The 230,686-nt window shown below is 71.2% G+C and carries 192 protein-coding genes, 3 tRNA genes and 2 pseudogenes (2 of these 197 only partly in view); 92 read left to right on the forward strand and 105 right to left on the reverse strand.

Going from position 1 to position 230,686, the window contains the following annotated elements:
• Window positions 1-326 carry the final stretch of a sensor histidine kinase KdpD gene (locus tag H283_RS0100240; RefSeq protein WP_081633728.1) on the forward strand. The gene continues 823 nt to the left of window position 1, outside the view, so 326 of the gene's 1,149 nt are visible here — the last part of the coding sequence; its start codon lies beyond the left edge, outside the window; it ends in the stop codon at window positions 324-326.
• Between the two features lie 3 nt (window positions 327-329).
• On the opposite strand, the gene H283_RS23455 is transcribed toward H283_RS0100240, so the two are convergent.
• Genes H283_RS23455 through H283_RS0100255 form a run of 3 tightly spaced genes read right to left on the reverse strand, consistent with a single transcriptional unit; the run spans window position 330 to window position 4,167 of the window.
• Window positions 330-1,973, reverse strand: coding sequence for a carboxyltransferase domain-containing protein (locus H283_RS23455; RefSeq protein ID WP_043647987.1), 1,644 nt, complete (start codon window positions 1,971-1,973; stop codon window positions 330-332).
• 23 nt (window positions 1,974-1,996) lie between these two features.
• Window positions 1,997-2,755, reverse strand: coding sequence for a LamB/YcsF family protein (locus H283_RS0100250; protein WP_020141500.1), 759 nt, complete (start codon window positions 2,753-2,755; stop codon window positions 1,997-1,999).
• Window positions 2,756-2,796: 41 nt separating this feature from the next.
• Complete coding sequence (locus H283_RS0100255; protein ID WP_020141501.1) at window positions 2,797-4,167, reverse strand: 6-phospho-beta-glucosidase; 1,371 nt, start codon at window positions 4,165-4,167, stop codon at window positions 2,797-2,799.
• Window positions 4,168-4,322: 155 nt separating this feature from the next.
• Here H283_RS0100255 and H283_RS0100260 point away from each other — a divergent pair, with 155 nt between their 5' ends.
• From H283_RS0100260 to H283_RS0100270, 3 genes are all read left to right on the forward strand, one after another.
• Window positions 4,323-5,444, forward strand: a complete 1,122-nt coding sequence (locus tag H283_RS0100260; RefSeq protein ID WP_020141502.1) for a carbohydrate kinase family protein — start codon at window positions 4,323-4,325, stop codon at window positions 5,442-5,444.
• Window positions 5,445-5,477: 33 nt separating this feature from the next.
• The gene (locus tag H283_RS0100265) at window positions 5,478-5,903 is read left to right on the forward strand and encodes a hypothetical protein (RefSeq protein ID WP_020141503.1); all 426 of its coding nucleotides are present in this window, start codon (window positions 5,478-5,480) and stop codon (window positions 5,901-5,903) included.
• A gap of 82 nt (window positions 5,904-5,985) precedes the next feature.
• Entirely contained in the window at window positions 5,986-6,318 is a 333-nt protein-coding gene (locus tag H283_RS0100270) for a cupin domain-containing protein (protein ID WP_020141504.1), read from the forward strand.
• 23 nt (window positions 6,319-6,341) lie between these two features.
• On the opposite strand, the gene H283_RS0100275 is transcribed toward H283_RS0100270, so the two are convergent.
• The 10 genes from H283_RS0100275 to H283_RS0100320 all read right to left on the reverse strand — a co-directional run bounded on the left by H283_RS0100275 (window position 6,342) and on the right by H283_RS0100320 (window position 18,354).
• Window positions 6,342-7,193, reverse strand: a complete 852-nt coding sequence (locus H283_RS0100275; RefSeq protein ID WP_020141505.1) for a carbohydrate ABC transporter permease — start codon at window positions 7,191-7,193, stop codon at window positions 6,342-6,344.
• Window positions 7,193-7,918: a carbohydrate ABC transporter permease gene (locus tag H283_RS0100280; protein ID WP_020141506.1), complete on the reverse strand. Its 726-nt coding sequence runs from the start codon at window positions 7,916-7,918 to the stop codon at window positions 7,193-7,195. Before H283_RS0100280 ends, H283_RS0100275 begins: the two co-directional genes overlap by 1 nt.
• Window positions 7,919-8,196: 278 nt before the next feature.
• A complete protein-coding gene (locus H283_RS0100285; RefSeq protein WP_020141507.1) occupies window positions 8,197-9,522 on the reverse strand; it encodes an ABC transporter substrate-binding protein in 1,326 nt (441 codons plus the stop codon).
• 150 nt (window positions 9,523-9,672) lie between these two features.
• Entirely contained in the window at window positions 9,673-10,149 is a 477-nt protein-coding gene (locus tag H283_RS0100290; RefSeq protein ID WP_156022881.1) for a hypothetical protein, read from the reverse strand.
• Window positions 10,150-10,288: 139 nt separating this feature from the next.
• Entirely contained in the window at window positions 10,289-11,596 is a 1,308-nt protein-coding gene (locus H283_RS23460) for a glucoamylase family protein (RefSeq protein WP_020141509.1), read from the reverse strand.
• A 14-nt stretch (window positions 11,597-11,610) separates the two neighbouring features.
• Entirely contained in the window at window positions 11,611-12,657 is a 1,047-nt protein-coding gene (locus H283_RS0100300) for a LacI family DNA-binding transcriptional regulator (protein WP_020141510.1), read from the reverse strand.
• 196 nt (window positions 12,658-12,853) lie between these two features.
• Complete coding sequence (locus tag H283_RS0100305; protein ID WP_020141511.1) at window positions 12,854-14,707, reverse strand: ABC transporter ATP-binding protein; 1,854 nt, start codon at window positions 14,705-14,707, stop codon at window positions 12,854-12,856.
• On the reverse strand, window positions 14,704-15,648 hold the full coding sequence (locus tag H283_RS0100310; protein WP_156022883.1) for an ABC transporter permease: 945 nt from the start codon (window positions 15,646-15,648) through the stop codon (window positions 14,704-14,706). The genes H283_RS0100305 and H283_RS0100310 overlap by 4 nt, the downstream gene beginning before the upstream one ends.
• On the reverse strand, window positions 15,645-16,634 hold the full coding sequence (locus tag H283_RS0100315; RefSeq protein ID WP_020141513.1) for an ABC transporter permease: 990 nt from the start codon (window positions 16,632-16,634) through the stop codon (window positions 15,645-15,647). The genes H283_RS0100310 and H283_RS0100315 overlap by 4 nt, the downstream gene beginning before the upstream one ends.
• Window positions 16,635-16,695: 61 nt before the next feature.
• On the reverse strand, window positions 16,696-18,354 hold the full coding sequence (locus H283_RS0100320; RefSeq protein WP_020141514.1) for an ABC transporter substrate-binding protein: 1,659 nt from the start codon (window positions 18,352-18,354) through the stop codon (window positions 16,696-16,698).
• Between the two features lie 201 nt (window positions 18,355-18,555).
• Between H283_RS0100320 and H283_RS23465 the strand changes: the two genes are divergently transcribed.
• From H283_RS23465 to H283_RS23475, 3 genes are read left to right on the forward strand one after another with little or no spacing between them, the layout of a single operon-like run.
• Entirely contained in the window at window positions 18,556-22,053 is a 3,498-nt protein-coding gene (locus H283_RS23465) for a GH36-type glycosyl hydrolase domain-containing protein (protein WP_020141515.1), read from the forward strand.
• Window position 22,054: 1 nt separating this feature from the next.
• Window positions 22,055-24,250 (forward strand): glycoside hydrolase family 3 N-terminal domain-containing protein, encoded by a 2,196-nt coding sequence (locus H283_RS23470; protein WP_020141516.1) that lies wholly within the window; start codon window positions 22,055-22,057, stop codon window positions 24,248-24,250.
• Window positions 24,247-26,577, forward strand: a complete 2,331-nt coding sequence (locus H283_RS23475) for a beta-galactosidase (protein WP_020141517.1) — start codon at window positions 24,247-24,249, stop codon at window positions 26,575-26,577. Before H283_RS23470 ends, H283_RS23475 begins: the two co-directional genes overlap by 4 nt.
• A 312-nt stretch (window positions 26,578-26,889) precedes the next feature.
• Here H283_RS23475 and H283_RS27020 read toward each other — a convergent pair whose 3' ends face one another.
• On the reverse strand, window positions 26,890-29,250 hold the full coding sequence (locus tag H283_RS27020) for a protein kinase (RefSeq protein WP_156022884.1): 2,361 nt from the start codon (window positions 29,248-29,250) through the stop codon (window positions 26,890-26,892).
• A gap of 819 nt (window positions 29,251-30,069) precedes the next feature.
• Here H283_RS27020 and H283_RS27025 point away from each other — a divergent pair.
• The 5 genes from H283_RS27025 (at window position 30,070) to H283_RS26360 (ending at window position 36,350) form a co-directional block, all read left to right on the forward strand.
• On the forward strand, window positions 30,070-31,242 hold the full coding sequence (locus H283_RS27025; RefSeq protein ID WP_081633732.1) for a HAMP domain-containing sensor histidine kinase: 1,173 nt from the start codon (window positions 30,070-30,072) through the stop codon (window positions 31,240-31,242).
• The gene (locus H283_RS27450; protein ID WP_156022885.1) at window positions 31,202-32,554 is read left to right on the forward strand and encodes a hypothetical protein; all 1,353 of its coding nucleotides are present in this window, start codon (window positions 31,202-31,204) and stop codon (window positions 32,552-32,554) included. Before H283_RS27025 ends, H283_RS27450 begins: the two co-directional genes overlap by 41 nt.
• Complete coding sequence (locus H283_RS27455) at window positions 32,532-32,912, forward strand: hypothetical protein (RefSeq protein ID WP_156022886.1); 381 nt, start codon at window positions 32,532-32,534, stop codon at window positions 32,910-32,912. The genes H283_RS27450 and H283_RS27455 overlap by 23 nt, the downstream gene beginning before the upstream one ends.
• A 599-nt stretch (window positions 32,913-33,511) precedes the next feature.
• Window positions 33,512-33,700, forward strand: coding sequence for a hypothetical protein (locus tag H283_RS0100345; protein WP_020141519.1), 189 nt, complete (start codon window positions 33,512-33,514; stop codon window positions 33,698-33,700).
• Between the two features lie 544 nt (window positions 33,701-34,244).
• The gene (locus H283_RS26360; RefSeq protein ID WP_231372202.1) at window positions 34,245-36,350 is read left to right on the forward strand and encodes a VCBS repeat-containing protein; all 2,106 of its coding nucleotides are present in this window, start codon (window positions 34,245-34,247) and stop codon (window positions 36,348-36,350) included.
• A gap of 306 nt (window positions 36,351-36,656) precedes the next feature.
• On the opposite strand, the gene H283_RS23490 is transcribed toward H283_RS26360, so the two are convergent.
• From H283_RS23490 to H283_RS0100370, 3 genes are all read right to left on the reverse strand, one after another.
• Window positions 36,657-38,564: a CocE/NonD family hydrolase gene (locus H283_RS23490; protein WP_081633734.1), complete on the reverse strand. Its 1,908-nt coding sequence runs from the start codon at window positions 38,562-38,564 to the stop codon at window positions 36,657-36,659.
• 230 nt (window positions 38,565-38,794) lie between these two features.
• Window positions 38,795-41,380 carry a M48 family metalloprotease gene (locus H283_RS23495; RefSeq protein WP_081633735.1) on the reverse strand — a complete coding sequence of 862 codons (2,586 nt, stop codon included), beginning with the start codon at window positions 41,378-41,380 and terminating at the stop codon, window positions 38,795-38,797.
• Between the two features lie 16 nt (window positions 41,381-41,396).
• Complete coding sequence (locus H283_RS0100370) at window positions 41,397-41,891, reverse strand: hypothetical protein (RefSeq protein ID WP_156022888.1); 495 nt, start codon at window positions 41,889-41,891, stop codon at window positions 41,397-41,399.
• Window positions 41,892-42,052: 161 nt separating this feature from the next.
• Here H283_RS0100370 and H283_RS0100375 point away from each other — a divergent pair, with 161 nt between their 5' ends.
• Entirely contained in the window at window positions 42,053-42,661 is a 609-nt protein-coding gene (locus H283_RS0100375; protein ID WP_020141524.1) for a hypothetical protein, read from the forward strand.
• A 1-nt stretch (window position 42,662) separates the two neighbouring features.
• On the opposite strand, the pseudogene H283_RS28610 reads toward H283_RS0100375, so the two are convergent.
• Window positions 42,663-43,138: pseudogene (locus tag H283_RS28610) on the reverse strand (DapH/DapD/GlmU-related protein).
• 177 nt (window positions 43,139-43,315) lie between these two features.
• On the opposite strand from H283_RS28610, the gene H283_RS0100385 reads away from it, so the two are divergent.
• Complete coding sequence (locus H283_RS0100385; protein ID WP_020141525.1) at window positions 43,316-44,086, forward strand: MerR family transcriptional regulator; 771 nt, start codon at window positions 43,316-43,318, stop codon at window positions 44,084-44,086.
• Between the two features lie 51 nt (window positions 44,087-44,137).
• On the opposite strand, the gene H283_RS0100390 is transcribed toward H283_RS0100385, so the two are convergent.
• The 3 genes and pseudogenes from H283_RS0100390 to H283_RS23505 all read right to left on the reverse strand — a co-directional run bounded on the left by H283_RS0100390 (window position 44,138) and on the right by H283_RS23505 (window position 46,305).
• The gene (locus H283_RS0100390) at window positions 44,138-44,722 is read right to left on the reverse strand and encodes a sugar O-acetyltransferase (RefSeq protein ID WP_020141526.1); all 585 of its coding nucleotides are present in this window, start codon (window positions 44,720-44,722) and stop codon (window positions 44,138-44,140) included.
• Window positions 44,719-45,072 (reverse strand): cyclophilin-like fold protein, encoded by a 354-nt coding sequence (locus H283_RS27460; RefSeq protein ID WP_196805886.1) that lies wholly within the window; start codon window positions 45,070-45,072, stop codon window positions 44,719-44,721. The genes H283_RS0100390 and H283_RS27460 overlap by 4 nt, the downstream gene beginning before the upstream one ends.
• Window positions 45,073-45,284: 212 nt before the next feature.
• Window positions 45,285-46,305: pseudogene (locus tag H283_RS23505) on the reverse strand (zinc-dependent alcohol dehydrogenase family protein).
• Window positions 46,306-46,476: 171 nt separating this feature from the next.
• Here H283_RS23505 and H283_RS23510 point away from each other — a divergent pair.
• Together H283_RS23510 and H283_RS0100410 are read left to right on the forward strand one after the other, a co-directional pair.
• On the forward strand, window positions 46,477-47,400 hold the full coding sequence (locus H283_RS23510; protein WP_051103509.1) for a helix-turn-helix transcriptional regulator: 924 nt from the start codon (window positions 46,477-46,479) through the stop codon (window positions 47,398-47,400).
• A complete protein-coding gene (locus tag H283_RS0100410) occupies window positions 47,384-47,797 on the forward strand; it encodes a cupin domain-containing protein (RefSeq protein WP_020141530.1) in 414 nt (137 codons plus the stop codon). The genes H283_RS23510 and H283_RS0100410 overlap by 17 nt, the downstream gene beginning before the upstream one ends.
• A 66-nt stretch (window positions 47,798-47,863) precedes the next feature.
• Here H283_RS0100410 and H283_RS0100415 read toward each other — a convergent pair whose 3' ends face one another.
• The 3 genes from H283_RS0100415 to H283_RS0100425 form a co-directional block, all read right to left on the reverse strand.
• Window positions 47,864-48,862, reverse strand: a complete 999-nt coding sequence (locus H283_RS0100415) for a hypothetical protein (RefSeq protein WP_156022889.1) — start codon at window positions 48,860-48,862, stop codon at window positions 47,864-47,866.
• Window positions 48,863-48,995: 133 nt separating this feature from the next.
• Window positions 48,996-49,466: an SRPBCC family protein gene (locus tag H283_RS0100420; RefSeq protein ID WP_020141532.1), complete on the reverse strand. Its 471-nt coding sequence runs from the start codon at window positions 49,464-49,466 to the stop codon at window positions 48,996-48,998.
• 242 nt (window positions 49,467-49,708) lie between these two features.
• Window positions 49,709-50,293, reverse strand: a complete 585-nt coding sequence (locus H283_RS0100425; protein WP_020141533.1) for an isoprenylcysteine carboxylmethyltransferase family protein — start codon at window positions 50,291-50,293, stop codon at window positions 49,709-49,711.
• 247 nt (window positions 50,294-50,540) lie between these two features.
• On the opposite strand from H283_RS0100425, the gene H283_RS0100430 reads away from it, so the two are divergent.
• The 3 genes from H283_RS0100430 to H283_RS0100440 all read left to right on the forward strand — a co-directional run bounded on the left by H283_RS0100430 (window position 50,541) and on the right by H283_RS0100440 (window position 53,016).
• Entirely contained in the window at window positions 50,541-51,407 is an 867-nt protein-coding gene (locus H283_RS0100430) for an LLM class F420-dependent oxidoreductase (RefSeq protein WP_020141534.1), read from the forward strand.
• A gap of 280 nt (window positions 51,408-51,687) precedes the next feature.
• A complete protein-coding gene (locus H283_RS0100435; protein ID WP_020141535.1) occupies window positions 51,688-52,056 on the forward strand; it encodes a VOC family protein in 369 nt (122 codons plus the stop codon).
• A gap of 60 nt (window positions 52,057-52,116) precedes the next feature.
• Complete coding sequence (locus tag H283_RS0100440) at window positions 52,117-53,016, forward strand: class I SAM-dependent methyltransferase (RefSeq protein ID WP_028785230.1); 900 nt, start codon at window positions 52,117-52,119, stop codon at window positions 53,014-53,016.
• A 97-nt stretch (window positions 53,017-53,113) separates the two neighbouring features.
• Here the strand turns inward: H283_RS0100440 and H283_RS0100445 are convergent, their stop codons facing one another.
• Entirely contained in the window at window positions 53,114-55,237 is a 2,124-nt protein-coding gene (locus tag H283_RS0100445; protein ID WP_020141537.1) for a hypothetical protein, read from the reverse strand.
• Window positions 55,238-55,519: 282 nt separating this feature from the next.
• Between H283_RS0100445 and H283_RS0100450 the strand changes: the two genes are divergently transcribed.
• A complete protein-coding gene (locus H283_RS0100450) occupies window positions 55,520-56,947 on the forward strand; it encodes a hypothetical protein (RefSeq protein ID WP_020141538.1) in 1,428 nt (475 codons plus the stop codon).
• A 24-nt stretch (window positions 56,948-56,971) separates the two neighbouring features.
• On the opposite strand, the gene H283_RS0100455 is transcribed toward H283_RS0100450, so the two are convergent.
• From H283_RS0100455 to H283_RS0100470, 4 genes are all read right to left on the reverse strand, one after another.
• The gene (locus tag H283_RS0100455) at window positions 56,972-57,874 is read right to left on the reverse strand and encodes a carbohydrate ABC transporter permease (RefSeq protein WP_020141539.1); all 903 of its coding nucleotides are present in this window, start codon (window positions 57,872-57,874) and stop codon (window positions 56,972-56,974) included.
• A complete protein-coding gene (locus H283_RS0100460; protein WP_043647877.1) occupies window positions 57,871-58,866 on the reverse strand; it encodes a carbohydrate ABC transporter permease in 996 nt (331 codons plus the stop codon). Before H283_RS0100460 ends, H283_RS0100455 begins: the two co-directional genes overlap by 4 nt.
• Window positions 58,867-58,878: 12 nt before the next feature.
• On the reverse strand, window positions 58,879-60,144 hold the full coding sequence (locus H283_RS0100465) for an extracellular solute-binding protein (RefSeq protein ID WP_043647880.1): 1,266 nt from the start codon (window positions 60,142-60,144) through the stop codon (window positions 58,879-58,881).
• Between the two features lie 163 nt (window positions 60,145-60,307).
• On the reverse strand, window positions 60,308-61,108 hold the full coding sequence (locus H283_RS0100470) for a DeoR/GlpR family DNA-binding transcription regulator (protein ID WP_020141542.1): 801 nt from the start codon (window positions 61,106-61,108) through the stop codon (window positions 60,308-60,310).
• Between the two features lie 130 nt (window positions 61,109-61,238).
• On the opposite strand from H283_RS0100470, the gene H283_RS0100475 reads away from it, so the two are divergent.
• Entirely contained in the window at window positions 61,239-62,138 is a 900-nt protein-coding gene (locus tag H283_RS0100475; protein ID WP_028785231.1) for an SIS domain-containing protein, read from the forward strand.
• A gap of 234 nt (window positions 62,139-62,372) precedes the next feature.
• Here the strand turns inward: H283_RS0100475 and H283_RS0100480 are convergent, their stop codons facing one another.
• The 3 genes from H283_RS0100480 to H283_RS0100490 are packed head-to-tail and all read right to left on the reverse strand — an operon-like array spanning window position 62,373 to window position 65,061.
• Window positions 62,373-63,206 carry a class II fructose-bisphosphate aldolase gene (locus H283_RS0100480; RefSeq protein ID WP_020141544.1) on the reverse strand — a complete coding sequence of 278 codons (834 nt, stop codon included), beginning with the start codon at window positions 63,204-63,206 and terminating at the stop codon, window positions 62,373-62,375.
• A complete protein-coding gene (locus H283_RS0100485) occupies window positions 63,203-64,159 on the reverse strand; it encodes a 1-phosphofructokinase family hexose kinase (RefSeq protein WP_020141545.1) in 957 nt (318 codons plus the stop codon). The genes H283_RS0100480 and H283_RS0100485 overlap by 4 nt, the downstream gene beginning before the upstream one ends.
• Window positions 64,156-65,061: an ROK family protein gene (locus tag H283_RS0100490; protein WP_028785232.1), complete on the reverse strand. Its 906-nt coding sequence runs from the start codon at window positions 65,059-65,061 to the stop codon at window positions 64,156-64,158. The genes H283_RS0100485 and H283_RS0100490 overlap by 4 nt, the downstream gene beginning before the upstream one ends.
• Window positions 65,062-65,304: 243 nt before the next feature.
• On the opposite strand from H283_RS0100490, the gene H283_RS0100495 reads away from it, so the two are divergent.
• A complete protein-coding gene (locus tag H283_RS0100495) occupies window positions 65,305-65,544 on the forward strand; it encodes a hypothetical protein (protein WP_020141547.1) in 240 nt (79 codons plus the stop codon).
• Window positions 65,545-65,630: 86 nt separating this feature from the next.
• Here H283_RS0100495 and H283_RS23515 read toward each other — a convergent pair whose 3' ends face one another.
• Genes H283_RS23515 through H283_RS23520 form a run of 5 tightly spaced genes read right to left on the reverse strand, consistent with a single transcriptional unit; the run spans window position 65,631 to window position 68,817 of the window.
• Window positions 65,631-65,903, reverse strand: a complete 273-nt coding sequence (locus H283_RS23515) for a ferredoxin (RefSeq protein WP_020141548.1) — start codon at window positions 65,901-65,903, stop codon at window positions 65,631-65,633.
• A complete protein-coding gene (locus tag H283_RS0100505) occupies window positions 65,887-66,996 on the reverse strand; it encodes an NADH-ubiquinone oxidoreductase-F iron-sulfur binding region domain-containing protein (RefSeq protein WP_020141549.1) in 1,110 nt (369 codons plus the stop codon). The genes H283_RS23515 and H283_RS0100505 overlap by 17 nt, the downstream gene beginning before the upstream one ends.
• Window positions 66,993-67,556 carry a ferric reductase-like transmembrane domain-containing protein gene (locus H283_RS0100510; protein WP_020141550.1) on the reverse strand — a complete coding sequence of 188 codons (564 nt, stop codon included), beginning with the start codon at window positions 67,554-67,556 and terminating at the stop codon, window positions 66,993-66,995. The genes H283_RS0100505 and H283_RS0100510 overlap by 4 nt, the downstream gene beginning before the upstream one ends.
• Window positions 67,556-68,500, reverse strand: a complete 945-nt coding sequence (locus H283_RS0100515) for an FAD:protein FMN transferase (protein WP_020141551.1) — start codon at window positions 68,498-68,500, stop codon at window positions 67,556-67,558. The genes H283_RS0100510 and H283_RS0100515 overlap by 1 nt, the downstream gene beginning before the upstream one ends.
• Window positions 68,500-68,817 (reverse strand): hypothetical protein, encoded by a 318-nt coding sequence (locus H283_RS23520; protein ID WP_020141552.1) that lies wholly within the window; start codon window positions 68,815-68,817, stop codon window positions 68,500-68,502. Before H283_RS23520 ends, H283_RS0100515 begins: the two co-directional genes overlap by 1 nt.
• Window positions 68,818-68,979: 162 nt before the next feature.
• Here H283_RS23520 and H283_RS0100525 point away from each other — a divergent pair, with 162 nt between their 5' ends.
• On the forward strand, window positions 68,980-69,384 hold the full coding sequence (locus H283_RS0100525; RefSeq protein ID WP_020141553.1) for a VOC family protein: 405 nt from the start codon (window positions 68,980-68,982) through the stop codon (window positions 69,382-69,384).
• A gap of 13 nt (window positions 69,385-69,397) precedes the next feature.
• On the opposite strand, the gene H283_RS0100530 is transcribed toward H283_RS0100525, so the two are convergent.
• Window positions 69,398-70,318 (reverse strand): alpha/beta hydrolase, encoded by a 921-nt coding sequence (locus tag H283_RS0100530; RefSeq protein WP_020141554.1) that lies wholly within the window; start codon window positions 70,316-70,318, stop codon window positions 69,398-69,400.
• Between the two features lie 160 nt (window positions 70,319-70,478).
• On the opposite strand from H283_RS0100530, the gene H283_RS0100535 reads away from it, so the two are divergent.
• Window positions 70,479-71,054: a TetR/AcrR family transcriptional regulator gene (locus H283_RS0100535; protein WP_020141555.1), complete on the forward strand. Its 576-nt coding sequence runs from the start codon at window positions 70,479-70,481 to the stop codon at window positions 71,052-71,054.
• Between the two features lie 8 nt (window positions 71,055-71,062).
• Here the strand turns inward: H283_RS0100535 and H283_RS0100540 are convergent, their stop codons facing one another.
• Window positions 71,063-71,407: an MmcQ/YjbR family DNA-binding protein gene (locus tag H283_RS0100540; RefSeq protein WP_020141556.1), complete on the reverse strand. Its 345-nt coding sequence runs from the start codon at window positions 71,405-71,407 to the stop codon at window positions 71,063-71,065.
• A gap of 242 nt (window positions 71,408-71,649) precedes the next feature.
• Between H283_RS0100540 and H283_RS23525 the strand changes: the two genes are divergently transcribed.
• On the forward strand, window positions 71,650-72,498 hold the full coding sequence (locus H283_RS23525) for a hypothetical protein (protein ID WP_020141557.1): 849 nt from the start codon (window positions 71,650-71,652) through the stop codon (window positions 72,496-72,498).
• On the opposite strand, the gene H283_RS0100550 is transcribed toward H283_RS23525, so the two are convergent.
• Complete coding sequence (locus H283_RS0100550; protein WP_020141558.1) at window positions 72,465-72,980, reverse strand: GNAT family N-acetyltransferase; 516 nt, start codon at window positions 72,978-72,980, stop codon at window positions 72,465-72,467. The two genes, H283_RS23525 and H283_RS0100550, sit on opposite strands and share 34 nt — an antisense overlap.
• Window positions 72,981-73,129: 149 nt before the next feature.
• Here H283_RS0100550 and H283_RS23530 point away from each other — a divergent pair, with 149 nt between their 5' ends.
• The gene (locus tag H283_RS23530) at window positions 73,130-74,482 is read left to right on the forward strand and encodes a S53 family peptidase (RefSeq protein WP_156022891.1); all 1,353 of its coding nucleotides are present in this window, start codon (window positions 73,130-73,132) and stop codon (window positions 74,480-74,482) included.
• A gap of 176 nt (window positions 74,483-74,658) precedes the next feature.
• Window positions 74,659-74,943 carry a hypothetical protein gene (locus tag H283_RS0100560; RefSeq protein ID WP_020141560.1) on the forward strand — a complete coding sequence of 95 codons (285 nt, stop codon included), beginning with the start codon at window positions 74,659-74,661 and terminating at the stop codon, window positions 74,941-74,943.
• A 143-nt stretch (window positions 74,944-75,086) separates the two neighbouring features.
• Here the strand turns inward: H283_RS0100560 and H283_RS0100565 are convergent, their stop codons facing one another.
• Entirely contained in the window at window positions 75,087-75,926 is an 840-nt protein-coding gene (locus H283_RS0100565) for a CPBP family intramembrane glutamic endopeptidase (protein ID WP_156022892.1), read from the reverse strand.
• A gap of 172 nt (window positions 75,927-76,098) precedes the next feature.
• On the opposite strand from H283_RS0100565, the gene H283_RS0100570 reads away from it, so the two are divergent.
• A complete protein-coding gene (locus H283_RS0100570) occupies window positions 76,099-76,818 on the forward strand; it encodes a hypothetical protein (RefSeq protein WP_156022893.1) in 720 nt (239 codons plus the stop codon).
• A gap of 11 nt (window positions 76,819-76,829) precedes the next feature.
• On the opposite strand, the gene H283_RS0100575 is transcribed toward H283_RS0100570, so the two are convergent.
• A complete protein-coding gene (locus tag H283_RS0100575; RefSeq protein WP_020141563.1) occupies window positions 76,830-77,354 on the reverse strand; it encodes a DinB family protein in 525 nt (174 codons plus the stop codon).
• Window positions 77,355-77,560: 206 nt separating this feature from the next.
• On the opposite strand from H283_RS0100575, the gene H283_RS0100580 reads away from it, so the two are divergent.
• The 4 genes from H283_RS0100580 (at window position 77,561) to H283_RS0100595 (ending at window position 83,507) form a co-directional block, all read left to right on the forward strand.
• On the forward strand, window positions 77,561-78,976 hold the full coding sequence (locus tag H283_RS0100580; protein ID WP_020141564.1) for an FAD-binding oxidoreductase: 1,416 nt from the start codon (window positions 77,561-77,563) through the stop codon (window positions 78,974-78,976).
• 68 nt (window positions 78,977-79,044) lie between these two features.
• Complete coding sequence (locus H283_RS0100585) at window positions 79,045-79,578, forward strand: twin-arginine translocation signal domain-containing protein (protein ID WP_156022894.1); 534 nt, start codon at window positions 79,045-79,047, stop codon at window positions 79,576-79,578.
• The gene (locus H283_RS26365) at window positions 79,575-81,998 is read left to right on the forward strand and encodes a multicopper oxidase domain-containing protein (protein WP_020141566.1); all 2,424 of its coding nucleotides are present in this window, start codon (window positions 79,575-79,577) and stop codon (window positions 81,996-81,998) included. Before H283_RS0100585 ends, H283_RS26365 begins: the two co-directional genes overlap by 4 nt.
• Window positions 81,999-82,121: 123 nt before the next feature.
• Complete coding sequence (locus H283_RS0100595; protein ID WP_020141567.1) at window positions 82,122-83,507, forward strand: FAD-binding oxidoreductase; 1,386 nt, start codon at window positions 82,122-82,124, stop codon at window positions 83,505-83,507.
• Between the two features lie 7 nt (window positions 83,508-83,514).
• On the opposite strand, the gene H283_RS0100600 is transcribed toward H283_RS0100595, so the two are convergent.
• Window positions 83,515-84,909, reverse strand: a complete 1,395-nt coding sequence (locus tag H283_RS0100600; RefSeq protein ID WP_020141568.1) for an adenylate/guanylate cyclase domain-containing protein — start codon at window positions 84,907-84,909, stop codon at window positions 83,515-83,517.
• A complete protein-coding gene (locus tag H283_RS23545) occupies window positions 84,902-86,680 on the reverse strand; it encodes an FAD-dependent oxidoreductase (RefSeq protein WP_020141569.1) in 1,779 nt (592 codons plus the stop codon). The genes H283_RS0100600 and H283_RS23545 overlap by 8 nt, the downstream gene beginning before the upstream one ends.
• Window positions 86,681-86,805: 125 nt before the next feature.
• On the opposite strand from H283_RS23545, the gene H283_RS0100610 reads away from it, so the two are divergent.
• From H283_RS0100610 to H283_RS0100620, 3 genes are all read left to right on the forward strand, one after another.
• Window positions 86,806-88,041, forward strand: a complete 1,236-nt coding sequence (locus tag H283_RS0100610; protein WP_020141570.1) for a cysteine desulfurase-like protein — start codon at window positions 86,806-86,808, stop codon at window positions 88,039-88,041.
• Entirely contained in the window at window positions 88,038-88,535 is a 498-nt protein-coding gene (locus H283_RS0100615) for a DUF427 domain-containing protein (RefSeq protein ID WP_028785234.1), read from the forward strand. Before H283_RS0100610 ends, H283_RS0100615 begins: the two co-directional genes overlap by 4 nt.
• A 163-nt stretch (window positions 88,536-88,698) precedes the next feature.
• Window positions 88,699-89,187 carry a DUF1269 domain-containing protein gene (locus H283_RS0100620; RefSeq protein WP_020141572.1) on the forward strand — a complete coding sequence of 163 codons (489 nt, stop codon included), beginning with the start codon at window positions 88,699-88,701 and terminating at the stop codon, window positions 89,185-89,187.
• A 48-nt stretch (window positions 89,188-89,235) separates the two neighbouring features.
• Here the strand turns inward: H283_RS0100620 and H283_RS0100625 are convergent, their stop codons facing one another.
• From H283_RS0100625 to H283_RS0100635, 3 genes are read right to left on the reverse strand one after another with little or no spacing between them, the layout of a single operon-like run.
• Window positions 89,236-89,730 carry a metallophosphoesterase family protein gene (locus H283_RS0100625; protein WP_020141573.1) on the reverse strand — a complete coding sequence of 165 codons (495 nt, stop codon included), beginning with the start codon at window positions 89,728-89,730 and terminating at the stop codon, window positions 89,236-89,238.
• Window positions 89,727-90,665, reverse strand: a complete 939-nt coding sequence (locus tag H283_RS0100630; protein WP_020141574.1) for a xanthine dehydrogenase family protein subunit M — start codon at window positions 90,663-90,665, stop codon at window positions 89,727-89,729. The genes H283_RS0100625 and H283_RS0100630 overlap by 4 nt, the downstream gene beginning before the upstream one ends.
• Window positions 90,662-93,301 (reverse strand): molybdopterin-dependent oxidoreductase, encoded by a 2,640-nt coding sequence (locus H283_RS0100635; protein WP_020141575.1) that lies wholly within the window; start codon window positions 93,299-93,301, stop codon window positions 90,662-90,664. Before H283_RS0100635 ends, H283_RS0100630 begins: the two co-directional genes overlap by 4 nt.
• A 107-nt stretch (window positions 93,302-93,408) precedes the next feature.
• Here H283_RS0100635 and H283_RS0100640 point away from each other — a divergent pair, with 107 nt between their 5' ends.
• Complete coding sequence (locus H283_RS0100640) at window positions 93,409-94,344, forward strand: 2-dehydropantoate 2-reductase (protein WP_028785235.1); 936 nt, start codon at window positions 93,409-93,411, stop codon at window positions 94,342-94,344.
• A 56-nt stretch (window positions 94,345-94,400) separates the two neighbouring features.
• Here H283_RS0100640 and H283_RS0100645 read toward each other — a convergent pair whose 3' ends face one another.
• Entirely contained in the window at window positions 94,401-95,246 is an 846-nt protein-coding gene (locus H283_RS0100645) for a hypothetical protein (protein WP_051103510.1), read from the reverse strand.
• A gap of 141 nt (window positions 95,247-95,387) precedes the next feature.
• Here H283_RS0100645 and H283_RS0100650 point away from each other — a divergent pair, with 141 nt between their 5' ends.
• The gene (locus H283_RS0100650; RefSeq protein ID WP_020141577.1) at window positions 95,388-96,095 is read left to right on the forward strand and encodes a M50 family metallopeptidase; all 708 of its coding nucleotides are present in this window, start codon (window positions 95,388-95,390) and stop codon (window positions 96,093-96,095) included.
• A gap of 218 nt (window positions 96,096-96,313) precedes the next feature.
• On the opposite strand, the gene H283_RS0100655 is transcribed toward H283_RS0100650, so the two are convergent.
• From H283_RS0100655 to H283_RS26370, 7 genes are all read right to left on the reverse strand, one after another.
• Window positions 96,314-96,688, reverse strand: a complete 375-nt coding sequence (locus H283_RS0100655) for a PH domain-containing protein (RefSeq protein WP_020141578.1) — start codon at window positions 96,686-96,688, stop codon at window positions 96,314-96,316.
• Window positions 96,689-96,742: 54 nt separating this feature from the next.
• Window positions 96,743-97,393 carry an LON peptidase substrate-binding domain-containing protein gene (locus tag H283_RS0100660; protein ID WP_020141579.1) on the reverse strand — a complete coding sequence of 217 codons (651 nt, stop codon included), beginning with the start codon at window positions 97,391-97,393 and terminating at the stop codon, window positions 96,743-96,745.
• 83 nt (window positions 97,394-97,476) lie between these two features.
• Window positions 97,477-98,478 carry a serine/threonine-protein kinase gene (locus H283_RS23550; RefSeq protein ID WP_081633736.1) on the reverse strand — a complete coding sequence of 334 codons (1,002 nt, stop codon included), beginning with the start codon at window positions 98,476-98,478 and terminating at the stop codon, window positions 97,477-97,479.
• A gap of 342 nt (window positions 98,479-98,820) precedes the next feature.
• Window positions 98,821-99,231, reverse strand: coding sequence for a hypothetical protein (locus tag H283_RS0100670; protein WP_020141580.1), 411 nt, complete (start codon window positions 99,229-99,231; stop codon window positions 98,821-98,823).
• A 394-nt stretch (window positions 99,232-99,625) separates the two neighbouring features.
• Window positions 99,626-99,708: transfer RNA gene (locus H283_RS0100675), tRNA-Leu, on the reverse strand.
• A gap of 169 nt (window positions 99,709-99,877) precedes the next feature.
• Window positions 99,878-100,702, reverse strand: coding sequence for an NAD(P)-dependent oxidoreductase (locus H283_RS0100680; protein WP_020141581.1), 825 nt, complete (start codon window positions 100,700-100,702; stop codon window positions 99,878-99,880).
• 31 nt (window positions 100,703-100,733) lie between these two features.
• Complete coding sequence (locus tag H283_RS26370; protein WP_051103511.1) at window positions 100,734-102,329, reverse strand: hypothetical protein; 1,596 nt, start codon at window positions 102,327-102,329, stop codon at window positions 100,734-100,736.
• Between the two features lie 222 nt (window positions 102,330-102,551).
• Here H283_RS26370 and H283_RS0100690 point away from each other — a divergent pair, with 222 nt between their 5' ends.
• The 7 genes from H283_RS0100690 (at window position 102,552) to pknB (ending at window position 111,581) form a co-directional block, all read left to right on the forward strand.
• Window positions 102,552-103,337 carry a DUF3662 and FHA domain-containing protein gene (locus H283_RS0100690; RefSeq protein ID WP_020141582.1) on the forward strand — a complete coding sequence of 262 codons (786 nt, stop codon included), beginning with the start codon at window positions 102,552-102,554 and terminating at the stop codon, window positions 103,335-103,337.
• A gap of 49 nt (window positions 103,338-103,386) precedes the next feature.
• Complete coding sequence (locus H283_RS0100695) at window positions 103,387-103,959, forward strand: FHA domain-containing protein (protein ID WP_020141583.1); 573 nt, start codon at window positions 103,387-103,389, stop codon at window positions 103,957-103,959.
• 4 nt (window positions 103,960-103,963) lie between these two features.
• The gene (locus H283_RS0100700; protein ID WP_020141584.1) at window positions 103,964-105,409 is read left to right on the forward strand and encodes a PP2C family serine/threonine-protein phosphatase; all 1,446 of its coding nucleotides are present in this window, start codon (window positions 103,964-103,966) and stop codon (window positions 105,407-105,409) included.
• Window positions 105,406-106,803 carry an FtsW/RodA/SpoVE family cell cycle protein gene (locus tag H283_RS0100705; RefSeq protein WP_028785237.1) on the forward strand — a complete coding sequence of 466 codons (1,398 nt, stop codon included), beginning with the start codon at window positions 105,406-105,408 and terminating at the stop codon, window positions 106,801-106,803. Before H283_RS0100700 ends, H283_RS0100705 begins: the two co-directional genes overlap by 4 nt.
• A complete protein-coding gene (locus H283_RS0100710; RefSeq protein ID WP_020141586.1) occupies window positions 106,800-108,260 on the forward strand; it encodes a penicillin-binding protein 2 in 1,461 nt (486 codons plus the stop codon). The genes H283_RS0100705 and H283_RS0100710 overlap by 4 nt, the downstream gene beginning before the upstream one ends.
• Window positions 108,257-109,642, forward strand: a complete 1,386-nt coding sequence (locus H283_RS23560) for a serine/threonine-protein kinase (RefSeq protein ID WP_020141587.1) — start codon at window positions 108,257-108,259, stop codon at window positions 109,640-109,642. The genes H283_RS0100710 and H283_RS23560 overlap by 4 nt, the downstream gene beginning before the upstream one ends.
• A gap of 88 nt (window positions 109,643-109,730) precedes the next feature.
• Window positions 109,731-111,581 (forward strand): Stk1 family PASTA domain-containing Ser/Thr kinase, encoded by a 1,851-nt coding sequence (gene pknB, locus H283_RS0100720; protein ID WP_020141588.1) that lies wholly within the window; start codon window positions 109,731-109,733, stop codon window positions 111,579-111,581.
• A 93-nt stretch (window positions 111,582-111,674) separates the two neighbouring features.
• On the opposite strand, the gene H283_RS0100725 is transcribed toward pknB, so the two are convergent.
• From H283_RS0100725 to H283_RS0100735, 3 genes are read right to left on the reverse strand one after another with little or no spacing between them, the layout of a single operon-like run.
• On the reverse strand, window positions 111,675-112,313 hold the full coding sequence (locus H283_RS0100725; protein WP_020141589.1) for an aminodeoxychorismate/anthranilate synthase component II: 639 nt from the start codon (window positions 112,311-112,313) through the stop codon (window positions 111,675-111,677).
• A gap of 30 nt (window positions 112,314-112,343) precedes the next feature.
• Entirely contained in the window at window positions 112,344-113,189 is an 846-nt protein-coding gene (locus tag H283_RS0100730) for a DUF881 domain-containing protein (protein WP_020141590.1), read from the reverse strand.
• Window positions 113,190-113,241: 52 nt separating this feature from the next.
• Complete coding sequence (locus H283_RS0100735; RefSeq protein WP_020141591.1) at window positions 113,242-114,048, reverse strand: LuxR C-terminal-related transcriptional regulator; 807 nt, start codon at window positions 114,046-114,048, stop codon at window positions 113,242-113,244.
• Window positions 114,049-114,450: 402 nt separating this feature from the next.
• On the opposite strand from H283_RS0100735, the gene H283_RS0100740 reads away from it, so the two are divergent.
• Window positions 114,451-114,702 carry a cell division protein CrgA gene (locus tag H283_RS0100740; RefSeq protein WP_020141592.1) on the forward strand — a complete coding sequence of 84 codons (252 nt, stop codon included), beginning with the start codon at window positions 114,451-114,453 and terminating at the stop codon, window positions 114,700-114,702.
• 306 nt (window positions 114,703-115,008) lie between these two features.
• On the opposite strand, the gene H283_RS23565 is transcribed toward H283_RS0100740, so the two are convergent.
• The 3 genes from H283_RS23565 to H283_RS0100755 form a co-directional block, all read right to left on the reverse strand.
• Entirely contained in the window at window positions 115,009-115,593 is a 585-nt protein-coding gene (locus H283_RS23565; RefSeq protein ID WP_020141593.1) for a hypothetical protein, read from the reverse strand.
• Window positions 115,594-115,600: 7 nt separating this feature from the next.
• Window positions 115,601-116,551, reverse strand: coding sequence for a rhomboid family intramembrane serine protease (locus H283_RS0100750; protein WP_081633738.1), 951 nt, complete (start codon window positions 116,549-116,551; stop codon window positions 115,601-115,603).
• 79 nt (window positions 116,552-116,630) lie between these two features.
• On the reverse strand, window positions 116,631-117,149 hold the full coding sequence (locus H283_RS0100755; protein ID WP_020141595.1) for a peptidylprolyl isomerase: 519 nt from the start codon (window positions 117,147-117,149) through the stop codon (window positions 116,631-116,633).
• Window positions 117,150-117,283: 134 nt separating this feature from the next.
• On the opposite strand from H283_RS0100755, the gene H283_RS26375 reads away from it, so the two are divergent.
• The 3 genes from H283_RS26375 to H283_RS0100775 all read left to right on the forward strand — a co-directional run bounded on the left by H283_RS26375 (window position 117,284) and on the right by H283_RS0100775 (window position 123,375).
• Window positions 117,284-117,949, forward strand: a complete 666-nt coding sequence (locus tag H283_RS26375; RefSeq protein ID WP_020141596.1) for an antitoxin — start codon at window positions 117,284-117,286, stop codon at window positions 117,947-117,949.
• Window positions 117,950-118,073: 124 nt separating this feature from the next.
• Window positions 118,074-119,258: a hypothetical protein gene (locus H283_RS0100770; RefSeq protein WP_020141597.1), complete on the forward strand. Its 1,185-nt coding sequence runs from the start codon at window positions 118,074-118,076 to the stop codon at window positions 119,256-119,258.
• A 511-nt stretch (window positions 119,259-119,769) separates the two neighbouring features.
• Window positions 119,770-123,375 (forward strand): RICIN domain-containing protein, encoded by a 3,606-nt coding sequence (locus H283_RS0100775; RefSeq protein WP_020141598.1) that lies wholly within the window; start codon window positions 119,770-119,772, stop codon window positions 123,373-123,375.
• Between the two features lie 81 nt (window positions 123,376-123,456).
• On the opposite strand, the gene H283_RS0100780 is transcribed toward H283_RS0100775, so the two are convergent.
• Entirely contained in the window at window positions 123,457-124,629 is a 1,173-nt protein-coding gene (locus H283_RS0100780; RefSeq protein ID WP_020141599.1) for an amidohydrolase family protein, read from the reverse strand.
• A 1-nt stretch (window position 124,630) separates the two neighbouring features.
• The gene (locus H283_RS0100785) at window positions 124,631-125,986 is read right to left on the reverse strand and encodes a glutamine synthetase family protein (RefSeq protein WP_028785238.1); all 1,356 of its coding nucleotides are present in this window, start codon (window positions 125,984-125,986) and stop codon (window positions 124,631-124,633) included.
• Between the two features lie 166 nt (window positions 125,987-126,152).
• Between H283_RS0100785 and H283_RS0100790 the strand changes: the two genes are divergently transcribed.
• Together H283_RS0100790 and H283_RS26380 are read left to right on the forward strand one after the other, a co-directional pair.
• Window positions 126,153-126,545, forward strand: a complete 393-nt coding sequence (locus tag H283_RS0100790; protein ID WP_043647887.1) for a hypothetical protein — start codon at window positions 126,153-126,155, stop codon at window positions 126,543-126,545.
• The gene (locus tag H283_RS26380) at window positions 126,542-128,953 is read left to right on the forward strand and encodes a caspase family protein (RefSeq protein ID WP_020141602.1); all 2,412 of its coding nucleotides are present in this window, start codon (window positions 126,542-126,544) and stop codon (window positions 128,951-128,953) included. The genes H283_RS0100790 and H283_RS26380 overlap by 4 nt, the downstream gene beginning before the upstream one ends.
• A gap of 148 nt (window positions 128,954-129,101) precedes the next feature.
• Here H283_RS26380 and H283_RS0100800 read toward each other — a convergent pair.
• The 7 genes from H283_RS0100800 to H283_RS0100830 all read right to left on the reverse strand — a co-directional run bounded on the left by H283_RS0100800 (window position 129,102) and on the right by H283_RS0100830 (window position 137,301).
• Window positions 129,102-129,177, reverse strand: a tRNA-Ala gene (locus H283_RS0100800).
• A 17-nt stretch (window positions 129,178-129,194) separates the two neighbouring features.
• Entirely contained in the window at window positions 129,195-129,374 is a 180-nt protein-coding gene (locus tag H283_RS0100805; RefSeq protein WP_020141603.1) for a DLW-39 family protein, read from the reverse strand.
• Window positions 129,375-129,403: 29 nt separating this feature from the next.
• A tRNA-Ile gene (locus H283_RS0100810) sits at window positions 129,404-129,480 on the reverse strand.
• Window positions 129,481-129,669: 189 nt separating this feature from the next.
• Entirely contained in the window at window positions 129,670-130,335 is a 666-nt protein-coding gene (locus tag H283_RS0100815) for a DUF3566 domain-containing protein (RefSeq protein ID WP_156022895.1), read from the reverse strand.
• Entirely contained in the window at window positions 130,332-133,109 is a 2,778-nt protein-coding gene (gene gyrA / locus H283_RS0100820; RefSeq protein ID WP_020141605.1) for a DNA gyrase subunit A, read from the reverse strand. The genes H283_RS0100815 and gyrA overlap by 4 nt, the downstream gene beginning before the upstream one ends.
• A gap of 133 nt (window positions 133,110-133,242) precedes the next feature.
• Window positions 133,243-135,459 carry a DNA topoisomerase (ATP-hydrolyzing) subunit B gene (gene gyrB, locus H283_RS0100825; RefSeq protein WP_020141606.1) on the reverse strand — a complete coding sequence of 739 codons (2,217 nt, stop codon included), beginning with the start codon at window positions 135,457-135,459 and terminating at the stop codon, window positions 133,243-133,245.
• 420 nt (window positions 135,460-135,879) lie between these two features.
• Window positions 135,880-137,301, reverse strand: coding sequence for a M4 family metallopeptidase (locus H283_RS0100830; RefSeq protein WP_020141607.1), 1,422 nt, complete (start codon window positions 137,299-137,301; stop codon window positions 135,880-135,882).
• A 314-nt stretch (window positions 137,302-137,615) separates the two neighbouring features.
• On the opposite strand from H283_RS0100830, the gene H283_RS0100835 reads away from it, so the two are divergent.
• Together H283_RS0100835 and H283_RS0100840 are read left to right on the forward strand one after the other, a co-directional pair.
• On the forward strand, window positions 137,616-138,122 hold the full coding sequence (locus H283_RS0100835; RefSeq protein WP_020141608.1) for a SigE family RNA polymerase sigma factor: 507 nt from the start codon (window positions 137,616-137,618) through the stop codon (window positions 138,120-138,122).
• Window positions 138,119-139,444, forward strand: a complete 1,326-nt coding sequence (locus H283_RS0100840; protein WP_020141609.1) for a hypothetical protein — start codon at window positions 138,119-138,121, stop codon at window positions 139,442-139,444. The genes H283_RS0100835 and H283_RS0100840 overlap by 4 nt, the downstream gene beginning before the upstream one ends.
• 22 nt (window positions 139,445-139,466) lie before the next feature.
• Here the strand turns inward: H283_RS0100840 and H283_RS23580 are convergent, their stop codons facing one another.
• Complete coding sequence (locus H283_RS23580) at window positions 139,467-140,957, reverse strand: protealysin inhibitor emfourin (protein WP_051103512.1); 1,491 nt, start codon at window positions 140,955-140,957, stop codon at window positions 139,467-139,469.
• 60 nt (window positions 140,958-141,017) lie between these two features.
• On the opposite strand from H283_RS23580, the gene H283_RS0100850 reads away from it, so the two are divergent.
• Window positions 141,018-141,524, forward strand: coding sequence for a hypothetical protein (locus tag H283_RS0100850; RefSeq protein ID WP_020141611.1), 507 nt, complete (start codon window positions 141,018-141,020; stop codon window positions 141,522-141,524).
• A 28-nt stretch (window positions 141,525-141,552) separates the two neighbouring features.
• Here the strand turns inward: H283_RS0100850 and H283_RS0100855 are convergent, their stop codons facing one another.
• From H283_RS0100855 to H283_RS23585, 5 genes are all read right to left on the reverse strand, one after another.
• Window positions 141,553-142,140 (reverse strand): DUF721 domain-containing protein, encoded by a 588-nt coding sequence (locus H283_RS0100855; protein ID WP_020141612.1) that lies wholly within the window; start codon window positions 142,138-142,140, stop codon window positions 141,553-141,555.
• Window positions 142,133-143,518: a DNA replication/repair protein RecF gene (gene recF, locus H283_RS0100860; protein WP_020141613.1), complete on the reverse strand. Its 1,386-nt coding sequence runs from the start codon at window positions 143,516-143,518 to the stop codon at window positions 142,133-142,135. The genes H283_RS0100855 and recF overlap by 8 nt, the downstream gene beginning before the upstream one ends.
• 19 nt (window positions 143,519-143,537) lie before the next feature.
• The gene (gnd, locus tag H283_RS0100865; protein WP_020141614.1) at window positions 143,538-144,686 is read right to left on the reverse strand and encodes a phosphogluconate dehydrogenase (NAD(+)-dependent, decarboxylating); all 1,149 of its coding nucleotides are present in this window, start codon (window positions 144,684-144,686) and stop codon (window positions 143,538-143,540) included.
• Window positions 144,687-144,822: 136 nt separating this feature from the next.
• Window positions 144,823-145,950 carry a DNA polymerase III subunit beta gene (gene dnaN / locus H283_RS0100870; RefSeq protein ID WP_028785240.1) on the reverse strand — a complete coding sequence of 376 codons (1,128 nt, stop codon included), beginning with the start codon at window positions 145,948-145,950 and terminating at the stop codon, window positions 144,823-144,825.
• A 659-nt stretch (window positions 145,951-146,609) separates the two neighbouring features.
• A complete protein-coding gene (locus tag H283_RS23585) occupies window positions 146,610-147,383 on the reverse strand; it encodes a TetR/AcrR family transcriptional regulator (protein WP_020141616.1) in 774 nt (257 codons plus the stop codon).
• 118 nt (window positions 147,384-147,501) lie between these two features.
• Between H283_RS23585 and H283_RS23590 the strand changes: the two genes are divergently transcribed.
• Window positions 147,502-148,497 carry an NAD-dependent epimerase/dehydratase family protein gene (locus H283_RS23590; RefSeq protein ID WP_020141617.1) on the forward strand — a complete coding sequence of 332 codons (996 nt, stop codon included), beginning with the start codon at window positions 147,502-147,504 and terminating at the stop codon, window positions 148,495-148,497.
• Between the two features lie 58 nt (window positions 148,498-148,555).
• On the opposite strand, the gene dnaA is transcribed toward H283_RS23590, so the two are convergent.
• Window positions 148,556-150,196 carry a chromosomal replication initiator protein DnaA gene (gene dnaA / locus H283_RS0100885; RefSeq protein WP_020141618.1) on the reverse strand — a complete coding sequence of 547 codons (1,641 nt, stop codon included), beginning with the start codon at window positions 150,194-150,196 and terminating at the stop codon, window positions 148,556-148,558.
• A 542-nt stretch (window positions 150,197-150,738) separates the two neighbouring features.
• Here dnaA and rpmH point away from each other — a divergent pair.
• The 8 genes from rpmH (at window position 150,739) to H283_RS0100925 (ending at window position 157,787) form a co-directional block, all read left to right on the forward strand.
• The gene (rpmH, locus tag H283_RS0100890) at window positions 150,739-150,876 is read left to right on the forward strand and encodes a 50S ribosomal protein L34 (RefSeq protein WP_020141619.1); all 138 of its coding nucleotides are present in this window, start codon (window positions 150,739-150,741) and stop codon (window positions 150,874-150,876) included.
• Window positions 150,877-150,894: 18 nt separating this feature from the next.
• On the forward strand, window positions 150,895-151,245 hold the full coding sequence (rnpA, locus tag H283_RS0100895; RefSeq protein WP_028785241.1) for a ribonuclease P protein component: 351 nt from the start codon (window positions 150,895-150,897) through the stop codon (window positions 151,243-151,245).
• A complete protein-coding gene (yidD, locus tag H283_RS0100900) occupies window positions 151,242-151,616 on the forward strand; it encodes a membrane protein insertion efficiency factor YidD (RefSeq protein WP_043648082.1) in 375 nt (124 codons plus the stop codon). The genes rnpA and yidD overlap by 4 nt, the downstream gene beginning before the upstream one ends.
• A gap of 94 nt (window positions 151,617-151,710) precedes the next feature.
• A complete protein-coding gene (yidC, locus tag H283_RS0100905) occupies window positions 151,711-152,703 on the forward strand; it encodes a membrane protein insertase YidC (RefSeq protein WP_020141622.1) in 993 nt (330 codons plus the stop codon).
• A 98-nt stretch (window positions 152,704-152,801) separates the two neighbouring features.
• Window positions 152,802-153,533, forward strand: coding sequence for a R3H domain-containing nucleic acid-binding protein (locus tag H283_RS0100910; RefSeq protein WP_020141623.1), 732 nt, complete (start codon window positions 152,802-152,804; stop codon window positions 153,531-153,533).
• Between the two features lie 72 nt (window positions 153,534-153,605).
• Entirely contained in the window at window positions 153,606-154,397 is a 792-nt protein-coding gene (gene rsmG / locus H283_RS0100915; protein WP_020141624.1) for a 16S rRNA (guanine(527)-N(7))-methyltransferase RsmG, read from the forward strand.
• A gap of 349 nt (window positions 154,398-154,746) precedes the next feature.
• Window positions 154,747-156,177: a ParA family protein gene (locus H283_RS23595; protein ID WP_369791893.1), complete on the forward strand. Its 1,431-nt coding sequence runs from the start codon at window positions 154,747-154,749 to the stop codon at window positions 156,175-156,177.
• Between the two features lie 503 nt (window positions 156,178-156,680).
• Window positions 156,681-157,787, forward strand: a complete 1,107-nt coding sequence (locus H283_RS0100925; RefSeq protein WP_028785242.1) for a ParB/RepB/Spo0J family partition protein — start codon at window positions 156,681-156,683, stop codon at window positions 157,785-157,787.
• A gap of 13 nt (window positions 157,788-157,800) precedes the next feature.
• Here H283_RS0100925 and H283_RS0100930 read toward each other — a convergent pair whose 3' ends face one another.
• Window positions 157,801-159,240 carry a hypothetical protein gene (locus H283_RS0100930; RefSeq protein WP_020141627.1) on the reverse strand — a complete coding sequence of 480 codons (1,440 nt, stop codon included), beginning with the start codon at window positions 159,238-159,240 and terminating at the stop codon, window positions 157,801-157,803.
• A gap of 185 nt (window positions 159,241-159,425) precedes the next feature.
• On the opposite strand from H283_RS0100930, the gene H283_RS0100935 reads away from it, so the two are divergent.
• Window positions 159,426-160,286, forward strand: a complete 861-nt coding sequence (locus H283_RS0100935; protein ID WP_020141628.1) for an Fpg/Nei family DNA glycosylase — start codon at window positions 159,426-159,428, stop codon at window positions 160,284-160,286.
• Window positions 160,287-160,298: 12 nt separating this feature from the next.
• On the opposite strand, the gene H283_RS0100940 is transcribed toward H283_RS0100935, so the two are convergent.
• Window positions 160,299-160,700, reverse strand: coding sequence for a nitroreductase family deazaflavin-dependent oxidoreductase (locus H283_RS0100940; RefSeq protein ID WP_043648088.1), 402 nt, complete (start codon window positions 160,698-160,700; stop codon window positions 160,299-160,301).
• Window positions 160,701-160,823: 123 nt separating this feature from the next.
• Here H283_RS0100940 and H283_RS0100945 point away from each other — a divergent pair, with 123 nt between their 5' ends.
• Window positions 160,824-161,717, forward strand: a complete 894-nt coding sequence (locus tag H283_RS0100945; RefSeq protein WP_020141630.1) for a metallophosphoesterase — start codon at window positions 160,824-160,826, stop codon at window positions 161,715-161,717.
• A 103-nt stretch (window positions 161,718-161,820) separates the two neighbouring features.
• Window positions 161,821-162,624 carry an alpha/beta fold hydrolase gene (locus H283_RS0100950; protein ID WP_020141631.1) on the forward strand — a complete coding sequence of 268 codons (804 nt, stop codon included), beginning with the start codon at window positions 161,821-161,823 and terminating at the stop codon, window positions 162,622-162,624.
• A 67-nt stretch (window positions 162,625-162,691) separates the two neighbouring features.
• Here H283_RS0100950 and H283_RS0100955 read toward each other — a convergent pair whose 3' ends face one another.
• Complete coding sequence (locus tag H283_RS0100955; protein ID WP_020141632.1) at window positions 162,692-163,714, reverse strand: glutathione S-transferase family protein; 1,023 nt, start codon at window positions 163,712-163,714, stop codon at window positions 162,692-162,694.
• 207 nt (window positions 163,715-163,921) lie between these two features.
• Between H283_RS0100955 and H283_RS0100960 the strand changes: the two genes are divergently transcribed.
• Window positions 163,922-164,578: a GNAT family N-acetyltransferase gene (locus tag H283_RS0100960; RefSeq protein ID WP_020141633.1), complete on the forward strand. Its 657-nt coding sequence runs from the start codon at window positions 163,922-163,924 to the stop codon at window positions 164,576-164,578.
• A 34-nt stretch (window positions 164,579-164,612) separates the two neighbouring features.
• Here H283_RS0100960 and H283_RS0100965 read toward each other — a convergent pair whose 3' ends face one another.
• The 8 genes from H283_RS0100965 to H283_RS0101000 form a co-directional block, all read right to left on the reverse strand.
• The gene (locus tag H283_RS0100965; RefSeq protein WP_020141634.1) at window positions 164,613-165,830 is read right to left on the reverse strand and encodes an N-acetylmuramoyl-L-alanine amidase; all 1,218 of its coding nucleotides are present in this window, start codon (window positions 165,828-165,830) and stop codon (window positions 164,613-164,615) included.
• Window positions 165,831-165,969: 139 nt separating this feature from the next.
• Window positions 165,970-166,299 (reverse strand): thioredoxin, encoded by a 330-nt coding sequence (trxA, locus tag H283_RS0100970; protein ID WP_028785244.1) that lies wholly within the window; start codon window positions 166,297-166,299, stop codon window positions 165,970-165,972.
• Window positions 166,300-166,368: 69 nt separating this feature from the next.
• Window positions 166,369-167,442 carry a thioredoxin-disulfide reductase gene (trxB, locus tag H283_RS0100975; RefSeq protein ID WP_020141636.1) on the reverse strand — a complete coding sequence of 358 codons (1,074 nt, stop codon included), beginning with the start codon at window positions 167,440-167,442 and terminating at the stop codon, window positions 166,369-166,371.
• A gap of 196 nt (window positions 167,443-167,638) precedes the next feature.
• Window positions 167,639-168,526: a hypothetical protein gene (locus tag H283_RS0100980; RefSeq protein WP_020141637.1), complete on the reverse strand. Its 888-nt coding sequence runs from the start codon at window positions 168,524-168,526 to the stop codon at window positions 167,639-167,641.
• A 219-nt stretch (window positions 168,527-168,745) separates the two neighbouring features.
• The gene (gene sigM / locus H283_RS0100985; protein ID WP_020141638.1) at window positions 168,746-169,318 is read right to left on the reverse strand and encodes an RNA polymerase sigma factor SigM; all 573 of its coding nucleotides are present in this window, start codon (window positions 169,316-169,318) and stop codon (window positions 168,746-168,748) included.
• Window positions 169,319-169,320: 2 nt separating this feature from the next.
• Window positions 169,321-171,270: a hypothetical protein gene (locus tag H283_RS0100990; RefSeq protein WP_156022896.1), complete on the reverse strand. Its 1,950-nt coding sequence runs from the start codon at window positions 171,268-171,270 to the stop codon at window positions 169,321-169,323.
• 64 nt (window positions 171,271-171,334) lie between these two features.
• Window positions 171,335-173,722, reverse strand: coding sequence for a DUF6049 family protein (locus H283_RS0100995; RefSeq protein ID WP_020141639.1), 2,388 nt, complete (start codon window positions 173,720-173,722; stop codon window positions 171,335-171,337).
• 53 nt (window positions 173,723-173,775) lie between these two features.
• Window positions 173,776-174,261, reverse strand: coding sequence for an NUDIX hydrolase (locus H283_RS0101000; protein ID WP_020141640.1), 486 nt, complete (start codon window positions 174,259-174,261; stop codon window positions 173,776-173,778).
• Between the two features lie 189 nt (window positions 174,262-174,450).
• On the opposite strand from H283_RS0101000, the gene H283_RS0101005 reads away from it, so the two are divergent.
• The 15 genes from H283_RS0101005 to H283_RS0101075 all read left to right on the forward strand — a co-directional run bounded on the left by H283_RS0101005 (window position 174,451) and on the right by H283_RS0101075 (window position 201,041).
• Entirely contained in the window at window positions 174,451-175,950 is a 1,500-nt protein-coding gene (locus H283_RS0101005; protein WP_020141641.1) for a CCA tRNA nucleotidyltransferase, read from the forward strand.
• A 235-nt stretch (window positions 175,951-176,185) separates the two neighbouring features.
• Window positions 176,186-176,728, forward strand: a complete 543-nt coding sequence (locus tag H283_RS26385; protein WP_020141642.1) for a hypothetical protein — start codon at window positions 176,186-176,188, stop codon at window positions 176,726-176,728.
• Window positions 176,725-177,537, forward strand: a complete 813-nt coding sequence (locus H283_RS0101015; RefSeq protein ID WP_020141643.1) for a PP2C family serine/threonine-protein phosphatase — start codon at window positions 176,725-176,727, stop codon at window positions 177,535-177,537. Before H283_RS26385 ends, H283_RS0101015 begins: the two co-directional genes overlap by 4 nt.
• A gap of 2 nt (window positions 177,538-177,539) precedes the next feature.
• Window positions 177,540-180,161 carry an FHA domain-containing protein gene (locus H283_RS0101020; RefSeq protein WP_156022897.1) on the forward strand — a complete coding sequence of 874 codons (2,622 nt, stop codon included), beginning with the start codon at window positions 177,540-177,542 and terminating at the stop codon, window positions 180,159-180,161.
• Window positions 180,162-180,204: 43 nt separating this feature from the next.
• A complete protein-coding gene (locus H283_RS0101025; protein ID WP_020141644.1) occupies window positions 180,205-181,905 on the forward strand; it encodes a serine/threonine-protein kinase in 1,701 nt (566 codons plus the stop codon).
• Between the two features lie 178 nt (window positions 181,906-182,083).
• Complete coding sequence (locus H283_RS0101030) at window positions 182,084-182,875, forward strand: hypothetical protein (RefSeq protein ID WP_020141645.1); 792 nt, start codon at window positions 182,084-182,086, stop codon at window positions 182,873-182,875.
• Window positions 182,872-189,192, forward strand: coding sequence for a fibronectin type III domain-containing protein (locus H283_RS0101035; protein ID WP_020141646.1), 6,321 nt, complete (start codon window positions 182,872-182,874; stop codon window positions 189,190-189,192). Before H283_RS0101030 ends, H283_RS0101035 begins: the two co-directional genes overlap by 4 nt.
• Window positions 189,193-189,284: 92 nt before the next feature.
• Window positions 189,285-190,277 carry a MoxR family ATPase gene (locus H283_RS0101040; protein ID WP_020141647.1) on the forward strand — a complete coding sequence of 331 codons (993 nt, stop codon included), beginning with the start codon at window positions 189,285-189,287 and terminating at the stop codon, window positions 190,275-190,277.
• A 31-nt stretch (window positions 190,278-190,308) separates the two neighbouring features.
• Window positions 190,309-191,796 (forward strand): DUF58 domain-containing protein, encoded by a 1,488-nt coding sequence (locus tag H283_RS26390; protein WP_020141648.1) that lies wholly within the window; start codon window positions 190,309-190,311, stop codon window positions 191,794-191,796.
• Window positions 191,793-194,501 (forward strand): transglutaminase domain-containing protein, encoded by a 2,709-nt coding sequence (locus tag H283_RS0101050; protein ID WP_020141649.1) that lies wholly within the window; start codon window positions 191,793-191,795, stop codon window positions 194,499-194,501. Before H283_RS26390 ends, H283_RS0101050 begins: the two co-directional genes overlap by 4 nt.
• Window positions 194,498-198,898: an FtsK/SpoIIIE domain-containing protein gene (locus H283_RS0101055; protein ID WP_020141650.1), complete on the forward strand. Its 4,401-nt coding sequence runs from the start codon at window positions 194,498-194,500 to the stop codon at window positions 198,896-198,898. The genes H283_RS0101050 and H283_RS0101055 overlap by 4 nt, the downstream gene beginning before the upstream one ends.
• Before the next feature lie 284 nt (window positions 198,899-199,182).
• A complete protein-coding gene (locus H283_RS0101060) occupies window positions 199,183-199,458 on the forward strand; it encodes a WXG100 family type VII secretion target (protein WP_081633740.1) in 276 nt (91 codons plus the stop codon).
• Window positions 199,459-199,512: 54 nt separating this feature from the next.
• Entirely contained in the window at window positions 199,513-199,788 is a 276-nt protein-coding gene (locus H283_RS23610; RefSeq protein ID WP_156022898.1) for a WXG100 family type VII secretion target, read from the forward strand.
• Between the two features lie 183 nt (window positions 199,789-199,971).
• Window positions 199,972-200,556 carry an RNA polymerase sigma factor gene (locus H283_RS0101070; protein WP_020141653.1) on the forward strand — a complete coding sequence of 195 codons (585 nt, stop codon included), beginning with the start codon at window positions 199,972-199,974 and terminating at the stop codon, window positions 200,554-200,556.
• Complete coding sequence (locus H283_RS0101075; protein ID WP_020141654.1) at window positions 200,556-201,041, forward strand: hypothetical protein; 486 nt, start codon at window positions 200,556-200,558, stop codon at window positions 201,039-201,041. The genes H283_RS0101070 and H283_RS0101075 overlap by 1 nt, the downstream gene beginning before the upstream one ends.
• 9 nt (window positions 201,042-201,050) lie before the next feature.
• On the opposite strand, the gene H283_RS0101080 is transcribed toward H283_RS0101075, so the two are convergent.
• A complete protein-coding gene (locus tag H283_RS0101080; RefSeq protein WP_020141655.1) occupies window positions 201,051-203,687 on the reverse strand; it encodes a CHAT domain-containing tetratricopeptide repeat protein in 2,637 nt (878 codons plus the stop codon).
• A 176-nt stretch (window positions 203,688-203,863) separates the two neighbouring features.
• Between H283_RS0101080 and H283_RS0101085 the strand changes: the two genes are divergently transcribed.
• The gene (locus tag H283_RS0101085) at window positions 203,864-205,384 is read left to right on the forward strand and encodes a S8 family serine peptidase (RefSeq protein ID WP_020141656.1); all 1,521 of its coding nucleotides are present in this window, start codon (window positions 203,864-203,866) and stop codon (window positions 205,382-205,384) included.
• A gap of 70 nt (window positions 205,385-205,454) precedes the next feature.
• Here the strand turns inward: H283_RS0101085 and H283_RS0101090 are convergent, their stop codons facing one another.
• Complete coding sequence (locus H283_RS0101090) at window positions 205,455-206,093, reverse strand: peroxiredoxin (protein WP_020141657.1); 639 nt, start codon at window positions 206,091-206,093, stop codon at window positions 205,455-205,457.
• 175 nt (window positions 206,094-206,268) lie between these two features.
• Here H283_RS0101090 and H283_RS23615 point away from each other — a divergent pair, with 175 nt between their 5' ends.
• Window positions 206,269-206,970 (forward strand): DedA family protein, encoded by a 702-nt coding sequence (locus tag H283_RS23615; RefSeq protein WP_020141658.1) that lies wholly within the window; start codon window positions 206,269-206,271, stop codon window positions 206,968-206,970.
• Between the two features lie 148 nt (window positions 206,971-207,118).
• Window positions 207,119-207,997 (forward strand): DUF4190 domain-containing protein, encoded by an 879-nt coding sequence (locus H283_RS0101100; protein ID WP_156022899.1) that lies wholly within the window; start codon window positions 207,119-207,121, stop codon window positions 207,995-207,997.
• A gap of 195 nt (window positions 207,998-208,192) precedes the next feature.
• On the opposite strand, the gene H283_RS0101105 is transcribed toward H283_RS0101100, so the two are convergent.
• From H283_RS0101105 to H283_RS0101120, 4 genes are all read right to left on the reverse strand, one after another.
• Window positions 208,193-209,284 carry an inositol-3-phosphate synthase gene (locus tag H283_RS0101105; RefSeq protein WP_020141660.1) on the reverse strand — a complete coding sequence of 364 codons (1,092 nt, stop codon included), beginning with the start codon at window positions 209,282-209,284 and terminating at the stop codon, window positions 208,193-208,195.
• A gap of 3 nt (window positions 209,285-209,287) precedes the next feature.
• Window positions 209,288-209,941: a PadR family transcriptional regulator gene (locus H283_RS0101110; protein ID WP_020141661.1), complete on the reverse strand. Its 654-nt coding sequence runs from the start codon at window positions 209,939-209,941 to the stop codon at window positions 209,288-209,290.
• A 153-nt stretch (window positions 209,942-210,094) separates the two neighbouring features.
• Window positions 210,095-211,216: a hypothetical protein gene (locus H283_RS0101115; protein WP_020141662.1), complete on the reverse strand. Its 1,122-nt coding sequence runs from the start codon at window positions 211,214-211,216 to the stop codon at window positions 210,095-210,097.
• Window positions 211,213-211,725 (reverse strand): SigE family RNA polymerase sigma factor, encoded by a 513-nt coding sequence (locus H283_RS0101120; RefSeq protein ID WP_020141663.1) that lies wholly within the window; start codon window positions 211,723-211,725, stop codon window positions 211,213-211,215. The genes H283_RS0101115 and H283_RS0101120 overlap by 4 nt, the downstream gene beginning before the upstream one ends.
• 261 nt (window positions 211,726-211,986) lie before the next feature.
• On the opposite strand from H283_RS0101120, the gene H283_RS0101125 reads away from it, so the two are divergent.
• The 6 genes from H283_RS0101125 (at window position 211,987) to rplI (ending at window position 217,641) form a co-directional block, all read left to right on the forward strand.
• Entirely contained in the window at window positions 211,987-214,245 is a 2,259-nt protein-coding gene (locus tag H283_RS0101125) for a transglycosylase domain-containing protein (RefSeq protein ID WP_020141664.1), read from the forward strand.
• 36 nt (window positions 214,246-214,281) lie between these two features.
• Window positions 214,282-215,625, forward strand: a complete 1,344-nt coding sequence (locus H283_RS0101130) for a glycosyltransferase 87 family protein (RefSeq protein WP_020141665.1) — start codon at window positions 214,282-214,284, stop codon at window positions 215,623-215,625.
• A gap of 240 nt (window positions 215,626-215,865) precedes the next feature.
• Window positions 215,866-216,153, forward strand: coding sequence for a 30S ribosomal protein S6 (rpsF, locus tag H283_RS0101135; protein WP_028785248.1), 288 nt, complete (start codon window positions 215,866-215,868; stop codon window positions 216,151-216,153).
• 48 nt (window positions 216,154-216,201) lie between these two features.
• A complete protein-coding gene (locus H283_RS0101140) occupies window positions 216,202-216,816 on the forward strand; it encodes a single-stranded DNA-binding protein (protein WP_020141667.1) in 615 nt (204 codons plus the stop codon).
• Window positions 216,817-216,930: 114 nt separating this feature from the next.
• On the forward strand, window positions 216,931-217,167 hold the full coding sequence (gene rpsR, locus H283_RS0101145) for a 30S ribosomal protein S18 (RefSeq protein ID WP_013494395.1): 237 nt from the start codon (window positions 216,931-216,933) through the stop codon (window positions 217,165-217,167).
• Window positions 217,168-217,194: 27 nt separating this feature from the next.
• Window positions 217,195-217,641: a 50S ribosomal protein L9 gene (rplI, locus tag H283_RS0101150; RefSeq protein WP_020141669.1), complete on the forward strand. Its 447-nt coding sequence runs from the start codon at window positions 217,195-217,197 to the stop codon at window positions 217,639-217,641.
• A 154-nt stretch (window positions 217,642-217,795) separates the two neighbouring features.
• On the opposite strand, the gene H283_RS0101155 is transcribed toward rplI, so the two are convergent.
• The 6 genes from H283_RS0101155 to H283_RS0101180 all read right to left on the reverse strand — a co-directional run bounded on the left by H283_RS0101155 (window position 217,796) and on the right by H283_RS0101180 (window position 224,346).
• Complete coding sequence (locus H283_RS0101155) at window positions 217,796-218,290, reverse strand: DUF6299 family protein (RefSeq protein ID WP_020141670.1); 495 nt, start codon at window positions 218,288-218,290, stop codon at window positions 217,796-217,798.
• Window positions 218,291-218,461: 171 nt separating this feature from the next.
• Window positions 218,462-219,490, reverse strand: coding sequence for a LacI family DNA-binding transcriptional regulator (locus H283_RS0101160; protein WP_020141671.1), 1,029 nt, complete (start codon window positions 219,488-219,490; stop codon window positions 218,462-218,464).
• On the reverse strand, window positions 219,487-221,028 hold the full coding sequence (locus tag H283_RS0101165) for a GH1 family beta-glucosidase (protein ID WP_020141672.1): 1,542 nt from the start codon (window positions 221,026-221,028) through the stop codon (window positions 219,487-219,489). The genes H283_RS0101160 and H283_RS0101165 overlap by 4 nt, the downstream gene beginning before the upstream one ends.
• Entirely contained in the window at window positions 221,025-221,906 is an 882-nt protein-coding gene (locus H283_RS0101170) for a carbohydrate ABC transporter permease (protein ID WP_020141673.1), read from the reverse strand. Before H283_RS0101170 ends, H283_RS0101165 begins: the two co-directional genes overlap by 4 nt.
• Window positions 221,903-222,898 carry a carbohydrate ABC transporter permease gene (locus tag H283_RS0101175; RefSeq protein WP_020141674.1) on the reverse strand — a complete coding sequence of 332 codons (996 nt, stop codon included), beginning with the start codon at window positions 222,896-222,898 and terminating at the stop codon, window positions 221,903-221,905. The genes H283_RS0101170 and H283_RS0101175 overlap by 4 nt, the downstream gene beginning before the upstream one ends.
• 122 nt (window positions 222,899-223,020) lie before the next feature.
• Entirely contained in the window at window positions 223,021-224,346 is a 1,326-nt protein-coding gene (locus tag H283_RS0101180; RefSeq protein WP_020141675.1) for an extracellular solute-binding protein, read from the reverse strand.
• 200 nt (window positions 224,347-224,546) lie between these two features.
• Between H283_RS0101180 and iolC the strand changes: the two genes are divergently transcribed.
• On the forward strand, window positions 224,547-225,512 hold the full coding sequence (gene iolC, locus H283_RS0101185; RefSeq protein WP_020141676.1) for a 5-dehydro-2-deoxygluconokinase: 966 nt from the start codon (window positions 224,547-224,549) through the stop codon (window positions 225,510-225,512).
• A 276-nt stretch (window positions 225,513-225,788) separates the two neighbouring features.
• On the opposite strand, the gene H283_RS0101190 is transcribed toward iolC, so the two are convergent.
• Window positions 225,789-226,760 carry an AraC family transcriptional regulator gene (locus H283_RS0101190; RefSeq protein ID WP_020141677.1) on the reverse strand — a complete coding sequence of 324 codons (972 nt, stop codon included), beginning with the start codon at window positions 226,758-226,760 and terminating at the stop codon, window positions 225,789-225,791.
• Between the two features lie 89 nt (window positions 226,761-226,849).
• Here H283_RS0101190 and H283_RS0101195 point away from each other — a divergent pair, with 89 nt between their 5' ends.
• The gene (locus H283_RS0101195) at window positions 226,850-227,335 is read left to right on the forward strand and encodes a DUF1772 domain-containing protein (protein ID WP_020141678.1); all 486 of its coding nucleotides are present in this window, start codon (window positions 226,850-226,852) and stop codon (window positions 227,333-227,335) included.
• Between the two features lie 3 nt (window positions 227,336-227,338).
• Here H283_RS0101195 and H283_RS0101200 read toward each other — a convergent pair whose 3' ends face one another.
• The 4 genes in view from H283_RS0101200 to H283_RS0101215 are tightly spaced (at most 35 nt apart) and all read right to left on the reverse strand, a layout consistent with a single transcriptional unit that may run on beyond the window.
• A complete protein-coding gene (locus tag H283_RS0101200) occupies window positions 227,339-228,679 on the reverse strand; it encodes an MATE family efflux transporter (protein ID WP_020141679.1) in 1,341 nt (446 codons plus the stop codon).
• Between the two features lie 7 nt (window positions 228,680-228,686).
• Window positions 228,687-229,397, reverse strand: a complete 711-nt coding sequence (locus H283_RS0101205) for a DNA alkylation repair protein (protein ID WP_020141680.1) — start codon at window positions 229,395-229,397, stop codon at window positions 228,687-228,689.
• Window positions 229,398-229,432: 35 nt separating this feature from the next.
• The gene (locus H283_RS26395) at window positions 229,433-230,296 is read right to left on the reverse strand and encodes a hypothetical protein (RefSeq protein ID WP_156022902.1); all 864 of its coding nucleotides are present in this window, start codon (window positions 230,294-230,296) and stop codon (window positions 229,433-229,435) included.
• A 5-nt stretch (window positions 230,297-230,301) separates the two neighbouring features.
• Window positions 230,302-230,686, reverse strand: partial view of a SigE family RNA polymerase sigma factor gene (locus H283_RS0101215; RefSeq protein ID WP_020141682.1) — the 3' portion only. 131 nt of this gene lie beyond the right edge of the window; the window shows 385 of its 516 coding nt (coding positions 132-516); its start codon lies off the right edge, out of view; it ends in the stop codon at window positions 230,302-230,304.

Consider the following 230,686-nt stretch of genomic DNA (forward strand, 5'->3'; position numbering starts at 1 on the left):
CCACCGACATGCTGCGCTCGGCCGCCGGTCAGGACCTCCCGAGCGGCGTGCTCGACGGCGTGCGCGACGACCTCTCCCAGACCGGACTCGGGCTGTCCCTCGTGCGCGACGTCGCGACGCGACGCGGCGGGTGGGTCCAGCTCGGGGTGTCTCCGTGGGGCGGCGCGGACGTCGCGATGATCCTGCCGGTGCGTCATGCCGCGCCGACCCTGCCCGTCGCACGCCCGACCGCGGTGATCGCCCCGGAGGCCAAGGAGCAGATGGCGTTCCTGCGTTCCGGAGTACGGCGCGAGCCGGACACGGGGACGGGGGCGCGCAGCGCCTGAGGTTCAGTCCCCGCGCGACCACCTGAGCCGCACCTGCTGGCCGGGGCGCAGCTGGGCGGCGAGCGCGACGGCTCGTGGGGTGAGCACGGCGACGACCGGGTAGCCACCGGTCACCGGATGGTCGGCGAGGAACACGACGGGCTCGCCCCCGGGTGGCACCTGCACCGCCCCGGGGACCATGCCCTCACTGGGGAGCTCGCGGTCGGCATACGCGGACCTTCGCTGGATCGCTTTGCCCTCCAGTCGGATTCCCACGCGGTTGCTGCGCGAGGAGACCGCCCAGGAGGTCTTGCCGACCGCGGTGAGGTCGCACCAGTCGCCACGGGGACCGGGCACGACGTCGAGCACGACCTCGCCGTCGGTGAGGCTCGGTTGCGGTGCCACCTCGACGACGGGGAACGTCGCCGGCGACGGCCCGATCGGGAGCACGTCACCGACGACAGGCAGCGGCGGCCCCACGCGCGCCAGGGTGTCGGTCGCCCGTGAGCCCAGCACCGGCGCGACCGCGATCCCGCCACGCACAGCCAGCCACGTGCGCAGGCCGGCCGCAGGCACTCCGAGGGTGAGCACCGCCCCGTCGGCGAGCGCGACGGGGGCGCCGTGCGGGACCGGTCGGCCGTCGACGTCAGCGGGGCAGCGCGCGCCGGTGAGCGCGACGAGCAGGTCACCGCGGGCGCGCACCGAGAGCCCGCCGAGAGTGACCTCGAGCGACGCGGGCGTCGGCCCGCCCGGCTCGTGGGGGTCGAGCAGGTGCCCGACGAGCCGCAGACCGAGGACGTATGCCGTCGGGTCGGCCGCCCCGGAGCGGCCCACCCCCGCGTCGGCGAGGTCCGGGCGGCCGAGGTCCTCGACGAGGGTGAGCGGCCCGGTGGCGAGCACCTCCAGGCCGCGCCGAGCCGAGCCCGCGTCCACACCGACGTCCCCGCCCTCCCCGACCACCCCGTCGAGTGGACTCGCCGTCGCATCCGTCCCCGCGACCGACGGGGCGGGCTGGGCCACGAGGTCACTGGACGCGGTCTGGCCGGCGTCGACGAAGCGGACCGGCGTGCCCGGCGCGAGCAGCGCGGGCGGGTCGCGGTCGACGTCCCAGAGCACGGCCTCGGTCGTGCCGATGAGCTGCCACCCGCCGGGAGAGTCCTGCGGATAGATGCCGCTGAAATCGCCTGCGAGAGCGACGGATCCGGCAGGGACGCGGGTGCGGGGCTCGCTGCGACGCGGCACGCGCAGGCGCGCGTCGCCGTCGACGAGATAGGCGAAGCCGGGCGCGAAGCCCCCGAACCCCACCCGCCAGGGCGTGCCGGTGTGGGCGCGGACCACCTCGTCACGGGTCAGTCCGGTGAGGTGGGCGACCTCGTCGAGGTCGGGCCCGTCGTAGTGCACCCGGATCTCGACGACGACCTCAGCCCCTCCGTCCGGCGGGGTGATCGCCACCGAGAGGCCGGCCGCCTCGTCGAGGCAAGCCCGGCCGACGTCCGACCGCCGCCCGGGGTCCCGGAGCACGACGAGCACGGTGCGCGCCCCGGCCACGAGGTGGTCGACGCCCTCCCATACGCCCGTGGCGCGCTCGACGAGCGACGCCAGATGGGCACGCAGGGCGAGGGCGGCATCGGTGTCGGCCACCTCGACGAGCAGGGCTGCGCCGCCCATGGGCAGCAGCCGGGCCTCCACGCTCAGCCCGCGAAGGGGCGGATCTCGACGCCGGACTGCTCGAGCGCAGCGCGCACGGCCCGCGCCATCGCGACCGCGCCGGGGGTGTCGCCGTGGATGCACACCGACTCGGCACGCACCTCGACGTCGGTGCCGTCGACGGCGGTCACGAGGCCCTCCTGCGCGAGCCGGACGACGCGGGCCGCCACCTCTCCCGGGTCGTGGAGCACGGCGCCGGGCTCGGTCCGCGGGACGAGTCGGCCGTCCGGTGTGTACCCACGGTCGGCGAACGCCTCGGTGACGGCGCGCAGCCCCGCGTCCGTCGCGAGCTCGAGCACGAGGCTGCCCGGCAGGCCGAGGACCGGCAGGGAGGTGTCGACCGCCACGACGGCGTCGACGAGCGCCCTGGCCTGCGCCTCGTGGTGGACGACCGCGTTGTAGAGGGCGCCGTGCGGCTTCACGTACGCGACGTCCGTCCCCTCGACCTGGGCCACCGCCGAGAGGGCGCCCAGCTGGTAGATGATGTCGGCGGTTAGCTCGTCGGGCGGGACGTCCATGAAGCGCCGCCCGAAGCCGACGAGGTCGCGGTAGGCCACCTGCGCGCCGACGACGACACCGCGCTCGGCGGCATACCGGCACGTCGTGCGGAGGGTGAGCGGGTCGCCGGCGTGGAAGCCGCAGGCGACGTTGGCGCTCGTCACCACGTCGAGCACGGCGGCGTCGTCGCCCAGGGTCCACGCCCCGTAGGACTCGCCGACGTCGGCGTTGAGGTCGAGTCGCATGACCCGATCCTGCCCCACCGGAAGCGGCTCCACCGGGTCGTTCACCTCAGGCCGTCGTAGTGCCCGGGCAACCGCCGTTCGTATGCCGTGAGCACCTCGCGCGCGACGGTCACCGAGTCGACGAGCGGGTGAAGGGCAAACGCTTGCACCGCAAGAGATCTCGACTGCTCGACGGCTGCCCGGATGACGAGCTCGTCGACGGCCTTGACCTGCTGCACGAGGCCCAGCGCGTGGCCGGGGAGCGGGCTCACGGTGACGGGAACCGGGCCGGCCGCGTCGACCCGGCACGGCACCTCGACGACGGCGTCGTCCGGGAGCCCCACGACGGCGCCGCCGTTGCGGACGTTGAGGATGAGGCGCGCGGGCTCGTCACGCGCGATCGCGGCCATGAGCGCGAGCGCCACGCCCTCGTAGCCCCCTCCCTCGACGTCGGCCTCGGCGCGCTCCTGGGTGTGCCCGTCGTCGCTCTCGCGGGTCTCCTGCATGTAGGTCGCGTTGCGGTCGCGTCGCACGGAGTCCCAGCGCTGCCAGGCCTGCTCGGGTTCGGCAGCCACTCCGGCGTAGAAGTCGGCCTGTTGACCGACGAGGTACTCGCCGCGCGTCTGCGGCGCACCGGTGATCTGGGCGATCGCATCACGGGTGAAGTAGTAGTAGAAGAGGTACTCGTTCGGCAGGGCACCGAGCGTCCGCAACCACTCGGTGCCGAAGAGCTGACCCTCCTCGATGGCACCCAGGGCGACGTCGTCCGCGAGGAGGTCGGGAAGCAGGTCGCGGCCGTCGTGGCGCAGCCCGGTGAGCCAGCCGAGGTGGTTGAGCCCGGCGTAGTCGATCTCGAGGTCGTCGAGGTCGTGACCGAGGGCCGTGGCCGCGCGCTGCGCGAGGCCCAGCGGGGAGTCGCAGATGCCGACGACCCGCTCACCGAGCACCGACTGCATCGCCTGGGTGACGAGCCCGGCCGGGTTGGTGAAGTTGATGACCCATGCGTCGGGCGACAGACGGCGTATGCGTTCGGCGACGTCGAGCGCGACGGGCACGGTGCGCAGGCCGTAGCCGACTCCCCCGGGGCCGGTCGTCTCCTGGCCGAGGAGGCCGAGGTCGAGCGCGATCCGCTCGTCGGCGGTGCGGCCGTCGAGACCTCCGACCCGCATCGCGGAGAAGACGAAGTCGGCACCCGCGAGCGCCGTGTCGAGGTCGGTCGTCGCCGTGACCGTCGGGGGCGCAATCGTTGCGCCGGAGTCCGTGCCGGCCAGCGCGGCCTGGGCCGCAAGCACCTGGCGCATGACGTCGAGCCTGGCGCCGTCCGTGTCGTGCAGGACGACCTCGGTGACGTGTCGGTCCGCGGTGTCGCGCAGCAGCGCGCCGTGGACGAGCGGCACGCGGAACCCGCCCCCGCCGAGGATCACCAGCTTCATGGCAGCACCACCCTCGGACCGTACCAAGGTGTGACGGCGGGGCCACTCGACCCGGGGCGAGACGTGGGGCGACATGTGGACGAACTGCACCGACACGGCATACGACCGTGGGAAAACCCGGCGAGTCGCGGACGGCAGTGCGGGATCATGGGGGCGTGCCGCCCAACCAGACGTTCGACCCGCTCGCGTCCCGTCGCACCGCCGACGAGCCGGCTCTCGACGTGTTCGTCTGGGGCACCGTCTTCCTCGACATGATCTTCGCGGGGCTGCCGAGCGCGCCGAAGCCGGGCACCGAGGTGTGGGCCGACGGGCTCGCCTCGTGCCCCGGCGGCATCGCCAACCTCGCCGTCGCCACCCGCCGCCTCGGTTTGCGCACCGGGCTCGCGGCGGCCTTCAGCGACGACGACTACGGCGACTTCTGCTGGCGCACCCTCGAGGAGCAGGAGGGCATCGACCTCGCCCGGAGCCGCCGCTTCGCCGACTGGCACAGCCCCGTCACGATCTCGATGTCGGTCGACCGCGACCGCAGCATGGTCTCGCACGGTCACCCGTCACCCGTCGCCGCCGCCGAGCTCATCGGGACACCCCCGCGTTCTCGCGCCGTCATGGTCGACCTCGGCGAGGACGAGGTCTTCGGAGCAAGTGGCCGGACCTGGGTCGACCGGGCCCGCGACGACGGCGCGCTCGTCTTCGCCGACGTGGGCTGGGACCCCAAGGAGGAGTGGTCGCCGCACGTGCTCGACCGGCTGGAGCGCTGTGACGTCTTCATGCCCAACGCCGTCGAGGCGATGGCCTACACCGGCACCCGCTCGCCAGTCGAGGCCGTCTACGCCCTCGCCGACCGCGTGCCCGTCGCCATCGTCACCGACGGCGCCAACGGGGCTCTCGGCATCGACGCCCGCACGGGAGAGGAGTCCCAGGTCCCGTCGCTGCGGGTGCAGGAGGTCGACCCGACCGGCGCCGGCGACGTCTTCGGGGCCGCCCTGCTCGTCGGCACGCTCGCGGAGTGGCCGCTCGAGCAGCGGATGACCTTCGCCAGCCTCTGCGCCGGCCTCGCGCTCCAGCAGTACGGCGGCTCGCTGGCGGCACCCGGCTGGGGCGACCTCGTCGACTGGTGGACCGCCCTCGTCTCCGACACGAGCGGCGACGCCTACCACCGCTCGCTCCGGCGCCGATTCGCCTTCCTCGACGAGATAGTGCCGCGCGTGCCGGTCATGGCGTGCCGTCGCGCGACCGCGACCATCGCCAAGCGCGCCGACGTCCAGGACCTCGACTGACCACCTCTCGCCGCCACACGGCACGATGGTGACGTGACCGACCTGCCCGCCGAGCTCCCAGCGGAGCTGCCCGCCGACGTGCCGGTCGAGCTTGCGGCCGAGCTGCCAGCCGACGTCAGCGACCTCGCGGCACTCGACCTGCGGGCCGCGCAGGTGCAGCACTGGTCGATCGCCGGCGACTCCTTCACGTGGACCCTGCTCGTCGGCGACACCGACCGCGGCCACGAGCTCGCCAGCATCACCTACGTCGGCGCCGTCGTGCTCCACACCAACCGGCGCGACCTCGACCGCGCCGTCGCGGCCGCCGCGGAGGTCGAGCGGTCCGAGGTCGTGCCCACTCCCGACGGCGGCTTCGAGCACCGGGTCACGCTCGTGCCGGCCTACCCGGTCGTCGTCCGCTTCTGGAGCGTCGAGGTGCGCCGGATGCCGGCTCCCGACCACCTGCGACGCGAGCGCTGACGACCCACCGCGCCACCCGGCATACGCCCTCGGTGCCGGCGGCACCATCGACCAGCGGGCTTCGGGGTGCGATGGTGAGTGCATGGAGAAGTCGTCCTTGACCGCCCTCGCCCGGGAGCTGCTCGAGCACGCCACGACGACCTCGAGCGGTCGCGGCGCCGACACGGTCTACGGCGGTCACGAGCACGTGCTGCGCCAGACCGTCGTCGCGCTGGCGGCAGGTCGGTCGATGACCGAGCACGAGAATCCTGGCGAGGCGACGGTGCAGGTGTTGCGCGGACGGGTGCGCATCAGCACGGCCGACGCGGCCTGGGAGGGCGCACCGGGTGACCTGCTCGTCGTCCCGCAGGCGCGCCACTCGCTCGAGGCGCTCGAGGACTCGGCCGTGCTGCTCACCGTCGCCAAGCTGCCCTGACCCGGGCTGGACGGCAGATGCCGTCAGTCGCCGCCGATGCCGGTGCGCTCGACGCCCTCGACGATCCAGCTCTGGAGGAAGAGGAACATCAGCAGCAACGGCACGATCGCGACGAGCGCCGCCATGAAGAGCTGGCTCACCTGCACCGACTGGGCCGTGAGGAAGGTCGACAGCGCGATCTGCACCGTCCACGACTCCTGGTCGCGGCCGATGACGAGCGGCCAGAGGAAGGCGTTCCACGAGCCGATGAAGGTGATGGTGCCGATGGCTGCGACGAAGCCGAACGAGTTGGGCACGACGATCTTCCAGAACGTGCCCCAGTAGCCGAGACCGTCGATGAAGGCGGCCTCCTCGATCTCCTTGGGGAAGCCGAGGAAGAACTGCCGGAAGAGGAACGTCGCGAGCGCCTGGAAGAGCCCGGGGATGATGAGGCCGCGCAGCGTCGAGATCCAGCCGAGCGTCGAGACGAGGACGAAGCTCGGCACGAAGGTCACGGCCGCCGGGATGAGCAGGGTCGCGGTGATCGTGTAGAAGACGGCGTTGGACCAGCGGTAGGGGATGCGCGCGAGACCGTAGCCGGCCAGGCCCGAGACGATGAGCACGCCCACCGTCTGGGTCACCGCGATGAGGCCCGAGTTGAGCAGGCTGCGCGCCATCGGGATCGCCGGGTTGTCGAAGAGGCCGGTGAGGTTGGAGGTCTCCCACTCGGGCGGCAGCCAGTGGAAGTCCGGCGAGCCGAGGTCCTGCTCGCGCATGAACGCGCTGCGGACGAGCAGGTAGAAGGGGACGAGGAAGAGCAGCGCCGCCGCGACGAGGGCGCCGTAGCGTGCCCAGCCCGTGATCCGGGACTGCCGCTTGCTCCGGACGATCGCCATCAGTCGCCCCTGTCGCCGAGTCGGAGGATGCGGCCCTGCACCACGGCGACGATCGCGATGATGAGGGTGAGGATGACGGCTCCCGCCGACCCGTGGCCGAAGTCCTGGCCCGAGCCGAGCGCCGTGTAGTAGAGGTAGACGAGCGGCGGCCTCGCGTAGGGCGGGTAGGTGCCGAAGGTCGACAGGATGTTGTAGAACTCGTCGAACGCCTGGAACGCGTTGATGAGCAGGAGCAGCAGCACCGCCGTCGACGTCGCGCGCAGCTGCGGCAGGGTGATGTGGCGGAAGACCTTCCACCCCTCGGCGCCGTCGATCGCGGCCGCCTCGTAGAGCGTCGGGCTGATCCGCTGGATGCCGGCGAGGAAGAGGATCATGTAGAAGCCGACCTGCAGCCAGAGCCGCGCCGTGACGATGACGAGCCAGTACCACGGCGGGTCGGCGAGGCTGAGCCACGGGATCGAGTCGGCGCCGAACCAGCCGAGCACGGCGTTCGCGAGGCCCGAGCGGATGCCGCTGAAGATCGACATCTTCCACACGAGCGCGGCGACGACGTAGGAGCACGCGGTCGGCAGGAAGAAGACCGACCGGAAGAACGACTGCATGACGCGCGTCCTCGCGACGAGCAGCGCCGCCCCGAGGGAGATGACGAACGTCGTCGGCACGATGAAGACGGCGAAGGCGAGGAACGTGACGAGGCTGTTGCGGAAGGCGGGGTCGCTCAGCATGTCGAGGTAGTTGCCGACGCCGACGAACTTCGTGGGGGTGACCGTGTTGTAGGACTCGAAGAACGACAGGTAGATCGACCAGGCGATCGGGATGTAGACGAAGACGACGAGCCCGATGACGAACGGCCCGACGAAGACCCAGAACCACAGGTTGCGGTCCTGGCGCCCGCGCAGGCGGCGACCGAGCGACGGCCTCCCCGCGGTGGGGGGTGGCGTCGCCCGGTCGGCTGCCTTCCGCTGCGCGGCGCTGTCGTATGCCGCCGAGTCGGCCTGCGCTGTCAGGCGAGGACCCGCTTCAGCTCGGCGTCGGCCACGGTCTTGACCTTGGCGATCTCGCCGGCCGGGTCGGCGCCCTCCTTGACGATGCGGTTCATCGCGTCACCGAAGGCCGTGTTGCACTTGGGCGTCCACAGGATCGGGCTCTGCGCGTGGCCGACGTCGGTGGCGAGCTTGGCCGCGTCGGCGGCCTGCCCGCTCGTGAGCGTCGAGGCCTGGCCGATGAGGCTCGTGCGCGACGGGATGTGGAAGCCGTAGGCCGTCGCGAAGTCGAGCTGGTAGGCGGTCTGGTCGATCCACAGCCACTTGACGAACTTCTTGGCGGCCTCGACGTCCTTGCTCTTGGCGCTGACGCACGAGCCGTAGGCGCCGACGGGGACCGACGCCTTGCCCTGGCCGTCGAGGGCGGGCCAGGCCATGACGCCGAAGTCGTCGCCGAGGCCCTTCTTGAGGTCGGGGAAGGTCCACAGGCCGGTGAACTGCATGGCCGTGAGCCCGGCGGTGAGCGCGGACGGGTCGAACCAGTCCTTGGGCGCTCCGAGGAGCAGCACCTTGGCGTCCCACATCTCGCGGAGCTTGCCGAGCGCGGTCGCCGCGCGCGGGTCGTCGAAGCCGAACTGGTTGTCCTTGGTGAGGTAGTCGAGCCCGGCCGACCACAGCATCGGCCCGCCCATCAGGCCGGCACCGCCGTCGTTGCCGAGGAAGAGGCCCTTGACGTTGCCCTGCGTCAGCTTCTTCGCCGCGTCGATGAGCTCGTCGATGGTCTGGGGCGGCGTGATGCCGGCCTTGTCGAGCATCGACTTGCGGTAGACGAGCAGCTGCATGTCGACGACCTGCGGGATGGCATACGTCTTGCCGTCGTAGGTCATCCGCTCGAGGATGCTCGGGTTGAAGTCGGACTTCGTGTCACCGATGAGGTCGGTGAGGTCCACGACCTGGCCGCCCTTGATCATGTCGATCGTCGGGCCGTTGCCGTACTCGAAGACGTCGGGCCCGGCGTCGGTGAGCAGCGAGGCGGCCGTGGACTGGTCGTAGTCGCCGGGCTTCCAGCTGACCTTGACCGTGGCGTCCTTGTAGGCGGCGGCGTACTTCTCGACGGCCTGCTGGGTGCCGGCCTCGCCGTACTGGTGGTACCACTGGTTGAGCGTGGTCCCGCTGGCGCCTCCGGTAGCGCCACCGGTGGCGGCCGGCTCGCGGCCGGTGTTGCTGCCGCACGCGGCGAGCGCACCCGTGACCGCAGCGGCACCGCCGAGCGCGAAGAGCGAGCGCCGGGTGAGGTGGGCCCCGAGGGCCTGGCCGATCTCGCGACCGATCTGCTTGTCAGACATAGGTTCCCCTGCGTCCTTCCTGCCCGGGTGTGCGGGCACCGTTCACGACGGCGGGCGCACGGCCAGTCTGCTCGACCTCGCCCACCCGCAGATCGTATGCCCGTTACCTCCGCGTATGCCGGATGGGCCACTCCCCGACCCCGGCGCGGTTCAGATGGTGGCCGGGGAGTTGAGCGGGTTGTCGTTCAGGGTCTCGGGGGCCGTCTGGAGCAGCTGCTCGACGAGGAGCAGGGTCTGCTCGTCCTCGAGCGTCATGCGGCGGCCGAAGTGGCCACGGGCCAGGGCCACGCCGGCACCGACGCGCAGGATGCTCGATCGGACGTCGGTCCGCGTGTCGGGGTCCATGCGCTCGAGCAGCCGGGTCACGGAGAGCAGGCCAGACACGACCGGTCGACCGTCGAGCTCGAACTCGTCGAACAGCCAGACCCGTTGGGCCGCAACGGTGCCGAGCAGCTCCCGGCCCGGGCCGCTGCTGCGCAGGGCGGCGTCGGTGACGGCGTCCCAGAAGGCGCCGCGCTCGTCGTCGTCGAAGCGGATCCGGCCGGCGAGGGCGCTCAGCACCCAGACGGGCGCGAGCCGGAGCGTGAACCACTCCTGCTCCGACCACTGCTCTCGCCACTGCGACACGCCCGTGCCACCGCCTCTCGTCCGCTTGCGCGACCCCACCAGCGTACGACTGGCGTCGCCGAGGTCGTGGAGTTCCTCCGGCGCCAGGCGCCGGAGGAGCTCCACGAACCGGCCGACGGTCCCGGTCGGGCAGGTCCGGTCAGGCAGGTCCGGTCAGGGGCATCTCCCGGGCGGCGACGACCGGACGCAGCACGGCCTCGACCTCGGACGTGCAGAACCAGCGGCGCAGGCAGTCGTCGGCGAGGACGTTGGCGAGGGCACCGAGCACCATCGACTGGTCGAGGGAGAGGTGACGCCCTGCGTGTCGCCCGGTGCGGGTGTCGACGGCGTCGATGAAGCCGCCGGGGCCGTAGGCGCCGAGGTCGCGCTCGATGCGGGCGAGGTTGTCGGCCGCCGCGTCCGGCTCGACCATGAGCGCCATCGCCGACGCGTGCGGCGTGACGACGACTTCGCCGTCCCGCTCACTCGGGTAGCCGTCGGCCTCAGCGGCGATGGGCGGCACCCCGAAGACGGAGTAGCCCTCGCCGGGGCAGGCCGACGGGCTGAATCCCCAGTAGCCGTAGCCCTTCTCGTCGAGCGCGTACTCCCGCTGGAGCGCCACGGTGCGCGCCTCGTTGACGCCCCACGTGTCAGGCGCCCAGGTCGCCTCGGGGACGAAGATCGTCGGCATGAGGGCCTCGAACATCGACCCGCCGAAGGTCGGCACGACGTCTCGGCCGCGGTAGTGCCGCAGCGGGGTCTCGAGCGACGCGTAGTGCTCGGGCGGGATCTGGCCGTGCGCGATCCCGACGTAGCTGGCGATGCGCGGCTCGGAGTCGAGCAGGTCGTAGTGGTGCCTCGTGTGGAGCACCTCGGCGTGGCCGGGCACGAAGGCGGCGCGCCGCGTCGGCTCGCCGGGGTCGTCGACCCAGAAGCCGCCCGTCAGCCGCCCACCGGGACCGTCGGCGCCGTCCGGGCCGGCCGCGGCGTCGTGGAAGACGCCGAAGTGCATCCGGTCGAGGACGGCGTGCGCCTCGGCCGCGACCTCGGGCTCGGCCGCCGCGGCCACCATGAGGCCGGCCGCGAGCCAGCCGTTGTCGACGCTGGAGAGGAACGGGTGGATGGGGCCCCCGTCGGGCATGTCGTGCATGAGGGCGCCGGACCGGTCGTCGTACCAGTTGAAGAACATCCCGGACTCGTCGTGCACCTCCATCCCGGCGAGCGTCGTGAGCAGCAGGTGCAGCCGGTCGCGGGCGTCGTCCTCGGCGATGAGCCCGAGGTCGCGCGCGGCGACGGTGCACCAGAGCAGGCCGCCGATGTTCGTCGGTGACGTGTAGCCGCTGCGTGTCGCCGGGTCGAGCGAGTCCGCGATGCTGTCGGTCGGCAGACCGCTGTCGGGGTCGGTCATGGCCTCGAAGGAGCGCCACGTGTCGGCGGCCCAGCGGAGCAAGGTGGTGCGGTCAGGCATACGAAGTCCTCAGGTCAGTCGCTGACGACGGAGGTCTGGTCCCAGTCGCAGCCGCACGAGCCGCGCACGACCATGCGGGTCGGGAGCACCTGGGGGTGCACGTCGAACGTGCGACCACCGATGCGCTCGTGGAGCCGGATCGCGGCCCATCGCCCGAGCTCGCGCATCGGCTGCTGCACCGTGGTCAGGCCGGGGGCGAGGTAGCGCGAGGTCATGATGTCGTCGAAGCCGACCACGGCGACGTCGTCGGGCACGCGCCGACCATCGCGGCCGAGCAGCACCATCGTGGCGAGCGCGAGCTCGTCGTTGGCGCAGACGAGCCCGTCGATCTGCGCCCCGGCGGCCTCCGCCTCACGCAGCCCCTCCATGACGCGGCGACCGGACGTCTCCTCGTACTGCACCCGGATCGGGCCGGCCACCTCGGCGCCGCGCTTGCGGGTCAGGGCGTGCTGGAAGCCGCGGTAGCGCTCCGAGACGTCGTGAGAGGTGTCGGGATCGCCGACGAAGACGAGCCGGGTGCGGCCGTGCTCGAGCAGGTGCCGGGTCAGCTCGGCCGAGCTGATGAAGTTCTCGACCTGCACCGCGTCGCAGCCCTCGATGGCGTCGCGCGCGACGAGCACCGTCGGGGTGGAGCGCACGATCTGGCGCACCATCGCGTCGCTGACCGTGTCGTTGGCGATGACGATGCCGTCGACCCGGCCGAGGATCTTGCGCACCGAGGCCTCGGCGTCCTTCGACGCGTCGCACACGACGACGACGACCGACTGGCCCTCGCGCGCCGCCGTCGACTCGAAGCCCGAGAGCAGCTCGGAGTAGTAGGGCCCACGCAGCCCCGGCAGGACGAGCCCGTGCGTCTCGTGGGACGGCACGTCGACGGCGCGGCCGGCCCGCAGCGGGACGTACTCGAGGTCCTCGACGGCCCGGAGCACGCGCTGCCGCGTCATGGCCGACGCGGGGGTCGAGCCGCTGAGGACGCGCGAGACGGTGGCAATGGACACGCCGGCACGCTCGGCCACGGTGTAGATCGTGACCGGTCGCGCGTCATCGTGCTCAGTGGACACCCAGGCTCCCTCTCCCGGGGACAACTGTGCACGGCGTCGCCACGCTCCACAAGCCGGGCGCGGCACCCCTCGGCGACCGCCGGGCCGACCGATGGCGTATGCCGTCCGGCCGGCTCGGTGGCCACGGCGGGGTGGTCCAGGGCTCCCTCCCGGACCACCCCGCCGCGACGTGCGGAGGATCCTGCCGACCCGCTCGTCAGAACGGGTTGGGGATCGCATCGAGCAGGGTGCGCGTGTAGTCGTCCTTGGGGTCCCGGATGACCCCGAGGGTCGGTCCCTTCTCGACGACCTTGCCGTTGTTGAGCACGATGACCTCGTCGGAGAGCATCCGGGCGCTCAGCAGGTCGTGCGTGATGTAGAGGATGCCGACGTCGTTCTCCTTGACCAGGTCGTTGAGCAGCTCGAGGATCTCGGCGCGGATCGACACGTCCAGGCTGGAGATGGGCTCGTCGGCGACGATGATCTCGGGCTCCACGGCGAGCGCCTTGGCGATGATGACGCGCTGGCGCTGGCCTCCGGAGAGCTCGTAGCCGTAGCGGTTGATGAACCGCTCGGCGGGCGTGAGCGCGACGCGCTCCAGCAGCTCCTTGACGCGCTCGCGCAGCTCCTCGCCCTTGAGTCCCTGGTAGTTGACGAGCGGGCGGGACAGGACGTAGCCGAGTCGCTTGGCGGGGTTGATCGAGCTGTACGGGTCCTGGAAGACCATCTGGACGTTGCTGCGGTAGTCGCGCAGTGCCCGGCCCTTGAAGCCCGAGACGAGCTTGTCGCCGTCGGGACCGTGGAACACGATGCGTCCCTCGGTCGGGGTCTCGACCCCCGTGATCATCTTGGCGAGGGTCGACTTGCCGCTGCCGCTCTGGCCCACGAGCGCCGTCACCTCCCCTCGACGCAGCTCGAAGCTGACGTCGCTGACCGCCTCCGTGCGGGTGACGGTGAAGCCCCGGCGGCGCTCGAAGACCTTGGAGACGTTCTCGACCGAGAGGACGACCTCGTTGGCCAAGGCGCTGCGGGACTCGTCCGCGGTCTTGACGAACTGGGGCCCCTCGAAGCCGCGCTTCGGCTCGCCGTGCGGCCCGGCGCCGCCCTCCTCGTGCTGGAGGTGCGCGACGTGACAGGCCGCACGACCACCGAGGAGCGGCAGGAGCGGCGGGTCGGTCTCGAGACAGCGTTCGATCCGCTCGGGGCAGCGCGGCGCGAAGCTGCACCCCGTCATCTCGCGGCTGAGGTCCGGCGGCCGCCCGGGGACGTAGGTGATCTTGACGGTCTCCTCGCGCGGATCGCCGTAGGAGCCGAGCAGCCCCTTCGTGTAGGGGTGCAGTGGACGGCGTAGGAGCGCGCCCGCGGTCTGGTCCTCGACGATGCGACCGGCATACATCACGAGGATGCGGTCGGAGAGGTCGAGCACCGTGCCGATGTCGTGGCTGATGAAGAGGACCGCGAAGCCCTGCTCGGCCTGGAGGCGTCGGACGTTCTCGAGGATCGAGTGCTGCACGACGACGTCGAGCCCCGTGGTGGGCTCGTCGAGCAGGATGAACTTCGGGTCGAGCGCGAGCGCGAGGGCGAGGTTGACGCGCTGGCGCATGCCGCCCGAGAGCTCGTGCGGGAAGGCGCTCATGAACTTCGGGTCGATGATGACCATGTCGAAGAGCTCGCGGATACGTCGGGTCACCGCCTCGCCGCGCAGCGACGAGTGCTGCTCGATGGCGTCACGGAACTGCGCCTCCACCCGGACGACCGGGTTGAGGGAGTTCATGCTGCTCTGGAAGACGGTGGAGAGGTCACGCCACCGCAGCGAGCGCAGCTCGTCCTCCGGAAGGCTCGTGATGTCGGTCCCGTTGAACTCGATCGAGCCGCCGCTGATGCGTCCCGGCCGCTGCAGCAGCCTCAGGAGGGCGGTGCCCAGGGTGGTCTTGCCGGACCCGGACTCGCCGATGAGACCGACGAACTCGCCGGGTTCGATCGAGAAGGTGACCCCCTGGACGGCGTCGAGCGGTCGGGAGGCCTTGGGCTCGTACCGGACGCTGAGGTCGCGGACGTCGAGGAGTGTCATGCGTCCTCCCGGAGGTGGGGGTTGCTCAGCAGGTCGACGCCGAAGTTGATGAACGTCGTCGCGGTCATGAGGATCGCGAGCACGAGGCCGGGGGCGAAGACCCACAGCCACAGCCCCTGCGCGATCGCGCCCTGGGCGTTGGACTGGTAGAGCATCGTGCCCCACGAGACGTTCCGGCTGTCACCGAGGCCGAGGGCCGCGAGGCCCGCCTCCGCCGCGATGGCGCCGGTCGCGGCACCGACGAAGCTCGCGAGCACGAGCGAGCTCATGTTGGGCATGATCTCGCGGAAGACGATGCGCCACGTGCCCTCGCCCGAGAACTTCGCCGCGGTGACGAAGTCGCGGTTGCGCAACGTGATGATCTGCGACCGCTTGGCGCGGGCGGCGCCGGCCCAGGACGTGATCGACACGACGCCGACGATGAGCCAGAGTCCGCGCACCTCGGAGTACGCGACGAGGGTGATGATGAGCGGGAAGACGGGGATGACGAGGAAGACGTTGGTGATGAAGGACAGCCCGTCGTCGAGGAGGCTGCCCTCGGCGTAGCCCGAGATGAGGCCGATGACGGTGGCGATCACTGTCGCGAAGAGGCCGCCGAAGAGCCCGACCAGCAGGGAGATCCGCGAGCCGTAGATGAGCTGTGAGGCGATGTCCTGACCGCTCGTCGTCGTGCCGAGCCAGTTCGTCGAGCTCGGGCCCGCGAGCGGCTCGAAGGAGCCGTCGAGGGGGTCGTGGGGAGCGATGAGGGGAGCGAAGATCGCCACGAGGACGTAGACGGCCAGGACGATGACACCGACGCGCGCCTTCTTGCTGCTCCAGATCACCTGCCACCACTGGTCGGGCGTCTCGACGTCGTTGACCTGCTCCACCGCGAGCTCTTGTCCTGGCTCGCCCGCTGACATGAAGTCCTCGCCTGGGGTGGGTACCGGGGACGTGGTCATCCTTCAGCCCTCCTTGCCCGGGGGTCCAGCACGCCGTAGAGCAGGTCTGCGACGAGGTTGGCGAGGAGCACGCCGACCGTGGTCAGGAGCATTAGTGCTTGCAGCAAGGGGTAGTCCTTCTGTTCGACCGCCTCGCCCATCAACCGGCCCATACCGGGATAGTCGAAGACCGTCTCGACGAGGATCGCGCCGCCCAGCACGCCGCCGAGGGCGAGCGCGAAGCCGGTGACGCTGGGCAGCAAGGCGTTTCGCGCGGCGTACTTGAGCGCAACGTCCCGGTCCGGCAGTCCCTTGGCCTTGGCGAGCCGGATGTAGTCCTCACCGAGGTTCATGATCATCGTGTTGCGCATGCCGAGGATCCAGCCGATCGGCGTGACGATGAGCAACGCCAGGGCCGGCAGGAAGGCGTGCGAGACGGCTTCCTGGATGAACGGCCAGTTCCAGCCCGGGGTGGCCTCCTCGTAACCGCCCGACGTCGGGAACCAGCCGAGGCTGTAGCCGAAGACGTACAGGAGCAGCAGGCCGATCCAGAACGGCTGCAGCGTGCCGAGGAAGGTCGAGCCCAGCGTGACGACGGAGTCGAAGCGCGAGTTGCGCCGCCACGCGGCATACGCCCCCAGCACGACCCCACCGACGAACGACAGCACCTGCGCGATGGTCACGAGCACGACCGTCCACCAGAACGCCTGCGCGATGACCTCGGTCACCGGGAAGGGGTAGTAGGTGTAGGAGAGCCCGAAGTTGCCGTGGATGAGCTCGCCGAGGTACGAGATGTACTGGTGCCACAGCGAATCCGTCGGGGTGCCGAGCATGGCCCGCATCGCCTCCACCTGGGCCTGGTCCAGGGCGGCGTCCTTGCCGGCCATCCGCTTGACCATGATCTCCGCGGGATCACCGGGCTGCAGTCGGGGGATGAGGAAGTTCAGGGTGACGACCGCCCAGAGGGTGGCCAGGAAGAAGCCGAACTTCCGCGCGAAGTACGTCATGCGGGCCTCTCTGCCCGAGCCGGGGCGGCTTGACCAGCCGCCCCGGCGAAGGCGGGGGTCGTCACTTCGGGGCGGTGAGGTGGGTCAGCATCAGGAGCTTGTCGTCCTGAGGGTTGGCGTACGGGTCCTGCTCGCTCGGCCAGCCGACGGCCTTGTCGGTGCGGTAGATGACACGGGCCGGCGCGTAGATCAGCGACGTGACCGGGTACTGCGTCATCATCGTGTCGACGAGCGGGGCGAGGTCGGCCTTCTGGCTCTCCTTGTCCGTGTCGCCGGCGAGCTTCGTCACGGCCGCGTCGACCGCCGGGTCCTTGAAGCGCTGGACGTTGGGCAGCACCTCGGTCTTGGTCGGCATCTGGCTGCTCGAGAGCTTCGTGCCGAGGTTCTTGGCGAGCTCGCAGCCACCGTGGAGGTACTCGAGCATCAGCTGGTAGTCGCCGGTCTTCTTCTGGCCGTCCACCGAGTCCGGTGCGCTCGCGGTGACCTTGGACGTGATCCCGAGGTCGTTGAGCCCCTTGACGGCCACGTCCGCCATCGCCTGGTAGTCGATGAAGCCGGCCTGGACGGAGAAGTTGACGGCGAGCGGGGAGCCGTCGGGCAGCGTGCGCTTGCCGTCGGCGCCCTTCTTGTAGCCGGCCGCGTCGAGGAGCTGACCCGCCTTGGCGAGGTCGTAGGGCAGGACCGTGTCCTCACCGGCGTACTTGTCCGGGAGCAGGCTCTGCATGGACGGCAGCTTGAGACCGGTCTGGCTTGCCGGCTTCATGACGCCGTACGTCGCCTTGAGCGACATCTCCTGCTTGTTCATGGCGTAGGAGATGGCCTCACGGAACTTCGCGTCGTTGAACGGCGGCTTCTCGTTGTTGCCCGTGAGCACGGTCATCCCGTTGGGCGCGTAGTAGAAGTGGTTGTTCTTGGGGTCCGCGCTGACGAACGTCTTCTCCGGGTTGGGGATCTCGCCGAAGTACGCGTCGAGCTGGCCGGACCGCAGCTTGAGGGCTGCCTGCGCGGCGTCGTACTGGCCCTCGAGGACGAGCTTCTTGACCTTGATCTTGTCGGCCTGCCAGTAGTCCGGTCGGCGCTCGAGGACGAGCTGGCGGCCGTTGAAGCTGCCCACCTTGAAGGGGCCGGTCGACACGGGCGTCTTGTCGACGTACTTGGTCGGGTCGCCGACCTTCGAGTAGATGTGCTCCGGCAGGATCTTCGACGAGATGATCCCGTCGTACTTGGGCGCGGCGTTGCCGGAGAAGGCGAAGACCACCTTGTTGCCCTCCGCCGTCACGCTGGTGGCCGGCGCACCGAAGGTCGACGTCCAGACGCCGGGCTTGTCGAGCGCCGGGTACTGCTTCATGAGGTTGAAGGTGAAGGCGACGTCCGCGGCCGTGAACGGCTGGCCGTCCGTCCACTTGACACCCTGGCGGATGTCGAAGGTGAGCTTCTCCCCGCCCTCCCAGGTGGCCTTCTCGGCCAGCCACGGAGTCTCCTCGCAGGTGAGCGCGTTACGCACGATGAGCTGCTCGTAGAGCCACGTCGTGGTCAGTGGCTTCGGCGCGTAGGGGTTGTAGTTCGCGAGGCTGCCGACGGATGCGTCTGCCTCCGAAGGGAACGTCAGCTGGGCGATCATCCCGCCGGCTCCGGCTGCGCCGTCGCTCTCCTTCTGTTTCGCGCTGCCGGCACAGCTGGCGAGTGCGAGTGCGGCGGTGAGGCCGGTCACGATCAGCACGGGCTTACTTCGAGTCAGCGTCATTGCAGACCTCCGTAGGGGGCGTTTTGCGTCAGGCTAGGCGTGCAGCGACGGCCCGTGTCAACGACTTGAGACCATGTAAGTACTTTCATACCCACTTCCGTGCTGCCCCCGACTTTCATTTGTTTTCAGGCGGATTCGTCTATCGCTGATCCGAGGGCCCACTGGTAGGAAGGAGAGGTGCCCGACGACAACGCCGTCCTGACCGCCCCCACGGTCCTCACCCTGGAGGGCAGCTCCACGCTGTTCGCCGAGGTGCTCGACAACGGCGCCCTGCGCCGTCTCGAGGCCTTCGGCACCAGCCTGCTGCTGCACCCCGCGACCGTCGCCGAGGCGGGTCTGACGAACGTCCACCTGCGCGTGCACCGGCCGGACGGCATCCGTCGTCGGGCCCTGCTGGGCCCCGGCAGCGGCTCCGTCGTCACCTGCGTCGACGGCTCCCTCGACGGCTCCGTCGAGGCCTCCCTCGACGCCTCCGTCGTCGTCACCGGCCGGCACGAGGGACTGGACTACCGCCTCACCCTCCGGCTCGGTGACGGGTCGCCGGCCACCCCGACGTGGCACTGGGACCTCGAGCTGACGAACACGACCGGCGAGCCCGTCACCGCTGACGCGGTGCTGACCCACGACCCCGCTCTCGCGCCCCTCGGCAACGTCCGGATCAACGAGTACTACGTCAGCCAGTACCTCGACCTCACCCCGGTGGCGACGGACGGTCATGGCACCGCGGTCGCCGTGCGCCAGAACATGCCCGGCGAGCGCGTGCCGTGGCTCATGGTCGGCACGACGGGCACGGGCACCGGCTGGGCGACGGACGCCCTCCAGCTCGTCGAGCGCACCGGGCGCGGCGTCGACTGGCCCGGCCTCGACGCCGTCGACCTGCCGGGCGAGCGCCTCCAGCACGAGCACTCGCTCATCGCGCTGCAGGACGCCCCGGTCGAGATCGCACCGGCCGACACCCACCGCACCGGCTTCTGGGGCATCGCCCTCGAGGACCACCCCGAGGCCACGTCCGACGCCGACGCCCGCTGGGCCGACGTCGCGATCGCGGCCACCCCGACCCCGTGGGCGCCGGCGGGCGACGGCGCCCACGGCCGGCCCGTCAGCAGCGCTGCAGACGGCAGCGACGACGCGGCGACGCCCGCCACGCTGTGGTCGTCCAGCCCCGCCTTCCCGTCGCGCGACCTCGACCGGGCCGAGCTCGACGACGCCGGCCTGCTCGACGACCGCACCGACGTGGAGACGACCGCCGACGGCACCGAGCTCGCCTGGACCGTCCGCGGCGGCCAGCTCGTCACCCCCGCCAAGGAGCTCGCGGTCCTGCGCCCGCACGGCCACCTGCTGCGCACCGGTGACACCTTCACCCCCGACTCGCGGTCGCTCGCGTCGACGGTGTGGATGGCCGGCACCTTCCACTCGCAGATCACGCGCGGCCACGTCGGTCGCGACCCCGTCGTCACGGGCCGCCGCACCTACCTCGGCCTCCAGCGCGCCCACGGCGTGCGCCTCTTCGTCGAGGACGCCGACAGCGCGTGGAGTCTCCTCGAGACCCCGAGCGCGTGGTTCACCGGCCTCGACCACTGCACGTGGTGGTATGCCGCCGCGTCGGGTCCCCTGCTCACCGTGACCTCGAGCGCCCCCGCCGACGACCATGCCCTGACCCTGTCGGTCGGCCAGCGCGGCGCGGCTCCCCGCCGCGTCCTGCTCGCCCTGCAGGTCGCCGACGACCTGTCCGAGGCCCCGTCGGTGACGACGGCCGACGACCACGTCGACGTCACGACGGCGAACGACCCACGGCCGTGGCGCATCTCGTGGACCGGCCTCGGCGACCCGGAGGTCGGCGATGCACGGCTCCAGGCCGACGGCGTCGGTCGCGGACCGGGCTGGATCACCGTGCTCCTCGACCCGAGCGAGCAGCTCGAGGTGGTCATCCGCTCGGCCCCTGGCGCCGGGGACTCAGTGGTCGGCGAGGTCGTCCCGTCGGGCGAGCACCTCGGAGCAGCGTTCTGGGACAAGGCCGCTCATGCCGTGACCCTCGATGGGTCGGCGCTGGGCGATGCCGGCTCCCAGGCCCGGAACCTCTCGGCGGCGCTGCCGTGGTTCACGCACAACGCCTTCGTCCACTACCTCTCACCGCGCGGGATCGAGCAGTTCTCTGGCGGCGCGTGGGGCACCCGCGACGTCTGCCAGGGGCCGGTCGGCCTGCTCACGGCCCTCGGTCGGCAGGACGCCGTCCGCGACGTGCTGCTCCGCGTCTTCCGGGCGCAGAACGCCCGCGGCGACTGGCCGCAGGCCTTCGAGTTCCTCCCGCCGCTGCCCGAGACCGGACAGCAGGACTCGCACGGCGATGTCGTCTTCTGGCCCGTCCTCGCGGCCGGGGACTACCTGCGCACCACCGGTGACGCGAGCCTGCTCGACGAGACCGTCGCCTTCGTCGGCGACGACACGCTCGGCGAGCCGGCGAGCGTCGCCGAGCACCTGCGGCGTGCGGTGGCCCGCATCGCGGAGCGCACGGTCCCCGGGAGCCCGCTGCCGGCATACGGCCACGGCGACTGGAACGACTCGCTCCAACCGGCCGACCCGCACCTCGCCGCCCACCTCGTGTCCACGTGGACGGCGGTGCTCCAGACGCAGTCGCTGCGGACGCTCGCCGAGGGGCTGCACGCGGTCGGCGCGCCCGGCGGCACGACGGCCCTCGCCGCCGACGCCGACGAGCTCGCCGAGCGCACCCACGACGCCCTCCTCGACCAGCTCGCGGCCGACCCGGTGCTCCCGGGCTACCTGCTGCAGCACGAGGACGGGCATTTCGAGCCGCTCGTCCACCCGACCGACGAGCGCACCGGCCTGCACTACGGGGTGCTGCCGTGGATCCACGCGATCGGCGCCGACCTCATGACGCCCGAGCAGGCGCGCCACCACCTCGACCTCATCGAGGAGCACCTCCTCGGTCCCGACGGCGCGCGCCTCTTCGACCGGCCGGTCAGCTACGTGGGTGGCCCGATGGCCGTCTTCCAGCGCGCCGAGGCGAGCACCTTCTGGGGCCGCGAGATCGGGCTCATGTACATGCACGCCCATCTGCGCTACGCCGAGGCACTGGCCCGTGTCGGCGACGGCGCGGCCCTGCTCACGGCGCTGGCCAAGGCGAGCCCGGTCGGGCTGGACGCGCTCGTCCCGCAGGCCCGCCCGCGTCAGACGACGTGCTACTACTCGTCGTCCGACGGCGCCTTCACCGACCGCTACGACGCGTCGGAGCGGTATGCCGCGCTCATGGCGGGCGACGTGCCGCTCGAGGGCGGGTGGCGCGTCTACTCCTCCGGCCCCGGGCTCGTGCTGCGGCTCGTCACCGAGGTGCTCCTCGGCGTCCGCCAGCGCGGCGACGACGTCGAGATCGACCCGGTGCTGCCGCCGAGCGGCGAGACGGGGGCGGGCGAGCTGACGGCGACGTTGCCTCTCGCCGGCACCGACCTCACGATCCGCTACGTCGTCGGGCCGGAGGGCCACGGCGTCCGCCGCGTCACCGTGGACGGGCGCGAGCTCGGCCTGCGACCGCTGACCAACCCGTACCGCAGGGCAGGAGCGGCCGTCCGCACTGCAGACCTGCTCGCTGCCGTGGCGCCCGACGCCGACCCCGGCAGCAAGACCCAGACCACCACCGAGATCCTCGTGGAGACCCACTGACATGTCTGACGTCACCGCCACGCCGCACTCCCAGCAGCGGCCGTGGCTCGATGCCACCCTGCCCGTCGAGGAGCGCATCGACCTCCTCATGGCCGAGATGACCCTGGCCGAGAAGGTCGGCCAGACCCACCAGGTCGCCAACATCAACCCCGACGACGACGCCGCCGAGATCGCGTCCGGCCGGATCAGCTCGAGCCTCTACGCCTCCGGCGCGACCGCCGGCAACGAGCGCGACGAGGGCGTCCTCGTCGGCAACATCGACGCCGCCCAGCGGCACGCCGTCGAGGGCAGCCGCCTCGGCATCCCGCTCCTCTTCGGCCGCGACGTCATCCACGGGCACCGCACCGTGGCGCCGATCCCGCTCGGCATCGCCGCGTCCTTCGACCCCGACATCGCCGAGGAGATCGGCGAGATCGCCGCCCGCGAGGCGGCCGTCGACGGGGTCGCGTGGACCTTCACCCCGATGGTCGACATCTCCGAGGAGCCGCGCTGGGGCCGGGTCGCCGAGTCGCTCGGCGAGACGCCGGTGCTGTCGGGTCGCCTGGCGGCCGGCCTGGTCCGGGGCTTCCAGGGCGACGACCCGAGCGACCCCGACCGGCTCGCCGCGTGCGCCAAGCACTTCGCCGGCTACGGCCTCGCCGCCGGTGGCCGCGACTACGACACCGTCAGCGTCGGCGAGAACACCCTGCGCAACCTCCACCTCCGCCCGTTCCGCTCGGCCGTCGACGCCGGCGTCCTCACCGTCATGGCGGCCTTCAACGACGTCGACGGCATCCCGATGCACGCGCACGAGCACCTCGTCCGCGAGGTCCTCAAGGGCGAGTGGGGCTTCGACGGCGTCGTCGTCGCCGACTGGAACGGCATCGGCCAGATCGTCTTCCAGGGCGTCGCCGCCGACAAGCGCGAGGCTGCGGCCCTCGCGATCCGCGCGGGCGTCGACCTCGACATGGTGAGCGGCGCCTACCTCGAGCACCTCGAGGACCTCGTCGAGTCGGGCGACGTCGACCTCGCGCTCGTCGACGACGCGGTGCGTCGCGTGCTGCGCCTCAAGTTCCGCCTCGGGCTCTTCGAGCGTCCGTATGCCGCCCGGCCCGGTGCGTCGAACGCGCCGACCCCCTCGACGCGCGCCGTGGCGCTGCGCGCAGCGCGGGCCGCGCACGTCCTGGTCAAGAACGACGGCGTCCTGCCGCTCGGCGACGGGGCCGGGAAGGTCCTGCTGTCAGGCCCGTTCGTCGACGACGGCGACGCGCTGCTCGGCACGTGGGTCCTCGACGGCCGCGGCGAGGAGGTCGTCACGCCCGAGGCGGCCATGCGCGAGCGCCTCGGCGACCGGGTCACCGTGGCCGACGGCCGCTTCCCCGACGTGACCCTGATGCAGGCGCGGGCCGCCGACACGTCGGTGCTGCTCCTCGGCGAGCACCGGTCCCGCTCCGGCGAGGCCCAGTCCGTCGTCGACATCGGCCTGCCGCCAGGGCAGCTCGAGCTCGTCCGCGCCGTCGCGGCGTTCGGCAAGCCGCTCGTCGCCGTCGTCTACACCGGCCGACCGCTCGACCTCACCGAGCTGCTCGACCTCGCCGACGCGGTGCTCGTCGTGTGGCACCCCGGCGTCGAGGCCGGCACCGCCCTGGCCGACGTGCTGCTCGGCGACGCCGAGCCGCACGGCCGGCTGCCGATGACCTTCCCGCTCTCGACGGGCCACATCCCGACGAGCACGCACCAGAGGCCGACGGGGCGGCTCATCCGCGCCGACGTCGACCACCAGGAGGGCCGCTACATCGACGCCCTCACGTACCCGCGGCTCCCCTTCGGCTTCGGCATGTCCTACACGAGCGTCGACTACGGCGCGCCCACCCTCTCGTCGCCGACGATGACGACCGACGGGTCCACGACCCTCACCGTCACGGTGACCAACACGGGCGAGCGGCCCTGCCGCGAGGTCGTCCAGCTCTACTTCCGCGACCCCGTCGCCCAGGTGACACGTCCCCTCGTCGAGCTCACCGACTGGGCGCTCGTCGACCTCGAGCCCGGCCAGGCACGCGAGGTCACCTTCGACGTGGCAGCCGAGCAGACGGCATACGCAGGCCGTGACCTCACGACGCGCGTCGACGAGGGCGAGATCGTCCTGCTCACCGGGCCCGACGCGGCCCGCCTCCAGCCCGTGTCCGTGACCATCACCTCCCCGAAGGCCGCCTCATGATCGAGACCGTCCAGCGCCAGATCCGGATCGACGGCGAGCCCGTCGTCGTCATGTCGGGGGAGGTGCACTACTTCCGCGTCGCTCGCGCCGAGTGGGGCCAGCGCCTCGACCTGCTCGTCGAGGCCGGCTGCGACACCGTCGCCTCCTACATCCCGTGGATCTTCCACGAGCTGCCGGACGGGTCGATCGACGTGACCGGCGAGACGAGGCCGGAGCGCGACATCGGCGCCTTCATCGACCTCGCCGCCGAGAAGGGGCTGTGGTTCATCGCCCGGCCGGGGCCGTTCATCATGGCCGAGCTGAAGAACGAGGGGATCCCGTTCAGCGTCTACCGCGACCACCCGGAGGTCATCCCGGTCGGGTGGGACGGCGAGACCGTGTCGTCGAGCACCATCGACTACCTCGCTCCCGCCTTCCTGTCCGAGAGCGCGCGGTGGTTCAACGCGATCATGCCGGTGCTCGCGCCGCGGCTGCAGCCGGCCGGCGGGCCGATCATCGGTGTGCAGCTCGACAACGAGATCGGGATGCTCGCCTGGGTGACGAACTCGCCCGACCTCACGGACGGGCTCGTCGCGTCGTTCGGCGAGTTCGTGCGGTCGCGTCATGGTGACTCGGGGCCGTATGCCGTCGCGCCGGGTGAGGAGGGCTGGGCGGAGGTCGTGCGCTCGCCGAAGGAGGAGTGGGCCGGCGCGCTGCGGCTCGACCTGGGGCTCTTCATGCGGCAGCGGTTCGCCGACTACGTCGCGGCGCTGCGCTCGATGTGCGAGGAGCGTGGGGTCTCGGGGGTGCCCTTCTTCATCAACATCCACGGGACCGAGGGCGGCAACGGCGCGCCCTTCCCCATCGGCATCAGCCAGCTCGTCGACACGTATGCCGGCATCCCGGGGATGGTCTCGGGGTCGGACCACTACCTCGGCGAGGCGACGCTCAACACGATGACCGACCTCTACGTCATCAACGCCTACATGGCGGCGGTGCACGATGGTGACCAACCACTGACTTCCCTTGAGTTCGAGGCGGGTTCGGGGGACTACGGCGCGGGGGCGGAGATGCAGTACGACCCCTCGACGGCCGACCTCAAGACGCGTCTGTGCCTCGCCCAGGGCAACCGGCTCATCAACTACTACCTCTTCGCCGGCGGCATCAACCCGCCGCTCGACGAGGCCGTCGGTGACGGCAACGACCGGATCTCGTTCACCGGCGAGCGGCACGGGACGGCTGCGCCGGTGGGGCCGGAGGGTCAACGGGGGTATGCCTACTCGGCGACGGCGCAGGCCGTGCGAGCCATCAAGGCGAACGAGCCGTGGCTTGCCCGGATGGACGAGGACCACGACGACGTGTCGTTGGGGCTCGTGCTCGACGCGTACATGACGGAGTACCACCACCCTTCGTCCGATGTCATGACGGAGGTCGTCGAGGACCTGACGTCGCACCGTGGCGCGGGTGAGCGCAAGGCGCTGGCGCGGTCGCTGCTGCTCGGCGGGTTCCGCTATGGCGCAACCCATCTCGAGCGTCGCGACCCGGCGCCGGGGTCGACGGTGCTCGTCGGGACCGGACGCTACCTGTCGCAGATCGTGCAGGAGCGGCTCGTCGGGCACGTCACGACGGGCGGCAACGTCGTGCTGCTCGGGCGGCTGCCCGAGCGGGATCTCGACGGGTCTGAGTGCACGGTGCTCGCGGATGCGCTGGGGCTGACGGCAGGTGAGGTGGTGCGCGACACCGGCCACTACTACCCGTCGCTCGTCGCGCACGGATGGGCGCAGCCGTGGCCCGAGATGCGGGCCGGGTGGGTGCAGAGTCTCGGGCACGAGCGCGGGGACGTCGTGCTGACGGATGTCTACGGCGCGGTGTGCGGCGTCGACGTGCCGCTCGGCGAGGGCCGCGCGATCGTGCTTGCCGCCCAGGTGCCGTCGGACTCGGTGCTCTTCGATCGGGCGCTGTCGAGCCTCGGGGTCTCGCCCGGGCTGCGGCTCGAGACGCAGTGGCCGGGGGTCTTCGCCACGACGACGAGCACCGACGACGGGCAGCGGGCCCTGCACGTCATCAACGCCTCGGGCGCACCGGCCACGGTGACGGTCGCCCTCGACAGCACCCCGATCGCGGCCGGCGCCACCCTGCACGTGCCGCCGCGGTCGGGGCACATCCTGCCGCTGGGTCTGGACGTCGCGGGGCGGCGCCTGGACTGGGCGTCGGCGGAGATCGCGGGCGTCGATGCGGACGGCACGTTGCACTTCCGCCCCGGGCTCGACGAAGACGGCGGCACAACAGTCATCGTCGACGGCCTCCCCCTCGAACTGACCCCCGTGGAGCACACCCTGCGCCCCTGACATTCCAAGAGATGCAAGGAACGGCCGGGGCGCGGGCACACCTCGCACCCCCGGCAGTTTTCGCTCTCCTAGGGTCGAGGATGGGTAGCCCATCCCGCCCACTATGGGCGCCAACCCCGCCCAGGTGACCCACTCGAATTGCGTCCGCTGGCGCTGCGCTATGCGCCTCATTTCTACCTAGCCGAAATGCCCCGTTGGGCGCCTGCCCGACCGACAGCTCAAGGCGCCACTCGCGAGGAAATCGCATTCTAATCGCGGGCACTATGACCACCCCGGAATCTCATGCGACACGAGGCCCTTAATCACGAGCTCCTATCCGCCATGCTGAGTCATGAGTTTGTTAACGTCGCGCCGCGCCGTGTATGCCGTCTGGTATCCAGCGGGGGAAGTATCTATGAGCTTCTCGATGAATGCCGCCGTGGGCGACGAGACGCTGCTCCTCATAAGGGTGACAAGGTCTGATCGATTCTCCCCCATCAGCGAGTCGCCAGCAGCAACCTGCAGCAGGGTGACTCCGAGTTGGAAAATATCTACCCGCGGGGACCACTTTGGGCCCATAAGCTCCGGAGGAAGGTAGCCAGGGGTTGCACTAACCGTCGCGACAGGCGTGCTTACGCTCACCGAAATATTGAAATCGATAAGAACCGGCCCCCTGATCGGGGTGATGATGATGTTTTCAGGCTTGACGTCTCGATGGATGTAGCCATAGCGAGCCTCAAGAAGTTCCTGCAAATCTCCCTCAGAACTCTGACCAGCCCGCAGTCGCCGGAGCTCGCTTTCCTTCGGATGAATTGCTACAAGTGCATCCAACAGCGAATATGCCCACGAGAGAAGTCTCGGCTCGGACGGTCGCGTCGCTGCCTCGCAATACGCTCTCAGAGTATCGCCATCCAAATATTCCATGGCGAGGTACACCAAACCCTCCGCTGTGCGTCCGGAGTCGATGAAGCGCACTAAGTTCCTATGTTCGAAGGTCTGAAGGACCTCGACCTCGCGCTCAAGGAGGGATAACTGGCCATGCCGAAGAACTTTGATCGCGACGTCGAGCCCTGGGACTCCCGGGAGACTCTCCTGCATGCGCGCTCGGTATACATCAGCATAACCGCCATGGCTGGACACGAGGGACTGAACCTCGTATCGATTGTCGACCACGAGGCCGATCAATGAGGTACCACCAGGGAGCGCGCGGGGCCCGTCGGCGACTTTCGCTCTACGCTGCAGGTATGTCTGGAGTAGCTGCGACTGCAAGCGGGTGGTCTCCGAGGGCTTGCTGAACAGGCCGTAGCCAATCAAGTGCGCGGTGTCCTCAGGAAACGCCCGCGCCATCTCACGGAATTCACTTACCTTACCCATCGCCAGCGTATTGAGGATTTCGAACTCATCCTCATATTGATCCTCGAGAATCGCCACAACTTGTGCGAGAAGCGGCCCTTGCTCAACAAGGAAGTTGTCGGCGATATCCCGGGCGTCCTCGACGCTTGGTGCTTCTGCACGATGCCTCGGATGGGTGCGGAGATGCATCATCGAGGCATAGGTCCTGAGCAACGCTGGATGGCCACCAGTGTCTTCGAACGCCCGATCTATCACCGGATCGGCCCATTTCAGGCCCATCTTTTGGCCGTAGGAGCGGAGCAGGTCACCTGTCTCAGACCGGTCTAGCGGACCTAGGTATGTGTTCGAAAAATAGCTATAGATCGGATTATCTTCACCGAAGATTGCATGTCTTTCAACGCACTGGGGATTCGTTCCAGAAATGATGAGTCTTAGGCTCCCGGGCTGCTCTTGGTCGAAACCGCGCAGGAGTTGCCAAAGCCGAATGAAGTCGTGCCTCCACGGTGAAGATTCGCTAGTGGGAAAGATCCGCTCGATCTCATCCATCAGGATTATGATGGGAGACCCAGTTCGTTCATTCACGGCGCGAAGGTCATGGTCGAAGAGCTCGAACATCATCGAACGGTCAGGGACGTCACTGAAGGTTTCGTACTTCCCGAAAAGCTTCAGTGTAGGAACTCGACGAACCTTCCGACTATTATCCCATAGCGACTCGCCCAAGTGCCAAAGCAAGTACTCGGCCGACGGATTGATCGCATTAGCTCGCTGAAGATCGACCTGAGCTATCAAGCCAGCTTCCTTATTGCGCAGCGCTTCCCGCAAGCGAAGTATGAAAGAGGTCTTGCCAATCTTGCGCAGCCCAAAGAGTGCCACTTGATTCGTTGACAGGGTGACGCTGCGCTCCAATTGGATCAGTAACGCAGTACGGCCAAAGAAATCATCTGTTCGTGTAACTGCGGACCTGAGATTGTACAGGTCGCGCGAGAAGAGTCGCCCACGAAGAGAATCTTTAAATTCGGCGGCGCCTCGAGGTCGAAAGGCACGGAGATTGTCGATGGTTAGTGTCACAACCGTGTGAGCAAGATGCTCAGCTGCCTCTCGCAACATCGCTGGCCCGTTCGGGTCCGACGTGACGACAATAACGAGGTCTTGGGACACCCGAGTGGAGTTTTGGGCCAAAAAGTCAATCGCTGGCTGGAGGTCACGGGCTTGAGTCAGGGGCCGCATGGAGGCCCACAGGAGGATTTCCCGCTGTGTGCCCACGACCTCCGCGAGGTCAGGCGGGAGTTTCAGGAGCAGACCCCAGCACATGTCGTCGACTGTGTAGTGGATGTAGTCCACGTCGAAGCCGGCCGAGTGGAGCACATCGACAACCTGTCGCCGCTCGCTTCTGACGCCAACCCACTTCAATAGGACCCGCTGATTGATAGGCAAAGCTCCCCCTGATCGAATGGGCTGCGTCCGGGTAGGCCCCCATGGAGCGGCCCCAAGCGGCGATGCTAGCCTCCCGACGGCGTTTTCAGTCACGATCTGCTCATGCGTGTCTGTCCGGCCGCCAGAGGGGCGCTGGGCTTGTGGGCCAAACGAGAGCCGCCCTCGCCCAGGACAGCCGCAGTGCGTCAAATCGCCGCGAAGCGGCAGTGTCCTTCCGCCGCCCGAGACCCAACGCCTCGACCGGAGGTGGTTCGCTTCCTATACTTCTCGGCACGCCTTAGCGACAACCGGGCTGCATAGTGCAAGGAATAGGGGAGCGCTCAACCGGCGCTGTCCTCGCGCCTCCGCTCATGAAGTGCGCTGGAGGGCGTGCACGAGCCCGTGCATGCCCATGGAAGCCGTGAGCGAAGGTTCCGACGAAGGCGTGTGGAATTGCGGGGAGCCGCGCCGCCGAGCGTGGCAACCACGGCCAGCTCGTCTCCCGTGCCAACTTGGTTCAAGAAGCCATCCCCGGGGAAGGACAGAAGTATGTCTGAATTGGTACATTCGTCCGTCTTTAGCCGATATTCGCACACAGGATGACCCGAACCTTGCACGCGCTTGGGCACTCTCCAGTTCTTCACGTGCCAGGCACCTTTGGCCACGGGCTCCGTCCGTCGCCATCCCCAAATGCTCAAAACTGTTCTAGTCTGCCGCTAGGTACTTGCCTCATGCAGGGGAGCGGGCATGGAAGATCAAACCGGGCAGCCGCTAGAGGCGCCTACCGATGACACGGCCGCGCTTCCCCTCACCAGTCTCAACGAGGCCAGCGAGCTCCTGTTTGAGGCGCGGGCAACTCTGGGCGTCCACGACGTGGTCCTTTGGGTGCGGAACGGCGGAGCCCTAATCACCGAAGCCACGACAGTCACCAGCGGTAATGGCGACCTGGTCGACATACCGGTTGGCATGGGGATAGCGGGTCGCGCCTTGGCAGAGAGCCGAGTAATAGCCATTCGAGACTTCACCGACGCCGAGGACCTCCGCCAGCGTGGCTTGCGCATGCAACAGCCACATGTCGTCGAGCGACAAGGTTGGCGCAGCGCGATTTACGTCCCCCTTCCATTCCCTGCTGATGATGCTGTTATCGCCGCCTACTCTAGGACCGCCGACGAATTTTCGTCAGAGACCATAAGCTCGGAACTTTGCGTCTGGGGCGAACGGTCCCTACTCAGAGCACGGTATGAAGACTTGGCCGCCCGTCCCCTGAAGATGGCAGCGATATATGACAATTTCGCGGTGCACGTCCATGACATTCGACAACACGCCGACTCCGCCCTCATGAACATCGAACTTCTTGCCGAGGGGTCCAGTCGGGCCAGCCTCAAACGCGCTACCGAGCATCTTCATACCCTTCGGAACCTTTGCGAACGAGATTTGCGAAGCGTGTCCGCGATTAAGATCCGCAAACGGCTGTGCAACATTAGAGCCTTGGCGCTGTCTGTTAAGAATGATTTCGATGGTCTTTCCCGACTGCGCCAGATACAAATCGAGGTGGACTGTGACGATCGAGCGTCCTGCTTGATGGACCCCTCTCTACTTCATCGCTGCCTATCCAACTTGGTCGCGAATTCAGTCCGGCACCTCTCAGACGTATCTCGGCGGCCCAAGATTATTCGAATCGCCGTCTCTGAAACGGCCAGCCAAACCTTCATCGACGTCGGCGACAACGGTCCCGGCATTCAACCTGAAAGAATCGCACGAATCTTCGAGCCGGGCGTTTCATTCAGTCCCAACGGATTCGGGCTGGGACTCAGTATGGTGGATGCCGCGGTCAGCACCTCTGGCGGATCCGTCAGAGTGCTGAAGAACGACTTCGGGCGTGGCTGCACCTTTCGAATGGCATTGCCGAGGAGGCGATGAAGTGAGTCGCATTCTTTGGATTGACGACAATGACACCACCACTAGTCTTGTCGGTGAGAAGTTGGAGCAGCGCCACGAGTTGACGGTCCTCCCCTACCTGTCGCGCAGGACTTCGGTGAAGGCGCGAGACTTTGACCTTGTCGTGCTTGACCTCTTCATTGACCGAAAGGATGATGAAGGCACGCATCGCGAGAATGGTTTAGTTTACTTGAGCCAACTTATGAAGGCGGATTCCAAGCTGACGAAATCAGTGGAGGATGATGATACCCGGTGGCTCCTTCTATCACAGCACCTAGCAGAATATGAACTTCGAGAGTTTATAAAAACGTTCACCGAAGAGAATGACATTCGCGCATTCTTGCGTTCCAAGAACCAAGAGTCCGCCGTTCCGCTTAATAGACGAGACGCCATCGCGTCCATCATTGAAGAGGTGCTTCGGGACCCTTCAAGCCCTCGGCTCGTCGAGGAGGTAGACCGGCTGCTAACGCCGCCCAAGGCCAAAGGCCTGTTTTCTATTGCGTTGGACGAATTCCGAAATCTCCCCGACTCGGTCCAAGCGGAACTGCAAGAACAGGCGCTTGAGAGCACGGAAGTCAAGGTCGATGCCTTTTTCGCCGCTAACCAGACCGCGGACTGGGCCATCCTTGCGGGTGAATCTGGCGAGGTGGTCAACTCTGGCACCATGGACAAGCTCCCGTCCGCGCGTGAGCGGAGGGCGCTTGCCGAAAAGCGCGGCCATCCCATACTCATAACGACCCGTTCGCAAGGTCGGGGCTACGTTCCTTCGCCGGCGACCGTTGAAGAAGTGCCCGTATGGCCCCGAAACAGATCACACGCAGGCCCAGCGCCTCAAAGATGCGAGGGGGTTATGCAGGACTACCCAACTTTCGTGTTGGAGTTGGGTGGAGGTGAACGGCACTATCATTTCGATACTGGCGCAGACTCGAGTTTCATACGAGCTTCACATGCCCGTGAACACGGAGTTTCGCTTGACGTTGAGACAAGACTTCCTGGAAAGAGTCGGTTCGGGCGCTACTTTCAATATGAGCTTCCCGCAGACGGTCTCGACTGCAACCTCATAGACCATGAGCAACAAAGCCACATCTCGGTAACAATTGAAGGGTTCGCGATCGAGCAATATCAGAATTGGGAACATTCGCGGCGCTGCCGTGAGAATGATTGTGAACTGGGTAGTGGTGGAGACCCGTGCATTGTGCGATCTGGCTTAATTGGCCGACGTTTACTAAGGGACAATGCAATTGCTGTGGAAATAAGTCCCGCTTCAACTCATGCACATTTTCGACGACTATAAGGGATCTCGAATGAATTCTTTCTCATGGCTGGCAGCGTTTGGCGGGGCGGTCGGGGTGCTTTGGCTCGAGATAGTTCGAGTAGGGGCAAAGGCACGCAGTGGTCGCCGGCTTTGGAGCGGCCTCCGACTCTGGCAATACGCCCTTCTGGCGGGCTCGTTCATGTTCGTCGCATTTGTCTTTGCTGGCTTTGCAGTCACCGGTTTTGTTAGCGCCGTGTTCATTGGCTTCGGCATCGAGGGTGGCCCTGTTGCAACAGGTATCCTCGCCAACCCTCAAGGCAAACTTCCATCGGTCGAGGACGGGGCGGGCAATAGCCGAGAGCGCGGTGGGGTAGGGACGTTCTTCACCGAGCCGTGAACTAGCTTCTGCTCATCTCCGCTGCCACCTCATCGCGGGCGAGGCGCCGTGCAGAGCCCCAGCCACCAGCGTCACCTCGCCGCGTGTTAACCGCGTCCGATCCCGCCCACGGCGGCGTCGCCGTTGCCTACGCTCCATGCGTGGCCTTCGAGATACGAGTCCTCAACGCCGAGTGCCCCGTCTGCGAGCACTATGGGCCCCATCCGTCGGACGGAGAGGGCAGGTTCACCTGCGTCGTATGCAATACAACGTTCGGCACAGGTCGGCAATCGGACGAAGCAACGATGACCATCGATGACGAGGGGGGCGATTGGGCGAAGCGGAGGTCCTGAGCTCGGGCCGTCGGCCGCGCGTCACACCGCCGCCTGCGCCTGCCCGGCCGCGGGTACCGCAGCTCAAGCGGTGATGGGCAGTCACCCTTCAAAGTTGGCGCAACAGGCCCCTCGGCGAACGGGGCCCCCTCAACTACGTAGGTCTCAGAGCCGCTTCGACAGGACCTCAAAGACGTGACTTTGTCGACGCCCGAGCACCCTTCCGGCAGGCCCGAACGTCTGCCTACTCTTCCGGTAGAAACGGCACCCCAAGCAGGAGGAAACACCATGGACACCCTCTCGATGAACGAGATTAAGAGCAGTTGCCAGCTCTGCCCGAACTGCGGCGCGAACGAGCGGCTCCGCGATGAGTCCGACATCGACGGCATCACGCTCCACACTGACCCGCCGTCCAGGCCTGGCAATCTCGGCTGCAACCGCTGCGGCCACAGCTGGACGCCCGACGCTGTCGGCTGAGCCGTCAGTCCGACCTGACGCGAAGCATGTCACAGCGACTGCCGCAAAAAGATCGCTTCAACTCGTCGAGGACGGGGTGAACGCGCATCGCAGCCGGTCTCTCCGCGAGCACCAGCAGCCCGGTGGGCCTGCCACAGTAGTCATCTATCTTGCCGGGCGCGGGCGAACCAGCGTCACACCGCCGCCAGCAGGGCGTGTTTGGTCGCGGCGAAGCGTGCGCCGCAAGACCTCTGCACCGCCGCGTGCTGCGTCCACGGCGGACGCCCTCCTTGAGCAGTCCTGGGTCCTTTGCTGGCGGGACGTACAGATCTCACGGATGACAGGCACGGAGTCGCCGCGCGCCGGTGGCCGGAGACCTCCCATGAGGAGGCACCTCATTCGGAATCTCTGAGCGATGTTGGGGAGATAGCCGCGAACAGACTCCTCGAGCGGGATCATGGTCATGCACGTGCTCATGCCTCCTGCTGGCTCCCGTTGCAGACGTCGCATCGCGGGTTGGTGGCCCCTGGGTGAGGCTTCGGCGCGGATGATCTGTCGGGAGTTGATGAGCATGAGCCTGCGTCCTCTAGGAGCTCTTGTCTTGCTGGGCGGCTTGTTTGCTCCACCGACCACGGCGCCTCCGACCGCCTTAACGGCATCGGCGGTCATGGGCGTAACAAGCCGGGTCAGCGTCTCCACCGGAGGGGCGCAGGCCAACGGTTCCAGCGCTAGCCCAATACTCAGCGCTAACGGCAGGTTCGTCGCCTTCACCTCGAGCGCCAGCAACCTGGTGCCCAAGGACACCAACGATTGGCCCGACGTCTTCCTCCGGGACCGACTGACCGGCGCCACAAGCCGCGTCAGCGTCTCCAACACGGGAGCTCAACTCGATATCGGCAGTTTCGTGACGTCGATCAGTTCGGACGGCCGCTACATCGTCTTCGAAGAGGTTGGTGATCCGGGCGCGGGGTCCGAGGGCGTTTTCGTCCGGGACCGCAAGGCGGGGACAACGACGCTGGTGAGTGTCTCCACGGCAGGGACGCCGGCCCTCTTCGAATCGCGCGAAGGAGTGATCAGCGGGGACGGCCGCTATGTCGCCTTCTCTTCCCGGGCGTCGGATGTGGTCCCTGGCGACACCAACGACAGCACCGACGTGTTCGTCCATGATCGGCAAACCGGCACCACGAAGCGGGTCAGCGTTGCCACGGGCGGAGTCCAGGCCGATCACGAAAGCAACTGGCCAACCATCAGCGAGGACGGCCGCTACATCAGCTTCATGTCGACGGCCACCAACCTGGTGGCAGGGGACACCAACGGACGGCTGGATGTTTTCCTGCACGACCAGGTCACCGGTGACACGACGCGGATCAGCGTCGCTACCGGGGGCGCCCAAGGCAACGACCTCAGCATGGCGCCCGCGATCAGCGCGGATGGTCGGCACATCGCATTCGATTCCTATGCCACCAACCTCGTGCGCGGAGACACAAACCACGCACTCGACGTCTTCCTCCACGACCGGATTACCGGGGAGACGGTCCGCAGCAGCGTGAACGCCTTGGGTACGCAGGCCAACAACACCTGCTCCTCACCAAAGGTCAGCCAGGACGGTCGCTACGTCACCTTCGAGTCGTCCTCGACCAACCTGGTGGCCGGTGACACCAACCAGGCTTCGGACGTCTTCGTCCACGACCAGACCACCGGCGCAACAACTCGAGCAAACGTCTCCACCGCCGGCAGCCAAGCCAACGTCGACTCGGGCACCAGCGCCGAACCCGCGATCAGCGACGACGGCCGCTACGTCGCGTTCGTCTCCCTGGCTAACAACTTGGTGGCAGGAGACACCAACAACCCGGACCCGCAAAGCTTCACGGGGGTCGACGTGTTCGTGCGCGACCAGCTCACTGCCGTGCCGCCGACGCCTTTCGGTGACTTCAACGGTGGCGGCTGGTCGGACGTGATCGCTCGGCAGACCTCGACCGGTTCTCTCTGGCTCTACCCCGGTAACAGCGTCGGCTTCACTGCTAGGACCGAGATCGGCACCGGCTGGAACTCGATGAGTGCCATAGCTCGCCTTGGTGACGTCGACCGGGACGGCCACGAGGACGTCATCGCTCAGGACAAGACGGGAGTGCTCTGGCTGTACAGAGGGACCGGTCACGGGTTCATGTCACGAGTCAGGATGGGAGCCTCGGGGTGGAACGCCATGCGAGAGGTCACTCCCGTAGGGGACCTCAGTGGCGATGGATACCCCGACCTTTTGGCCGTCCAAACCTCGACCGGAGCCCTATATCTCTACCCCGGACGGGGAACGTCGTTCGGCGCCAGGCAGCTGCTCGGCCTCGGCTGGAACACCATGAGCGAGCTGGCCGGAGTCGGCGACTTCAACCGGGACGGCCACCCGGACCTGCTCGCCCGCAAGGACGCAACCGGGGAGCTGTGGCTCTACCCGGGTCGAAGCGGCGGCTTCGCAGCCAAGAGCCGGATCGGTATCGGCTGGAACGGCATGCGAGACCTCACCGGTATCGGCGACTTCGACCGGGATGGTCACACCGACCTGTTCGCGGTGCAAACCACGACTGGCAAGCTGCTCATGTATCCCGGCCGGGGCACGTCGTTAGGGGCGTCTTTGCAAGTCGGGACAGCCTGGACCGGCTACCGGCCGCTGCTCTAACCATCGTGTCTACTCGCTGCCAGTCAAACGGCTGCGCCGAACACGCCGCTCGGACGGCCCCACCCTCCCTTACCTGAATGAGGTGGCTCAGGGTGATTTGACACCTACGGCGTCTCTTCGACCCTAAGAAGCGCACTTGCACAATGCGGTGCGATTACGTGCTTCCCCAAGCTGCAGGCCTGCGCGCTTCGGATGACCTTCCCTCTACCCGGGGCGAGAGGCGGCCCCCGCCCCTGACGCCAGGAGTGGGGGCCGCTCGTACTGGCAGGCGGCGCTAGGGACTCGGGTCCGCGCCTGTGCGCCGTATCACCGGGGCCAGAGCGTCTCGTTGAGCTCGGGCAGGGTGCCCTTGTCCAGGTTGTCGGTGTCCTTGGCAGTCAGACGTCCGGGAGCGAAGCTGCTCATCGAGCCGGAGACCGGCAGGTTCAGCCGCGTGGAGCGCAGGTCGACGTCATACGTCCCTGAGCTGGTGTCGACGGCGATGACGCCGTTGCTCGCTCCGCTGACGACGAGGCCCAACTGGTGTCCGGCCGGGACGACGATGTCGTTGGCGGCCAGCTCGACGGTGACCTGGTGCTGGCCGGCACCGTCGAGACGGGCCCAACCGCGGGCCAACACCTGCAGCTGGGTGGTCTGCAGGCGACGCGTGACGTCCTTGTAGCAGGCGTCGTCCGTGGCTATGGACTCTCCCCAGCACGTCTCCGTTGCCAGGGTCAGGGCGCCGTCACCGGTGGTGCTGACCCGGTCCATGGCGCCGTAGTCGACGAGCATGACCGACACCTGCCCGACCGGGGCAGAGTGGGTCACCGTCAGGTCGACCGTCGGCGTGCCCGAGATCCGGACGTCCTTCGTCACCGCTCCGGTGAGGAACTGCACCCGGTTCGGGTTGGCGGTCAGCGAGACGGCGTTGGCCTCGGACAGGCGGGAGTTGTTGACGTAGGAGGCCGTGCCCGCGTCCTGCTTGCCGAGGGCCAGCGTGCCGTCCGCGCGTGGGTTGAGCGACATCGTGCGCGAGGACTGGATCGGCCACGTCTTCGACGTCTCCCACTGGTTCGGGGCGGTCTCGACACGCACGGCCGGCTCGCGGTCGATGCCATTGTCGATCCCCATCAGCTCGTGGTCGAACCACCGGTTGAGGGTGGTGACCCACTCCTGGCGGTCGTGGTCGAACGGGTCGACGTGGCCGAGGCGGCTGAGCCACATCTTGCGCTCGACTCCGCTCTGTCCCAGGGCTTCCCACCACTTGGAAGCGTTCATCGTCTTGACGTTGGTGTCCTGCAGGCCGTGGACGATGAAGACGCTCGCCTTGACCTTGGACGCGTCGTAGAAGGTGCCGTCGCGGTAGTCGCGCTCGGCCCAGAAGTCCGTGTAGGCACCCGTCGCGTCGGCGTCGTTGGCGTCCATGTAGGCCAGCCGCGCCGAGCAGTCCGTCGGAATCGTGCGCCGCTGCGCGATGGTGCGCGAGAGGCTGCTCGCGTAGTGGCGCGACTTCACGGAACCCTGCCAGCGGTTGTAGTCGTACCAGGAGCTGATGGCGCTGATCGGCACGATCGTCTTGAGCCCGTCGACGCCGGTGGCGGCCACGCCGTTGGCGAGCGTCCCGTCGTAGGACTTGCCGATCATCCCGGTGCTGCCGTTGCTCCAGGTCGCCTGAACGAGGGCGCCACTCGAGTCGCGGGCGCTGCCCTTGCCGTTGAGCCACTCGACGACCGCCTTGGCGGACTCGACGTCGGAGCGGCCGCCCTCGTCGGTGCAGCCGGTCGAGCGAGCCGTGCCGGCCATGTCGACGGCGACGAACGCGTAGCCGCGGGGGACGAAGTAGTTGTCGTAGTAGAGCGGGAACTTCGTCGGGCTGCCGTCGGCCGCATACTCCTTGAACTCGCCGTCGTTGCCGCGGCCGAGGCTGAGGTAGTAGGGACTGGCGTCCATGATGACCGGCACCCTTGCGGTGCCGTCGAGCTCGCGCGGCCGGATGATGTCGGCGGCGACGCGCTCTGCCTGGCCGTCCCCGTCCAGGTCGGGCGTGTCGACCCAGACGGCCTCGCGGATGGCCGTCGCGTAGTCGTACTTCGGCGAGGTCATCCCGTCGACGAGCGTGACGGGCGGGACGTCGGTGACGCTCGTCGGTGCGGCATGCGCCTCGCTCAGTGTGCCGATGGCCAACGGTGCGGCCACTGCGAGTGACCTGGCGAGGGCGAGGAGCCTGACTTTCATGTGAGTCCTTCCTGCCCCCGGGACCGGCGATGTCCCCTTGAGGGTGAGGGGCAGTCTCAACGTAGCGACGAGACTCCCGGAAAAGGAGGGAGCTGCGACCCCGACGGAAAGCTGTCCGCTTGTCTGTCTGATCGTGCAATGACGCTGCCGTCGCCGATCGCGATCGAACCCGCCCGGGCCGCCCGGGTCAGCGAGCAGGGCATCTCCGTGACGGCACGCGGCAGCGCCCATCAACCCTGACGAGCACGTATGCCGTCGAGCCACGCGCGCAGCAGCTGCTGGGACCCAGCCCGATCCGCTTGCGTCCGCGCGAAGAGCGTCGAGTCGTTCGTCTCGTAGGCGCGGGCGAAGTTCTCGAAAGCGCGGCGGGTGCCCTGCAGCCCGGCGACGAGTGTGGCGTGGAGCTGGACCACGGAGTCCTCGGCCGGCGTCACTGCCGCCGCCTGCGTCAACGCAGCGTCCAGAGGAGCCACGAGATCGACCCGGATGCGCTGGGCGCGCTCGGTCGGAGACAGCTGGTGATCCGCGTCGATCGCCACAGCCGCCCGGTCGATGCCGGACACCACCGCGGCTACCGTCGGGGCGTACGTCGTGACGTAGTCGTGCGTCGAGAGCCCGGCAGGTGCGCTCGGCTGGAGCGGGCTGATGGTGCCCCGGTTGACGATGGCGCCGGTGGCGGCCAGGCCGCCGAGCAGGGCCGCGACCGCGACGAGGACCACGACCGGTCGACGGCCTCGCGCGTCGGGGATCGGCAGCGCGGCGAGCAGCGAGACGAGCACGAACAGCACGAGGCCCAGCGGCAGTCCGGGACCGACCACGCCGCCGACGAAGTCGAGGGTCACGTCCCCTCCGAAACCGGCGTTGATGACGACGAAGCCCAGCGCCGCGACGCACGAGGCGAGCGTGCCCGCCGTGACTCCGGCCCCCGCACCTCGCAGGCCGTGGAGCACGATGAGCGACAGTCCGGCAGCCACCCCGGCGCCCGCGAATAGCCAGACGTAGGCGTCGAACCGCTGGGTCTGCTCCTCGAAAGTCGCGGCCGGTCCTGCGACGAGGCGGAACGCGAGGATGGAGAGCGCGGCGGCCACCCCGGAGACGAGCCCGACGACGCTCACCTCACGCAGGCCCACCGACTGTGGATCCAGCACGGGCACTGCAGGCGCCTCACCCTCGAACGCCCACGCCGGAGGCAGATCGGCCGGCCGGATCGCCACCAGCGCGAGGACGGCCGCGGCGAGGACCGCGACGACGGCGACGGCCGCCGGTTGGGTCAGGAGGGTGACGCTGGTGAGCGCCGCCAGCCGCCAACCGCCGAGGTCGAGAGTGCTGCTCAGCATCGTCGCGGCCCACAGCACGAACGCGAAGACGGTCGCGGACAGGGCGACGGCGAGGGTGGTGTAGCCACGGGCAGACAGGTGCCTCGATCGGTCTGCAGCGACCCTGCCGAGGCCCGCGACCACGACGGTGGTGCCACCGAAGGCCAGCGCACCGAGCAGGGGCAGCAGCGGCGACCGGGTCCCGGTCAACGTGTCAGAGCCGACAGCAGCCAGCGAAGCCACCTGTCCCACAAGGAAGCCCGCAAACACTCCGGCAGCCACGCGACGCGTCGCCCCACCGAGACCAGCCGTCCGCTGGGCCAGGTCGACCACCGCGAGACGCCATAGCGACAGACCCACGGTCGCCCCCATCAAGGGACCCACGAGAGCCGCCGGGACGGCATACGCCCAGCTGGTGAGCGAGGGCACCGTCGCGAATACGGAGACCAACAGTGGAAGGGTCACTGCCGCAAGGAAGCCCGCGATCACCGCGTCGACCGCGGAGGCGCGGGCCAGGCGGGCGGGGTCGCCGAGCATCCGCACGCGCTCGGAGGGGTCCGGGTGCAGCGCGACGACGCGCCGCCAGCCCGTGCTGGCCGCGCGGCCCGACGTGCCGAGCAGCGCGCTCAGGGCGTCTCGCCGAGCGGCCGTGCGGGCGGAGCCGAGATCCGCGTCGAACTCGCGCGACCGGAGGATGCCGGCTGACGCGAGCATCGCGGCCGCCAGGAGCAGCGCCGCCCGCCAGACGTAGGACGGCAGGATGCTGAGGTCCGCCCGCGGGAGCGCCAAGACCACGGGGAGGGCCAGCAGGGCGATCAGGACGTACCAGAGGGCACGGGCCGACCAGGCGATGAGCACGTCCCGGCGCGCCACGTGAGCCAGCTCGTGCCGCACGAGCGACTCGAAGGCGACACCGGTGCTGCGGACCGCCACGGCGGGTGGCAGCGCGACCGCGTAGTGCCCGGGAAGTCCGAAGCTGAAGGCGTCGTGGAGCTTCGACGTCCCGACCATCGTGTCGGGCGAACGACGCAGGCCGCCCTCCTCGGCGAGAGCAGCCACCCGGTCCGACGCGGCTGCGAGCTTCGGGCCGGCGAGGCGCAGCGCCCGTCGGCGGACGATGACCCGCGGCACGACGGCCAGCACCACACCGGCCGCGACGAGCGTCAGGACGACGCCTCCGAGGGCGAACCATGCCAGCCTCTGCTGCGCCCCCTCGACGCACTGCAGCACGGACTGCTGGGCGGCGAGGATCGCGTCGGCACCGGCCCCGCTCGGCAGGGAGGGTCGCTGGCGCTCGCACTCGGCGACCCTCGCCAGCCAGTCGTCGCCGACGGCGGTCTGGTTGTGCACCCACGTCCCGACGAAGAGCCCCGAGCTGAGCAGCGCACCGAGCAGCAGGACGAACCTCGCGACGGTCGGCGACGGCAGCGCGAGCACGTCGGGGCGCACGTCGGCGGGTGCGGGTGGAGCAGGCGCGTCGCTGACGAGTGGGCCAGCCATGGTGCTCGCCTGCCTCTCAGCTCGCGGGTGCCACCGAGATGCCACCCGCGATGGCGTCCGCGAGCAGTTCCGCCCGATCCGCCTTGAGACCGATCAGCCGGCCCCTCTCGACCGCGACCTTGCGCACGAGGGCCAGCTGGTCGGGGGTCAACGTCTCCGGAGCCGACGGGCCCTGCTCGCGGCGGCCGAAGAGGCGCCGGATGAAGCTGTTGACCGACGGCTGCCCCTCCTTCTTGACCGCGTCGCCGACCATCGAGGCCAGCAGCTGGACCACCGTCTTGGCCACCGCGAGGATGTAGGGCGTCAGCAGCGCCAGCTCCACGCCGAAGCCCACGGCCTCGTCACGGCTCTTCGCGTCGAGCACGCCCTGCGGGTCGGCGAAGTACTCGTCCGCCGTCTCGTCGAAGATGGCGAGCTCCTCCGGCGCCGTGGTCTCCAGCACCTGCTGGGCCAGCTCACGCACGAGGGCGTCCTCGTCGTGCTGCGTCAGGCTCTCGGGATGGCTGGACATGGCATCCTCCTCCACCAGTTCTCATTTCAGCGTAGGCACCGCGGGGTGGGGCCGCATGGTTTCAGCGCAAAGAGGGACTTTTGCCTCTGTCGGCCTCATCACAGACCTCGGGACACTCGTCGGGAGAGGCGAATTCAGCCACCGACACAGGAGGCGACGGGATGGACAAAAGCGCGTGGTCACGCAGACGGAAGGCATCGGTCGTCTCGATCCTGGGTCTGGCGCTCAGCCCGCTCGTCGCCGGGTGCGCCGGCGTGCCGGGCCCGGCTCCGCCGACCACGACGACGGTCACCTCCGAGGTCACGGAGACCATGCCGCAGAGTGAGATCTGGGAGTGGGCGCTCGGCCGGAACGCCTCGGCGGACCCCGCCCTCACGGGGCTCGCCTCATCGCTGGGGCGCTCCTCGAAGACGAACATCCTCGCTCACGCCAACGGCTTCGAGCTCGACCTCGACGACGCGGGCACAGTCGTGGCGGTGGTGCTCTACAACGACGAGGACGCCTTGGGACTCCCGTCGTCCGACACGAGCTTCAGGGCGTATGCCGGCACCTTGCCTGCCGGACTCACGTGGCGGGACACCTACGGCTCGGTCGTCACCCGGTACGGCCCGGGTGACCAGCAGACCGGTGGGTGGGGCACTGAGCACACCGTCTCGTACGCGACCACGGACGGTCGTCGACTCGAGGTGACGTATGCGGCGAGGCACTCGGCCGAGCTGCCCACCTCAGCGATCCACACGATCACCGTGCGGCTCACCGCACAGGGCTGAGTCAGGCCGTAAGGCCGGTGGGCCGGATGGCTCGGGCTGGGACTCCTGCGGCGACGGAGTCGCCTGGACGTCCTTCGTGACGACGGCGCCGGCACCGATCACCGCACCGTCGCCGATGGTCACTCCCGGCACGACGGTGACACCGGCTCCCAGCCACACGTTGCGGCCGATCACCACCGGGGCCGGCTCCATGTCGGCACGGCGAACCGGGTCCATCGAGTGGTTCAGGGTTGTCAGCGTGCTGCCGTGGACGATGAGCGTGCCGTCACCGATGGTGATGCCGCCGGTGTCCTGGAAGCGGCAGCCCATGTTGATGAAGACGCCCTCGCCGAGGGTGAGGGTCTTGCCGAACTCCGAGTAGAACGGCGGGAAGACGGTCACCGACCCGGGCACCTCCCGACCGGTGAGCCGGGACAGCAGCGACCGCACCTCCTCGGGCGAGTGGTAGGCGCCGTTGAGCTCCGCGAGGATGCTCATCGCCTCCCGGGCGGCGCAGCCGCATGAACTCGTGCGCCGCCGAACCGAGCGCGGCGCCCATCGAGCCAGCGGCGGCCGCCTCGCCGAGCAGGGGAGCCCCGGACGAGGCCGGAACGACCACGCCGTCGTCGACGGCAGTCGCGACTGCGCGGTGGTCCCGTCGGGCAGGCTGAGGCCATGTTGACGATCGGACAGCTGGCCACGTACGCCGGGGTCACCATCCGCACGGTTCGGCACTACCACCAGATCGGCCTGCTCGCCGAGCCGGAGCGGGACGCCTCCGGCTACCGGACCTACGGGGCCGCCGCCGTCGTGCACCTGATCCGGATACGCACCCTGGCCGAGGCCGGCGTGCCGCTGGCGCGGGTGCGCGAGCTGCTCGACGCCGACCCGGAGACCTTCGCCGACGCGACCGCCGAGATCGACCGGGATCTCCGCGCCCAGATCCGGGCTCTGCAGGACCACCGCCGACGCATCGCCAAGCTGGCCTCGGGCGACTCGCTCGCCCTGCCCGAGGAGGTCGTCGAGTACCTGACCCGCCTGCGCGACCTGGGCGCGCCGGAGTCCGTCATCGCCCCCGAGCGCGATGCCTGGATCCTGATGGCGGCCCGCTGGCCCGAGTCGATGCCGTCGGTGATGGCCGACAAGATGGCCCAGCTCGAGGACCCGAGGGTCGTCCGGCTCTACCAGCTGATCGGTCGTGTCGCCGAGAACTGGCAGGACGAGGAACTGCTGCGAGAGACCGCCGACCTCATGAGCGAGCTGCTCCAGCAGGCGGCGGCCAGCGGAGACCTGGACCGGCAGGACGACGTCCTGCCGGACGAGGCGTACGTCGGGCTGATGGACTCCTTCGCCGACGCGTCCCATCCCGTCGTGGCACGGCTGCGGGTCCTGATGGCCGAGCGGGGATGGACCGGGTGGACCCGGCTCGAGAAGCTCGAACCGTGAGCCTCGGCGCCGGGGCACGGCGACCCGCGTCCGGCGGCGGAGGGCGCACCGTCAGGAGGTGAAGCCGGTCGGTCGGATCACCCTCGCAGGCACGCCCGCAGCGACGGTGTCGGCGGGGATGTCCTTGGTCACGACCGCGCCCGCACCGATCACGGCACCGTCGCCGATGGTCACGCCGGGCACGACCGTGACGCCGGCGCCCAGCCAGACGTGGCGGCCGATCGTCACCGGCTCCGGCTCCATGTCGGCGCGCCGGGTCGGGTCCATCGAGTGGTTGAGCGTCGTCAGGGTGCTGCCGTGCCCGATCAGCGTCCCGTCCCCGATGGTGATGCCGCCGGTGTCCTGGAAGCGGCAGCCCATGTTGATGAAGACGCCCTCGCCCAGGGTGAGGTTCTTGCCGAACTCGGAGTAGAACGGCGGGAAGACCGTCACCGACGCCGCCACCTCCCGACCGGTCAGCCGGGACAGCAGCGCCCGCACCTCGTCCGGCGAGCGGTGGACGCCATTCAGCTCGGCTAGGACACGCATCGCCTCCTGCGACGCCTCGTGCATGAACGCGTGCGCCGCCGACCCGCCCTCGATGAGGCGTCCGCTGTTCACGTGGTCGAGGAACTCCTCGAGCATCACCGCGTTCACCTCGCCTCGACGGTCACCGTGACGGGACCGCTCTGCTTGGCGATCTGCGCAGCGGCGCCCGAGTCGAGACGACCGAGGACGACGATGCCGGGGTAGTAGGACTGGTCGCCGTAGTAGAGGACCAGGTCGTTGCCCGGGGCGTAGTAGCCGACGTCTCCCACGTCCGGGTCCGCGCCCTCGGGCTGCCCGTCGAGCGAGAGCGGTGACGGCAGCGGTCCCGTCTTCTCCACCCCGCCGTGGTCGACCATGTCGACCGTCACCGGCAGCTGCCGCAGCAGGTCACGAGACGCCGCACTGTCCCTCAGTAGTGCGCCGAAGCGCTTGTCTCCCAGCGTGATCACGATCCTCATCGAGTCCTCCGTCGTGTCCATCGAGCGGTCACCGCTCGATTGCGTATGCTGTGTCGTGGCCGCCGGGGCGGCCACCGTGCGCTCGGACGTCCGCCCGGTGTCGACGGTCTCGCCCGACGAGCCGCAGCCCGCGGCGAGCACCGAGGTCATGCCGAGCGCCGCCCCGAGGGTCGCGACAGCACCGCGAGGCCGGCGCGTCAAAGTCGAGCCGGTCACAGCGTCAGCAACACCTTGGTCGCCCGACGCTCGTCCATCGCCGCATAGCCAGCGGCAGCCTCCGAGAGCGGGAGGGCGAGGTCGAAGACCTTGCCGGGGTTGATCTTCCGGTCCCAGATGAGCTGGACGAGGTGTGGCAGGTACTCCCGGACCGGCGCAGGGCCACCGTGGATGTGGACGCCCGCCATGAAGAGCTCGTCGCCGGGGATCGCCACGTCGTGCGAGACGCCGACGAAGCCGACGTGGCCACCGGCACGCGTCGAGTGGATCGCCTGCATCATCGCCTCCTGCGTGCCGACGGCCTCGATGACCGAGTGCGCCCCGAGCCCACCCGTCAGCTCCTTGACCCGCGCCACGCCGGCCTCGCCGCGCTCCTCGACGATGTCCGTTGCACCGAACTCGCGCGCGAGCGCCTGACGGTCCGCGTGCCGGCTGAAGGCGATGATCCGCTCGGTGCCGAGCTCGCGGGCGGCGAGCACGCCCATCAGTCCCACGGCGCCGTCGCCGACCACGGCCACCGTCTTGCCCGGTCCGGCCTCGGCGGCGACTGCGGCGAACCACCCGGTGCCGAGCACGTCGGAGGCCGCCATGAGCGAGGGGATGAGGTCGGCGTCCGGCTGCCCCGGCGTCGCCACGAGCGTGCCGTCGGCGAGGGGGACCCCGCGCCAGCTCGGACTGGGTGCCGATCGTGCCCATGAGGACGCGGTGCACGCAGTACGCCTGGTAGCCGGCCCGGCAGATCTCGCACGTGTTGTCCGACGCCCAGAACGACCCGACGACGAAGTCGCCGACCTTGATGGTGCGTACTTCGGAGCCGACCTGCTCGACGACGCCGACGTACTCGTGCCCCATGAGCTGGTGGTCGACCGGCTCGGCACCGCGGTAGGGCCACAGGTCGCTGCCGCAGATGCACGTCGCCGTGAGGCGGATGATCGCATCGGTGGGCTCGATGATCTGCGGGTCCTCGCGCTCCTCCACCCGCACGTCGCCGGGCTCGTACATGACCACTCCACGCATCGCGTGTTCCTTCCATCGTCTCGTCGCGAGCCCTCGGCTCGCTGGGCCCAACGGCCCACCACACGAGTGAAGCCGCCGGCCGAAGGCCGAGGAAGTCCCTGTCGAGGCACGTACTGACAGGGCACCTCTCACGGCTCGGCGCACCCGTCGACGCGGCCTAGTCTCGAAAGCGTGGACAACCGCCAAGAGGTGCGCGAGTTCCTCATGACCCGCCGCGCCCGCATCACCCCCGACCAGGTCGGCCTCCCCGTCGGCCGCGGCCGGCGCGTGCCCGGCCTGCGTCGCAGCGAGGTCGCGACGATCGCCGGGCTCAGCGTCGAGTACTACGCCCGCCTCGAGCGCGGCCAGATCGCCGGCGCCTCGACTGGCGTGCTCGACGCACTCGCTCGCGCTCTTCAGCTCGACGACACCGAACGCGCCCACCTGCTCGACCTCGCGAGGGCAGCGGACGGCATACCCACGTCCGGGCGCCCGCGCCGACGCACGGCCGGCAAGCCCGCGTCCCGGCCCAGCCTGCAGTGGGCCCTCGAGTCGATCCGCGACGCCGTCGCCTTCGTCCGCGACCCGCACCAGAACCTGCTCGCCACCAACGCGCTCGGCCGCGCCTTCTACTCGCCCGTCATCGGCGAGGGCGGTCGCCTGCCCAACCTCGCCCGCTTCCAGTTCCTCGACCCGGCCTCCCGCGACTTCTACCCGGACTGGGAGCTCTTCGCCCAGATGTGCGTCGGCATCATGCGCGCCGAGGCCGGCCGCGACCCCCACGACCGCGGCCTCCAGGACCTCGTCGGCGAGCTCTCGACGCAGAGCGAGGTCTTCCGCCGGCTCTGGAGCGCCCACGACGTGCGCACCCACGGCAGCGGCACCAAGCGCTTCACCCACCCCGTCGTCGGTGAGCTGACCCTCGCCTACGAGGAGCTCGCCATCACCGCCGAGCCCGGCCTCGTCCTCATGGTCTACACCGCTGAGCCGGGCTCACCCTCGGCCGAGCGGCTCCAGCTGCTCGCGTCCTGGGCCGCCGACACCCCGAGCCCGACGGCGAGCGCCGACCCCGCGATCCCCAACAGTAAGAAGGAAACCCATGCAGATCACCCGTAGCTCCGTCGACACCGTCAAGGGCCCGAGCGACTGGTTCACCGGCGACGTCTACATCGACGCGGTCGCCGCAGCGCCCGCACCGTCGCGCGTCTCGGCCAACCTCGTCCACTTCATGCCCGGCGCGCGCACCCACTGGCACCGCCACCCCTTGAGCCAGACCGTCTTCGTCACCGAGGGCGTCGGCCTCTGCCAGCGCCGCGGCGGCCCGATCGAGGTCATCCGCCCCGGCGACCGCGTCCTCTTCGAGGCCGACGAGGAGCACTGGCACGGCGCCGCGCCCACGCGACTCATGGTGCACGTCGCCATCAACGAGGGCGACGCCGACCACGACGTCGTGCACTGGCTGACCCCCGTCACCGACGAGGAGTATGCCGCCGCCCCCTCGATCACCGGGTGACCGACCCAGCCCTGCCGTCGACACGAGCGGCCCGGCCGGGGACGCCCCGCGGGCGACCCTCCCTGCCTAGTAGGAGCGGGGCACCGCCGTGGCGAGGTCGGCGAGGGCTCGCTCGCTGAACAGCTCACGGGGGAGCACGACGGTGGTCTCCGGATGACGCCGGTCACGCCGCAGCAGCACGGCATCCGTCGTCAGCCGTCGGGCGATGTATTCGCTCCACCGCGAGTGCGTCGTCCCGCTCCGGCTCTGGACCACGAGGTGGTCCGGCGTCACGTTCGCACGGATCGTCGCCCCCAGCGGGTACTGCGCGCGACTGGCGGTACGTGCCGCGTGCCGCGCCTGCAGGTAGACACCGATCCACACGAGAAGGAAGAAGCCCGCTCCCAGCGCGAAGATCCGCGCCCGGGTCACGGCGACGAGGGCCAGCAGCAGGGCCGGTGTCAGGAGCGGGAAGAGCACGTCGGCCGACCTGGTGCGCACCCGCACGGCGGCGGCCATGACCCGAGCCTGGACCCGCTCGGTCACGACGAGCTCGAGCGGGAGCACCGGCACCGGCGCCGGCGCGGCGGAGGATCCCGGCGCCTCGCCCGGCCCTTCGAGGAAGGCGATGTCCTCGTCCGTGAGCAGCTCGGTCGGGAGCAGGAACGAGGTGGTGCGCAGCCACGCGACGACCCGGTCCCGGGAGCGAGTCACCAACGCGGCGGAGCCACGACTCAGGGAGAGCGTGCCGGTGACGTCGGTGATCGCCAGCTCGCCCCAGGGCGTGTAGCCGGTGGTGACCGTCTGCCCGACGGCGAGGCCGGTGCGCAGGCACGCGCGGATCCGGACGCACCACCGCGTGACGATCACGGCCAGCGCCACCGCGGTGACGACCACTGCCACGACCCAGCGTCCAGTCAGTCCCAAGCAGAGCAGGGCGAAGAACGCCACGTACAGGAACCGGGTGACCGACGTGCCCGACGCGAGTGCATCGAGGAGAAGGCCACGGAAGAGCATTCGATAGCGGTTGTTGGTGATCGTCATCGTGCGCAGCGACCCGGGCACGGGTGCAGCGAATCGGCTCATCGACGTCCCCTGATCGTCCGACGTGTGCGTGAACGGCGTTCCACGCGCTGCGGAGTCTAAGCGGCACAGCCGCTCGGCCGGACGAGAACGACGAGGGTCCCTGCCGCACATGGTCGCCCGCGGAGGCGACCGGCTAATCGATGTCGGGTGAGCCCTCGAGGGAGCGCTTGAGGGAGGCGAGGGTGTGTGACCGCTCCCTCGTGACGATCCGCGCGGCCACGGGCTTGAACAACCGAGCCACGCCGTAGAGCTCCGCCTCTGCCGTGTGGTGGACGACGGTGGAGTCGCCGTCGACCTCGAGCACGTAGCTCGGACGCGCCTGGGTGAGCGAGTGGCCGAAGATGCTGAATGTCTCGCTGAACGCGAGGCGCGTCGACGGCACGTGCTCGGTCACCTCCCCGACGAAGCGACCCATCCGCGTCCGGTCGACGTACGTCGTGCCGGACCGCACCGGCAGCGCGGACGTCAGCTCCGTACCGCCGAAGACGCCGTCCCGGTGCATCCACTGCCGATAGCCGGGCAGGTCGGCCAGCCGCTCGAACACCTCGCTCGCCGGCCGACGGATCACCGTCTGCGCCTCGAACCGGATCACGCTCCCAGCCATGAAGCCTCCTCGATCGGTGTGGCGACGACTCCAAGCCTAGGCAGGTGAGGCGGATCCGCCTACATCATCTTCGGCGCGAGGGCTGACCACGTCGTCAACGGGGCGGCGGCGGTTGCTTCGGGGTCAGGACTGCACTTTGCCGTGTGTCTTTCCGCAGCCTGCCGGGCGCGTGCGCCTCACCTTTGCCTGGGGCGTCGAGTAACTGAAACAGGCTGGTGTCCCCGGCCACTCGGATCGGCCTGTCACCAGACGAAGGGGACCAGACGCGCGCGGTCCTTGGCGAAGTCGAGATAGGCGTCTCCCAGACTGTCGATCATCGCGTTCTCCTCGCGCTGAATTCGGTAGATGAGCCCGACCAGGATCAGAAGGAAGCACGCAGCGGTGCCCACCCAGTTCCCGAGGATCAGGCCACAGCCGACGAGCGCAGCGAGGAGGCCGGCGTAGCTGGGGTGCCGCAGTACCCGATAGGGGCCGCGTTCGACGACCACCTGATCGGAGGAGGTCTTCACCACGGTCGTGAAGTACGGGCCCAAGGTGGCGAACGACCACCATCGCAGCAGCAGGCCGAGCCAACCGATCACCGTTCCCAGCACGAACGCCCCGGCACCACCGAGTCCGGCTTCGGGCACCACGGCCTGGGCGAGCGGCAGCATGAGGACGCCCGCGAAAAGGATCACGCGGAACACCACTTCACCTCGGACGTCCGTGCGCGAGGCACCGCGGCGCCGTTTCACCACCTGAGAGAACTCGCCTACAGCGAATGCAGCGACGCTGATGCCGAACACCAGCCGAGCCCAGGTTTCCTGTTGAATCAAGGGCTTCACCACGCGAACCAGTCTTCCAGTCATAGCGTTTCCGGGCGTGCCGCGCGGAGCACGAGACGTCCGTCAATGCCGTCGATGACCGCGTTGACGTGCGGTGACAGACCGCCGCGTGCCTGCGTTGGGGCACGGTGGCTGCGAGTCGGGGGCAACGCCCGTTCGTGGCGTCCAACCCGTACGTCGGCAACGACATGGTCGGCGAGGGTCGACTGCTCTGGTGTCGAGTCCAGGGACAGCGTGGGAGGGTGCGTGTGTGCAGATCGGTGTGGTGTATCCGCAGATCGAGCTTGGTGGAGACCCGACGGCTGTCCTGCCATTTGGCCGGGCGGTCGAGGAGCTGGGCTTTGACCACTTGCTCGCCTATGACCATGTCCTCGGCGCCGTCCACGCCGGTCGGACGCCACCGCTGACCGGTCCCTACACCGAACGGGACCCGTTCCACGACCCGTTCGTGATGTTCGCGTATCTCGCCGGCGTGACGAAGCGGATCGAGTTCGCGACTGGGGTCCTGATCCTGCCGCAGCGTCAGACAGCGCTGGTGGCCCGGCAATCGGCCGACGTCGATCTGCTCTCTGGCGGCCGGCTGCGCCTGGGGGTCGGGGTTGGTTGGAGCCCGGTGGAGTACCAGGCCTTGGGTCAAGAGTTCCGAAGCCGAGGCGCCCGCCAGGAAGAGCAGATCGAGCTACTCCGCCGCTTGTTCACCGAACCGATTGTCGACTTCGCCGGCCGCTTCGACCGGGTTGACCGAGCCGCCCTGGTGCCGAAGCCGACGCGTTCGGTCCCGATCTGGCTGGGTGGATCCAGTGAGGCGGCGTTCGAGCGGGCCGCCCGGCTGGGCGACGGATTCATCTTCTCCGGCGGCGGGATCGACCAGGCCACCGACGACTGGCACAAGGTCCAGGATCTGGTGCGCGCACAGGGCAGGCCGACAGAAACCTTCGGCGGCGAGTACGTGATGGCGCCCTGGGGCGAGATCGGCGACATCACCGATCAGATCGGGGCATGGCAACGAGCCGGCGGGACACACGTGTCAATCGTGACTATGGGTCGTGGCCTGGACTCCGTTGGCGAGCACATCGACCTTCTCTCCACCCTCGCGAACGCACTCGACCGGCCATGACCCCCTCACCCAGACGCGACGTCCTGCTCGAGTCCGACTGACCTGCCTCGCGACCCGTTCTTCGTACACACGTGACGGTGTGCTCAGGCGCCGCACCGCTGTCCGGGCGACACGTCGAGCCCGGTCAGCCGACCACTCGCCGACGTGAGGGTGCGTCACATCGCCGCCTGTGGGCACACCGCAGTGAGCGGCGGGTGAACGCTGGCGCTCGACGCCAGGTGATGCAACTGTTTCCCGGGACGCTCCACCATGATTCGCGTGTCGGGAAGGAGCAGATGAGGTGTTCGCACAGCTGAAGCAGGTCGGATTCGTCGGCGTCAGCGACCTGGATGCCGCCGAGCGGTTCTACGGTGGCGTTCTCGGCCTCGATCTCGTCGACGCACGACCGTTTGCGCTGGTCCACGACACGCCCACCAGCCAGCTTCGCATCACGGCGGTGGAGGAGGTCCGCACGGCGCCCTACACGGTTCTGGGGTGGATCGTCGCCGACCTGGACGGCGAGATCGACCGGCTCACCGCGGCGGGCGTCACCTTCAACCGCTACGACGGCATGGCCCAGGACGACCGCGCGATCTGGACCGCACCCGACGGCGCCCGGATCGCCTGGTTCCACGACCCCGACGGCAACAACCTCTCCCTGCAGTCCTGAGCGTTCTTCGACACGAGCTCCGCGGCACAGGGCCCCAGGCGGCCGTCGTAGGGTCGGGGCGTGGAACCGGGACAACCGAGTCGCACGGCGGTCTTCGTCTGTCAGGGCCGCGCCGTGGCCGACGGACGAGCGGAGGTCGAGCCGTTCGCAGACCCCATCGCCGAGCAGTTGCTGTCCGTTGACGAGCTCGTGCCGGTGCGGCTGGCCCGGAGCGGTGAGCTACCCACCAACGGTCGCGCCCGGCTGGCGGTGCAGTCGGTCAGCGCCTGCGCCGCGGTGATGGCGCCGCGCACCGTGCTCATCGACGCCGCGGTGAGCAAGACGCTCGAGCAGCGCGTCGACAGTCAGGTCGTCCTCCTCGGCGCCGGGCTCGACGGCCGGCCGTGGCGCCTGGCCGCGTTGCGCGGGATCACGGTGTTCTCGGTCGACCACCCCGCATCGCAGGCCGACCTGCGCCGTCGAGCCGAGGACCTTCCTTCCCCGGTGTGCGACCTGCGCTTCGTGGCCGTCGACCTGACCCACGAGCCGCTCGGTCCGCGGTTGGCCGCAGCCGGGCACGACCCTCTCCGACCCACGGTGTGGATCTGGGAAGGCGTCATCCCCTACCTCTCACGCCCTCAGGTCACGGCCACCGTCGACGCCCTCACCGGCGTCTCCGCCGCTGGGAGCGTCCTTGTCGCGCAGTACCAGTCGCGCTCGCTGTCGGCACAGATCGGGCGGCGCGTGGCAGGACTGGCCTCCCGCCTGACAGGTGCACCGTCCCCGTTGGCCGGCGAGCCCTGGCGGTCCCTGTGGTCCGAGCGACAGATCGCCCGGCTCCTGGGCGATCGCGACTGGGCCGTCGACTGCGACGTCAATCTGCTCCAGAGCACGACTCGCTACGACACCCCCTACGGCGGTGCCGGATCACTCGCCAACGGTCGTGTCGCCGTGGCTCGACTCGGAGCGCGATCGAGCTGACGAGCGGTGGGTCCGCCGGGAGGTCGCTGGGGCGACCCCCCGAAGGCCCGGTACGTCGCCCCTGCTGCCGTGGAGGCTACGCCGGTCCCGAGTCGGGTCAGCTGACCTTGATCGTCAGGATCTTCGACGTGCCGGACGCGCTGACGGTGGTCGCATCAGCGACGACGCGCACCTGCCACGTGCCGCGGGCATACTTCACGCCGGCCGAGACCTGACCGAGCGTGTTCGTGGCAGGTCTCGTGACGGTTCGCCACGTCGCTGTGCCCGAGGCCCTGACCTGTACCGAGACCCGTCGACCGGCACTCACCGGGTAGAGCGTCGCCTTGACAGGGTAGATCCGGCCGGCGACCCCCGTCGTGGGTACGCCTGACGCGGTGACCTTCGCCGCGACCTTGCTGTAGAGCTGGGCAGACGTCGCCGAGCCGTTCCACCCCGGCCGGGCCGCGACCACCGTGCGCCAGTAGGAGTTGTACTTCAGCACCACCGGGACTCGCACGCTGCCCGTGGTCGTCGTCCGCGTCGACGTGACGGTCCGCCAGGTCGTGGACCCGGCAGTCCGCGTCTGCAGGGCGACGGGCACGCCCGGGAGCATCTCGTTGTTCAGCTGCTGGACGCTCATCGTCACGTATGCCGTGGCACCTGCAGTCCCCGTCGCGGGCACGCTCAGGGCCGTCCGGACGGCGGGGTCGACCCCGATGTTCACCGTCTTCGTGCGGGTCACTCCGTCGCTGTCGGTGAAGGTCAACGTCAAGGGGACGACGTGGAAGTCCGGGACCAGTCCCGGGTAGCTGCCGGGCAGGGACTTCAGCTGGATCGTCCCGGTCACGGCGAGGCACGAGGAGCTGCAGGTGCCCGACGCGAGAGTCGCTGCACCGGTCGGGGCAGCCTTCCACGACCGGATCTGCGGAGCCGGCGTGGCCGTCCCGGCGCGAGAGGTCAGCGTGAACGCGAGCGTCCCGGACGCGTTCTGGACGACCGGCCCGTTGACCGTCGTCGTCGCCGTCACACCGGCCGCCGCGACGGAGGAGGTCGAGGTGGCAGTCGCGGTCCGCGAGTTTCCCTGCCAGTCCTGCGGTCCGGTCGCCTCCGTGTAGACGACCGACACCGTGTGGGCACCCGCCGCAAGCGGCTGTTCGTAGTCCCAGATGCCGCCGGTGACGGTCGGAGTGGTGAGCGGCACCTTGACCTTGATCGTCGACGGGCAGACCGAGTAGCCCTCCGGGCTGACGGAGCAGTAGTCGGCCCAGGGGAAGGACTTGACGGTGCCGGCCGGCGCCGCGGTGTTCCCGTCGAGGTAGACGTCGACGCGTTTCGGTGCGAACGGCGACCAGTCCGGACCCACCCCCAGGGTCACCTCGGCCACTCCACCGGTCCAGCCGTTGGCCTCGGTGGGCGTCCGGGGGACGAGCCGGTCCGTGCGTGCCTCCGGCCCGGAGTAGTAGGTGACCTCGCGGGTGACGATGTCCGACGGCTTCCCCGCACTGTCGAACGCCACGAAACGCAGCGTGTAGTGGCCGGTCGTGAGTCCGATCGTCGGGATGCTCCCGGAGACGAGGGACTGGTGCTGGGCGTCCAGTGGCGTGCCCGGGAAGGAACCGCGCCAGCGCACGTCGGGGCCGAAGAGGGTGGCCTCGAGCCGGTCGACGCCGGCCCCGTACGGGCTCACGTAGGCGGAGACCTCTATCGGGTCGGTGCCCACGACCGGCAGGCGCGTGTACTGGTCCTGCATGCCGGTCCACAGCTGAGGGCGTGCGTTGCCGACCTGCATCAGCTCGCTGGACGAGGAGGCACGCACGGTCGAGCCCGAGTCCGTGGTCCCGTCGACCGTGGCCACCATCGTGGCGTAGCCGTCGGGGAGGCTCGTCTCGCCGGCGAGGGGGTCCGAGCCGGGGTCGATCCACGAGATCGTGTCGACCACGACGGTGACGTCACACTCGAGCGCGCACGTCGCGGGGATGTCGCTGGTGCCCGTGCGTGACCGTGTCGCGTCGTTGAGGGCGGTGACAGCAACCGTCGCAGCGGTGGGAGTCACGCCCGATGCTGCGGTGACGTGGACGACGACCGACTGCTGGCCGGACAGGACGTCGGCGCCGGGGACCGGCGACGTGATCTCCGCCGACAGCTCCGCGGGCGCCGGATCGGCGGTTGCCGGTGTGACGGCGAGCGTCGCGGACATCGTCAGAGTCGCCGCGACGGCGGTGGCGCGCGCAAGAAGGCGCATGGCGGTGGGTCCTGTTCGGCGAAGGGCGCCACCGGCACGACCGCCGCGGCGGGCTCATGCTAACCGGGCCGGCCGGCGCAGACCGACAAACCGCCGCACGTGCCAGCGACACCAGGGTCCCGACGGTCGAGTCGCCGTGGCTCGTCTCGGAGCCCGCTCTGGCTGACGGAGCGGTGAGTCCGCTGGGAAGTCGCTGGGCAGACCGCGAAGACGCCCGGTTCGTCCACCGCACCTGCGTACGGTGGAGGCACCGCTCCTCCCTCCCGTGAACGGGTCCGCACCATGACGGCACCGACCGCGGCTGCCCCCGGCACCGCACGCACCACCCCACCGGGCTGGCTGCCGCCCCGGTGGCTCGTCGTCACCGCGGTGCTCGTGCTCGCCGTCGTCCTCACCGATGCGGTCTCGCAGGCCGTCGTGCCCTTCATCCGCCGCGACGACTGGCCCTTCCTCTTGCCGCCGCACACCCCGTTCGCCTCGGACGTCTTCGCCAAGAACCTCTCCGAGGGCCGCTGGCTCAACTGGGCCTGGTGGGTCGGCATCGGCCAGCACAGCACCCCGCTCACGGCGTCGCTGACGTACGTGACGGCATACGTCGTCTTCGTCGCGGGCCTGTGGCGCGTGCTGCGCCCGGTCGACCGCACCCTGCACTGGGCGGTCGACGCGCTCCTCGGTCTCGCGGTCTTCGCGTCCGCGCTCTGGGTGCAGCTGCTCTACTGGCCCGGCACCCTCACGCCGTCGGTCCTCGTCGCGGCCGCGGCGGTGTGGACGCTGCCGTGGGCCTCGCGCACGCGTCCGAGGCTCGCGGTGTGGCTCCTGTTCGCCACCGTCCTGACGACCCTGACGTACCCGCCGGTCGGCGTCGTCCTCTTCCTCACCGCCGTCGTCCAGCTGCGCGCCCGCCCGTGGAAGGACGTGCTGCTCCTCGGTGCCGGTTACGTCGTGGCCTACGCGATCGGCGTCGCCGTCATCTACGGCCTCAACGGCGTCGCCTTCGGGCACCTCGGCCTCAAGATCGCCGCGTGGCGACACCCGAACCCGCCCCACGACCTGCACGACCTGCGCGTCAACGCCGGTCGGTTCGCCCGCGAGGTGCTGCGCCTCGGCTCGAAGCTGTGGGTCGGCGCGCTCGTGGGGATCGTCGCCGTCGTCGCCGCCTGGCTCGACCGCTCGGTCCGGCCGCTCCTGCTGCGGCTGGTGCTCGGGCTCGCGGTCGTCGTCGCACTGAGCGCAGCGCAGACCCTCGTCACCGGCGTCGTCACCGACCCGCGCGGCGAGCTCTGGGCGTGGATGGCGGCCGTCGTCCCGGCCGCCCTGCTGCTCGGTGGCGACGGGTGGTCGCCCCGCATCGGGATCGCCTGCCTCGCCGCGCTCACCGTCTTCGGGGTCGTGACGTGGCGGGCCGACATCGGCGCCCACCAGCAGACCCGGAGCGAGTATGCCGCCCTCGTCGACCGCGCGACCCAGCCGGGGCCGTCGGGCACCCGCCGCCCCGTCGTGCTCTACCAGGACCCGGCGCAGCGCACGACGAGCAAGGGCTCGATCATGGCCGGGACCCTGCGGATGATGGTGCGCCAGGCCCAGGGCGGGGTCGTGCCGCGGTGGTGCGCGCCCGCGGAGTGCGCGCGCATCAAGGCAGCCGGGACGGGGGTCGTCGACCTGGGGAGGGTCGTCGGCGTCGTCGTCCCGCCCCCGCCGGCCTGGATCTGAGACCGGCCGGCGGGGACGCGTCGACTACTTGACCGACCCCGCGGTGAGGCCGCCGACGAGGTGCTTCTCGATGATCGCGAAGAGGATGACGACGGGCACGACGGCGATGACCGACGCCGCGAAGAGCTGGTCCCAGTGCTGCTCGTAGCCGGTGATGTAGGCCCGCATGCCGACCGTGAGCGGCTTCTTGTCGTCGTCGATCATGAGCGTCAGCGCCACGACGTACTCGTTCCACGCCGCGATGAACGTGAAGATCGTCGCCGTGACGAGGCCAGGCAGCGTCAGCGGGAGCATGACACGGCGCAGGATCTGCCACCGGCTCGCGCCGTCGAGCGCGGCCGCCTCCTCGACCTCGAGCGGGATCGAGGAGAAGAAGCCATGCAGGATCCAGATCGCGAAGGCGAGGTTGAACGCCGCGTTCGTGAGGATGAGCGCGCCGTAGGTGTTGATCATGTTGAGCTCGAAGAACTGCCGGTAGAGGCCGACGACGAGCGAGGTGGGCGCGAACATCTGGGTCACGAGCACGAGCAGCAGGAACAGGCCCCGACCGGGGAAGCGGTGCCGAGCCGTCATGAAGGCCGCGGGGATCGCGACGAGGATGACGATCACCGTCGAGCCCGCCGCGACGATGAGCGAGGTCTTGAGCCAGTTGAGGAAGCGCTCGTCGCCGAGGATCTGGACGTAGGTGTCCCACTGCCAGACCTTCGGGAGGAAGCTCGGCGGCGTGCTCTTGACGTCGCTGCTCGTGCGCAGCGAGTCGAGCACCATGACGAGGTAGGGCGCGACGAAGACGAACGCGACGAGCGCGCCACCGAACCCCATGAGGATCCGCTTGCGGCGCTTGGGATCCCGGTTGTATGCCGTCGGGTTGCCTTGCGGTGCAGGCGTGCCCGCAGCGCTGGGGGCGGGGGCCGTCGTCGTGCTCATCGGCTCGTCTCCTCGCGCCAGTTGATGATCTTGAGGTAGATGCCGACGACGACGAGGATGAGCAGCACGTTGAAGATCCCCGCGGCCGCGGACATGCCCACATCGTGCTCCTGGCTCTTGAAGGCCAGCTTGTACATGAACGTGATCGTCGTGTCGTGGAGGTATCCCGGGTTGCGGTCGTTGAGGGTGTAGACGATCGGGAAGCTGTTGAAGACGTAGATGACGTTGAGCACGGTCGCGATCATCAGGGCCGGTCGCATGAGCGGCAGGGTGATGTTCCAGTAGCGCTGCCACGGGCTCGCGCCGTCGACGGTGGCCGCCTCCATGACGTCGTCGGGGATCGCGCCGAGGCCCGCGATGAAGACGAAGATCGTGAACGGCAGCGACACGAAGACGCCGACGACCACCATCGAGAACATCGTCCAGCTGTCGTCACCGAGGAAGTCGATCGGCGTGCCGATGATGTGCAGGTTCAGCAGGACGTGGTTGATGATCCCGTAGTTGTAGTCGTAGAGCAGGACGAAGAGCTGGCTCGTGATGACGAGCGAGGCGGCCCACGGGATGATGACGGCCCACCGGACGAAGCGTCGTCCGGGGAAGCTCTTCACGAGGAACTGGGCGAGCGCGAGGCTGAGGACGATCGTGATGGCCACGACCGCGACGACCCACACGACGGTGTTGCGCAGCACGGTGCCGAGGTCGGGGTGGTCGAGCACCTTGACGTAGTTGTCCCAGCCGGCGTCACCCTTGCGCAGGCCGGTGATGGAGTACTCGCCGCGCGAGGCGTCGAAGAGCTTGATCGCCGGGTAGAGCACGACCCCGAGGATGAGCGCGAGCGCCGGAGCGAGCCACAGCAGCGCGACGAGGGGGTGGACCTGGCCGATGCGTCCGGCACGACGCCGACGACCGGTGCGGGACGGCATACGCGAACGACGGTCCCCCGACCCCGCCACGGGGGCGGGATCGGGGGACACCGTGGTGCTGTTGCTCATCGGGCGGGTGCCTCAGCCGCCGCTCTCGGCGGTCCGCTGCAGACCGTCGAGGGTGGCCTTCGGGGAGCCGTTCATGGCGCCACCGAGGTTCTGCTGGACCGCGAGCTTGACCTTGTCCCACGTGGGGTCGTCGGTCGGCGTGAGCTTCGCGTTGGGCAGCGTGTTGAGGTAGACCTGCAGCGCCTTCTCGTTGGAGAAGTACGCGACGCCGGACTTCGTGACCGGGAGGAAGCCCTCGGCCTTGATGAAGGTGTTGACCTGGTCGGGCGTGTAGTAGAGGTTGTAGAAGGCCTTGACCGCCTTCTCGTTGCCCGGCTTCTTGAAGGCCATGAGGTAGTCGGTGACACCGAAGGTCTTGCTCTCGGTCCCGTCGTTGGACGGGAACGGCGCGACGGCGTAGTCGACCTTCTTGTCCTTGTCGAGGTCGGCCGCGAGCGGGCTGAAGCCGATGACCATGCCGGCCGTGCCGGACTTGAAGAGGTCGAAGGCGTCGGCGCGGTTGGTGCGGGCCGGGTTGTTCTGCGTGACCTTCTCGTCGGCGAGCTTCTTGAGGAAGCCCAGGGTCGCGACGTTCTTGTCGGAGTTGATGACCCAGTTGCCGTCGGTCTTCCAGTCGCCGCCGTTGTTGAACAGCCACATGGAGAACTCGCCCTGCGCCTCCTCGGGTCCGAGCGGCAGCGCGTAGCCGACCTTGCCGCCGCCGAGGGCGGTGATCTTCTTGGCGTCGGCCTCGAGCTCGGTCCACGTCTTCGGCGGCGCGGCGATGCCGGCCTGCTGGAAGAGCGTCTTGTTGTAGAAGAACGCGCGGGCCGAGGACAGGTCGGGGAAGCCGTAGAACTTGCCCTGATAGGTGCCGTACTTGACGAACGTGTCGAGGATGTCGTCCTTGACGACGGCCGGGAGCACCGCGTCGGAGTCGTAGAGCAGGCCGTCCTTGGCGTAGCTGGCGTACGCGTTGAGGTTGAGGATGTCGGGGGCCTGGTTGTTCTGGATCATCGTCGATGACTGCTGGTCGATGTTGTCCCAGCTGACGACCTGCACCTCGAGGGTGTAGCCGGTCTTCTCGTGGTACGTCTTGGCGAACGCGTCCCAGAACGCCTTCGTGTGGTCCTTGGAGTACTCGGCCGCGACGAGCTTGATCGTCTTGGCCTCCTCACCGGTGCCGCCGGCCGTGCCCCCCGGTGCCGTACCGGCACCTGTCCCTCCGCCGCATGCGCCGAGGGCGAGGCCTGCGATGGCCAGCCCCGCGACGACCACAGACTGCTTCGTCGACCTCATGTCTCTCCTTGGTTCGGTGCCGGACGTGGTGGCAACGTGATCACGCGCCGACCCGGTCACACAGATAAGCCAACCTAAGGGGGCGACTTTGCCATCCGCAAGAGCAATTCTGACTGGATGTTCATCAATTCGATCACAATCACGCACGTAGGGCGTCGGTGTGTCAGACCTGGTGGATGTCGACACCGGCCTCGCGCAGCGCGTCGACCTCGTCGCGGTCAGCGCCCACCGTAGTGACGAGGTGGTCGATGCGCTCGGCGGGACAGATCGAGGCGAAGGTCCGCACTCCGAGTTTGTCACCCGTGGCGACGCAGATGACCTGTTTCGAGCGTTCGATCATCGTGCGGATGATGGCGGCCTCCTCCTCGTGCCGGCACGTGGCCCCCTCGCGGGCCGAGAGCCCGTTGACGCCGACGATGGCCACGTCGAGCCACAGCTGCTGGAGCACGAGCGTCGCGAGCGGGCCGGTGACCTCGTAGGACTCGGGCCGCGCGACCCCGCCGAGCGAGACGCACTGGACGTGGGGCCGGAGCACCGCCTCGGTCGCGATGTTGAGGGCGTTGGTGACGATCGTGATCTCACCGTCGGCCGCGAGGTCCTCGCGCGCCGTGATGGCCCTCGAGGTCGCGGTCGTCGTGGTGCCGCCGTTGAGGCCGATGACCTGGCCGGGCAGGACGAGCGCGGCCGCGGCCTCGGCGATCCGCGTCCGGTCGTCGTCGCCCATGCTGCTGCGATAGCGGTAGGGCAGCTCGTAGGCGACGTTCGTCGCGACGACGCCGCCGTGGTTGCGGGCGACGAGCTGGCGCTTGGCGAGCTCGGAGAAGTCGCGTCGGATCGTCGCCTCGCTGACCCCGAGCAGCTCGGAGGCCTCGCCGACGCCGAGGCGGCCGGTCGTGGCGAGGCGGTCGAGCATGATCGACCAACGGCTGGCGCGGTTGCGGGCGAGATCGCTCTCTTCGGTCACGCGCTGACGATACCGCGCAGTTCGAGCAATGGACATGTGCATCTCTGCGCGTTTACGCTGTGTTTCGCGCAAACACAATCAACATCGTCACGGCGAGAGCCGTGTGACCGTCGAACCGTCGGGAGCCACCATGCCGCAGACCACGCACCTCGCCCAGGAGATCGCCACGCAGCCGGACGACTGGGAGCGCGTCGTCACGCGCCTCGACGACGTCGCGCGGCACCTCCCGCGCCCCGGTGAGCGGGTCGCGACGATCGGCTGCGGCACGTCGTGGTTCATGGGACAGGCGTATGCCGCCCGCCGCGAGGCCCTCGGCCAGGGACCCACCGACGCGTATGCCGCGTCCGAGCACCAGCTCGCGCGTGGCTACGACCGCGTCGTCCTCATCAGCCGCTCCGGCACGACGACCGAGGTCATGGCCGTCGTCGAGGAGCTGCGCGCCTCGGGCACCCCGCACGTGTCGATCGTCGCGACGGCCGGCACGCCGGTGGCCGAGCGCTCCGACGCGACGGTCCTGCTCGACGACGTCGACGAGCAGAGCGTCGTGCAGACCCGCTTCGCCACGACGACCCTCGCGCTGCTGCGCGCGTCGCTCGGCGACGACCTGCGACCGGTGGCCGAGCAGGCCCGCGCCGTCCTCGCGGAGGACGCCGGGGCGGCATACGGCAACCTCGCGCTGGCGGAGCAGGTCACCTTCCTCGGGCGCGGCTGGTCCAACGGCATCGCCAACGAGGCCGCGCTCAAGCTGCGCGAGTCGGCGCAGTTCTGGTCGGAGTCCTACCCGGCGATGGAGTACCGCCACGGACCGATCAGCATCGCCGCGCCGGGTCGGGCCGTGTGGGCCTTCGGCGAGGTGCCAGAGGGTCTGCCCGAGCAGGTGCGCGCGACCGGGGCCCACTTCGAGCACCGCGACATCGACCCGCTCGCCGATCTCGTGCGCCTGCACCGGCTGTGCCTCGGCAAGGCCGACGCGGCCGGTCTCGACCCCGACGCCCCCCGCAACCTGACCCGCAGCATCGTCCTCACCTGACCCCCCCCGCCCGGCCCCCGTTTCGCGCGCTCGGATCATGAGCGCGCGATCCGGGCGTCGGGCGCGCGGAATTTCACGCGCATGAGTCAGATTCCGCGCGCCCCGAGCCGGAGCGCGCGATCCGGTGGTCGGGCGCGCCCAAGGCTGGAGCGCGCGATCCGGGCGACGGGCGCGCGAAATGTCGCGCGCATGAACCAGATTCGCGCGCCCAGAGCTGGAGCGCGCGAAACGGGGTCAGCGGAGGGCCAGGAGCTGGAGGAGGCGAGCGGCCTCGTCGGTGACGGCGTCGCGGGCTGCGCCGAGATACTTCCTCGTGTCGACCGTCGGCGACGCCTCGAGCCGCTCGGTCATCGCCCGCGTGAAGACCTGGTTGAGGTGCGTCGCGATGTTGACCTTCGTCATCCCAGCCCGGACCGCGGCCACGAGCCCCTCGTCGGGCACCCCGGACGAGCCGTGCAGCACGAGGGGCACGGGGACCGAGCGGCGCAGTGCCGCAATGAGATCCGTATCGAGCTGCGCCGTGCGGTCGGTCATCGCGTGACTGCTGCCGACGGCCACGGCGAGTGCGTCGACACCGGTATCGGCGACGAAGCGCGCTGCGTCGTCGGGGTCGGTGCGCACGCCCGGCGCGTGGACCCCGTCCTTGCCGCCGACCTCCCCGAGCTCGGCCTCGACGCTGACCCCGGCCGCGCGGCAGAGCTCGACGACGCCACGGGTCACGGCGCGGTTCTCGTCGTCCGCCAGCGTCGAGCCGTCGAACATCACCGACGTCAGGCCGAGCCGGACCGCCTCCTCGACGAGCGAGACGTCCTCGGCGTGGTCGAGGTGCACGACGACCGGCTGCGTGCACGCGTCGGCGACGGCGAGCGTCGCCGCAGCGATCGGTGCGAGAGCCCCGTGGTAGCGCACGCAGTTCTCGGAGATCTGCATGACGACGGGCAGCCCGACGCGCTCGGCCGCCGCGGCGTAGGCCTCGGCGTGCTCGAGCTGGATGACGTTGAAGGCCGCCACGGCACGGCCGGCGGCTGACGCCTCGGCGAGCAGGGGCGTCAGAGCAGAGCGGGTCACAGACGGATCTCCTCGATCTCGACGGTGGGGAGCAGACGGGTGACGTCGGCCGGGTCGATGGCGCCGGCGACAGGCTGGAGCACGGCCGCGGCCGACCAGGCGACGCCGCGGCGCAGGACCGAGGCCCACGCCTCGGGCCCGTGCGGCAGGTCGCCGTCGCCGTCGAGGTCGGCCGCGAGCGAGGCCGTCAGGGCGTCGCCCGCGCCGGTCGGGTTGCCCGAGAGCGGGCGCGGCAGGTGGGCCCGGAGGGCGACGTCCTCGTGGACGAGGACGAGGCCGTTCGTGCCGTCGCTGATGATCGCGGCGCGGGCGCCGGCCGCCACGAGCGCGCGTGCCGCCCCGGGGACGGACGGCACCTCGCCGCGACCGAGCCCGGTGAGGGTCTGGGCCGCCTCGACCCGGTTGGGCTTGACGAGGTCGGGTCTCAGGGCGAGGGCGCGTGACAGGGGAGCGCCGCTGACGTCGAGGACGACGCGAAGACCGGCCTCGTGGGCCAGGCGGGTGATCCGGCGGACGAGGTCGGGGTCGGTGCCCGGCGGGAAGCTGCCCGACACCGTCAGCGTCGACGCCTCCGGAGCGAGCGCCTCGATCTCGTCGGCGATGCGGTCCCAGACCCGCTGCGACTGCCCGATGCCCGGCTCGTTGAGGAGGGTCACCCGCCCGCTCGCCTCGACGACGGCGACCGACCGGCGGGTCGGGCACGGGGAGGGGACGAGCCGGTGCTGCACACGACGGGCACCGAGGTCGGAGGCGAAGAGGTCGAGGTCCATCTCGCCGACCGGCGCCACCGCGACGGACCGGCAGCCCATCGACGTCAGCACCGCAGCCACGTTGAGCCCCTTGCCGCCGGCCCGCTCGCTGACCGAGGCGACGCGGTGGGTCTCGCCGAGCGCGACGAAGGGGACGGCATACGTGATGTCGAGCGCCGGGTTGGGCGTGAAGGTGACGATCATCGACCGACGAGGTCCAGGGCGATGGTCGCGGCGCCGAGCGAGCCGGCGCGGTCGCCGAGAGCGGCGGCGCGCACGGCGACGTCGTCGCGACCGCCGAGGCGGGCGGTGAGGGCCGTGCGCAGGGGCTCGAGGAGGGTGTCGCCGGCGTGGACGAGGCCGCCGCCGATGAGGACGAGCTCGGTGCCGGCGGCCGCGACGACCGGGGCGACCATGATGGCGAGTGCGTCGATGGCCTCCTGCCAGATGCGGCGTGCCTCCGGTTCCCCGGCCTCGGCGCGGCGCGCGACCTCCTCGGCGTCGCCCACGAGCCCGGTCGCCTCGGACCAGCGCCGCCCGATGGCGCCGGCGCTCGAGAGCGCCTCGAGGCAGCCGCGCTGCCCGCAGGCGCAGAGCGGTCCGTCGGGCACGACGACGATGTGGCCGATCTCGCCGGTCCACAGTGACCCGGTGACGAGCTGGCCGCGGCAGAGGATGGCACTCGCGAGACCGGTGCCGAGCGGCACGAAGAGCACGTTGTCGGCCTCGCGCGCGGCGCCGAGGCGGTGCTCGGCGAGCAGACCGGAGCGCACGTCGTGGCCGATGGCGACGGGCACGTCGAGGTGGGCCGCGATGCCGCCACGCAGGTCGAGGTCGCGCCAGCCGAGGTTGGCCGACCACACCCCGATGCCGGTCACGTCGTCGACGAGCCCGGGCACGGCGACCCCGACGGCGAGCAGGTCGACGGCCTCGTCGACGCGCGCCGTCAGCTCGACGACGGCCTTGGCGGCGACCTCGCCGAGCTGGTCACCGACCTTCTCGGGCGTCGGGCGCACGGCCTCGGCGAGCACCTGGCCGTCGGGGGTCACGAGGGCCGACTTGATCCGGGTGCCACCGACGTCGATCCCGACCACTGCTTCGCGCATCACGACGCGCATTCTATGCGCATTACTGCACGGTTGAACATCTGATCGAGCACATTTGGACACATGAGTGACAGCGCGGGCACCCGGCACAGCCTGCCACCCCCAGCCGAGCGCCGCGCGTCACTTGCTGCACGTTCCTGCAACCGACCGTCCGTCGACGCGCGACGGTGCCTGGCCGCTCCTAGCGTCAGGCTCATCGGGCCGGCCGGACCGCGGCCGGACCACAGGGGAAAGGAACACGCCATGATCACCAGGACTCGCCGGGCAGCCGGTGCCGCCGTCGTCGCCGCGGTGCTCGGCATGGTCGGTGCCACGGCAGCCAACGCCGCGTCACACCTGCGCTGCTGCTACAGCACGAGCACCACGTGCAACAGCGTCCGCCAGACCTACGTCAAGGACGGCAGCTGGAACGTCGGCACCTGCCGCTACTACACGATCTCGGACGGCAACCACGGCTACGGGTTCGTCTACACCGACCGCTGACGCGCCGTCGCCGACGCCGGGCGACCGGGCCACCCCATCGACGGGGAGGTCCGGTGGCCCGGAGGCGGACTGCCGCGGCGCCAACCTCAGCGCAGGTAGAGGGCCCGGGCCGGGCACAGCCTGACCGCCGTGTCGGCCACCGCCCTGCCGTCCTCACCGACGCGATCGTCCGCGACGACCGGGTAGCCCCACTCGTCGAGAGTCACCCCCGCGAGCAGCTGCGCGCACACCCCGTGACCCGAGCAGGCGACGCGGTCGACGGCCAGGCGTCGCTCGCGGACCAGTCCCAGGCGTCGGCGCGTGTGGTCGTCACCGCGGTCGGCCGGCCGCTCGGTGGGCCGGTCAGTGGGCGTGGACATCGGTCCTCCTCGCTGCGGTGCGGAGCTCGGCCGCGGGGCACCGACCGGCGCGGTGCTCCTCCTGATGGCCGGCGAAGACGCGCAGCGCCGACCGGGCGAAGCCGGCCACGCCCTCGGGGAAGCGGCACGCCCCACGGCCGGGCAGCAGCTCGGCCCGGGACACGACGCGGTCGTATGCCGTCCGGTCGCCTCCCGCGGCCAGCGCACGCCAGTCTGCGGCGAGGGCGGGCAGCCCGAACATGCACGGGCCGCACTGTCCCGCGGACTCGCCCGCCGCCCAGGTGAGGCACCGGTCGACGAACGCGAGCGGGCAGTCCCGCGGGTCGAGGACCTCGACGACACCGGGACCCGTGCGAGCACCGACCCGGGCGAGGTCGGCGTCGGACCAGCGGAGTCCCGCCACGTCGGCGGCCGCGACGAAGGTGCCGCCGAGGCCGCCGACGAGCACGGCCGGTGAGCCGTCGGGCAGGCCGCCGGCGACGTCGAGCAGCTCGCCCAGCGGAGCGCCGGCGGCGGTCTCGACGACGACGGCCCGCACCCCTGGGGTGCTCACGGCGACGAGGCGCGGCCCCGGCTGGTCGGGCGTGCCGAACGACCGGAACCACGCAGGCCCGTTGCGGGCGACCTGCGCCGCCCGCCAGACCGTCTCGGCGTTGAGGACGACGGTCGGGCTGACCCGGCGCCCCTGCGCGTCGCGGCCGCCGCGCACGAACGGCTGCCGCTTCGTCATGGGACGTGCGAGACCGCCCTGCGCGAGCGAGATGATCGCCGACTCCTCGGAGGAGACGTAGCGCGGCGGCACCTCGAGCACGCGCAGCCCGGCCCCGGCGAGACGACGCGCGGTCTCGGAACCGCGATGGGCGGCATACGTGACCGGGGCGCCGGCGGCGACGAGGGCGGCGCCGTCGACGAGCTCGGCGAGGCGGTGCTCGACGACCCAGGCGTCCTTGGCGGCGCCGAGCTCGCCGTCGCAGGCGTTGACGACGAGGTGGGCGCCGTGGGCGTGGGCGGCGGCGACCTTCGTCCCGGTGCTGAAGGCCGCGCCGCCGCGGCCGGTGAGGCCCGCCTCGGCGAGCAGGGACACGACGGTCATGACCACTCCTGGGCTGCGACGGCGACGCGACGCTGACGGTCGCTGTGCGTGGAGGAGTAGCGCCAGGCGATGGCGGACGCGCCGACGACCGCGCACGCGGCCGTCGTCCCGCGCAGGAGCAGCTCCCCGCTCGTGCCCAACGCCAGTCCGTGGACGATCGCCATCGGCCAGAGCGCGTACGAGAGCACGTGCACCCGTCGCCAGGTGCGCTCGGCGATGCGCTGCCGCAGGGCCGAGGTGACGCCGACGGCGAGGAGAAGGTCAACGGCGAGCGAGCCGAGCCCGACCCACAGCGCCTCGTAGCCGGACGTGAAGGGCAGGACCGCCGACACGAGGTCGATGGAGACATACGTCTCGGCGACCGCGGTCGCGATGTGCGCGAGGAGGAAGACGCTCGTGCCGAGCGAGAGCCACCGGTGCAGGGCCATGACGATCGTCGCCAACTCACCCGTGGGGCGTCGGCGGCCCGACGTGACGAGGCCGAGCACGACGACGACCGTGAGCAGCACGATGCTGACGACGCCGGTGGCCCGCGAGACGTACCAGAGCAGCTCGTTCATCAGGCGGCCCTCCGGGAGGCGTCCGGCCAGCCGGGGGTCGTGACGACGCGACCGTCGGTCGTCTCGAGCCGAGCCGGGACGCCTTGCCGGGTGAGCCACTCCGGGGCGTCGGCCCCGAGCACGACGGCGGCCGTCGAGGCGGCGTTCGCCTCGAGGCACGTCGCCGCGGCGCACGACACCTGCGACCAGACCGCGGGCGCGACGTGGCCGGTGCGGGGGTCGACGATGTGATGGCGCGGACCGTCGTCGGTGTCCCACACGCGCAGCTGGGTCGACGACGTCGCGATGGCCTGGCCGGTGCTCGTGACGACCTGTCGCGTGGCGCCCGCCGCGTCCTCGATGCCGATCGCCCACCCGTGGGGCGGCAGCTCACCGGCGACCGCGACGTCGCCGCCGAGGTTGACGGCGAACCCGCCCGGCAGGGACTCGGCGAGGAGCCCCGCGACCGTGTCGGCGGCATACGCCTTCGCGGTGGCGCCGAGGTCGAGCAGCGTGCCGGGCGCGACGGAGACGCGGCGGGCGGAGACGTTGAGGTGCACCGTGTGCCAGTGCGGCACGCGCACGACGCGCACCTGGTGGAAGCCGGCGCGGCGCCGCACGACGTCGAGGTCGTCGTCGTAGCCCTCGGCCACGAGCGCCGACCCCACGGTCGGGTCGACGAGACCGCCGGTGAGGCGCGCGACGCGCAGCGCCGCCTGGAGGTATGCCGCGAAGGCCGGTGAGACGAACGCCTCCGCGGGTGCCCGGCGGGCCCGCTCGGCCAGCAGGCTGACCTCGGAGTCGGGCCGGAAGCGGCTCACGGCCCGGTCGACCTCGCGCAGGTGCCGCTGGGCGGTCTCGACGGCGTCGGCGAGGACCTCGGGCCGCGTGACGAGGACCGAGTTCGTCGTGCCGATGGCGCGGAAGGTGCTCGACCCGACGTGCGGGCTCGCGACGGTGTCCATCACGACCCACCCGAGCTCGTCTGGGCCTGGACGTTGCTGCCGCTCACGGGCGCCACGGCGCTGAAGCCGGAGCCCGCGCTGGAGTCGCCCGAGCTGCTCGGGCCGGACGAGGTGTCCGACGAGTCGGACGAGGTCGATGCGCTCGACGAGGTGGTGTCGCTCGAGCCGGACGAGGTCTGCGTCGCCACGGTCTGGGTCGCCACGGTCTGGGCGTCGGCGAGGTGGATGCCGATGACGCCGACGAGAACCGTGGAGGCGGTGAGGGCACCGGCGGTCCAGACTCGGGCTCGGCGCAGGGCGCGGGGGAGGGTGCTCATCGGGACTCCTTCGGTGGGGATGGCTCCACCGTCGCGAGCGGCCCTGTGCCCCTCCTGTGCCGTCGCCCCGCCTCCCCGATGACTTGGCCGGCCCTTGTGACGCCAGCACACGGCATACGCAAACGGCTTGCGGCCGAACGCGATCGGGACGACGCTGCGCTCATGGCACTGGGAATCCACAGCATCACGTTCGACTGCGCCGACTCGCGCGCCCTCGCGACGTTCTGGGCGGGCCTGCTCGGCTGGAACGTCTTCTACGACGACGACCCGGAGGTGGTCGTCGCCCCGTCCTACCCGAACCCCGGGATGGGGCTGCTCTTCATCCCGGTGCCCGAGGGGAAGACGGCCAAGAACCGCGTCCACCTCGACGTGGCCCCCGACGAGGGGACCCGCGACGAGGCCGTCGAGCGAGCCCTGGCCGCAGGTGCCACCGTCCTCGCGGACCACCGCAAGGAGAACGGCGAGGGCTGGGTGACGATGACCGACCCCGAGGGCAACGAGTTCTGCATCGAGCGCGGGGCGGCGGAGCGGGGTCCGCTCGCGTCCGCGGCCTACCGGATCGGCTGACCCGCGCTACGCCTCAGGCGCCGGGCCCGGCGTCAGGGTCCGCGTCGGGCCCGGCGCCGTGGCGGGCGAGGAAGGCGGCGGCGGTGTCCGCGACCTCGCGCCAGCCGCTGTCGACGACGAGCGAGTGCCCGCGTCCCGGGATCTCGATGATCTCGGTGGGGGCGGGGTTCTTCAGCTGGCGCTTGTAGGAGGCGTGCGCGATGGCCCAGGGCACGATGTGGTCCTTCTCGCCGCTGATGACGAGGAGCGGGCCGCGGTCGGAGCGCTCCGTGTCGACGCTGGCCTCGGTGCGCGGGTTGACGTTCGCCGTGGCGGCCTGGAAGAGCGGGCGGCCCGGCGCCGCAACGGGATACGTGCGGTAGAGGTCGGCAGCCTCCTCGGCGCTGACGGCATTGGCGAAGGCGTAGCGGTACTGGTCGAAGGTCAGCGAGACGTGCCGGTTGTAGTTCGCCGGGTTGGTCAGGACGGGGGAGCTCGCGCGGAGGGCCGAGAAGGGCAGCGGCAGCACGCCGCGGAAGGGCGCGGGGTCGACGGCGACGGAGGCCCGGGCCAGTCCCTGGCCGGCGAGCTTCTGGGTGATGAGGCCGCCGAACGAGTGACCGATGACGACCGGCTCGCGGTCGAGCAGGCGGATGACGTCGGCGACGTGGTCGGTGACCTGGCCGACGGTCTTGCCGGCGAAGACCTCCGGGTGGGCGCGGGCCTCCTCGACGGTCTCGGGGTCGTCGGGCCAGCCCGGCGCCAGCGTGGCGTAGCCGAGGGACTCGAAGTGCTCGCGCCACGCGTCCCAGCTGCTCGGGAGCAGCCAGAGACCGTGGACGAACACGACGGGCAGGCGTCCGCTCGCGTTGGCCGCCTCGACCTGGGCGCGCTCGGTGGCGGTGATGACGGAGGTGGCGGGCGTGGCGGGCTGGGCGGGCGGCGTGCTGCTCATGGAGTTCTCCCGTGCGGTGAGGGGTGGGTGGGTCCAGCAGGTAGAACGATCGTTCTACAGTAGCCATTCCCGACGGGGTGCGCCAGAGGCAGCGCGCACCGGTTTCCCCACGGGCTACGGACCGCGCGAGCCGGCCGGACACCTGCGTTAGCGTGGCGACGTGGACGAGCCGACGACGACGCGGACCCCCGGCCGCGAGCGCCTGCTCGCCGCCGCCTCCCGGCTCTTCTACCGCGAGGGCATCAACGGCGTCGGGGTCGACCGCATCCTCGAGGAGGCCGGCGTCACGCGCGCCACGATGTACCGCCACTTCGCCGGAAAGGAGGCGCTGGTCGCCGCCTACCTCGAGTCCGAGGACGCCGCGCTGCGCGGCTACTTCGCCGACGCCGAGGCCGAGGGCGGCACCCCGACCGAGCTGCTCGGCCGGGTCATCGACACCATCGCGCTCGACATCACGAGCTACCACACCCGCGGTTGCCCCTTCATCAACGCGGCAGCGGAGTTCCCCGACGCCGACAGCCCCGTGCGGCGCATCGTGGCCGCACACCGGACCTGGTTCAGGCAGTCGCTGGCCGAGCTGGCCCGTGCCGCCGGGCTGCCCGACCCGGAGGCCACAGCCGCGGTGCTCGTGCTGCTCCGCGACGCCGCCCTCGTCGGGGGCTACCTCGACGGGGTCGACGTCACCGCCCCGGCGTTCGTCGCCACGGCGCGACAGGTCGCCGGCCTCGACGCCTGAAGCGCGGGCTACTCCCCGGTGCGCGCGAGCGCCACCGTCTTGGGCACGACGAGGCGCCAGGCGTCGATGACGATCTCGCGCATCCGGTCGACGTCGAGCGCGTCGAGCCTCACTTCGACCCAGTTGAAGCGCAGGTCGGACCGGCGCGGCATGAGGAAGACGTCGGGCTCGCTCGCGACGAGCACGTCGCGCTCCTCCTTGGGGAAGGCGAACCCCATCTGCGTCTCGTCGGTGGAGAACGCGAGCCACACGATCTTGCCGACACGGAACTTCACGCGGTCGTGGACGAGCACCTCGTACGAGCGAGGGAGCTGCTCGGCCACGCGCCGCACGTCGTCGATGGTCACGGGCACCCCTCCACCCTGCCATGCACGCCGGGGCGACACGCCGTCCGAAGCCTCTGACTCCGAGGGACCGCCCGCTCCGGCGCCCCACACCCGCCCCACACCCGCCCCACCCCCGGGCCCGGCACCCGCCCGACCCCTTCCGCGGACGCACGCGACGGCATACCCTGCCCCTGTCGCGACCTCGACGGCCCACCGGGCCGGGCGGGCTGAAACGTCGACTCCCTGACACACCGACAAGGAGACGACGTATGCCGTCCAACCCCACCCCGCCCACCGTCCCCGACACCGCGCCCACCGTCCCGGAGCGCCTGCTCGCCTTCCTCGACCGCCTCGGCGCCGAGCTCGACCGCCGTGGCGACGCCGTCGCGCTGCTCGGGCTCGGCTCGGTCGGCCGCGACCTGCACCGCCTCGATGAGCACTCGGACGCCGACTTCTTCGTCGTCGTCGACGACGCAGCCACCCGCGACCGCTACATCGCCGACATCGACTGGCTCGAGGCCGCGCACCCGGTCGTGTGGTCGTTCGAGAACAGCGACCTCGGCCGCAAGGCGCTGCTCGAGGGCGACCTCTTCGCCGAGTACGCCGTCTTCGCCCTCGCCGACATGGCGACCGCGGGCTACCCGCCGGGCCGCATCCACTGGAGTCGCGCCGACGCACCGGCCGGCCTCGAGGTGCCCCGGGCCCCGCTGCCGCAGCCACCCTCGCTCGAGCACGAGGTCGGCGAGGCGATCACCAACCTCTACGTCGGGCTGCACCGCGACCTGCGCGGCGAGCGGCTGACCGCGACCCGCTTCATCCAGGGGTATGCCGTCGACCGCTGGGTCACCGTGCTGGGCCACCTCGGGCTCGGGCGCGGCGCGCAGCAGGACGTCTTCGTCGTCGACCGCGGTGTCGAGCGGCGCTTCGGTCCCGACCTGCTGCCGCTGGCCGACCTCGTGCCCGGCTACGAGCGCAACGCCCACGCGGCGGCGACGCTCCTGCGCCTGCTCGAGGCGCACGTCGAGCTCGACCCGACGATCGTCGCGGCCGTCCGCGACCTCATCGTCCGGTCGGCGACCGAGGCTCAGTCCCGGACGGACTCGAGCTCGAGCTCGTAGACGAGCAGGGTCAGCGTGTCGATCGGTGACCAGTCGCGCTCGGGGGCGCGGGTGAAGCCGAAGCGCTCGTAGACGCGGTGGGCGGCGTGCATCATCGGCTGGGTGGAGAGCACGACGCGGCGGCGTCCGAGGGCCCGCGACCGGTCGATGCACTCGCGGACGAGGGCCGTCCCGATGCCGCGACCGCGACCCTCGGGCGCAACGGCCAGGGTGCGGAACTCGGCCTCTCCCTCGCGCGCGACGTCGGCGAACGGGCCGGGAGCCCCGACGAAGGCGACACCGCCGAGCAGCGTGCCCGCGTCGTCGACCGCGACGAGGACCTCGGCGTGCTCGGCCCGGCGCCCGACGTCCCGGAGCACGGCGAGGTAGGGGTCAGCCGCGCCGTAGTCGAGCAGCCCGTCGTCGAGGTAGGCCGCGGCCGTCAGCTCACCAAGTCGCTCGTAGTCGTCCGGGCGCACCGCCCGGATCGTGAAGCCGTCCATGCGCGCCAGTGTCGCAGCCGCGGGGCGACCGTCGTCCGAGATGTCTCCCATGTGACCGGCAGGCTGCACCCAGCCGGTTCGCAGAAACCGCACCTACGTTCCGAGACGGCTCGAGCGAGCCGCCTCGGGGGCTACAGGGAAGGGGCAGCATGCGCACACACACCAGGCGCACCAGGACGGTCGTGGGGGTCGGGCTCGCCTCGAGCGCCCTCGCGCTCGGCACGACCTTCGTGGCGGGGTCGGCGGCGTCGGCCGCCGGCACGGACGGCAGCGACATCGTCTACACCGTCCACCCACTGACGAAGCAGTTCTCCACGGGCACCAAGCCGGGCGCCCTGCCGACCCCGTCGCAGTGCGTGGCCCGGATCGGGCTCGCCTGCTACACGCCGGCCCTCATCCGCAAGGCGTACGACATCCCCGACGGGTGGACCGGCAAGGGACAGCGCATCGTCGTCGTCGACGCGTACGGCAGCCCGACGGTCCGCGGTGACCTCGACGTCTTCAGCCAGACGTTCGGTCTGCCCAAGGCCGACCTGAACGTCTACTACCCGGGCGGCCAGCCGCAGACGAGCACGGCCCACAAGGGCCAGCCGCTCAGCTGGGCCGGGGAGACGAGTCTCGACGTCCAGTGGGCGCACGCCATCGCGCCGGACGCGACGATCAACCTCGTCGTCGCGCCGAACAACTACGGCAACGCGCTCAACGTCGCCGTGAAGTACGCCGTCGACCACGACCTCGGCGACGTCCTGTCGATGAGCTACGGCGCCGACGAGGCCGCTATCAAGGGCAAGGGCAACAACCTCCAGCTCCAGCAGTCGCACGCGAACTTCGCGGCGGCCGCCGCCAAAGGGATCTCGCTCTTCGCCTCCTCCGGCGACGACGGCGCCTCGAACGGCGGCCCGGCCCTCGCGGCCGGCTACCCGGCATCCGACCCGCTCGTCACGGCCGTCGGCGGCACGAACCTCTTCGCGAGCGACACCGGCGCCTACGAGGGCGAGACGGTGTGGGGCGACGAGGCGTCGTGCGCCGTGCACCAGCCGTTCGGCTGCACCCTCGGGCCGATCGGCGCGACGGGCGGCGCCCCGAGCACGATCTTCCCGGCGCCCGCCTACCAGGCCGGCGTCAACGGCAACGCGATGCGGACGACCTCCGACGTCTCGTACAACGCGTCGGTCTACACGTCGGTGTTCGTCTACGAGGGCTTCAACGCCAACCCGGACGACAACGGCTTCTACTTCTACGGCGGCACGAGCTCCGGCTCGCCGCAGTGGGCCGCGATCGGCGCCCTCGCCGACCAGCAGGCGGGCCACCGCCTCGGCCAGCTCAACCCGGCGCTCTACGCGATCGGCACGGGGGCGACGCACGCGCTCGCCTTCCACGACGTGACGGCGGGCAACAACGCCTGGCAGGGACCCGGCCTCGACGCGAAGGTCGGCTACGACGACCCGACGGGCCTCGGCTCACCGGACGTCTCGAACCTCGTGGGGCAGCTCATCCACTGAGCGACCCGTCCGAGCCCGTATGCCGTGTCGTGGCCACCCAGCACCCGCTGGGTGGCCACGGCCGTCCCACGCACGGGATGTCTGGGTGATCCGGGGGTGCGTCTTGCGCACTTCTTGCGGAGTTCTTGCCGGTGTGTCCGTCAGCGTCTTGCACCCCGCGGACGAGAGTTCGCGACATGACCTCGGTGATCGTCGACGGAGCAGCCTCACTGGCTGCGGCCTGGCCTCTCGCCCTCCTCACCATCCTCGTCGGCTCCCTCTTCGCCGCGGCCTACGTCCGCGCCGGACGGCCGACGGGCAGCGGGCCGCGTTGGGACGACGCGGCTCCGGGCCGGGCCTGCCGCTCGGCCGGGCACAGCTACCTCAAGCGCGAGACCGGATGGTGCTGCTCGCAGTGCGGTGACGAGATCGCCGAGCAGACGTACGTCCCGCAGGTCGCCGGGACGGGCGCCGGCGTCTGAGCGCCCGCGCTCCATGGGTGCGCGTTTGCACGATCGGTGCGTCCCGCACGACGCACCCGTCGACGTAGCGCGCACTTCCGGGAGCGACGCGCACGGGTGTGACGTGGAGCGACGCAGCGACGCAGCGCCGGTGAGCCGGTGCGTCAGGCGGCGAGGCGCCAGGCGAGGACGCCGAAGAGCACGCCGAGCGAGTTCGTCGCCCAGTGCATGCCGACGCTCGCGAAGAGGCTGCCGCTGCGGCGGCGCAGCTCGCCGGCGAGGACGCCACCGAGCGCGGTGAACAGGACGGTGCCGCCGACGACCGCCGCCTTGGCGAAGGGGCCCAGGCCGGACACGGCCGAGCCGATCGCCTCGTTGCCGGTGGCCGAGGCCATGGCGGGGAAGACGTGCCAGAGGCCGAAGAGCAGCGACGATCCGACGAGCACCTGCCACATCCGGGCGTGCCGCGAGAGGAAGCCCCAGAGCACGGAGCGGAAGGCGACCTCCTCGAGCAGGATCGTGCCGACGGGGATCATGACGAAGGCCGTGAGCAGCGCGCCGGCCGGGGGCAGGTGGTAGCGCACGTCGAGGAACGCGGTGCGCGTCGTCGGGAGCAGGATGCCGACGAGGTAGACGAGCCCGACGACCGCGATGACGCCGAGGCCCCAGCGGATGCCGCGGGCGTGGGTGTGCCGGGCCAGGCCGAGCTGGTGCCACGACAGGCCCTGCCACCGGGCGAAGGCCAGGAGGGCGACGGCCCCGACCGGGCCGAGCCACATCGTGTCCCAGCCGAGCACGTGGTTGGCGACATTGACGCCGGCGAGGGCGAAGACGACGGCCACCGTGGCGGCCAGCCGGGCGCGCCGTCCGCGGGCGATGAGCGCCAGTCGGCGGTGTCGCACCGAGTCGTGGGCGCGGTCGTGCAGCACGTCCGGAGAGGCCGTGACCACGCCATCGGTCGAGGATGCGACGGCGACAACGGGGCTCACGGATCGGCTGCTCATTGCCTCCATTTTCGCACGTCAACCTGTGCGAGACCTGTGCTGCAGCCGCCCGGCGACCCCGCGTGCCACCCCGGTCACAAGCGCCTCACGCCACCCCGAGGGCCACGGACACCTCCCCACATCCCGGGGCGTTTGCGGACAACTCGGCGCGCTGCCGCCCTATCGTCCCCCCATGACGACTTCTCCGGTACAGGGGCCGGTGCTGGCGAGGGTGCGGCCTGACGCGTGGCGACGCGTCCGCTACGGACTGCTCGTGGCCTGTCTCGTCCTGCTCGGATCCGGCGTCCTGCTCGGCTCGGCGCCCTCGACCTTCTCCGACCTGCGTGACGGCGTCCTGTCAGGCCGTGTCGACACGGTGCACGTGTCGGGGGGACTGCCCGCGGGCGCGACGGGTTACTCCACGGTGTCGCTGACGTGGCGCGACGGCGGCCTCGACCGGTTCGCCGAGGTGGTCGAGGCGAGCGATCCCACGGCTGCCTCCCCGAGCGACGTGGGCGCGCGCGAGGTCATGACGTCGGACGTCGAGCAGACGCTCCGCTCGCTCAGCCCGGGCGTGCGCATCGAGGCCGTGGCGAGGTCCAACCCCGGGCAGACGCTCGCCGGGTGGCGCGTGCCGGGGTGGTTCCCCGTGGCGGCGATCCTGCTGTGGCTCGCCACCGTCGCCCTGCTCGGCAACGGCGCGCAGCCGTGGTGGGGCACCCGATGGGCGTGGTTCTGGGCGCTCTTCTCCCCGGCCGCCGTCGTGACCGTCCCCCTGTTCCTCCTCGTCTCAGGCCCGCCCCCCGGCCTGCCCGAGTCCGGGTCGTCCGGGCGTCGACTCACCGGCGGCTGGGCCTTCATCCTCTTCTGCCTCGTGGGTCCGGCCGCGGTCGGAGCGATCACCCGCCTCTGAACCCGGCGGCCTCAGCGCCGCCGCTCGACGAGTCCCCGGACGTACTCCGCCTGACCGAGGTGCTTGGCCGCGTCGTCGAGCACCGACACGAGGCGCACCGCCACCGTGACGGGCGGGTCCCAGCGATCGTCGACGACGCGGGCGTATGCCGTGTCGTCGAGCTCTTCGACGAGCTCGACGGTGCGCTCGTGCACCGCGGCGTGGTACTCGGCGAAGAGAGCCGGGTCGGCGACGGTGAAGCGGCCCACGTCGGTCGAGGTCATGCTCCAGCCGTGGGCGTCAGCGGGGTAGGGCAGGCCGAAGCGCTCGACCCACCCGTCGCCGCGCCAGACCGAGTCGTCGGCGTCGGTCAGCTGCGTCACCTGGTCGTCCTGCTGCCGGGCGAGGTGCCAGACGAGCCACGCGATGTGGTTCGCGTCGGCGTCGGGGCGCCAGAGCAGCTCATCGGTCGAGAGGCCATCGACGACCTCCGGCAGGCCGTCTCGGATGCGGCCGAAGCCGTCGAGCATCAGGTCGCGTGCGATGTCGGTCGTCATGTGGTCCACCTACCCAGCATGCACCCGACACCGACGCGGCAACCGGCCCTCCGGGCACCACGCGCGATCCGGATCCCTTGCACGAGAGGCGCGCCGGACGAAACGGACCTTTGCCACCCGATGTATCTGGGCGGCTCGTCCGGTCTCTGAACCCCCGCGCCCACCACACGCAACGACGCCGGGCGCCCCGACCCAGGAGACCATCGATGACGACCATCCTCACCCCCACCGCCCGACGGGCCACGAGCCTCGCCGGACTCTGCGACGGTGCGGTCCACCTCCCCGGCGACCCCGGCTACGACGCGGCACGGATGCCGTGGAACGTCGCGCTCGACCAGCGTCCGGCCGCCGTCGCCCTGCCTCGCACCGTCTCGGACGTCCAGGCGGTCGTCCGCGCGTCCGCGGCGGCCGGCCTGCGCGTCGCGCCCCAGAGCACCGGTCACAACGCCGGCCCGCTCGTCGGGCGCGGTCTCGACGACGTCGTCCTCGTCCGCACCGAGCGGATGCGCGGAGTCAGCATCGACGCGACCCGCCGCATCGCCCGCGTCGAGGGCGGCGCCCTGTGGATCGACGCGACCGAGCCCGCGGGCGACCACCGTCTCGCGGCGCTGCACGGCAGCTCGCCGGACGTCGGCATCGCCGGCTACAGCCTCGGTGGTGGCATCGGCTGGTACGCCCGCAAGCTCGGCCTCGCCTCCAACAGCCTCACGGCCGTCGAGCTCGTCACCGCGGACGGCGAGCACGTGCGCGCCGACGCGACGCAGAACGTCGAGCTCTTCTGGGCGCTGCGCGGCGGTGGCGGCAACTTCGGCGTCGTCACGGCGCTCGAGTTCCGCCTCTACCCGATCGAGACGGCGTATGCCGGCATGCTCGTCTGGGACCGCGACCAGGCCGAGCGCGTGCTGCGTCGCTGGGCCGACTGGGCGCCCGAGGCGCCCGACGCCGTGACGACGTCGTTCCGCTTCCTCAACCTCCCGCCGCTGCCGGCGATCCCCGAGCCGCTGCGCGGCCGGTCCCTCGTCGTCATCGACGGCGCGGTGCTGGGCTGCGACGCGGAGGCCCGCTCGATCCTCGGGATGCTGCGCGGCCTCGGGCCCGAGATCGACACCTTCGACCGCATGCCGGCCCGGTCGCTGACCCGGCTCCACATGGACCCCGAGGGGCCGACGCCCGCCGTCTCGGACGGGACGCTCGTCGGCGAGCTCGGCGACCCGACGATCGACGCGCTCCTCGAGCAGGTCGGCCCCGGTTCCACGTCGTCGCTGCTCTCGACCGAGCTGCGCCAGCTCGGCGGTGCGCTCTGCCGTGCGCCCGAGGGCCACGGCGCCCTCGCGACGATCGACGCGGCATACGCCGTCTTCGCCGTCGCGATCGCGGCGACCCCGGAGCTCGCGGTGCAGGGGCAGCTCGACGCCCACGCGCTCACCGGTTCGCTCGCGCCGTGGTCGGCGGGCCGCAGCTACCTCAACTTCGCCGAGAACGAGGTCGACGCCCGCACGGGCTACTCGGAGTCGGCGTGGCTGCAGCTCAAGGGGATCCGGTCGGCGTACGACCCCGACGACCGCTTCCTCGCCAACCACCGGGTCCCCCGTCTCTTCGAGGAGGGACGGGTCACCGACTGACCGCGAGCCCAAGTTTTTCCAAAGGCCGGGGGCGGAGGATGTCTCCACCCCCGGCTGGAGGAGGACCCATGGAACTGTCTCGCCGTCGAGTGCTCTGGGGGCTGGGCGCCACGGGCGTCGCCGCCGGGGCCGGCCTCCTGCTGACGCGGGACGAGCCGCCGACACCGAGCCGCGCCGGAGGCGAGTGGACGTCCTTCGGCACCGTCGCTCTGCTCGACTGGTCACGCCGCTCCCTCGCGGCGTCGCACGACCACGCGGCGGGCGGCCACGTGCACGGCGGGGCGGCGACGGTGCTCGTGCCGAGCGCGGTCCACGGCGCGTGGACCGACGCGGTGTCCGTCCACCTGCAGGTGCACAACGGGACGCACGAGCCGGTCGAGCTCTCGCCCGGACAGTTCCGCGTACGTGTCGCCGGCGGAGACGTGACCGTCAGCCTGTACGGCGCCGACCGGGCGGCCGGACCGATCGCCGCCGGCTCGACGGCGACCTTCCGGATCGACTACCTCGTCCCACCCGCCGGCGGCCTCTCCCTGGAGTTCGCCGACGCGATCTCGATGCGGACCCATCAGCTCGGCCGCCTCGGGGAGGGGAGCACGACATGAACGCGCCCACGCGCCGAGAGGTCCTCGCCGCCACCGGGGGCGTCACCGCGATCGCCGCAGCCGGAGTCCTCGTCACGGAGGCCAGCGCCAGCCCACAGGCCGCGGTCACGCCGACCCCCGGTGTGCTCGACCTCTACGTCAACGAGGGCCTCGTCCGGATGGTCGACGACAGCCTCGTCTACATGCGCGGCTTCGGATCGGCCCCCACCGACATCGGCTCGCCCCGCCCCAGCCTGCGGATCAGCCCCCAGGTCTTCCTGGCCGACGGGCGGCTCGTGGGCAGCCGCAGCTACCCGATCGGCGCCGCCCTGCCGACGGAGGGGCGACCCGACCCGCTGGCCGCCCACCCGACCCTCCCCGGCCAGTACCTGATCCGACGGAGGTACTGGGCCAGCTTCTTCCCGCCGCGCACGATCGTCGCGGAGGTCGGCAGCACGGTGCGGCTGCGCGTGCACAACCGACTCAAGCGGGCGCACCAGCTGCGCATCGACGGGATCGCGGACACCGGGCCGATCGCGCCCGGTGGCACCGCCACGCTGGCCTTCACGGCCCCGGCGCCGGGCACGTACATCTACCACGACCCGGGCGGCACGAGCGTCGAACGCATCCTGGGCCTGCACGGGGTGCTCGTCGTCGTCGACCCGGCGCAGCGCTGGGAGCTCGCCGCTGGACGGGCCGAGTTCGAGCGCCAGTGGGTCTGGCTGTGCCAGGACGTCGACCCCGTGTGGGGGGCGCGGGCCAGGGCGGGTGAGGTCATCGACCCGGTCGCAACGCCGCCGGTGCCCCGCTACTTCATGCTCAACGACCGCAGCGGCTTCCGCTCCCTCGGAGTGTCCGACGACGCCCTCGACAGCCGGACGGCCCTCGAGGAGTCGCTCCCCTCCGGATCGACGCGAGACTTCGACGTCCGCGCCTTCAACCTGGGGCAGGCCGCCTCGACCGTCGGCACCGGGCAGCTGATCCGACTCGTCAACGTCGGGGCCGTCGTGCACCAGATGCACTTCCACGGCAACCACGTGTGGACGCTGCGCCGCAACGGCGCCGACTTTCCCAGGCTGGCGGGCCACGTCGACGTCGAGGGCCACGCCGTCCTCCAGCAGTGGGAGGACGTCGTCGAGCTGGACCAGATGGACCGCAAGGAGATCATGCTCCCCATCCGCCGGCCGCCCGAGGTGCCGGAACGCACCTGGGCGGCGCGTGACGAGGACTGGGAGTACCCGATGCACTGCCACGCCGAGCCGTCGCAGACCGCAGCGGGTGGTCTGTATCCGGGCGGCCTCGTGGCGCACTGGACCCTCGCGGCCCCGGGTCCGCGAGTGGCGCACGTGCACGACACGTTCCCGAGCCAGGCCGCCTTCGCGTCGAACCAGCCGCACGAGGGAAGTCCGGAGACGCTCTTCCCGGAGACCCCGACCAAGAGCTTCCTGCGCAAGTTCTTCAACCGTCGGCTCGTCTTCCCCGACGGGGCCGAGCACGAGATCTGGAGCTTCGAGGACGAGGCGTCCGGGCGCCGCTTCCCGGCCCCGCTGATCCGGGTCACCGAGGGCGACATGGTGCACGTCAGGCTCGAGCCCTCGAAGCGGGTGCACACGATCCACCACCACGGCATGGAGCCGGACCCCCGCAACGACGGTGTCGGGCACACGTCCTTCGAGGTGACCGGCAGCTACACCTACCAGTGGCGACCCGACCTGGGCGTCCCGGCGGACCCGAACAACGGCGCGTCCGGCCTGTACTTCTACCACTGCCACGTCAACACGGTCCTGCACGTGCAGATGGGGATGTTCGGTCCCCTGATCGTCGACCCGATCGTCCATCCCGCCTTCCCGCTGGCGCCCGGCGCCCGGCGGTCGTTCATCGACGGGCCGCTCTACGACATCGCCACCGAGACCCTGCTCGTCCCGTACGCCCTCGATCCGCGCTGGCACACCTTCGAGCACGCCGCGGGGCTGAGCGGTGAGGACGTCGGCCTGAACCGCTTCGACCCGAAGTTCTTCTACGTGGTCGGCGGGCTGCTCAACGGGCCGAAGGGGACCGCTGACGTGTCGGCACCGAAGCAGCTCCGGGCGAACCTGCCGGGTACCGGGCACCCCACGCTCTTCCGCATGCTCAACGCGAACTACTTCCCGAGCCGGGCCCGGTTCACCGACACCGCGGGAAAGCCGGTCGAGATGGCCGAGCTCATCGCGCACGACGGTCGGGCCTTCCGGGACACGTCCCGACCGGGCCAGCCGAGCAAACCGGTCCGGGACGTGGGGCATCCGCTGAGGACGGACGCCATCGCCTTCGGTGCCGCAGAGCGCTACGACGTGCTCGTCCACCCGCCCTACCGCGGCACCTTCCTCCTCCACGTCGACTTCACGCACTGGGTGACCGGACGCGTGCTCGCGACGCGGACGATCCCGGTCGTCGCCTCCTGAGCGGTGGCCGGACGAGCATCCTCGGACCCGCGTGTCACAAACGCGCTGCGCCGATCGACGTAGAGGTGAGGGCGAACGACAACGCCCTCGACCTCATGTCAGCTCGAGCTCCGAGGAATTCTCATGACGACGACCGACACGACCATCCCCACCGAGACGCTGCGCCGAGCCGTCCAGGGCACGGTCCACGAGCCGGGCGACCCCGGCTTCGCAGACGCGCACGCGATCTTCTACCGACACCTCGACGCCGCACCGTGCGTCGCGGTCAGTGCGACGACGGCCGAGGACGTCTCGGCGGCAGTCACCTTCGCGACCGCGAACGGCCTGGCGATCGCGGTCCGCAGCGGCGGCCACAGCGGCGCCGGCCACGGCACCGTCGCAGACGGCCTGGTCATCGACGTCAGCGGCCTCGACACCATCGACATCGACGTCGAGAGCCGCACCGTCACGGTCGGCAGCGGGGCCACCGCGGGCGCGGTCACCGCCGCGGTCGGCGAGCACGGCCTGGTCGTGGGCTTCGGCGACACCGGCTCCGTCGGCGTCGGCGGCATCACGACCGGCGGCGGCGTCGGCTTCCTCAGCCGCCTCCACGGCCTGACCATCGACAACCTGCTCGCCGCGCAGGTGGTCACCGCCGACGGGACGCTCCACGACGTCGACGCAGAGCACGAGGCCGACCTCTTCTGGGCGATCCGCGGTGGAGGCGGCAACGTCGGCGTGGCCACCCGCTTCACCTACCGGCTGCACGCCGTGCCGCAGATCGTCGGCGGGCTCCTCGTCCTGCCGGCGACGGCCGAGACCGTCGCCGAGGTCGTCCGGATCACCCGGGAGGCGCCCGACGAGCTGGGGGTGATCGTCAACCTCATGCCGGCGCCTGCCCCTCCCTTCATGCCCGCGGAGGTGCACGGCCGGCTCGTCATCTTCGCCCTGCTCGCGTATGCCGGCACCCCCGAGGAGGCCGATCCCGTGCTGTCGCGCCTGCGCGCGGTCGCGGCTCCGCTCGCCGACCTCGTGCGGCCGATGCCGTATGCGGGCCTCTTCGCCGCGGACGAGGGCGACTACCACCCGGTCGCCACGTCGACGACGGGCTTCGCCCGGGACGTCGACGAGTCCGACGCCGCCCGCGTCATCGAGGTGCTGTCCGAACGCCTGACCGACCCCGGTCTCCAGATGGCGGTCGTGCAGCTCCGGCCGCTCGGCGGGGCCATCGCGCGGGTGGCGCCGGACGCGACCGCGTACGCCCACCGCGAGTGGCCGTTGATGTTCAACGTCGCCGCCATCGTCACCGGCGTCGAGCACCTGGACGCCCAGCAGTCCTGGATCGAGTCCCTGGCGGCGGACATCGCGAAGGGCACGCCCGGCGCGTACGTCGGCTTCTCGCTGTGCGACGACGAGGAGCAGGTGAGGCGCATCTACCCGGGCGCGACGTACGACCGGCTCGCTGCGGTCAAGCGCGCGCACGACCCCGACAACGTCTTCCGCCGCAACCACAACGTCCCGCCTGCCTGAAGGCCCATCACGACGTCGCGCCGCCGAGCGACACGAGGACGAAGGCCTCCACCGGCTCGCCCTTGCCCTTGAGGGCGAGGGCGCCGAGCGGCTCGGTCGTCGCACCCGGGAGCAGCGCGAGGGTCTCGGCCGTGACGGCGACACGCCCGACCGGGGCCTGGCCCTCGATCCGCGAGGCCACGTTGACGGCGTCGCCGATGACGGTGTGGGTGCGTCCGCCCTCGCTGCCGAGCACGCTGACGAGCACCTCGCCGCTGTTGATCCCGACCCGGAAGCGGGGCCAGCCGGGGTGCTGGTCGGCGATCCGCGCCGTCTCGACCTGCAGGTCCAGCCCTGCCTGCGCGGCGCGGCGGGCGTGGTCCGGCTGGTCGCCGAGGCGGTTGAACGTAGCCATGATCGCGTCGCCGATGAGGCGGTCGATCGTGCCCCCGTGCCGCTTGACGACGGCCGGGATCGCGACGGTGAAGTACGCGTTGAGCATGTCGGTGACCTCGCTCGGGTCATGGCCCTCCGAGAAGGTCGTGAAGCCCTTGAGGTCCGCGAAGAGGATCGACATCTCGCGACGCCCGGCGAGGGTGTCGGCGGTGTAGAGCGCGGCGTAGCGCTCCTCGTGCCACGACTGCTGCGCGCCCCACGCGACGAGGACGAACGCGGCGAGCATGAGCACGTGCCAGCCCCACCACGAGTAGTGCCAGTTCGGGGCCATCACGATCGCGACCATCGCCTCGGCGAGGAGGACCATCGCCGACGCCATCGCCGCGGGCAGCAGCCCACCGCGCTGCCACCAGAGGCGCACGTACGTCACGGCAGCCACCCCGAAGAGCACGACCGACACGATGCCCGCGACGACCATCGGCGGGGAGTCGCGGGCCAGCCCCGGCCCCGCTCCGAACGGTCCGAGCCGCAGCAGCGAGGCGACACCCCACACGACCATCAGGAGGAGCAGGGCGACGCGCAGGATCCGTGCGCGGCGCATCTCCGCCGCCGCCCGCGCCGCGTCGACCTCGCGCACCGACGCGACCGCGAAGAGCGAGCCGATGGCGATGCCGACGGGGGTGGAGATGTTGAACCCGGCCGAGGCGGTCTCGAGCAGCATGTGCGGGGTCGCGAGGGCGTGCAGCCCGAGGAAGCCGGAGGCGGACAGGAACGCGAGGGAGACGTACATGACGCGCACGTCACCCCGGCGCACCGCCGCCGCCCCCGTGCCGTATGCCGTCAGCGCGCTGAGCAGGGCCGCGCCGAGGACCATCCAGAAGTGGGTCGGGTCGTGCTGCCACTGCATGTCGAGCTGCTCGGAGAGCCGCAGGACCGCGAGGCCGACCAGTGGCAGCGTCAGCGCGACGGCGCCGACGGCCGCGCGTCGCCGGGCGCCTGGGCGTCCCTCTCCCGGTCCGTCAGCCATCGGGGACGGCCTGCGTTTCCGGACTCCTCGACCGCGACGCCGCCTCGACGAGCGAGAGGTACTGGTGCACCTCCGACACGACGACCGACCCCTCGCCGACCGCCGACGCGACGCGCTTGACCGACCCCGCCCGCACGTCCCCGACCGCGAAGAGGCCCGGCACCGAGGTCTCGTGGGCGCACGGGGGCCGCTCGAGGCTCCAGGCACCGGCCTCGCGGACATCGGCGCCGGTCTGCAGGAAGCCCCACGGGTCGCGGGCGACCGCGGCGGGCAGCCACGCCGTGTGGGGCTGCGCGCCGATCATGACGAAGAGGCCGTCCGCCGGGAGCGAGCGTCGGTCGCCGGTCGTGCGGTCGGCGACGACGACCTCGGACAGCCATCCGTCGCCACTCCCGTCGACGACGTCGGCGTTCGGGACGACGGTGATGGTGGGCGACGCCTCGATCTCGTCGATGAGATAGCGCGACATCGTCGCCGAGAGGTCCGGGGTGCGGATGACGACCGTCACGTCCGCGGCGTAGCGCTGCAGGTGGAGGGCTGCCTGCCCGGCCGAGTTACCGCCGCCCACGATGACCGTGTGCGCCCCGGCGAGTCCGTGCGCCTCGGAGACGTTCGCGCCGTAGTAGACGCCGGAGCCGCTGAGCGCCTCGAGCGACGGCACCCCGAGGCGCCGGTAGGCCACCCCGGTGGCGAGCAGCACCGCCCGCGCCCGCACGTCACCCACGTCGGAGACCGTGACCACGAACCACGAGGACCCGTCGGCGTCGGTGGTCCGGTCGATCGCGGTGACGCGCCGCGTCAGGACGAACCGCGCGCCGAAGACCCACGCCTGCTGGAAGCCGCGCTGGGCCAGCTCCGCGCCGGAGACCCCCCGCGAGAAGCCGAGGTAGTTGCGGATGAGCGAGCTCGTGCCGGCCTGGCCGCCGAGCGCGTGCTCCTCGACGCAGAGCACGGACAGCCCCTCCGACGAGCCGTAGACGGCGGCCGCGAGACCGGCCGGCCCGGCGCCGACGACGAGCAGGTCGACATCGCGCACCTCGTCGCTGGCCCCGTCGCCACGGGGCACCGACAGGTCGGTCCCGATGCCCCAGGCCTGGCAGATCTCGACGTCGGTCGGGTCGAGCAGGACGCGACCGCCCAGCGCCGCGAGCCAGATGACGAGCGGGCCGTCCGCGTCCTCCGGGTGCGGGGCCTCGATCGCCTGGAGCAGGTCCACCGCCTCCGCCGAGCCGCGGTCGAGGTACGCGTGCGGGATCCCGTTGCGGGTCAGGAGGGTGCGGACGGCATGACCGCGGGGGTCGCGGGCCGCCCCGACGACGACCACCTCGCGCCGGCGGTTCGCGACGGTGCGCGACCAGACCTGGACGAACTCCGAGACGGTGCGGCAGAAGAGCTCGTCCGGCGAGGTCCACGGCTGGAGCACGTAGTAGTCGATGTCGCCGAGGGACATGCCGCGCAGGATCGCCTCCGCCGTGCGCCCGTCGGCCCAGGCGCCCCACGGCACGAGGAAGGCGCGGGCGGCGTCCGGGTGCAGGGTGCGCACCGACCGCAGCAGCTCGGCCCCCCCGAGGCCGGGCAGCCACGGGTCGGCGAGGACGAGCGCGACGGGGTCGCGACGCTCGGCCGCGAGCTCGAGGTGCTGCAGGGCGACGGCGCTGTCGGACTCGCCGCGCACCCGGAAGTCCGCGCCGAAGCGCCGGGCCAGCTCGGTCTCGGTCCGGGCCAGTGCATCGAGGTCGTGGTCGACGACGAGCAGGAGAGGACGGGTCATGGAAACCCCTCGTGCAGTGTGCGGGCAGGACGACGTGCGACCACCCCTCTGTCGACGGTAGGACGGTCCACCCGCCTGCGGGTCCCGAACGGACGATCTGCTCGCCCCTCGGCCAAGATGGGGCCATGGCACCACTGGGACCACCCACCGCGTACGACGTCGACCGGATCCGTTGGCACTTCCCCGCGCTGCACGAGGGTGCCGCCCACTTCGACGGCCCCGGCGGGTCACAGGTGCCCGACACCGTCGCGACGGCCGTCGTCGAGACGCTCACCTCGGCCATCTCGAACCGCGGCAGCGTGACCCCGGCCGAACGCCGGGCCGACCGCATCGTCGTCGAGGCGCGCGCCGCCATGGGCGACCTGCTGGCGGTCGACCCGGGTGGCGTCGTCTTCGGCCGATCGGCCACCGAGCTGACCTTCCACCTCGCCCGCACGCTCTCGGCGGTCTGGGGGCCGGGCGACGAGGTCGTCGTGAGCCGTCTCGACCACGACGCCAACATCCGGCCGTGGGTGCTCGCGGCCGAGGCGCGTGGCGCCACGGTGCGCTGGGCCGAGTTCGACCCGGGCACAGGCGAGCTCAGCCCCGATGCGGTCGCCGCGGTCGTCGGCGAGCGCACGCGACTCGTCGCGGTGACCGCCGCGTCCAACCTCATCGGCACGCGCCCGGACCTTCCCGCCATCGCCGAGATCGCCCACGCCGCAGGCGCCCTGCTCTGGGTCGACGGCGTCCACGCGACCGCGCACGTGCTCACCGACGTGCCGGCCAGCGGTGCGGACTTCTGGGTCTGCTCGCCCTACAAGTTCCTCGGCCCGCACCACGGCGTCCTCGCCGCCGCGCCCGCGCTCCTCGAGACGCTGCACCCCGCCAAGCTGCTTCCCTCGTCCGATGCCGTGCCCGAGCGGTTCGAGCTCGGCACGCTGCCCTACGAGCTGCTCGCCGGCACGACCGCCGCCGTCGACTTCCTCGCCGACCTGGCTCTCACCGATCCCTCGCAGCCCCGCCGCCGGCGACTCGTGTCCTCCTTCGCCGCGCTCGAGGCGCACGAGGCCGGCCTCCTCACCGCGCTGGAGGCGCGGCTGCGCGCCGTCCCCGGGCTCACGGCATACAGCAACGCGCAGCGCCGCACCCCGACGCTGCTCGTCACCGTCGAGGGGCACGACCCGCAGGACCTGCGCGTCGCCCTCGCCGAGCGCGGTGTCAACGCGCCGGCTGGGCACTTCTACGCGTGGGAGGCCAGCCACGCGCTCGGGCTCGGCGCCACCGGGGGTCTGCGGATGGGACTTGCTCCCTACACGAGCGCCGACGACGTCGACCGGCTCGCAACCGGCCTCGAGCAGATCTGCGGGGTGGCCCGATGAGCCGCCCGGTGCCGCTCCCGGCCGGCCCGGGGCAGGAGTCGGTCTGGGACTACCCGCGCCCGCCGGCCGTCGACCCGAGCGGTGAGCTCGTCGAGGTGCATCTCGGCGGGGAGGTCGTGGCACGCACCCGGGCCTCGCTCCGGGTGCTCGAGACGAGCCACCCGCCCACCTACTACCTCCCGCTCGACGCCTTCGTCGACGGTGCACTCGTCGCCGCCCCCGGCAGCTCGGTGTGCGAGTGGAAGGGACAGGCGGCGTACTTCGACGTCGTCGGTGGTGGGCGGCGGGCGGCCCGGGCCGCGTGGACCTACCCCGACCCCGTGCCGACGTATGCCGTCCTCGCCGGTCACGTCGCCGTCATGCCGGGGCTCGTCGACGCGTGCTTCGTCGACGGCGAGCAGGTGCGGGCGCAGGACGGCGGCTTCTACGGCGGGTGGATCACCGACCGCGTCGTCGGTCCCTTCAAGGGCGGCCCCGGCTCCTGGGGCTGGTGAGCGCAGACCTCACCCTGAGAGGGGGAGGATCGCGGCGGCCCGCAGCGGCAGGCTGGGTCTCGTCGGGGCTGCTCGTCAGCAGACGCCTGCACGCTCCGACGACACAGCCTCGACCACCGTCGGCTGGCCGGCCGGCCAGCGGCGCCACGCAAAGGAGCACGAGATGGCTGCCTTCACGGTTTGGAAGTTCGACAACCTCGACGGCGCCGCGCACGCCGAGACCGTCCTCGAGGACTGTCAGGCGGAGGGGTTCCTCAAGGTCGTCGACCACGCCGTCGTCACCTGGCCCGAAGGGGACTCGCACCCCAGCACGAGCCACGGGAACGACGAGAAGTGGCGCGGGACCGGCTGGGGCGCGCTGTGGGGCGTCCTCGTCGGGGCGCTCTTCTTCGTCCCCGTCGTGGGCGGTGTCGTCGGCGCGGCCATCGGGGCCATCAGCAAGATGACCGAGGACGCCGGCATCACCAAGGAGCAGCTGGAGACGATCCGCACCGAGCTGACCCCGGGCACGTCGGCGCTCTTCGTCGTCACCGAGGAGGGCGACCTCGACCGGGTCGGCGAGCGCCTCCGCGGGATCCACAGCAAGCTCGTCGCCACCAACCTCACGGACGGCGAGCGCCAGATCCTGCTGGAGACGTTCGGCGGTCGCTGAACCGAGCCGGGCGCCGGCCGGGCGCGGGCGCCGGCCGGGCCGGCGCACTCAGCGCGGCAGCTGCTCGATCCGGGCGTCGACGAGCGCTCCGTCACGCACGTCCAGCCACGCGAAGGTCCCGGCCGGCTGACGCCGGCGGTCGGTCGGCGACCCCGGGTTGAGGATGCGGACGCCGTCGCCGGTCTCGTCGAGCGGGATGTGCGAGTGCCCGAAGACGACGAGGTCGGCCGTCGGGAAACGCCGCCGCATCCGCGCGGTGCGCCCCTGGCGCTGCCCGCTGTCGTGGATCATCCCGACGCGCAGCCCGTCCAGGTCGACCTCGAGCGTCTCGGGCGCGCCCCACGCGGCGACCTCCGCGACGTCGTTGTTGCCCATGACGACGTGCACCGGCGCGAACGACGCGAGCAGGTCGAGGACGTCCGGGGTGCAGACGTCGCCGGCGTGCAGGATGACGTCGGCCGACCCGAGGTGCGGGAGCAGGGCCGGCGGGCAGGCCTTCCAGTGGCGCGGCGCGTGCGTGTCGGAGACGACGAGGACCCTCACGACCGCACGCGCTCGAGGACCTCGAGGACCGTGGCCTCGACGAGCTGCACCTTGTAGCCCGTCTCGGGGAGCGGGCTCGCGCCCTCGGTGGCCAGGTGCGCGCCGGCGGCGATCGTGTCGTCGTCGAGGGTCGAGCCGGTCAGCAGCTTCTCCACGGCACCGAGCCGCAGGGGAACCGGCGCCACGCCACCGATCGCGACGCCGCACGTCGTGACCGTGCCGGCGTCGTCGCGCACGACGCGGACGACCGCCTCGACGAGCGGCCACTCGGCCTCGAACCGGCTGATCGACCGGAAGTAGGCGGCCCGCTCGCCCGCAGCAGGAGGCGGCAGGGTGACGCGGGTCAGCACCTCGTCGTCGGCGAGCAGGTGGTCACGGCTGGGGTCGGAACCGTCGCCCAGCACGTCGCCCACCCCGAGACCGTCACGGTGCGTCGTGTCGACGGTGGCGGCATACGTCAGCAGTGCCATCGCGAGGGACGACGGGTGCGGGTGGACGCACGGGGCGGTGTCGAAGGCGACGCCGTAGAGGTGGCGCCCGTCGCGCGCGGGGCAGCCGTCGCCGCCCGACTTGAAGCACGACATGTGCGGGTGCCGGAAGTACCAGCAGCGCGTGCGCTGGAGCAGGTTGCCACCGATCGTCGCGGTGGCACGGACCTGGGGCGTGGCCAGGCCTGCCGCCGTCAGCGCGAGCGCCGGGTAGTCGGCGGCGAGGTCGCGGGCCACCGTGGCCACGGTGACGCCTGCGCCGAGGGTCGTGCCCGCGTCGGAGCGCTCGACCGCAGCGAAGCCGGGCACCCCCGTCAGGTCGAGGACGTGCGGCGTGGCGCCCGTCGTGCGCAGCCGCTCCTGGAGATCGGTGCCGCCGGCGCGGTAGACGAGATCGCCCGTGCCGTCGGGCCGCTCGTCGTATGCCGTGAGGATCGTGAGGCTCATCGCGTGACCTCCGTGCGGAGTCCCTCGAGCAGCCGGTCGGGTCGCACCGGGAGCGTCAGCGGTCGCCAGCCCGTCGCGTTGAAGATCGCGTTCCCCACGGACGCGGCGGGACTGACGGTGGCGACCTCGCCGAGGCCGACCCCACCGCCGGGCACGCGGTCCCAGCCCTCCTCGTGGAAGTGGATGTCGATCTCCGGGGTGTCGCCGAGCTGGGGGATCCGGTAGTCCTCGAGGTTGGCGGTCAGGGTGAGGCCGGTGTGCGGGTCGAGCACCTGGTTCTCGTAGAGCGCGAGCCCGATGCCCTGGATGATCGAGCCCTCGCACTGGCTCCGGGCCAGGACCGGTGCGTGGATGCGCCCGACGGCGATGCCGCCGTGGACCCCGAGCACGCGGGTCTTGCCAGTGCGGGTGTCGACCTCGACCTCGGTGACGTGCAGGGCCGCCGAGAAGCCGCGGCCGATCTGGATGCCGTTCATCGTCATCGGGACGGCCCGGAGACCACGGTCACCCCCGCGCTTCGCCGTCGCCGACGCGCCGTCGGGGGCCCGGTCGAGGTCGGTGCCGACCCGGTCCCGGAGGCTGGTCGCCGCCTCGACGGCGGTCGACCACAGCGACACCGTCGTGCGGCTGCCCCCGGACGCCGGGCCGTGGGACGTGCCGCCGTGGGAGCGGCCGAGCCGGACCTCGACGTGGGACGGGTCGACGTCGAAGACACCTGCCACCGCCCGGGCGACGACCGTGCGGCTGCCGGTCCCCATGTCCTGCGCCGCCGTCGAGGCGACGAGGTGACCGCCCTGGACGGACACGACGACCTCGCAGTCGGGGTCGACGAGGTAGATCCAGTTGCCGGCAGCCACGCCGACGCCGCGCCGGAAACGCCCGGACTGGCTGCCCGTGGCGGGTCGCCGCTCCCACGTCGGGAGCGCACTGGCCCAGCGGTAGAGCGCTTGACGCTTCTGGTTGCCGTCCCACTGGGCGCGCAGCCCGATCGGGTCGCGGCCGAAGCGGTGCGCGACCTCGTCGACGGTCTGCTCGAGCGACCAGGCGCTCGTCGGCCCGCCGGGTCCCCGGAACGGCGCTCCGGGAGGCGCGTTCGTCACGACGTCGACGTCGCGGGCCAGCCGCGGGGTGCGCTCGTAGAGGAGCATCGACAGGGCGGCCACGCTGTTGCCGATGGCGACACCCGCGTGGCTGTCGGTGTCGACGACGAGCGCCTTCACGGCCTGCGTGTCGTCGTCGACGAGCATCGAGACGCGCGACCGGCTCCCCGGGCGGTTGCCGGTTCCGGTCAGCTCCTCGTGCCGGTCGAGCACGAGCCGCACCGGTCGACGCGCGAGGCGGCTCAGGGAGATCGCACTCGTGGCCTCGGTCGTGAGCGAGAGCTTGGCCCCGAACCCGCCGCCGACGTGCTCCGCGACGACCTCCACCTGCGCGGGGTCGAGGTCGAAGCGGTCGGCGATCGCGTGCCGCATGAGGTCCACGCCCTGGGTGCTGAGCCACACCCGCAGGTGCTGCGGGTCGGTCCAGTCGGCGACGCAGGCGTGCGGCTCGAACGCCGTGTGCAGCTGGGCGGCCGTGTGGAACTCCAGCTCGACGAGGCCGCGTCTCCCGGCGGCCCGCGCGGCGCCGACGCGACGTTTGGCGAGGGTGCCGAGGAAGGGGCTGCGCGAGGGCCCGTGGCGGTTGCCGTCCCAGGGTGCCGGCATCGACCCACCCTCGCCGGCGGAGGGCGCGGCCTTCCGCTCACCCCGGGTCGGGTAGACGAGCGGGGCACCCGGGCGGACGGCCTCCTCGGGATCGAGCACGAAGTCGTGGGTCGTCACCGGCACGACGAGCTCCCGCGCGATCCGCCGGGCCTCGGCGAGGGACTCCGCCGCGACGGCGGCGACCGGCTGCCCGGCCCAGCGCACGCGACGCTCGTCGCCGAGGAGGTCCAGTCCCACGACCCCGTCCGGGAAGCGGATCGGGCCGACCGTGCCGGCCGCCACGTCGGAGCGCCGGATCGCGGCGTGCATCATGCCGGGCAGGACGACGTCGGTCGTGTAGACCGCGGCGCCGGTGACCTTCGCGGGAGCGTCGACGCGCTCCACCTCGCCGACCCCGCCGTCGTGCTCACCGCGGCACGCGGCGGCGACGGCACGGTAGACGCCCTCGTAGGAGCCGCACCGGCACAGGTGTCCGGCGAGCGCCTCGGCGATGGCCTCGCGGCTCGGGCCGTCCGGCTCGTCGGCGCCGTGCTCGGCCCGCCACCGGTCGTGGAAGGCGACGGCGTCGACGACGAACCCCGGTGTGCAGTAGCCGCACTGGAGCCCGTCGTGGTGGGCGAAGGCCCGTTGGACGGGGTGGAGCTCGTCGCCGTCGGCGAGGCCCTCGACGGTCGTGACACTCGCGTCGCGCAGCCGGGTGGCGGGGGTGAGGCAGCCGAGCACCGGTTCGCCGTCGACGAGCATCGTGCACGCACCGCACACCCCGCTCCCGCAGACGAGCTTCGTGCCGGTCAGCCCGAGGCCGTCGCGCACGACGTCCACCGCCGACTCCGTGCCGTCGACGTCGAGCACCCGCGCCTCGTCGTTGACCGTGGTGGTGAGCTCCATGAGGGCCTCCTGCGGCTGCGTCTCGACGAGACGGTGCGCCACGACGCTACCTCCGGACCGGCCCCGGCGCGATGATGGTGTCGAGGGCTCGTGCTCGAGGCCGACGCACGGCCCGACGAGCCGATCCGGGCGACGAGGAGGGTGCCGTCATGCGCATCGCGGTGCTGGGCACGGGCGGGATCGGCGGCTACTTCGGGGGGCGGCTCGCGGCGGCCGGGCACGACGTCACCTTCGTCGCGCGCGGTCCCCATCTCGAGGCCATCCGCGACCACGGCCTCGTCGTGACGAGCGGCGCCGGCGACGTCACCGTGAAGCCGGCACAGGTCACCGACGACGTGGCCTCGATCGGGCCGGTCGACGTGGTCCTCCTCGCCGTCAAGACGTGGCAGCTCCCACCGGTCCTCGCGTCGCTGCCCTCCCTCGTCGGCCCCGACACCGCCGTCGTCACGACCCAGAACGGCGTCGAGGCGCCCGACCAGGTCGCGGGCGTCGTCGGACGCGCCGCCGTGCTGCCCGGCATCGCCAAGATCTTCGCGTTCATCGACGGCCCCGGCCGCATCACCCACGCCGGCGGCCCGGCCTCGCTGGCGTTCGACGAGTGGTCGGCCGCTCCCGGCGCCACGTCCGACCGGGTCACGCGGCTGCGCGAGGCGGTCACGGCGTCCGGCGCCGTCTCGCCCGTGCCCGACGACATCTGGGCCGAGCTGTGGTCCAAGATGCTCTTCGTCGTGCCCTTCGGCGGCCTCGGTGCCGCCCTCGACGCGACCATCGGCGAGCTCCGCTCGCAGCCGCCCCGACGTGCGCTCCTGCAGGACGCGATGCGGGAGGTGGAGACGCTGGCCCGGGCCCGCGGCATACGCCTGCCCGAGCGCGTCGTCGCGGGCACGATGGCCTTCGTCGACGACCAGCCGGCCGACGCGACGACCTCGCTCCAGCGCGACCTGCTCGAGGGCAGGCCGTCGGAGCTCGACGCGTGGACGGGCGCCGTCGTGCGCCTCGCCGGCGAGTCCGGCGTCGACGTCCCGCTGCACCGGCTGCTCCTCGAGCTGCTCACGTCACGCCACCCGGGAGCGCTGCTCGGCTGACCGCGGGACCCCGCCCCCGGCGTACGCCCTCGGCGGGCCGGCCGCGTTCGTGACGGTCAGAGGTCCGGGCGACACACCCCGCGGCCGAGGATCGCGAGCCCGCGCCGGTCCCCGTCGGCCGGTCCGGCGCCGGTGCCGCCCGTCAGCGACATCAGCTGGGTCCCGTCGGAGACGTGGTTGAGCCCGAGGACGTGACCGATCTCGTGCTCGACGACGGCCCGCGCGGAGTCCCGGCGACCCGCCGCGAGCAGGTCGTCCATGGCCTCGGCATCGAGCCAGACGGAGCCGGTGACGTAGACGAGGGCCCCGTCGCCGGCCGCCCGCGGCGTGCTGCCGCCGAGGCCGACCGTGCCGCCGGCGAGGCGCGGGATCTGGTCGGGCGTCGCGAACGCGATGTAGACCGGAGCCCAGCGGTCGCCGTAGCGGTCCGGCTGGTACGGGTCGCGCTCGGGCGTCGGCGCCTCGTCGGTCAGGCCGTCGTCGACGAAGCGCAGCCCGCTCGCCTCGGACATCGTCGCCACGGCCTCGCGCACGAGGGCGTCGCCGCCCGGGGGAAGACCGACGGTGCTCGTCGTGAAGTGGATCGGCCGGCAGGGGTCGTAGGCCACCGGGTCCGTCCCGTTGGCCTGCATCCGCATGAACGTGTAGCCGCCGTTGCCGCCGGGCATCGTCGGAGGCGCGCCGAGCGGCGCCTGGGCCGCGCCGATGCCGGCGGGCGGCGAGTCGACACCGAAGCCGTGCCGCGAGTCGAACGGTCTGGCCTGCCACAGCCACAGCGGGACCAGGACGGCCAGGACCGTGATGAGCACGGCGCCGAGCCACACGGGACGGCAGCCGCGGGACGCGCTCGCGCCGGTGGCTCGGTGCCGACCGGGTGCGCGGACGAAGGACCCCTGACGCATGTCTTGCATGGTGCCGTGAACCGTCCGTCCTGTCGCCCCGAGAGCGTTCGAGAGCCGGCGCCTCACGCGCGACTCCTCATCCCGTACCCAGCGGGACGCCCCGTCGGGCGCCCACAAGCGCGTCGGCTAGGTTCTGCGTCCGTGGAGTGGTTCGAGGCAGTGCGCGACCGGGTCGTCCCCGCGACCGGCGACGTCGCCCTGGCGGCGCCACGCCTGCTCGTCGTCCTCGGCGTCGCGCTCGTGCTCGTCGCCGTCGAGCCCCTCTGGCGGGTCGTCCGTCTCGCCGTCACCCTCGTGCACGAGCTCGGTCACGCCGTCGTCGGGGTGCTCGTCGGCCGCCAGTTCACCGGCTTAGTCCTCCGGGGCGACATGTCCGGCCACGCCGTGACCCGAGGTCCGGTCCGCGGCGCCGGTCGCGTCGCGTCGACGTGGTCCGGCTACCCGATGCCGGCGCTGCTCGGCGCCGCCATGGTCTGGGCGGCCGAGCGCGGCTGGGCCGCCTCCGTCATCACCGCCGGCCTGGCCGTCCTGCTCTTCGCCCTCGTCCGGGTCCGCTCGGCGCTCACGGTCGTCGTCATGGTCGTGGCCATCGTCGGCTCGGCGGCGCTGTGGTGGTGGCGCGACGACGCGCTCCAGACCCAGGTCCTCGTCGGGCTCGGCGTCGTCCTCGTCGTCGGCGCGTGGCGCCACCTCGTGGCGGTGCTCCAGGACCGGAGCAGCGGGAGCGACCCCGGAGTCCTCGCCTCCCTGACCCATCTGCCCCGCTCGGTCTGGAACCTCTCGTTCGTCGTCATGGGCGCCCTCGCGACGTGGGTCGTCGTCGCCGAGGTCGTCGCCACCCTGCGCTGACCGGTCGACGACCACGGCGGCGCCGGTGATCGACGCGCCGTGGAATGGGTAAGCGGTGCTCGGGTGGGGCCAGGGGGAGCCACCCGCACCACCTCGGGGGACGCCGCATCCGGTGCACGGATGATCGCGGCAGCGGCCCGGCGGCATACAGGGGGACCGAGGGTATGCCGTCGGGCTGGGCCTCGCTCGACGGCCGCCGCCCAGGGTCCGCCGGACCGCTACAGGACGTGGTGGGCGATGAGCTTGTTGATGTAGGCGACGTCGGTGTTCCCCTTGAACTCGAACTTCACCTTGCCCAGACCGGAGAACCAGAGCTCGAGCTCGGCGTCGAGGTCGAAGGTCCCAGCGGTCTCGAGCGAGAAGGCCTGCACCTTGACGTACGGCAGCGACGTGAAGTCCTTCTTCTTTCCGGTGATGCCCTGGACGTTCACGGCGATGATGCGCTTGCTCGTGAAGACGATGTAGTCCCGCATGCCCTTGAAGGCGAGGTAGCCCTGCTCGCCTTCGATGAGGAGCGGGTCGATCTGACCCGCCACTTCGGCGTAGTCGATCCGTCCCAGCTTGATGTAGCTGGCGTTCTGGAAGTCGATCATGCGGATCCCTGCTGTGAGTCGCGGACGGAGCCGCGAGCCTAACCGGGGCCCCCGTCAGTTGAGACTGAAGGGCGGGATCGGCGCCCGGCCGACCGCGCCCAGCGCGTCGGCGAACTCCCGCTCGCGCCGGACGAGCCTGATACCGAGGCGCAGGCGGGACTCCGTGTCGCTGCTCGCGAGGAGGCGCTGACGGTCGGCCACGTCGAGGCTCACGGTGTCCGGGACGGCATACGCCAGCGACCGGTCCTCGGTGGGGAGCTCCGCCTCGGCGCCGGTGGCCGCAGCGAAGGCGGTGAGCTCGGCGCGCAGCCGCGCCGCGAGGACGGTGATGGCCGGGACGTCGCCGTCGGGCTCGGTCAGCCACGTGATCCGGGCGGTGGTGTACGGGGTGCCAGCGGACTCGTCGATCGCGTCGAGATGGAAGCGGTCGGTGCCCTCCGAGACGGCGAGGAAGCGCTCGCCCTCCAGGGCAGCGGCCTGGACGAGCAGGGCACCGCAGCCGACGGGGTGCAGCGCACGCACACCGTCGTCACCGACCTCGAAGCCCTCCCGGATCGCGATGACCCCGAAGACCGGCAGACGCTCGTCCTGGCCGTCGAGCAGGTCCTTGAGCAGCTGGACGTAGCGCGGCTCGAAGATCTGCAGCGGCAACCGCGCACCGGGCATGAGCACGGTGCCGAGCGGGAAGAGCGGCAGGGTCGCCATGAAGCCAGCCTAGGTCGGAACGGCGACCGTGGCAGGTGGGCTGTCGAGCCCTCCGTGCCGGACGGGGCGCTCGGTCCCGACCCTCAGTCGCGGGCCCCGGACGGCATGGCCTGGGTGGCGCCGAGCTGGTCGGCGGTCACGGCCGGGCCCGAGCCGGTGCGCTGTCCCGGGTCGCGGACCTCGCCGTGGAGCTCCTCGACCTCGTCGAGCATCTCGGCAGGCGAGCCGTTGATCGCCGTCGCGAGACCGAGGGCCAGACCGCGCAGCTCCTGGTCGCCGAGGCCGAGGCGGACCGCGACGGCGGCGGCGTTGGCCGGACGCTTCTCGGGGTCCTTCTCGAGGCACTCCGCGATGAGGTCGCGCAGGTCCTCGGGGACGTCGTCGGGCAGCGGCGGGGGCGGCTCGTTGACGTGGCTCAGGGCCGTGGCGATGGGGGTGCCGCGGTCGAAGGGACGCTTGCCCACGAGCATCTCGTGGCCGACGACGCCGAGGGCGTAGAGGTCGCTCGCGCCCGTGGCGGCGTGGCCGAGGGCCTGCTCGGGGCTGATGTAGTTGGGCGTGCCGAGCATCTCGCCGTGCTGGGTGTGCCCGGACGCGTCGAGGGCACGTGCGATGCCGAAGTCGGTGAGCTTCACGAGGCCGTCCTCGCGGACCATGATGTTCGCCGGCTTGATGTCGCGGTGCACGACGCGGGCCTCGTGGGCGACGCCGAGCGCGAGCGCGGCCTGGCCCATGATCGAGCGCACCTCGGCGGGGGCCAGCGGGCCGCGCTGGTTGAGCACGGCCGAGAGCGGCTCACCGGAGACGAGCTCCATGACGAGGAAGGCGAGGCCCTGGTCCTCGCCGTAGTCGAAGACCGTCGCGATGTTCGTGTGCAGCAGCGCCGCCGAGTGCACGGCCTCGTCGCGGAAACGGAGCGCGAAGAGCCGCTCGTGGTCGGCGTCGGGACGCATGACCTTGACCGCGACCTCACGCTGCAGCACCGAGTCGGTGCCGGCCCAGACGTCGGCCATGCCACCGGAGGCGATCCGGCTCACGAGGTGGTAGCGGTCGCCGAGGACGAAGCCTTCCTGCAAGCGGTTCATGTCAGTGGCACCGGAGCCTTTCGGTCTGAAGGTGCACGTCAGATGACATCTCAGGGGCCTTCGTCAGCGGTCATGGTACGGGACCCGGCGATGATTCAACATTCACGGGCTTGGTCTCTGCTGAACCGTGCCCCCGGGCACGGCTCCCGCCTACATACCCCTCGGGTCAGGGCCTCGAACACCCGTTTCGCGGCGCGTACGCCGGGCCCGGCGACACACGATGGCGTATGCCGCCGGGCCGGGTCGGTCGTCGACGTGGCCCCTGTGGATCCACGCGACGACGGTCGGACGAGGCAATCGGGCGAGGCGATCGGGCGAGGCGACCGGTCGGGGTCACGCGGGTCAGGCGGGACGGCGCCGGTTCGTCGAGGCGATCAGGAGGCCACCCGCGGCGACGACCGCAGCGGCGACGCCGAGCCCGACCACGGGCAGGTCGGACGGCTGGGGCGAGGGCAGGACGATCCGTCGCGACACGGGTGCGACGACGGCCGGCGTGCCTCGCTCGGCGGAGTTCGCCGATCCCGCGCCGGTCCCGGCGGACGCGGACGACTGGTCGGCGCAGGACACGACCGACCCGCCGCCGACGTAACGGCAGCTCGTCGACGCGGACTGAGGCTGGGAGCCGGAGACCGGGTCGGGTCGCTGGAGGGCGAGGGCCGGGCCGGCGACGGCGAGGCAGAGGACGGCCGAGGTGCCGAACGCCGCTGCCGAGCGGCGACCGAGTCGAGTGCTGGTGGAGGACTGACTGGACATGTGGCGCTCCTTTCACGTGGAGAGTCGACCCCGCACGGCCGCGCCATGGACCGCGATCGCTCCCGGGGGCGCCGGGCCTTCGGGGATTCCGTCGGGCCGTGACCGGAGCTGATCGAGCTGGGTAGCGGACAGACGCACGACCGGGGCCCCAGATACCGAATCCGCCTGCTGGTGCTGCGGATCTGGGTGCGCAGGCACCCGCGGACAGACGAGAGGGCCCCGACCAGATCGGTCGGGGCCCTCGTCTTCACGCGTGCGCGAGGGGGGAACCGTCCTCCCTCGCTGGCGCTCGGTCGTCCTCCCAAATCCACCGGTTCCATACGCGTGAAGACGAGGGCCCCCAGACAGCGCGAAGGGCCCCGACCAGATTGGTCGGGGCCCTCGTCTTCACGCGTGCGCGAGGGGGGATTTGAACCCCCACGCCCTTTCGGACACTGGCACCTGAAGCCAGCGCGTCTGCCATTCCGCCACTCGCGCGTGACAAGCAGACAGTGTGCTGTATGAGGCCCGCTATCGCCAAACCGGCTCCCCGTCGGTCGCCGGCGACGGCTGATGGAACGCCCGATGGTGCTGCGACAGGTGGGGTGATCACACCACCGGACGCAGGATCATCGCGCAGGTCATGACGACGGTCCGGCGCAGGACGTCACGGCCGGTCGCGGGCGCCGCCGTGCGGCACCCCGAGGAGGTATGCCGCGTCGGCGAACCCGCCGCCGAGCACCCCGGGCGGGCGGCTCGGGTCGCGCTGCTCGACGCCCGCGGCATACGCCTCCGCGTCGTCCTGCGGGTCGAAGCCGATCGCGAGACCGGGCGCCAGGTCGACCCGGCGCCGGGTGTTGCGCGAGACGCCCCAGACGACGTGGTGACCACCGGACGACGTCGTCAGCGTCGCGAGCACGAGCCGCGCCATGTCGTCGGGGGAGAGCCACGACTGGAGCGAGCGCGGGCCGCCGGGGGCGTCGTCGAAGGTCATGATCCGGGCGCTGACGACCGTCATCGCGAAGCGGCCGGCATACAACCCGCCGAGCGCCTCGAGCGCCGCCTTGCTGACGCCGTAGTACGTGTCGGGCGCCGGCAGCGGCATCCCCTCGGCGGCAGCCGGCGAGTCCACCGGGACGTAGCCCGCCGCGTGCACCGAGCTCGCGAGCAGCATCCTCGTCACCCCCGCGCGCCGCGCCGCCTCGCACACGGCGTGCGTGCCGTCGATGTTGACGGCGAGGATGTCGGCCCAGGACCGCTCGTCGGAGTGCGCGCCGAGGTGGACGACGAGGTCGGCGCCGGCGAAGGCCGCCGCGTGGCCGTCGACGTCACGCAGGTCGCACTCCACGACCCGCTCCGTCGCGGCGTCGACGTCGCGGACGACGACCCCGACGCCGTCGCAGAGCACGAGCCGGTGGCCCGCTGCGCGCAGCCGTGGTCGCAGCGCCGTCGCGATGCGCCCGGCGGCTCCGGTCAGCGCGATGAGGGCCACGTCAGCAGCCTCCCCGACCTGGCCGCAAGCGTCAGAGACCGTCGACGACGACGGCAGCCATCTCCATGCACGACTGGTGCGTCTTGGGGCTGATCTTCAGCGGGTCGAGGTGCAGGCCCGGCGCGAGCATCGGGTCGTAGGGGATGTCGACGACCGCGCGCACCCACTGCTCGAAGTGCTCGCGGGTGTGGACGCCGGCGCCGACGTCGTTGCCCTTGGCGGACGTGTGCGAGATGACGCAGACGGCGTTGCGCACGAGGTCGCCCCGGCCCATCGCGACGAGCGCGTCGAGGTTCTTGGCCGCGACGACCGACGTGTCGTCCTTGAGCGAGGTCGCGAAGACGAGCATGTCCGCGCGGGCAGCGGCTGCGAGCCAGTTCGGCGACAGACGGTTGTTGCCGGTGTCGACGACGATCATCCGGTAGAAGCGCGAGAGCTGCGTGTGGAGGTTCTCGAACTCCGACTCACCGATGATGCGCATCGCCTCGTCGTCGTCGGCCGAGGCCAGCACGTCGAAGCTCAGGCCCCGCTGCTCGCGCACCCAGTGCTCGAGCTCGGACGTGCCGGCGTTGGGGTCGTTGGCGATCGTCGGCAGGGCGCCGAGCAGGTCGACGACCGTGCGGTGGTGGCTCTGCGACGGCGCGCGCATGCCGAGGGTGCCCTCGGTCTCGTTGTTGTCCCACGCGAGCACCGAGCCCGAGCGGTAGCGGCCGAGGTAGCTCGCGAGCATCAGCGTGACGAGGGTCTTGCCGCCGCCACCCTTGGTGTTGATGACCATGATCGTCTTGCGGCCGTTGAGGGGCCGGGCGATGCGGTCGATGCGGTCGCGCTCGAGCATCTCCTTGACGCTCGGGCCGAGGCCGAACGCCTTGCGCAGGCCGGAGTTGGCCTTGACCTTCTGGCGCTCACCCTTCGACCGGGCCGTGATGAGGTCCTCGGCGCTCGGGCGGTCGGAGTTGCCGGTCCGCGGAGCGGGGGTCAGGTCGTAGGACGGGTCCGCGGGGGTCTCGACGTCGTGGCCGAGCTCGGCGGCCGCGGCGGCCACGTCGGGGTCGACGGCCGGCCGGGCGGCATACGCCTGCTGGGCCGCGGTGTGGTCGGTCGACGCCGCAGCCGAGGGGCCGGGCACCGTGCCCGCCGCGTAGTCGGCGAGGCTCGCTCCGGCGGGGGTCCACCCGGTGTACGTCTCCTCCGGCTCGTCGCTGCTCACAGCGGGCCACTCGGCGGTGCCGGGGTCGGAGGGCTGCCAGTCGGTCCACGAGTTCGTCGCCCCGGAGGAGCCGGACGTGTCTGCGTGGTCCTGGGTCGAGCCGTTCTGGGCGTGGCCGTTGAGATCGGAGGCGGCGCCGGCAGCGCTCTCACTGCCGTACTCATAGGACGCGGTCCAGTCGTCGGACGCGGATCCAGCGTCGCCCGGGGCGACGGTCGGGATGGCACTGGTGTCGCCGGACTGCCAGGAGGTGTCCTCCCAGGTCGAGCTCCACGGGTCGGCCGGCGCCTCGTCGGGCTGGGGCGCGCCGGTGGTCGCCGTCGGGATGGGAAGGGCGAAACCACCCGGGATGGAGTTGTTCGCCGAGAAGCCGGGGATGCCCTGGCTCTCGGTGTTTCCGGTCTCGTCCTTGCTCATCGAGCGCTCCTTGCTGGCCTAACCACGTGCGGGACCCCGCCGCGGGACCCCGTGTGATCGTCCCATGCTTCCGTCGCACATCAAACCCGCCGACCGGGGCCTACGGGGCCGAAACGGACGTTTCACGCAGCCCCGTGCCGACTGTCGGTTGGGGGCTCGGGGTGCTGACCCGGTTACGATGAAGCGCCCGACAGGAGCGCTCACCAAGGAGGAGGAGACGGCGTGGGAATCATCAACCGTGTCGAGCACGGTCTCGCCAAGGCTGTCCACGGTGCCTTCGCCAAGGCGTTCAAGTCCGAGGTGCAGCCCGTCGAGATCGCCTCGGCCATCCGCCGCGCCATGGACGACCGGGCGGCGCTGCTCGGCCACGGCCGGGCCATGGTGCCCAACCTCTACACGATCGAGCTGAGCCAGACCGACTACGAGCGGCTCGGCGACTACGAGGACGACCTGTCCGACGACCTCGTCGCCGCGGCCCAGGAGCACGCCGACTCGCAGGGCTACCAGCCCGGCGGCCCCCTCGAGGTCGCGCTCGTCGAGGGCGAGGGGCTCGAGACCGGCGTCTTCCGCGTGCGTCCCGCCACCGCCAAGCAGGCCGCGCGCGAGTCCGCCGGCCGCGAGCCGGCGCCCGTCGCGCCGCGGCCGCAGACCACGAACGGCACGGCCATCGACGAGGCCCCGGTGCACCGTCCGGCACCCCGCTCCAACCCGTCCGCCCGTCCGTGGCTCGACATCGGCGGAGACCGCTACCCCCTCCTCGGCAGCCTCACGACGCTCGGCCGCGACGAGACCGCCGACATCGTCATCGACGACCCCGGGGTCTCCCGCCGCCACAGCGAGATCCGCGTGACGACCGACGGCCCGCACCTCGTGACCTCGATCCGCGACCTCAACTCCACCAACGGCACCTTCGTCAACGGCGAGCGCGTCTCGAGCCAGCGGCTCCAGGACGGCGACCGCCTGACGATCGGCCGGACGTCCGCGACCTTCCGCGCCGGACGCCGGTGAGCGCGATGACCCCCTTGGACGGCCCTCCGGTGATGACATCTGGTGACGCATGAGTGAACTCACCCTGACCCTGCTGCGGCTGGGTCTGCTCGCGCTGCTGTGGATCTTCATCTTCAGCGTCGTCGGCGTCCTGCGCACCGACATCTACGGCACGGCGGTGAGCCGTCGCGGGCAGCGCAAGGCGCTCAAGCAGGCCGCGAAGCAGGACCGCCAGCCCGCACCCAGGCGTACGCCTTCCCCCGCGGCCGTCGGTGCCGGCGCGGCGGGTGCCGCCGCCGTCACCTCCGAGGCGCCTGCCCGCAAGGGGCGCCGCGGCAAGGGCAGCCCGACGACGCTCGTCGTCACCGAGGGCCCCCTGACCGGCACGTCGCTGCCGCTGCGCAGCGGCGGCATCCTCATCGGGCGCAACCCCGAGTGCGCCCTCGTCCTCGACGACGACTACGCCTCCGGCCGCCACTGCCGCATCCAGCCCGACCCGTCCGGCCGTGACGGCTGGGTCGTCGAGGACCTCGGCTCGACCAACGGCACCTTCATCGGACGCGACCGGCTGACCGGGGTGCGACCCGTCGAGATCGGCACCACCTTGCGGATCGGCAAGACCGTCCTCGAACTGCGAGGCTGACCGGATGGCCATCGCCTTGCGCTATGCCGCGCGCTCCGACCTCGGCCTGGGACCCAAGTCCCGCAACGAGGACTCGGGGTATGCCGGGCCCAACCTGCTCGTGCTCGCCGACGGCATGGGCGGCCACGCCGCGGGCGATGTCGCCAGCTCGATGATCGTCGGCGAGCTCGCCCCGCTCGACGAGGAGGACGTCACCGCCGACCAGGCGATCCCCCTCCTCGAGGAGGCGCTCCACGCGGCGAACGCCAAGCTCACCAAGGCGATGCGCGAGAACGCCGACCTGGCCGGCATGGGCAGCACGACCATCGTCATGCTGCGCACCGGCAACAAGCTCGCCATGGCGCACATCGGCGACTCGCGGGCGTTCATGCTCCGCGGCGACACGTTCTCGCAGATCACGAAGGACCACTCCTTCGTCCAGCAGCTCATCGACGAGGGCCGCATCTCCAAGGAGGACGCCGGCCACCACCCGCAGCGCTCGGTCGTCACGAGGGTGATGACCGGCCAGCCCGACGACGAGCCCGACACCTCCCTGCGCGAGGCCAAGATCGGCGACCGCTTCCTGCTGTGCTCCGACGGCCTGTCCGACTTCGTCGGCGCCGACGTCATCGAGGAGATCCTCCGCGAGGCGCGCACGCCCGACGAGGCCGCCGACCGGTGCATCGAGGTCGCCCTCAAGGCCAGCACCCGCGACAACGTCACGGTCATCGTCGCCGAGGTCGTCGACGCCGACGGTGACGACCTCCCCACCACGGTGCCCCAGGTCGTCGGCGCCGCCGGCAAGCGGATGCGGGGACGCACCCGCGCGATCCCGACGAGCCCTGCCGAGAAGGCCGCCGCCCTGTCGCGCGAGGCCACCGGCCGCAGCGAGTCCGACGACGACTCCCTCGAGCTCGCCGAGGACCACACGCGCTCGCGCCGCTCCAAGATCGTGCTGCGCACCATCGGGGTCATCGTCGTCGCCGCCATCCTCGGAGGCGGTGGGTATGCCGCCTGGGCCTGGTCGCAGAAGCAGTACTACGTCGCAGCCGACGGAGCGCACGTCGCCATCTTCCGCGGCGTCTCCCAGGACCTCGGACCGATCAGCCTCTCCCACGTCGAGTCGCCGTCAGACGTCCTCGTCTCCGACCTGCCGAGCGACGTCCAGGCGTCGGTCGGCAACACGATCCCCGCCCGCGACCTCGCCGACGCGCTCGTCAAGGTCACGGCGCTGCGCGGCGAGGCGGAGCGCTGCCAGCGCCTCGCCGCTACCGGCACGCCGTGCGGCACGTCGCCGGCACCGACACCGCTGCCCACGACGCCCCCGACCACGTCGACGACGCCGAGCCCGAGCACGACGCTGCCGACCCCGCGGCCGTCGACGCCGCGCCCGAACCCGTCGATCACGACGCCGCCGGCCGTCGCCGCGCCCGCTGTCCGCCCCGTGGCACCCCTGGGGGGCCTCGCATGACGACGACCGTCGAGCCCCTCACCCCGCGGACGCGTCGCGGCGCCGAGCTGCTGCTCCTGATCCTCGCGATCGGCATCGTGCTGCTCGCCTGGGTCACGACCGACCTCAACCGCAACGGCACGGTGCCGGCCAACATCATCCCGATCGCCGGCGGCTTCACCGCCCTCGTGCTCGCGGTCCACCTCGTGCTCCGCTGGAAGGCGGCCTACGCCGACCCGGTGCTCCTGCCGATCACGACGGTGCTCAACGGGCTCGGGCTCGTCATGATCCACCGCCTCGACCTCGCCCGCGGCAAGCTCGGCACCGACGGCGACGCCTACCGCCAGATCATCTGGACGACGCTCGCCGTGGCTCTAGCGGTGGCCGTCCTCTTCGTGCTGCGCGACCACCGCCTGCTCCGCCGCTACACCTACGTGACGATGGCCGTCGGCTTCGTGCTGCTCCTGCTGCCGCTCGTCCCGGGCATCGGCCGCACCATCAACGGCTCGCAGATCTGGATCTCGATCGGCCCGCTCAACTTCCAGCCCGGCGAGTTCGCCAAGATCGCCCTCGCGATCTTCTTCGCCGGCTACCTCGTGCAGACCCGCGACGTGCTCTCCCTCGCCGGGAAGAAGGTCCTCGGCTTCACCTTCCCGCGCGGACGCGACCTCGGCCCGATCCTCGTCGCGTGGGTGCTCGCGCTGCTCGTCCTCGTCTTCCAGAAGGACCTCGGTTCGGCGTTGCTCTTCTTCGGGCTCTTCGTCGCGATGCTCTACGTCGCCACCGAGCGCGTCTCGTGGATCGCCATCGGCCTGATGCTCTTCGCCGCGGCCGTCGCCTTCGCCCTGTCGGCCTTCACGCACTTCCAGAAGCGCGTCGACCTGTGGCTCGACCCGTTCTCGTCCGACAACCTCGAGCGGTCCAACCAGCTGGCCAACGGCCTGTGGGGCATGGCCTCCGGTGGTCTCACCGGCACCGGGCTCGGCGCGGGTCGGCCCTACCTGACGTCCTTCGCCGAGAGCGACTTCATCTTCCCGAGCCTCGGGGAGGAGCTCGGCCTCTTCGGGTCCGTCGCGATCATCGTGCTCTACCTCATCTTCTGCGAGCGCGGCATCCGGACGGCCCTCGGCGTGCGCGATGGCTTCGGCAAGCTGCTCGCCATCGGCCTGGCGTTCTCCGTCGCCTTCCAGCTCTTCATCGTCATCGGCGGCGTCACGCGGGTCATCCCGCTGACCGGCCTCACGACGCCCTTCATGTCGCTCGGTGGCTCGTCCCTGCTCGCGAACTGGGTGATCATGGCGCTGCTGCTGCGCATCTCCGACCAGGCCCGCCGGCCGATGCCCGAGATCCCGGTGGGTGTCGCCGCCGACGAGCCGGCCCCGGCCGAGGTGACCCAGGTGGTGAGGCTGACGTGAACACCCCCATCCGCCGCCTGTCCGTGGTCATCGCCGCGCTCTTCACCGCCCTGCTCGTCGCAGCGACGATGGTGCAGTTCACGCAGGCGAAGACGCTCAACGCCATGGCGTCCAACAAGCGCACCCTGCTCGACAGCTACTCCCGCGAGCGCGGCGCGATCATCGTCGGCGGCCAGGCCGTCGCGAAGTCGGTGCCCGTCCAGGACCAGTACCGCTTCCTGCGCACCTACCCCCAGGACGAGCTGTACGCCCAGATGACCGGCTTCTACTCGTATGCCGTCGGCGCGCCCTACGGTCTCGAGCACGCCTCCGACGACCTGCTCTCGGGCGATGCCGACACCCTCTTCGTGCGTCGGGTCACCGACCTCATCACGGGTCGCAAGACGTCCGGCGCCACGATCGAGCTGACGATCGACCCCAAGGCGCAGGCGGCGGCCGACAAGGCCCTCGGGGACAACAAGGGCGCCGTCGTGGCCCTCGACCCGAAGACCGGGGCGATCCTCGCGATGGTGAGCCACCCGTCCTACGACCCCAACCCGCTCTCGAGCCACGACCTCACCAAGGCCTCCAAGGCCTGGCAGACGCTGTCCAACGACAAGGACAAGGCCTACCTCAACCGGACCATCAACGGCGTCTACCCGCCCGGGTCGACCTTCAAGGTCATCACGGCGGCCGCCGCGCTCGAGAACGGCGTCGTCAGCGACGAGAACTCCTCGGTGCCCGGACCGGCCGAGCTCGACCTGCCGTTGACGAGCACCCCGCTGCCCAACGAGGACGGCCGCGCCTGCGGTCCCAACGACAAGACGACGCTCATCCACGCGCTCGAGATCTCGTGCAACACGACGTTCGGCTCGCTCGGGCTCGAGCTCGGTGGCGAGAAGATCCGCGCCCAGGCCGCCAAGTTCGGCTTCGGTGACGCGCTCCAGATCCCGATGCGCGTCTCGGTGAGCTCGGTCCCGGCCGACCTCAACGCCCCGCAGGCCGCGCAGGCCGCGATCGGGCAGTACGACGTGCGCACGACGCCGCTCCAGATGGCCATGGTCGCGGCGGGCATCGCCAACCAGGGCCGGGTCATGACGCCCTACCTCATCGACTCGGTCCGCAGTGCCAACCTCGACATCATCGAGTCGACGCCCGACCCGGTCGAGCTGTCGCAGGCGACCTCCGAGCAGACCGCCTCGACGCTGACCAAGATGATGGTGTCGGTCGTCGACCACGGCAGCGGCGCCCGGGCCCAGATCGACGGCGTCGAGGTCGCCGGCAAGACCGGCACCGCGCAGCACGAGCGCGGCAAGCCCCCGCACGCGTGGTTCATCTCGTTCGCGCCGGCCACCGACGCCAAGATCGCCGTCGCGGTCGTCGTCGAGGACGGCGGCGTCACGGGCAGCGAGATCGGCGGTGGCCGCGTCGCCGCCCCGATCGCCCGTCAGGTCATGGAGGCGGTGCTCGGCCGATGACCCTCTCGACCGGCGCGACCCTCGGTGGGCGCTACACCCTCGGCACGGCCATCGCGTCGGGCGGGATGGGTGACGTCTGGGAGGCCACCGACGAGGTGCTCCAGCGGCCCGTCGCCGTCAAGGTCATGCGCCCGCAGGGTCCTGAGGACGACGCGTTCCTCGAGCGCTTCCGCGACGAGGCCAGGGGCAGTGCCTCGCTCCACCACCCCAACATCGCGTCCGTCTTCGACTACGGCGAGGAGGGCGGCACGGCATACCTCGTCATGGAGCTCGTGCCCGGACGCACGCTCGGCGAGATCATCCGCGAGAGCGACGGTGGTATGCCAGCCGAGGAGGTGCGCTCGCTGCTCGGCCAGGCGGCCCTGGCCCTGTCGGCGGCCCACGAGGCCGGTGTCGTGCACCGCGACGTCAAGCCCGCCAACATCATCGTCACGCCCGAGGGCCAGGCCAAGCTCACCGACTTCGGGATCGCCCGGGTCGGCGACGGGTCGGGGCACACCATCACCGGCGAGGTGCTGGGCACCCCCGACTACATCAGCCCGGAGCAGGCCCTCGGCGAGCCGGCGACGGCCTCGAGCGACATCTACTCCCTCGGCGTCGTGGCGCACGAGATGATCACCGGCCGCAAGCCGTTCGACATGGGCACGCCCGTGGCGACGGCCATCGCGCAGGTCAACGACCCGCCGCCCGAGCTGCCCTCGACGGTGCCTCTCGACCTGCGGGAGGTCGTCGACGCGTGCCTCGCCAAGTCGGCGTCCGACCGCCCGGCCGACGCTCGTGCGGTGGCCGAGGCCGCCGGGGTGCCGCTCGGGTCCCTGCCCGGGGTCACGCCGCCCCCCGCAGCGGCCGACGCCACGAGGGTCCTCCCCGCCGCCGACCCGACCCGCGCGCTGGCCGGGACCCCGGCCGCCGGAGCCGGCAGAGCAGGTGCCGCTGCGGCCGGACTCGTCTCTGCCGCACGGGAGCTCGTCGGTGCCGACCGTCGCGGTGGGTCCGTCCGCCCAACCGCGCGGCCGTCCGCACGCCGCACGGACACCGACACGGAGCCCTCGGCGGGACGTCGCTGGGCCTGGCTGGCCGTCCCGGCCGTCGCCCTCGTGGCGTGGGGCGCCTTCGCGCTCGGCAGCGTCATGAGCGGCGGCTCCGCGAGCCCCGCTGCCCGACCGACGTCCCCGGCGACCACGACCCCGGCCACACCGGCGGCCCCGACGCCGACCGCAAGCGCCTCCCGGGCGACCACGACGGCCTCGACGGCCTCGACGGCCCGAACGGCCACGCCGACCCGCGCAGCGACCAAGGCCACCGCCGCCACGAAGCAGACGAGCACCAAGCCGCAGCCCGCCCATGCCGGCAAGGGCAAGGGAAAGGGCAAGGCGAAGTGACATGACCGACCAGCCCGAGCAGCGCGATCCAGGCGCCCGACGAGTGGACCAGGATGACCCAGCACCCGAACGAGCAGAGGCCAACGACGTGAGCACCGCACCCCGTGTCCTCGGCGGACGCTACGAGGTCGGCGAGCTCATCGGTCGGGGCGGCATGGCCGACGTCCACCTGGGCCACGACACGCGGCTCGGTCGACAGGTCGCGATCAAGATGCTGCGCTCCGACCTCGCCCGTGACGCGAACTTCCTCCTGCGCTTCCGGCGCGAGGCGCAGTCGGCGGCCGGCCTCAACCACCCGGCGATCGTCGCGATCTTCGACTCGGGCGAGGACGACAGCGTCGTCGAGGGCCCCAACGGCACCCGGACGACCCTGCCCTACATCGTCATGGAGTACGTCGACGGCGAGACGCTGCGCCAGAAGCTGACCGACCAGCAGCAGCTCCAGCCGGCCGAGGCGATCCGGGTCACCGAGGGGATCCTCGACGCCCTCGCCTACAGCCACCGGATGGGCATCGTCCACCGCGACATCAAGCCGGCCAACGTCATGATCACGACCGGCGGTCACGTCAAGGTCATGGACTTCGGCATCGCCCGGGCGATCGCCGACACGGCCGCGACGATGACCCAGACACAGTCGGTCGTCGGCACCGCGCAGTACCTCTCTCCAGAGCAGGCCCAGGGCCACACGGTCGACGAGCGATCCGACCTCTACTCGACCGGGTGCCTCCTGTTCGAGCTGCTCGCCGGCCGGCCGCCCTTCACCGGTGACTCGCCCGTCGCCATCGCCTACCAGCACGTCGGTGAGCTGCCCCAGCCGCCGAGCGTCTTCAACGACGCCGTCGCCGGCGACCTCGACGCCGTGACCCTGCACGCCCTCGCCAAGGACCGCGAGGCCCGCTACCAGGACGCCACGGCCTTCCGGGACGACCTCGAGAACGTCCGGCTCGGGCGCCAGATCAGCGCCGCGGCGCTCGGCACCGCGGCCGCCGTGGGGGCCGCCGCCACCCAGACCCTCCCGCAGGCGTATGCCGCACCCGGGACCCCGACGGCCGTGCAGGCCCCCGTCACGTCCAGGAGCGAGCGCTACGCGAACACTGCGGGCCTGCCCGCCGTCGGCCACGACGAGCTGGAGCAGGACGACCGGAAGGGCGGCAAGGGCAAGGCCGTGCTCATCACCGGTCTCGTCATCGCCCTCCTCGTCCTCGTCGGCTGGGGCGGCGTGAAGTGGTTCGGCACTCAGTCGCCGAGCGTGACGCTCGTCGCCGTGCCGACGATCGAGGGCATGAAGGAGGACGTCGCCGCCCGCACACTGGCGACGAACAACCTCCGGGGTGAGAAGTCGACGGCGGCGAGCACGACCGTCACCGAGGGCGAGGTCATCAGCCAGGACCCGAAGTCGGGGACGAGGATCGCGGAGCTGTCGACCGTGAAGTACGTCGTGTCGACCGGTCCCGACAACCTCGCCGTCACCGACGTCACCGGTTTCAACAAGGACGACGCGCGTGCGGCGCTCGAGAAGGACGGCTTCGTCGTCTCGGGGTTCCAGGAGGAGAACACCCCCGACCAGGCCAAGAACAAGGTGACGAAGACCGAGCCGGCCGCCCAGGCCGTCGTCCCCAAGGGCTCGAAGATCAAGATCTTCTACGCCACCGGCAACGTCAAGGTGCCCGACAACCTCGTCGGCCAGGACTGGGCCCTCGCCGCGGTCGCCCTGCAGAACGCCGGGCTCAGCCCGGTCAAGCAGACCGTCGACTCCGACAAGAACCCCGACGAGGTGCTTTCCGTCGACAAGGCCGGCGACGTCGTCAAGCTCGGCACCCAGATCACCGTCAAGGTCGCGCGCACCCCGAACCAGACGGCGACCGTCACGGTGACGCCCCCGCCGCCCAGCACGACGACGACGCCCGCGGCGACCACGACGCCGCCGCCGACCCCCTAGCGGTCAGCACCCGGCACACGACGACGAAGGGCCCCTCCCGAGCGGGAGGGGCCCTTCGTCACACCTGGGGCGTATGCCGTGTCGACCGTCGCGTCAGACGGCGGCGGTCACGAGAGGGCTGAGCCCCACCGAGCGCTGGACGGCCCCGGTGTCGCCGCAGAGCGCGAGGAAGTTGGCGAGCATCCGGTGGCCGCCCTCGGTCAGAACGCTCTCGGGGTGGAACTGCACCCCGTGCAGCGGCAGGTCGCGGTGGCGCACCGCCATGACGAGGCCAGACTCGGTGCTGCCGGTGGCGACGAGCTCGTCGGGCAGGGTCGCGGGGTCGATCGTCAACGAGTGGTAGCGGGTCGCGGTGAAGGGGCTCGGCAGGCCCTCGAGCACGCCGGTGCCGTCGTGGTGCACGAGCGAGGTCTTGCCGTGGAGCAGCTCCGGCGCCCGCCCGACGACCGCACCGGCGACGACGCCGAGCGCCTGGTGACCCAGGCACACGCCGAACATCGGCTTCGCGATGCGGGCGCACTCGCGGATGATGTCCATCGACACCCCGGCGTCCTCGGGAGTGCCCGGGCCGGGCGAGACGAGCACGCCGTCGTAGGCCGCGGCGTCCCTCGCCGGCACGGCGTCGTTGCGCACGACCGTGCACTCGGCACCGAGCTGCTCGAGGTAGCCGACGATCGTGTAGACGAAGCTGTCGTAGTTGTCGACGACGAGGATGCGGGTGGGGCTGGTCATGCGGGGCCTCAGAGGGGTGGTGGGGCGCGCTCAGCGGATCGGTGACGCGTACTGGAAGTCGACCGAGCCCGAGTATGCCGGGAACTCGATCGAGGCGTGGGTGTGCAGGGCGTAGCCGAGACCGACCGCGTCGACGTACTGCTTGTAGATGTTGACCGAGGCGTCGGCGTCGAGTCCCTGCTGCATGCGGTCGACGTCGCCGATGGCGGTGATCCGGTAGGGCGGCGCGTAGACGCGGCCCTGGAGGATGAGGGTGTTGCCGACGCAGCGGACGGCGCTCGTCGAGATGACCCGCTGGTCCTGGATCATCATCGCCTCGGCGCCAGAGGTCCAGAGCGCGTTGACGACGGCCTGGACGTCCTGCTGGTGCACGACGATGTCGTCGGCGGTGAAGCCGTCGGGCAGGGAGTCCGCGGTGCGCTTCGCGTCGTCGAGGGTCACCTCGAGCGCGGCGCCCCGGACCTTCGTCGTCGCGGCCGGGGCGGCGAGCTCGTCGGCGGCGCGGGTCAGGCTCGAGAGGTGCTCGTCGGTGGGGGCGTTCGTCTTCGACAGCGCCTCGACCTCCTTCTGCAGCCCGTCGAGGACGCTGGCCTTCTCGGCGACGCGGGAGTCACCCTCCATGATCAGCTGCGGCAGGTCGCGGTCGGCGCGGAGGTCGCGACCCTGCGCGGTCTGGAAGCTCATCGCGAACATCACGCCGGCGGAGGCCATGACGACCGGGACGAGCAGGCCCCACGTCAGGCGGGGTCGGCGACGGGAGGGCCCGGGGGACGCTGCACTGTCGCCGGCGACGCCGGCGACGCCGGCCGTCGCCGATTCTGGCTGTTCGGCCGACTCGGCGTGCACGGGCGGCTCAGGCTGCTCGGCGTCCGTCATGACTCGTGTCCTCGCTCGCGCGGACCCTCCGCGCCGCCTCCATTGTGCCTCGTCACGGCTCGCGGACCGACCGAAGGTAGGGCGCGCAGGGGGAGAGCTCGCTCGTCTGGGTGCCTCCACGGAGGGCGAGCGTCGCCGCCGCACGGTTGGGCGCGCCGAGCTGGGTGACGAGGTGGGAGATGTCGGCCGCGACGGTGCGCAGCGAGACACCGAGCTCGCGGGCGATCGCGGCGTCCTTGGTGCCCACGACGAGGCGCCGGGCGACGAGGCACTGCCGCGGGGTGAACGGTGGGCTCGTCCCCTCGGGGACGGCGCGCCTCGATCGGGCCAGGGTCTCGTGCCACAGCGAGAGGACGCGGTCGACGACGTCGGACCGGGTGGCGAGCCAGGCGGTGGGGAAGCCGTCCTCGCTGAGCGGTCCGGCCACGATCGCCGTGGCCTCGTCGGCGATGATGCACTGGAACTGGGCGGGCCCGACCCGGACGTCGGGCTTCTCGGACGACAGGAGCGGGTTGAGCCGGAGGGTGCGCTCCGTGGTGATGGTGATCAGCGTGAGGCCGCGCTCGATCGAGCGCGCGTTCGTCGTGCGGCTGCCGTCGACGGGGTCGAAGTTCATGAGCGGCTGGATCGACCAGACCGAGCGGTGGGTCAACGGCTCGACCGCCGTCGCCAGGTTGCGCTCGATCTGCTCGGCGCCGACCCCGAGCCGGCGGAACCCGGGGGTCCTGCCCCCGGTGAGGCTGGTGACGGCGAGCGCGTTGACGACGGACGAGAGCTCGACGGCGGCCGCGGCCAGCGAGGGTGCTCTCAGCTGCGCGTCGTCCCTGCTCGCTCCGGAACCCGACGTCGGGCTGGTCATTGCATCGTCCCCTGATCTGCTGTCCGTGACAGCCAGCATGCCCGGTTCCGGGCTCAGGTCAACTCGATGAGCGCACCCCGCGCTGCACGTTCGTGCAACGGAGGAAGCGCAGACGCGACACACGGACCGGCGCCTGTCATCCTCGACCCGGTCACCGGGTGTGGATCGGCGGCGGGCGGGGCGCAGACAGGGGGCGCATCCGCCCGCTCGCCGTCGACACCGGAGCCACCCGTCGGGGTGCCCCTCGAGACGTTCTCGAGGGGCACCGCCGAGCGCAGGGGGCAGCCGGAGCGACCGGTACGTCCGGGGAGACCGCCCCGATCACCGGGCAGGCACGCCTGCGCGGGGACGCCGAGCGCGTCATTGGTTACCCTTGCCTCAACTCAGAGCAAGGAGAACGCAGTGCCCGAGTCCAAAGGCCGCGACCACAAGGCGGCGGCATACACCCCGCCCCGCACGAGCAAGGCCGCCGAGCCCAACCCCACCTGGTGGGCGCCCGTCTTCATCACGCTGCTCGTCCTCGGGCTGCTGTGGATCGTCGTCTACTACGTGACCGAGTACAAGTACCCCATCGGGTCCATCGGCGTCTGGAACCTCGGCGTGGGTTTCGTCCTGCTCATGGGTGGGTTCATCATGACCATGCGGTGGCGCTGAGCCCCAGCCGAACCCCGCACCGACCCGCATCCACGAGGGCCGCTCCTGTCATCACGACGGAGCGGCCCTTTTGCACACACCCCACCGGACGCCGGCTGTCCACACCTGTGGACAGCCGGCGTCCGGCTTTCACGTCCACAGCTGTGGATGACGGCCGTGCACAACCTCCAGCGCGGATGGCGCGAGTTATCCACACGGTTGTCCCCAGCTGGGGATGAATGACACGTGTGTAACTACATCCACAGGCTTATCCACACCCGGTGGACAACTCTCGGCTCGCCACGGTGGAGAGGGGCCCGATGACGGTCAGAGCCGAGGGAGCCCGAGCTCGTCGACGACCCGCTCGGCCGTCGCCCGGGCGTCGCCGTGCGCGTTGTCCAGGCGCAGGTGACGGTGACCCGGCAGCAGCCGCTCGCCGTCCCGCGCGGGGTCGGTGTTGAGGCGTGCCCGTGACTCGAGCTCGACGACGTGGGAGCGGGCCCACTCGACGTCGCGCTTGCTGCGCTTGTGGTCCATCCGGTCGGTGCCACCCTCGCGGGCCAGCCGCACGTCCTGCGGTGCATAGAGCTCGACGACGTCGATCGGTGCGCCGGCACGCTCGACCGGCTCGACGAGCTCGTGCAGCTGCGCGAGGTCGCCGGGGTGCTCGAGGTCGATGGCGAAGGTGAAGACGAGGCCGGGCAGGTCGGCGACGACCGACTCGGCGATGACCTCGCGGCGGATCAGGCCGTTGATCCGCTGGAACGAGGGCGTGCCGAAGTCGTAGACCCCGAGCAGCGGCTCGATCGACATGTGGTTGTGGAAGAGCCGAAAGCCGGTCAGGTCGCACACGGCACGGCCCACCGTCATCTTGCCGACGGCCGGCGGGCCGGTGACGCAGACGAGGTGCACGCTGACCTCAGCCGAAGATGCTGAGCTCGCGGATGGCCTCGGGCACCGTGAGGTACTTGACGACGGTGACCGCGACGAGCAGCACGAGGACGGCGCTGAGCGCGGCCCACACGAGGTGGCGGACGCCCTGTCGCCGGAAGACGACGATGACGCCGGCGCAGACGACGCCGGTGACGAGGCCGCCCAGGTGGGCCTGCCACGAGATGCCGGGGTAGAAGAAGCCGAAGGCCGCGTTGATGGCGATCGTCGCGTACATCGCCGCCGAGGATCGTCCGAGGTGTCGGTTGAGCACGAGGAGGGCGCCGAAGAGGCCGAAGATCGCGCCGGACGCCCCGACGACCGGGGTGAGCCACGCGTCGTCGAGACCGGCCCGCAGGCCGGGGATCGTCGGCGAGCCCGCGAGGAGCGTCACGGCGACCTGTCCGCCGATGCCGCTGATGAGGTAGAGCGCCGCGAACCGGGCCCGACCGAGCATCGGCTCGAGGTACTGCCCGAGGGTCCACAGCGCGAACATGTTGAGCAGGATGTGGAAGATCGTCTGCGGGGAGTGGAGGAAGGCCGCGGTGACGAAGCGCCACGGCTCGGTCCACCCGACGACCGGCGCGAACGCGAAGTTCTGCGTGACGTTCGGGTTGGCCCGCTGCGCGAGGTAGGCGACGGCGCAGACCGCGATGATCGTGTAGGTGACGACGGGCGTGCCGTCGGTCGCCCGCCCTCCGAACACGGTGCGCGCGCTCGGCGTCGTGCGAGCGGCCTCACGGACGCAGTCGACGCACTGGATGCCCACGGCGGCCGGGCGCTGGCACTCCGGGCAGGCCGGCCGGCCGCAGCGCTGGCAGCGGACGTAGGCCTCCCGGTCGGGGTGGCGCGGGCACACGGACGGACCGGCAGCGGGCTGCGGGACCCCCGGCTCGAACGGGGGCTGACCCTGCTGGCCACTGGGTGGGTTGTCAGACAACGGGGGTCCCCCTGCCGGTCACGTCCGTGGGCGATGGTTCGGTGGTGCGGATGGAGCTGTCGTGCGGTGGAGCGGAGGCTCAGTCCTCGATGGTGACCGAGTTGATGACGACGTCCTCGACGGGCTTGTCGTTGGCACCGGTGGCGACGGCACCGATCGCGTCGACGACGTCGCGAGACGCCTGGTCGGCGACCTCACCGAAGATCGTGTGCTTGCCCTGGAGCCAGGTCGTCGCAGCGGTCGTGATGAAGAACTGCGAGCCGTTCGTGCCCTTGCCCATGCGCTTGCCGGCGTTGGCCATGGCGAGGATGTAGGGCTTGGTGAAGTCCTTGTCGGGGCTGATCTCGTCGTCGAACGCGTAGCCCGGACCGCCGAAGCCCTGACCGATCGGGCAGCCGCCCTGGATCATGAAGTTCGGGATGATGCGGTGGAAGATCAGGCCGTCGTAGAACGGGGTCGGGTTGGTCCGGCCGGCGTCGTCCTTGTACTCCTTCTCGCCCTTGGCGAGACCGACGAAGTTCTCCACGGTCTTCGGGGCCTGGTGCTCGAAGAGGTCGATGACGATGTCACCGCGGTTCGTGTGCAGGGTTGCCTTCATGGGCCCAATCCTCGCACGACCGAGCACGTATGCCGTCCGGGCGGGTATGCGGCAGCAGTGGCGGAACGCTGGGGGTGGACCCACCGTTGGCCTAGGAGAAGGATCATCCTCACAGCAGTCGAGGACGCGACCCGATGACAGCCGGCCCGGAGCCGGCGGAGGACGGAGTGCCGATGTCGTTCATGGACAAGCTGAAGAAGAAGGCCGAGGAGCTCGACCTCGAGACCAAGGCCAAGCAGCTGCAGGACGCCGCCGCGCAGGCGGCGAAGCAGGCGCGTGAGAAGGCGGGCGACTACGCCGCCCAGAACCGCGAGAAGATCGACGGCTACGTCGAGACGGCCACGACGAAGATCGACGAGAAGACCGAGGGCAAGTACGCCGACAAGGTGGCCAAGGTCAGGGAGCACGTCGACCGCGGCGTCGACAAGGTCGCCGAGGGCCACACCTCGGGACCGTCGACCGCCACCGGCGCTGCCGCCGCGGCGGGAGCCACGGACGTGACGGGCGGCGACCCCTTCCCGGTCGACCCCGACGCCCCCGCTCCGGTGTCGGCCAGCCCGCTCGAGGCCCCGGCCCCGATCGACCGCCCGACGCCGGTCGACGAGCGCGGTTTCGACGCCGCCGCGGGAGACGTGCCGGTCCCGACCCGCGAGGCGCTCACCGACACGACCCTCGAGGACACCGTCCTCGGTCTCGACCACCCGCCGACGTCGCCGGCCGCACACCCGGACGCGCCGGCTCCCGAGGACGCCGACGCCGCCCCGCGCGTGCCCCGACCGCCGCACGACGCCACGAGCTGACCGCGGGGCGTGACGGCATACGCGACCGGCATCGGTGACGATGCCGTCCACGCACGGGGGCAACCGTGCGGTGCGTGGCCGAAGTTGGCAGGATGGGTAAGGACGAGTGGACTTAGGAGGACGTATGTTCCGAACCAAGCAGTCCCGCACGGAGGCTGCAGTTGACCAGGCACGCTCCGCAGCAGCCGATCTCGGCTCGGCGGCAGGTGACCGGCTCGGCACGCTGAGAGACAGCGCCGCTGACACCGCGAGCGATGCCGCCGCGGCCGCCAAGGATCGCGCGTATGCCGCGAAGGACGCTGCGGCGCCGGCCGTCCAGGACGCCGCCGACGCGGCGCGTGAGCGGCTCGTGGCGGCCAAGCAGGCGGCGACGCCGGCGCTCCAGGACGCGGCCGACACGGCCCGTGAGCGCTTCTACGACGCTGCGGCCACGGCCAAGGACGCCGCGGGCGACGCGCTCCACGAGGCGGCCGACCGCGCCAAGCCGAAGGTGGAGGCCGCCCAGTCGACGCTCGTCGACACGGTGCTGCCCAAGGTCGGTGCGGCCATCGCGACCGCGGCAGCCGCTCTCGCGGCCGGTGCCGAGCAGGCTCGCGAGGCGGCCCAGCCGCACCTCGAGCAGGCGGCCGCCCAGGCCAAGGAGACGGCTGCCGTCGGTGGCCACCGCGCCCACGACGCCTACTGGGTGCTCAAGGGTGACGCGGTCGCCAAGAAGCGTGGCGGCAAGGGCAAGTGGCTCATCGCCATCGGCCTGACCGCTGCCGCTGTCGCGGCGGTCGCGGCCTTCCGCAAGCAGAAGCAGGCCGACGACCCGTGGGCCACGCCGCTCGACTCGCGCGCCGGTGCGGGCGCCGGTGGCTCGACGACCTCGGCTCTTGCATCCGACGCGGCGAAGCTCAAGGACAAGGCGGCCGAGCAGGTGGGCCACGCCAAGGACGCCGTCACCGACGCCGCGAGCAAGGCCAAGGAGAAGGGCTCCGAGCTCGCCGACGCCGCCAAGGACAAGGCCGGCGACCTCGCCGCCAAGGGCCAGGCCGCCATCGCCGACGCGAAGGACCGCTCCGGCGAGGCCGTCGACGACGCCACTGACGCGACGACCGACGCGGCGACCGACGCGGTGGACGAGCTCGCGGGCGCACCCGCGACCGCCGAGGGCGAGGTCACGGCGGTCGACGCCGCGCCCGACTCCGACGCGATCACGTCCGAGGCGGTCGAGGGCGGCACGATCAACGGCGCCTCGACGAAGTCGTCACCGCGTGGCTCGGCCAAGGCCAAGCTCGCGCAGGAGAACGGCGACAGCACGAAGTGACACCCACCGGTGCCGGTCCCCTCGGGGTCCGGCACCGGACGGGGGAACACAGAGAAGGACCCGGATGCCATGGGCATCCGGGTCCTTCTCTGCTTGAGCTGGCTCGCTCCGACAGGGGGACAGAGCGAGCCAGCACATGCAGAAGGGCTGGGCGCGGTTCGTGCGGGCCCAACCCTTCGCTACCACCAGTCTAGACCCTGTCCGGCTGGTTGCGCGAGGGGCTCGATGAAGATTGCATCACATCAAGCGCGTCAGTTCGGTTCCTTCCACGCGTCACACCCACGAGATCCGGTGTCCCTGAAGGGACTCGGAGACTTGCGCCACCACCGAGCATGGCACCAGAGCCGACGTTGCGCCAGAGGAAGTTGCCGTGGATTCGCTGTGGGCTCCCAGGCCGGACGGAGCTCGTCCCGGACTGTCCGATTTGCCCGGAACTCTTGACGCCCCTTTCCGCCCACCTCTACGGTCCTACCCACAGAGGGTGACTGATTGTGAGCGAAAGGATGCTTGAATGAGCAGTTTCAAACACACAGCGCGGAGAGGGGTCAGTGCCCTCGCGGGTGCCGCCGTCGCCCTCTCGGGCCTGGTGCTGGTCTCCGGCCCGGCACGGGCCGCCGACGCGCACCTCGGTGACGTCACGGCCTACAGTCGCAGCGGCGACACCTACACCTTCGGCTCGGGCGTGGCGAAGCTGCGCGTCAAGGTCGACGACACGGACCTGCTGCGCGTCCAGGTCGCACCCGACGGCACCTTCACCGACCCCGCGTCGGCGGACCCCGCCGATCCGTCCGCACCCGACGCCGACATCGTCGTCAAGCGGGACTACGCCGGCGGCGCGTCGAGCGTGACCGACACCGGCACGGCATACGTCATCTCGACGGCCAAGGCGCGGCTCACGGTCACGAAGTCCCCGATCACCCTCCGGCTGCAGGACGCGAGCGGCGCCGAGCTGATGCGCGAGACGGCGCCACTGGCGTGGAACGCGAGCGGCATGACGCAGACGCTCGCCCGGGGAGCCCAGGAGCAGTTCTTCGGCGGCGGCATGCAGAACGGCCGCTTCAGCCACCGGGACACCTCGATCACGATCAGCCGTGACTACAACTGGGACGACGGGGGCAATCCCAACGCGGCGCCCTTCTACCTCTCCAGCGCGGGCTACGGGGTGCTGCGCAACACCTTCGCGCCCGGGACCTACGACTTCCACGCGCCGGTGCGCACGACGCACCAGGAGCAGCGCTTCGACGCCTACTACTTCGTCGGCGACACGCGGCAGGTGCTCGACGGCTACACCGAGCTGACCGGACGTCCGCTCATGCTGCCGATGTACGCGCTCGAGGTCGGCGACGCCGACTGCTACCTGCACAACGCGAACCGCGGCGAGCGCAGGACCCTGCGCGACACGACCGCGATCGCCGACGGCTACGCGGCCAACCGCATGCCGCTCGGGTGGACGCTCGTCAACGACGGCTACGGCTGCGGCTACGAGGACCTCCCCGAGACGCACGACATGCTCGTCGACCACGGCTCCGAGCTCGGGCTGTGGACGCAGTCGGACCTGACCAACCAGCCCTACGAGGTCGCGAGCGGCGTGCGCGTGCGCAAGACCGACGTCGCCTGGGTCGGCCCCGGCTACCGCTTCGCGCTCGACGCGTGCGAGAAGGCCCGCGACGGGATCGAGTCCGGCAGCACCGACCGCGCGACCGTCCTGACCATCGAGGGCTGGGCCGGCACGCAGCGCTGCGGCGCCATGTGGAGCGGGGACCAGTCGGGGTCGTGGGACTACATCAAGTGGCAGATCCCGACGTATGCCGGCTCGACCCTGTCGGGGCAGCACGTGACGACGGGCGACATCGACGGCATCTTCGGGGGCAGCGCGGACACGTACACGCGTGACCTCCAGTGGAAGATGTTCCTCCCGATGACGTACGCGATGAGCGGGTGGGCGGCCAAGGACAAGCAGCCGTACCGCTACGGCGAGCCGTACACGTCGATCAACCGGAGCTACCTCGAGCTGCACGAGCGGCTGCTGCCCTACCTCTACACGCACACCGTGAACGGGTCGCGCACCGGACTGGGGCCGACGCGTCCGCTCTACGCCAACTACCCGAAGGACCCTGCCACCTGGGGCGACACGGCGAAGTACGAGTTCCTCGCCGGTGACGACTTCCTCGTCGCACCGGTCTACTCCGACACCACCGTGCGCGACGGCATCTACCTGCCCGAGGGCACGTGGGTCGACTACTGGACGGGTCGGCTCTACTCCGGCAAGCAGACGGTGAACGGCTACAAGGCGCCGCTCGACCGGCTGCCGCTCTTCGTCCGTGCCGGAGCCGTCGTGCCGATGTTCCCCGAGGGCAGCCTCGACTGGCAGGCCGGCAAGGACTCCGGTCGGCTCGACCTCGACGTCTACCCCTCGGGCACGTCGACCTTCACGAACTACGAGGACGACGGGCGTTCCCAGGCGTGGAAGTCCGGGGCGAGCGCGTCGCAGCGCTTCGACGTCGCGGCGCCCGCGACCGGCAAGGGTCCCGTGACGGTGACCCTCGGTTCGGTCAACGGCTCGTACGCCGGCAAGCCTGCCTCGCGGGGCTACGACCTGGCCGTGCACACGAACACGGCGCCCTCGGCGGTTGCCGTCGACGGGGCGGAGGTCGGTGGCGTGGCGTCGGCGTCGGCGCTCGACGCAGCCACCTCCGGGTGGTTCTACGACGCGGCCACCGGTGTCGTCCGGATCAAGACTGCTTCGGTGTCGACGGGTGCCACGCACACGGTGCGGATCACCGGTGCCGGCGCGGTCGGAGGCGCCCAGCCGGGCGAGCTGGACGCGGCCCTCGACGTCACGGCCCCGGTCATCTCGGTGCCCGGTGAGGGCCGCGAGGTCTCGGCGACGTTCACGAACTCGACGGGCAAGCCCGTCCAGGTGACGTCGACCTCGGTCGGTGTGCCGGCCGGCTGGACGGCGACCCCCTCGGGACCGACGACGGCGACGGACCTCAAGGACGGCGGCACGTTCACCGCCCGCTTCCGCGTGACACCCCCGGCTGGAGCGACACCCGGCTCGTATGCCGTGACGGCCTCGGCGGCCTACACCGTGCGGGACGTGTCACGCACCGTCACGGACACCACGAAGACGCGGCTCGCGTTCTCGTCCCTCGCGAGTGCCTTCAGCAACGTCGGCGTCACGGCGCTGGCCGATCCCACGAAGGGTGACATCGACGGTGGCGGCTCGAGCTTCATCGCCGAACGGCTTGCGGCGCAAGGTGTCTCGCCTGGATCGACGGTGACGGCGAACGGCTTCGACTTCACGTGGCCGACGTCGCAGCCGGGGACCAAGGACAACGTCGCCTCCGCCGGCGAGACGATCCAGGTCTCGGGGCGGGGCAACGCGCTGGCGTTCCTCGGGACGGGCACGAGCGGCTCGGCGGCTGGCGCGGCGACCGTGCACTACGCGGACGGCTCGTCGGCCGCGGTGACCGTCGGCTTCCCGAACTGGTGCTGCCTCGCGACCGACACCTACGGCGCGAAGACGGCCGTCACGACGATGGGCAAGAACACGCCCAGCGGTGCGGCGTACCCGACCGTCGCGTACCGGCTCTACACGAAGACGGTGCGTCTCGACCCGGCCAAGGAGGTGGCTGCGGTGACGCTGCCGGCCAACTCGGCCGTGCACGTCTTCGCGATGACCGTGGGCACCGAGGACGTCGTGCCGCCGCCGATCGCCGACGGGCAGTACTCGCTCGGCAACGTCGGGTCAGGGCTCGCGCTCGAGGCGCCGGGGTCGAGCTCGGCCCAGCTCGGGACGGCGGCGGTGTCGTCGTCGGCCTCGCAGAAGTGGGTCGTGACGCTGCAGGACTCCGGCGCGTACCAGGTGAAGAACGCGCAGAGCGGGCAGTGCATGGACGTCTTCTCCAGCTCGCAGACGTCCGGGGCGCTCGTCGGGCAGTACACCTGCACCGGCACGACGAACCAGCAGTGGACGATCACCCGGTCGGGCACCCAGCTGAAGCTGACGGCCAAGCACAGCGGGCTCTCGCTCGCGGTCGACGGCTCCGGCAAGGTCGTCCAGGTGACCGACACCGGCGCGACGACCCAGCGCTGGACGGCGACGGCGAACTAGCCGGCTCCGGGTCGGGCCCGGTTCGAGGTGGGGCACGCGTGAGGACGCGGCCGCATGACCTCGAACCGGGCCCTCGTCGTCTCAGGGGTCGCCCGTGGGCAGGCCATAGGCGCGGACGGCATTGTCGCGGGCGATCATCCGGACGACCCTGCTGGCGTCCGGGGCCGACCACTCGTCGCCGGCGACGAAGCCACCGACGACCCGGGCGATCGCATTGCGCCACAAGCGTGCTCCGAGGAAGTGCAGCTCGGACGGGCCACAGGCGTCCGAGCTGTAGAGCACCTGGCCGAAGGGTGCGAGCTCGAGGCTGCGCGCGACGAGCGCCGTCGCCCGCGCCCCGACGAAGTTCACCGAGAGCCCGACATCGAGGAAGACGTTGCGGAAGGCCTGCGCGAGGTAGCCGGCCTGTCGCTCGAACGGGTAGCAGTGCAGCAGCGTGACCGGCATGCGCGCGATCTCGGGCATCCGGAGGAGGTCGGTGAGGAGCAGGGGGTCGGAGCGGCGCAGGTCCATGTCCCGGTCGCCGAGACCGACGTGGAGCTGCAGGGGAAGGCCCAGCTCGGCCGCCTCGTGGATGCCGAACGCGATGAGCCTCGGATCGCTGAGCCGGACCGAGCCGGTCCGTTCCACGTCCCTGAGCCACGCCGCCACGTGACGTTCGACCTGCGCATCGGTCGGACGGCTCAGGTCGACGTCGAACCCCGCGCGGTAGGCAAGCACCGACTTCACGGCGACGCCACCACGCGCCCGCTCGGCGAGCAGCGTGCGGAACGCGGCGGCATACGCCGGTGGCTCGGTCCCGTCGGCCACGAGCGACTCGGCGAGCGACTCGAGCCGCACGACTTCGCGGGCGCGTCCACCAGAGGTGGCGGCCAGCTCGGCCGGGGTCAGCAGGTCGTCCGCGCGATGCCCGGTGTCGACGAGCCAGTCGCTGACCCCCGCCGTGGCGAGGAAGCGCCGGTTGACCTCGTCCTCACCGAGCGCGGACCGTCGGGTCCAGTAGTCGTCGCGGCTCGCGTGGCGGTCGAGCCCGAGCACGGGAGCGCACCACGCACGGACCGCGAGACCCACCTGGCTGTCGAACGGGTCGACGCCGGGAGGCAGGGGCTCGGTGTCGGCCTCGTTGAGGGCGTCGCCGTATTCCGCCCTGCTCGGTGCCGCACGGAAGGCGCCGTGCACGTGGTGGTCGACGAGGGCGGTGGCGTCGAGCTCGGCGAGCAGGTCGCGCGCGGCTCCGTCGAGGCCGGGTGTCATCTCAGATCGACCACGCGAGTCGGAGACGCTCGCAGAGCTGCTCGGGTGCCAGGCCCGCAAAGGCGTCGCGCTCGTGGCGTCGGACGGCGAGCAGTGCAGCCGCCGAACGCTCACCCAGGATGCGCTCGGCGACCGATCCGCTGAAGGCGTCGAGGATCGCACGCTGGTCGGTCAGGACGAGCGAGAGTCCGGACCGGGCGCGTTCGGCGTTGTCGAGCTTCCCTGTGTCACGGACGGTTTCGGGCGGGAGCGGCAGCCGGCGCTCGATGCCGTCATGGGCCAGACCGATGAGCACGGCCGAGGCGAGGTAGGGGTTTGCCGACGGGTCGACGAGCTTGACCTCGACGTTCGCCCCGTGCGGGTTCGACGGTCCGCCCGCGAGGAATCGCACTGCTGCCTCGCGGTTCTCGGCGCCCCAGCAGAGCGTCGCTCCCGACCACAGACCCGGTCGGAGTCGACGACCCGAGACGATCGAGCCCGTGAGCACGGCCTGCGCCCCGACGAGCCCGTCGAGAAGCCCGGCGATGGCGTGTCCACCCGACGTCGAGATGTGGTGCGGTGTCGTGAACGCCCGATCGTCGAAGAGGTTGACGCCCTCGGAGGCGAGGGAGAGGTGCTGGTGCGCGCCGTTGCCGACCGTGCCGGCGAAGGGGACCGGTGAGAAGGAGGCCGCCAGTCCGTGTGCGCGCGTGACGATCCCGATGACGGTCTTGAGCAGGATCACCGAGTCCGCGGCGTCGACCGGCGACTCCGGCGCGAGCGACACCTCGATCTGGTGAGCGCCGTACTCCGCGTGGAGCTGCTCGATGCCGAGCCCCGCGGCTGTGGCGACGTCGACGATCTCGCCGATGAGTGCCGACCGGTCGACGAGCGCAGACAGGCCGTAGGGCGTCCAGGCTCCGGACGGGAGCGCCGATCCGTCAGGGGCGACGAGGACGAACTCGAGCTCGTGCCCGACGCGTGCGGTCAGGCCGTCGGCCGCGAGGCGGGCCACGGTCTCGGTGAGGACGTGCCGCGGCGCGGTCGGGTCCGGCTCGCCGTCCTGCGTCACCACGTGCGTCGGCCCAGCGGCCAGCCCGCCGGGCAACACGCGTACGCGCTCGGGCACGAGACGCAGGCGCAGGTCGCCGACCGCGTCGTAGAACGGCGTGAACTGGATGGAGCCGTCGAGGGAGTAGCCGTGGTGGACGGGCGACATGCCGGCGCCGGCGGCCACGAAGGCGGCCGTGCGCTCGACGGGCATCGACTTCGCGTGGACGAGGTTGGAGGCGTTGGTCGCCCACCCCGCCACGACGCGTACGCCCTGGCGGGTGAGGGACTCGGTGAGGTCGTCGGCGTCCGGCACGCTCGAGCTCATGACGGAAGTCTGCCCCCGCCGAGCCCGTTCCGTCGCCCAACTGCCGGACCCGGGCGGACCCGGGCGGACCCGGGAGCATCACCTGACCTGGTGAAAAGCCTCGTCTCGCTCGCGCCCGACGCCGCTACCATCGAGGGAAGCGGTTCCGGCGCCGTGAGGTGGGCCGATGGGGACGAGCATTGACGTGACACTCCACGAGCGTGGGGCCGATGCCGCGCGGGTCGACCTGCTGCATCGACAGTTCCGTCAGGAGCTGCGGCACGTGGACGCCGTCGACGTCGTGCCGTCCCCGGCACCCCGACCCGATGGGGTCGAGCCGGGTGCGCGCGGGCTGGACCCGGAGACGGTGAACGCCCTGGCCGTCGCCGTGATCGGATCGGGTGGCCTCGCGGGGCTCATCTCGTCGGTGCGCGCGTGGCTGGGGCGGGCGCCCGAGGAGACCAGGACGGTGCGGCTCGAGATCAGCGGCGACGTCATCGAGCTGTCCGGGGCCACCTCCGTCGAGCAGGAGGACCTGCTCAGGATCTTCCTGGCACGGCACGGGGCACCGTCGCCATGAACGACACCGCGGCGGCCGGCGCCCGGCGGGCGCTCATCATCGCCAACGACACCTACGACCACGCGAGCCTCGGCCAGCTGCGCGCCCCCGAGGCCGACGCGCGGGCCCTCGCGGCCGTCCTCGGCGACCCGGAGATCGGCGGCTTCGAGGTGTCGATCGTCCACAACGCCGCCTCCTACGAGGTGCAGTCGCACATCGACGACCTCTTCACGGAAAGTCGCCCGGACGACCTGCTGCTGCTGCACTTCTCGGGCCACGGGCTCAAGAGCGACTCGGGTGAGCTCTTCGTCGCGGCCCGCAACACGCGCCCGGACCGGCTCGGATCCACGGCCGTGCCAGCGGACTTCATCCAGCGCTGCATGCGCACCGCGCGAGCGCGCACCATCGTGCTCTTCCTCGACTGCTGCTACGGCGGTGCCTTCGGCGAGGGCGTCGCGGTTCGGGCGGCCGGACCGGTGAACGTCATGGAGAGCTTCCCGGCCGGGCGCCTGGGAGGTGGCCGCGGACGCGCGGTGATCAGTGCCTCGAGCGCCATGGAGTACGCGTTCGAGGGGACGACGTTGACCACCGACCACGAGGTCCAGCCGTCCGTCTTCACCTCGGCCGTCGTCCATGGCCTGCAGACGGGCGAGGCGGACCGCGACGAGGACGGCCTCGTGTCGCTGGGCGAGCTCTACGACTACGTCTTCGACCGGGTGCGGGAGCAGAACCCCCGCCAGACGCCGGGCCGCGACGTCGAGATGTCCGGTGACGTCTACCTCGCGAAGAGTCGGCACAAGAAGGTGCGGCCGGTGCCGATCCCGGAGGCCATCGTGGCGGCCCTGCGTGAGCCCGACCCGACCTACCGACGCGGTGCCGTCGTCGAGCTCCGCGACCGGCTCGGACACCCCGACCTGGGCGTCGCCCTCGGAGCGCTCGAGGCCCTGCAGGCCGTGGCCCGCGCCGACACGAAGTCCGTCGCCGACGATGCCGCCGCGGTCATCGGAGCCTCGGCGCCGCGGGTCAGCCCTCCGACACTGGACTTCGGCGAGCTCGCCTACGGGGCCGCGGTTGCCGTCGAGCGCGAGCTCCACGTGGACGGCGTCCCGCTGGCACGACAGGTTCGCGCCGAGGCCGACCCACCACTCAGCGCCGTCGTGGACGGTTCCGTCGTCACCGTGACCTTCTCACCGACCGACCGGCCGTATGCCGGCAGCATCACCCTGACGAGTCCGACGGGGTCCGTCGTCGTGCCGGTCACCGCCTCGGTCGGTCGCCGGACGGGGTTCCTCGAGTCGCCCGCGCGCGCGCCCGAGGCCGCACCGGACGGCGCTACGGAGTCCACCCCCCACTCCGAGACGGACGACGAGGAGTTCGTCGGACGACGCCTCGTGCCCGTGGAGACACCAGGCGACGATACGTCCGTGCCAGCACCTGCACCGGCCCCGCCGGCCACGGCGGCCACGGCGGCCACGGCGGCCACGGCGGCCACCGTCGGGGCGCCGACCGCTGCCTCGGCGGAAGCCGACTCGGGCGGGGCGCCGGTGCCCTCCGCTCCGGCCGCGGCACCCGACGAGCCTGCCGGACCCACCGATCACGCCGGCCCTCCAGCCCGCACCGACGCGGCCACGGCCACAGCCGCAACCCGCGCGACGGTGCCTCCGTGGCGACGAGTCGCAGGTGGGGCGACCCTCCTCGCTGGCCTTCTCCTCCTCCTGAGCATCTTCCTGCCCTGGTTCGACGGCGGCACCTACGCCGACAACGCACCCGAGCAGCTCCCCGCAGTAATCACCCGGGGCGTGCTGGCTCTGACCGCCGGGGTCACGATGCTCGTGCCCCGGGTCCGGGCCCCTGTCGCGGTGGCGCTGCTCACGTCGACCGGCGCCGCTTGCGGTGCAGGCTCACTCACCCTCGTCGGGGTGTTCAACGCGTCCGGCGCCGACCGTGTCGACGCCGGCTGGCTGGTGGCGTTGGTCGGTGAGCTCCTCGTCGGGGGGACGGCGCTGGCGACCCTGCTGGCCGTGACGTCGCGGACCCGGGTGCCGTTCCGACGGTTCGACCAGCGGGCCTGGACATCGGTCGTGGCCCTGGGTCTCGGGATCGCCACGACCGCCGTCTTCATCGCGTACGCCGTTCACGTCGCCGATCAGGCCTCGACGTACTGGGGGGCTGTCACGTTGCTCTGGGGTCTGCTGACCCTGGCGTTCACCGTGTCCGCAGTGCTGCTCGAGGCCGCCGTGGGTCGCGCGCTGCTCGCCGGGTGGGCGGTGGGCGCCCTGAGCTGGTCGGTGTCGGAGTGGGTCTACCTCACGCGCATGAACTTCGATCCACACGCCGTTCCGATGCTGACCTTCGCGTGCGGGCTGCTCCTGCTGGCAGCAGCGTTACTCCGGGGCCCGTCGAGCAAGGCAGCATCTGCGACCACCTGATCGGTCGCGACGTCGCGCACCAGATCGCGCGCTCCATGTCGTCAGGACGCACCAGTCGCGCGATCTCGCGCCCGACGAGCCGGGTCCGCGCCGGACACCTACCCGAAACGCACGAACGACCCCGCCCGATCGAGGACGAGGTCGTTGCTGGTGGAGCCAAGGGGACTCGAACCCCTAACCCCCTGCTTGCAAAGCAGGTGCGCTACCAATTGCGCCATGGCCCCGAGTGGGGGAGAGCGGCTCAGGCCGAGGTGTCGGCCTCGTCGGTCGCCGTGGGAGCGGTGGCCGGTGCGACGGGCGCGTGCACGTCGTCAGTGGCCTGGGTCCACAGGTCCTGCTCGGCCTGCTGCTGCTTCGCCTTCTTGCGGAGGAAGACGACGCCGGCGACGGCTGCACCGACGAGGGCGAGACGCTTCAGCATGCGAGGGATCCTCTCCGTGGTGGCGGTGATGGTGGGCCTAGGAGGACTTGAACCTCCGACCTCTTCCTTATCAGGGAAGCGCTCTAACCGTCTGAGCTATAGGCCCATCGTCACCTTCGCGCGGCCGATCCACACCATCAGAGATGACGACCGGACGCGAGGGGAAACGTTACCCGATGCACCTCGCCTCATACAAAACGGCCCCCACCCGCGAGGGTGGGGGCCGCTTGCGTATGCCGTGTGGCCGCGTCGGTGACGCCGGCCGGGAGCCCGACGCGGCACCGACCGAGACCGGTCAGTCGTCGGTGAGCGTCAGCTGCACGCCGCCGACCAGGGCCGAGCAGATGTTGTAGAGGAAGGCCATGACGGTCGCGATCGCCGTCATGAGGATGACGTCGATGACACCGATGACGATCGAGAGGGACACGACGCGGCCGAAGCCGACGTAGTCCTTGATCGAGAACGGGTCGGACGTCGTCGTCTGGAGCGACTGGAGCACACCTTCGACGTCGGAGAAGACGTTCATCGTCGACAGGATCATCCACAGGACGGCCGTGAGGATGACGCCGGCGATGCCGAGGGCGACGGAGAGCAGGAAGCTCATCTTCATGACCGACCACGGGTCGACGCGCGCGACGGCGAGGCGGACGCGGCGCGGGCCCTTGGGCTTGCGGTGCGCGGTCGCGGTGCGCGCACCGGCCGCCGTGGACGACGCGGCACCCGACTGGCCGGAGCCGACCCGCTGCGTCGGGGCGGTGCGGTTGGTGACCGCACCCCGCGAGAGCGAGGTGGCCGGGTCGGCGCTCGAGGCACCCGACGTGCTGCCGGACGACCCGCTCGACCCGCTCGCGGCGTAGTAGGAGCCGTTCTGGCCCTGGTCGTCGGTGAAGCCGGAGCCGCTGCCCGTCCGGGTCGACGTGCCGGGGCCGCTCACGGAGCCCTCAGGGCTGGTCGCGCTCATTCGTCACCTCCGTTGTCGGTGTCCGACGAGCTCGCCTCGTCACCCGACGTCTGGTCCGACGGTACGCCATCGGCGCCGGGAACCGTAGCGGGCGCTCCCGGAGCGGACGACGCGTCGCCCTCGGCACCCTCGCCGTCCTCGACCTCGGTGACGATGGCGGACTCGGCGTTGCGGGCCACCGCCACGATCGAGTCACCCTTGTCGGGCGTCGCGAACTTCACGCCCTGCGACGAGCGCCCGGTGTGGCGCACCTCGTCGACGCGCGAGCGCACGATCTTGCCCTTCTCCATGACGACCATGACCTCGTCGGTGTCGATGACCGTGAGGGCGCCGACTAGGTCGCCGCCCTTGTCGGACAGCTTGGCGACCTTGATACCCAGGCCGCCACGCCCCTGCAGGCGGTACTCCGACACCGGGGTGCGCTTCGCGAGGCCGTTCTCGAAGACGACGAAGACGTCCGGGCTCTCGCCCTCCTCGACGACCGACATGGCGAGCAGGTCGTCGCCGTCGCGGAACTTCATGCCCGTGACGCCCGAGGTCGAGCGACCCATCGGGCGCAGCGCCTCGTCGGTCGCGGTGAAGCGCACCGACTGGCCCTTGCGCGAGACGAGCAGCAGGTCGTCGCGGTTGGAGGCGAGGCCGGCGCCGACGAGCTCGTCGCCCTCGCGGAGGTTGACCGCGATGAGGCCGCCGGAGCGGTTGGAGTCGTAGTCGGCCAGGCGCGTCTTCTTGACGAGGCCTGCGCGGGTGGCGAGGACGAGGTAGTCGGCCTTGGCGTAGTCACGGACCGCGAGCACCTGGGCGATCTGCTCGCCGGGCTGGAAGGCGAGCAGGTTGGCCACGTGCTGGCCCTTGCTGTCGCGAGAGCCCTCGGGCAGCTCGTAGGCCTTGGCGCGGTAGACGCGGCCGAGGTTGGTGAAGAAGAGCAGCCAGTGGTGGGTCGTCGTCGTGAAGAAGTGCTCGACGACGTCCTCCCCACGCAGCGAGGCGCCGCGCACGCCCTTGCCGCCGCGCTTCTGCGAGCGGTACTGGTCGACGCGCGTGCGCTTGGCGTAGCCGCCACGGGTGATCGTGACGACGACGTCCTCCTCGGGGATGAGGTCCTCCATCGACATGTCGCCGTCGAACGGCACGATCGTCGTGCGTCGCTCGTCGCCGTAGCGCTCGACGATGCCGGCGAGCTCCGAGCTGACGATCTCGCGCTGGCGGACCGGCGAGGCGAGGATCGCGGTGTACTCGTCGATGAGGGCCTGCAGCTCGTCGTGGGCCTCGATGAGCTTCTCGCGCTCGAGGGCCGCAAGGCGGCGCAGCTGCATGTTGAGGATCGCGTTGGCCTGGATCTCGTCGATCTCGAGCAGCTCGATGAGGCCGTCGCGGGCGATGTCGACGGTGCGCGACCCACGGATGAGGGCGATGACCTCGTCGAGACGGTCGAGCGCCTTGAGCAGACCGCGCAGGATGTGGATGTCGGCTTCGGCCTTGCGCAGGCGGAAGGTCGTGCGCCGGACGATGACCTCGACCTGGTGGTCGACCCAGTGCCGGATGAAGCCGTCGAGCGGCAGCGTGCGCGGCACCTCGTCGACGAGGGCGAGCATGTTGGCGCCGAACGTCGTCTGCAGCTGGGTGTGCTTGTAGAGGTTGTTGAGCACGACCTTGGCCACGGCGTCACGCTTGAGCGTGATGACGAGACGCTGGCCGGTGCGGCCCGAGGTCTCGTCGTTGATGTCGGCGATGCCGGAGATCTTGCCGTCCTTGACGAGGTCGGCGATCTTCATCGCGAGCATGTCGGGGTTGACCTGGTACGGAAGCTCCTTGACGACCAGGCACTGCCGGTTGCGGATCTCCTCGACCTCGACGACGGCCCGCATGATGATCGAGCCGCGGCCCGTGCGGTAGGCGTCCTCGATGCCCTTGTGCCCCATGATCAGGGCACCGGTGGGGAAGTCCGGGCCCTTGATGATCCCGAGGAGCGCCTCGAGGAGGTCCTCGCGCGAGATGTCCGGGTGGTCGAGGTAGTACTGCGCGCCCGCCGCGACCTCGCGGAGGTTGTGCGACGGGATCTGCGTCGCCATGCCGACCGCGATGCCGGCCGAGCCGTTGACGAGCAGGTTGGGGAAGCGGCTGGGCAGCACGGCCGGCTGCATCGTCTTGCCGTCGTAGTTTGGGACGAAGTCGACGGTGTCCTGCTCGATGTCGCGGACCATCTCCATCGCGATCGAGGCCATCCGGCACTCGGTGTATCGCGGGGCGGCCGCGCCGTCGTTGCCGCGGGAACCGAAGTTGCCCTGGCCGTCGACGAGCGGGTAGCGCAGCGACCAGTCCTGCACGAGGCGCACCAGGGCGTCGTAGATCGCCGAGTCGCCGTGCGGGTGGTAGTGACCCATGACGTCGCCGACGACGCGAGCGCACTTGTTGTAGCCGCGGTCGGGGCGGTAGCCGCCGTCGTACATCGCGTAGACGATGCGGCGGTGCACGGGCTTGAGGCCGTCGCGCACGTCGGGCAGGGCGCGCGACACGATGACCGACATGGCGTACTCGATGTAGCTGCGCTGCATCTCGGTGTTGAGGTCGATCGGCTCGACCCGGTCGTGCTGCGGGAGATCGGTCGGCACGACGACGGCCCGGGCGTTCGGGTCGCCCTCGTCGTCGTCCGGGTCGGCGGCGTCCGGGTCGGGCCCGAGGATGTCCTCGATGCTCTGGTCGGGCGTCTCGTCACCCTGGTCGGGCGTCTCGTTGACGTCGTCTCCGTCGTTGGGAGGCAGGTCGTCGCTCACGTCAGATCCCTTTGTCTCTCAGTCACATTCGTACAGTTCGTGGGGCGCCGCTGATGGCGTATGCCGTGTCGTGCGTTTCACGTGGAACGTCCCGTCCCAGCGGGGGCGGGCGAACGGCATACGCCCTCGTGGCCTAGATGTCGAGGAACTTCACGTCGCGGGCGTTCTTCTGGATGAAGGAACGCCGGGACTCGACGTCCTCACCCATGAGGACGGCGAAGACCTCGTCGGCCTTGGCGGCGTCGTCGAGCGTGACCTGGAGCAGCGTGCGGCTGTTCTGGTCCATCGTCGTCTCACCGAGCTCGGAGTAGTTCATCTCTCCGAGGCCCTTGTAGCGCTGGATCGGGTTGTCCTTCGGCAGCCGCCAGCCCTTGCTCTCGCCCAGGGCGCGCAAGCCGTCGCGCTCCTTGTCGGAGTAGGCGAACTGGTGGTCGATGCCGTTGCTCCACCGCAGGCGGAAGAGCGGAGGCTGCGCGAGGTAGACGTAGCCGGCCTCGATGAGCGGGCGCATGAACCGGAAGAGCAGCGTCAGCAGGAGCGTGCGGATGTGCATGCCGTCGACGTCGGCATCGGCCATGAGCACGATCTTGTGGTAGCGAGCCTTCTCGATGTCGAAGTCCTCGCCGATGCCGGTGCCGAAGGCGGAGATGAGCGCCTGGACCTCGTTGTTGGCGAGGATCTTGTCGATGCGCGCCTTCTCGACGTTGAGGATCTTGCCGCGGATCGGGAGGATCGCCTGGGTGTGCGGGTCACGGGCCTGGGTGGCCGAGCCGCCGGCGCTGTCACCCTCGACGATGAAGACCTCGGAAAGGCTCGGGTCCTTGCTCTGGCAGTCCTTGAGCTTGCCGGGCAGGCCGCCCGACTCGAGCAGGCCCTTGCGCCGGGTCGCCTCGCGGGCCTTGCGGGCCGCCATGCGCGCGGCCGCGGCCTGGACCGACTTGCGGACGATGTCCTTGCCCTCGTTGGGGTGCGCCCCGAGCCAGTGTCCGAACTCCTCGGTCATGGCGCGCTGGACGAAGCCCTTGACCTCGGAGTTGCCGAGCTTGGTCTTCGTCTGGCCCTCGAACTGCGGCTCGGCGAGCTTGACCGAGATGACGGCGGTGAGGCCCTCGCGGACGTCGTCGCCGGTGAGGTTCTCGTCCTTCTCCTTGAGGAGGTTCTGGCGGCGCGCGAAGTCGTTGACGAGCTTGGTCATCGCCGCGCGGAAGCCCTCTTCGTGGGTGCCGCCCTCATGGGTGTTGATCGCGTTGGCGTAGGTGTGCACCGACTCGCTGTAGGCGTTGGTCCACTGCATCGCGAGCTCCAGGCTGAGCGAGCGGGCCTCGTCCTCGACCTCGATCGAGATGACCTCGGGGTGCACCGGCTCGCTGCGCTTGCTGCCGTTGATGTGGTTGACGTAGTCGACGAGGCCGTTGTCGTAGCGGTAGCTGACCCGCTTGGCCGTGACCTTCTTCTTCTCGCCTGAGCCGGCGTCGGCCGCTGCGTCCTGGGGCTCGTCGTCCTCGGTCGACTCCTCGACGACCTCGAGGTCCTCGTCGAGGTCGTCGAGGTCGACGTCGCGGTCGCCCGCGGGCTGCTCGATGCGCTCGTCGACGAGGTTGATCGTCAGGCCCTTGTTGAGGAAGGCCATCTGCTGCATCCGGGCCCGGATGGTCTCGAAGTCGTAGTCGACGGTCTCGAAGATGTCGGCGTTGGCCCAGAAGGTGATCGTCGTGCCGGTCTCGTCGGTGGCCTCCTGCTTCTCGAGGGGGCCGTCGGGCACGCCGTCGGTGAAGCTCATCCGGAAGACGTGGCCCTTCTGGCGGACCGCGGCCTTGAGGCGGGTCGACAGGGCGTTGACGACGGAGCTGCCGACGCCGTGCAGGCCGCCGGAGACCTTGTAGCCGCCGCCACCGAACTTGCCGCCGGCGTGCAGCTGCGTGAGCACGAGCTCGACGGCGCTGATCTTCTCGACCGGGTGGATGTCGGTGGGGATGCCGCGGCCGTTGTCCTTGACCCGGACGCCGCCGTCGGCGAGGAGGGTGACGTCGATGGTGTCGGCGTAGCCGGCGAGCGACTCGTCCACGGCGTTGTCGACGATCTCGTAGACGAGGTGGTGCAGGCCGCGGGGACCGGTCGAGCCGATGTACATGCCGGGGCGCTTGCGCACGGCCTCAAGACCCTCGAGGACGGTGATCGCGCTCGCGTCGTAGTCGACGCCGTTGGGCCGGACGTCGGCCGGGACCGCCGGTGCCTCAGGGACCACGGGTGCCTCGGGGAGGGGAGCTGCTGTGTCGGTTGCTGCCACGGAGTCGGATCCGGTGGGACTGGGGGTGGTGCTGGTGGTGATCGGCTCGTCGGCGTCGGACACGGCTCTCCTCGGTGGTCAGACCTCATGCGGGCGGCTCGACGTGGACGTCGAGCCGCAACCTCATCAGTCTAACGGTCCGGGACCGCAAACCGTGCCCTCAGACGCGCGAAACGGGCACTTTCCGGCCCGAGAACCCGTGGATCCGAGGGGAGGATCACGCCCGGGGGCCTCAGCGCCCCTCAGGCACCCTCACTCGCCGCATCGCCGTCGGCGTCCCCACCCCTGCCGCCGACGCCCATTCTCCTCCATCCGGGACGTCCCGAGGGCCGTCGTCCACAGGGCGTCCAGGGCCTGACGGGACCGGCTCGCGGCCCCCGATCGTGGTGTCAGCAGGCAGGTCAGCCCGGGTATGCCGGGAGGCCGGGTCCCAGCGGAACCCGGCCTCCCGGCATACGACCTCGGTGGGGCGGATCCCCGCCGTCAGAGGATGCCACGGGCGTGGAACGCGGCCTTCACCGTGGCGGCGTCGGTCGCGCCGTAGAGCGCGGTCGCGGCGTCGACGGTCTTCTGCGCTGCCGCGGCCCACGTCGTCGACGGAACGTAGGAGAACTGCGCCTCGAGGATGATCCGCGTCGCCTTGTCCCGGCCGAAGGCCTTGTTGACGTCCCAGAGCGCGTGGCTCCAGATCTCACCGTCGTCGTGCACCTCGCCGGTGCGGTTGGCGACGGTCTTGGTCGTGTCGAGGCGGCGGATGCAGTGCGGCGTCGTCGAGGTGTAGGACGTCGAGTCCCAGTCCATGACGCACGCCCACGGGGTCGTGGCGGTGTCGGCCGAGTTGCCCTGCGACATCGTGGCCGCGAGGTAGTCGCCGAAGCCCTCACCGATGGCGCCCGCGTCCGAGCCGCTGCCGAAGCCCGGCACCTGGTCGTCCTGGACCGCGTGGCCGTACTCGTGCCACACGACCTCCTGGTCCTCGCCGTCGTCGACGCCGCCCGTGCCGATGGTGATGGTGTCCTGGCTCGGGGTGTACCAGGAGTTGTCCTGCGTCGTCGTGTTGACGCTGAGGTCCTGGGACTCGTGGTTGACGTCGGCGAAGCCGAGCGACTGGATGTAGGTCTGGACCCGGTCGACGGCGTAGTAGCTGTTGACCTGCTCGAAGCGGGTGTCGCTGCGCGTGTAGGGGAAGGAGAGCGTCGACGAGAACGCGCCGGGGTTCTTGCCCTTCTTGGCGTTCGTGACGTTGGCCCAGCTGCCCTTGAGGTAGCCCGAGCCGTCGAGGTTGGCGAGCGTCACCGTCTTGTAGGCCGAGGCGGGGACGGCGCTGTCGGCGTTGTTCGCGTCCTTGAGCGACTCGTTCTGCAGCGCGACGACGGGGTTGGGGTCGAAGACCTTTCCCGAGCCGTTCGCGAGGACGCGCTCGTCGGTGACCTTGGTGACCCGGCCGCTGCGGGCGTCGACGAGCACCTGCTTGTCCGCGTCGGTCGTGACCTGCCAGGCCAGCGTGGCCGGAGCACCGGCGACGCCCGGCACGACGACGAGTCGGCTCGCGCGGGCGTTGCCGTGGCCCTTCGCGGCGGTGGCGGCAGACGCGCGGGCGACACCCGGCGAGACCGAGGTGAGTCCGGTGACGGCGCGACGACCGTCGTCGACCGAGGCGGCGGAGCCCGTCGAGTGGACGGCGTACCAGCCGCCGAGCACCGGGACGCCGCGGTAGGTCTGGGCGTACCAGCTGTGCGAGCCGAGCAGGCTCTGGCGCACCTGGACGAGCGTGAGGTCCGCGGGCACGGAGGCACCGGCCGCGGCGGGGGCCGGAGCGGCGACGGAGCCGGTGGCCGCCGTCGAGAGGAGGGCGCCGACCGCGGCGACGACCGAGGCGGTGGCGATGAGAGGCGTACGACGCATGTCGAACCTTTCGAGGAGTGGGGGCCAACGACACAGGCAACCACGCGCGGGAGGTCTGCGTCGGGAAAGGATTCGTAAAGAGTTCCCCTCGTTTCGGCAGCCGTGCCCCGGGGCCCGCGGGCGGAACCGGGACGGGCTGTGACGACCCGGACACGGCACCCGAATCGTGACGTGCCCTGACGCCCGGCTGCGCGCCGCGGATCGGCACACTGCCCGGACAACCTTTCCGGGCAGGCGGCGGTCTGGAGTGGTGCCGGCACGTGCCGGGAAAGGCCGGGACAGGCCGGGACAGGGACCGACAGGGGACACAGGGGATGGACGACGCGGAACGCCGGGCCGACTTCACGGCCTACGTCAGGGCGCGCGAGCAGTCGCTCGCGCGCCTCGCGTACCTGCTGAGCGGGGACCGGGACGCCGCCGAGGACCTGCTGCAGAACGCCCTCGCCAAGGTCTACCGTCACTGGGACCGGGTGAGCGGCGCGGAGCTGCCCGACGCGTACGTGCGACGGCTCATGGTCAACGAGAACAACTCGCGCTGGCGCAACCTGCTGCGCCGCCACGAGTCACCGAGCAGCCACGTGCTCGAGGTGCTCGACCCGCCGGGAGCACCCGGTCTCGACCAGACCGCCTCGATCGACCTGTGGCAGCACGTGCAGTCCCTGCCGCGCCAGCAGCGGGCCGCCGTCGTGCTGCGCTATTACGAGGACCTCACCGAGGCCCAGACCGCAGAGGTGCTCGGCTGCTCCGTCGGCACCGTCAAGAGCCACACGAGCCGCGCGATCTCGGCGCTGCGCACCCGGATGAGCGAGGCGACCGCATGAACCCCGACGACCCCGGTCTCGAGCAGGTGCTCGCCGAGCGCGGCGAGGGCGTACGCGTCGTGGCCGACCTCGCGCAGCGCGCCATCGCCCGCGACCGCTCCAACCGACGCCGTGAGCTCGGCGCGGCCGCGCTCGCCGCGGGCCTCGTCCTGGCCGTCGCCGTGCCGGTCGCCTGGTCGGCGGTCCGGCCCACCGGCGAGCGCCCGCTGCCCGTCGGACCGTCGGAGTCGACGACCGCGCCCACCGGGCGACCTTCGACGCCGACCGGGACCCCGAGCACCGCCCCGACGCCGACGGCGATCCCGACCCTCAGCGCCGACGGTGCCCCGGTGCCCACAGTTCGCTTGGCCACGGGGGAGCCAACCGCCACGACGAACGTGCCCTACCTCGCGGACGGCGTCATCCATGACGGGACGCAGCAGATCGCGCTGACCGGCAAGCTCACCGGCGGATCACTGTCTCGCCTGGCCGGGGGCCGCTGGCTCGTGGCCCAGGGGGAGACCGGTGTCCACTACGTCGTGAGCAGGGCCGGGGCAACCGTGGTGCGCCTCGACGGCGAGACGAGCACGGTCAACGCCGACGGCAGCGTCTTCGTCATCGAGTCGCGAGGCTCGCTCACGGCGTACGACGCCGCAGGGAAGCGGCTCCGCCGCCTCGCCTCCACGACGTGCGACTGCACGCCCGACGGGGTCTCCGACGCGGAGTCGCCGGGCTACGACGCCGTCGGGATCGTCGGAGCCGTCGTCTACGCCAACCGCGGCTACACCGGTCGCGCCGTCGCCTGGGACGTCGCAGCGGGCACCCGACGCGACGTCAGCGGCTCGTTGGCCCTCGTCGACGCGGCCCGGTTCACGGCACTGGTCGCCCCCGACCCGAACGTCCCGCACCGCGAGACCTGTCACGAGCTGCGTGACCTCGCCTCCGGCCGGACGCTCTGGCGACTGTGCGGCCCGCTGCTCTTCCGATCGTTCTCGGCCGACGGGGCCTACCTGCTCGCGACCGGCCACATCGACGGTCTCGACGAGTCGCAGCTCAACCCTGACGGCACCTCCCGCTACGGCGGCCTCGTCGTCATTCGCACGAGCGACGCCAGCATCGTGCTCGAGGGCGGCATCGATGATCCCGGCGGCGTGGGCTCCCCGGTGTCCTACCGGATGGGTGACGACGAGCGGATCACCGTCCAGGTGGGCTCCACGACCGGGGACCGAGACCTGCAGCGATGCACCCTCGACGGCGCCTGCGAGGTCGTCGACGTGGGACGACCCCGGTGGAACCCCGACATCCCGGAGGGCGACGACCCCTACTTCCTGTCGGCGAACTGAGGGGTCTTCCTGCGCGAACGGCTCAGTCGTCGGCGAGGGTGCGCTCGAAGAGGGAGTGGATCGCCTCGGGCAGGTGCGGCTCCTGGAGCGTCACGTCACAGCCGGCCTCGTCGCAGACGACGGAGTAGATGTAGGCGTCGGGGTGGGTGCGCTCCGTCGAGGCGGCGATGCGCTGAAGCGTTGGAGCCGACAGCAGGTGCTGCCAGTCTTTCGCATCCCGCTCGGAGAGGTCGCCCAAGGCCAAGCGGCGCTCCCGCACCTGACCGGCGAAGCCGCCGGAGCGTCGGAGCAGCACCTGGGCGTCGGTGCCGGGGACCTGTCCCGAAGGGCCGCCCCCCGCTGGAGCCGGCGCCGGCGTAGAGCCGGCGACTCCGCCCGCGCCGCCGGCCGGGGAGCCCGGACCCGCGGTGAGCACCCCGACCTGCTCCCACGCCGAGCGCACCGCTGTCTGCTCGGCGGACCCGTCCCCGTGGGCGCTGCCCGCGGCGGCCACCGTGAGGCCGGCGAAGGTCGCGAAGTCACAGTCCGCCTTGATCCCGTCACCCGACACGACGGCATACCAGATCGCGCCCGGGGCCTCCCACGCGTTGCCGCCGATCGCGTCGGCCGCGAGCACAAAGGCGCGGTTGGGGATGCCGGAGTTGATGTGCACGCCGCCGTTGTCGTCCTGCGTGTCGACGTAGTCGTCCATGTGCGCCGGCTGCGGGTCCTTGCCCAGCCGCGCGTCGTCGTAGGCCGTCCCGGGGTTGCGCATGTCGCGCAGGGCGCGACCGTGGACCGAGGGGTTGAGCAGGTCGGCTCCGACGAGCCAGTCGGCCTGCGCGGCGCTCTGGCCCAGCGTCTTCTGCTTGACGAGCACGCCGAACACGTCGGAGATCGACTCGTTGAGCGCGCCCGACTGGCCCTGGTAGAGCAGGCCCGCGGTGTGCTCGGTGACGCCGTGCGCGAGCTCGTGCCCGATGACGTCGAGGCTCTGGGTGAACCGCTCGAAGACGACCCCGTCACCGTCGCCGAACACCATCTGCGAGCCGTCCCAGAAGGCGTTGTCGTAGTTGCGGCCGTAGTGGACCGTCGCGAGCAGCGGCATCCCCTTGCCGTCGAGCGAGTCGCGGTCGTAGGCCGTCGACCACAGCTCCCACGTCGCGCCGAGTCCGTCGTAGGCCTCGTTGACCGCGACGTCTCCGCTCGCGGCCGCGCCCTCGGTGCGCACCGTCGTGCCCGGGGTCGTCTGGGTGCCCTGGGCGTCGGCTATGGTGCGGTGCGGTCCAGAGCCGTGAGCCGTGGGCGACGTGATGTCCTCACGACGCGGGGCCCGGCGTGTCGTCGGGCGGGCCGTCGGCGTGTGCCGCGAGGAACGCAGCTCCTCGTCGTGACGCAGTGCCTCGCGGGCGTGGGCAGCCAGGACCGGCTCGTCGCTGGCTGCCATGGCCTCGAGCATGTACGGCGGGACGATCGCGCAGTGCGGCGTCCGGAGCGGCGTCAAGGTCTGCGGCGTTGGCTGCGTCGAGGTCATGACGACAGTCTGCGTCGGAACACCGACACCCGCCCTCCGAGCGGCCCTACAGTTCGCAGCGTGATCACGATCAACGTCGGGGGCCGCGAGTACGACTCGTGGGAGGCGCTGCCCGAGGACGTGCGGGCCCAGCTCCTCGCAGCCGGTGTCGACCCGGGACCGGACGGACGCCTCGACTCCCTCGACCTCGCGCGTGCTGGTGGCGCGCTCACGCGCCGGACCGTGGTCACCGGCCCCGACGGCGCGCCCCTGCCGCCCGTGGTCGCCCAGGTGCTCACCTCGATCGCGGACGCCGTCGGCTCGGCGCTGCGTGGCGACGGCGAGCAGATCGCGCCGGGAGCCGGAACACGGCCGATGGCCGAGCGTGAGACAGCACCGGCACCACCGGCGGGCCTCCCTGTCGTGGAGCGGCCGGCGGTCGAGGCCGACACCGAGGACGCCCAGGACGACGACGCCTCGGCGCCGGCGGGATCCCGGCGCGTGCCGCGGGTCCTGGCCTGGGTCGTCATCGCCGGCACCGTGCTGCTCGTCGCCACCGTCGTCGTCATCGGCCTGTCCGGGGTCTGAGTCCCGGCCGATCCGTGCGCGCGGCCGCTCAGCCGTAGGTGTCGCGCGGTCCTCGCGAGTCGGGGGAGCGCCGCATGCCGCGGTTCCACGACGGCGCGCTCGGCCCGACGACCTTGAGCTCGCTCACCGCGCCGGCCCCGATCTCCTCGTCGATCCGGGCGAGCAGCGACGAGGCGAGCAGGCGCATCTGCGTGGCCCACGCCGTCGAGTCGGCGCGCACCGTGAGGATGCCGTCGACGAAGGTGAGCGGCTCGACGTGTCCGGCGATGTCGGGCCCCACGATCTCGGGCCAGCGGCCCATGACCGAGCCGACCGCGACGTCGACCTTCCAGCCGCGGTCGAGCAGCAGCCGGTCGAGCTGGTCACCGAGCAGGGCCGGGTCGCGCCCGTCACGGGCCGAGCCGGACAGCACGGGCGCGTCGCCGATCGGGCGGCGGCGCCGCTTCGGCTTCATCCCCGGCCGCAGACCCTTCTCGGCCGCGCCGGCCCGAGCCCGCGCCAGGGCCGAGGCCGCCGCATCGGCGATCCGGGTGTCCTCGTCGGTCGGCTCGGGAGCGTCCTCGACGGCACCGGCCGCCGACTCGGGGGGCTCGTGTGCGGACGCGTCGTCACTCATCGTCGTCCTCCATCGCCTGCTCCTCGACCGACTCGTCGCTGCCGGGCTCGGCCGGAGCGGCCTGCCGTGGCTCGCGCACGGACGCGTCGCCGGCGGCCTCGGCCGGGACCGCGTGCAGCGGCTCGCTCACGGACGCGCTCGGGGACACGCCCGGTGACCCGCTCGGGGACACGGCGGCCTGCACCTGGCCGAGCACGACGGCATACGTCGTGCCGTTCTCGCGGAGCACGTCGGGCACGTCGGCCCCGACGGCGGCGGTGATGAGCACCTGCTCGCAGTCGGCGACGAGGGCCGCGAGCCGCTCGCGCCGGCCTGAGTCGAGCTCGGCGAAGACGTCGTCGAGCACGAGCACCGGGTCGTCGCCGAGGTCGCGCCGCAGGAGGCGGTATGCCGCGAGCTTGAGTCCCAGCGCGAAGCTCCACGACTCACCGTGGCTGGCGTAGCCCTTCGCGGGCAGCTCGCCGAGCGAGAGGACGAGGTCGTCACGGTGCGGTCCGACGAGGGAGATGCCCCGTTCGATCTCGCTGGAGCGCACCTGCTCGAGCGTCTCGAGCATCCCGGTCCGCAGCTCCTCGATCTCGGGGACCTCACCGGCCGCGAGCCGCTTGGCCAGGTCCTCGTGGAGGGAGCTCCGGTAGGTGGCGCGGGCGTTCGACGAGGCCGCGCTCACCGCGTCGTAGCACTCGGAGAGGTCGGGCACGAGGTCGCGCAGCAGCCGCAGCCGCGCGTAGAGCAGCTGGGCCCCGACCGAGGCGAGGTGGTCGTTCCACACGTCGAGGGTGTGCAGGGCCGCCTCGCGCGCCTCGTCGAGCGGCTGGTCGCCGTCGCGCGACGGGCGGGGCGGGCGACGGGCGCCCTTGCGGAGCACCGGCGCCGCCGACTTGAGCAGGGCGTTGCGCTGCTTGAGGATCTTGTCGTAGTCGGATCGGACCCCCGACCACCGTGGCTGTCGCTGCACGAGCAGCTCGTCGAGGAAGCGTCGTCGCTCCGACGGGTCGCCCTTGACGAGGGCGAGGTCCTCCGGCGCGAAGAGCACCGTGCGCACCGTACCGAGCACGTCGCGCGGTCGCGCGACGGGGGAGCGCCCGAGGCGGGCCCGGTTGGCGCGACCCGGCGTGATCTCGAGCTCGACCATCGTCTCGCGGTCGTCGCGGACGATGGCTCCACGCACGATCGCCTGGGCCGCGCCGAACCGCACGAGCGGCTGGTCGGTCGCCACCCGGTGCGACCCGAGCGTCGCGAGGTAGCCGACCGCCTCGACGAGGTTCGTCTTGCCCTGGCCGTTGAGACCCACGAGCGTGGTGACGCCCGGGGTCAGCGCCAGCTCGGCGCTCGGGTAGCTGCGGAAGTCCTTGAGGGTCAGGTGACGGACGTGCAAGGAGGGTGCGGCGCTCTGCTCAGGCCTTCGTGGCGGTCTTCTTGGCGGTCTTCTTCGCCGCGCGCTTCTGGCCGCGTGCGGAGTCGGCCATGTCGGTGGCCGTCGTCGCCGTCGCCCGACCCGAGGAGGCGGCCTTCTTCGCGGCGCCGACGTTGGCCTGCGACGCCGTCGCGGACGCGCGCTTGCTCGCCTGCTTCGTCGCGGAGCGACGCGAGGCGCCCTTCTTCGCCGCGGCCTTCTTGGCCGGGGCCGCCGGCACGTCGCCCTGGCGCAGCTTCTCGCCCTCGGCGATCGTCATGACCTGGTGCCCGCCGAACTGGCCACGCAGCGCCGCGACGGCCTGCATCGTCGGCGAGCTCGACTGGCGCGAGGCGAAGCGCGCGAAGAGCGATGCCGAGATGACCGGCATCGGCACGGAGAGGGCGATGGCCTCTTCGACGGTCCAGCGCCCCTCACCCGAGTCGTTGGTGTAGTCGGACACGTCGTCGAGGTGGGGGTTCTCCTCGAGCGCGTCGACCATGAGGTCGAGCAGCCAGGACCGCACGACGGTGCCGCGGCTCCACGCCTTGAAGGCTCCGGGGACGTCGGTGACGATGTCCTTCTTCTCGAGCAGCTCGTAGCCCTCGGCGTAGGCAGCCATGAGGCCGTACTCGATGCCGTTGTGGACCATCTTCGTGTAGTGCCCGGCGCCGACCTTCCCGGCGTGGACGAAGCCCTCCTCGCGGGGGCCCTCCGGCCGCAGCGCGTCGAAGATCGGCATCGCCCGGGTGACCCACTTCTTGTCACCACCGCACATGAGGCCGTAGCCGTTCTCGAGACCCCAGATGCCACCGCTGACGCCACAGTCGACGTAGCCGATCTTCTTCTCGCCGAGCAGCTTGGCGTTCTCGAAGTCGTCGGTGAAGCGCGAGTTGCCGCCGTCGATGACGAGGTCGCCCGGCTCGAGCAGGTCGGCGAGCTTGGCGACGGTCTCACGGGTCGGGTCGCCGGCCGGCACCATGACCCACACGACGCGCGGAGCCTCGAGAGCCTTGACGAGTGCCGGCAGCGTCCGCACGTCCGCGACGTCGGGGTTGCGGTCGAAGCCGATGACCTCGTGGCCCGCGCGACGCAACCGCTCGCGCATGTTGCCGCCCATCTTGCCGAGACCGATGAGACCGAGCTGCATGTCGCGAGCCTTTCTGCGGGGGAGTCTGCGGGAAGCGTGCGGGCGGAGCGGGTGGCGCGGTTCGAGGCTACGCCTGCCCGGCGGCATACGGCACCGGGTGCCCGAGCGCGCCGAACGCGCGGTCGGGAGGTCGGTGTCAGCTGGCGAAGCGGACCGGCATGAGGACGTAGCGGTAGCTGGTGTCGGGCTCGGAGTCGGCCTCCGCCTGTCCGGTCAGCACCGCCGGGCGGCTCGGCTGGGTGAACGAGAGCCGGCTCCAGGCGGTGCCGACGGCGTGCAGGCCGTCGAGGAGGAACTGCGGGTTGAACGCGATCTGGATCTCGGGGCCGTTGAGCGTCGCCTCGACGGCCTCCGAGGCCTGGGCGTCGTCGCCGGTGCCGGCCTCGATGGCGACCTGGCCGTCGGTGAACTTCAGCAGCACGGGGGTGTTGCGCTCGGCGACGAGGGCGACGCGCTTGACGGCCTCCTCCAGCGCCGCTGTCTCGACGACCGCCTCGGTGTCGACCGACGTCGGGAAGATCGAGGTGACCTTGGGGTACTCGCCGTCGAGCAGGCGCGTCGTCGCACGACGCTGGCCGGCCTCGAAGCCGATGAGGCCGTCGCCACCCTGACCGAGCGCGAGCTCGACGGAGCCGGACGCACCGAGCGCCCGGGCCGTGTCGGAGAGCTGGCGAGCCGGGATGAGCGCGACGTGGCTCGCGTCGGTGGCCGACGGGCTCCACGACAGCTCGCGCATCGCGAGGCGGTAGCGGTCGGTCGCGAGGAGGGTCACCTTGTCGCCGTCGATCTCCATCCGCACGCCCGTGAGGATCGGCAGGGTGTCGCCCTTGTCGGCGGCGATCGAGACCTGGGCGACCGCCTGGGTGAAGACGTCGCCGGCTATGGTGCCGCTCGTCTCGGGCGAGAGCGGCAGGGTCGGGTAGTCGGCGACCGGCATCTCGCGGAGCGCGAAGCGGGACGAGCCGCAGGCCACGTTGACCTTGCTGCCGTCGGTGCTGACGTCGATCGGCTTGTTGGGCAGGTTGCGCGAGATGTCGGCGAGCAGGCGGCCGAGCACGAGCACCTGCCCGGCCTCCGCGACGTCGGCCGGCACGGTGATGCGCGCGGACACCTCGTAGTCGAAGGCGGACAGCGTCAGCGTGCCGTCCTCGTTCGCGTCGACGAGCACGCCAGCGAGCACAGGAACCGGCGGGCGCGCCGGGAGCCCACGGGCCACCCAGGTCACGGCCTCGGCCAGGACGTCTCGCTCAACCCGAAACTTCACGGTGCACTCACTTCGACGGGGAAGGACATTGGGGCTCAGACACTAGTGCCTGCCGGTGACTGGCACCACAGACACTCCCCGAATCGCCGGAGCGGCGAAATCACACGATTCCCCGTCGGGTCCGTGGACCCTCCCGAGCCGGCCCTGGGCGTCCGGTCGGACCCTCGTTGTCGAGGCTCCCCTCTATGACTGGGATCTCGTCATAGTCATAGGTGCTGTGGATGCTGTGGACAACCCGCGTCGGCGCAGGTCAGCCCGCCGATGGGGGTGTGCACGGCGTGTGGGGTCGGGCCGGAGCCGACGGCCCCGCCCTGTGGACGGATCCCGGCCGTGCACATCGTCCTCACAGGCAGCCTGTGGGTTGTCCGCAGGTTTGCGAGCGTCGTCCACACGTTTCCACAGAGGCGTGTGGAAGAGCGATCGGGATATGTCCGATTTGAAATGATTGATGACTAGTCACCTGTGCACGATCCGGCCCCCTGCTTCCACAGAGTTGTCCACAGGCGGTGGACAACTCTCGCGGTCCCCGGTCTCGTCGCGTCTACGGGCCTCGGGTAACGGGGAGGTCACGCTGTGCACACAGGTGTGGACAAACCTGTGGACGGATGTGGACGTATGCCGCGAGCCCGGGCGGGTGCAGCCGTCCCCGAAGCGGCCGACTAGTCACCGACCGGTGCGATGACGCAGCGTCGTGACGCCGCGAGAAGACACTCGAAGAGGGCCTCGCCGTCCGGCACCGGCCCGAGCTGGGCGAAGATCTCGCTCGTCACGGCGCCGAGCAGCAGGGTCCACGCGGCCAGACCCTGGGTCAGGTCGACGGCGTCCAGTCGTGTCGCGGCGAACATCGGTGACTCGAGCATCGCGCCGACACCGGTCTCGGCGCGCGCCGGCACCAGGCCCAGCCATCGGGGGTCGGCGAGGCGGCCCGCTGCTCTGACGTCGTCGAGCAGGGCGACGAGCAGGACGAGGACGGCGGTGCCCGGCTCCTCGGTGCGCTCGGACGGGGCCTCGTAGTCTGGGACCGGGGAGCCGTAGATGAGCGCGAAGTCGTGCGGCCGGTTGATCGCCCACGCTCGCAGGGCGCGGCCGACGGAGTCCCATCGTGCCTCGAGGTCGTCGGGCGGGACCGTGTCGTGGGCGCTGCGGACGGCGGCGGCGAGTGACCAGTACGAGTCGACGATGAGGCGGGTGAGCAGCTCGTCGCGACTCTCGACGTAGCGGTAGATCCCGGACGAGACCATGCCGAGGTCGCGGGCGACGGCGCGCAGGCTGAGTGCGGCGGCCCCGTCGGTGGCCAGGTGCTCGCGGGCCACGCGGAGGATGTCGGCCTCGACGGCGAGCCGGTTGCGGGCGCGCTTGCCCAGCTGGGCGGCAGGCGTGTCGGCTGGTGCGTCGGCGGGTGCGCCGGTGGATGTGGGGTCGAGCGGGTCCATGGACCGAGCCTGCCACACAAGGCGAAAAAATGTGAGCGGTGCTCTTGCTTTCGTCGGGCTCTACTGCCACCATCGAAATGTGAGCAGTGCTCACGCCACGAACTCGAAGGAGCAGACCATGACGCACCACCTCGTCCTCGGCGCCGGCGGCGTCGGCCGCTCGACGACCGCCGCACTCGTCGCGCTCGGTCACACCGTGACCCTCGCGTCCCGCTCGGGTCGGGTCGACGAACGGCCCTGGCAGGACGCCCACCCCGACGCGGTCGAGGTCGTCGCCGTCGACGCGGGCGACGCGTCCGCGCTGACGGGCCTGGCGCGCGGCGCCGCGAGCATCGTCAACGCCGTCAACCCGCCCAGCTACACGACCTGGGACACCGACTGGCCGCCGATCGCGGCGGCCACCCTCGCCGCTGCCGAGGAGTCCGGGGCGGGCCTCGTCATCATCGGCAACCTCTACGGCTACGGCGAGGTCGAGGCGCCCATGCACGAGGGCGACCCGATGCGGCCGTCCGGACACAAGGGCTGCATCCGTGCCGACATGTGGACCGAGGCGCTGGCCCGCCACGAGGCCGGCCGCCTCCGCGTCACGGAGCTGCGCTCGAGCGACTACTTCGGACCGGGGACGACGCCGCGGACCAGCTACCTCAACGACGTCGTCATCGACGCGCTGCTCGCCGGCCGACCGCCCTTCGTGCCCGCCGGCCGCGCCGACGCGCCGCACTCGTGGACCTACGTCCCCGACGTCGGCCGGCTCGCAGCCCGGGTCGCCGCCGGCGACGATGGCTGGGGTCGGGCCTGGCACGTGCCGACGGCGCCTGCGCGCACGTTCGACGAGGCAGCGGGCGACGTCGCTCGCGTCGCCGGCGTCAAGCAGCGGCGGGTACGCGTGCTGCCCCGGCCGCTCGGCACCGCGGCCGGAGCGGTCGTCCCCTTCATGCGCGAGCTGCGCGAGACCCGCCATCAGTTCGAGCGGCCGTTCGTCCTCGACTCCGAGCTCACCCAGCGCACGTTCGGGCTCGCGCCGACCCCGTGGGACGAGGCGCTGGCGACGACCGTCGCCGCCCGCCGCGCCGCGAAGGCCGCGAAGCCGGACCGCACGGGAGCCGCGGCCTGACGTCCACGCGGCCCGACGGCATACGCCATCGGGCCGCGTCAGCGGGCGTGCTCGGACGTCAGTGCGACTGCTGGCGAATGCGGTTGGTCAGCTCGGTGACCTGGTTGTAGATCGCGCGGCGCTCACCCATGAGCTCGCGAATCTTGCGGTCGGCGTGCATCACCGTCGTGTGGTCGCGGCCGCCGAAGTGCTGGCCGATCTTCGGCAGGCTGAGGTCGGTCATCTCGCGGCACAGGTACATCGCGATCTGCCGAGCCGTCACGAGCTGGCGCGAGCGGCTCGAGCCGCAGAGGTCCTCGAGCGTCACGGCGTAGTAGGCGGCGGTCACCGCCATGATCGTCGCGGCGGTCACCTGGTTGGGCGTCTCGTTGGGCAGCACGTCCTTGAGCACGATGACCGCGAGGGGCAGGTCGACCGCCTGTCGGTTGAGGTTGCTGAAGGCCGTGACGCGGATGAGCGCGCCCTCGAGCTCGCGGATGTTCGTGCTGAAGTTCGTCGCGATGTACTCGAGGACGTCGTCCGGCACCTTCATCCGGTCCTGGATCGCCTTCTTGCGCAGGATCGCGATGCGGGTCTCGAGGTCAGGCGGCTGGACGTCGGTGAGCAGGCCCGACTCGAAGCGCGTGCGCATCCGGTCCTCGAAGCCCGACAGCTCACGCGGTGGCAGGTCACTCGTGATGACGATCTGCTTGTTCGCGTTGTGCAGCGTGTTGAAGGTGTGGAAGAACTCCTCCTGCGTCTGCAGCTTGCCCTGGAGGAACTGGATGTCGTCGATGAGGAGCACGTCGACGCTGCGGTAGCGGTTCTGGAACGCGCTCGCCTTGTCGTCGCGGATGCTGTTGATGAAGTCGTTGGTGAACTCCTCGGAGTTCACGTAGCGCACGCGGACGTTGGGGAACATCGTGCGGGCGTAGTGGCCGATCGCGTGCAGCAGGTGGGTCTTGCCCAGCCCGGACTCGCCGTAGACGAAGAGCGGGTTGTACGCCTTGGCCGGGGCCTCGGCCACCGCGACCGCGGCCGCGTGGGCGAAACGGTTGCTCGCGCCGATGACGAACGTGTCGAAGGTGTACTTCGGGTTGAGCCGCGTGTCGCCCGGCGAGCTGGGCTCCGGGCGCTGCTGCAGACGCAGCGGCCCGCTCTCGCCCCCGCTCAGCGGGTCCGGACCGAGCTCCATCCGCGTCTGCGCCTCGTATGCCGGCTGGCGCGGCTCGTCGAGGTCGGCGCCGTTGAGCGCGGGTGCGCTCTCGGCCAGGTCGCGGAGCGGGTTGTGAGCGGCCTGGCCGTAGCCGCCGTTCTGGTGCCCGCCGATGACGCCGGAGCCGTTGCCGGACGTCGAGCCGGAGCCGCCGCCGACCGGGCCGTGGCCCTGACCGCCGCGCGAGCCGTCGTGGACCTGGCCGCTCGGCTCGTCGGCGATCATGCCGAGGTCGGGCTCGAGGCTCTCGTCGACCGACACGGCGAGCTGGACCGGGTGGCCGAGCTGGCTCGCGAGGGCCTCGTGGATCTGCTCACGGACCCGCTGCTCGAGGAAGTCCTTGGTGAACGTGTTGGGTGCGCGCACGAGCGCCGTCTGGTCGAGCACGCCGACGAGGCGGCACAGCCGGACGAAGGCGCGCTCCTGGTTCGACAGGCCCACCGAGTCGAGGGTGCCGAGCGTCTGCTGCCAGATCTGCGCGTAATCGACGCCTGTCTCGGCCACCTGATCCCACCTGCCCCTGAGTCAATTCCGTTGCACCTGTTGCGATCCCGGCTCTGATCGTCTCGAGCAAGGGCTCGGGACCGCCGGGGTCGGACCTGCGGGGTCCGTCCGTGTCCTGGTGAACGATGCCCTGTTGTCCACACGTTTGTCCACAGCCTGTGCATGGGGTGGCGAGGATCGTGAGAGTCGAAAACCTACAGCCGCAGGCTCGCCGGTGACAATCGAGTCGTCCACAGATCTCCGGCTGGACGGCGTGTCGGCTTGCAATCGCCGTGGGACCTTCGAGGATCGTGGGTTTTGGCCTGCGCGCCCGGAGCGGCTCCGTCGGTTTGACCCCCTCTCGACGGCTCCCGTATCGTTGACCGAGCGTGTCTGCGACCTCTTTCGCATGCCCATGGCCCCGAGCCCGGCCCAGCCGGACCCCCTCGGCCCTCCACGGGCTTGCCGATTGCGGTCGCATCGGCCACCGACAGCCCCACAACGGGAGCCGGGCCGACGTCGTCGTGACGTCGGACGGGCCCCTGCAACCTACGGAGAACCTCGTGAGCAAGCGCACCTTCCAGCCGAACAACCGTCGCCGCGCCAAGACGCACGGCTTCCGCCTGCGCATGCGCACCCGCGCCGGCCGCGCCATCCTCGCCCGCCGCCGCAGCAAGGGCCGCGCCGAGCTCTCGGCCTGAGCAGCCGGAGGCCGCGGCGTGCTGCCGGCACGTCACCGACTGCGTGAGCGGGCGGACTTCACGACGGCAGTACGCGGGCCCGGCGCCAGCAGAGCAGGCGGGCGACTCATCGTCGTGCATGCCAACCGGACCGATGCGCGTGCGGAACTTCCGCCGCGCGTCGGTTTTGTTGTGTCCAAGGCCGTCGGCAACGCCGTCGTGCGCAACCGCACCAAGCGTCGGCTGCGCGCCAGCATCGCGACCCGGCTGACCGGCATACCGACTGGCCTCGACCTCGTCGTGCGCGCCAACCCGGCCGCGGCCGAGGCGTCGTGGGACGAGCTCGACCTCGCCGTCGGGCGCCAGCTCGAGAAGGCGTGCCGGCCATGAGCCCAACGGTCAACCAGGTGCTCGCGGCTCCGTTGGTGCTGGCGGTCCGCTTCTACCAGCGCTTCGTCTCCCCGCTCACCGGCCCCAGCTGCCGCTTCTACCCCAGCTGCTCCGCGTATGCCGTCACCGCTTTGACCCGGTTCGGCCCGGTTCGTGGGGGTTGGCTCGCGATCCGCAGGCTCGGTCGCTGCAACCCGTGGAACCCGGGCGGGGTCGACCCCGTTCCCCGGACGTGGGCCACGCGCAACGACGTGCGGCCGGAGGACTTCCGCCCGGCCGGAGCCACCGACGGCGAGCACGACCACCAGCACGACGAGCACGCCCCACACGCTGTCCCCCACGCGGTCTCCCGCCGCGAACCCACGACCTGACCAACCGGCATATGGTTGCCGATCAGTGGTGAGTGGCCCAGACACCTCGAGCCCGAGCTGAACCGGCCGGCCCACCAGACCACAGAGGAAACACGTGATCGACTTCTTCAACACCCTGCTCTATCCGATCAAGCTCGGTGAAGCCTGGGTCATGTACGGCTGGCACTGGCTCTTCGACAAGATCGGCCTCAACGGTGACCTGGCCGGCTGGGCCTGGGCCATGTCGATCGTCGGCCTCACGGTCGTCGTCCGCCTCCTGCTCATCCCGCTCTTCGTGCGCCAGATCCACTCCTCCCGCCGGATGCAGCTCATCCAGCCGGAGATGCAGAAGATCCAGAAGAAGTACAAGGGCAAGCGGGACCCGGAGTCCCAGAAGGCCCAGCAGGCCGAGATCATGGATCTCTACCGGCGCACGGGGACCAACCCGTTCAGCAGCTGCCTGCCGATCCTCATCCAGAGCCCCTTCTTCTTCGCGCTCTTCCAGCTGCTCAACAACCTCAAGGCCCAGGCCGAGGGCGTGCCCGGGCACGACGCGATCGGTCCGATCACCCGCGAGGTGGCGGCCCAGATCGAGAGCTCGACGATCTTCGGGGCCAAGCTGTCGGACTCGTTCCTGACGCCGGGCGCCAGCCTCAACGTCAAGATCCTCACGGCCGTCCTCATCATCCTCATGTCGGCCACGACGTTCACGACGCAGTACCAGCTGATGCGCAAGAACATGCCGGCGGCCGCGTTGGACAACCCGTTCGCGAAGCAGCAGAAGGTCCTGCTCTACCTGATGCCGATCTTCTTCGCGATCTCGGGCGTCAACTTCCCCATCGGTGTCCTGATCTACTGGCTCACGACGAACCTGTGGACCATGGGCCAGCAGTTCTACGTCATCCGCAACATGCCGGCTCCCGGGTCCGAGGCCGAGCGGGCCCGCCGAGAGCGGATGAAGCGCAAGGGCAAGGACATGCAGGAGCTCACCGTGCCGGGACTCGAGTCGACCGAGACCGTCCCCGACGACGCGCCCAAGTCGGGCCAGCGCCAGCAGCCGAAGGGCAAGAAGCGCGCCCGCACGCAGCCGACCAAGAATCGCCGCTGAGGTTCATCCACACACTTGTCCACACTGCCTTGGGGCCTCTGACCTGCGGAGACGTGAGTTGTCCACAGATCTTGCCCCGGTGAACGAAGGAGTTTCCAATGAGCGACACCCAGGCCACGGACGTCGAGACGCCCACGGACGCCACTGCCGAGCCCATCGCCGGTGGGACCAGTGGCGACACCACCGACCAGGTCACCGAGGTCCCCGAGCCCAGCCCGTCGGTCGACGCGTCCCAGGGCGACGACACGACGGAGACCGATGCGCCGGCCGAGGCCTCGGATGCGGCTGCTGACTCCGACGAGGCCGCTGCCGAGGACGACGGCAAGGCTGACAAGGCTGACAAGGGCGACAAGAAGTCCCGGGTCCGGATGCTCGAGCGCGAGGGTGAGGTGGCGGCCGACTTCCTCGAGACCCTCCTCGACATCGCCGACCTCGACGGGGACATCGACGTCGACGTCGACGGCGACCGTGCTGCGATCGCCATCGTCGACTCCGACGAGGGCCGCGTCCCGCGCCGCCTCGTCGGGACCGACGGCAAGGTGCTGGAGGCCCTGCAGGAGCTGACCCGACTGGCCGTGCAGGTCGAGACCGGCGAGCGGAGCCGCCTCATGCTCGACATCGCCGGTCACCGGGCGCAGCGTCGTTCGGCTCTCGTCGAGCTGGCCAAGGTCGCCATCGCCGAGGTGCAGGAGTCGGGGACGAAGCGCACGCTCGAGCCGATGACGGCCTTCGAGCGCAAGGTCGTGCACGACGAGGTCGCGGCCGCCGGTCTCGTGTCCGAGTCCGAGGGCGTCGACCCGCACCGTCACATCGTCATCCTCCCGGCCTGACCACGTCCCGTTTCACGTGAAACGGGTACCGACCGCTGCATCCCAGACGGCATCCACGAGGAGTGAGAGCGCGTGACCCACGAGGCTCTCGACCCGGCGGAGCTGCCGCCGACGCCGGCTGCCGCCTCGGCGGTCTTCGGCGACCGGCTCGCGCTGGCCAAGCACTTCGTGGCGATCCTGGCTGACACCGGGATCAGCCACGGCCTGATCGGCCCGCGCGAGACACCCCGGCTCTGGGACCGTCACGTGCTCAACTGCGGCGTCGTCCACGAGGCGATCCCCCGCACGCGGGAGACGCAGCGGGTCGTCGACGTGGGGTCGGGGGCCGGTCTACCCGGTCTGGCTCTGGCCATCGCGCGACCAGACCTCGAGCTGCACCTCGTCGAGCCGCTCGCGCGGCGAACCGGGTGGCTGTCGGGCACCGTCGCCCAGCTCGGTCTGACGAATGTCACGGTGCACACGGCGCGGGCCGAGACGATGTGGGACAGGCTGCACGCCCCGTGGGTCACGGCCCGGGCGGTGTCGCGCATCGTCCAGCTCGCCGAATGGACCCTTCCCCTGCTCGAGGCGGGCGGCAGCCTGCTCGCGCTCAAGGGGAGCAGTGCCGCCGACGAGCTGGCTGAGAGCCGGACGGCCCTGACGCGTCTCGGCGTCGTCGATGCCGGAGTGCACGAGTACGGCGCCGACCTCCTCGGTGAGCCCACCATCGTGCTCCAGGTGACGATCGGCGAGGTCGTGGACCGTCGGCGGTTCCGCTCGCGCCAACCCTCCAGTGCCGGATCGGCCCGCCGTCGGGCCGATCGACCGCGCGGTTCGCGACGCTCCGGCCCGGAAGCGGGCGGGCGTCCGCGCCATCAGCCATGATCGTGTCCAGACCATTTCGATGGATGACCCACGCGGATCTTGCCGCGGGCCGTCCCTCAACCCCGGAGGTGCACTGCCCGTGACGATGTCGACCAACCTGGGCTGGCCGAGCGAACCCGAGCCGGGACCGGAGCACCGACGTCTCGGGTGGCTGGCGCGCATGTTGGGCGTTTCACGTGAAACGAGTGATGAGCAGCAGGCCGAGTCGGGACGAGAGACGACAGGAGAGACGTCCGGAGAGACGTCGGGCGAGGCGGCGCGGGCCGAGACGGGCGACGTCGTCGAGACCCCGCGTCCGTCGGACCCCTCGTCGCGGACCGATGACGTGGGAGCGGCGCCCGGTGACAACGTGACCGACGAGTACGCCGTCGACGAGAACACCGGCGACGAGAACACCGGCGACGTCCAGCCCGGACAGGACGGTCCATCGGCTGACCTGGAGGGTCAACCGGACCCCCAAGTGGAGGACGCCCGAAGCGAGCCCGTGCCCTCGGAGACCGAGGCGCCGGGCGTGCAGCCAGATCCTGTCGAGCTCGGCCACGACCTTCCGAGCCACGACGAGGCGCCGGCGACGCCCGCGCACCAGATCCCCGACGAGGCCGCCGCCTTCGGCGAGCGTGAGGTGACGGAGCCGTCTGCAGGGGCGACCCGGAACGACCTGCCGGTCGAGGAGTCGGGGTCCACACCCGCCGAGCTGGAGGTGCCAGAGGGGGAGCCGGGGCAGAACGTGCTCACCGCCCCTGTGGACAACGCGGTGGACGACTCACCGGGAAACGCCTCTGTTGAACGGGAAATCACGTCGAACGAGGCTGGGGACAACGCTGTGGACGAAGCCCGACGCGCCTCCGAGCTCAGGGCCGACCACGCGGATCGTGAGGCCCTCGCTGCGGCGATCCCGACCGCCGGTCAGGACACCCCGCTGGCCATGGAGCTCGCCGAGAACGCGCGTCGCCGCATCCAGCTGACCGGCCGTCCGTTCCCGAAGCCCGTGGGTCCACGGGTGCTCACCGTCGCCAACCAGAAGGGGGGCGTCGGCAAAACTACGACGACGGTCAACGTCGCGGCCGCGCTCGCGCAGTCGGGGCTCAAGGCGCTCGTCATCGACCTCGACCCCCAGGGCAACGCCAGCACGGCTCTGGGGATCGACCACCACGCCGAGGTCCCGTCGATCTACGACGTGCTCGTCGAGGGCACCCCGCTGCTCGACGTCGTCCAGCGGTGCACCACGGTGGAGAACCTCTACTGCGCGCCGGCGACGATCGACCTCGCCGGTGCCGAGATCGAGCTGGTCTCGCTCGTAGCTCGTGAGTCGCGACTCCAGAAGGCCATCACGGCCGCGGCCGAGGCCGGGCACGAGTTCGACTACATCCTCATCGACTGCCCGCCCAGCCTGGGCCTGCTCACCGTCAACGCCATGGTCGCAGCCAGCGAGGTCTTCATCCCCATCCAGTGCGAGTACTACGCCCTCGAGGGACTCTCGCAGCTGCTCAAGAACATCGACCTCGTCAAGCGCCACCTCAACCCGGCGCTGCACGTCTCCACGATCCTGCTGACGATGTACGACGGTCGGACGCGCCTGTCGGCACAGGTCGCCGACGAGGTCCGTGAGCACTTCCCCGTAGAGGTGCTGAGGACGTCTGTTCCCCGTTCGGTCCGGGTGTCGGAGGCGCCGAGCTTCGGCGAGACCGTGATGACCTATGACCCGGCCAGCAGTGGTGCCCTGGCGTACCTCGAGGCGGCGGGCGAGATCGCCGACCGTGGAGCCGCTGGTCGCACCTGATCTGACTCGCTATGCGGCCCGAGCGGGGCCGTCACCTTCGGGTGGCGGCCCCGTTTCACGTGAAACGGTCAGTGCGGCTCGGCCTGACAGACCACTGACGCCCGGAGGCTGCGCACGTCGAGATTCGCCGTTTCACGTGAAACGGGCGACGCCTCGCCGACGCCTCGTCCGTGCCGACGTTCGTGCCGACTTTCGTGCCAACCCGAACGCCTCGGTAGCGTTTCACGTGAAACGCGACCGAGGCTGCTCAGCAGCAGGCGCCAGACTTCCAGACGTCCATTCGAGAACACGAGCAGCACCGAGGGGCCCGGCGTAGGCGTGCCCGTTCCACGTGAAACACTGGCGGCCGCCCAGACGCCGGGGCGCGGTTCACGTGGAACTTCGCCCATGGCGTGTCGACGCGGGGCCGCGACATGAGTCGGGTGCGCGGGCTGGACGGTCGCGTGCACCTAGACTGACCGACGGACGCGATGGCCGCGTCAGAGATGGTGAGGGGTTGGCGAATGGCGGAGAAGCGTCGAGCACTGGGTCGAGGCCTCGGGGCACTCATCCCGAGCGCGCCGAGCGGAGGCGCCGGTCGACCCGTGGACGTCTTCTTCACCGAGCAGAAGCAGGCGGAGCCCACCACGGCCGAGGCGTCCGAGGCGCCCTCCAGCGCCGACAGCCTCGCCGACCTGACGACGCGGGCGACCCCCGACGCCTCGAGCGCGCCGGCGTCCGGCAGCGACGCTGCGGTGTCGGTAGTCGAGACGACGAGCAGCGGGCTCGCTGTCGTCCCGGGTGCCGAGTTCGCCGAGCTCGACATCGACTCGATCCGTCCGAATCCCAAGCAGCCACGCACGGTCTTCGACGAGGACCACATGGGCGAGCTCGTGCACTCCATCCGCGAGATCGGCGTGCTCCAGCCCATCGTCGTGCGGCGCATCCCCACCGACCAGCTCGAGGAGGCCGAGGGCAAGACCTTCGAGCTCATCATGGGCGAGCGTCGCTGGCGTGCCTCGCAGGCTGCGGACCTGGGCGTCATCCCGGCCATCATCAAGGACACGAGCGACGACGACCTCCTGCGCGACGCGCTGCTGGAGAACCTCCACCGCAGCCAGCTCAACCCGCTCGAGGAGGCTGCGGCATACCAGCAGCTGCTCGACGACTTCGGCTGCTCCCACGAGGAGCTCGCCACGCGCATCGGTCGCTCGCGACCGCAGATCTCCAACACCCTGCGGCTGCTCAAGCTCCCGCCACTCGTCCAGCGACGCCTGGCGGCGGGGGTGCTGAGCGCCGGACACGCTCGCGCCCTGCTCGGCATGGCGGACGGCGCAGCGATGGAGCGGATGGCCCAGCGGATCGTGGCCGAGGGCCTGTCCGTGCGCAACGTCGAGGAGCTCGTGGCGCTCGGTGAGGGCAACGACGCGCCCAAGCCTCGCCGTCCGCGTGCAGGAAGCCGCCACCCGCAGCTCGACGACTTCACGTCGGGGCTCTCTGACCACCTCGAGACCCGGGTCGCGATCGCCCTGGGTCAGCGCAAGGGCAAGATCACCGTCGAGTTCGCCTCGATGGAGGACCTGCGCCGCATCCTCGGGCTCATGGGCATGGCGTCCCCGACGCGCGACTGACGCGCGCCACCCTTCAGAGCCAAGCCGGCGGCCGGGGGATGCGCACGACGGTGAGACCGTCGACGCGCAGGACATCGGCGCGGGGGTCCTGCTGCACCGCCTCGGCGATCGACGCGCACTCGGTCGGCGCGCACCACCGCGGGTAGAGGCCCTGTTGGTCGTAGAGCATGGACCGCACCGTGACGGCGGTCATCGTGCCCTGGGCTGTCGCCTTCCAGCGCGGCTCCATCCACATGACGACGGCGTCGCCGGGGTGCTGAGCCACCAGGGCTGCCGTGTCGCTGACGATGACGTCGTACTGGTCACGCGTCACCCGGTGCTCCCCGAGATCGGCGCGCCAGGAGACGACGCCGACCACGGCGATGAGCGCCAGAGCCACGAGGCCGGCGATCCGTGAAGGCCGAATTCCTCTGAGCAGCAAAGCCGCCGGCAGACACACCGCCGGCCACGCCCAGAGCGAAGCCCTGGTGCCGGTGACCACCCCGGAGTAGACGGTGAGCCCCGCCTCGAGTCCCACGACGACGACGACCGCGCCGAGCACGATGACGGCCGCGCGGCGCGTCCTGGAGTCGATGAGCGCCCACACGACGCAGATCACGGCGATGACCGCCGCCCATCCGAGAAGGATCATGAGGGAGGCGAACTGCGTGCCGTAGCGCCCGAGGTTGGTCGTGAGGTCGTCGAGGCTCTTGAGCGGGTTGGGCCGCCGCCAAGCCGAGATGACCAGGCCGAAGGTGCCGAACGCGAGCCAGTTGAAGGCGTAGACCGTCAGGACACCGATGCCGTACGACGCGACGAAGCCGACGGCGCCGACGAGCAGACGGCGCGTGGACTCGCCGAGCTCCGTGACGACGAACGCGAGGAACACCAGGGCGGCCACCGGCGGGTAGGACAGGATCGACAGGACGACGAAGACCGCCATCCAGAGCACGAGCATCCAGCGACGTCGGCGGGCCCAGGGGAGCGTCCACACGGCGGTGGCGGCAACGATCATCGAGGCCGAGAGCGTGCCGGGCCAGTAGATGAGGCGGATCCAGATCGCCGACACGAACACGGCGAAGGTGAGCACGAACGTGGCGAGCCGGGTCGGCGGTGCCAGCACGCGGACGAACCCCCACACGAAGGCGGAGTACGCCACGACGAAGATCGTGGACGCCACGACGATCGAGGTGCGCTGCCCGATGACGTACCAGTAGACGGTGTTGAGCCAGCGACCCTCGTAGAGGTTCCGGCTGAACTGCGCGGCCGACCCCGGCTCGTGGCGGCCCAGGGTGAACGGCCAGTCGTCGTGCCGGATGAACGGGTGTGCTATCTGGAGCACCGCGCCGGTCACGAGCAGGGCGAGGCACAGGGCGCCGAGGACCACCAGCCAGTCCGGCAGCGTGCGTCGGGGCCGCCACGACGGGCTCTCTCCCGTCGCCGGCTCCGCCGTGATGCTGGCGGTGTTGGTCATGCGGCCCCCTGGGTCCGGTTGGGGTCGGCCACACGGGCACAGCCCCCTGACTCTGCTCTCCCGCACCACGGTAACCCCAGGACCTGCACGGTCACTGGCACGACGCTGCCAGGACCCGGTGCGTGGCGGATCGGGTACGTCCACCAGGATCGAGCCACCGAGGCGAGAGGGCGGAGAGGACGAGGATGCCCGAGGGTCACACCATCCACGCGCTCGCCGATCGCCTCGACCGGGCCTTCCGGGGCCATGAGGTCGAGGCGTCGAGTCCGCAGGGCCGGTTCGCGGCCGACGCCGAGCGCCTGGACGGACGAGTCTTCGAGCGGGCCCAGGCGTGGGGCAAGCACCTGTTCGTCGAGATCGGGGACGCGACGCTGCACGTCCACCTCGGTCTGATCGGCATGTTTCCCGTGAAACATCTCGCCGGCGCCGCGCCACCGTCGCCGGTGGGAGCCGTCCGACTGCGGCTCGTGGGTCCCGAACACTGGGCCGATCTCCGCGGACCGATGATCTGCACCCTCGTCGACCGGGCGAGACAACGCGAGATCGTCGGGACGCTCGGACCCGACCCCTTGCGGCGTGGTCAACACGCGGATGCCGGCTGGGAGCGGATGCGCCGTAGCCGTCGCACCGTGGCGGAGCTGCTCATGGACCAGTCCGTCGTCGCCGGGGTCGGCAACGTCTACCGCTGCGAGGTGCTTCATCGTCTGGCGGTCGACCCGTTCACGAGAGGCGTGGACGTCTCCGAGGAGGTCTGGCGCGAGATCTGGGCCGACCTCGTGCTCCTCATGCCCCTCGGTCGCGCCTTCTCGCAGATCATCACCGTCCCGGACCAGGTCGAGGCCGCCGCCCGTGCGAAACGGTCGGGGCGAGCCCGTGAGATCAGCCGACGACTGACGGGGGAGCGGCTCGGCGACACCTTCGAACGGAGGTTCCTCGTCTACAAGCGCACCGGACAACCGTGCCCTAGATGCTCAAATCCCTTGCAGGAGAAGGAGATTGCCGGACGGCGTCTCTACTGGTGCCCCGCGTGCCAGGTGCGGCACTGAGACCCTCGCGACTCACCAGCCCCTGAACGGCGCTCGATCCAGGACGGGGATCTCGACGTAGTCGTGACAGCCCAGGACGGGCAGCAGCGCCCGGGGCGGCTGTGGCATCCGGGACCGGCCCTCGTCCTCCACGAGGTCGACGGGCGCGCCCAGGGTCAGCACCTCGTCCCGCAGCCGCATCCGCCCACCACCGGCCGCCCGGAGGTTGGCGAGCCAGTCGACGCCGCGGCCGTAGGTCAGGGCGATCGTCACGACGTCTCCCCGGTCGAAGGCCATGATCGGCACCCGGAAGACGCGCCCCGACCGCCTCCCGACGTGCTCGAGCTCGACGAACCAGCCATGGCCCGCCAGGTGGACGAGCGCTTTGTTGAGGAACCGCTTGTTCAGCTGCGTGACCGCACGAGGAATCGGCATCGTGACCTCCGCTCCCAGCCTCGCACCGGCGACGCGGGCCGGCATCCGGAACGTCTTCCTCGGCCCTGACGACGGAGAGCCACCTGCCACGCACTGCCCGGTCCGCCCGCCTAGGCTGGCGCCATGGCTTTCACCGGATCGCGGCCGTCGCCGACCCACGTGCTCGCCCACCTGTCCGACACCCACCTCATCGCCGGCGGCGGACTTCTCGCCGGTCACATCGACACCGAGGCGCAGCTGCGCAAGGCCCTAAAGCGGGTCGAGTCCTCGGGGGAACGGGTCGACGCCCTCGTGATCTCCGGTGACCTCGCCGACAGCGGCGACCCCGCCGCGTACGAGCTGCTGCGTGACATCGTCGACCCCGTCGTGACGCGGCTCGGTTGTGCCCTGGTCCTCACCGGCGGCAACCACGACGAACGTCGCCCGATGGCCCGCACGCTCCACGGCGTCGACACGGATGCCCCGCAGGACACCGTCACGGACTGCGGGGGGTTGCGCGTCATCGCCGTCGACTCCGCGGTGCCGGGCTATCACCACGGCGGCTTCTCCGACGACCAATACGCTTGGCTGGCAACGGAACTCGCTACACCAGCGGAGCACGGCACGATCCTCGTCATCCATCACGCGCCCATCACCTACCGATCTCCGGTGATGCAGCTGCTCGACTTCGACGACGTGGACCGACTGCGCGACGTCGTGGAGGGCAGCGACGTCCGTGCGGTCCTCAGCGGACACCTCCACGTCACGAGCTTCGGCGCGCTCGGTTCGGTCCCGGTCATCGTCGCGGGAGGTGTCAGCTACGTCGACGACGTCGGGGCGCCGCGTGAGCTGCTCATGGGCGTCGACGGTCCACAGTCGTGGAACCTCGTCGAGGTGCACGCCGACCAGGTCGTCGCCACCGTCGTGCCGATCGAGCAGCACAAGACGTGGCCCGCGCTCTCGGAGGCCGTCACGGAGTTCATGGAGACGGTGCCGGAGGCCGACCGTCGCGAGGTCTTCTCCCGGAAGCGCACGTGATCCGGCCATGCCTTTCCATGATCAAAATGTCGAGAACGGTGAGCCCCGATCGACGGGGGAGTGAGGGTCCGACACGCGGGCCGCACGCAGCGAGGAGTCAGACATGAGCCAGCTCGAGAAAGCCACGTCCGCAGATGGCACGATCATCGCCTTCGAGGCCTACGGGACGGGACCCGTCGCGGTCGTCGTCGGTGGCGCCTTCTGTGATCGCGGCGCGTTCCGGGACCTCGCCCAGGCGCTGGGCGAGCTGGGATTCACGGGGGTGACCTACGACCGCCGTGGACGCGGCGACAGCGGCGACACGCAGCCGTACGCGGTGGCCCGCGAGGTCGAGGACCTCACCGCCGTCATCGCGGCTGCAGGTGAGTCCGACTCTCCCGCCTACGCTTTCGGTGTCTCCTCCGGTGGTTCGCTCGTCATCGAGGCGATCGCCGGAGGCACCCCGATCGCCAAGGGATCGGCCATCGAGGTGCCCTACCGCAGCGACGCGTGGCCGGCGCCGGACGACTACATCGGTACCCTCGAGCGCTTCGAGGCGGCTGGTGACCGCGAGGGCATCCTGCGCTACTTCAACAACATCGTCGTCGGGATGCCCGACGAGATGGTCGAGAGCATGAAGGGCACACCGATGTGGGAGCCGATGCTCGCGATGACCTACACGGTCAAGTACGACGGTCTCTGCCTCGGCGGTGACGACCAGAACCTGCCCACCTCGACGCTGCGCCGCGTGACGGTGCCCTTCCTCGCGGTCTGCAGCAGCGGCACGATGCTGCCGGCACTGCACGACTCGGCCGCCGTCCTGGCCGACGCGCTGCCCGACGCCCGGGCGGTCGAGCTCCCCGGCGACTTCCACCAGGTGCCAGCGCCGGTGCTTGCTCCGGTCCTCGCGGACTTCTACCGCTCCTGACGAACTGGTGCCGGTGGGTTGCCTCGCAGGACAAGGCAACCCACCGGCATACGCCGTCTGTGCGTGGTCAGCCCGCCAGCAGGGCGAGCACGGGGTTGTGCTCCGGCGGCACGACCTCCCGCGGCGGTCCCGGAGGCGTGCCGTCACCGAACGGCGAACCACCGAGCTCCTCGCGGCCGTGCGGCGTCGCCCAGTTCTCGAGCGACGGGCCGAGAGGCACGACCCCCGTCGGGTTCACGTCGGTGTGCACGACGTAGTAGTGCCGCTTGATGTGCGTGAAGTCGACCGTGTCGCCGAAACCGGGCGTCTGGAAGAGGTCGCGCGCGTAGCCCCACAGGGCCGGCATCTCGATCAGCTTGCTCCGGTTGCACTTGAAGTGGCCGTGGTAGACGGGATCGAAGCGCACGAGCGTCGTGAAGAGGCGCACGTCGGCCTCGGTGATGTGGTCGCCGACGAGGTAGCGGCGGGTCGACAGTCGCTCCTCGAGCAGGTCGAGGTTCTCCCAGAGCCGGCGGTAGGCCTTGTCGTAGGCGTCCTGGGTGCCGGCAAAGCCGCAGCGGTAGACGCCGTTGTTGACGAAGCGGTAGATCGGCTCGCTCACGGACTCGATCTCGTCGGCGAGGGCCTCGGGGTACAGGTCGGGTGCACCGTCGCGGTGGTGGTCGCGCCACTGGGTCTCGAGGTCGACGGTGATCTGCTTGAAGTCGTTGGTCACCACGGCACCGGTCGGCACGTCGACGATCGCGGGGACGGTGATGCCGCGGGGGTACTCCGGGTCGCGCTTGAAGTAGGCGTCCTGGATGCGGGGGATCTGCAGCACCGGGTCGAGGCCGCCGGGGTCGAGGTCGAAGGTCCAGCTGCGCCGGTCGTGGGTCGGGCCGCAGATCCCCATCGACAGCGCGTCCTCGAGCCCGAGGAGCCGGCGCACGATGATCGCGCGGTTGGCCCACGGGCACGCCCGGGAGACGACGAGCCGGTAGCGGCCCGCTTCGACGGGGAAGCCGTCCCGACCGTCTGCGGTGATGCGGGTCGTGATGTAGTTCGTGTCGCGCTTGAAGCTCTTCTCGACATAGGTGCCCGGCTCGCTCATGCTCCCCACCCTAATTCGGTATGCGGCGTGGCCCGGGGAGCGCCCACGGCAACCCTCGACACGGCCCGGGCGCGACCGCGACAGCACCCCGGGGACGACCTGGAGGGCCACCCCGAGAGCAGCTCGACACGGCGGTTCTCGTGGTCATGGTGCCGACCGGGTGGGAGCGGGTCAGAATGGGGAGCATGAGGGCTGTGAGGAGACGCGATGCGTGAGCTCCGGCCCCTGACGCCCGACGCCGTCGGCGACCTCGTCGGAGCGTGTGCGCCGTGCACGTTCTGGCAGACGGTGCCGCGCAACGGCCACAGCGACGCCGGTCACCCGCTCGACGTGCTGGCCGAGTGGGTCGAGACGGTGACGGCCGAGTGGGGACCTCCTGGTCGGATCGCGTACGTCGACGGCACCCCGGCGGGGCACGTCGTCCTCGCACCGGCGCGGCACGTCGCGCGGCTCGCGGCCTTCCCGACCTCGCCACAGGACCCGTCGACGCTCATGCTCGTCACGGCGGTCACGAGGCCCGAGTACGCAGGACGGGGACTGCGCAAGGCCCTCGTGCAGTCCGCCGAGAAGGACGCCCTGCGCCACCGCACACGGTCCCTCGAGGCGGTGGCGGCGCGCCCGCTCGCCGTCTCGAGGCACGCCTGCGTGCTCGACGTCGCCTTCCTCGAGAAGGTCGGCTTCCGGGTCGAACGCGACCATCCGGCATACCCGCGGCTGCGGATCGACCTGCGCACGGCCATCACGTTGCGCGACGGAGCCGCGGCAGCGATCGTCCGAGCACTAGATCGGGTGCCCGGGGTGCGGCCGGTGCCCGACACGCACCCCAACGGCTCGAGCCACGCGCACGTGACCGACCGACGCTGAGCCGTCGAGACGGTCGCCCGCGATCAGCGGGCGGTCAGCCGACAGTGCGCTCGGCCCCCACCTGCTGGGCGTGCATCGTCTCGAGGTGTCGACGCAGGTCGTCGAGGCGCAGGACCCCGGTGCGCGACGTGTCGGCATCGCCGAGGTAGACGCGCTGGAGGGCCACGACGACGGCCTCGGCCACGTGGTCGAGGGTCTGTGCGTTGTCCAGGGCCGAGGCGTCCCCCTCGTGGCTGAGGTAGCCGAAGTCGAGGCGGACCGCCGGCATCCGCGTGCGTCGCAGCAGCGGCCACGTGCGAGCGTGAGCGCGGCAGTCCGTCAGGCCGGTGCGGGCCACGACCTCGCGCAGGAGCAGGTCGGCGAAGCTCTCGCCGATGACGGACCAGTCGGCGTGGGCGGCGTTGTCTGGGTGGCCGTAGAAGTAGGTGGCGGCTCCGTGAGCCGATCCCGTGGCGGAGTGGTCGGTGTGGAGCGAGAGCACGAGGTCGGCCTCGCAGGAGTTGGCGAAGGCCGCCCGCTCCTCGTCGGTGCCGCCGTCGGTGGCCTCGGTGCGGGTGAAGACGACGCTGACGCCGTGGGCGGAGAGCCGGCCCTCGATGCGGCGCGCGAGGTCGAGCGCGAGGCGGTCCTCGACGAGGCCGCGCAGGCCCCGGGCGCCGACGTCGCCGCCACCGTGTCCGGGGTCGAGCACGATCGTGCGTCCGCTGAGGCTGTAGCCGCTGCGACGGATCTGCTCGCGCTCGCGCAGGGCGTTCGCCGACCCGCCGCTGACGGACCGACGCAGCCCCGCGAAGGCTCGCATCGTCTCGGGTCCGACGGTGCCGTCGGGGACGAGCCCGACGGCGGCCTGGAAGGCGCGCAGGGCGGCGTCGGTGCTCGGTCCGTGGAGCCCGTCGACCTTGCCGGGCGTGAAGCCGAGCTCGACGAGCCGGGACTGGAGGGCCACGACGTCGTCACCCTCGACGAAGTGCTCGGGGACGTAGCGCAGCACCCGGTCGCCGAGGGCCCACCGGGCGCCGTCGAGGACGGCATACGTGGAACGGCCGACGATGCCGTCGACGATGAGGCCACGACGCTGCTGGAAGGACTTGACGGCCTGCTCGACGCGTTCGTCGTAGACGGCGTCGCCGAAGCGGTCGCTGTGCCCCGAGCCGCCGGGGAGGTCGCCCGAGAGGACGAGGCGTTCGCACACGGCGGCCACGGCCGGGCCGGAGTCGCCGCGCCGGAGCACGACTGACTGCTGTGGGGTCATACCGGCTCCTTTCCTTGAGGGGCTCCGGTGGGGTCGCGGGTGGCTGTGCGTCAGTCCGGAGCGGTCGGGCGCCGTCAGCAGCGTAGTACGCGAAAGGGGTGGCACCGTGACGGTGGACCACCCCTTCGACGTTTGCCGGTCAGGCGATGAACTCCTCGAGCTCACGCAGCAGCTTCGGCTTCGGGTGCGCGCCGACGATCGTCTTGACGACCTCGCCCTTGACGTAGACGTTGAGCGTCGGGATCGAGACGACGCCGTAGCGGGCGGCGGTGTCGACGTTGGCGTCGGTGTCGAGCTTGACGACCTCGATCTTGTCGCCGTACTGCTCGTTGATCTCCTCGAGGATCGGGGCGACCTTGCGGCACGGGCCGCACCACGTCGCCCAGAAGTCGACGAGCACGGGCTTGTCGCTCATGAGGACGTCGTCGGCGAAGGTGGCGTCGGTCGTGTTCTTCAGTGCCATGGAGATTCCTTCTCGTGGTTGGCGCGGGGTTGGCTCAGGGTGGCTCGGGGCGGCGTTCGGGTGCTGAGGGCGACGTTAGGCGTCGGCGCCGACGGTGACGCGTGGGTCGGGGATCTCTCCCGAGTCCGTCTCGTCGATGACGGCGGCCTCGTGAGCGGCCTCGGCGGGTGAGGAGGTGTCCTCGAGGGCGGCGAGGTAGTGCTCGGCGTCGAGGGCGGCGGCGCAGCCGGAACCGGCAGCGGTGATGGCCTGGCGGTAGGTGTGGTCGACGAGGTCGCCGCAGGCGAAGACGCCCGGGACGTTGGTGCGGGTCGAGCGGCCGTCGACGAGCACGTAGCCGGCATCGTCCAACGCGACGGTCTCGCCGTCGGCGCCCTGGGTGCCCGGGGTGGCGTCGGCGGGCACGAGCAGCTCGTTGCGCGGGTCGTGGCCGATGGCGACGAAGAGGCCGGTGATCGCCAGCTCGCGGGTCTCACCGGTGACGGTGTCACGCAGCGTGATGCCGGAGAGCTTGCCCTCGCCGTGGATCTCGGCGACCTCGGAGTTCCAGGCGAAGCGGATCTTGTCGTTGGCGAAGGCGCGGTCGGCCATGATCTTGCTGGCGCGCAGCTCCTCGCGGCGGTGGATGATCGTCACCGTGCGGGCGAACTTCGTCAGGAAGGTCGCCTCCTCGATGGCGGAGTCGCCGCCGCCGACGACGGCGATGTCCTGGTCGCGGAAGAAGAAGCCGTCGCACGTCGCGCACCACGAGACGCCGTGGCCCGAGAGCTCCTTCTCGCGGGGCAGGCCCAGCTCGCGGTAGGCCGAGCCCATCGCGAGGATGACCGAGCGGGCGCGGTGAACGGTGCCCTCGCCATCGGTGACGGTCTTGACCTCGCCCGTCAGGTCGACGGCCGTGACGTCGTCGGTGACGAGCTCGGCGCCGAAGCGCTCTGCCTGGGCGCGCATGCCGTCCATGAGGTCCGGCCCCATGATGCCGTCCTTGAAGCCGGGGAAGTTCTCGACCTCGGTCGTGTTCATCAGCGCCCCACCGGCCGTCACGGCGCCCTCGAAGACGAGAGGCGCGAGGTTCGCGCGCGCGGCGTAGACGGCGGCGGTGTATCCCGCCGGGCCTGAGCCGATGATGATGACGTTGCGGACGTCGGACATGGTGGGCTGCTCCTCGTGAAACTCGTGTCGTGGCCGCACGTCCCCGCCCGGTGACCGGCTGGAACCGGTACGGCGGGAGGCCGCGAGCCGCATAGGCCTCAACCGATCCTAGGCGGTTGTTGTTCCCGCGCCCGCCAGCCTGCGCGGGTGCACCGGCGTGGCGGGACGGGGCGTGATACCAGTGCTCTCGTGGGGCTCAGGGGACGGGCGTGGCGGCCGCGAGCAGGCCCGGCGCGCCCGTCGTGCAGCTGCGCTCGACCGCCCAGGCGGTGCTGGCACCGGCCCTCGTGACGACGACGACGACCGCTGGACGACCGGCGAACGTGGCGAGGTCTGCCGAGACTGCCTCGGGCGCCGGGTCGGCGGCACCGACCGCGCCGATCTCCTCGAGGCACGCCTCGAGCCCGATCGGCGTCGCGATGGGCCCGATGCCCGGGGACTCGGCTGCCAGGTCGCGGATCGGCTGGCCCGGGTGGTCGAGCAGCTCACGGGCCTGCGTGGCGAGCGTGCCGGCGGTGTATGCCGTCGTGCTGAGCTGGATGTGCAGACCACCGGGGGTGGCCGGCGGGCTGAGCGGGGACGTCGTGGCCCCGGAGGCGTACGTGTCGCCGACGACCGCCGCGCCGTTGGGCCGCTTGGTCACGTGCAGGGCGGAGGCGCCCACGGCGACGACGGCGGCCGCCGCGGCGACCGCAGCCACGAGGTAGATCGGCCTGGGGCGGTCGGCGCGGGTCGCCATCGCGAGGACGGAACCGTGGTCCGCGTCATCGGTCCCCGTGGCGTGCGGGCCGCCTCGCGAGGCGGACAGCGGTCCGGGGTCGACCCGCAGCCGGGCCGCGTCGAGCAGGGCGCCGGAGATGCGCTCGGACACGGCGGCGGGCATCGGTCCCGGGTCGGCCGCCCCGGCGAGCAGGGTCCGCACCTGCTCCTCGACGTCCGGGTCGAGGCGGGGCTCGGGGGCATCGTCCGCGACCTCGTGGTCGAGCCCGTCGAGCGGGGCGCGAGGGGCCGGCTCGGTCGCGGCACGCCCGTCGGGGTCGCGGACGCGGGGGTCGGGCTCAGGGGTGTGCGCGGACTCGTCCACGGATGTGGTCCTTCGGGCAGAGCGTGCGGTGGTCGTACGGGCAGGCAGGGGTATGCCGGTCGCCGTGGTTTCGACGGCCCCCTGTGGCCGTCGGGTTCCACCGGATTCAACCATTGTTCGGCCGACACCCCAGCAGTGCCCGAGCGGTGGCCGACCGACCCAGGAGGACGACCGGTCACCGGTCGTCCCGTACCCCTTGGGGGCCGGACGTGGACTCGGTCAGTCCCGCTCGACGGGACGGACGCCGGGCGTGAGCCCGAGGTGCTGGGCCAGGGCCGCGCGTCCTCGGGCGCACCGCGACTTGATGGTCCCCTCGGCCACGCCGAGGATGACCGCGGCCTCGGCCACCGGCACGGCGTGCATGTCGACGAGCACGAGCGCCGCCCGCTGCCCTTCGGGGAGCTTGGCGAGGGCCTCCTGGATGTCGAGGCGCACCTCCGTCGAGGCGTGGTGGTCGTGCCGGTCGGCGAGCTCGTACTCGGGCAGCTCGGCGGTCGGCTTGCGACGGCGGAGCCGGTCGAGGCAGGCGTTGACGATGATGCGGTGCAGCCACGTGGTGACGGCCGCCTCGCCGCGGTAGGACTCGGCACGGCGGAAGGCCGCGATGAAGCCGTCCTGGACGCAGTCGGCCGCGAGCTCGGGGTCCCGCACCGTGCGCAGGGCGACGGCCCACATCCGGTCCTTGTGCCGGCGGAAGAGCTCGGCGAAGGCATGGTCGTCACCGTCGACGTGCAGTGCCAGCAGCTCCCGGTCGCTCAGGTCGGCGATCGGGGCGGCAACCCCCGGGGTCACGGTCAGCGCACCGTCACTTCGCTGATCTGCGCGCGGTAGTGGTTCGCGGCCTCGGCGGGCGCCGCCTTGGTGACGATGACGAGGATCTTGCTCGCCGGCTGGAGCTGACCGCCGGCCTTGATGACGACGGTGCCGTTGGCCTTCTTCATCGAGCCGATCTTCTGGGCGCCGTCGAGCGACTTCGTCGAGCCGGAGTCGGTGGCGTAGACGGTGACGTTCTGCTCGGCGGGCAGGACGAGCTCCACCTCCTTGACGACGGTGGGCGCGCTGAGGTCGAGCAGGATCCCGACGCCGTCCTTGTTGCCGTTGAAGGAGGCGGTGCCGTACCAGCGGGAACGCCACTCGGTGCTCGGGTCGCCGTCGTAGGTCAGCTTGACGTTCTGGTCGGCCTCGGTGCCGTCCTCGGGGTCGAAGCCGGTGCCGCCGACGACGCTGACCGGCGCGGCCGGGGGCGCCTGGGTCGTGCTCGGGGGCGCCTGGGTCGGCGTGCCCTGTGCCTGCGTGGCGGCGGGGGTGCGTGTCTTGGTCACCGTGACGGCAGGAGCCGGGCCGTCGTGCTGGCCGATCTTCATGACGTTGTTGATGCCGATGAAGAGCGCGATGAGCACGAGCACCCCGACGATCGCGAGCGCGATACGGGACTGGGCACCGCTGGGCGCCTCCGGGGCCTCGCGGCCGAAGACGGGAAGTGGCGGCTCGAGGCGGGTCGCGGGGGCATCGTCGAGCGCGTCGACGAGGCCGATGTCCTCGCCGTCGAAGTCGTCGTCGTGGGCGGAGCGGCGCTCGGCGGCCCGTGCTGCGGCCTTGTCCGCGGCGGCGCGGGCGAACGAGCCGACCTTGTCGCCGATGGCACCGGCGACGCCGGCGGCTGCCGCCCCGGCTGCGGCGACGCCGCCCTGGAGCCGCTCGGTGGTGGCGCCGCGTGAGGGCGTCGTCCCTGACTGTCCGTCGGGGACGCTCTCGAAGAAGATCGTGCTGGCCTGGCCGGAGTCGCCGGCCGCGCCCGTCATCGATGCACCGGCGGCACCGGCGGCACCGGCCGCCCCAGCAGCGCCGACCGCCGCGGCACCGGCGCGCACCGACGGCATGACGCGCGTCGGCTCGAGCGACTCGCGGTCGTCACGACTGCGCAGGCCGATGCCGGTGGCGCCGTCCGACGACGCCTGCTCGCTGGGCCACGGGGCGATCTGCAGGGCGAGGTCGCCGGGCGAGACCGGTCCACGCCGGCCACCGCCGAGGGTCATCCGACAGATGAGGTCGAGGTCGTTGGGCACGCCCACGGCGATCTCGGAGGGGGCGGCCACGCCGCCGACGATGGTCGGGGCCGCCTCGAGGCCCACCGGGCCGCCTGCGGGGATCAGCCCGTCGTCGACGGACACCATGGGCCAGCGACCGGTGAGGCCGGCATACGCGATCTTGACGAGGCCGACCGCGTCGGCGCGGGACGCCCGCTCGTCGGAGAGCCGGTCGGCGTCGGTGAGGGCGGCCTCGGTGGCGAGGCCGCGCACCTTGACCGCGCCGTCGGACATGCGCAGGAGCGAGCTCGGCGTCAGGGCGAGGTGGTGCAGGCCCCGGTGGGTCGCCTTGTCGAGGGCGGTGGCGGCCTCGCCCGTCAGGCGGCGCACCTCGTCGGGCGACAGGCCGCCGCTCTGCAGCAGGTGCGAGAGGGGCACGGCGCCGGTCAACGGCTCCTCGACGATGAAGCCGACACCCTGATCGGTGCCCACGTCGAGGACCCGCACGAGACGGGAGTCCTCGATGCCCGCGGCGCGGCGGGCCGCATCGAGGGCGGCGGCGGCGACCGACGAACCGGCCGGGAAGCAGACGAGCACGACCTCGCGCTCGAGGGTGTGGTCGTTGGCACGCCAGCGCTCGTGGTGGGTGCCCTCGGAGGTGCGCAGCGTGACCGCATAGCGGCCGCCCAGGACGGATCCGGGTCCGACTCCCTGCACGTGCGTCACCCTCCCTCGTCATGTCGTGCGCGGATGCGTGGCTCGCCACCCATCCTAGGCCGACTCAGGCGTGATCCCGGTCGTCCGCATCGCCGAGCGCTTCGTGTGCCGCGGTGACGGCCTCGATGTCGGCGATCTCGTCGACGCGCGAGGTGCCCTTGACCACGGCGCGGATGACGCCGGCGAGCAGGACGAGTCCGACGAGGATGCCGCCGACCCAGTAGATGGCGGCGTCGAGCGGGTTGGCCGAGACGGGGATCGTGGCGGGCGAGCCGATCTGGGTGCCGTCCGCGGTGGTGAGGAAGGCGCGGATCTCGGCGCGACCGGCGGCCACCGCGGCGACCTCGACGGGGACGTTGGTGCGCGAGGACGGTCCGATCGTCACGGGTCCGGGCTGCTCGACGATCCGGATGCGGGGATTGTCGGGCACGAGCCTCAGGCGGATGTCCTCGACGGTGTAGTCGAGACCGTTCTCGACCGTGATCCGCAACGTGCCGTTCTCGGCGAGCAGGTTGATCGTGCTCGTGCGCGGCACGACGCGGATGGCGCTCGTCGCGGCCTTGATGTCGGCGTCGACCGAGTTGGCCAGGGTGACCCACCCGGCCGGGTTCCAGCGCCACCGCGCGCTCGCGAGCTCGTCGAGCACCTCGCGGTAGGTGCGCTCGAACTCCTCGCCGTCGCGCAGCACCGACGAGACGCTGAGGAGCGTGTCGCGCTGCTCGGCCATCCGGGCGAGGCGGCGCGCGTTGAGCACCGGCTTCGGGGCGGCGGAGGCGACGGCCGTGGTGGGCCTCGTCTGCGGCACGGCCTTGTCGTTGCCGCTGTCGGTCAGCAGCGACGCGGCGTCGACGGTCTCGAGCCAGGGGGCGCTCGACGTGGCCGCGAGGAAGGTCGCGAGGTCGGCGGCGTCGGGGTCGTAGGTGCGCGGAGCGGTGACGAGCACGGAGCGCGGCGTGCCGGCGCGCTCGCCGAGCAGCACGAGCGTCTCGGCGAGGTAGCGCTGCACCGACAGGACGGGGCTGGGGTCGGTGCGCTTCGGGAGCAGCGCGGACAGACGCGTGTCGTATGCCAGCAGCCGGGTCCCGCTCGACGTGACCCGGCGGGCCGTCGGGGTGTAGGCCGTCTCCTTCGTGACGGCCGCGGCGTTGACGACGATCCCGGCCGCCTTCTTGACCGTCGTGCCGGACAGGAGCGTCTTGATGCCCTGCTCGCGCCCGGCGGGCAGGAGGCCGTCGACCGGCCAGACGATGTCGCTCCGGGCCGGCTGCCCGAGGCGGGCCGCGAGGGTGGAGGCCCGGCTGACGAGGTCGCGCACGAGGGAGTTCGCCGGGTCGACGCCGACCGTGGCGGCGATGTCGGCGTCGGCGTACGGCAGGGCCCAGACGCTGCGCCCGCTCAGCTGCGTGACGACCGCGTCGCCGAGGCGGGCGATGGCCAGCGTGGCCTCGGACGGGGTGCCGGCCGGCGGCGTGGTCGACGTCGTGGGGGGTGTCGTGGGGGGTGCCGACGGGGTGGGGGTGGTGCCGTCGGGGGCTGGGGTGCTCGTCCCGGCCGCCGGGGCCGGGGTGCCCGTGGTGCCCGTGGGGCTCGGGGAGGGAGCCCCCGAGGTGCCGGACGGTGCCGGCGCGGTGGTGCCGGTGCCGCCGGTCGTCGGCGTCCCGCTCGGGGTCGGACCGGTCGTCCCGGAGCCGGCGCCCACGTCGGGACCGAGCACGGACGGGTCGACCGCGAGGTCGACGGGCGTGCCACGCGTGCCCTCGAGGATGCGGGCCACCCGCGAGTCGGGGCCGATCGCCTGCTCCCACGCAGCCAGACGGGCCGCGTCGTCGCGCGAGGCGAGTGCGACGGCGGGGTCGAGGGTCACGGGCAGGACCGTCGCGACCTTGAGCGGGACGTACTCCTTGCGGCCGTTCCAGGCGATGAAGGTGCGCGTCATGCCGGTGGGCTCGCTCGCGCCCTCCTGGACGACCTCGACCGAGATCGGCAGCGCCGCGAAGGCGTCGTCGGACCGCAGCCGCTCCCACGGGACCGTCGCGGTGAAGGGCTTCGTCTGTCCGGCGGCGACCGTGGCCAGCGACGTCGTGTCGACGGTGCGGCCGGACGTCTCGGTGCGACCCGTGGCCCAGTCGTCGAGGGCGCTGCGCTGGTTGACCGTCACGTCACCGCGCACGACCCGTACCTCGGGGCCCGAGAGCGGACCGGTGAGCGGGGCGGTGACGGTGCCGGTGATCGTGACGTCCTTGCCGGGCCCGACGACGGACGGTGTCAGCGTGTCGAGCACGATGACGGCGACGTCCTTGGCGGGCACCACGGCGGCTCGGTGGGTGGCTGACGAACCGGGCCGGGCGGCATACGTGCTCGGCCCGGCGGGGGACGGGACGGCGCTCGCGGACGGACCGACGGACAGGCCGAGCGCCGCGAGCGTGGCGGCCGTGGCGGTCAGTCGGCGCATGAGGCGGCTCCCGCGGCGCCCCCTCGTGTCGGGACGCCGCGACCCTCGAAGGATCACGCCGTCCCCGCCAGCCGGTTCCACGCCGCCTGCGCGATGCGGCGCTCGTTGGGGAAGGTGAGCCTGCGGTGCACCTCGTCGAGGCGCATCCAGGCGACGTCGATGGCCTCGTGGTCGGGGTCGTTCTCGATGGAGAGCTCACCGCCCGTGGCCTCGAGGAGGTAGTGGTGCACGAACTTGTGGACGCGCTTGTTCGACGTCGCGAACCAGTAGTCGATGGTGCCGAGCTCGACGAGGACGCGGCCCACGATGCCGGTCTCCTCGGCCACCTCGCGCGCGGCCGTCTCGACGAGCGTCTCGCCCGGCTCGACGTGACCCTTGGGCAGACACCACTCGACGCGGCCGGCCCGGTTGCGCCGGGCGATGATCGCGATGAGGGCCAGACCCTCCTGCACGTCCACGACGATGCCGCCGGCAGAGCGCTCCTCGACGGCGGGCAGACGCCTCCCCGGCACGGGGCTGGGGACGGGCTGCGCGCTCACATCGCCACCATAACGGGCGAGGCGCGGAGCGCTCTCGTCGTCGGGGAGACCCCGCACGCGAGGTGCGCCGACCGGCGTGTCCGGGGCGGCGTCGGTCGGTCCCCGTCGACTCGCGGCGCGAACGCATGGCCCACCCCCACGCGTACGCGCGCGGTCAGGGGCAGCGCGAACGCTCACTAGGCTGGTCGGGTGCCTGACCGTTCCGACACGTCCCTCGCCGACAGCCACGAGCCGGCCGACGCCGGTCTCCCGCTCCTGCGGGCCGCCGTCGCCCGGCTCGCACCCGTGCTGCCCCTGCTGACCGAGCTGGGGGAGCGGTTCGCAGCCGCCGGGCACGAGCTGGCCCTCGTCGGCGGGCCGGTGCGCGACGCCTTCCTGGGGCGTGTCTCACCGGACCTCGACCTCACCTCCGACGCCCGACCCGACGACATCCTCGCGCTCGTCGTCGGATGGGCCGACGCGCACTGGGACATCGGTCGCGAGTTCGGCACCATCGGGCTGCGCAAGGGCTCGCACGTCATCGAGATCACGACCTACCGCGCCGACACCTACGACCGCACGTCGCGCAAGCCCGAGGTGATGTTCGGCGACACCCTCGAGGGCGACCTCGTCCGGCGCGACTTCACCGTCAACGCCATGGCGATCCGGCTGCCCGGCCTGGAGTTCGTCGACGTCCACGGCGGACTGTCCGACCTCGTGCGGCAGCGCCTCATGACACCGGCTGCGCCCGAGGAGTCCTTCGCCGACGACCCGCTGCGGATGATGCGGGCCGCGCGCTTCGCCTCACAGCTCGGCTTCGACGTCGCGCCCGAGGTGCGGGCCGCGATGGTCGAGCGGGCCGGCACGCTCTCGATCATCTCGGCCGAACGGGTTCGCGACGAGTTCACCAAGCTGCTCCTGTCGCCCCAGCCCCGGCTGGGTCTGACCCTCCTCGTCGACACCGGCCTCGCCGACGTCTTCCTGCCCGAGCTGCCCGCGCTGCGCCTCGAGCTCGACGAGCACCACCGGCACAAGGACGTCTACGACCACTCGCTCATCGTCCTCGAGCAGGCCATCGACCTCGAGGGCGCCGCCGACGGTCCGCCGGAGTCGGTGCCCGGCCCCGACCTCGTGCTGCGCCTCGCCGCTCTGCTCCACGACATCGGCAAGCCCGCCACCCGGCGCTTCGAGGACGGTGGGGGTGTCTCCTTCCACCACCACGAGCTCGTCGGCGCCAAGCTCGCGAGCAAGCGGATGAAGGCGATGCGCTTCGACAAGGACACGACCAAGCAGGTCGCGCGCCTCGTCGAGCTGCACCTGCGGTTCCACGGCTACGGCGACGGTCAGTGGACCGACTCGGCCGTCCGGCGCTACGTCAACGACGCCGGGCCGCTGCTGACGCGCCTGCACCGCCTGACGCGGTCGGACTGCACGACGCGCAACGCCCGCAAGGCGCAGCGGCTGTCGCGGGCCTACGACGACCTCGAGCAGCGCATCGAGCGCCTCGCGGCCGAGGAGGAGCTCGCGAGCGTCCGTCCCGAGCTCAACGGCAACGAGATCGCCGAGGCCCTGGCCATCCGCCCCGGGCCGGTGCTGGGGGAGGCCTACGACTTCCTCCTGTCGGTCCGCCTCGACGACGGACCCATCGGCAAGGACGCCGCCCGCGAGAAGCTGCTCGCCTGGTGGGCCGCCCGCGAGTCGGTGGGCTGAGGGTCCGGCCAATCTCGGGCTGCGTGCGTGGGCCGAGGGGCCGCGCGGTCCGCGGTTGGGGAGTTCTCCCCATCGCGGCGCCGGGGCGCGCGGTCGTACGCTCGACGGGACCTCGTCCCCGCGCCTCCACGGTCGCCGGGACGGTGCGTCACCCGATCTGACACGGCATTCCGTGAATGATTGACTGACCGCGCCGTCCCCGACCCCCGCGGGAACGACCGAAAGGAACGAGCCCATGAGCACCCTCGCCTACCCGAGCGCCGACTTCCCGGGCCAGCCGTCGGTGGCCCTCGAGGTGCCGGAGGGCTGGGAGCCCGCGCATGCACCGGGCACGACGATGGCGGCGCGACTCCCGCGCGAGGGGGCGTTCGCACCCAACGTCGTCGTCACGATCGAGCAGTGCGGGCCGTCCTTCCGCATCGAGGACTCCCTCGAGCAGATCGCCTCCCTCGCCACCTCGCGGGGCGGGGCCGTGTCCGAGCCGTATGCCGCCGACCTCGGTGGCGCGCAGTTCGTCGGCTGCGACGCGACGTGGCCCGACGCGGACGTCGAGACCGTCCTGCAGGCCAACCTCTTCCACCTCGTGACCTCCGGGGCGTCCGCCTCGGCCGATGCCCCGGCACACCTCGTGCAGCTGACCGGCGCCGTGGGTGGCGCCGACGCCGTGGCCGACTACGAGCTCATCCGCCAGGTGCTGACGACGGCGCGCGTCACCCCGTGGGGCGCCGCTGCCGACACGGACGCCGGCGCTGCCACCGACGTGGACGTGGACGCATGAGCACGACGGTGCCGGCCATCTCGGCAGGCCTGGCCACCGACGTCGGTCGGGTCCGGGCGCACAACGAGGACTCCGCGTGCACGCGGGGCACCGTCTACGTCGTCGCTGACGGCATGGGCGGCCATGCTGCGGGCGAGGTCGCGAGCCGGATCGCCGCCGAGACCGTCGCGGAGCTCGCGGACCGACCTGTGGTGCAGGTGCGCGACATCGTCGCCCAGGTGGGCGAGGCCAACCGCCGCATCCTCGCGTCGGCCGCGCGGCACCCGGAGCAGACCGGGATGGGCACGACCGTCACCGGCCTCGCCCTCGTGTCCGTCGGGGGGTCGCGTCACTGGGCCGTCTTCAACATCGGCGACTCCCGCGTCTACCGCTGTCTCGACGGTCGGCTCTCGCAGGTGACCGTCGACCACTCGGAGGTCTGGGAGCTCGTCGAGCGCGGCCTCATCACCCCGGAGCAGGCGCACCGTCACCCCGGACGCAATGTCGTCACACGGTCGCTCGGGCGCGACCCGATGGGGGTCGTCGACACGTGGGTCTTCCCGCCCTATCCGGGCGAGGTCTTCGTCATCTGCTCCGACGGTCTGTCCAACGAGCTGACCCGCGAGGAGATCGAGGCCGTCCTCGCCGACCACCCCCACGCCGACGAGGCCGCCAAGGAGCTCGTGCGACGTGGTGTCGCGGCCGCTGGCCGCGACAACGTCACTGCTATCGTCGTCGCCGTACAGGGCGAGGACTCCGACTCCGACGTCGATGAGGACACGACCCCGCGCGAGAACGTGAACGGCTCATCAGGGGAGAGCAGGTCGTAGACGTGAGTGGCCCGTCCGTTGTTGTCGACCGGGCCCCCGACGGGTGGACGCACATCGGGGGCCCCGGCATGCACCTGCTCATCGGACTCGACGAGGACGACGAGCGCACCATCGCCGCGAGCGACGCGGCCGACGGCGGTGACATCGACGACGTCGTCGAGGTGCTGACGGCCGGCGGGATGCGCAAGGCGCACCACTTCGTCGGGGTCCACTGGCAGCCCCGCACCCGCATCGTCGCCTTCGGGCCGGTCTCGGCCCTCGTCACCCTCGCCGACGGCACCGAGCACGACGTGCGCGCCACGAGCAGCAAGGTCTGGACCGACCTCGAGCTGCCCGACCATCCCGACCGGGTCGTGCTCCGGGTGCTCGAGGAGTCCGAGCGGGCGCAGCCCGTGCCTGCGCAGGGCCTCACTGCCGGACCGCCCTCGCCGGGCGCCACATCCCCGGCATCACCCGGCGGCGGCTCGGCGCAGCTCACCGCGCCGGACGAGCCTGCCGACGCGACCCCGGACAAGCCCGCCGAGGCCACCCCGGACGCCGCGACGACCCCGGACACCTCGACCTCGGTCACCGCGGCGTCGCCGGACACTGCGACGTCGCCGCAGACCGCGCCGTCCATCGCAGTGGCAGACCCACCCCTGGCGAGCGACCGGCCCGACGCGGCAGGCGAGCCCGAGCCCGCGCCTGACCGTTCGGCACCGGCCGACGGCATCCCGACCTTCGCCGCGACAGCGGCCATTGGCGGCACGTCCACGGACGAGCAGGGCGCGCAGGACGGGCGGGGTCGGTCGACCTGGGAACGCAGCTGGGCGCAGGGCAGCACTGTGCCAACCGCGTCCGAATCGAACACGTCGAGCACGGAATCTACCTCTGCGGCAGCGACTTCCGGCGATGTCAGCGCGAAAGAGTCTGTGGCGCATGCCGATTCGGTGGAGCGGGACGATCCATTCCGTCCAGCGGCTGACGTCACGCCAGAGCCTCCCGTCGCCTCGGTGCCTGCGCTCCGCTCGTGGACGTCGGTTGCCCCCGCTGTGCCGGTGCGCGCCACCCCGACGAGCGACGTCGTGGGCGACGAGGAGTCCAGCGCATCCGCGGCGGCGCCGACGATCCCGGCGCCGACGCCCGCGGCGCCCGTCGTCGCCACCGACCCCGCCCCGTCGGCGCCTGTGGCCGATGACCTTCCCGTGGTGGTGGCGGCGCGTGACGTCGACTCGACGTGGGCGGCCCGCCCGGTGCTCGACCCGGACGCCGGGTCCACGACGTCCGCGGCTCCGTCCGCGCCCGTGGGCGGACCGCTCCGTCCCTCGGTCCCGGCGCCCGCCACCGCCGGCATCGAGGACGCGGGCCTCGTCGACGACGACCAGCCCGCGGCGCCGCCGAGCTACGACTACCTCTTCGGCCACACCACGGCCGCCGACGAGCACCGCAAGGTGCTCGCCTCGCTGACCCGGTCCGACGACGACGAGACGGGACCCGACGAGGACGACCACCGGGCCGACCCGCCCGTCGTCGACGCGACCGTCCCGCCCGTCGCCGACGCGTCCGACGCGCCCGTCACGAACGCGGCCCCGGCGCCCGAGGTGCCGGCGCGGCCCATCCCGTCGGCGCCGGTCGTCCCCGAGGGCGGTCTCATCTCCTCCGTGCCGTGGGCCAGCCCCGCCCCGGCTGAGGAGGTGCCCGAGCCCGGGCCGGAGCCAGAGGTCCCGACCTTCTCCGGAAGGCACACGCCGCCACCCGCCCCGAGCCTGCTGCCCCCGATGAACACCCCGCCCCCGGGGGTCCGCGCACCCGAGGCGACCCCGCTCATCTCGACCGGACCGCCCCCGGCGAGCACCGGCCCCGCACCGGCGCTGTCCACACCGCCGCCCGCGCCGCCCACACCGTCGGCCGCGACGCCCACCGCGCCGGCCGCGACGGCATACCCCGGAGCGGCGCAGCCGCCTGCCGAGCCCACCTTCGACGTGCCCATCTCGATCCCCGTCGCCGTCCCCCCGGTGCCCCCGGTCGCCCCGGTAGCTCCCGCCACGGAGCCCAACGCGGACTCGCCCGTTCCCACCGTCGACGCCGGCGCAGGGACCGACGACGACGAGACGGAGCTGACCGTGGACCGGAGCGCCCTGCTCGAGGCACGCCACGCCGCGCAGAACCAGACCTTCTCCGGCCCCAGCGTCCTGGCCGTCCTCTGCTCCGCCGGTCACCCGACGCCGCCCCACAGCGACCGCTGCCGGATCTGCGGCTCGAGCATCCCGCCGCAGGAGCCCTTCACGATGCCGCGACCGCCGCTGGGCGTCCTCCGCCTGTCGACGGGTGACGTCGTCACCCTCGACCGCAGCGTCCTGCTCGGCCGAGCGCCGAAGCTCGGCGACGGGCTGGCCGTCCACGACCGACCGCACGTGGTCAAGGTCCCGAGTCCCGAGCGCGACGTCTCGCGCAACCACGTCGAGGTGATCCTCGAGGGCTGGCACGTGCTCATCCGCGACCTCGGGACGACGAACGGCACGACGGTGACCCTGCCGGGCGAGAGCCCGCTCCGCCTGCGCGCCAACGACCAACAGGTCCTCGAGCCCGGGTCGCTCGTGTCCATGGCCGACGAGGTCTCCTTCACCTTCGAGGCGGCGTCGTGACCCGCACGCCCGACCACCTGCCGGCCGCGGACGGAGGTGCCTCGTGAAGAAGGGCGCGCCCCCGAAGATCCCGGGCCTCGTCTTCGTCCAGCCGCTCGGCTCGGGCGGCTACGCCGACGTATTCCTCTACGAGCAGCAGAGCCCCCGCATGCCGGTCGCGGTCAAGGTGCTCAAGTCCGATGGCCTGACCGACGCGCTGCGCCAGCAGTTCGTCGAGGAGGCCGACACCATGGCCGCCCTCGGCGACCACCCGTACATCGTGCAGGTCTTCCGTTCCGGGGCCTCGGACGACGGCCGTCCCTACCTCGTCATGAAGTACTACCCGCCCCCCAACCTGGCGATGCGGGCCCGGGCCGAGCGCTTCTCGGTCGAGGACGTCCTGCGCACCGGGATCCAGCTCGCGAGTGCCGTCGAGACGGCACACCGCGCCCACATCACGCACCGCGACATCAAGCCGGCCAACGTCCTCATCAGTGCCTACGGCGCCCCGGGCCTGACCGACTTCGGCATCGCCGGTCGCGGCGCCCGCGAGGGCGACGTCGAGGCCGAGACCACCGACGACGTTGGCGTCTCCGTCCCGTGGGCTCCGCCGGAGGTGCTCTACGGTCAGAGCAACGGTGACGAGCGCTCCGACGTCTACTCGCTCGCCGCGACGCTGTGGCAGCTGCTCGTCGGCCGTTCGCCGTTCGAGATCCCGGGCGGGGACAACTCGGCGTATGCGTTGATGCCGCGGATCCGCAGCACCGCGGCGCCCGCGACGGGTCGCCAGGACGTGCCGGCCGGCCTCGAGCGCCTGCTGGCCCAGGCGATGGCCAAGGACCCCGCCCACCGTCCGGCATCGGCGCTCGAGTTCGCCCGCGCGCTCCAGGCGGTGGAGCAGCAGCAGCGACTGGGCCGCACGCCCATCGTCGTCCTCGACGAGCAGGGTCACACGACGCTCGTCAGCCAGACCCAGGGCTCGCCGACGGGTCGCGGCGTCGACGACGACGACCGGACGCGGATCAAGGCGCCGCAGACCGTCGTCGCCCAGCCCGTCGGTCCGTCGCCGACGATGCTCGACGACGAGACGCGTCGCCGCTCCGAGGCCGGCGGGCAGCGCTGGTCGCCGGCACCGATGCCGAGCCCGAGCGTCCCTGCCGCGGCGGCCCCGGTGCGTCCGGCCGCCGTGACCGACCCGATGCGAAGCCAGACCGCTCCACTCGGAAGCGACTCCGCCGAGGATGCGACAGTCCGTCGCGCCGCGAGCACGCCCGGGACACAGGCACCTCCGGTGCCCGCGCCCGCACCGACGTCCCCGCTCGCGAAGCCCGCAGTGCTCTGGGGTCTGGCCGCCGCGGTCGTCGTCCTCGTCGGTCTCGTCGTCTTCCTCGTGCTCCGATCCGGGTCGGGTGACCCGAGTCCGGCGACGCCCACACCGAGCGCCACCGTGTCGATGCCCGGTGACGACAGCGCGATCGGCGACGGCGTCTTCGACAAGCCGACCATCTCGGCGACGTCGGGTCCGGGCAGCGTCCGTTTCACGTGGAACTACCCGCAGCCCTCGAAGAAGGACACCTTCCGGGTGTCCTACGGACCGACGCCGTCCGACGCCGGGAACCCGGAGCGGGCCAGACTCGTCACCGTCACGGCCAGGACCTACACCGTCAAGGCGCCGAAGGGCACCAAGGTGTGTGCGACCGTCGTCGTGGCCCGCGCCGGCCAGGCCTCTCCGGGGGCCGACGTCCAGTGCGAGACCGCGCAGTGAGGGCGGGCTGCACGAGCTGCCTGAGTATGCCGGCGGGTGGACACGAAACGGTCGGACCGGCAACCTCGACGCAGACACCACCAAACCACCACAGACGTCCGTAACACACCGCGGCCGGACATCGTTAGCCGCGAGCACCCGCGCGAGAGCGTGTCGACAGGGATTAGGGGACCTGATCGTGATCCACAGCAAGGTGACCGTCGTGTTCTGCGGCGAGGAGTACTCCGTGTCACCCGACACCGGCCTGACCATCGGTCGCACGGGCGACGTCGAGGTGGATGACAACCCCTACCTGCACCGCACCTTCCTCGTCGTCTCGTTCGAGAACGGCTTCTGGTGGCTGAGCAACACCGGCTCGACGCTGACGGCCACGGTCGCCGACGAGCAGGGCCTCTTCCAGGCGTGGCTCAACCCGGGCGCGAAGATCCCGCTCGCGATGAAGCGGCTCATCGTCTGGTTCACGGCCGGCCCCACGACCTACGACTTCGAGATCCACGTGGCGAGCCCCGCCTTCAAGTCGGTGACGGCCGACCCACCCGCCGACTCCGACGAGGACGAGGACGAGGTCGGCGCGGCCACGGTCGGACGTGTCTCGTTCACCCCCGACCAGAAGCTGCTCGTCGTCGCCCTCTGCGAGCCGTTCCTCCGCCGTAGGGAAGCGGGTACGAGCCAGATACCCTCCTCGGCCGCCGCCGCGGACCGGCTCGGCTGGACCATCACCCGTTTCAACCGCAAGCTCGACAACGTCTGCCAGAAGCTCGCCGACGCCGGCACGCGCGGCCTGCACGGCGGCGTCGGCAAGCTCGCGACCAACCGCAAGGCCCGGCTCGTCGAGCACGCGCTCTCGACGAAGCTCGTCACCGAGGACGACCTCGCCCTCATCGACGACCCGGCCGACACCGACACCACGCCAGCAGAAGAGAACCGGGCCGACGACCGCATGGTCGTCGCCGAACAGGGGAACGCATGAGCACCGCCGCCACCAAGCGACGGGTCGGAGTCATCTCCACCGTCGTCGTCGCCCTCGTCGCGAGCCTGCTCGTGTGGCTCGCCACCCGCAGCGAGGGCGAGGTGGCCCGCAAGGCCGACCTCAACGACGGCGGCGTCTGGGTCACCAACTCCGAGCAGGCGCGCTACGGCCGCATCAACAAGCCGGCAGGGCAGCTCGACGCCGGCGTCCTGTCCGACGGCTCGACCGGCTCGGGTCTCGACATCTTCCAGGACGGCGCCGCGATCGTCGGCTACTCCAAGGCGAGCAACCAGATCGTCCCGATCAACCCGGCCGAGGGCACCCTCGCCCCGGAGCAGTCGATCGTCGTGCCGAAGCCGAGCACGGCCACCGGCAACCGCGTCTTCACCGCCCCCCTCGTCGACGTGCGTGGCGGGACGATCGCGATGATCGACCCGGCCAAGGGCGAGCTGCGGGCCCAGCGGGTCGACGACCGGAGCGGCATCACCGGCCTCGACGCCCTCCAGACCCAGGCCAAGCCGCTCGCGAAGGTGGGCGGCAACTCCGCCGTCGCCGTCGGCGTCGACGGCACGGTGTATGCCGTGTCAGCCGAGGTCGGCACGGTGACGGTGCTGAGGCCCCAGGGCAACGCGTTCGCCCCGCCGGTCACGACGAAGCTCGGCTTCACGTCGAAGTCGGCGCAGGTGACGGCGGTGGGCAGCCACTGGGTCGTCTGGGACTCGGCCACGGGCAAGCTCTACTCCGACGCGCTCACCGAGCCCGAGCAGCTCTCGGTCGGCAACGCCGAGCCCGGCAACCCCGCCTTCGCGGCGCTCCAGCAACCCGGCCCCGACGCGGCGTCCGTCCTCATCCAGGACGAGGCGCAGCTGACGCAGGTCTCGCTGACCGGCGACAGTCCGACCACCGGAGGCGTGAAGCTGAGCCAGGGCGCTCCGGGCCAGCGGCTCTTCCTCTCCGCGCCCGTGCGTCTCGCGAGCTGCATCCACGCGGCGTGGGCCGGGGCCTCCGACGTCTACTACGGCCGCAACTGCGGGTCGCCCACCGACGCCGACACCGTCGACCTCGGCGCGATGAAGAAGGGCGTGCGCACCGACGGCGTCAAGCTGCGCGTCAACCGCGGGCTCATCGTCCTCAACGACCTCGACTCCGGCGACGTCTGGGACATCGACCGCAACCGCGTCAAGATCGACAACTGGAACTCGGTCATCCCGCCGCCGCAGACCGACGACAAGAACAAGAAGAAGGACGAGAACCTCGTCGACGACGAGGTGAGCCGCACGCCGCCCAAGGCACAGCCGGACAACCTGCAGGTCCGTGCGGGGCGCACCTCGACCCTGCACGTCCTCGACAACGACTCCGACTCGCAGGGCTCGATCCTCGCGATCTCCCCGGGTGACGTCACCCAGCCCGGCGTCGAGGGCATCGCCTCGAGCGCGTCGGCCGACGGCCAGACCGTCCAGGTCACCGTGCCGGAGGAGGCCAGCGGTTCGTTCTCCTTCGAGTACACCGTCAACAACGGCACGACGGCCAAGAACGGCCGGGCCACGGCCAAGGTCAACGTCCGCATCGTCGGCGCCGACACCAACACCCCACCGAGGCTCCGCACCGGTCAGGCCAAGCTCGCCCAGGCGAAGTACCCCGTCGTCGCGAGCGGCTCGGTGCGCATCGGCGTCATCGCCGACTGGCGCGACGCCGAGAACGACCCGATCCAGGTGTCGGCGGTCGACCCGACGACCACGGGCGTCGACGGCTCGGGCGCGCTCACCGTCAAGGCGCAGGGGGACAAGGGCGACCAGGTCGTCGACTACGTCGTCGACGACGGCCGCGGCGGGACCCAGAAGGCCTCGGTCACGCTCGACGTGCTGAGCGAGCAGGACAGCAAGGCCGTCCCGCCGAAGACGCAGCCCGACGTCGTGCGCGCGGTCGTCGGCAAGCCGGTGCAGCTCCAGGCGCTCGGCAACGACATCGCCGGCGCCGACCCGACCGACCCCCAGGCACGGATGCGCCTCGCGCAGTCCGTCAAGGGCCCGGGCCAGCTCAAGCTCGACACCAACCTCGACACGAGCGTGCTCACGGTGACCGGGCAGACCCCCGGCACGTCGACGGTGACGTATGCCGCCCAGGTCGGTTCCGGTGTCAGCGTCGGCCGCATCCGGGTCGACATCCTGCCGAACCCGTCGGTCGACCTGCCGCCCGTCGCGACGCCGGACGCCGCCGTGCTCCGCGGGCAGACGCCCGTCATCGCCGACGTGCTCTCCAACGACTACAGCCCGCGCAGCGACGTCCTCGTGGTCCAGCGCGTCGTGACCGGGGACGCGTGGCTGCGCGTCTCGGTCGTGCAGGGCCGGTGGATCCGCGCCGAGGCCACGGCCCCGCTCGACGGAGACACGCCGCGCCGTGGCACCGTCAGCTACACGATCAGCGACGGCACGAAGACCGCGGTCGGGCAGCTGTCGGTCGTGCAGAAGCCGGAGCCCAAGGACAAGGTGCTGCCGACGGTCGTCGACGACGTCGCCACCGTCCGCGTCGGCGACGCCGTGACGATCCCCGCGCTCGACAACGACTCCATGAGCGAGGGCATCCCGCTCAAGCTCGATCCCGCCGGCGTCAAGGTGCTCTCGGGCGGCGGCCAGGCCTTCGCGTCCGGCACCGTCGTGCGCTACGTCCCCGACCAGGAGACCCTCAAGGGCCCGACGTCGGCCATCCTCGAGTACGCCACCTACCCCGAGGGCCTGCGTGCCCGGGCGACCACCGGTCGCATCAACGTGACGATCAACCCGCTCCCCGACGCGGTCAAGTACCCCAACCAGCCCCCGTCGGCGCGCAGCTTCTCGGCCAGCGTGACCGCCGGGGACACCCTGGCCATCACGGTGCCGACGAGCGGGGTCGACCCTGACGGCGACCTCACCTTCGTCAGCGGGATCGTCGGCGAGGACGGCAAGGCCGTCGACCTCAAGCTCGGTCGCGTCCTCGGTTTCGGTGCCGCGACGATCCGCTACGAGGCCTACCCGCGCAGCGCCGGCACGGAGGTCATCCGCTACCAGCTGCGCGACCGCTTCGGCCTGACGAGCGAGGGCTTCGTCCGCGTCGGGGTCGTCCAGCCGGGCGACCCGCAGCCGCCGGTCGCCGTCGAGGACGACGTCGTCGCCGCCCCCGGGCGCACCGTCCACGCCGACGTGCTCTCCAACGACCTCATCGCCGCGGGTGACTCGGTGTCGTTCGTCGACCTCGGGACGCTCAACGACGCCGACGTCCTCAAGGACTTCCAGAAGCAGAAGGACGACACCTTCAAGGTCGTCGCGCCCGAGGACGGTCCGGCCAAGGTGCTGACCTACGGCATCACCGACGGGCTCTTCGACGCGTCGAAGTCGACCCTGACCGTCCGCGGCCAGAAGGACTTCAACAACCCGCCGGTCGCCGTCGACGACACCGGCCTCGCCAAGCAGGGTGAGACCTCGATCCTCGTCGACGCGATCGCCAACGACCGCGACCTCGACGGTGACCAGGCGAGTCTCAAGATCACGAAGTTCATCGGCGACGGCGTCGTCCGCGAGGGCCGCAAGCTGCGCATCCAGCTCCGTCCGCAGGCACGCGTCGTGCCCTACGTCATCGAGGACGCCGACGGCGCGTCGGCCATGGCCCTCATCTACGTGCCGGCCGGCACCAACGGTGTGCCCTACGTCGTCGACGGCAAGACCATCAAGATGGGCGCCGACTCGACGGTCGACATCAGCCTCGCCGACTACGTCGTCGACCCCCGTGGCGGCAAGGTCTCGGCCACGTCGCCAGAGACGGTCTCGACGTCGCCCGACGAGGACCTCCAGTCCGCTCTCTCGTCCGCCACCGAGCTCAAGCTCACCTCCACCAACGGCTACGTCGGACCGGCAGCCCTCATGCTCGAGGTGACGAACTCGACCGGTCCGTCCGACAAGGCGGCCCAGAAGGCGTACGTCACGATCCCGGTCCAGATCGGGCCCGACGTGCCGGTGCTCCGCTGCCCCGACCACGAGGTCCGCCTCGTCGCCGACGGCCCGGCCCGCACCTTCGACATCCCGCGGCTCTGCCACGCGTGGCTGCCCACCGGGATGGACGCGAACACCGCGCAGTACGAAGCGACGTGGGACCCGGCGATCGACGGCGTCGACCTGAACCAGACCGGTGCCGGGGGCCGCCAGGTCGTCCTCAGGGCCCAGCCGGCCGCCCAGGAGGGCTCGACCGGTGCCGTCACCGTCAAGGCCAAGGGCGGTGCCGAGTCCTACAAGATCAAGGTCCGGGTCGTCAGCGCCCCGCCCGCAGCGACGCTGCGTCCGGTGCGGATCGAGGGCCTCATCGCCGGCACGAGCCGCACGGTCAACCTGTCGCAGTACCTCGACAGTCCGCTGTCGGCTCCCCGCTGCCAGGTGCAGTCGGCCCGTGTCGTCTCGGGCACGGGAGTCAGCGTCACGCAGAGCGGCTGCCAGCTCACGGTGTCCGCGTCCGACAAGGGCCGCGGCGACGCCCGCATCACGGTCCAGGCCGTCGACGCACCGGGGCGGCCCGCGGCGCTCGGCCAGGTCTCCGTCAGCGTCCGCAGCAGGCCCGACCCCATGGCCGCCCCGACCGCGGTCGCCGACCGCATCCTCGGCAGCAGCGCGCGGGTCGACTTCCGCCCGCCGGCCTACGACGGCGGCCTGCCGATCCAGGCCTACGAGGTCACCGCGATCGGACCGGGCGGCGGCACCAAGGCCTGCTCGTCATCGCCGTGCACGATCACGGGACTGACCAACGGTCAGGACTACTCGTTCACCGTCCGCAGTCGCAACCCCGTCGGCTGGTCCGACCAGAGCCCGCGCAGCAACACGGTGCGTCCCGACACGAAGCCGAAGGCGACGTCGATCACCGACATCACGCCCGGCGACCGCAAGCTCACGGTGCGCTGGAGCGAGCCCCCGAACGAGGGCAGCAAGGTCCTCAAGTACCGCGTCCAGTGGGTCAACATCGGCGGCAGCGCCGGTGCGACCGGGCAGGCCGAGGTGGCAGCACCGAGCCTGACGAAGGTCATCAGCGGCCTCATCAACAACGACGCCTACAACGTCCGCGTCCAGGCGAACAACGAGGCCGGCTGGGGGCCCTTCGGGGCGCAGGTCAAGGCGCAGTCGTTCGGCAAGCCAGCGGCCGTGCCGGCCCCGACGCTGAGCCCGCGCGAGCCGGTGCCCGGTGCGGCGAACGCCCAGGTGTCCATCGCGTGGCCCGCGACCGACCCCAACGGTCCGCCCATCACGAAGTACGACGTCTTCCGTCGCACCGGCGGGGGCGCGTGGAACCTCATCGCGACCGTGTCCGGTGGTGACCAGCGCGTCGCGAGCGACACGATCCCCTACCAGGGCCAGACGGTGCAGTACGTCGTCACGGCGACGAACGGCGGACCGGCGACCTCCGACAAGGCGAACTTCAGCAGCTACACGGCCGACGGCATCCCGGAGACCCCCAACCTCACCTCCGTGACGACGCCGACCGAGAACTACGCGGCGAACGCCTCGTACAGCCTCGGTGACTCGCGCTCGCGCGGCTACGACACGGTCAACTGGCGCACCAACGAGGGCCGCACCGGCTCATGGGCGTGCGGCGGTGGCTGCTCGGGCGGCACCGCGTCCAACCTCGGCAACAACCAGCAGTCGATGGAGATCCAGGCCTGCAACGTCGCGGGCCGGTGCTCGCCGTGGTCCAACAGCGTCACCTACCACCCCTTCGGTCCGACCCGGGCGATCCGCAACCCGGGCGAGAACCACGACAACAACAGCATCACCTTCACGTGGAACGCACCGACCAACAACGGCCGCCCGATCACCCAGTACCAGGTGACCGGCGACAAGAACGAGACGTTCGGCGCCGGCCGTGAGTCGACGACGATCGGTGGCCTCGGCTACAGCGACACCCGCACCATCCGGGTCCGCGCCTTCGCGACCGACTCGGGCTGGGGCCCGTACACCTCGATCTCGGGCACGACCAACGCCGCGCCCAAGCCCAAGGTGAACTCGGTCTACAAGGGCAGTGGCTGCGGGGCGACCGGGTGCCTCAAGCCGGACGGCACCCAGTGCGGCTCCAACTGCAACCACATCGGCTACAACCTGTCGAACTACAACGGCGCCATCAGCTGCACCGTCGACAGCTCCGACGGCGGATGGTCCAACCCCGACAACGGCTCCGGCGGGTCGCACCGCCCGACCAACGGCGGCAACGACTCCAACAAGTTCTTCGGCTTCCCCAACGGCTGGGTCCGCGTGACCTGCTCGTCGTCGAACGGGTCCGACTCCGCGCAACGCAATCCCTGGGGGTGACGGCCCGCTCCCGCGAGGGAGCCGGCCGCGCCCGACCCAGCCACACGGCATACCCCACGATCGATGAAACACATGACAGGAGAACGACACCCATGACGGCCACCCCCGCCAACGGTCGCATCACGCAGGAGCAGGTCACGTGGTTCGCGCACACGTTCGACCAGCTCGTCGGCAACATCGAGAAGGCCGTCCTCGGCAAGCAGCACGTGACGCGCCTCGCGCTCACCTGCCTGCTCTCCGAGGGCCACATGCTCCTCGAGGACTTCCCCGGCACCGGCAAGACGCAGCTCGCCCGCGCCCTCTCGGCCACGGTGCAGGGCACGCACAGCCGCATCCAGTTCACGCCCGACCTGCTCCCGAGCGACGTCACGGGCGTCACGATCTACGAGCCGACGAAGCAGAGCTTCGAGTTCCACCCCGGCCCGATCTTCGCGACCATCGTCCTCGCCGACGAGATCAACCGCGCCTCGCCGAAGACCCAGTCGGCGCTGCTCGAGGTCATGGAGGAGGGCCGGGTCACCATCGACGGCAAGCCGCACTCCGTCGGCGAGCCGTTCATGGTCATCGCGACCCAGAACCCCATCGAGCAGGCCGGCACCTACCGGCTGCCCGAGGCGCAGCTCGACCGCTTCCTCATGAAGGCGAGCGTCGGCTACCCCGACCACGAGGCGACGATCGCCGTCCTCGCCGATGCCAAGACGCGTGACCGCGCCAAGACGCTGAGCCCGCTCATCGCGAGCAACGTCATCGTCGAGATGTCCAAGCTCGCCGACGAGGTGCACGTCGACCCGGCGATCCTCGGCTACGTCAGCCGCATCGCCGAGGAGTCGCGCCGCCACCCCTCGCTCAAGCTCGGCCTGTCGGTCCGTGGCTGCCTCGCCTACGTCCGATGCGCGAAGACGTGGGCGGCGAGCCAGGGCCGCACCTACGTCGTGCCCGACGACATCAAGCTGCTCGCCGAGCCCATCCTGAGCCACCGTCTGCTCCTCAACGCCGAGGCGCAGTTCGCCGGGACGACCGTCGAGCAGTGCGTCGACCAGATCCTCGGCGACATCGCGCCGCCGGCCGAGCGCGCCTCGGCCTGACCGCGACCGTCGAAGCAACCAAGGGGACCGCATGACCCAGCAGGACCAGGGGGCCACGTCGTCGCGTCGCGGCGGCCGCTTCCGTATGCCGTCACGCAGGGGAGCGCCGGCCGGTGCCGGCGCGCCCGTGGCGGCGTCCACCCCGAACGCAGCCGCGAACGCAGGCACGACCGGCGCTCGGGGGCGTGCTGTCCCGGGCACGACGAGCCGCGGCATCCGCCAGATCACCGCGCCGATCACGCGCTCCATCGAGCAGGTGGCCGGTCAGACCGAGGGCGTGTGGCGCCCGGTCGCCGGCGTCCTCCGGTGGGTCTCGCCGCTCGGCTGGACGATCCTCGCGCTCGGTCTCGTCTGCTGGTTCGTCGGGGCCCGCTGGGGCTGGACCGAGCTGCTCATGGTCGCTGCGGCCGCCCTGCTCCTCTTCGCGATCTGCCTCGTCCTCGCCCTCGGTCGCACCAAGGTCCGGATCCTCGCCGAGGTCGACCCGCGCCGCGTCGTCGTCGGCGACCCCGCGACCGGTCGCATCCTCGTCACCAACGAGGCCCGCACCCCGATGCTGCCGATCCTCGTCGAGCTGCCTGTGGGTCTGTCGGCCGCTCGCTTCGTGCTCCCGGCCCTGACCCCCGGCAACGCGCACGAGGAGCTCTTCGTCGTTCCGACGTCGCGCCGCGGCGTCATCCAGGTCGGGCCGGCGACGACGGTCCAGGGTGACCCGCTCGGTCTCATGCGCCGCACCCTGACGTGGACCGAGCGCACCGAGCTCTTCGTCCACCCGCGCACCGTCGCGCTCGAGTCCCTCGGCGCCGGTCTGCTGCGCGACCTCGAGGGCAGCACCACCGAGGACGTCTCGATGAGCGACCTCGCCTTCCACGCGCTGCGCGAGTACCAGCCCGGCGACGACCGCCGCTACATCCACTGGCGCAGCTCGGCCAAGGCCGGCAAGCTCCTCGTGCGCCAGTTCCTCGACACGCGCCGCTCGCACGTGACGATCCTCGTCGACCCCGACCCGGAGCAGTACCGCTCGGGTCACGGCAGGACCGGCCGGACCGACCGGGACGTCGAGCGGGACATCATGGCGGCGAACGCCCCCACGGCGATCCAGGCCGACGTCGAGACGGCCATCTCGGTCGGGTCCTCGATCATGGTCCGCGTCATGCTCGACGAGCAGGACTGCACGATCGTCTGCGGCTCCCAGAAGGTCACGAAGTCGGTGCCGCAGATCGGCCTCGACGCGATGTCCCGGGTCGAGCCCGGGCCCGTCGACCTCTTCACGACCTCGCTCGACGCCGCCGAGCTGGCCCCCGACACGAGCACCTGCTTCATCGTCACCGGTCCGCACCGTCCGTTCATCGAGCTGCAGCGCGCGGCCGGGCAGTTCCCGCCCGAGGTGACGCGCGTCATCGTCGTCATCGACCCGCAGGCCGACCACGGCATCCGTCGCGGCGGCGGCCTCGTCATCCTCACGCTCGCCGCGCTCGAGGACCTCCGCACGCTTCTCGTCTCAGGGGTTGCCCGATGAGCTCTCCGACGTCCCCCGGCGCTGCCGGCTCGATCCCTGCGCCGCCCGCATCTGCACTGGTCACGCCCCCGTCCGCCGGTGAGCGCGTCCGCGCCCAGCTGGCCCGCCTCAGGCCCAGCACCGCCCACCTCGTCGACGCCGGCTTCACCGTCGTGCTCGTGAGCCTCGCCCTCGTCGGCTTCCGCACGACGTTCTTCGGCCTCGGCTGGCTCTGGGTCGGCCTCGCCGGTCTCGTCATCGGACTGCTCGTCGCGCACGTGACCGCGACGTTCCGGGCACCCGGGGTGGTGACGCTGCTCGCGGTGGCGGCGGCATACCTCCTCCTCGGTGGGCCGCTCGCGGTCCGCGAGGACCTCGTCGCCGGGTTCATCCCGTCGGGCGAGACGTTCGCGACCCTCGTGCACATGGCCGTGCCCGGCTGGAAGGAGCTGCTGACCGCGCTCCCGCCCGTCGACTCCGAGGGTCCCTACATGGCCCTGCCGTTCCTCTTCGCTCTCGTCGGTGGGTCGCTGACCTACGGTGTCGCCCGCCGGTGGACCGGCGCGGTGACGGCGCTCGTCGCACCGGTGGTGCTGCTCGTCGCCTCGATCGTGCTCGGCACGCTGACGCCCGCAGGCGTGCTGCTCCAGGGAGCCCTCTTCGCCCTCGTCGCCATCGGGTGGACGGCGTTGCGCAGCAACCGCAACCGACCGGCGCTGCAGAACGGTGCGGGCCGCACGACGCGCGCGGTCACGACCGCGGCCCTGCTCGCCGTGGCGACCGTGGGTGGCTTCTTCGTCGGTCCGATGCTGCCCGGCGCCGACCCCGCCGACCGCACGGTGTTCCGCACGGGACTCCAGCCGCCCTTCGACGTGACGCAGTACGCCTCCCCGCTCGCCGGCTTCCGCCAGTACACCGAGCCCAACGGCTCCGAGCTCTTCGACAAGACGCTGCTCACGGTCAAGGGACTGCCGGCCGGTGTCCCGGTCCGCATCGCGGCGCTCGACTCCTACGACGACTTCGTGTGGGGCGCCGGCAACGTCGCCAACCTCGGCACGGGCGAGGACCCGGGGGGCACGAGCTTCCGCAAGGTCGGCACCCACATCGCCGCGGAGGGTGCAGGTGACCCCGTCACCGCGACCGTCGGCGTGCCGGCCGGTGGCTACAGCGACGTCTGGCTGCCGACGTTCGGCACCGTCATTGGCCTCGACTTCGGCGGATCCCGGGGGGACCAGCTGGCCGACGACCTGCGCTTCAACGTCGACACCAACACCGGCGTCCTGCCGGAGAAGCTCCAGGCAGGCGACACGTACACCGTCAGCGCCCTGGCGCAGAAGGTCGACGCGGAGCTGCCCAAGAACGTCGACGTGGCTGACGGCACGGTCGTCGACAGCCAGAACCTCACCTTCATCGACGACAAGATCTCGCCGTGGACCGAGCGCGTCGACGGCCAGTGGCAAAAGGTCGTCGCCGTGGCCAAGGCCATGCAGGACGGCGCCTACACCGACGGCGGCGCGCCCGGTGACTACCAGAACGTCTTCCTCCCCGGCCACAGCCTCCGGCGGATGACCCAGTTCATGAAGGCCACCCAGCTGGCCGGCAACGACGAGCAGTACGCCTCCGCGCTCGCCCTGGCGGCCAACCGCCTCGGCGTGCCGGCCCGCGTCGTGCTCGGCGCCGAGCCCGACGCGACCGGCGCGATCAAGGGCAAGGACGTCCACGCCTGGGTCGAGGTCGCGACGACGAATGGCTCGTGGCAGCCGATCTACTGGAAGCAGTTCGTCCCCGACCGCAACAAGAAGCCGCAGCAGCTGATCCAGAAGTCGGAGGAGAAGAAGACCGGCGCCCAGGTGCCTCCGCCGGCGGCCAACAACCCGCCGAGCGTCCTCCAGGGTCCCGACCAGGCGCAGAACGCGACCCAGCTGAAGAACCCGCCCAAGGACGACAGGAACCCGCTCGACCCCGACAACTGGCCGGACTGGCTGCGCTGGCTCATCTTCTTCGTCGTCGTGCCGCTGCTCGTCCTGCTCGTCGTCTACAGCGTGATCAGACTCGCCAAGGCGCTGCGGCGCCGCCGCCGGCGCACGACCGGCGAGACGGCGAGCCGCGTCAGCGGCGGGTGGCGCGAGGTCGTCGACACCGCACGCGACCTGCGGATGCCGCTGCCGGTCAAGGGGACCCGCCTCGAGCAGGCGCGTGCCCTCGAGGAGCACGTCTTCGGGCCACCGCCCGAGAAGCCGAGCCCGGTCGTCGACGGCGCCCTCATGGGCGCTCCCGTCCCGGCACCCGGGCACCCCGCCCCGAGCGCCGACACGGAGCCGTTGCCGACGAAGGGGGACGCCGTGCCCACTCGACCGAGCCTGGCGCTCGTGCCGCTCGCCACCGCCGCCAACGGTCACGTCTTCGACGTCGCCGAGCCGACGCCGGAGGAGGTCGAGGCCTTCTGGGCCGACGTCGAGACGGCGCGCAAGCGCATCCGGTCCGAGCAGTCGTTCTGGCAGAAGGTCCGGGGGGACGTCTCGCTGCGGACCTTCCGTGACCACCTGCCCACGGGCTCCGGTCTCGGGCCGGCGCTGGCCCGCACGTCACGGGGTCAGGGCAAGCCACCGGCGACCCGCCGCGGCCGCGCCACCAAGGCCGGCATCGGCACGAGCCTGCCGGTCGGCACACGAGCGAGCCGCCGCGTGGGCAGCACCGGACGCAAGAGCAAGAAGGGTGACGCGTGAAGCTCAAGTTCGTCCTCCGGTCGGGAGACCGCGAGACCGACCTCGTCGCGACGACGGACTCGGCCACCACGGTCGGGGACCTCGCCGCCTACCTCGCGGCGGCCGACCCGAACCGCTCGACCGTGCTCGGGGTCGACGCCCCGATGACGCTCGCCCTCGTCGACCAGGACATGCGTGGCCTCGACCCGCGGGCGACCGTCGCCGAGAGCGGCCTCCAGTCCGGCATGCGCGTCTCGACGACCCGTGCCGGTGAGGGCTTCGTCGACCGCGGCCGGCCCGCGGCCGTCGCCTACATCCGCTCGGGCCCCGACGCCGGCCGCGAGTTCCCGCTCGCCCGCGGGACGGCATACATCGGCCGCGGGCGCGGCAGCGAGGTGCAGCTGTCCGACGAGTCGGTCTCGCGCAAGCACGCCAAGCTCGTCATCCAGGAGGTCGTCGAGGTCGTCGACCTCGGCTCGGCCAACGGCATCACCGCCGGAGGGCAGCAAGTCACCCGCGCCCACCTCAAGAGCGGCGACGTCGTGCGCGTCGGCGACACCGAGCTCGAGGTGCACCTGCAGGGCGACGGCGTCGTGACCCGACCCGGCAGCGGTGTGCTCTCGGGCGACGCCGGCACCGTGGCCTTCTCGCGCTCCCCGCGGGTGGCGCCGCTCTTCGCCGGCCAGGAGTGGCAGGTCCCCGACCTGCCCGAGCGCGGCAAGCTCCAGCCGATGCCGCTCGTCGCCATGGTCGTGCCGCTGCTCATGGGCATCGTCATGTACCTCATCACCCGCAGCGCCTTCTCGATCATCTTCATGCTGATGATGCCGATGATGATGGCGGGCACCTACTACGAGGCCCGCCGCCAGCAGAAGAAGGACTTCGCGCAGGCGATGGAGGACTTCAAGGAGGACCTCGCCCTGCTCTCGCAGCACATCCGCGGCTCCCTCGAGGTCGAGGGCCACACCCGTCGCGGGGAGCACCCGAGCGGCGCCGACTGCCTGACCGCGGTGCGCGACCGCAGCGCCCTGCTCTGGACCCGCCGACGTGATGGCAACGGCTACGCCGAGCTGCGCCTCGGGCTGGGCACCCGCCCGTCCCGGTCGGCGATCACGATGCCGGCCGTCGGCCGCTCCAAGGCCGAGGCGTGGCTCGAGGTCTCCGAGCAGCTGCACGGCCTCGAGGTCGTGCACGACGTGCCGATCGTCGCGAGCCCGCTCGCCGACGGTGCCATCGGCGTCGCCGGCCAGCGCGCCAACGCCCTCGGTGCCGCACGCTCGGTCGTTCTCCAGACCGCGGCGCTGCACTCACCCGCCGAGCTCGCCGTCTGCTCCTTCGCCTCGGGCAGCTCCGCCCGCGACTGGGACTTCCTCAAGTGGCTCCCGCACACGACGTCGCCGCACAGCCCGATCGCCACCGACCACCTCGCGGCCAGCGCCCCGGCCTGCTCGGCGCTCGCCGACGCCCTCGAGGACATCATCGAGGCCAAGGGCACCGCGAAGGAGCGGGAGCAGGCCAGCGCCGAGCGCCCGACCGTCCTCGTGCTCGTCGAGAGCGACGCGCCCATCGACCGCAGCCGTCTCGTCGCCATCGCCGAGCGCGGTCACCACCAGGGTGTCGTCGTGCTCTGGGTCGCCGAGACCCAGCAGCTGCTCCCGGCGGCGTGCCACACCTTCCTCGTCGTCAGCGACGACCAGAGCTCGCTCGCCGGCTACGTCCACGCCGGCGAGGAGGTCCAGCCGGTCGCCGTCGACCACATCGGCTACGACGAGGCGATGGCCTGCGCCCGCCAGCTCGCCCCGGTCGTCGACGCCGGCGTCCCGGTCGACGACGCGAGCGACCTGCCCCGCGCCGTCTCGCTCCTCACCCTCGCCGGCACCGACCTCGCGAGCTCCGAGGAGGCCGTCATCGAGAAGTGGGGCGAGTCGCGCTCGATCCTCACCGGTCCGTACGCGCCCGCCGTGCTGCCCCGCAAGCCAGGCAACCTGCGCGCCATCGTCGGCCAGTCGAGTCAGGGCACCTTCTCGGTCGACATCCGCTCGGACGGCCCCCACGCCCTCGTCGGCGGCACGACCGGTGCCGGCAAGTCCGAGCTGCTCCAGGCCTGGATCCTCGGCATGGCGGCGGCCCATTCCCCGCAGCGCGTCACCTTCCTGCTCGTCGACTACAAGGGTGGCTCGGCCTTCCGGGACTGCGTCAAGCTGCCGCACACCGTGGGCCTCGTGACCGACCTGTCGCCGCACCTCGTGCGCCGTGCCCTCGCCTCGCTCGCGGCCGAGCTGCACTACCGCGAGCACCTGCTCGCCCGGCACAAGGCCAAGGACCTGCTCGAGCTCGAGCGTCGCGGCGAGGTGGAGGCTCCGCCGTCGCTCATCCTCGTCGTCGACGAGTTCGCCGCGCTCGTGCAGGAGGTGCCCGAGTTCGTCGACGGCGTCGTCAACGTCGCCCAGCGTGGCCGGTCGCTCGGCCTGCACCTCATCCTCGCGACGCAGCGGCCGGCCGGTGTCATCAAGGACAACCTCCGCGCCAACACCAACCTCCGCATGGCGCTGCGGATGGCCGACGAGAACGACTCCGAGGACGTGCTCGGCTCCAAGGAGGCGGCCTTCTTCGACCCCGCCCTCCCCGGCCGTGCGGTGTCAAAGACCGGTCCCGGCCGGCTCGTCCCCTTCCAGACGGGGTATGCCGGGGGGTGGACCTCCGACGTCCCCCCGCCGCCCGACATGAAGGTCGAGACGTTGACCTTCGGTCGTGGCGTCGAGTGGGAGCCGCCGCGGGTCGAGGGCGCCGACGAGGCGGCCGACCTCGGGCCCACCGACATCCAGCGACTCGTCAGCACGCTCGGCCGGGCGGCCCGCGTCGCCGAGCTGCCCAAGCCGCGCAAGCCGTGGCTGCCGGACATGCGGCCCGTCTACGACCTCGCGACCCTCCCGACGCAGCGTCGTGACGACGAGCTCGTCTTCGGCATCGCCGACGACCCCGACAACCAGGCCCAGCCCGAGATCGCGTTCCGCCCCGACAAGGAGGGCAACATCGCGATCTACGGCACGTCGGGCTCCGGCAAGTCCGTGTTCCTGCGCTCCATGGCGATCGCGGCCGGCTACACGGTGCGCGGCGGACCCTGCCACGTCTACGGCCTCGACTTCGGCAACCGTGGCCTCGCGATGCTCGAGTCCCTGCCGCACGTCGGTTCGATCATCCCCGGTGGGGACCACGAGCGGGTCATCCGCCTCCTGCGCACGCTGCGCGCCACGATCGACGAGCGCGCCTCGCGCTACTCGGCCGTCAGTGCCGCGACGATCACCGACTACCGTCGCATCGCCGGCCGTCCCGACGAGCCGCGCGTCATCGTCCTCATCGACAACATGACGGCGTTCCGCCAGGCCTACGAGGTCGGCGGGCGCTTCCAGTGGCTCGACCTGCTCGCCGGTCTCGCCGCCGACGGCAGACCGGTCGGCGTCCACTTCATCATCGCGTCCGACCAGCGCACCGGCCTTCCGACGAACCTCGCCGCGGCCGTGCAGGGCCGGATCATCCTGCGCATGAGCAACGTCGACGACTACTCCGTCTTCGGCGTGCCGGGTGACGTCCTGACGATGGCCTCACCGGCCGGGCGCGGGCTCATGTCCGGGTCCGAGGTGCAGGTCGCGGTGCTCGGCGGCTCGTCCGACGTCACCGTGCAGGCCGCCGCGATCGAGGCCTTCGCCGACGCGACCCGCAAGGCCGGCGTCAGCCAGGCCCCGCCGATCGAGAGCCTCGCCGAGATCATCCCCCTCGGGGACCTGCCGTCGGAGTGCGGCGGGCGTCCCGTCGTCGGGGTCGCGTCCTCGACGCTCGAGCCGATCGGCTTCGACCCGAAGGGCTCGTTCATCATCACCGGCCCGTCCGGCTCGGGGCGCACGACCGCCGTCGCGACGACCGCGGCCGGGCTCTTCCGGTTCAGCTCCGGATCGGCGCTCTACCTCATGACCTCGCGTCGCACGTCGGAGCTGCTCGACCTCGGCATCTGGGCCGAGACCGCCGTGGGCGGCGAGGCCTCGTCGGCGCTCGCGAGCCGGCTGGCTGCCGAGATCGAGGAGGAGCGCGTCACGAGGCCGATCGCCGTCTTCGTCGAGCGCATCGACGACCTCGCCCCGTCGGGCGCCGAGAACGCCCTGACGACGCTCGCCAAGGCGTGCGTCGACAACGACCAGCTCGTCGTGGCCGAGGGCGAGGCTGCCTTCTTCAGCAGCAACTTCGGGCTCCAGGCCCTGCTCAAGACGTCGCGCTCCGGCCTCGCCCTGCACCCCGACGGCAACGAGGGGCTCGCCGTCTTCAAGGCCAACCTCCCCGCCCTCAACAGGGCAGAGCTCCCCCCGGGCCGCGGTTTCATCATCGAGAAGGGCAAGTTCGAGCTCCTCCAGGTGGCCCGCCCGTGAGTCTGAATTCCACGCCGAAAGCCTTGGTGCACAGGGGAGTCGGACGAAGCACACGGCATACGCCATCGGTGCCCGTCAGGGGTCACGGATCATGGGGAGTGCTCCCCATCGACACCCCCAGAGGGCTGACATAGGTTTCTGCATGTCGACGAAAGCCGCCCATCGGGACGAACTGCCCGAGGGCCCGGCGGACGTCGAGGAGTTGGCACAGCGCGGGCCTGCACGGGTGGTCCGGAAGAGAACTTCCCGAATCAGTCGGGGGAACACAGGCAAAGGAGAAGGTCATGGCTTGGCTCGGAATGAACGACGATGAGGTCAACGCTCAGGGCAACGTCCTGCAGCAGCAGGCGGAGGCCATCCAGAAGCTCATCACGAAGGTCGACCAGGAGGTCGAGTCCCTGAAGCAGAACTGGCAGGGTGACGACTCCAAGCAGTTCGAGCAGGAGTGGACCGGCACGCACCGTCCCGAGCTCCAGAAGGCCCAGAAGCTGCTCACCGAGATGAAGTCGACGATCGACCACGAGGTCCAGCAGCAGCGCAGCACCTCGTCGCAGTACTGATCCACCTCATCTCACCACGACCTACACACGCTTCACTTCCGAAGGGGAACTGACATGGCTGTTTACAAGAAGGGTATGAACGCCGACGCGGTGTCCGCGTCCGGTGACAAGCTCGTCGGCTACAAGGGCGAGCTCGACGGCATCGTCGAGGCCGTCAACGGCGCCGTCTCCACGATCAAGGGCAACTGGGGCGGCACCGACGCCGACCGCTTCCAGAGCGACTGGCACGGCCAGCGCCAGGTCGTCTCGGCCGCCGGCGACAAGCTCGACGCCATGGGCAAGAAGTGCAAGACCAACGCCGAGTCGCAGAAGCAGACGTCGTCGAAGTGAGCCCGGCTGCTGCGTGAGCCACGGGCTCCGCAGCACGCGCCGCGAAAGGGTGGTCGCTCCCGGACAGGGGAGGAGCGGCCACCCTTTCGCATGCCCGGAGGGCACCCGGACGTATCAATTCGCTTGACAGCCGCGTCTGCCCGGTGTGAGACCTAGACTGAGCACCCAGAGGAGGGGCGACGCATGGGCGAACCTGGTGAACTCACCGAGCTGGTCGCCCGCGCCTCCCACGGAGACGCCACCGCGTGGAACACCATCGTCGAGCGCTTCTCGTCACTGCTCTGGGGCGTCGCGCGCGGCCACCGGCTCCGACAGGAGGACGCCGCCGACGTCGTGCAGAACACGTGGCTCAAGCTCCTCGACCACCTCGACTCCATCAAGCAGCCCGAGGCCCTGGCCGGGTGGTTGGCGACGACGGCGCAGCACGAGGCCCTGGCGGTCCTGCGCAAGGGCAAGCGTGAGCACCTCGTGCGCGACGACGACCTCGCGACCGACGTGCCCGACGAGCAGGCTCTCGCCCTCGACGCGGCGCTGCTCGACGACGAGCGTGACGGTGAGCTCTGGTCGTGCTTCGGCCACCTGCCGGAGCGCTGTCAGGTGCTGCTCCGGGCGCTCATGGCGAGCGACCGCCCGAACTACAAGGTCATCTCGGACTCGCTCGGGATGCCGGTCGGCTCGATCGGGCCGACGCGGATGCGCTGCCTCGAGGCGCTCCGGGCGATCGTGCGGGAGTCCGGCTCCGATCTCGACACCGAAAGGAGGGCGTGATGAGTGACCACGACCTTCACGTCGACGACGCGCAGCTCCTGGCGCGGCTGCGGCGCATCGCGGATACGGTTGACCCCGTCCCCGATGACGTCGTCGAGCTCGGCAGGGCCGCGTTCGAGCTCCGCCACGCCGACGCCGTCCTCATGACCATGGCCAGCGAGTCGCTCTCGGGTGCCGAGCTCCGGGCCGTGCCCGACGAGCAGGGCTCGAGCCGGCTGCACGTGTTCGAGCACGGCGAGGTCTCGATCGAGGTCGAGGTGACCGTGCGGGGCGAGTTCGCGCGGGCGGTCGGCATCGTCGACGACGGTTCCGGGGTCGATCTCTCCGGAGCCCACGTCAGCGTGGAGACGACGTCCTCGTCGACCACGGTCGAACTCGACGGCGGACGTTTCACCGTCGAACGCGTGCCTCTCGGACTTGCCCGCATCGTCCTCGAGCGAGCCGGGAGCCGGTTGCTGGTGACGCCGTGGTTCGACGTGGGGTGATGGTTCGCCTCACGCTCCCCACGCCGTGAACGAGGCCGCGGTCGCCAGTGCGAGGTCGTCACCGAGCGCACCGCGACGTGCGGCCAGCCACCCTTCGGAGAGCGTGGTGCCGTCTCTCGCCACGGCGGTGTGGACGTCGCGCATGACGCCGAGGCAGGCCGCGTCGTTGACGGGGACGACGCTGGCGAGGACGGTCGCCGTGCCCATCCCGAGCAGGCTCGAGACGAGGCCGAGGGCTTCGAACGGACCGATGGGCGCCGCGCCTCCGGAGTCGCACGCGGACAGGACGATGGCACCCGGCGAGCGGTGCAGGCCCAGCAGGTCGTGGACGGTGAGCGGTCCGTCGGCCAGATGGAGCGCGGAGAAGAGCGGGGCGTTGCCACGGAACGTCCCGTGAGCCGCGATGTGAGCCAGTGACGCTCCGTCGACGGCTTCGAGAGCGGCCGTTGCCGTGGCGTCCTCGGGACGAAGCACCTTGGCGTGACGGTGGATCCGGCTCAGGCTCGCAACCTCCGCCTCCCGGGTGCTGAGGCCGGGCCCGGTCACGAGCGCCACGTGCGAGCCCGCTCCCGTGCCGAGTCGCCGGGTCGCCCGAAGCCACTGGGCGATGGACGGACTGACACTGAGGTGCCGGTCGGAGAAGCACGGGAGGAGTCCCCACGGTGCGGTGAGCAGGTCGGCGGGCGGCACGACGATGACGCGACGGCACCCCTCGGGCAGGTCGGCACCGTCGCCCAGCAGAGCCGACTGGAGCAGCCGTCCCGCAGCGGCGAGGTCGACCCGGCGACCGAGAGCGGCACGACGCAACGCGAGTCGCGCGAAGTCGGCTTCCGTCGCGGCCCGGGCAGACGGACCGACGACGACGTGCCGCACGACGCCTCGGTGGACGGTGAGGCGGTGCAGGGTGTCGCCGTCGCGGACGATGCTGACGACGGCACCCTCGTCGGCCACGGTCTCGAACACGGCGTCGAGGTCGAGCTGGGGCCCGCCGTCGGCACGAACCGTGCGGTCGGAACTGCGGCGATCTGCCGGCTCCTTCGACGGCGTGCCGTCCCCCGACCGGAGGTGGCGGTGGGTGCGCCGGATGGCGGCCTCGAGTCGGGCCCGGTCCCGCGTCAAGGCGACCGACCCGGGGTCGTCTGCGCCCATGGCGTCGAGACGGCGCGTCACGTCCCGGAGCGCCGCGAGGTCGCTGACGAGCAGCGGGTCGGTGACGCTCGCGCGGGGCGCGTCCAAGGCAGCGGCACGCCAGCGCTCGGCCCACCACAGCAGACGGCGAGGCCGACGCGCGCGCACTGCGGCATCCACGGCGAGACGGGTGAACTCGATGCCGTGCCCGCTGGCCAGAGCCCGCAGCTCGACGTCCCCGAGCAGGTTGCGGTGCTCGTCGACCGCGTCGAGACCGTGCCGGCAGGCCAGCAGGAGCGCTCGTCGGTCGCCGAGCTGCTGGGCGAGCAGGGCTCCGGCGAGCCAACCTGCCGCGCGGCCCAGTGGCGGCCCCGTCCAGCGCGTTCGCGCAGCATCGCCCAGGGCCTGGCGCGCGGTGTCGTCGCGGCCCGCGTCGTGCGCGATCCGGCCGAGCAGCACGAGCGCGACGGGCAGCTCGACCGCGTGCCGGGCCTGCATCGATCCGACGAGCGAGGTGGCCTCGGCGAGCAGGTCCGTCGCTGAACGACCCGGGTCGGGAGGCGGGGCAGCCCCCTCGCCGTCGACCATCCAGGGTCGCAGCTCGGGTCGCACGGACACGTACGCGGCGCGCAGCCGCAACAGCCGGGCGCGGTCGGCCCACCCCGGGCGGCGTTGCGACCGGAAGAGCCGCTGGGCCTCTGCCGCACTCGCCTCCGCGGCGGCGAGGTCGGCCTGCGCGAGGGCCGCTTGCGCGTCCGTCAGGAGCAGCTCGGCTCGTCGCACGGGCGCGCCGACCGTGCCCGGGAGCGTGACTGCGCAGAGGCGTCGCACCTCGTCGATGAGCCCTGCCCCGAGCAGGACCTGGGTCCGCTCGATGACGAGGTCGTGCCGTTCGTTGCCCAGGCGGTGGGCGCGGACCGATGCCTCGTCGAGCAGTCGCAGGGCCGTCGGGACGTCTCCTCGGAGATTGGCTGCGAGGCCGCGGTTGTGGACCGCCTGGACCGCCTCGAACTCCTGCCCCACCCGGTCGAGCAGCACCTCGGCTCGACGCGCGTCGGCCTCGGCGGCGTCGGCGTGACCCAGGGCCAGGTGGACGTCGCACCTCGTGTTGAGCGAGCGTCCCTCCCACAGGTCGTCTCCGAGGCGGCGGCTCCCGGCGATCGCGCGGTCGAGGTCCTCGAGCGCCTCGGCGTTGCGGGCGAGCATGTGCAGCACGTGCGCCCGGCGGTGGAGCAGGCGCGGCAGCATGGCTGGAGGCGTCAGTGGCACGGCTTCGTCGAAGCGGAGCAGCCCGTCCCTGGTGCGTCCCGCGAAGGCCAGCACGATCCCCAGGGTCCCGAGGACGTCCGCCTGGCGGGTGGCGTCGACGCGTCGAGCGTTGCGGAGGGCGGCGAACCCGTGGGCCACGGCCTCGCCGGTCCGTCCACTGTCCCGGAGCACGATCGCCGACGCCTGGTGTGCGACGGATCGGTCGTGGGGGTCGGTCGAGTCAGAAAGGATGCGTGAGGCGAGGTCCATCGCCCGAGCGGGCTGGGATAGTGCAAGAGGGAGCAGTGAGTCCACGAGTTCGGTGCCGGTCGGGCGGGGGTCTCGTGGACGACGCGGAGCGCTGCGCGCGCGAGGTCGTGTATCCGAGCGCAGGGGTTGTGCGTCTGGCTTCATGAACCACCCCCACACCAGCCAGGAGGTCGACGATGTCCAACACCGATGATGGCAGCCCCACCCCCGACGCGCCGGACGTTCGATGGTGGCGACCTGCACTGCCCAACCCGGCCCAGCAGGCCCGCTACACCGACCAGCTGCGCCTCATGATCCAAGGGCTCAACGCATCGCTCCAGGCCGAGGGACGAGGCGATGCCGCCCTGGTGACCGCCTACCCTGATCCTGACAACCTCGAGACGACCGAGTTCCTCTACCGCGCCGACACCATCCTCGTCAGCACCGACGACGACGACCTCGCCCGCATCTCCGAGGCGCTCGGCGGGCTCAGCCTGGCACCGTCCGGCGCCGACGACGGTCGCCTACCCCCGCCCGTCGGCTGGCTGCGGGTGCTACCGCTGCCCCCAGGCCAGCCGTGGGCCGGGGACGACGTCTCCGGGACCCCTGCCGAGACCGCACTGCTCGCCATCGAGGCGGCGACGGGCCGCGCCGACCTCGCGGGCTTCGACCGCGTCGTCCACCTCACGTCCAACAGCGGCTGCCCAGCGACCGAGCCGGTCCCGGCGTCCGCCGGACCCGACCCCGAGGTACGGCCGGACCATTCCCTCGGGGAGGGCGTGCACGTGGCTGTCATCGACTCGGGATGGCCGCTGGCCGCGACGGAGCGGGACGTCGAGCCCACCCCTGCGCCCGACACCCGATGGTCCTGGCTCCACGGGGTCACCCACGACGAGCTCGAGACCGCTCGCCCGGGCACGACGGTCCAAGCCGTGGAGCACGGGCACTACCGCGGCCACGGGATCTTCGTCGCGGGCGTGGTCCGCGCCATGGCGCCGGCCGCGCAGGTGACCCTGCACGCCTGGGGTCCGACGACGTACGGACAGATCGAGAGCGAGCTCGCTCCGATCCTCCAGCGGGTGCTGGAGACGGAGCCGGACATCATCAGCATGTCGGCGGGCACGGGAGGCGCGAGCGGCACGACTCCGGTCGCGGAGCCGCCGGCCGGACGGCGGCGGGCAGCGGCCTCGACCGAACCCGCCTTCGCGCTCCGGCAGTTCGTCGCCACGCTCGAGCCGACGAAGACCCTGCTCGTGTGCGCGGCCGGCAACGACGGCACGCAGGGTCCGTTCGAGCCCGCCAGCATCCCCCTGCCGCACCCCGATGCCCCGCGGTGCAAGGTGGCCGTCGGGGCCTTGAAGAAGCGGGGACGACTCGCGAAGTACAGCAACCGGGGGACGTGGGTCGACGTCTACGCCCGCGGCTCGAAGGTCGTCAACGCCTACCCCGACGGGCCGTACACGTACAAGGAGTCCCCGCTGGCCGACGAGACGGTCCAGTTCACGACGGGCCTCGCCGAGTGGAGCGGGACGTCCTTCGCGACGCCGCTCGTCGCCGGGCTCGTCGCGTCTCGCATGTCGTGGACGGGAGAGAGTCCCCGGCAGGCGTGGGAGGCGCTGAGCGCCGTCGCGGCGACCCAGGCGCCGTACGGCCTGCCCACGCTGCGCCCCGGCGACGCCGACCGGGGCGTCAACCCTCCGACCCGCCGGAATCCCTGACGGGGAGTACAGACAGCAGGACGCCTTGGGTCACGTCCGCACGGACGTGACCCAAGGCGTCCTTCGCCGCTCAGGCGGGGGCGGCGGTGAAGCGCAGGTAGGGCTTGACCTGGTCGACGGCGTCGGCGCCGAAACGCTCGCGGGCGTCGGCGGTCGAGACCGTCGGGGCCACGATGACCTTCTGGCCCTCGCGCCAGTCGGCCGGCGTCGAGAACGGGCCGCTGTCGGTGAGCTGGAGCGCGTCGACGGCGCGGAGGATCTCGTCGAAGTTGCGGCCGACGCTCTTGGGATAGGTCAGCGACAGCCGCACCTTGTTGGCCGGGTCGATGATGAAGACGGAGCGCACGCCGGACGTGTCGCCCTCGCCGGGGTGGATCATGTCGTAGAGCTCGGAGACCTGGCGGGAGTCGTCGGCGATGATCGGGTAGCCGACCGTCGCACCGCTGACCTCCTCGATGTCGCCCTTCCACTCCTCGTGCTGCTCGATCGGGTCGACCGAGACGGCGAGCACCTTGACGCCACGCTTGTTCCACTCGTCGTCGAGGGCGGCGACGCGGCCGAGCTCGGTGGTGCAGACCGGTGTGAAGTCCGCCGGGTGGCTGAAGAGGACGGCCCAGCTGGCGTCCTTCCAGTCGTGGAAGCGGATCGGGCCCTCGGTCGTCGTGGCCTCGAAGTCGGGGGCGATCTCGCCCAGTCGCGGTGTTGCCATTGGCTCGTCCTCTCGCGGTCGGGCGCACGGCGCGCCCCGGTCTGCGTGCCATTCTGACCACAGAACCATGCATCGCGTTATGGGTGTCCAAATGTTGTGACGCACATCCAGTGCGCTCCCAGCAGACTCACCGAGACTGCGCGTGGAATCTGTCGCCATCCCTAGGAGCCCCGACGTGAGCGCGCTGCTCGACACCATCACCACCCAGGTCCTGCACGCACCGGTGTGGCTCGTGCTCCTCGTCGTCGGTGGGGTCGTCTTCGTCGAGGACGCGCTCTTCGTCGGCTTCGTCGTGCCCGGTGAGACCGTCGCCATCCTCGGTGGCGTGGCCGCCTCGCTCGGGCACGTACCGCTCGCCGCGGTCCTCCTCGTCGTCGTCGTGGCCGCGATCGTCGGCGACACCGTCGGTTTCGAGGTCGGCCGGCATCTCGGGGGTCGGGTGGTGGCCCTGCGCGCCTTCGACCGGCACCGCGAGCGCATCGACCAGGCGCAGGGCTTCCTCGGCCGCCGCGGCGGCGCCGCCGTCTTCCTCGGCCGCTGGACCGCGTTCCTGCGCGCGGTCATGCCGGCCCTGGCCGGGATGTCGAAGATGCACTACCCGACCTTCCTCGTCTGGAATGCCGCCGGCGGGATCGCCTGGGGGAGCGTCGTCGTCACGGCCGGCTACCTCGCGGGCCGTTCCTACGCCCGGGTCGAGACGTGGCTCGGGCGCGGCGCTGCCGTCGCCGTGGGTGTCGTCGTCGTGGTCGCTCTCGTCGTGTGGCAGGTGCGCCGCCACCGAGCCGAGAGCGCAGGGAGTGCGAAGGGTGCGGGGGCTGAGGACAGCGCCGCTGCGGAGGGCGGCGAGAACCCCTCGCGTATGCCGTCAGCGGGGTGAGCCGGGAGCGCTCGGGCCCGCTGGCACTCGCGCGCGCCCCCCTCCGGTGACCGGTCCGCCGCCGCACGAGGTGCCGTGCTCGTCACGATCTGGTCGCGGGGGTCCCGTTTCGTCCCCCGTCGCGCATCCACCTGCGATGCTCCCGGTCGTGACCGCCGAACTGCCGCCGCCGAGCGGCCCCCCACAGCCGAACCCGGACGTCGACGCGCCGCCCCCGGCCACTGCTCCGACCGCACCGGTCTACGCAGCCCCACCGCCCATGATGCCGCCCGGTGGGCCGGCTCCCGCCGCCGGGGGACTGCCGCCCATGGGGGCGATGCCGTCGTCGGACTCCCTGTCTTTCCGGCCGGTACCGACACCGGGCACCAACGGGCTCGCCATCGCGGCGCTGTGCTGCGGGATCGCCGGCATCCTGCCCGTCGCGGCCGTCGTCGGCATCGTGCTCGGCTTCGTCGCGTTGGGCCAGCTGCGCCGGAGGATCCAGAGCGGCCGGGGCCTGGCGATCGCTGGCATCGTGCTCGGCGCCCTGTGGCTCGTCGGATGGGTCGTCCTGCTCGTCACCGTTCCCGGCGACGCCCCGACGAGGAGTGCCTCGGCGGTCGCGAGCACGACGCCCCGACCTTCGGCGAGCACGTCGGCGTCCCCGGCTCCCTCGGCGACGTCGGCCCCACCTGCGCGAACCCAGGCCTACATCGACGAGATCAAGGCGGGCGACTGCTTCTCGGGCGGACGCACGGACACGCCGAGCCTCGTGACCATCATCCCGTGCACCGAGCCGCACGAGAGCCAGGCCGTCCTCAGGTTCGACCTGCCGGCCGGGCGCTTCCCCGGGGAGAAGGCCGTCGTCGCCGCCGCGGAGAAGGGCTGCACCGACAAGGCCGACCCCCTGATCACGGACCGGGCCTACAACGAGCTCGACCCGAGCTTCTTCTACCCGTCCGACGCCTACAGCTGGCGCGGTGACCGCGCGGTCGTGTGCCTCGTCGAGGCGCCGAAGGGCACGACGACCGGCACCGCCCTCAGGTAGCCGCCCGCACCGTCCCGGTCGCACGGGCGGACCGGGGCGAGGCGGCCTCGCCAGGCGCTGGCGGACGCCGGCGTACGCGTGAGGCCCCCTTCCGGACGGAAGGGGGCCTCACGGCATTCCGGAGTGGTGTGTGGTTCGCGCTCGCATGCTCGCACGACCACACACCCCCGGCTCCAGCAGATGTGACCGGGGAGGTCAGCGCTCCTCGGTGCCCGCGATGAAGGCCTCGAGCTTGGCGCGACCGAGGTCGTCCGGGCGCTGCTCCGGCGGCGACTTCATCAGGTAGGACGAGGCGGACAGCAGGGCGCCGCCGATGCCGCGGTCCTTGGCGATCTTCGCCGCGCGGATGGCGTCGATGATGATGCCGGCCGAGTTGGGGGAGTCCCAGACCTCGAGCTTGTACTCGAGGTTCAGCGGCACGTCGCCGAAGGCGCGACCCTCGAGGCGCACGTAGGCCCACTTGCGGTCGTCGAGCCACGCGACGTAGTCGGACGGGCCGATGTGGACGTTCTTGCTGTCGACGAGGCCGGCGAGCGGTCCGGTCAGGTTCGACGTGACGGCCTGCGTCTTGGAGACCTTCTTGGACTCGAGGCGCTCGCGCTCGAGCATGTTCTTGAAGTCCATGTTGCCGCCGACGTTGAGCTGGTAGGTCCGGTCGAGCACGACGCCGCGGTCCTCGAAGAGCTTGGCCATGACGCGGTGGGTGATCGTCGCGCCGACCTGGCTCTTGATGTCGTCGCCGATGATCGGGACGCCGGCGGCCTCGAACTTCGCGGCCCACTCGGGGTCGGACGCGATGAAGACCGGGAGCGCGTTGACGAAGGCGACCTTCGCGTCGATGGCGCACTGGGCGTAGAACTTGTCGGCCTGCTCGGAGCCCACCGGGAGGTAGGAGACGAGGACGTCGACCTTGCGGTCCTTGAGGACCTGCACGACGTCGACCGGCTCGGCGCCCGACTCGTCGATCGTCTGGCGGTAGTACTTGCCGAGGCCGTCGAGCGTGTGGCCGCGCTGGACCTCGACGCCCGTGGTGGGGACGTCGGCGATCTTGATGGTGTTGTTCTCGGAGGCGTTGATGGCCTCGGAGAGGTCCTTGCCGACCTTCTTGTCGTCGACGTCGAACGCGGCGACGAATTCGACGTCAGAGACGTGGTACTCGCCGAACTTGACGTGCATGAGGCCGGGGACGCCGGCGGTGGCGTCAGCGTCCTTGTAGTACTCGACGCCCTGCACGAGCGAGCTCGCGCAGTTGCCGACGCCGACGATGGCGACGCGTACGGATCCCATGGATCACTCCTTGTTGTTGGTGGTCGTGCTCTGGGGGGTGGTGATGTCTGTGGTGCCCAGGCCGGGCTCGTCGTAGGCCGCCGGGCCCGGGTCGAGGGCCGCACGGCGCTCGGCGACGATGAGCTCCTCGAGCCAGCGCACCTCGCGCTCGGCGCGCTCCTCGCCGTGCTGCTGGAGGGCGAGGGTGTAGCTGTCCATCCGCTCGCGGCGGGCCTGGGAGGCGTCGCGGATGTTGGCGAGCCGCTCCTCGAGCCGGGAGCGCCGGCCCTCGAGGATGCGCAGGCGCACCTGCGCCTCGGTGCGCGAGAAGAAGGCGAAGCGGACGTCGAAGTCGTCGTCGTCCCAGGCGTCGGGGCCGCTGGCCGCGACGAGGTCCTGGAAGTGCTCCTTGCCGTCCGCGGTCAGCTCGTAGGTGATGCGGGGCCGCTTGCTGCTGCCCGTCGCCGCCTCGGTGGTCTCGTGGATCCAGCCCGAGTCGACGAGGTGGCGCAGCGCCGGGTAGAGCGAGCCGTAGGACAGCGCCCGGAAGATGCCGAGCGCGGTGGTGAGGCGCTTGCGCAGCTCGTAGCCGTGCAGCGGGCCGTCGTGGAGCAGGCCGAGGACCGCGAACTCGAGCAGCGCAGCGCGGCGGCTCTGGGGGCGTTCGGACTTCGGCACGCCTTCACCATACACGCAGATATATCGCTGCGATACATCATGCCGACGCATCGCCGCGTCACCGGGTCAACCAACAGGACCGAACCACGGCTTCGGCGCCTGAGCGCCGTCTGGCTGGTTCGGGCCTGTTGGTTGACCCCGCGCCGGAGTGGGTCAGGGCTCCGGGGTGTAGATGACGATGAACGCGGTGCCGTGGTCGGGTCGGGGACCCTCGGCGACGAGCCGCAGCGAGCGGGTCGAGCCGGCTCGCACGGGCACCTCGCCCCAGGAGCCGTAGCCGCGGGACTCGGTGGCCTCGAGACCCTCGAGCCGCAGACCGGCGCCGTCTCCGGACCGCGCGGCGTCGGTGAGGTCCTTGCCGGCGGACCCCCAGCTGACGAGGAACGGCCCGTCCGGGACGGCGACCCCGGCATACACGCTCGTCGGGACGCCCAGCTCGGGCAGCGTCCCGGACGCCAGCGGGCCGATCGCGACGCCGGCGACGCGGTAGCGGTAGCCCTGGTGCTCGACGACGGTCGGCAGGGCAGCGACCGTCGTGCCGGCCTCGTCCTCCACGGGCTGCAACGTGCCCTGCTCGTAGACGGCTCCGGTCAGCTGTGCGCCGTCCACGGAGGTCGGCTTGTGTGTCTTCGCGTCGACGAGCTGGACGCGAAGGGTGGTGGCCTTGCCGACGGTCAGCTCGCTCCACCCCCGGCCCGGCTCGCCGGGGACGGTCCCGCCGGCAGGCAGGTCGCGCTCGGCCGGTCGGCCTGCCGAGCACGAGCTGCCGAAGAAGCCTGTGGTCCCGGTGAGGCTGACCGTGACCATGTATGCCGCGGCCTCGGTCTGCGTCAGGCCGGGCAGGTAGCACTCGGCGCCGACGGAGACGTGGGTCGTCGTGGGCTCCCAGACCAGCGAGAACTGACCCTGGCCGCGGTCGCCGACGAAACCGGCGACGAGGGTGTCGTCACCGACCCGGGCCCGGTAGCGCAGGCCGTCCTTGACGACGTCGCCGGGCGCGTCGGGGACGGAGCGGAACGGCATGCCGTCGGCTCCGATCATCGGGGCCGCGCTCGCCGCCGACCCGGCGGGGACCGTCGGCTCGGGACGCCCGAGCGAGGTGACGACACCGACGGCGAGGGCGGCGACGGCGAGCGTCGCGACCGAGCCGGCGGCGACGGCGCGACGGCGCTTCGTCGTGCGCACCCGGCCGGCGACAGCGGTCGTGAAGTCAGGCGCGGTGCCGAGGTCGTCGGCGTGGGTGGTCAGCTCGTCGCGCAGGTCGGTGAGGTTCATCGGACACGCTCCTCGTCGGAGGTCGGGCTCAGGGTGGGGTCGATGCGGAGCTTGGCCAGCGCGCGACTCGCCTGGCTCTTCACGGTGCCGACGGAGCACTGCAGGATCTCGGCCGTCTCGCTCTCGGACAGGTCCTCGTAGAAGCGGAGCACGACGACGGCCCGCTGGCGCTTCGGCAGCCGAGCGAGCGCCCGCCAGAGGTCGGTGCGGTCGTCCACGCGTACGTCCTCGGGGCGGTGCCCGGCAGCCGCGGCCCGCTCGGGCAGCTCGGCCGTGGCCTGCTCGCCGTTCCAGCGCCGCCGCCACCAGCTCGAGTACGTGTTGACCATGACCCGGCGGACGTACGCGTCGGGCTGGCCGTCGATGCGGGCCCAGGCGAACCACGCCTTGGCGAGGGAGGTCTGCACGAGGTCCTCGGCGAGCGCGCGGTCGTGGGTCAGCAGGTATGCCGTCCGCAACAGTCGGGTGGAGCGCGTCGCCACGAAGTCGTCGAAGGACCCTCGGTCCACGGCTCGTCCCCCTGTCAGCGGCCCGGCGGAGAGGCTGCTCGCCGCGGCGTCGGTGCCTGTCACTGTCGTCACATCCTGCAGGACCGGCTGACCCCGGAGAAAGGTTGCACGCCGCACGCGGGTATGTGAAAACAGTCTGTGGGGTGCTTGTGCCGGTCGTGTGAGCCGCCTCCGTCGTTTCGTCGTCCCGGCGCCGGTCAGGTCATACTGAGTGGCGGCCCGGGACGGTTTCTCGGGCCTGATCAGTGAATGGAGCAGGTTGTGACGCAGAGCAGGCGCGACATCCGCGCTGCCCAGCTGGCGGCCGACAAGGGCCGGGCCCAGCGCGCAGGCAATGGCAACGGCAGTGGCAACGGCACGGGCCGGTCGACCGGTGGTGCCGGCTTCGACGACGGTGACGGCGAGGGCCGCACCGGCTGGAAGAAGTGGGTGCTCGGCACGCTCAAGTGGGGCTCGATCGCCGCCGCCGTGCTGCTCGTGCTCGGCGTCGTCGGCGTCGTCGTCGCCTACAACCAGACCGCCATCCCGCAGCCCAACGAGCTGGCCAACAAGCAGGTCTCGATCGTCTACTACAGCGACGGCAAGACCGAGCTCGACCGCATCGCCGTCCAGGACGGCAACCGCGAGTCGGTCAAGCTGGGGCAGGTGCCGAAGTTCGTCCAGGACGCGCACATCGCCGCCGAGGACCGCACCTTCTACCAGAACAACGGCATCTCGGTCGGCGGCATCCTGCGCGCCGTCAAGACGAGCGTCACCGGCGAGGCACAGGTCGGTGGCTCCACGATCACGCAGCAGTACGTCAAGAACTACTTCCTGACCCAGGACCGCACGATCTCCCGCAAGGCCAAGGAGATCCTCATCGCGGTCAAGATCGACGGCCAGCTCTCCAAGGCCGAGATCCTCGAGAAGTACCTCAACACGATCTACTACGGCCGCGGCGCCTACGGCATCCAGAGCGCGGCCAAGGCCTACTTCGGCAAGGACGTCTCCAAGCTGACCGTCGGTGAGGGCGCCGTCCTCGCGTCGGTCATCAACGCGCCGTCGCTCTACGACCCGGCCAACGGCGACTCGGCCCAGGCCAACCTCACCAAGCGCTACGCATACGTCCTCGACGGGATGGTGCAGGAGGGCTGGCTCAGCGCGGCCGAGCGGGCGAAGTACACCGAGCTGCCGAAGATCCAGGCCTACAAGGGCAACAAGTCCTCCTCGGGCCCCAACGGCTACATCACCGCCCAGGTCAAGCGCGAGCTCATCTCCACCGGGCTGACGGACCAGGAGATCGACAACGGCGGCCTGCGCATCGTCACGACGATCGACAAGAAGGCCCAGACCGCGGCCATCGCGGCGATGAAGGACAACCTGCCCAAGAAGGTGACCGGCGGCCTCGTCGCGATCCGTCCCGGCGACGGCGCGGTCGTCGCGATGTACGGCGGTGCCGACTACGCGAAGAGCCAGTACAACACCTCGACCCAGGCGATCATGCAGGGCGCCTCGAACTTCAAGCCCTTCGCCGTCCTGGCCGCGGTCCGAGACGGGATCTCGACGAAGACGAAGTTCGACGGCGACCAGCCGCAGGAGATCGCCGGCACGAAGATCACGAACTTCGGTGACCGCTCCTACGGCATGGTCGACATGCGGCGGATGATCGGCCGCTCGATCAACACGGCCTTCGTCAACCTCAACAACACGATCACGCCGGCCCTGACCCGACAGGCGGCCATCGACGCCGGCATCCCGGAGCGCACTCGTGGACTCGGCACCGACCTGACCAACGTCCTCGGCACCGCGTCCCCGCACGTCATCGACATGGCCACGGCCTACTCGACGATCGCCGCGCAGGGCGTGCGGGCCAAGCCGTACTTCGTCAAGAAGGTCACGTCGACCACCGGTGACTTCACCTACGAGGCGAAGCCGCAGACGAAGCGCGCCTTCGACAAGGACGTGACCGCCGACGTCACCGACGCCATGACCTACACCGTCAAGGACGGCGGCACCGCGACGAAGCTCCAGCGCCTGGACCGGCCCGTCGCCGGCAAGACGGGCACCTCGTCCGAGTCGAAGTCGATCTGGTTCTCCGGCTTCATCCCGCAGCTGGCCGTGTCGATCGGCATGTACAAGCCGGACGCCGACGGCAACCCGCAGACGCTGACGAGCTCCGAGGACACCAACCTCACGGGTGGCACGATCCCCGCGGACGTCTTCTACGACTTCATGAAGGTCGTGACGGAGAACATGGAGGTCCAGGACTTCCCGAGCCGCGTCGGTGTCGGCGACGACAAGATCCCGACGCCCACCCCGACGTTCACGCCGCCGCCGCAGACGACGACCCAGGCGCCGGCCACGACGACGACCGAGGCGCCGACCACCACGACGGCACCGCCGACGACGACGCAGCAGCCGACGAAGACGAACGGCACCGGGAAGCCCCAGCCGACGACGACGCAGCCGACGATCACGATCCCCCTACCCGGGGGCGGAGGACCGTCGCCCACCTCGACGAAACCCGGCAACGCCCCATGACGGGCGCGCCGGGGACGCAGGCGGGGTGACCACTCGGTGACCGAGAAGGTCGACGACCCCGTCGTGCGGGCGGCCTCCGAGGTCATCGGAGGCCCCCGCGGACGGTATGCCGCGGCCCGTGAGCTCCCGTGGGTGCTCACGGCCGCTCTGCTGTCCGCCCTCACGGCCGTCACCGCCGGTCTGGCGATCCTGCTGCGCGCACCCTGCCTGCGCACCGGCTTCTCGGGCGACACCCAGTTCTGGAGCGCCTGCTACGCCGACCTGCCCACGGCGTACCGCGACGCGAACCTCAAGGCCGGCCTCGCGGCATACCTCCAGGGTGGCGACGGCGCACCGGTCACCGGGCAGCCGCCCCTGACCGGGCTCGTGCTCACGGCCGTCGCGAGCCTCGGCCCCGACGACGGATCGCTCAAGACGCGGGCCGCGTGGTACTTCGCGCTGTGGTCGGTGCTGCTGACCCTCCTGCTGCTCGTCATCGTCTGGCTCGTCGCGTCGTCGGCCGCTCGACCCATCTCGGCCGCGCACGTCGCGCTGTCACCCGTCGTCGTGCTGGCGGGGTTCATCTCGGCCGACCTGCTCGGGGTGGCCCTGGCCAGCGCCGGCATGTGGGCGTGGTCGCGGCGCAACCCGACGCTCGCCGGAGTGCTGCTCGGGCTCGCCATCGGGGCGCGGTCCTATCCCGTGCTCATCCTCGTCGCGATCGCGCTGCTCTGCGTGCGGTCCGGTCGGCTGCGCGAGATGGGTCGCGTCGTCGGCTACGCGCTGCTGACGTTCGGCGCGCTGCTCTCCGGGCTCTGGCTGCTCAACCGCGAGGCGGCCGCCTCCTCCTACCAGGGGTGGGCGTCGGCGGGAGCCGGCTACGGCTCGCCGTGGCTGCTGCCGCAGCTCGCCGGGCACCCCCTGCCCACCGGGGCCGTCACGGCGCTCGCCGTCGTCGGCTGGCTCGTCGCCCTCGTGGTCGGCGCCGTGCTGGCGTTGTCCTCGGCCCGGCGCCCGACGATCGCCGAGGTGTCGCTCGTCATGGTCGGCATCGTGCTCGTCACCGGCAAGTCGTTCACGGTGCAGAGCTCGCTGTGGCTGCTGCCGCTCGTCGCGTGGTGCGCCCTCCAGTGGCGTGACCACCTCATCTGGGCCGGAGCCGAGACGCTCAACTTCGTCGCGGTGTGGCTGACGATCGCCGCGACGACCGTGCCCGATCGTGGGCTGCCGGCGTCGTGGTACGCCTTCTTCTCGATGCTGCGCGTCGTGGCGGTGCTGTGGCTCGTCGCCGTCGTGTGGCTGCGGGCCCGAGACCGGTGGAGCCGGTCGAAGGGGGAGCCCGACGACCTCGCGGGCCCGATGAGCGGCGCCGAGGACCGGCTCATCGTCCGCTTCTCCTGACCGGCGCGGACGCGCCGGCGCCACGATTTCGGCGTATGCCATCCGGCCCGGTAGTCTTGCCCAGTTCGCCGTGTGCCCGGTGCCCTGTGGATCGAACCGACTCGATGTCGGTGAGGTCTGCGAGGCTGAGCCGGCTGGAAGATCAGGCCGGGTCCCTTGGGCTCGCGGTGGGACGAATGCAACCCTCCTGTCACGAGAGAGACTCGTGACCGCCGAGACCAGAGGAGGTGGGTTAGAAGCATGCGTCAGTACGAACTCATGGTCATCCTCGACCCGGAGACCGAAGAGCGCACCGTCGACAAGACGATGGACAAGTTCCTCACCGTCGTGAAGAACGACGGGGGCACCGTCGAGAACGTCGACATCTGGGGCCGCCGCCGTCTTGCCTACGACATCAAGAAGAAGTCCGAGGGCATCTACGTCGTCGTCAACATGACGACCGAGCCGGCCACCGCCCAGGAGCTCGACCGCCAGCTGAACCTCAGCGAGTCGGTCATGCGCACCAAGCTGCTGCGCCCCGGCGCCTGATTCAGCGAAGTTACTGATCCGCTCGATCAACCGACGAAGGACTGGTCCATGGCAGGCGACACCGTCATCACGATCATCGGCAACCTGACCGCCGACCCCGAGCTGCGTTTCACGCCGTCCGGAGCCGCGGTCGCGAACTTCACCGTGGCCTCGACGCCGCGGCAGTTCGACCGCCAGAGCAATGAGTGGAAGGACGGCGAGACGCTGTTCATGCGCTGCTCGGTGTGGCGCGACGCGGCGGAGAACGTCGCCGAGTCGTGCCAGCGGGGCATGCGCGTGATCGTGTCCGGCCGGCTGAAGTCTCGTTCCTACGAGACGAAGGAAGGCGAGAAGCGCACCGTCGTGGAGATGGACGTCGACGAGATCGGCCCGTCCCTGCGCAGCGCCACCGCCAAGGTCAACAAGACCCAGCGCGGCGCGGGCGGTGGCGGCGGCTTCGGCGGCGGCCAGGGCCAGGGCGGCGGCTGGAGCGGTGGCTCCGGTGGCCAGGCCGAGGACCCGTGGGCGACCGGCGGTTCCGCCGGTGGCCAGGCGGCCCCGGCCGCAGGTGGCCAGCAGGGCGGCGGCTGGAGCGGTGGCTCCAGTGGCGGTCAGCCGGCTGCCGGTGGTCAGCAGGGCGGTGGTTGGGGCGCAGCCCCCAGCTACGACGAGCCCCCCTTCTGATCGAGCAGGTCAGCACCGTCGTCCGGTGACGCAGCCGGACGGCACACCCCGTAGTTCTGAAACCCATCCCGGGGCACGAACCCCCGGGCTCTCATCAAGAAGGAGAGCACCACGATGGCAAAGCCCGTTGTGCGCAAGCCCAAGAAGAAGGCCAACCCGCTGAAGGCGGCGAAGGTCGAGAACATCGACTACAAGGACACTGCGCTGCTGCGCAAGTTCATCTCCGACCGCGGCAAGATCCGCGCGCGTCGCGTGACCGGTGTGTCCGTCCAGGAGCAGCGTCTCATCGCCACGGCCGTCAAGAACGCCCGTGAGATGGCCCTGCTGCCCTACTCGAGCTCGGCTCGCTGAGCCGGTTTCGGGAACGAGGAGAACACCATGAAGCTCATTCTCACGCACGAGGTCACCGGCCTCGGTGCTGCTGGTGACGTCGTCGAGGTCAAGGACGGCTACGGCCGGAACTTCCTCATGCCGCGCGGTCTCGCGACCCCGTGGACCAAGGGTGGCCAGAAGCAGGTCGACGCCCTGACCAAGGGCCGCGAGGTCCGCGAGATCAAGGACCTCGACACCGCCAAGGGTGTCAAGGGCCAGCTCGAGGCCACGTCGGTCAAGGTCCCGGCCAAGTCCGGCCAGTCCGGTCGCCTCTTCGGCGCCGTCAGCAACGGCGACATCGCCGCTGCCGTCAAGGCTGCCGGTGGCCCGGAGCTCGACAAGCGCAAGATCGAGGTCAAGCAGGCCATCAAGACGCTCGGCTCCTACGAGGCGACCGTCCGTCTGCACCCCGAGGTCGCGGCGACCCTCAAGTTCGAGGTCGTCCCCGCCTGAGGCACGCCTCTCGCACGGTCGAAGGGCCGGGCTCCGCACACGCGGAGCCCGGCCCTTCGTCATGCCGAACGGCCGACTGCGCGCCCACTCCGGGGTGGGCGGCGAGGGCGATCCGCCGCGCGTGATCGCGGCGGTGCGGTGGGGTGGGAGTGCGTCAGCGGCGGCCGACGACCGCGACCGTCGTGTCGAAGAGCTCCCACGGCGCGTTGCCGGCGGTGTCGGGCACCTCGAGGTGGCCGTGCACCCAGGCCCGGCCCTGGCGCAGCAAGCCCGCCGGGCTCGTCACGGTCCAGCCGCGCTCGGTCCCGTCGCAGGTGACCGGCACCGACACGGTGACCGGGGCCGTCGTGGTGGCCCCGGCCCGTGACACGAGCTCGAGGCCGAGCGTCCCGGGACCCGAGCCCTCCGGGGCGTCGGGCACGGTGCACGTGTAGCGGCCACCGAGGGTGACGGCGCCGTCGTGCAGGCGGGCTTGCCGGTCGACGGTCACGGAACCGAGGTCGGGGGCGCCGCCGGCGTGTGCCGGAGCGGCGACGAGGGTCGCCGCGCCGAGGCCCGTGGTGAGGGCGATGGCGGTGAGGGTGCGCGTGGCGGACATGTGGTGGATCCCCTGTCTGGCGGGCTCGCTGATCGAGCCGATGCACACCATGACGCCTCGGTGCCGCGCGAGGTTGTCCCGCTGGGCGCCCGACTTCGCGGCACCTCACCCGTGCCGAGTCGCGCCGAAGGCACGAAGCCACTGGTGTGCCGGTGGCTCGGGCCGCGAGGGTGGCTCGGCGCCCGTCAGGTGGCGTCACGAGACGACGTCACCCGGGCGGGGTCAGGAGGAGTCGCGGACGACGAGGTGGGTGTCGAGCGTCGTGACCCGGGGCGGGGACTCGCCCGCGAGCAGCCGTAGCAGCGTGTCGGCCATGACGACGCCCATCTCCTGGGCGGGCTGGGCCACGGTGGTCAGTCCCACCTTGCCGCGCGTGGCGTACTTGCTGTTGTCGAAGCCGACGATCGCGACGTCCTCCGGCACCCGCAGCCCGCGCTCGTCGAGCGCGAGCAGCGCCCCGCTCGCCATGAGGTCGCTCGCGACGAAGAGCGCGTCGAGGTCGGGGAACTCGTCGATGAGCGCGAGGGCGGCGCGGATGCCGCCGGCCTCGGTGAAGTCGCCGCGCGCCAGGCGGTGGTCGGACAGCCCGGCCTCCGCGAGGGCGTCGCGCCAGCCCTGCTCGCGGTCGACCGAGGCCGGCATGTCGGCCGGGCCGGTGATCGTCGCGATGGCGGTGCGCCCGCGGTCGATGAGGTGCTGGGTGCCGCGGACGCCGCCGAGCCGGTTGTCGACGTCGATGTAGTAGTCGCGGTCCTTGGCCTCGCCGATCGGCCGGCCGCCGAAGACGACGGGCAGCGACCGGCTGAGCGAGGTGAGGAAGTGGTCGCCGGAGTGGTGCGAGACGACGATGGCGCCGTCGACGTTGCCACCGAGCAGGTAGCGCTTCGTCTTCTCCGACGGCGAGCTCGGGTGCGTCAGCTGGAGGTTGAGCACGTAGTCGCTGTCGTCGAGCCGGTCGCTGATGCCCTGGACGACGTCGGCGAAGTACGGGTCGCCGAAGAAGCGGTGCGTGTCCTCGGGCACGACGAGCGCGATCGACATCGTCGCGCGGGCGACGAGCGACCGGGCGGCCCGGTTGGGCACGTAGTCGAGCTCGGCGATGGCCTTCTCGACGACGGCGAGCACGTCCGGGCTGACCCGGGGTGAGCCGTTGATGACGCGCGAGACCGTGGCCCGGGACACGCCGGCCACTCGGGCGACCTCCTCGAGGGTGGGTCGCCCGACGGGGGTGGCCAGCGTCCCGTCGCTCATGGTGTCGATTCTCCTGCAGCGTCATCGCCCTCACCGCTCGTGGCGGGACCGTCCCACGGGCTGGGCAGCCGCCGCGTCGAGATGATGCGGGCGTAGTCGAGCGCGCTCGCCTTGGGAGTGCGCACCTGGGTGTCGTAGTCGACTCGGACGATACCGAAGCGCTTGGCGTAGCCCCAGGCCCATTCGAAGTTGTCGAGGAGCGACCAGTAGAAGTAGCCGCGCACGGGGACCCCCGCGTCGACGGCGTCGAGGATCGCGCCGAGGTGCGCACGGACGTATGCCGTCCGGCCGCGGTCATCGACGAAGCCGTCCTCGTCGGGGGCGTCGTCGAAGGCGGCGCCGTTCTCCGTCACGTGCAGGGCGACCCCGGCCGGGCCGGCATACTCCTCGTGCAGGCGGACGAGCAGACGGGTCAGCCCCTCGGGCTGGATCTCCCAGTCCATCGCGGTGACGGGCAGCCCGCGCGGGTGGCGGTGGGCGTCGTCGGCGGCGGGGAACGGCGACCGGGTGAACCGGCCTCCGTTGACGCTGTCGGAGAGGGCGGCGGGGGGCGCCTCGTGCCCGATGGCCTCGCCGTTGTAGTAGTTGACGCCGAGCACGTCGATCGGGGTGGAGATGACCTCGAGATCGCCGTCCATGATGTGGTCGGTCAGTCCCAGGTGGCGGACGTCCTCGAGCAGGTCTGCGGGGTACTCACCCCGGAAGACCGGGTCGAGGAAGATCCGGTTCATCTGGGCGTCGACCCGGCGCGCGGCGTCGACGTCGCGGGGGTCCGAGGGCTCGAGCGGGTCGGCGACGGTGAAGTTGAGGGTCAGCCCCAGCTCGAGCGAGGCGTCGCGGGCCCGCAGCTCCTGCACGACGCGGCCGTGGCCGAGCAGGAGGTGGTGCGCGGCGGCGAGACCGTCGGCGGGTGAGGTGCGGCCCGGTGCGTGCATGCCGGCGGTGTAGCCGAGGAAGGCCGAGCAGAACGGCTCGTTGAGGGTCGTCCACGTGCGGACGCGGTCGCCGAGCCGGTCGTGGACGGCGAGCGCGTAGTCGACGAAGCGGTCGACGGTCTCGCGCGACGTCCAGCCGCCGCGGTCCTCGAGGGCCTGCGGCAGGTCCCAGTGGTAGAGGGTGAGCCACGGTGCGATGCCCGACTCGAGGAGCGAGTCGACGAGCCGCTCGTAGAAGTCGAGGCCCCGGGCGTTGACCGGTCCGCCGTCGGGGCAGATGCGTCCCCACGACGTCGAGAAGCGATACGACTGCAGGCCGAGCGACCTCATGAGGGCCACGTCGGCGGCATACCGGTCGTAGTGCTCGCACGCGACGTCGCCGGTGTCACCGTCGACGACGGCGCCGGGGGTGTGCGAGAAGGTGTCCCAGATCGAGTCGGTGCGGCCGTCGTCGTGGCGGGCCCCCTCGATCTGGTAGGCCGCGGTCGCGGCCCCGAGGAGGAAGTCCTGCGGCACCGGGCGTTCTGCTGCGATGCGCAGGTTCGTCGCGGGCGTCGTGCCCGGCGTGAGGAGGGTCTGGTGGGTACGCGTCTGGGCGGTCATCCCTTGACGGCTCCTTGCATGATGCCGGAGACGAGCTGCCTCCCGGCGAAGACGAACAGGACGATGAGGGGCAGCGCCATGAGCACGACCCCGTTGAGCACGAGGGAGTAGTCGACGAAGTAGGCGGCCTGCAGCTGCTGCAGGGCGACGGGCAGCGTCGGGTTGCCGGGGTCGAGGATGATGAACGGCCAGAAGAAGTTCGTCCACGTCGCGATGAAGGTGAACAGGCCGAGCATCGCCGCACCCGGGCGGGCGGCGGGCAGTGCGATGGACCAGAACGTCCGCAGCGTCGACGCACCGTCGACGCGCGAGGCCTCGATGAGCTCGTCGGGCAACGCCTCCTGGAGGTACTGCGTCATCCAGAAGACCCCGAACGCGCTGACGGCACTGGGCAGGATGACGGCCCAGAGGCTGCCGATCCAGCCGAGCTTGCTCATGACGATGAAGAGCGGCACGATCCCGAGCTGGGTCGGCACGGCCATCGTCGCGATGACGAAGACGAGCAGACCGTTGCGGCCCCGGAAGCGGAGCTTGGCGAACGCGAAGCCGGCCATGGCCGAGAAGAGCACGACGAGCACGGCCACGGTCGAGCTGACGAGGATGCTGTTGCCGAGCGCCTTCCAGAACGGGATCGTCGTGACGACGGTGCTCGCGTTCTGGAGGAAGTGCCCGCCGGGGACGAACGAGAACGGGTCCTGCACGATGGCGGCGGAGTCCTTGCTGCCGATGACGTAGGACCACCAGAGCGGGAACGCCGAGCCGACGAGGACGATCGCGAGGAAGACGTATGCCGTCGGGCTGGCCTGGGTGCGGCGCACGAGCTTCGTGCCCCGCCGGGGCTTGACCGCAGGGGCGGGGTTCAGGGTCGGGGCGGTCATCGCTGTCCCTTCGAGGCGATCCGGCGGGTGACGAGGAAGTTGACGACCGCGAAGACGATGACGATGAGGAAGAGCATCCACGCCACGGCGGCCGCTCGGCCGAAGTTCTTCTGCGTCCAGCCGAGCTGGTAGAGGTAGAGGGTCAGCGTCTGCCACTGGCGGTCGGCGCCGCCGAGGCCGTACTGGTCGTACATCCGCGGCTCGTCGAAGATCTGCAGGCCGCCGATCGTCGAGGTGATGACGACGAAGATGATCGTCGCGCGCAGCTGCGGCACGGTGATCGAGAAGAAGGTGCGGATGCGGCCCGCGCCGTCGATCATGGCCGCCTCGTAGTAGTCGCGCGGGATGGCCTGCATCGCGGCGAGGAAGATCAGGGCGTTGTAGCCGGTCCACCGGAAGTTGACCATCGTCGCGATGGCCACGTGGCTCGGCAGGACCTCCTTGTGCCACTGGATCGGGTCGATGCCGACGAGGCCGAGCAGGTGGTTGACGAGACCGAACTTGTCGCCGAAGAGGTCGCTGAAGATCAGGGCGACGGCGACGGGGGCCACGACGTAGGGAAGCAGCACGCCCATCCGCCAGAAGGTGCGGGCCCGCAGCCCGCTGTCGAGGGCGGCCGCGATGAGCAGTGCCGCGATGACCTGCGGCACGCTCGAGAGCAGGAAGATGCTGACGGTGTTCTTCAGCGCGTTCCAGAAGTAGGGCTGCGCGAGGACGTCCGCGTAGTTCTTCAGCCCGACGAAGTCGCCCTGGCCCCCGATGAGGCTCCACTTGTGGAGCGAGACCCACGCCGTGTAGAGCAGCGGGAAGAGCCCGACGATGCCGAAGAGGATGAAGAACGGCGAGACGTACGCGTAGGGCGCGCCCTTCTCGTCGAGCTTCGTCAGGCGGCGGCGCCAGCCCGAGCGGGGCGGGAGGGGCGTGCGCTGCACGATCGCCGCGGCGCCGGGCGGGTCCGGCTGCGTCGTGCGGGTGGGGGACTGAACGGTCATGGCGCTTCCGATGGTCGGGCGGACGGCCCGGTGCCCGGGTGAACGGTGAGGGGTGCACCGGGCCGTCCGCGGTCGGCTGGTCGACGGGTCGGGCGTTCGACCCGTCGACCGGCGGGATCAGGTCAGCCGAGGGCCTTGACGTCGCCCACCCACTTGTCCCAAGACTCCTGCGGGGCGGCGCCCTGCTCGACGCGGGTCAGGGCCTGCTGCATCGCGTCGTTGATCGCGAAGTAGTGGGTGCCCTTGTACGGCGTGATGGTGACGGCCTTGGCGCGGTCGGCGAAGATCTGGCCGGTGGGTGCGTTGTTGAAGGAGGCGACGGTGAAGGAGAGCAGGTCCTGGCTCTCGAGGGCCTGCTTCTGGCTCGGGAAGGCGCCGACCTTCTTGAAGGCCTTGACCTGCTGCTCGGGCGCGGTCAGCCACGCGGCGAGCTCCTGGGCCTCCTTCGGGTGGGCGCTCTGCTTGGGCACGGTCAGGTACGAGCCGCCCCAGTTGCCACCGCCACCGGGGAAGGTGTTGGCGACGTCCCAGCCCTTGACGCCCTTGGCGTTGCCCTCGATGATGCCGACCATCCAGCCGGGGCAGAGCATCGTGGCGAAGCCGTTCTTCTGGTAGCTCGCGGTCCAGTCGTCGCCCCACTGCTGGAGCTTGGCCGAGAGGCCGTCGGTGATGCCGGCCTGGATGACCTGGTCGTAGACCTTCTTGACGGCGGCGTTGTCCGTCGCGGTGATCGCGTCGTCGCTCGGGTTCTCGTAGGCGGCCTCGAGCTGGTTGACCATGCCCTGGTACGTGGCGCCGATGCTGTCGAAGAAGGGGACCTTGGACTTGGCCTTGAACTGCTTGCCGGCGGCGAAGTAGCTCTCCCACGTGGTGCCGAACAGCTTGGCGACCGACTCGCGGTCGCTCGGCAGGCCGGCGGCCTTGAAGAGGTCGCTGCGGTAGCAGATGGCCTCGGGGCCGGAGTCCGTGCCGTAGCCGATGAGGTGGCCCTCGGCGTCGGTGGCGGCCTTGGCCTTCCAGTCGAGCCAGCGGCCCTGGACGTCGGCGGAGTTGAGGTCGGTGAACTTGTCGGAGTACTGGAGCATCTCCGGGAGCCAGTCGACCTCGACGGCCTCGACGTCGGCCATGCCGCTGCCGGCCGAGAGGCGGGTGAAGAAGTTGTCGCGGGCCTCGTTTGAGGTCGCAGCCTTCTTGTGGGTGACCTTGATGTTCGGGTGCGACTTCTCGAACTCGGGGATGAGCTCCTCGTAGCCGAACTGGTTGAAGGTGGCGAGCGTCAGGGTGACCGGTCCGCCGCCGCCGGTGCTGCCGGCCTGGGTGGAGGGGCTGTCGGTACCCGAACCAGAGCTGCAGGCCGAGAGGGCCAGCAGGCCGACGGTGAGGGTGGCGAGTACGGCGTGGCGTGAGCGCACGGAGGGCGCGCCGATCCGGGTGGAACGGGATGTCATGGAGAGCTCCTTTGGTCTCATCCCCAGTGTGGGTGTGGGAGCGCTCTCCGTGCGTGAGACGTGGCCGTGAGAGCGCTCTCACGAGGAGAATGGGGGTGCCGGCGGGCATCGGTCAAGAGCCGTGACCATTCCGTGACCTGATCGCCGCTAGCGTGGAGGTTCAGACGCCGGCGTGGGCCCGGCGCCGGTGGGAGGCTCCCATGACCGTCTACGACCTCGTCGCGATGGGTCGCGTGGGCGTGGACCTCTACCCCCTCCAGCACGGGGTCACGCTCGACGAGGTGCGCACCTTCGAGAAGTTCCTCGGTGGCAGCGCGGCCGACGTCACGGTCGCCGCGGCCCGTCACGGCCGCCGCGCCGCGCTCGTCAGCGCCACCGCCGACGACGCCTTCGGACGCTTCGTCCACCGCGAGCTGCTGCAGCTCGGTGTCGACGACGCGCACGTGCAGACCATCTCCGGTGGGCCGCCGACCCCGGTCACGTTCTGCGAGGTGTTCCCACCGGACCACTTCCCGACCTGGTTCTATCGCTACCCGGTCGCGCCCGACCTTCTCATCACCGCGGACTCCCTTCCCCTGCAAGCGATCCGGGAGGCGCAGGTCTACTGGTCCACCGTGACCGGGCTCAGCCAGGAGCCGAGCCGATCGGCCCACCACGCGGCCTGGGAGGAACGCGGCCGGGCGCCGCTCACCGTCCTCGACCTCGACTACCGGCCCGTCTTCTGGAGCGAGCCCGACGAGGCCCGTCGGCAGGTGCTCGATGCCGTGGGTCACGCGACCGTCGCCGTCGGCAACGTCGAGGAGTGCGAGGTCGCGACCGGGGAGGCCGACCCCGAGCGCGCCGCCCGTGCGCTCCTGGCGGCGGGGGTCGAGCTCGCCGTCGTCACGCTGGGACCACGCGGGGTGCTCGCGATGACCCCCTCCGAGCAGGTGAGGGTCGGTGGGTTCCCGGTGAGGGTCGTCAACGGCCTCGGCGCGGGCGACGCGTTCGGCGGTGCGCTCGTGCACGGCCTGCTCGAGGGGTGGGACCTCGAGCGCGTGCTTCACTTCGCCAACGTGGCCGGTGCTCTCGTCGCGGGCCGGCTCGCGTGCTCGACGGCGATGCCGACGACGGCCGAGGTGCAGGCCCTGCTGTCCGACGTCGAGGTCGCCGACGGCGCCATGTGAGGGCACGCGGGCAGGGGCGGAAACGAGAAAACCCGCCCCCGCTGGTCACGTCGCCGAACTCGACCAGCAGGGGCGGGTGCCCTTGACCCGGTGATCCGACAGGGGGAGGAGATCACCGAGTCGCACAGGAGCAACTCACGAGATCGACTATGGGCGCCCGACCTTAAAGAACGCTGGGAAACCCGTAGCAGTTGGCCCTGACCCGGCGGCCGTGTCGGCCGGGTTCGCGGGCACGCCGGCGGACGGCATACGGGCGCCGGCCGAGGCGCCGGAGGGTCAGCCGGGGACGGGGCTGGACGCTCCCGGGACGACGGGCGCCGACCGGAAGGCGCGCGGCGCCGAGCCGTGCTCACGCTTGAAGGCGGCGCTGAAGGCGAACGCGTTGGCGTAGCCGACGGCGTGCGCGACGTGCTCGACGCTGAGGCTGCCCGACCGCAGCAGGTCGGCGGCGCGGGCGAGCCGCCAGTGGGTGAGGTAGGCCATCGGCGACTGGCCGACGAGCTCGGTGAACCGGCGCGAGAGGGTCGCGCGCGACACGTGGACGTGGGCGGCGAGGGCATCGAGGGTCCACGGGTGCCCCGGCTCGTCGTGCAGCGCCGCGAGTGCGCGGCCGACGACCGGGTCGGAGCCCGCCCGCCACCACGAGGGTGCCGAGCCCTCGGTGCGCGCGAACCACTGGCGGACGGCCTCGATGAGCACGAGGTCGACGAGGCGGTCGAGCACGACGTCCTGGCCGGGGAGGGTGCGCTGCACCTCACGCGCGAGCAGTCCCGAGAGGGTGGGGTCGGCCTCACCGGCACGGACGACCGCCACGTCGGGCAGGGCGTCGAGCAGCCGGCCGGTCACCTGGCTCGCCAGCTCCCACGATGCCGTGAGGAAGGTCGTGTCGCCCGGCTCGTCACCGGCGTTGCCCCACGTGCGCGTGCCGAGCCCGAGCGACACGGCCAGGTGCTGGCCCGTCAGGGAGCGGCAGACGTTGCCGGGCTCGATGACGATGCTGGGCTCGGTCGCGACGTCATCGGCGAAGACCCAGGGCCGGGTGCCCTTGACGAGCGCGAGGTCACCGGCGCCGAGCGCGATCGCCGCGCCGTGCCGGGGCAGGAGCTGGGCCGTCCCCGCCACCATGACGACGAGCCCGAGGGCCGCCTCGTCCTCGATCCGGAGGCCCCACGGCGCGCGCATCTCGCACCGCAGCAGCGAGGCTCCGCGGGCCCGGTGGCCGTCCATGACGGCGCTGAGGGTGTCCATCGCTCCACGGTACGCCGATGAGACGATCGCTGAGGTTGATGAGCCGAAGGAGCATTCACCTGCTCACACTGGTGCGTTGTCATGGAGTCATGGACACCACACTCATGCGCACCGTCACCCTCGCGACCGCCCTCGGCACCGGCGTGCTCGGGGGCGTCTTCGTGGGCTTCTCGACCTTCGTCATGCCGGGCTTCGACCGGCTCGCGGCCGGCGACGCCGTGCGCGCCATGCAGGCCGTCAACGTCACGGCGCCGCGCGGCCTCGCCGTGCCGCTCGTCGTCTCGGGCCTCGGATCGCTCGCCGTGGGCGGCTGGGCGTTGGCCCGCTCGAGCGGCAGCACCCGCGCCCTGCTCGTGGCCGGAGCACTCACCGGCGTCGTCGCCCTCGGGGTCACCGCGGCCTATCACGTGCCGCGCAACGACGCCCTCGACCGGGTGGACGCCGGATCCGCTCCCGCGGCGGCGGCGGCCTGGCAGGGGTATGCGCCCGGCTGGGTCGCGATGAACCACGTGCGGGCCGCGCTGTCGCTCGCGTCCGCGGGGCTCCTCGTGGCGGGCGCCGTACGGGCAGGCTGAGGCTCAGCGGGCACCGACGACCATCCAGTCGTCACGGCGTGCCCGCCACCCGAGCAGGACGCCGCGGATGACCATGAAGCCGGTGAAGGCGAGCCACAGCACGACGACGTCGCGGGTCGCGGAGCCGCTGGGGCCCGCCGCCCGCACCGCGAGGACGAGGGGCAGGTAGGCGACGAACGTGACGACCATGCCCCACGCGAGCCAGCGGCCGTCGCCCGCGCCGATGAGCACGCCGTCGAGGACGAAGACGTAGCCCGCGACCGCCTGACCCAGCCCGACGACGACGAGGGCCGCACCGAGCGCCTCCTCGACGGCCGGGTCGGGGGTGAAGAGCGGTGGCACGACCGAGTGGAGCCCGGCGATGACGAGGCCGAGGGCGAGCCCACCCCAGACCCCCCACCGGATCATCGTGCCCATGGCCTCCCGAACCGCCGATCGGTCGCCGGCGCCGAGGGCGCGACCGGTGATGGCCTGCGCCGCGATCGCGAGGGCGTCGAGCGCGAAGGCGAGGAACGACCAGACCGTCATCGCCACCTGGTGGGCCGCGAGGGTCACGTCGCCGAGGGAGGCCGCGACCCACGTCGTGACGATGAGGATCGCGCGCAGGGCGACGGTGCGCACGAGCAGGGGTATGCCGGTCCGCGCGGCCGCGAGGACGCGCGCCGGGTGCGGGCGCAGCCGGGCGTGCCGGGCCCGGGCCTTGACGAGCAGGACGATGACGAGCGCGAGCCCCATGCCGGTCTGCGCGATGACGGTGCCCCACGCGGATCCGGCGATGCCCCAGTGCAGTCCGTAGACGAAGACGAGGTTGAGCACGATGTTGGCGCCGAAGCCGACGACCGAAGCGACGAGGGGGGTCGTCGTGTCCTGGAGGCCACGGAGCACACCCGTGACCGCCAGGATGACGAGCATCGCGGGGATGCCGAGGGCGGAGATGCGCAGATAGGTCGTCGCCTGCTCGATGACGGCGGGGGAGGCGCCGAAGGCCGCACTGATCGGTCCGGCCCAGACGGCGACGCAGCCCGCCGTGACGGCGCCGAGCCCGAGGGCCAGCCAGAAGCCGTCCATGCCGGCGCTCACCGCGGACCGCTCGTCACCGGCGCCGAGATGGCGCGCGACGACGCTCGTCGTGCCGTAGGCGAGGAAGACGAAGATGCCGGCCGCCGTGACGAGCGCGGCGCTCGCGACCCCGAGACCGGCGAGCTCGGCGGTGCCGAGGTGGCCGATGATCGCCGAGTCGACGAGGAGGAAGAGCGGCTCGGCGATGAGGGCGAGGAAGGCCGGGACCGCCAGGCGGACGATCTCGCGGCGGTGGTTCGTGGGCAGCGGGGAGATGCTGGTCATGCGTGGCTCACGTCAGGGGCCCCAGGTGCTTGAGGGCCTCGCGTCGCGAGAGGCCGGACAGGTCGGGGTGGGCGGCGACGAACGAGCGCACCCACTGCGGGTCGACGCGGGCGTGGTCGCGCAGCGCCCAGCCGATCGCCTTGCGGCTGAAGAAGTCCGGGTCGTCGATGTTGGGCTCGATGACGTCGACGAGGAGCGACTGGTCGAGGCGCTCGCGGGCTCCGACCTGGCAGATGATCGCCGAGCGCCGCACCCAGAGCGAGTCGGCACCGGCCCAGTCACGCATCCGCAGGTGCTCGACCGTCGGGTGTCCGAGCACGGTGTCGCGCACGAGGTGCGTCGCGATGTCGTCGACGACGTCCCACCAGGCGCCGGCCCGGATCAGGCTCTCCCACAACGGCATCGCGTCGCTGTCGACCCACCCGCGATAGGGGCGGTGGCGCGCGAGGGCGATGGCGGCATACCACTGCTCGCGATGGGTGGCGCTGTCCCACAGCGCGCGGATCGTCGCCTCCCACTGCTCCCGTGAGTCCATGGCGAGGCCCGGGTCGCGGAGCAGGGGGGTCAGTGTGGCCTTGAGCTGCGGCGAGGTGAGTCCGAAGTAGGGCATCGCCGACTTCATGTAGCGCTGCTGGCCGGCCGCCCGCTCGGGGTCGGCCCGGGACAGGAGTGCGGCCCGCACCTCCGACACGAGGTCGGGGTGCGGGCCGATCGACATGTGCCAACCGTAGTCGGCGCCGCCGACGACTCAGGTCAGCCGTCGAGGACCACGACGTCGAGGGCCGGATCGGTGAGGAGACGGCCGATGTCCTGCTCGTCGATGCCGAGCTCGGGCAACGGGTCGACGTCGACGTCGCTCGACCCGTTGGGGTCCGTGACGAACGCGTCGTCGACCCGGAACACGTCGACCGAGACCCAGGCACCCCTGGCGTTCTGCCGCCAGTACTCCGGGGCCCGCGCGCCCGGGTCGGCGAAGGTCACCTTGGTCACCGGGACGCCGGCCAGCCGGACGGTGCGGCACGACGGCACCCCCCACGACTCGCCGGGTGTGGCGACGCACTGCGGACCGGCATCACGCATGATCCGCACCGTCACCCCGGTCGTGGCCCTGTGGTCGGCCTCGACCCACGGCACGGTCGTGCCCGCGGACGTCGTGCCGAGACGGTCGGAGCCGGTGGAGTGCTCGTAGTGCGCCGCCTTGTCGGGGTAGTGCGTCCCCTGCGGGTCGAGGTGCCGGGCGACGGCGGCGGCGATCGCCGGGGCACCGACCGTTGGCGTCGCGTCGGTGGCCCCCGACTCCGCGTCGGGCACGGCCGTCATGGTGGAGGTCGGCGTCGCCGCCGTGGCCCCGGGCAGCGGGGAACCGGCCGGCGCCGAGGCCGCCGGAGCCGGAGGTCCCGCCTGGAGCGCGTGGGCGCCGACCAACACGGCGCCGACGACGACCGTGGCCCCGGCGACCGAGCCCAGCCCCGTCACGGCGCGGCGCCGACGCAGGCCCCGTCGGCCGCGCCGGAGGTCTGACGACAGGGCCGTGCCGGGGGCGGGGGCCTCGTCCGCCAGCGCGCGCAGGGCGCGTTCGAGATCCTGGTCGGTCGGACCGGTGATCGTGTCGTTCATGTCCGTCATCCCTTCCCCGTGGTCGTGGTCGGCTCGAGGGTGCGGCGCAGCTGCGCGATGGCCTCGAACGTCTGGCTCTTGACCGTGCCGGGGGCGATCCCCAGCGTGTCGGCGGTCTCGTTGACGGACAGGCCCCAGTAGTGGCGCAGCACGACCACCGTGCGCTGCCCCGGCGGCAGGGCGCGGAGGGCAGCGCCCAGGTCGTCGAGGTCCTCGTAGGCGAGGTCCATCCGGCCGGCACGGTCGAGCTCGTCGTCGGGCGCGGACCGCTCGCTCCGACGGAACGGCCGGCGGACCTCGTCGAGGTGGGTGTTGACGAGGATCCGCCGGGCGTACGCGTCGACGGCACTCTCCTCCCGGAGCCGGTGCCACGACACGTAGAGCTTGGTC

The sequence above is a fragment of the Terracoccus sp. 273MFTsu3.1 genome (assembly GCF_000383675.1).
Taxonomy (GTDB): Bacteria; Actinomycetota; Actinomycetes; order Actinomycetales; family Dermatophilaceae; genus Terrabacter.

What these genes read in the sequence shown, in the direction of transcription:
- H283_RS23455 (WP_043647987.1), bottom strand. Translation starts at nt 1,973, where the DNA reads ATGGGCGGCGCAGCCCTGCTCGTCGAGGTGGCCGACACCGATGCCGCC.
- H283_RS0100250 (WP_020141500.1), bottom strand. Translation starts at nt 2,755, where the DNA reads ATGCGACTCGACCTCAACGCCGACGTCGGCGAGTCCTACGGGGCGTGG.
- H283_RS0100255 (WP_020141501.1), bottom strand. Translation starts at nt 4,167, where the DNA reads ATGAAGCTGGTGATCCTCGGCGGGGGCGGGTTCCGCGTGCCGCTCGTC.
- H283_RS0100270 (WP_020141504.1), top strand. Translation starts at nt 5,986, where the DNA reads ATGGAGAAGTCGTCCTTGACCGCCCTCGCCCGGGAGCTGCTCGAGCAC.
- H283_RS0100275 (WP_020141505.1), bottom strand. Translation starts at nt 7,193, where the DNA reads ATGGCGATCGTCCGGAGCAAGCGGCAGTCCCGGATCACGGGCTGGGCA.
- H283_RS0100280 (WP_020141506.1), bottom strand. Translation starts at nt 7,918, where the DNA reads ATGCTGAGCGACCCCGCCTTCCGCAACAGCCTCGTCACGTTCCTCGCC.
- H283_RS0100285 (WP_020141507.1), bottom strand. Translation starts at nt 9,522, where the DNA reads ATGTCTGACAAGCAGATCGGTCGCGAGATCGGCCAGGCCCTCGGGGCC.
- H283_RS23460 (WP_020141509.1), bottom strand. Translation starts at nt 11,596, where the DNA reads ATGCCTGACCGCACCACCTTGCTCCGCTGGGCCGCCGACACGTGGCGC.
- H283_RS0100305 (WP_020141511.1), bottom strand. Translation starts at nt 14,707, where the DNA reads ATGACACTCCTCGACGTCCGCGACCTCAGCGTCCGGTACGAGCCCAAG.
- H283_RS0100310 (WP_156022883.1), bottom strand. Translation starts at nt 15,648, where the DNA reads ATGACCACGTCCCCGGTACCCACCCCAGGCGAGGACTTCATGTCAGCG.
- H283_RS0100315 (WP_020141513.1), bottom strand. Translation starts at nt 16,634, where the DNA reads ATGACGTACTTCGCGCGGAAGTTCGGCTTCTTCCTGGCCACCCTCTGG.
- H283_RS23470 (WP_020141516.1), top strand. Translation starts at nt 22,055, where the DNA reads ATGTCTGACGTCACCGCCACGCCGCACTCCCAGCAGCGGCCGTGGCTC.
- H283_RS23475 (WP_020141517.1), top strand. Translation starts at nt 24,247, where the DNA reads ATGATCGAGACCGTCCAGCGCCAGATCCGGATCGACGGCGAGCCCGTC.
- H283_RS27025 (WP_081633732.1), top strand. Translation starts at nt 30,070, where the DNA reads ATGGAAGATCAAACCGGGCAGCCGCTAGAGGCGCCTACCGATGACACG.
- H283_RS27455 (WP_156022886.1), top strand. Translation starts at nt 32,532, where the DNA reads ATGCACATTTTCGACGACTATAAGGGATCTCGAATGAATTCTTTCTCA.
- H283_RS0100345 (WP_020141519.1), top strand. Translation starts at nt 33,512, where the DNA reads ATGGACACCCTCTCGATGAACGAGATTAAGAGCAGTTGCCAGCTCTGC.
- H283_RS26360 (WP_231372202.1), top strand. Translation starts at nt 34,245, where the DNA reads ATGAGCATGAGCCTGCGTCCTCTAGGAGCTCTTGTCTTGCTGGGCGGC.
- H283_RS23490 (WP_081633734.1), bottom strand. Translation starts at nt 38,564, where the DNA reads ATGAAAGTCAGGCTCCTCGCCCTCGCCAGGTCACTCGCAGTGGCCGCA.
- H283_RS23495 (WP_081633735.1), bottom strand. Translation starts at nt 41,380, where the DNA reads ATGGCTGGCCCACTCGTCAGCGACGCGCCTGCTCCACCCGCACCCGCC.
- H283_RS0100370 (WP_156022888.1), bottom strand. Translation starts at nt 41,891, where the DNA reads ATGTCCAGCCATCCCGAGAGCCTGACGCAGCACGACGAGGACGCCCTC.
- H283_RS0100375 (WP_020141524.1), top strand. Translation starts at nt 42,053, where the DNA reads ATGGACAAAAGCGCGTGGTCACGCAGACGGAAGGCATCGGTCGTCTCG.
- H283_RS0100385 (WP_020141525.1), top strand. Translation starts at nt 43,316, where the DNA reads ATGTTGACGATCGGACAGCTGGCCACGTACGCCGGGGTCACCATCCGC.
- H283_RS27460 (WP_196805886.1), bottom strand. Translation starts at nt 45,072, where the DNA reads ATGAGGATCGTGATCACGCTGGGAGACAAGCGCTTCGGCGCACTACTG.
- H283_RS0100410 (WP_020141530.1), top strand. Translation starts at nt 47,384, where the DNA reads ATGCAGATCACCCGTAGCTCCGTCGACACCGTCAAGGGCCCGAGCGAC.
- H283_RS0100415 (WP_156022889.1), bottom strand. Translation starts at nt 48,862, where the DNA reads ATGAGCCGATTCGCTGCACCCGTGCCCGGGTCGCTGCGCACGATGACG.
- H283_RS0100420 (WP_020141532.1), bottom strand. Translation starts at nt 49,466, where the DNA reads ATGGCTGGGAGCGTGATCCGGTTCGAGGCGCAGACGGTGATCCGTCGG.
- H283_RS0100445 (WP_020141537.1), bottom strand. Translation starts at nt 55,237, where the DNA reads ATGCGCCTTCTTGCGCGCGCCACCGCCGTCGCGGCGACTCTGACGATG.
- H283_RS0100450 (WP_020141538.1), top strand. Translation starts at nt 55,520, where the DNA reads ATGACGGCACCGACCGCGGCTGCCCCCGGCACCGCACGCACCACCCCA.
- H283_RS0100455 (WP_020141539.1), bottom strand. Translation starts at nt 57,874, where the DNA reads ATGAGCACGACGACGGCCCCCGCCCCCAGCGCTGCGGGCACGCCTGCA.
- H283_RS0100460 (WP_043647877.1), bottom strand. Translation starts at nt 58,866, where the DNA reads ATGAGCAACAGCACCACGGTGTCCCCCGATCCCGCCCCCGTGGCGGGG.
- H283_RS0100465 (WP_043647880.1), bottom strand. Translation starts at nt 60,144, where the DNA reads ATGAGGTCGACGAAGCAGTCTGTGGTCGTCGCGGGGCTGGCCATCGCA.
- H283_RS0100475 (WP_028785231.1), top strand. Translation starts at nt 61,239, where the DNA reads ATGCCGCAGACCACGCACCTCGCCCAGGAGATCGCCACGCAGCCGGAC.
- H283_RS0100485 (WP_020141545.1), bottom strand. Translation starts at nt 64,159, where the DNA reads ATGATCGTCACCTTCACGCCCAACCCGGCGCTCGACATCACGTATGCC.
- H283_RS0100490 (WP_028785232.1), bottom strand. Translation starts at nt 65,061, where the DNA reads ATGCGCGAAGCAGTGGTCGGGATCGACGTCGGTGGCACCCGGATCAAG.
- H283_RS0100495 (WP_020141547.1), top strand. Translation starts at nt 65,305, where the DNA reads ATGATCACCAGGACTCGCCGGGCAGCCGGTGCCGCCGTCGTCGCCGCG.
- H283_RS23515 (WP_020141548.1), bottom strand. Translation starts at nt 65,903, where the DNA reads ATGTCCACGCCCACTGACCGGCCCACCGAGCGGCCGGCCGACCGCGGT.
- H283_RS0100505 (WP_020141549.1), bottom strand. Translation starts at nt 66,996, where the DNA reads ATGACCGTCGTGTCCCTGCTCGCCGAGGCGGGCCTCACCGGCCGCGGC.
- H283_RS0100510 (WP_020141550.1), bottom strand. Translation starts at nt 67,556, where the DNA reads ATGAACGAGCTGCTCTGGTACGTCTCGCGGGCCACCGGCGTCGTCAGC.
- H283_RS0100515 (WP_020141551.1), bottom strand. Translation starts at nt 68,500, where the DNA reads ATGGACACCGTCGCGAGCCCGCACGTCGGGTCGAGCACCTTCCGCGCC.
- H283_RS23520 (WP_020141552.1), bottom strand. Translation starts at nt 68,817, where the DNA reads ATGAGCACCCTCCCCCGCGCCCTGCGCCGAGCCCGAGTCTGGACCGCC.
- H283_RS0100525 (WP_020141553.1), top strand. Translation starts at nt 68,980, where the DNA reads ATGGCACTGGGAATCCACAGCATCACGTTCGACTGCGCCGACTCGCGC.
- H283_RS0100530 (WP_020141554.1), bottom strand. Translation starts at nt 70,318, where the DNA reads ATGAGCAGCACGCCGCCCGCCCAGCCCGCCACGCCCGCCACCTCCGTC.
- H283_RS23525 (WP_020141557.1), top strand. Translation starts at nt 71,650, where the DNA reads ATGCCGTCCAACCCCACCCCGCCCACCGTCCCCGACACCGCGCCCACC.
- H283_RS0100550 (WP_020141558.1), bottom strand. Translation starts at nt 72,980, where the DNA reads ATGGACGGCTTCACGATCCGGGCGGTGCGCCCGGACGACTACGAGCGA.
- H283_RS23530 (WP_156022891.1), top strand. Translation starts at nt 73,130, where the DNA reads ATGCGCACACACACCAGGCGCACCAGGACGGTCGTGGGGGTCGGGCTC.
- H283_RS0100560 (WP_020141560.1), top strand. Translation starts at nt 74,659, where the DNA reads ATGACCTCGGTGATCGTCGACGGAGCAGCCTCACTGGCTGCGGCCTGG.
- H283_RS0100565 (WP_156022892.1), bottom strand. Translation starts at nt 75,926, where the DNA reads ATGAGCAGCCGATCCGTGAGCCCCGTTGTCGCCGTCGCATCCTCGACC.
- H283_RS0100570 (WP_156022893.1), top strand. Translation starts at nt 76,099, where the DNA reads ATGACGACTTCTCCGGTACAGGGGCCGGTGCTGGCGAGGGTGCGGCCT.
- H283_RS0100575 (WP_020141563.1), bottom strand. Translation starts at nt 77,354, where the DNA reads ATGACGACCGACATCGCACGCGACCTGATGCTCGACGGCTTCGGCCGC.
- H283_RS0100580 (WP_020141564.1), top strand. Translation starts at nt 77,561, where the DNA reads ATGACGACCATCCTCACCCCCACCGCCCGACGGGCCACGAGCCTCGCC.
- H283_RS0100585 (WP_156022894.1), top strand. Translation starts at nt 79,045, where the DNA reads ATGGAACTGTCTCGCCGTCGAGTGCTCTGGGGGCTGGGCGCCACGGGC.
- H283_RS26365 (WP_020141566.1), top strand. Translation starts at nt 79,575, where the DNA reads ATGAACGCGCCCACGCGCCGAGAGGTCCTCGCCGCCACCGGGGGCGTC.
- H283_RS0100595 (WP_020141567.1), top strand. Translation starts at nt 82,122, where the DNA reads ATGACGACGACCGACACGACCATCCCCACCGAGACGCTGCGCCGAGCC.
- H283_RS0100600 (WP_020141568.1), bottom strand. Translation starts at nt 84,909, where the DNA reads ATGGCTGACGGACCGGGAGAGGGACGCCCAGGCGCCCGGCGACGCGCG.
- H283_RS23545 (WP_020141569.1), bottom strand. Translation starts at nt 86,680, where the DNA reads ATGACCCGTCCTCTCCTGCTCGTCGTCGACCACGACCTCGATGCACTG.
- H283_RS0100610 (WP_020141570.1), top strand. Translation starts at nt 86,806, where the DNA reads ATGGCACCACTGGGACCACCCACCGCGTACGACGTCGACCGGATCCGT.
- H283_RS0100615 (WP_028785234.1), top strand. Translation starts at nt 88,038, where the DNA reads ATGAGCCGCCCGGTGCCGCTCCCGGCCGGCCCGGGGCAGGAGTCGGTC.
- H283_RS0100620 (WP_020141572.1), top strand. Translation starts at nt 88,699, where the DNA reads ATGGCTGCCTTCACGGTTTGGAAGTTCGACAACCTCGACGGCGCCGCG.
- H283_RS0100630 (WP_020141574.1), bottom strand. Translation starts at nt 90,665, where the DNA reads ATGAGCCTCACGATCCTCACGGCATACGACGAGCGGCCCGACGGCACG.
- H283_RS0100640 (WP_028785235.1), top strand. Translation starts at nt 93,409, where the DNA reads ATGCGCATCGCGGTGCTGGGCACGGGCGGGATCGGCGGCTACTTCGGG.
- H283_RS0100645 (WP_051103510.1), bottom strand. Translation starts at nt 95,246, where the DNA reads ATGCGTCAGGGGTCCTTCGTCCGCGCACCCGGTCGGCACCGAGCCACC.
- H283_RS0100655 (WP_020141578.1), bottom strand. Translation starts at nt 96,688, where the DNA reads ATGATCGACTTCCAGAACGCCAGCTACATCAAGCTGGGACGGATCGAC.
- H283_RS0100660 (WP_020141579.1), bottom strand. Translation starts at nt 97,393, where the DNA reads ATGGCGACCCTGCCGCTCTTCCCGCTCGGCACCGTGCTCATGCCCGGT.
- H283_RS23550 (WP_081633736.1), bottom strand. Translation starts at nt 98,478, where the DNA reads ATGAACCGCTTGCAGGAAGGCTTCGTCCTCGGCGACCGCTACCACCTC.
- H283_RS0100670 (WP_020141580.1), bottom strand. Translation starts at nt 99,231, where the DNA reads ATGTCCAGTCAGTCCTCCACCAGCACTCGACTCGGTCGCCGCTCGGCA.
- H283_RS26370 (WP_051103511.1), bottom strand. Translation starts at nt 102,329, where the DNA reads ATGAGCAAGGACGAGACCGGAAACACCGAGAGCCAGGGCATCCCCGGC.
- H283_RS0100695 (WP_020141583.1), top strand. Translation starts at nt 103,387, where the DNA reads ATGAGTGAACTCACCCTGACCCTGCTGCGGCTGGGTCTGCTCGCGCTG.
- H283_RS0100700 (WP_020141584.1), top strand. Translation starts at nt 103,964, where the DNA reads ATGGCCATCGCCTTGCGCTATGCCGCGCGCTCCGACCTCGGCCTGGGA.
- H283_RS0100705 (WP_028785237.1), top strand. Translation starts at nt 105,406, where the DNA reads ATGACGACGACCGTCGAGCCCCTCACCCCGCGGACGCGTCGCGGCGCC.
- H283_RS23560 (WP_020141587.1), top strand. Translation starts at nt 108,257, where the DNA reads ATGACCCTCTCGACCGGCGCGACCCTCGGTGGGCGCTACACCCTCGGC.
- H283_RS0100725 (WP_020141589.1), bottom strand. Translation starts at nt 112,313, where the DNA reads ATGACCAGCCCCACCCGCATCCTCGTCGTCGACAACTACGACAGCTTC.
- H283_RS0100730 (WP_020141590.1), bottom strand. Translation starts at nt 113,189, where the DNA reads ATGACGGACGCCGAGCAGCCTGAGCCGCCCGTGCACGCCGAGTCGGCC.
- H283_RS0100735 (WP_020141591.1), bottom strand. Translation starts at nt 114,048, where the DNA reads ATGACCAGCCCGACGTCGGGTTCCGGAGCGAGCAGGGACGACGCGCAG.
- H283_RS0100755 (WP_020141595.1), bottom strand. Translation starts at nt 117,149, where the DNA reads ATGAAGGCAACCCTGCACACGAACCGCGGTGACATCGTCATCGACCTC.
- H283_RS26375 (WP_020141596.1), top strand. Translation starts at nt 117,284, where the DNA reads ATGACAGCCGGCCCGGAGCCGGCGGAGGACGGAGTGCCGATGTCGTTC.
- H283_RS0100770 (WP_020141597.1), top strand. Translation starts at nt 118,074, where the DNA reads ATGTTCCGAACCAAGCAGTCCCGCACGGAGGCTGCAGTTGACCAGGCA.
- H283_RS0100775 (WP_020141598.1), top strand. Translation starts at nt 119,770, where the DNA reads ATGAGCAGTTTCAAACACACAGCGCGGAGAGGGGTCAGTGCCCTCGCG.
- H283_RS0100780 (WP_020141599.1), bottom strand. Translation starts at nt 124,629, where the DNA reads ATGACACCCGGCCTCGACGGAGCCGCGCGCGACCTGCTCGCCGAGCTC.
- H283_RS0100785 (WP_028785238.1), bottom strand. Translation starts at nt 125,986, where the DNA reads ATGAGCTCGAGCGTGCCGGACGCCGACGACCTCACCGAGTCCCTCACC.
- H283_RS0100790 (WP_043647887.1), top strand. Translation starts at nt 126,153, where the DNA reads ATGGGGACGAGCATTGACGTGACACTCCACGAGCGTGGGGCCGATGCC.
- H283_RS26380 (WP_020141602.1), top strand. Translation starts at nt 126,542, where the DNA reads ATGAACGACACCGCGGCGGCCGGCGCCCGGCGGGCGCTCATCATCGCC.
- H283_RS0100805 (WP_020141603.1), bottom strand. Translation starts at nt 129,374, where the DNA reads ATGCTGAAGCGTCTCGCCCTCGTCGGTGCAGCCGTCGCCGGCGTCGTC.
- H283_RS0100815 (WP_156022895.1), bottom strand. Translation starts at nt 130,335, where the DNA reads ATGAGCGCGACCAGCCCTGAGGGCTCCGTGAGCGGCCCCGGCACGTCG.
- H283_RS0100830 (WP_020141607.1), bottom strand. Translation starts at nt 137,301, where the DNA reads ATGCGTCGTACGCCTCTCATCGCCACCGCCTCGGTCGTCGCCGCGGTC.
- H283_RS0100835 (WP_020141608.1), top strand. Translation starts at nt 137,616, where the DNA reads ATGGACGACGCGGAACGCCGGGCCGACTTCACGGCCTACGTCAGGGCG.
- H283_RS0100840 (WP_020141609.1), top strand. Translation starts at nt 138,119, where the DNA reads ATGAACCCCGACGACCCCGGTCTCGAGCAGGTGCTCGCCGAGCGCGGC.
- H283_RS23580 (WP_051103512.1), bottom strand. Translation starts at nt 140,957, where the DNA reads ATGACCTCGACGCAGCCAACGCCGCAGACCTTGACGCCGCTCCGGACG.
- H283_RS0100855 (WP_020141612.1), bottom strand. Translation starts at nt 142,140, where the DNA reads ATGAGTGACGACGCGTCCGCACACGAGCCCCCCGAGTCGGCGGCCGGT.
- gnd (WP_020141614.1), bottom strand. Translation starts at nt 144,686, where the DNA reads ATGCAGCTCGGTCTCATCGGTCTCGGCAAGATGGGCGGCAACATGCGC.
- H283_RS23585 (WP_020141616.1), bottom strand. Translation starts at nt 147,383, where the DNA reads ATGGACCCGCTCGACCCCACATCCACCGGCGCACCCGCCGACGCACCA.
- H283_RS23590 (WP_020141617.1), top strand. Translation starts at nt 147,502, where the DNA reads ATGACGCACCACCTCGTCCTCGGCGCCGGCGGCGTCGGCCGCTCGACG.
- yidD (WP_043648082.1), top strand. Translation starts at nt 151,242, where the DNA reads ATGAGCCCAACGGTCAACCAGGTGCTCGCGGCTCCGTTGGTGCTGGCG.
- H283_RS0100910 (WP_020141623.1), top strand. Translation starts at nt 152,802, where the DNA reads ATGAGCGACACCCAGGCCACGGACGTCGAGACGCCCACGGACGCCACT.
- H283_RS0100925 (WP_028785242.1), top strand. Translation starts at nt 156,681, where the DNA reads ATGGCGGAGAAGCGTCGAGCACTGGGTCGAGGCCTCGGGGCACTCATC.
- H283_RS0100930 (WP_020141627.1), bottom strand. Translation starts at nt 159,240, where the DNA reads ATGACCAACACCGCCAGCATCACGGCGGAGCCGGCGACGGGAGAGAGC.
- H283_RS0100935 (WP_020141628.1), top strand. Translation starts at nt 159,426, where the DNA reads ATGCCCGAGGGTCACACCATCCACGCGCTCGCCGATCGCCTCGACCGG.
- H283_RS0100940 (WP_043648088.1), bottom strand. Translation starts at nt 160,700, where the DNA reads ATGCCGATTCCTCGTGCGGTCACGCAGCTGAACAAGCGGTTCCTCAAC.
- H283_RS0100945 (WP_020141630.1), top strand. Translation starts at nt 160,824, where the DNA reads ATGGCTTTCACCGGATCGCGGCCGTCGCCGACCCACGTGCTCGCCCAC.
- H283_RS0100950 (WP_020141631.1), top strand. Translation starts at nt 161,821, where the DNA reads ATGAGCCAGCTCGAGAAAGCCACGTCCGCAGATGGCACGATCATCGCC.
- H283_RS0100955 (WP_020141632.1), bottom strand. Translation starts at nt 163,714, where the DNA reads ATGAGCGAGCCGGGCACCTATGTCGAGAAGAGCTTCAAGCGCGACACG.
- H283_RS0100960 (WP_020141633.1), top strand. Translation starts at nt 163,922, where the DNA reads ATGCGTGAGCTCCGGCCCCTGACGCCCGACGCCGTCGGCGACCTCGTC.
- H283_RS0100965 (WP_020141634.1), bottom strand. Translation starts at nt 165,830, where the DNA reads ATGACCCCACAGCAGTCAGTCGTGCTCCGGCGCGGCGACTCCGGCCCG.
- trxB (WP_020141636.1), bottom strand. Translation starts at nt 167,442, where the DNA reads ATGTCCGACGTCCGCAACGTCATCATCATCGGCTCAGGCCCGGCGGGA.
- H283_RS0100995 (WP_020141639.1), bottom strand. Translation starts at nt 173,722, where the DNA reads ATGCGCCGACTGACCGCCACGGCCGCCACGCTCGCGGCGCTCGGCCTG.
- H283_RS26385 (WP_020141642.1), top strand. Translation starts at nt 176,186, where the DNA reads ATGAGCACCCTCGCCTACCCGAGCGCCGACTTCCCGGGCCAGCCGTCG.
- H283_RS0101015 (WP_020141643.1), top strand. Translation starts at nt 176,725, where the DNA reads ATGAGCACGACGGTGCCGGCCATCTCGGCAGGCCTGGCCACCGACGTC.
- H283_RS0101035 (WP_020141646.1), top strand. Translation starts at nt 182,872, where the DNA reads ATGAGCACCGCCGCCACCAAGCGACGGGTCGGAGTCATCTCCACCGTC.
- H283_RS0101040 (WP_020141647.1), top strand. Translation starts at nt 189,285, where the DNA reads ATGACGGCCACCCCCGCCAACGGTCGCATCACGCAGGAGCAGGTCACG.
- H283_RS26390 (WP_020141648.1), top strand. Translation starts at nt 190,309, where the DNA reads ATGACCCAGCAGGACCAGGGGGCCACGTCGTCGCGTCGCGGCGGCCGC.
- H283_RS0101050 (WP_020141649.1), top strand. Translation starts at nt 191,793, where the DNA reads ATGAGCTCTCCGACGTCCCCCGGCGCTGCCGGCTCGATCCCTGCGCCG.
- H283_RS0101060 (WP_081633740.1), top strand. Translation starts at nt 199,183, where the DNA reads ATGGCTTGGCTCGGAATGAACGACGATGAGGTCAACGCTCAGGGCAAC.
- H283_RS23610 (WP_156022898.1), top strand. Translation starts at nt 199,513, where the DNA reads ATGGCTGTTTACAAGAAGGGTATGAACGCCGACGCGGTGTCCGCGTCC.
- H283_RS0101070 (WP_020141653.1), top strand. Translation starts at nt 199,972, where the DNA reads ATGGGCGAACCTGGTGAACTCACCGAGCTGGTCGCCCGCGCCTCCCAC.
- H283_RS0101075 (WP_020141654.1), top strand. Translation starts at nt 200,556, where the DNA reads ATGAGTGACCACGACCTTCACGTCGACGACGCGCAGCTCCTGGCGCGG.
- H283_RS0101080 (WP_020141655.1), bottom strand. Translation starts at nt 203,687, where the DNA reads ATGGACCTCGCCTCACGCATCCTTTCTGACTCGACCGACCCCCACGAC.
- H283_RS0101085 (WP_020141656.1), top strand. Translation starts at nt 203,864, where the DNA reads ATGTCCAACACCGATGATGGCAGCCCCACCCCCGACGCGCCGGACGTT.
- H283_RS0101090 (WP_020141657.1), bottom strand. Translation starts at nt 206,093, where the DNA reads ATGGCAACACCGCGACTGGGCGAGATCGCCCCCGACTTCGAGGCCACG.
- H283_RS0101105 (WP_020141660.1), bottom strand. Translation starts at nt 209,284, where the DNA reads ATGGGATCCGTACGCGTCGCCATCGTCGGCGTCGGCAACTGCGCGAGC.
- H283_RS0101115 (WP_020141662.1), bottom strand. Translation starts at nt 211,216, where the DNA reads ATGAACCTCACCGACCTGCGCGACGAGCTGACCACCCACGCCGACGAC.
- rpsF (WP_028785248.1), top strand. Translation starts at nt 215,866, where the DNA reads ATGCGTCAGTACGAACTCATGGTCATCCTCGACCCGGAGACCGAAGAG.
- H283_RS0101140 (WP_020141667.1), top strand. Translation starts at nt 216,202, where the DNA reads ATGGCAGGCGACACCGTCATCACGATCATCGGCAACCTGACCGCCGAC.
- rpsR (WP_013494395.1), top strand. Translation starts at nt 216,931, where the DNA reads ATGGCAAAGCCCGTTGTGCGCAAGCCCAAGAAGAAGGCCAACCCGCTG.
- rplI (WP_020141669.1), top strand. Translation starts at nt 217,195, where the DNA reads ATGAAGCTCATTCTCACGCACGAGGTCACCGGCCTCGGTGCTGCTGGT.
- H283_RS0101155 (WP_020141670.1), bottom strand. Translation starts at nt 218,290, where the DNA reads ATGGTGTGCATCGGCTCGATCAGCGAGCCCGCCAGACAGGGGATCCAC.
- H283_RS0101160 (WP_020141671.1), bottom strand. Translation starts at nt 219,490, where the DNA reads ATGAGCGACGGGACGCTGGCCACCCCCGTCGGGCGACCCACCCTCGAG.
- H283_RS0101165 (WP_020141672.1), bottom strand. Translation starts at nt 221,028, where the DNA reads ATGACCGCCCAGACGCGTACCCACCAGACCCTCCTCACGCCGGGCACG.
- H283_RS0101170 (WP_020141673.1), bottom strand. Translation starts at nt 221,906, where the DNA reads ATGACCGCCCCGACCCTGAACCCCGCCCCTGCGGTCAAGCCCCGGCGG.
- H283_RS0101175 (WP_020141674.1), bottom strand. Translation starts at nt 222,898, where the DNA reads ATGACCGTTCAGTCCCCCACCCGCACGACGCAGCCGGACCCGCCCGGC.
- H283_RS0101180 (WP_020141675.1), bottom strand. Translation starts at nt 224,346, where the DNA reads ATGACATCCCGTTCCACCCGGATCGGCGCGCCCTCCGTGCGCTCACGC.
- iolC (WP_020141676.1), top strand. Translation starts at nt 224,547, where the DNA reads ATGACCGTCTACGACCTCGTCGCGATGGGTCGCGTGGGCGTGGACCTC.
- H283_RS0101190 (WP_020141677.1), bottom strand. Translation starts at nt 226,760, where the DNA reads ATGGACACCCTCAGCGCCGTCATGGACGGCCACCGGGCCCGCGGAGCC.
- H283_RS0101195 (WP_020141678.1), top strand. Translation starts at nt 226,850, where the DNA reads ATGGACACCACACTCATGCGCACCGTCACCCTCGCGACCGCCCTCGGC.
- H283_RS0101200 (WP_020141679.1), bottom strand. Translation starts at nt 228,679, where the DNA reads ATGACCAGCATCTCCCCGCTGCCCACGAACCACCGCCGCGAGATCGTC.
- H283_RS0101205 (WP_020141680.1), bottom strand. Translation starts at nt 229,397, where the DNA reads ATGTCGATCGGCCCGCACCCCGACCTCGTGTCGGAGGTGCGGGCCGCA.
- H283_RS26395 (WP_156022902.1), bottom strand. Translation starts at nt 230,296, where the DNA reads ATGAACGACACGATCACCGGTCCGACCGACCAGGATCTCGAACGCGCC.